Annotated in this window: 195 protein-coding genes, 1 tRNA gene, 4 pseudogenes, 2 riboswitches and 2 other annotated features (2 of these 204 cut by a window edge); of the genes and pseudogenes, 143 read left to right on the forward strand and 57 right to left on the reverse strand. The window is 51.7% G+C overall.

Annotated features, from left to right (window positions below; translation table 11 throughout):
• Together coaA and M2298_RS00565 are read left to right on the forward strand one after the other, a co-directional pair.
• Positions 1–805, forward strand: the 3' portion of a protein-coding gene (gene coaA / locus M2298_RS00560) for a type I pantothenate kinase (protein ID WP_229049841.1). The gene continues 128 nt to the left of window position 1, outside the view; 805 of the gene's 933 nt are visible here — the last part of the coding sequence; its start codon lies off the left edge, out of view; its stop codon occupies positions 803–805.
• 32 nt (positions 806–837) lie between these two features.
• Positions 838–1278, forward strand: a complete 441-nt coding sequence (locus tag M2298_RS00565; RefSeq protein ID WP_280648098.1) for a 2-thiouracil desulfurase family protein — start codon at positions 838–840, stop codon at positions 1276–1278.
• A 122-nt stretch (positions 1279–1400) separates the two neighbouring features.
• Here the strand turns inward: M2298_RS00565 and M2298_RS00570 are convergent, their stop codons facing one another.
• Both M2298_RS00570 and M2298_RS00575 read right to left on the reverse strand, forming a co-directional pair.
• The gene (locus tag M2298_RS00570; protein WP_173598456.1) at positions 1401–2924 is read right to left on the reverse strand and encodes a glycine betaine uptake BCCT transporter; all 1524 of its coding nucleotides are present in this window, start codon (positions 2922–2924) and stop codon (positions 1401–1403) included.
• A gap of 97 nt (positions 2925–3021) precedes the next feature.
• On the reverse strand, positions 3022–3891 hold the full coding sequence (locus M2298_RS00575) for a LysR family transcriptional regulator (RefSeq protein ID WP_122962832.1): 870 nt from the start codon (positions 3889–3891) through the stop codon (positions 3022–3024).
• Positions 3892–4035: 144 nt separating this feature from the next.
• Between M2298_RS00575 and M2298_RS00580 the strand changes: the two genes are divergently transcribed.
• Together M2298_RS00580 and M2298_RS00585 are read left to right on the forward strand one after the other, a co-directional pair.
• Positions 4036–5328 (forward strand): NCS2 family permease, encoded by a 1293-nt coding sequence (locus tag M2298_RS00580; protein ID WP_122962833.1) that lies wholly within the window; start codon positions 4036–4038, stop codon positions 5326–5328.
• A gap of 204 nt (positions 5329–5532) precedes the next feature.
• On the forward strand, positions 5533–6009 hold the full coding sequence (locus M2298_RS00585; protein WP_122962834.1) for a hypothetical protein: 477 nt from the start codon (positions 5533–5535) through the stop codon (positions 6007–6009).
• An 88-nt stretch (positions 6010–6097) separates the two neighbouring features.
• On the opposite strand, the gene M2298_RS00590 is transcribed toward M2298_RS00585, so the two are convergent.
• Positions 6098–7288 carry a hypothetical protein gene (locus M2298_RS00590; RefSeq protein ID WP_217364955.1) on the reverse strand — a complete coding sequence of 397 codons (1191 nt, stop codon included), beginning with the start codon at positions 7286–7288 and terminating at the stop codon, positions 6098–6100.
• Positions 7289–8115: 827 nt separating this feature from the next.
• Between M2298_RS00590 and M2298_RS00595 the strand changes: the two genes are divergently transcribed.
• Positions 8116–8556, forward strand: a complete 441-nt coding sequence (locus tag M2298_RS00595; protein WP_280648099.1) for a GNAT family N-acetyltransferase — start codon at positions 8116–8118, stop codon at positions 8554–8556.
• Between the two features lie 152 nt (positions 8557–8708).
• Here M2298_RS00595 and M2298_RS00600 read toward each other — a convergent pair whose 3' ends face one another.
• On the reverse strand, positions 8709–9767 hold the full coding sequence (locus M2298_RS00600) for a hypothetical protein (RefSeq protein ID WP_122962835.1): 1059 nt from the start codon (positions 9765–9767) through the stop codon (positions 8709–8711).
• 357 nt (positions 9768–10124) lie between these two features.
• Between M2298_RS00600 and M2298_RS00605 the strand changes: the two genes are divergently transcribed.
• The 8 genes from M2298_RS00605 (at position 10125) to M2298_RS00640 (ending at position 23280) form a co-directional block, all read left to right on the forward strand.
• Positions 10125–10805 carry a queuosine precursor transporter gene (locus tag M2298_RS00605; RefSeq protein ID WP_122962836.1) on the forward strand — a complete coding sequence of 227 codons (681 nt, stop codon included), beginning with the start codon at positions 10125–10127 and terminating at the stop codon, positions 10803–10805.
• A gap of 170 nt (positions 10806–10975) precedes the next feature.
• On the forward strand, positions 10976–16507 hold the full coding sequence (locus M2298_RS00610; protein WP_280648100.1) for a chitobiase/beta-hexosaminidase C-terminal domain-containing protein: 5532 nt from the start codon (positions 10976–10978) through the stop codon (positions 16505–16507).
• Positions 16508–16782: 275 nt separating this feature from the next.
• Positions 16783–17514, forward strand: a complete 732-nt coding sequence (locus M2298_RS00615) for an IclR family transcriptional regulator (protein ID WP_173596059.1) — start codon at positions 16783–16785, stop codon at positions 17512–17514.
• A gap of 19 nt (positions 17515–17533) precedes the next feature.
• Positions 17534–18922 (forward strand): dihydroorotase, encoded by a 1389-nt coding sequence (locus M2298_RS00620; protein WP_122962839.1) that lies wholly within the window; start codon positions 17534–17536, stop codon positions 18920–18922.
• A gap of 2 nt (positions 18923–18924) precedes the next feature.
• A complete protein-coding gene (locus M2298_RS00625; RefSeq protein ID WP_280648101.1) occupies positions 18925–20280 on the forward strand; it encodes an MmgE/PrpD family protein in 1356 nt (451 codons plus the stop codon).
• 7 nt (positions 20281–20287) lie between these two features.
• On the forward strand, positions 20288–21493 hold the full coding sequence (locus M2298_RS00630) for a Zn-dependent hydrolase (RefSeq protein WP_242772392.1): 1206 nt from the start codon (positions 20288–20290) through the stop codon (positions 21491–21493).
• Positions 21494–21607: 114 nt separating this feature from the next.
• Entirely contained in the window at positions 21608–21811 is a 204-nt protein-coding gene (locus M2298_RS00635; RefSeq protein ID WP_122962842.1) for a DUF3311 domain-containing protein, read from the forward strand.
• Positions 21808–23280 carry a sodium:solute symporter family protein gene (locus M2298_RS00640; RefSeq protein WP_173596062.1) on the forward strand — a complete coding sequence of 491 codons (1473 nt, stop codon included), beginning with the start codon at positions 21808–21810 and terminating at the stop codon, positions 23278–23280. The genes M2298_RS00635 and M2298_RS00640 overlap by 4 nt, the downstream gene beginning before the upstream one ends.
• A gap of 71 nt (positions 23281–23351) precedes the next feature.
• On the opposite strand, the gene trpS is transcribed toward M2298_RS00640, so the two are convergent.
• Entirely contained in the window at positions 23352–24335 is a 984-nt protein-coding gene (gene trpS, locus M2298_RS00645) for a tryptophan--tRNA ligase (RefSeq protein ID WP_122962844.1), read from the reverse strand.
• Between the two features lie 67 nt (positions 24336–24402).
• Positions 24403–24667: a binding site (T-box leader), on the reverse strand.
• Between the two features lie 133 nt (positions 24668–24800).
• Here trpS and M2298_RS00650 point away from each other — a divergent pair.
• The 5 genes from M2298_RS00650 (at position 24801) to M2298_RS00670 (ending at position 29914) form a co-directional block, all read left to right on the forward strand.
• Positions 24801–25391 (forward strand): TetR/AcrR family transcriptional regulator, encoded by a 591-nt coding sequence (locus tag M2298_RS00650; protein WP_173598451.1) that lies wholly within the window; start codon positions 24801–24803, stop codon positions 25389–25391.
• A 12-nt stretch (positions 25392–25403) separates the two neighbouring features.
• Entirely contained in the window at positions 25404–25940 is a 537-nt protein-coding gene (locus M2298_RS00655; RefSeq protein WP_173598450.1) for an HXXEE domain-containing protein, read from the forward strand.
• 72 nt (positions 25941–26012) lie between these two features.
• A complete protein-coding gene (locus M2298_RS00660) occupies positions 26013–27311 on the forward strand; it encodes a helix-turn-helix domain-containing protein (protein ID WP_173598449.1) in 1299 nt (432 codons plus the stop codon).
• Between the two features lie 130 nt (positions 27312–27441).
• Positions 27442–28671 (forward strand): Zn-dependent hydrolase, encoded by a 1230-nt coding sequence (locus M2298_RS00665; protein WP_173598448.1) that lies wholly within the window; start codon positions 27442–27444, stop codon positions 28669–28671.
• A 58-nt stretch (positions 28672–28729) separates the two neighbouring features.
• On the forward strand, positions 28730–29914 hold the full coding sequence (locus M2298_RS00670) for a M20 family metallopeptidase (RefSeq protein ID WP_122962850.1): 1185 nt from the start codon (positions 28730–28732) through the stop codon (positions 29912–29914).
• A 79-nt stretch (positions 29915–29993) separates the two neighbouring features.
• On the opposite strand, the gene M2298_RS00675 is transcribed toward M2298_RS00670, so the two are convergent.
• Genes M2298_RS00675 through M2298_RS00695 form a run of 5 tightly spaced genes read right to left on the reverse strand, consistent with a single transcriptional unit; the run spans position 29994 to position 33828 of the window.
• Complete coding sequence (locus M2298_RS00675; protein WP_122962851.1) at positions 29994–30464, reverse strand: DinB family protein; 471 nt, start codon at positions 30462–30464, stop codon at positions 29994–29996.
• 28 nt (positions 30465–30492) lie between these two features.
• Entirely contained in the window at positions 30493–30999 is a 507-nt protein-coding gene (locus M2298_RS00680; RefSeq protein ID WP_122962852.1) for a HugZ family pyridoxamine 5'-phosphate oxidase, read from the reverse strand.
• A 25-nt stretch (positions 31000–31024) separates the two neighbouring features.
• Positions 31025–31804 (reverse strand): ABC transporter ATP-binding protein, encoded by a 780-nt coding sequence (locus M2298_RS00685; RefSeq protein WP_122962853.1) that lies wholly within the window; start codon positions 31802–31804, stop codon positions 31025–31027.
• Between the two features lies 1 nt (position 31805).
• A complete protein-coding gene (locus M2298_RS00690) occupies positions 31806–32801 on the reverse strand; it encodes a FecCD family ABC transporter permease (RefSeq protein ID WP_122962854.1) in 996 nt (331 codons plus the stop codon).
• Between the two features lie 19 nt (positions 32802–32820).
• Positions 32821–33828, reverse strand: a complete 1008-nt coding sequence (locus M2298_RS00695; protein WP_173596069.1) for a helical backbone metal receptor — start codon at positions 33826–33828, stop codon at positions 32821–32823.
• A 246-nt stretch (positions 33829–34074) separates the two neighbouring features.
• On the opposite strand from M2298_RS00695, the gene M2298_RS00700 reads away from it, so the two are divergent.
• The 6 genes from M2298_RS00700 (at position 34075) to M2298_RS00725 (ending at position 45005) form a co-directional block, all read left to right on the forward strand.
• A complete protein-coding gene (locus M2298_RS00700; RefSeq protein WP_280648102.1) occupies positions 34075–34764 on the forward strand; it encodes an ABC transporter ATP-binding protein in 690 nt (229 codons plus the stop codon).
• A 4-nt stretch (positions 34765–34768) separates the two neighbouring features.
• The gene (locus tag M2298_RS00705) at positions 34769–35905 is read left to right on the forward strand and encodes an efflux RND transporter periplasmic adaptor subunit (protein ID WP_229049842.1); all 1137 of its coding nucleotides are present in this window, start codon (positions 34769–34771) and stop codon (positions 35903–35905) included.
• Positions 35906–35923: 18 nt separating this feature from the next.
• Complete coding sequence (locus M2298_RS00710) at positions 35924–38800, forward strand: ABC transporter permease (RefSeq protein ID WP_280648232.1); 2877 nt, start codon at positions 35924–35926, stop codon at positions 38798–38800.
• 4 nt (positions 38801–38804) lie between these two features.
• On the forward strand, positions 38805–39668 hold the full coding sequence (locus M2298_RS00715; protein WP_122962859.1) for an ABC transporter ATP-binding protein: 864 nt from the start codon (positions 38805–38807) through the stop codon (positions 39666–39668).
• A 160-nt stretch (positions 39669–39828) separates the two neighbouring features.
• Positions 39829–44622, forward strand: a complete 4794-nt coding sequence (locus M2298_RS00720; protein WP_280648103.1) for a polymorphic toxin-type HINT domain-containing protein — start codon at positions 39829–39831, stop codon at positions 44620–44622.
• 11 nt (positions 44623–44633) lie between these two features.
• Entirely contained in the window at positions 44634–45005 is a 372-nt protein-coding gene (locus tag M2298_RS00725; RefSeq protein WP_122962861.1) for a hypothetical protein, read from the forward strand.
• A gap of 319 nt (positions 45006–45324) precedes the next feature.
• On the opposite strand, the gene M2298_RS00730 is transcribed toward M2298_RS00725, so the two are convergent.
• A complete protein-coding gene (locus M2298_RS00730) occupies positions 45325–45900 on the reverse strand; it encodes a hypothetical protein (protein ID WP_122962862.1) in 576 nt (191 codons plus the stop codon).
• Positions 45901–46499: 599 nt separating this feature from the next.
• Positions 46500–47105 (reverse strand): MerR family transcriptional regulator, encoded by a 606-nt coding sequence (locus M2298_RS00735; RefSeq protein WP_274874991.1) that lies wholly within the window; start codon positions 47103–47105, stop codon positions 46500–46502.
• 290 nt (positions 47106–47395) lie between these two features.
• Here M2298_RS00735 and M2298_RS00740 point away from each other — a divergent pair, with 290 nt between their 5' ends.
• On the forward strand, positions 47396–47590 hold the full coding sequence (locus M2298_RS00740) for a hypothetical protein (RefSeq protein WP_122962864.1): 195 nt from the start codon (positions 47396–47398) through the stop codon (positions 47588–47590).
• A 167-nt stretch (positions 47591–47757) separates the two neighbouring features.
• Positions 47758–48453: a metal-dependent hydrolase gene (locus tag M2298_RS00745; RefSeq protein ID WP_122962865.1), complete on the forward strand. Its 696-nt coding sequence runs from the start codon at positions 47758–47760 to the stop codon at positions 48451–48453.
• Positions 48454–48535: 82 nt separating this feature from the next.
• Here the strand turns inward: M2298_RS00745 and M2298_RS00750 are convergent, their stop codons facing one another.
• Positions 48536–48760 (reverse strand): hypothetical protein, encoded by a 225-nt coding sequence (locus M2298_RS00750; RefSeq protein WP_122962866.1) that lies wholly within the window; start codon positions 48758–48760, stop codon positions 48536–48538.
• A gap of 158 nt (positions 48761–48918) precedes the next feature.
• Here M2298_RS00750 and M2298_RS00755 point away from each other — a divergent pair, with 158 nt between their 5' ends.
• Entirely contained in the window at positions 48919–49377 is a 459-nt protein-coding gene (locus M2298_RS00755; RefSeq protein ID WP_242772370.1) for a TspO/MBR family protein, read from the forward strand.
• A gap of 19 nt (positions 49378–49396) precedes the next feature.
• On the opposite strand, the gene M2298_RS00760 is transcribed toward M2298_RS00755, so the two are convergent.
• On the reverse strand, positions 49397–50695 hold the full coding sequence (locus M2298_RS00760) for an amidohydrolase (RefSeq protein WP_242772368.1): 1299 nt from the start codon (positions 50693–50695) through the stop codon (positions 49397–49399).
• A gap of 216 nt (positions 50696–50911) precedes the next feature.
• On the opposite strand from M2298_RS00760, the gene M2298_RS00765 reads away from it, so the two are divergent.
• The 10 genes from M2298_RS00765 (at position 50912) to M2298_RS00810 (ending at position 61106) form a co-directional block, all read left to right on the forward strand.
• A complete protein-coding gene (locus M2298_RS00765) occupies positions 50912–51769 on the forward strand; it encodes a MurR/RpiR family transcriptional regulator (RefSeq protein ID WP_122963250.1) in 858 nt (285 codons plus the stop codon).
• Between the two features lie 20 nt (positions 51770–51789).
• Positions 51790–52827, forward strand: a complete 1038-nt coding sequence (locus M2298_RS00770) for a serine hydrolase domain-containing protein (RefSeq protein WP_173596079.1) — start codon at positions 51790–51792, stop codon at positions 52825–52827.
• A 60-nt stretch (positions 52828–52887) separates the two neighbouring features.
• Entirely contained in the window at positions 52888–54186 is a 1299-nt protein-coding gene (locus M2298_RS00775; RefSeq protein ID WP_173596080.1) for an ABC transporter substrate-binding protein, read from the forward strand.
• Positions 54187–54270: 84 nt separating this feature from the next.
• The gene (locus M2298_RS00780; protein WP_122962871.1) at positions 54271–55203 is read left to right on the forward strand and encodes a carbohydrate ABC transporter permease; all 933 of its coding nucleotides are present in this window, start codon (positions 54271–54273) and stop codon (positions 55201–55203) included.
• Positions 55204–55247: 44 nt separating this feature from the next.
• Positions 55248–56072 carry a carbohydrate ABC transporter permease gene (locus M2298_RS00785; protein ID WP_122962872.1) on the forward strand — a complete coding sequence of 275 codons (825 nt, stop codon included), beginning with the start codon at positions 55248–55250 and terminating at the stop codon, positions 56070–56072.
• Positions 56059–57033 (forward strand): N-acetylglucosamine kinase, encoded by a 975-nt coding sequence (locus M2298_RS00790; protein WP_173596081.1) that lies wholly within the window; start codon positions 56059–56061, stop codon positions 57031–57033. The genes M2298_RS00785 and M2298_RS00790 overlap by 14 nt, the downstream gene beginning before the upstream one ends.
• 8 nt (positions 57034–57041) lie before the next feature.
• A complete protein-coding gene (murQ, locus tag M2298_RS00795; protein WP_242772362.1) occupies positions 57042–57944 on the forward strand; it encodes an N-acetylmuramic acid 6-phosphate etherase in 903 nt (300 codons plus the stop codon).
• A 147-nt stretch (positions 57945–58091) separates the two neighbouring features.
• A complete protein-coding gene (locus M2298_RS00800) occupies positions 58092–59504 on the forward strand; it encodes a PAS domain-containing sensor histidine kinase (protein ID WP_122962875.1) in 1413 nt (470 codons plus the stop codon).
• A gap of 33 nt (positions 59505–59537) precedes the next feature.
• Positions 59538–59864: a DUF3870 domain-containing protein gene (locus tag M2298_RS00805; RefSeq protein ID WP_063229137.1), complete on the forward strand. Its 327-nt coding sequence runs from the start codon at positions 59538–59540 to the stop codon at positions 59862–59864.
• 27 nt (positions 59865–59891) lie between these two features.
• The gene (locus M2298_RS00810) at positions 59892–61106 is read left to right on the forward strand and encodes a sensor domain-containing diguanylate cyclase (RefSeq protein ID WP_122962876.1); all 1215 of its coding nucleotides are present in this window, start codon (positions 59892–59894) and stop codon (positions 61104–61106) included.
• Here the strand turns inward: M2298_RS00810 and nhaC are convergent.
• The gene (gene nhaC, locus M2298_RS00815; RefSeq protein ID WP_122963251.1) at positions 61103–62455 is read right to left on the reverse strand and encodes a Na+/H+ antiporter NhaC; all 1353 of its coding nucleotides are present in this window, start codon (positions 62453–62455) and stop codon (positions 61103–61105) included. The two genes, M2298_RS00810 and nhaC, sit on opposite strands and share 4 nt — an antisense overlap.
• 356 nt (positions 62456–62811) lie before the next feature.
• On the opposite strand from nhaC, the gene M2298_RS00820 reads away from it, so the two are divergent.
• The 14 genes from M2298_RS00820 (at position 62812) to M2298_RS00885 (ending at position 78609) form a co-directional block, all read left to right on the forward strand.
• The gene (locus M2298_RS00820) at positions 62812–63735 is read left to right on the forward strand and encodes an NAD(P)/FAD-dependent oxidoreductase (RefSeq protein WP_122962877.1); all 924 of its coding nucleotides are present in this window, start codon (positions 62812–62814) and stop codon (positions 63733–63735) included.
• A 28-nt stretch (positions 63736–63763) separates the two neighbouring features.
• A complete protein-coding gene (locus M2298_RS00825; RefSeq protein ID WP_122962878.1) occupies positions 63764–64012 on the forward strand; it encodes a glutaredoxin family protein in 249 nt (82 codons plus the stop codon).
• Positions 64013–64084: 72 nt separating this feature from the next.
• Positions 64085–64639, forward strand: coding sequence for a peroxiredoxin (locus tag M2298_RS00830; protein WP_173596084.1), 555 nt, complete (start codon positions 64085–64087; stop codon positions 64637–64639).
• Between the two features lie 512 nt (positions 64640–65151).
• Positions 65152–67386, forward strand: coding sequence for a hypothetical protein (locus tag M2298_RS00835; RefSeq protein WP_122962880.1), 2235 nt, complete (start codon positions 65152–65154; stop codon positions 67384–67386).
• A 24-nt stretch (positions 67387–67410) separates the two neighbouring features.
• A complete protein-coding gene (locus M2298_RS00840; RefSeq protein WP_122962881.1) occupies positions 67411–68598 on the forward strand; it encodes a HEAT repeat domain-containing protein in 1188 nt (395 codons plus the stop codon).
• Between the two features lie 17 nt (positions 68599–68615).
• Positions 68616–70052 (forward strand): glycosyltransferase family 2 protein, encoded by a 1437-nt coding sequence (locus M2298_RS00845; protein WP_122962882.1) that lies wholly within the window; start codon positions 68616–68618, stop codon positions 70050–70052.
• Positions 70053–70054: 2 nt separating this feature from the next.
• Positions 70055–70846, forward strand: coding sequence for a response regulator transcription factor (locus tag M2298_RS00850; RefSeq protein WP_122962883.1), 792 nt, complete (start codon positions 70055–70057; stop codon positions 70844–70846).
• A 22-nt stretch (positions 70847–70868) separates the two neighbouring features.
• Positions 70869–72230, forward strand: coding sequence for a nucleotide sugar dehydrogenase (locus M2298_RS00855; protein ID WP_122962884.1), 1362 nt, complete (start codon positions 70869–70871; stop codon positions 72228–72230).
• 34 nt (positions 72231–72264) lie between these two features.
• Positions 72265–74097, forward strand: coding sequence for a glutamine--fructose-6-phosphate transaminase (isomerizing) (glmS, locus tag M2298_RS00860; protein ID WP_122962885.1), 1833 nt, complete (start codon positions 72265–72267; stop codon positions 74095–74097).
• 57 nt (positions 74098–74154) lie between these two features.
• Positions 74155–74361, forward strand: coding sequence for a hypothetical protein (locus M2298_RS00865; protein ID WP_122962886.1), 207 nt, complete (start codon positions 74155–74157; stop codon positions 74359–74361).
• Positions 74358–75380, forward strand: coding sequence for a bifunctional UDP-N-acetylglucosamine diphosphorylase/glucosamine-1-phosphate N-acetyltransferase GlmU (glmU, locus tag M2298_RS00870; protein WP_122962887.1), 1023 nt, complete (start codon positions 74358–74360; stop codon positions 75378–75380). Before M2298_RS00865 ends, glmU begins: the two co-directional genes overlap by 4 nt.
• Positions 75380–76300, forward strand: coding sequence for a hypothetical protein (locus M2298_RS00875; RefSeq protein WP_122963252.1), 921 nt, complete (start codon positions 75380–75382; stop codon positions 76298–76300). Before glmU ends, M2298_RS00875 begins: the two co-directional genes overlap by 1 nt.
• 5 nt (positions 76301–76305) lie before the next feature.
• On the forward strand, positions 76306–77985 hold the full coding sequence (locus M2298_RS00880; RefSeq protein WP_122962888.1) for a hypothetical protein: 1680 nt from the start codon (positions 76306–76308) through the stop codon (positions 77983–77985).
• An 81-nt stretch (positions 77986–78066) separates the two neighbouring features.
• Positions 78067–78609 carry a hypothetical protein gene (locus tag M2298_RS00885; RefSeq protein ID WP_122962889.1) on the forward strand — a complete coding sequence of 181 codons (543 nt, stop codon included), beginning with the start codon at positions 78067–78069 and terminating at the stop codon, positions 78607–78609.
• Between the two features lie 215 nt (positions 78610–78824).
• Here the strand turns inward: M2298_RS00885 and M2298_RS00890 are convergent, their stop codons facing one another.
• The 7 genes from M2298_RS00890 to M2298_RS00920 all read right to left on the reverse strand — a co-directional run bounded on the left by M2298_RS00890 (position 78825) and on the right by M2298_RS00920 (position 86609).
• Positions 78825–79493, reverse strand: a complete 669-nt coding sequence (locus M2298_RS00890) for a hypothetical protein (protein ID WP_173596091.1) — start codon at positions 79491–79493, stop codon at positions 78825–78827.
• 411 nt (positions 79494–79904) lie between these two features.
• Positions 79905–80750 carry a hypothetical protein gene (locus M2298_RS00895; protein ID WP_173596092.1) on the reverse strand — a complete coding sequence of 282 codons (846 nt, stop codon included), beginning with the start codon at positions 80748–80750 and terminating at the stop codon, positions 79905–79907.
• A 105-nt stretch (positions 80751–80855) separates the two neighbouring features.
• Complete coding sequence (locus M2298_RS00900; RefSeq protein ID WP_122962892.1) at positions 80856–81338, reverse strand: GNAT family N-acetyltransferase; 483 nt, start codon at positions 81336–81338, stop codon at positions 80856–80858.
• A gap of 5 nt (positions 81339–81343) precedes the next feature.
• A complete protein-coding gene (locus M2298_RS00905) occupies positions 81344–82657 on the reverse strand; it encodes a YheC/YheD family endospore coat-associated protein (protein WP_173596093.1) in 1314 nt (437 codons plus the stop codon).
• A gap of 42 nt (positions 82658–82699) precedes the next feature.
• On the reverse strand, positions 82700–84076 hold the full coding sequence (locus M2298_RS00910; protein WP_122962894.1) for a YheC/YheD family endospore coat-associated protein: 1377 nt from the start codon (positions 84074–84076) through the stop codon (positions 82700–82702).
• A 2-nt stretch (positions 84077–84078) separates the two neighbouring features.
• On the reverse strand, positions 84079–85170 hold the full coding sequence (locus M2298_RS00915; protein ID WP_122962895.1) for a YheC/YheD family endospore coat-associated protein: 1092 nt from the start codon (positions 85168–85170) through the stop codon (positions 84079–84081).
• A gap of 5 nt (positions 85171–85175) precedes the next feature.
• Entirely contained in the window at positions 85176–86609 is a 1434-nt protein-coding gene (locus M2298_RS00920; protein ID WP_122962896.1) for a YheC/YheD family endospore coat-associated protein, read from the reverse strand.
• A 93-nt stretch (positions 86610–86702) separates the two neighbouring features.
• Between M2298_RS00920 and M2298_RS00925 the strand changes: the two genes are divergently transcribed.
• The 3 genes from M2298_RS00925 to M2298_RS00935 all read left to right on the forward strand — a co-directional run bounded on the left by M2298_RS00925 (position 86703) and on the right by M2298_RS00935 (position 90235).
• Positions 86703–87860, forward strand: coding sequence for a DUF445 domain-containing protein (locus tag M2298_RS00925; RefSeq protein WP_122962897.1), 1158 nt, complete (start codon positions 86703–86705; stop codon positions 87858–87860).
• Between the two features lie 214 nt (positions 87861–88074).
• Positions 88075–89385 (forward strand): DRTGG domain-containing protein, encoded by a 1311-nt coding sequence (locus M2298_RS00930; protein ID WP_063229161.1) that lies wholly within the window; start codon positions 88075–88077, stop codon positions 89383–89385.
• Between the two features lie 211 nt (positions 89386–89596).
• A complete protein-coding gene (locus M2298_RS00935; RefSeq protein ID WP_122962898.1) occupies positions 89597–90235 on the forward strand; it encodes a DUF2087 domain-containing protein in 639 nt (212 codons plus the stop codon).
• 176 nt (positions 90236–90411) lie between these two features.
• Here M2298_RS00935 and M2298_RS00940 read toward each other — a convergent pair whose 3' ends face one another.
• Positions 90412–90738 (reverse strand): hypothetical protein, encoded by a 327-nt coding sequence (locus M2298_RS00940; protein ID WP_122962899.1) that lies wholly within the window; start codon positions 90736–90738, stop codon positions 90412–90414.
• 220 nt (positions 90739–90958) lie between these two features.
• Positions 90959–91270, reverse strand: a complete 312-nt coding sequence (locus M2298_RS00945; protein WP_173596094.1) for a YtpI family protein — start codon at positions 91268–91270, stop codon at positions 90959–90961.
• A 177-nt stretch (positions 91271–91447) separates the two neighbouring features.
• Here M2298_RS00945 and M2298_RS00950 point away from each other — a divergent pair, with 177 nt between their 5' ends.
• The 9 genes from M2298_RS00950 to nrdJ all read left to right on the forward strand — a co-directional run bounded on the left by M2298_RS00950 (position 91448) and on the right by nrdJ (position 104956).
• Complete coding sequence (locus M2298_RS00950) at positions 91448–94876, forward strand: DNA polymerase III subunit alpha (RefSeq protein WP_173596095.1); 3429 nt, start codon at positions 91448–91450, stop codon at positions 94874–94876.
• Positions 94877–95044: 168 nt separating this feature from the next.
• Positions 95045–96289 (forward strand): NADP-dependent malic enzyme, encoded by a 1245-nt coding sequence (gene ystJ, locus M2298_RS00955; protein ID WP_122962902.1) that lies wholly within the window; start codon positions 95045–95047, stop codon positions 96287–96289.
• Between the two features lie 98 nt (positions 96290–96387).
• Positions 96388–97059, forward strand: a complete 672-nt coding sequence (locus M2298_RS00960; RefSeq protein WP_122962903.1) for a FadR/GntR family transcriptional regulator — start codon at positions 96388–96390, stop codon at positions 97057–97059.
• Between the two features lie 82 nt (positions 97060–97141).
• Positions 97142–97324 (forward strand): glutamate decarboxylase, encoded by a 183-nt coding sequence (locus tag M2298_RS00965; RefSeq protein ID WP_122962904.1) that lies wholly within the window; start codon positions 97142–97144, stop codon positions 97322–97324.
• 21 nt (positions 97325–97345) lie between these two features.
• The gene (accD, locus tag M2298_RS00970) at positions 97346–98290 is read left to right on the forward strand and encodes an acetyl-CoA carboxylase, carboxyltransferase subunit beta (RefSeq protein WP_280648104.1); all 945 of its coding nucleotides are present in this window, start codon (positions 97346–97348) and stop codon (positions 98288–98290) included.
• The gene (gene accA, locus M2298_RS00975; protein ID WP_063229170.1) at positions 98257–99213 is read left to right on the forward strand and encodes an acetyl-CoA carboxylase carboxyl transferase subunit alpha; all 957 of its coding nucleotides are present in this window, start codon (positions 98257–98259) and stop codon (positions 99211–99213) included. The genes accD and accA overlap by 34 nt, the downstream gene beginning before the upstream one ends.
• A gap of 311 nt (positions 99214–99524) precedes the next feature.
• Positions 99525–100484 (forward strand): 6-phosphofructokinase, encoded by a 960-nt coding sequence (gene pfkA / locus M2298_RS00980; RefSeq protein ID WP_122962906.1) that lies wholly within the window; start codon positions 99525–99527, stop codon positions 100482–100484.
• A 45-nt stretch (positions 100485–100529) separates the two neighbouring features.
• The gene (pyk, locus tag M2298_RS00985) at positions 100530–102284 is read left to right on the forward strand and encodes a pyruvate kinase (RefSeq protein ID WP_122962907.1); all 1755 of its coding nucleotides are present in this window, start codon (positions 100530–100532) and stop codon (positions 102282–102284) included.
• 410 nt (positions 102285–102694) lie between these two features.
• The gene (gene nrdJ, locus M2298_RS00990) at positions 102695–104956 is read left to right on the forward strand and encodes a ribonucleoside-triphosphate reductase, adenosylcobalamin-dependent (protein ID WP_122962908.1); all 2262 of its coding nucleotides are present in this window, start codon (positions 102695–102697) and stop codon (positions 104954–104956) included.
• 30 nt (positions 104957–104986) lie between these two features.
• Here nrdJ and M2298_RS00995 read toward each other — a convergent pair whose 3' ends face one another.
• Both M2298_RS00995 and M2298_RS01000 read right to left on the reverse strand, forming a co-directional pair.
• Positions 104987–106099, reverse strand: a complete 1113-nt coding sequence (locus M2298_RS00995) for a GerAB/ArcD/ProY family transporter (protein WP_122962909.1) — start codon at positions 106097–106099, stop codon at positions 104987–104989.
• 11 nt (positions 106100–106110) lie between these two features.
• Positions 106111–106344, reverse strand: a complete 234-nt coding sequence (locus M2298_RS01000; protein WP_122962910.1) for a hypothetical protein — start codon at positions 106342–106344, stop codon at positions 106111–106113.
• Positions 106345–106482: 138 nt separating this feature from the next.
• Between M2298_RS01000 and M2298_RS01005 the strand changes: the two genes are divergently transcribed.
• The gene (locus M2298_RS01005; RefSeq protein WP_173598436.1) at positions 106483–106914 is read left to right on the forward strand and encodes an acyl-CoA thioesterase; all 432 of its coding nucleotides are present in this window, start codon (positions 106483–106485) and stop codon (positions 106912–106914) included.
• 1 nt (position 106915) lies between these two features.
• Complete coding sequence (locus tag M2298_RS01010; protein ID WP_122962912.1) at positions 106916–107311, forward strand: FxsA family protein; 396 nt, start codon at positions 106916–106918, stop codon at positions 107309–107311.
• 88 nt (positions 107312–107399) lie between these two features.
• Here the strand turns inward: M2298_RS01010 and ytvI are convergent, their stop codons facing one another.
• Complete coding sequence (ytvI, locus tag M2298_RS01015) at positions 107400–108530, reverse strand: sporulation integral membrane protein YtvI (protein WP_122962913.1); 1131 nt, start codon at positions 108528–108530, stop codon at positions 107400–107402.
• Positions 108531–108899: 369 nt separating this feature from the next.
• Here ytvI and citZ point away from each other — a divergent pair, with 369 nt between their 5' ends.
• The 12 genes from citZ to M2298_RS01075 all read left to right on the forward strand — a co-directional run bounded on the left by citZ (position 108900) and on the right by M2298_RS01075 (position 122271).
• Positions 108900–110012, forward strand: coding sequence for a citrate synthase (gene citZ / locus M2298_RS01020; RefSeq protein ID WP_063229179.1), 1113 nt, complete (start codon positions 108900–108902; stop codon positions 110010–110012).
• Positions 110013–110162: 150 nt separating this feature from the next.
• Complete coding sequence (gene icd, locus M2298_RS01025; RefSeq protein WP_122962914.1) at positions 110163–111446, forward strand: NADP-dependent isocitrate dehydrogenase; 1284 nt, start codon at positions 110163–110165, stop codon at positions 111444–111446.
• 54 nt (positions 111447–111500) lie between these two features.
• Positions 111501–112439, forward strand: a complete 939-nt coding sequence (gene mdh, locus M2298_RS01030) for a malate dehydrogenase (RefSeq protein ID WP_122962915.1) — start codon at positions 111501–111503, stop codon at positions 112437–112439.
• 263 nt (positions 112440–112702) lie between these two features.
• Positions 112703–113398 (forward strand): response regulator transcription factor, encoded by a 696-nt coding sequence (locus M2298_RS01035; protein ID WP_280648105.1) that lies wholly within the window; start codon positions 112703–112705, stop codon positions 113396–113398.
• A gap of 14 nt (positions 113399–113412) precedes the next feature.
• Complete coding sequence (gene pnpS / locus M2298_RS01040; protein ID WP_173598435.1) at positions 113413–115176, forward strand: two-component system histidine kinase PnpS; 1764 nt, start codon at positions 113413–113415, stop codon at positions 115174–115176.
• A gap of 93 nt (positions 115177–115269) precedes the next feature.
• Positions 115270–115926, forward strand: a complete 657-nt coding sequence (gene phoU / locus M2298_RS01045) for a phosphate signaling complex protein PhoU (protein ID WP_063229184.1) — start codon at positions 115270–115272, stop codon at positions 115924–115926.
• Positions 115927–116114: 188 nt separating this feature from the next.
• Positions 116115–117203 carry a PRK06851 family protein gene (locus M2298_RS01050; RefSeq protein ID WP_122962919.1) on the forward strand — a complete coding sequence of 363 codons (1089 nt, stop codon included), beginning with the start codon at positions 116115–116117 and terminating at the stop codon, positions 117201–117203.
• A gap of 65 nt (positions 117204–117268) precedes the next feature.
• Positions 117269–118207, forward strand: a complete 939-nt coding sequence (locus M2298_RS01055; RefSeq protein ID WP_122962920.1) for a VanW family protein — start codon at positions 117269–117271, stop codon at positions 118205–118207.
• A gap of 142 nt (positions 118208–118349) precedes the next feature.
• A complete protein-coding gene (locus M2298_RS01060; RefSeq protein ID WP_122962921.1) occupies positions 118350–118778 on the forward strand; it encodes a MarR family winged helix-turn-helix transcriptional regulator in 429 nt (142 codons plus the stop codon).
• 9 nt (positions 118779–118787) lie between these two features.
• A complete protein-coding gene (locus M2298_RS01065) occupies positions 118788–119447 on the forward strand; it encodes an efflux RND transporter periplasmic adaptor subunit (protein ID WP_122962922.1) in 660 nt (219 codons plus the stop codon).
• A 6-nt stretch (positions 119448–119453) separates the two neighbouring features.
• The gene (locus M2298_RS01070; protein ID WP_122962923.1) at positions 119454–120683 is read left to right on the forward strand and encodes an efflux RND transporter periplasmic adaptor subunit; all 1230 of its coding nucleotides are present in this window, start codon (positions 119454–119456) and stop codon (positions 120681–120683) included.
• Positions 120684–120696: 13 nt separating this feature from the next.
• Positions 120697–122271 carry a DHA2 family efflux MFS transporter permease subunit gene (locus M2298_RS01075; protein ID WP_122962924.1) on the forward strand — a complete coding sequence of 525 codons (1575 nt, stop codon included), beginning with the start codon at positions 120697–120699 and terminating at the stop codon, positions 122269–122271.
• A gap of 63 nt (positions 122272–122334) precedes the next feature.
• On the opposite strand, the gene M2298_RS01080 is transcribed toward M2298_RS01075, so the two are convergent.
• Both M2298_RS01080 and M2298_RS01085 read right to left on the reverse strand, forming a co-directional pair.
• The gene (locus tag M2298_RS01080) at positions 122335–122475 is read right to left on the reverse strand and encodes a hypothetical protein (RefSeq protein WP_167470232.1); all 141 of its coding nucleotides are present in this window, start codon (positions 122473–122475) and stop codon (positions 122335–122337) included.
• The gene (locus M2298_RS01085) at positions 122438–123382 is read right to left on the reverse strand and encodes a DMT family transporter (RefSeq protein ID WP_122962925.1); all 945 of its coding nucleotides are present in this window, start codon (positions 123380–123382) and stop codon (positions 122438–122440) included. The genes M2298_RS01080 and M2298_RS01085 overlap by 38 nt, the downstream gene beginning before the upstream one ends.
• A 128-nt stretch (positions 123383–123510) precedes the next feature.
• Between M2298_RS01085 and M2298_RS01090 the strand changes: the two genes are divergently transcribed.
• A complete protein-coding gene (locus M2298_RS01090) occupies positions 123511–124269 on the forward strand; it encodes an N-acetylmuramoyl-L-alanine amidase family protein (protein WP_122962926.1) in 759 nt (252 codons plus the stop codon).
• Here the strand turns inward: M2298_RS01090 and M2298_RS01095 are convergent.
• On the reverse strand, positions 124247–125032 hold the full coding sequence (locus tag M2298_RS01095; RefSeq protein ID WP_280648106.1) for a divergent polysaccharide deacetylase family protein: 786 nt from the start codon (positions 125030–125032) through the stop codon (positions 124247–124249). The two genes, M2298_RS01090 and M2298_RS01095, sit on opposite strands and share 23 nt — an antisense overlap.
• Positions 125033–125172: 140 nt before the next feature.
• Here M2298_RS01095 and polA point away from each other — a divergent pair, with 140 nt between their 5' ends.
• From polA to M2298_RS01120, 5 genes are all read left to right on the forward strand, one after another.
• On the forward strand, positions 125173–127821 hold the full coding sequence (gene polA, locus M2298_RS01100; protein WP_280648107.1) for a DNA polymerase I: 2649 nt from the start codon (positions 125173–125175) through the stop codon (positions 127819–127821).
• Positions 127822–127880: 59 nt separating this feature from the next.
• Complete coding sequence (gene mutM, locus M2298_RS01105) at positions 127881–128708, forward strand: DNA-formamidopyrimidine glycosylase (protein ID WP_173596101.1); 828 nt, start codon at positions 127881–127883, stop codon at positions 128706–128708.
• A gap of 21 nt (positions 128709–128729) precedes the next feature.
• A complete protein-coding gene (gene coaE / locus M2298_RS01110; protein WP_122962930.1) occupies positions 128730–129338 on the forward strand; it encodes a dephospho-CoA kinase in 609 nt (202 codons plus the stop codon).
• Positions 129335–129898 carry a lytic transglycosylase domain-containing protein gene (locus M2298_RS01115; RefSeq protein WP_122962931.1) on the forward strand — a complete coding sequence of 188 codons (564 nt, stop codon included), beginning with the start codon at positions 129335–129337 and terminating at the stop codon, positions 129896–129898. The genes coaE and M2298_RS01115 overlap by 4 nt, the downstream gene beginning before the upstream one ends.
• 193 nt (positions 129899–130091) lie before the next feature.
• Complete coding sequence (locus tag M2298_RS01120; RefSeq protein ID WP_242772336.1) at positions 130092–131138, forward strand: glyceraldehyde-3-phosphate dehydrogenase; 1047 nt, start codon at positions 130092–130094, stop codon at positions 131136–131138.
• 112 nt (positions 131139–131250) lie between these two features.
• Here the strand turns inward: M2298_RS01120 and M2298_RS01125 are convergent, their stop codons facing one another.
• On the reverse strand, positions 131251–132381 hold the full coding sequence (locus tag M2298_RS01125; protein ID WP_122962933.1) for an HD-GYP domain-containing protein: 1131 nt from the start codon (positions 132379–132381) through the stop codon (positions 131251–131253).
• A 137-nt stretch (positions 132382–132518) separates the two neighbouring features.
• Here M2298_RS01125 and nrdR point away from each other — a divergent pair, with 137 nt between their 5' ends.
• From nrdR to dnaI, 3 genes are all read left to right on the forward strand, one after another.
• The gene (gene nrdR / locus M2298_RS01130; RefSeq protein ID WP_122962934.1) at positions 132519–133007 is read left to right on the forward strand and encodes a transcriptional regulator NrdR; all 489 of its coding nucleotides are present in this window, start codon (positions 132519–132521) and stop codon (positions 133005–133007) included.
• Between the two features lie 151 nt (positions 133008–133158).
• Entirely contained in the window at positions 133159–134598 is a 1440-nt protein-coding gene (locus M2298_RS01135) for a replication initiation and membrane attachment family protein (RefSeq protein WP_122962935.1), read from the forward strand.
• Between the two features lie 15 nt (positions 134599–134613).
• Positions 134614–135552: a primosomal protein DnaI gene (dnaI, locus tag M2298_RS01140; RefSeq protein WP_280648108.1), complete on the forward strand. Its 939-nt coding sequence runs from the start codon at positions 134614–134616 to the stop codon at positions 135550–135552.
• Between the two features lie 72 nt (positions 135553–135624).
• Here the strand turns inward: dnaI and M2298_RS01145 are convergent.
• Positions 135625–136350, reverse strand: a pseudogene (locus M2298_RS01145) (YdcF family protein); the annotation flags it as partial.
• Between the two features lie 19 nt (positions 136351–136369).
• Between M2298_RS01145 and M2298_RS01150 the strand changes: the two are divergent.
• The 6 genes from M2298_RS01150 (at position 136370) to M2298_RS01175 (ending at position 143557) form a co-directional block, all read left to right on the forward strand.
• Positions 136370–138994 carry an Ig-like domain-containing protein gene (locus tag M2298_RS01150; protein WP_280648109.1) on the forward strand — a complete coding sequence of 875 codons (2625 nt, stop codon included), beginning with the start codon at positions 136370–136372 and terminating at the stop codon, positions 138992–138994.
• Positions 138995–139096: 102 nt separating this feature from the next.
• The gene (locus M2298_RS01155; RefSeq protein WP_280648110.1) at positions 139097–140182 is read left to right on the forward strand and encodes an ankyrin repeat domain-containing protein; all 1086 of its coding nucleotides are present in this window, start codon (positions 139097–139099) and stop codon (positions 140180–140182) included.
• Positions 140183–140531: 349 nt separating this feature from the next.
• Positions 140532–140607, forward strand: a tRNA-Ala gene (locus tag M2298_RS01160).
• Between the two features lie 368 nt (positions 140608–140975).
• Positions 140976–141548 carry a MarR family winged helix-turn-helix transcriptional regulator gene (locus tag M2298_RS01165; RefSeq protein ID WP_280648111.1) on the forward strand — a complete coding sequence of 191 codons (573 nt, stop codon included), beginning with the start codon at positions 140976–140978 and terminating at the stop codon, positions 141546–141548.
• The gene (locus M2298_RS01170) at positions 141538–142497 is read left to right on the forward strand and encodes an alpha/beta fold hydrolase (protein WP_280648112.1); all 960 of its coding nucleotides are present in this window, start codon (positions 141538–141540) and stop codon (positions 142495–142497) included. Before M2298_RS01165 ends, M2298_RS01170 begins: the two co-directional genes overlap by 11 nt.
• Positions 142498–143122: 625 nt before the next feature.
• Complete coding sequence (locus M2298_RS01175) at positions 143123–143557, forward strand: DoxX family protein (protein ID WP_122962939.1); 435 nt, start codon at positions 143123–143125, stop codon at positions 143555–143557.
• 386 nt (positions 143558–143943) lie between these two features.
• Here M2298_RS01175 and M2298_RS28220 read toward each other — a convergent pair whose 3' ends face one another.
• On the reverse strand, positions 143944–144084 hold the full coding sequence (locus M2298_RS28220) for a tyrosine-type recombinase/integrase (protein WP_412679200.1): 141 nt from the start codon (positions 144082–144084) through the stop codon (positions 143944–143946).
• Positions 144085–144396: 312 nt separating this feature from the next.
• Here M2298_RS28220 and M2298_RS01180 point away from each other — a divergent pair, with 312 nt between their 5' ends.
• From M2298_RS01180 to M2298_RS01255, 16 genes are all read left to right on the forward strand, one after another.
• Positions 144397–144729, forward strand: coding sequence for a hypothetical protein (locus tag M2298_RS01180; RefSeq protein WP_242772327.1), 333 nt, complete (start codon positions 144397–144399; stop codon positions 144727–144729).
• 414 nt (positions 144730–145143) lie between these two features.
• Complete coding sequence (locus M2298_RS01185; protein WP_280648113.1) at positions 145144–146139, forward strand: DUF6602 domain-containing protein; 996 nt, start codon at positions 145144–145146, stop codon at positions 146137–146139.
• Positions 146136–147737, forward strand: coding sequence for a hypothetical protein (locus tag M2298_RS01190; protein ID WP_280648114.1), 1602 nt, complete (start codon positions 146136–146138; stop codon positions 147735–147737). The genes M2298_RS01185 and M2298_RS01190 overlap by 4 nt, the downstream gene beginning before the upstream one ends.
• Positions 147734–149932, forward strand: a complete 2199-nt coding sequence (locus M2298_RS01195) for an RAMP superfamily CRISPR-associated protein (protein ID WP_280648115.1) — start codon at positions 147734–147736, stop codon at positions 149930–149932. The genes M2298_RS01190 and M2298_RS01195 overlap by 4 nt, the downstream gene beginning before the upstream one ends.
• On the forward strand, positions 149929–151350 hold the full coding sequence (locus M2298_RS01200; protein ID WP_280648116.1) for an RAMP superfamily CRISPR-associated protein: 1422 nt from the start codon (positions 149929–149931) through the stop codon (positions 151348–151350). Before M2298_RS01195 ends, M2298_RS01200 begins: the two co-directional genes overlap by 4 nt.
• On the forward strand, positions 151347–152000 hold the full coding sequence (gene csx19, locus M2298_RS01205; protein WP_280648117.1) for a type III-D CRISPR-associated protein Csx19: 654 nt from the start codon (positions 151347–151349) through the stop codon (positions 151998–152000). The genes M2298_RS01200 and csx19 overlap by 4 nt, the downstream gene beginning before the upstream one ends.
• Entirely contained in the window at positions 151978–153915 is a 1938-nt protein-coding gene (locus M2298_RS01210; RefSeq protein WP_280648118.1) for a TIGR03986 family type III CRISPR-associated RAMP protein, read from the forward strand. Before csx19 ends, M2298_RS01210 begins: the two co-directional genes overlap by 23 nt.
• A gap of 266 nt (positions 153916–154181) precedes the next feature.
• Complete coding sequence (locus M2298_RS01215) at positions 154182–155021, forward strand: Ig-like domain-containing protein (RefSeq protein ID WP_280648119.1); 840 nt, start codon at positions 154182–154184, stop codon at positions 155019–155021.
• 481 nt (positions 155022–155502) lie between these two features.
• On the forward strand, positions 155503–156318 hold the full coding sequence (locus M2298_RS01220) for a MerR family transcriptional regulator (RefSeq protein ID WP_242772303.1): 816 nt from the start codon (positions 155503–155505) through the stop codon (positions 156316–156318).
• Positions 156319–156348: 30 nt separating this feature from the next.
• Positions 156349–157548 (forward strand): MFS transporter, encoded by a 1200-nt coding sequence (locus tag M2298_RS01225; protein ID WP_280648120.1) that lies wholly within the window; start codon positions 156349–156351, stop codon positions 157546–157548.
• Between the two features lie 641 nt (positions 157549–158189).
• Positions 158190–160232 (forward strand): helix-turn-helix domain-containing protein, encoded by a 2043-nt coding sequence (locus tag M2298_RS01230; protein ID WP_280648121.1) that lies wholly within the window; start codon positions 158190–158192, stop codon positions 160230–160232.
• A gap of 346 nt (positions 160233–160578) precedes the next feature.
• On the forward strand, positions 160579–161310 hold the full coding sequence (locus M2298_RS01235; protein ID WP_280648122.1) for a hypothetical protein: 732 nt from the start codon (positions 160579–160581) through the stop codon (positions 161308–161310).
• Positions 161311–161370: 60 nt separating this feature from the next.
• A complete protein-coding gene (locus M2298_RS01240; RefSeq protein ID WP_280648123.1) occupies positions 161371–161841 on the forward strand; it encodes a hypothetical protein in 471 nt (156 codons plus the stop codon).
• A 360-nt stretch (positions 161842–162201) separates the two neighbouring features.
• Entirely contained in the window at positions 162202–163212 is a 1011-nt protein-coding gene (locus tag M2298_RS01245; protein WP_280648124.1) for an ATP-binding cassette domain-containing protein, read from the forward strand.
• On the forward strand, positions 163209–164024 hold the full coding sequence (locus M2298_RS01250; RefSeq protein WP_242772287.1) for an ABC transporter permease: 816 nt from the start codon (positions 163209–163211) through the stop codon (positions 164022–164024). The genes M2298_RS01245 and M2298_RS01250 overlap by 4 nt, the downstream gene beginning before the upstream one ends.
• A gap of 196 nt (positions 164025–164220) precedes the next feature.
• Positions 164221–166359: an AraC family transcriptional regulator gene (locus M2298_RS01255; RefSeq protein WP_122962950.1), complete on the forward strand. Its 2139-nt coding sequence runs from the start codon at positions 164221–164223 to the stop codon at positions 166357–166359.
• A 76-nt stretch (positions 166360–166435) separates the two neighbouring features.
• Here the strand turns inward: M2298_RS01255 and M2298_RS01260 are convergent, their stop codons facing one another.
• From M2298_RS01260 to M2298_RS01270, 3 genes are all read right to left on the reverse strand, one after another.
• Entirely contained in the window at positions 166436–166963 is a 528-nt protein-coding gene (locus M2298_RS01260; RefSeq protein ID WP_122962951.1) for a hypothetical protein, read from the reverse strand.
• 180 nt (positions 166964–167143) lie between these two features.
• Positions 167144–168049, reverse strand: coding sequence for an EamA family transporter (locus M2298_RS01265; protein WP_229049844.1), 906 nt, complete (start codon positions 168047–168049; stop codon positions 167144–167146).
• 22 nt (positions 168050–168071) lie between these two features.
• Positions 168072–168524 (reverse strand): Lrp/AsnC family transcriptional regulator, encoded by a 453-nt coding sequence (locus tag M2298_RS01270; protein WP_122962952.1) that lies wholly within the window; start codon positions 168522–168524, stop codon positions 168072–168074.
• 122 nt (positions 168525–168646) lie between these two features.
• Between M2298_RS01270 and M2298_RS01275 the strand changes: the two genes are divergently transcribed.
• Positions 168647–168922 carry a hypothetical protein gene (locus M2298_RS01275; protein ID WP_122962953.1) on the forward strand — a complete coding sequence of 92 codons (276 nt, stop codon included), beginning with the start codon at positions 168647–168649 and terminating at the stop codon, positions 168920–168922.
• A 271-nt stretch (positions 168923–169193) separates the two neighbouring features.
• Here M2298_RS01275 and M2298_RS01280 read toward each other — a convergent pair whose 3' ends face one another.
• From M2298_RS01280 to M2298_RS01295, 4 genes and pseudogenes are all read right to left on the reverse strand, one after another.
• A complete protein-coding gene (locus tag M2298_RS01280; RefSeq protein WP_063229227.1) occupies positions 169194–169610 on the reverse strand; it encodes a hypothetical protein in 417 nt (138 codons plus the stop codon).
• 125 nt (positions 169611–169735) lie between these two features.
• Entirely contained in the window at positions 169736–170716 is a 981-nt protein-coding gene (locus tag M2298_RS01285; RefSeq protein ID WP_141254099.1) for a hypothetical protein, read from the reverse strand.
• 135 nt (positions 170717–170851) lie between these two features.
• A pseudogene (locus tag M2298_RS01290) lies at positions 170852–171170 on the reverse strand (hypothetical protein); the annotation flags it as partial.
• A gap of 251 nt (positions 171171–171421) precedes the next feature.
• The gene (locus M2298_RS01295) at positions 171422–171952 is read right to left on the reverse strand and encodes an ECF transporter S component (RefSeq protein WP_063229229.1); all 531 of its coding nucleotides are present in this window, start codon (positions 171950–171952) and stop codon (positions 171422–171424) included.
• A gap of 211 nt (positions 171953–172163) precedes the next feature.
• Here M2298_RS01295 and M2298_RS01300 point away from each other — a divergent pair, with 211 nt between their 5' ends.
• The 10 genes and pseudogenes from M2298_RS01300 to M2298_RS01345 all read left to right on the forward strand — a co-directional run bounded on the left by M2298_RS01300 (position 172164) and on the right by M2298_RS01345 (position 182922).
• A complete protein-coding gene (locus tag M2298_RS01300; protein WP_280648125.1) occupies positions 172164–173006 on the forward strand; it encodes an AraC family transcriptional regulator in 843 nt (280 codons plus the stop codon).
• A 288-nt stretch (positions 173007–173294) separates the two neighbouring features.
• Positions 173295–174602: an NtaA/DmoA family FMN-dependent monooxygenase gene (locus tag M2298_RS01305; protein ID WP_122962956.1), complete on the forward strand. Its 1308-nt coding sequence runs from the start codon at positions 173295–173297 to the stop codon at positions 174600–174602.
• Between the two features lie 87 nt (positions 174603–174689).
• A pseudogene (locus tag M2298_RS01310) lies at positions 174690–174851 on the forward strand (TetR/AcrR family transcriptional regulator); the annotation flags it as partial.
• Positions 174852–174878: 27 nt separating this feature from the next.
• Positions 174879–175247, forward strand: a complete 369-nt coding sequence (locus M2298_RS01315; RefSeq protein ID WP_122962957.1) for a DUF4180 domain-containing protein — start codon at positions 174879–174881, stop codon at positions 175245–175247.
• 32 nt (positions 175248–175279) lie between these two features.
• Positions 175280–175390: pseudogene (locus M2298_RS01320) on the forward strand (formylglycine-generating enzyme family protein); the annotation flags it as partial.
• Positions 175391–175772: 382 nt separating this feature from the next.
• Positions 175773–177032 carry a tyrosine--tRNA ligase gene (tyrS, locus tag M2298_RS01325; RefSeq protein WP_122963254.1) on the forward strand — a complete coding sequence of 420 codons (1260 nt, stop codon included), beginning with the start codon at positions 175773–175775 and terminating at the stop codon, positions 177030–177032.
• 195 nt (positions 177033–177227) lie between these two features.
• Complete coding sequence (locus tag M2298_RS01330) at positions 177228–177998, forward strand: DUF4253 domain-containing protein (protein WP_122962959.1); 771 nt, start codon at positions 177228–177230, stop codon at positions 177996–177998.
• Positions 177989–180634, forward strand: coding sequence for a winged helix-turn-helix domain-containing protein (locus M2298_RS01335; RefSeq protein WP_280648233.1), 2646 nt, complete (start codon positions 177989–177991; stop codon positions 180632–180634). The genes M2298_RS01330 and M2298_RS01335 overlap by 10 nt, the downstream gene beginning before the upstream one ends.
• A gap of 111 nt (positions 180635–180745) precedes the next feature.
• The gene (locus M2298_RS01340) at positions 180746–181684 is read left to right on the forward strand and encodes an NAD(P)-dependent alcohol dehydrogenase (protein ID WP_173596106.1); all 939 of its coding nucleotides are present in this window, start codon (positions 180746–180748) and stop codon (positions 181682–181684) included.
• 260 nt (positions 181685–181944) lie between these two features.
• Positions 181945–182922 (forward strand): iron-hydroxamate ABC transporter substrate-binding protein, encoded by a 978-nt coding sequence (locus M2298_RS01345; protein WP_122962961.1) that lies wholly within the window; start codon positions 181945–181947, stop codon positions 182920–182922.
• Between the two features lie 215 nt (positions 182923–183137).
• On the opposite strand, the gene M2298_RS01350 is transcribed toward M2298_RS01345, so the two are convergent.
• The 8 genes from M2298_RS01350 to M2298_RS01385 form a co-directional block, all read right to left on the reverse strand.
• Positions 183138–183995, reverse strand: a complete 858-nt coding sequence (locus tag M2298_RS01350) for an amidohydrolase family protein (RefSeq protein ID WP_122962962.1) — start codon at positions 183993–183995, stop codon at positions 183138–183140.
• On the reverse strand, positions 183982–187107 hold the full coding sequence (locus M2298_RS01355) for a GNAT family N-acetyltransferase (RefSeq protein ID WP_122962963.1): 3126 nt from the start codon (positions 187105–187107) through the stop codon (positions 183982–183984). Before M2298_RS01355 ends, M2298_RS01350 begins: the two co-directional genes overlap by 14 nt.
• A 172-nt stretch (positions 187108–187279) precedes the next feature.
• The gene (locus M2298_RS01360; protein ID WP_122962964.1) at positions 187280–187585 is read right to left on the reverse strand and encodes an AraC family ligand binding domain-containing protein; all 306 of its coding nucleotides are present in this window, start codon (positions 187583–187585) and stop codon (positions 187280–187282) included.
• A 6-nt stretch (positions 187586–187591) separates the two neighbouring features.
• Positions 187592–188362 carry an ABC transporter permease gene (locus tag M2298_RS01365; protein WP_280648126.1) on the reverse strand — a complete coding sequence of 257 codons (771 nt, stop codon included), beginning with the start codon at positions 188360–188362 and terminating at the stop codon, positions 187592–187594.
• The gene (locus tag M2298_RS01370) at positions 188337–189404 is read right to left on the reverse strand and encodes an ABC transporter substrate-binding protein (protein ID WP_280648127.1); all 1068 of its coding nucleotides are present in this window, start codon (positions 189402–189404) and stop codon (positions 188337–188339) included. The genes M2298_RS01365 and M2298_RS01370 overlap by 26 nt, the downstream gene beginning before the upstream one ends.
• Before the next feature lie 4 nt (positions 189405–189408).
• Positions 189409–190128, reverse strand: a complete 720-nt coding sequence (locus tag M2298_RS01375) for an ABC transporter ATP-binding protein (RefSeq protein WP_173598422.1) — start codon at positions 190126–190128, stop codon at positions 189409–189411.
• 20 nt (positions 190129–190148) lie between these two features.
• Positions 190149–190928: a class I SAM-dependent methyltransferase gene (locus M2298_RS01380; RefSeq protein ID WP_280648128.1), complete on the reverse strand. Its 780-nt coding sequence runs from the start codon at positions 190926–190928 to the stop codon at positions 190149–190151.
• Positions 190929–190957: 29 nt separating this feature from the next.
• Positions 190958–191743 (reverse strand): Crp/Fnr family transcriptional regulator, encoded by a 786-nt coding sequence (locus M2298_RS01385; RefSeq protein WP_280648129.1) that lies wholly within the window; start codon positions 191741–191743, stop codon positions 190958–190960.
• 391 nt (positions 191744–192134) lie between these two features.
• Between M2298_RS01385 and M2298_RS01390 the strand changes: the two genes are divergently transcribed.
• The 4 genes from M2298_RS01390 to M2298_RS01405 all read left to right on the forward strand — a co-directional run bounded on the left by M2298_RS01390 (position 192135) and on the right by M2298_RS01405 (position 195517).
• Complete coding sequence (locus M2298_RS01390; RefSeq protein ID WP_280648130.1) at positions 192135–192980, forward strand: SDR family NAD(P)-dependent oxidoreductase; 846 nt, start codon at positions 192135–192137, stop codon at positions 192978–192980.
• A gap of 2 nt (positions 192981–192982) precedes the next feature.
• Positions 192983–194548: a class I adenylate-forming enzyme family protein gene (locus M2298_RS01395; RefSeq protein ID WP_280648131.1), complete on the forward strand. Its 1566-nt coding sequence runs from the start codon at positions 192983–192985 to the stop codon at positions 194546–194548.
• 111 nt (positions 194549–194659) lie between these two features.
• Positions 194660–195100, forward strand: a complete 441-nt coding sequence (locus M2298_RS01400) for an SRPBCC family protein (protein ID WP_217021902.1) — start codon at positions 194660–194662, stop codon at positions 195098–195100.
• Between the two features lie 174 nt (positions 195101–195274).
• Positions 195275–195517: a DUF2798 domain-containing protein gene (locus tag M2298_RS01405; RefSeq protein WP_217365623.1), complete on the forward strand. Its 243-nt coding sequence runs from the start codon at positions 195275–195277 to the stop codon at positions 195515–195517.
• Between the two features lie 115 nt (positions 195518–195632).
• On the opposite strand, the gene M2298_RS01410 is transcribed toward M2298_RS01405, so the two are convergent.
• Complete coding sequence (locus M2298_RS01410) at positions 195633–196481, reverse strand: LysR family transcriptional regulator (RefSeq protein WP_280648132.1); 849 nt, start codon at positions 196479–196481, stop codon at positions 195633–195635.
• Between the two features lie 124 nt (positions 196482–196605).
• On the opposite strand from M2298_RS01410, the gene M2298_RS01415 reads away from it, so the two are divergent.
• From M2298_RS01415 to M2298_RS01430, 4 genes are all read left to right on the forward strand, one after another.
• Entirely contained in the window at positions 196606–197715 is a 1110-nt protein-coding gene (locus M2298_RS01415) for a Gfo/Idh/MocA family protein (protein ID WP_280648133.1), read from the forward strand.
• A gap of 94 nt (positions 197716–197809) precedes the next feature.
• Positions 197810–199198, forward strand: a complete 1389-nt coding sequence (locus tag M2298_RS01420; protein WP_280648134.1) for a TraB/GumN family protein — start codon at positions 197810–197812, stop codon at positions 199196–199198.
• Positions 199199–199442: 244 nt separating this feature from the next.
• Positions 199443–199835 (forward strand): DoxX family protein, encoded by a 393-nt coding sequence (locus tag M2298_RS01425; RefSeq protein WP_217021906.1) that lies wholly within the window; start codon positions 199443–199445, stop codon positions 199833–199835.
• 88 nt (positions 199836–199923) lie between these two features.
• The gene (locus tag M2298_RS01430; RefSeq protein WP_122962976.1) at positions 199924–200358 is read left to right on the forward strand and encodes an SRPBCC family protein; all 435 of its coding nucleotides are present in this window, start codon (positions 199924–199926) and stop codon (positions 200356–200358) included.
• Between the two features lie 37 nt (positions 200359–200395).
• Here the strand turns inward: M2298_RS01430 and M2298_RS01435 are convergent, their stop codons facing one another.
• A complete protein-coding gene (locus M2298_RS01435; protein WP_122962977.1) occupies positions 200396–201388 on the reverse strand; it encodes a helix-turn-helix domain-containing protein in 993 nt (330 codons plus the stop codon).
• Between the two features lie 180 nt (positions 201389–201568).
• Here M2298_RS01435 and M2298_RS01440 point away from each other — a divergent pair, with 180 nt between their 5' ends.
• The 6 genes from M2298_RS01440 (at position 201569) to mle (ending at position 209329) form a co-directional block, all read left to right on the forward strand.
• Positions 201569–202171 (forward strand): MptD family putative ECF transporter S component, encoded by a 603-nt coding sequence (locus M2298_RS01440; protein ID WP_122962978.1) that lies wholly within the window; start codon positions 201569–201571, stop codon positions 202169–202171.
• A complete protein-coding gene (locus M2298_RS01445) occupies positions 202168–202845 on the forward strand; it encodes an energy-coupling factor transporter transmembrane component T family protein (protein ID WP_173596117.1) in 678 nt (225 codons plus the stop codon). The genes M2298_RS01440 and M2298_RS01445 overlap by 4 nt, the downstream gene beginning before the upstream one ends.
• The gene (locus M2298_RS01450) at positions 202842–204311 is read left to right on the forward strand and encodes an ABC transporter ATP-binding protein (RefSeq protein ID WP_280648135.1); all 1470 of its coding nucleotides are present in this window, start codon (positions 202842–202844) and stop codon (positions 204309–204311) included. Before M2298_RS01445 ends, M2298_RS01450 begins: the two co-directional genes overlap by 4 nt.
• Positions 204301–206112: an ABC transporter ATP-binding protein gene (locus M2298_RS01455; protein WP_173596119.1), complete on the forward strand. Its 1812-nt coding sequence runs from the start codon at positions 204301–204303 to the stop codon at positions 206110–206112. Before M2298_RS01450 ends, M2298_RS01455 begins: the two co-directional genes overlap by 11 nt.
• Positions 206112–207851: an ABC transporter ATP-binding protein gene (locus tag M2298_RS01460; protein WP_280648136.1), complete on the forward strand. Its 1740-nt coding sequence runs from the start codon at positions 206112–206114 to the stop codon at positions 207849–207851. Before M2298_RS01455 ends, M2298_RS01460 begins: the two co-directional genes overlap by 1 nt.
• A 638-nt stretch (positions 207852–208489) precedes the next feature.
• Positions 208490–209329 carry an alpha/beta fold macrolide esterase gene (mle, locus tag M2298_RS01465; RefSeq protein ID WP_280648137.1) on the forward strand — a complete coding sequence of 280 codons (840 nt, stop codon included), beginning with the start codon at positions 208490–208492 and terminating at the stop codon, positions 209327–209329.
• 24 nt (positions 209330–209353) lie between these two features.
• Here mle and M2298_RS01470 read toward each other — a convergent pair whose 3' ends face one another.
• Positions 209354–209713 (reverse strand): winged helix-turn-helix transcriptional regulator, encoded by a 360-nt coding sequence (locus tag M2298_RS01470; protein ID WP_122962985.1) that lies wholly within the window; start codon positions 209711–209713, stop codon positions 209354–209356.
• Between the two features lie 126 nt (positions 209714–209839).
• Between M2298_RS01470 and M2298_RS01475 the strand changes: the two genes are divergently transcribed.
• Both M2298_RS01475 and M2298_RS01480 read left to right on the forward strand, forming a co-directional pair.
• Positions 209840–210562, forward strand: coding sequence for an SDR family oxidoreductase (locus M2298_RS01475; protein ID WP_173598410.1), 723 nt, complete (start codon positions 209840–209842; stop codon positions 210560–210562).
• Positions 210563–210737: 175 nt separating this feature from the next.
• Positions 210738–211673, forward strand: coding sequence for a hypothetical protein (locus M2298_RS01480; protein WP_280648138.1), 936 nt, complete (start codon positions 210738–210740; stop codon positions 211671–211673).
• 76 nt (positions 211674–211749) lie between these two features.
• Here the strand turns inward: M2298_RS01480 and M2298_RS01485 are convergent, their stop codons facing one another.
• Complete coding sequence (locus M2298_RS01485) at positions 211750–212487, reverse strand: cyclase family protein (RefSeq protein ID WP_122962987.1); 738 nt, start codon at positions 212485–212487, stop codon at positions 211750–211752.
• Between the two features lie 403 nt (positions 212488–212890).
• Here M2298_RS01485 and M2298_RS01490 point away from each other — a divergent pair, with 403 nt between their 5' ends.
• The 4 genes from M2298_RS01490 (at position 212891) to htpG (ending at position 219028) form a co-directional block, all read left to right on the forward strand.
• Positions 212891–213697 (forward strand): alpha/beta hydrolase, encoded by an 807-nt coding sequence (locus tag M2298_RS01490; protein WP_173598408.1) that lies wholly within the window; start codon positions 212891–212893, stop codon positions 213695–213697.
• A 164-nt stretch (positions 213698–213861) separates the two neighbouring features.
• Positions 213862–214096 (forward strand) — a binding site (T-box leader).
• A gap of 182 nt (positions 214097–214278) precedes the next feature.
• Entirely contained in the window at positions 214279–215814 is a 1536-nt protein-coding gene (locus tag M2298_RS01495; RefSeq protein WP_122962989.1) for a 2-isopropylmalate synthase, read from the forward strand.
• Between the two features lie 363 nt (positions 215815–216177).
• Entirely contained in the window at positions 216178–216936 is a 759-nt protein-coding gene (locus tag M2298_RS01500; protein ID WP_173596126.1) for a MerR family transcriptional regulator, read from the forward strand.
• Between the two features lie 211 nt (positions 216937–217147).
• The gene (gene htpG, locus M2298_RS01505; RefSeq protein WP_173598406.1) at positions 217148–219028 is read left to right on the forward strand and encodes a molecular chaperone HtpG; all 1881 of its coding nucleotides are present in this window, start codon (positions 217148–217150) and stop codon (positions 219026–219028) included.
• A 316-nt stretch (positions 219029–219344) separates the two neighbouring features.
• Here htpG and M2298_RS01510 read toward each other — a convergent pair whose 3' ends face one another.
• On the reverse strand, positions 219345–220109 hold the full coding sequence (locus M2298_RS01510) for a DUF5701 family protein (protein ID WP_280648139.1): 765 nt from the start codon (positions 220107–220109) through the stop codon (positions 219345–219347).
• A 139-nt stretch (positions 220110–220248) separates the two neighbouring features.
• On the opposite strand from M2298_RS01510, the gene M2298_RS01515 reads away from it, so the two are divergent.
• The gene (locus M2298_RS01515) at positions 220249–220953 is read left to right on the forward strand and encodes a MerR family DNA-binding transcriptional regulator (protein WP_122962992.1); all 705 of its coding nucleotides are present in this window, start codon (positions 220249–220251) and stop codon (positions 220951–220953) included.
• 39 nt (positions 220954–220992) lie between these two features.
• On the opposite strand, the gene M2298_RS01520 is transcribed toward M2298_RS01515, so the two are convergent.
• The 3 genes from M2298_RS01520 to M2298_RS01530 all read right to left on the reverse strand — a co-directional run bounded on the left by M2298_RS01520 (position 220993) and on the right by M2298_RS01530 (position 225787).
• Positions 220993–221832, reverse strand: a complete 840-nt coding sequence (locus M2298_RS01520) for a putative bifunctional diguanylate cyclase/phosphodiesterase (RefSeq protein ID WP_122962993.1) — start codon at positions 221830–221832, stop codon at positions 220993–220995.
• Between the two features lie 149 nt (positions 221833–221981).
• On the reverse strand, positions 221982–222698 hold the full coding sequence (locus M2298_RS01525; protein WP_122962994.1) for a response regulator transcription factor: 717 nt from the start codon (positions 222696–222698) through the stop codon (positions 221982–221984).
• 146 nt (positions 222699–222844) lie between these two features.
• Positions 222845–225787, reverse strand: coding sequence for a response regulator (locus tag M2298_RS01530; RefSeq protein ID WP_122962995.1), 2943 nt, complete (start codon positions 225785–225787; stop codon positions 222845–222847).
• Positions 225788–225911: 124 nt separating this feature from the next.
• Here M2298_RS01530 and M2298_RS01535 point away from each other — a divergent pair, with 124 nt between their 5' ends.
• Positions 225912–226250, forward strand: a complete 339-nt coding sequence (locus tag M2298_RS01535) for a hypothetical protein (RefSeq protein WP_122962996.1) — start codon at positions 225912–225914, stop codon at positions 226248–226250.
• A gap of 20 nt (positions 226251–226270) precedes the next feature.
• Entirely contained in the window at positions 226271–227872 is a 1602-nt protein-coding gene (locus M2298_RS01540) for a sigma-54 interaction domain-containing protein (RefSeq protein WP_122962997.1), read from the forward strand.
• A 101-nt stretch (positions 227873–227973) separates the two neighbouring features.
• On the opposite strand, the gene M2298_RS01545 is transcribed toward M2298_RS01540, so the two are convergent.
• Entirely contained in the window at positions 227974–229347 is a 1374-nt protein-coding gene (locus tag M2298_RS01545; RefSeq protein WP_122962998.1) for an amino acid permease, read from the reverse strand.
• A gap of 338 nt (positions 229348–229685) precedes the next feature.
• A riboswitch (glycine riboswitch) is annotated at positions 229686–229744 on the reverse strand.
• A gap of 3 nt (positions 229745–229747) precedes the next feature.
• A riboswitch (glycine riboswitch) is annotated at positions 229748–229847 on the reverse strand.
• Positions 229848–230252: 405 nt separating this feature from the next.
• Between M2298_RS01545 and M2298_RS01550 the strand changes: the two genes are divergently transcribed.
• Positions 230253–230686 carry the 5' end (the start) of an iron-containing alcohol dehydrogenase gene (locus M2298_RS01550; protein ID WP_280648140.1) on the forward strand. The gene runs 712 nt beyond the window's last position, so the window shows 434 of its 1146 coding nt (coding positions 1–434); it begins with the start codon at positions 230253–230255; the stop codon falls past the right edge of the window.

The following is a 230686-nucleotide window of genomic DNA, read 5'->3' on the forward strand; positions in this document are numbered from 1 at the left end:
GGTCGCCGACATTTATTTGCCGTTGTCCCGACTGTTGAACTTGTATGTCGGCGGCATGCAGGAGCTGTATCAGGCTACGCATACGTTTTTGGGCAATCAGGACGGCAAGGTTCCGTTTATTATCGGGATTGCCGGCAGCGTCGCTGTAGGCAAAAGCACGACGGCCCGGATTTTGCAGACGCTCTTGTCGCGTTGGCCGAACCATCCCAAGGTCGATCTGGTCACGACAGACGGCTTCCTCTACCCGAACCGCGTCCTGGAAGAGCGGGGCATCATGAAGCGCAAAGGCTTCCCGGAGAGCTACGACCTGCGCCGTTTTATCAATTTTTTGGCCGATGTGAAATCCGGGTTGCCTGAAGTCAAGGCTCCTGTTTACTCCCATCTGGTCTACGACATCGTTCCGGGGGAATGGCAAACCGTCCGCCAGCCGGATATTCTGATTGTGGAAGGATTGAATGTTCTGCAACCGCCAAAAGGCGACGAGCCGCGCATATCCGAAGTCATCGTCTCCGATTTCTTCGATTATTCGATTTACGTGCATGCAGAAGAAAAAGACATTTTGGAATGGTACGTCGAGCGCTTCAAGCTGCTGCGGCAAACGGCGTTTTCCGATCCGAACTCGTATTTCAGACGGTATGCGAGCTTGTCCGACGAAGAAGCGACAGAAGTGGCGACAGGCATCTGGACGGAGATCAACGGGGCCAATCTGGTGCAAAACATTTTGCCGACGCGAGTCAGGGCGCAGCTCATTTTGAACAAAGGGCAAGATCACATGGTGCAAAGCGTCAAGCTGCGCAAACTGTAACGAAAAGCGAATCGCAACGGGAGGGATTGCTTGTGAAAGTGATCAGTGCGTGCCTGATCGGGTGTGAATGCCGTTATGACCAGAAATCGTGCCTGGACAGCGAGCTGGAACAACTGCTGAGGGAGGGCAAAGCAATCCCTGTCTGTCCTGAGCAGTTGGGTGGTCTGCCAACTCCCCGTCCGCCAGCGGAGATTGTCGGGGGAGACGGATACGATGTGCTGGATGGCCGGGCAAAAATTATCGACAGCACAGGCCGCGACGTGACGGCCGAATTTTTGGCGGGAGCACAGCAGGCGCTCAGGCTGGCGACAACTGTCGGGGCAACTTCTGCCATTTTGAAGGAAAATAGTCCGTCCTGTGGCAGCTCGTTTGTGTACGATGGCCAATTTTCGGGAAAAAAGGTGTCGGGCATCGGCTTGACCGCCGCCTTGTTCCGCAGAAACGGGATAGAAGTCCAGTCGGAGCGGGACTAAAGCGAAACAGAAGAACAAAGCGGGTGGAGAAAACTTTTGCCTGCGATGCCATGAAAAGCCCGTGTACGCAGCGATTGCTCTGTACGCGGGCTTTTTGTGCTGGCTGACTCCTCATGAGCCATTCACGATTTTTCCAGCAAGCGCTCCAACTTTCTTTGCTGCTCCTTGCGCTGCTTTTTGACAAGCTGGTCTTCTTCTTTGAGCGCTTTTAGCAAGGAGTAGCACATCAAAACCATGATGACGGCAAAAGGCAGGGCAGCGACGATCGAGGCGGTTTGCAGCCCTTCCAATCCGCCGCTGAGCAACAGCACGACGGCAATGGCCGATTGCAGGATGCCCCACGTAATTTTGACGCGATTGGACGGATTCAGCTTGCCGTCCGACGACAGCATGCCCAGGACAAAAATAGCCGAGTCCGCCGAAGTGATAAAAAAGGTGATGACCAAAAGCGTTGCGACTACGGCCAAGATGTAGCCCATGGGAAGCTGCTCCAGAGCGAGAAACAGGGCAGTGGAAATATCGTTCTGCACAGCTTGCCCGATCTGGGCCTGATCAAAAATCTCCAGATGCAGCGCGGTTCCCCCAAACACGGAAAACCAGATGAAGCTGAGCAGGCTCGGCACGAGCATGACGCAGATGACGAACTCTTTGATTGTGCGCCCTTTGGAGACGCGGGCGATGAACATGCCGACAAACGGTGCCCAGGCAATCCACCAGGCCCAGTAAAACAGCGTCCAGTTCGCCACCCATGTTCCTTGCGTGAACGGGGTGAGTCTGAGGCTCATGGAGACAAGGTTGTTCAAGTAGCTGCCAAGGGTGCTTGTGAAAGTATCGAACAGAAACGAGGTCGGCCCCAGGACAAGCGTGAGGAAAAGCAAGGCCAATGCCAAAATCAGGTTGGTGTTGCTGAGGTACTTGATCCCTTTGTCCAGTCCGGTCGTCGCGGACACGAGAAACAGCACGGTAATGACTACGATAATGGCGATTTGCACGAACAAATTGGAAGGCACGCCGAACAGGTGGGTAAAGCCTCCGTTAATTTGCAGCGTGCCCAGCCCGAGGGAAGTGGCAACGCCAAAAGCAGTCGCAATGACAGCGAGCACATCAATGCCTTTGCCGATCGGGCCGTTTACTTTGTCGCCAAGCAGGGGGAGAAAAGTCGAGGAGATCAAGCCTTTTGCCCCTTTGCGGAACTGAAAGTAGGCGAGGGCAAGCGCAATGACGGCGTATATTCCCCACGGATGCAAGCCCCAGTGGAAAAAGGCGTAACGCAAGGCCGTCTGGGCGGCTTCGGTCGTTTGTCCGGTCACGCCCGCCGGGGGAGCAAAGTAGTGCGAGATCGGCTCTGCCACTCCCCAAAAAACAAGCCCGATGCCCATTCCGGCACTAAACAGCATGGCAAACCAGGTCGGCAAGGAATATTCCGGCTCGTCGTCATCGCCGCCGAGCGGAATTTGTCCATAGCGGCTAAACGCGAGAAACAGGCAAAAGATCAGAAAGCCGAATGTGACGATCAAGTAAAACCAGCCAAAGTTCGTCGTGGTCATCTTCAGCACCTGCGCGGCTGCGCTGGCAAAAAGCTCCGGCGAGATAGCGCCGAACAAGACGATCAGCACCACGATCACGATAGAAATGAAAAAGGTCATACGGTTCCTCCCGGGACAGGCAATATGGCGATAGTTTATCGTCCCGCGAGATTTCCGGGATTATTCCAATGAGATGGCATTAGACATACGGCAGCCTCTACGAAAACGTCTCAATGAACCGCTTGGCGGCTTTGGACAAATGCCGCCCGGATTGCCAGACGACAGCCGCGGACGAGTAAATAGAAGTTCCGGCGAGCCTGATTCCGCGGATTTGTTCGCTCTGATGCGTCTCCCAGGCGGAGATCGGGACGATCGACGAACCGACGGAAGCGGCGACCATGCTGACGATCAGCGAAATATCCGGACACTCGCAGATGACGTGCGGCTCCACGCCCAGCCGGGAAAATTCTTTCACGATCAGATCGTAGATGCCCAGCCCGGGAAGGCTTGGCATGATCAGCGGCAACTGGGCGATTTCACGCATGTGAATCTCGCTGCGATCTGCATAGGGCGAGTCTGCCGGGACGATCAGGACGAAAGCTTCCTCTTCCAGCGGAATCATGGTGCAGTTGTTGAGCGAGTGGGGCAGCCGGACGATGGCGACCTCAATCGTGCGCCGCTCCAGCCATTGATTGAGCAACTGGGTGTCGCCTTTCCAGACTTTATACGTAATGAGCGGGTATTTTTGCTGGAACAGGCGAATTTGCCCCGGCAGGCGATAGGCGGACAGAGCGCTCACCCCGATGGACAGCGTCCCGCGAATCCCTTCCCCCGTTTCTTTTACTTCGGACAAAGCTTCTTCCATTTGGTGCACGATATTCAGCGCCTGTCTGTACAGAGTGAGTCCGGCTTCCGTCAACTCCATCCGTTTTCCGGAGCGCTCCACCAGTACGACTCCCAGCTCGTCCTCCATTTGCTTGAGCTGCTGGCTCAGCGGCGGTTGGGCCATGTTCAGCCGCTTTGCCGCCCCCGTAATCTGCCCTTCTTCCGCGATCGCGATAAAGTAGCGTAACTGCCGTATATCCACGTAGCTTCCTTCTTTCTGTTGTCATCTATATGATTTCGATATGAAAAGCAGATTTTCTTGATATTTTTCATATTGTTGTCGCTATGATAGCATATTTTTTACGTGAAAGTTGGAGAAGACAACGAAGAAAGAAGGGAAATATACGTGCGTACGTGGCTGGAAAAACTTTTTCACTTGCGCGCTTGCGACACGACGTTTCAAAGGGAACTTATCGCCGGATTTATCGGCTTTGTCACCATTGTCTACATTGTTGCCGTAAACGCTTCGATTTTGCAGGATGCCGGAATACCGATGGAAGCGGGCATTCTCGCAACGGTACTGACCGCTTTTATCGGCTCGCTCTTGATGGCCTTCTGGGCAAATGCGCCGATCATTCTCGTCCCTGGCATGGGGATTAACGCGCTGTTCACTTATACGCTTTGCCAGTCGATGGGGCTGTCCTGGCAAGAGGCGCTGGCAGCCGTATTCGTTTCCGGGTTGATTTTTACCGTCATCGCCTTTACCCGGGTGGCGACGATTTTGTCCAATGCGATTCCTACGTCGCTGAAAGAAGCGATCACCGTGGGCATCGGTCTGTTTTTGACCTTTATCGGGCTGCAAAAAGGCGGCCTGATCGTCACCAACCCGTCCACATTCGTGGCGCTCGGCGATTTGTCCAGCCCGCATGTGGTAGTGACGCTGGTCACGCTGTTGCTTACGCTGATCTTGTTCGTGCGCAATGTCCCGGGCAATTTTTTGATCGGGATTGCGGCGGGAACCGGATTGGGTTTCTTGCTCGGGGTTGTTTCGCCGGGTGAAGGCGGCAGCTTCTCGTTTGCGCAGTACGGGCAAGTTTTTGCTGGCATGTCGTTTTCCGCCATCTGGACTTTGCCATTCTGGATCGCCACTTTTTCGCTGGCAATGGTGATCGTGTTTGAAAATATCGGATTGCTGCACGGGCATACAGCGATGTTCGGCCAGCCGCAAAAGTTTCGCCGCTCCTTGCAAGCAAACGCCTTGTCGGCAGCCATCTCGGGGATTATGGGAACCAGCCCGACGGTCGCTACGGTTGAGACAGCCGCAGGTATCGCCGCAGGTGGGCGCACAGGCTTGACCACGCTCGTGACCGGAACGCTTCTGCTGTTCTCGCTCGGCCTGATTCCGGTCGTGAAAATGATCCCGGATGGCGCCGTTGCTCCTGTGTTGATCATCATCGGGGCGTTGATGCTGCAAAATGTGCAAAACATCAACCTGAAAGACTTTTCCGAGGGCTTCCCGGCCTTCCTGATCATCGCGATCATTCCGCTGTCCTACAGCATTGTCGACGGAATCGCGTTTGGCTTCGTGGCGTACCCGCTGATGAAGCTCGCACTGGGCAAACGCCAGGAAGTGCCTGCTCTGCTCTACGTGATCGCCGGACTGTTTTTGCTCAACCTGATGCTGCCGATTTTGGCGTGAGACAACGATACCCTGACGTAAATAGTCGGGGTATTTTTTTTGTCTCGTTTGGGCGTGATGAAAAATTGCCTTTTGATAAAGATGAAATTACATAAAAAAGAGAGCATGCCTGTGTTAAGAAGAGGTTTCTATACGATATTACTTATTTGTGATATAATTTTAAAATGTAAATTTTATACAAAAATAGAAAGCGGGTAGATTCTAATGAGAAAAATTATTTTAGTTTTTCTGATTATTATTGCTGTTGTCTTAGGATTGCTTGCTAGAGATTTGTATAACTATAATTCTGCTACTGAAGCATTAAAAAAGATAAAAGTTGAGTATGAGGAAGATGGAACTACGATTAATGAAAGGGATAAAATAAGCATAAATTTAAAAATATCAGGAGTACCTCAAACAGGAGAGACCAAAATAATTATTCATGCAGACAATAGGTACTTAGAATTAGCTCCAGAGAGTTTCAAGCAAGCCGAAGGAGTCAGTTTTGAAGGGATGAAAGGAGGATATGAAGAGTCTGTATTTTCAGTTAGTCATGATGTGGAAATTCGATTGACATACTGGAAGAAAGGAAATAACTCTGCTCCACTCACCTCAGTTTATTCTTCCTTTGTGACAGAAGTGGATAACTACATTCTGAGCGATACAATTCTTTTTAGTGATATGTATCCATTTTCTTATTAAAAAAGTTACATAACTTAAATAAAAGAAGCTAAAAGCAAAAATAGCGGTTAGGTTATATAGCCTAACCGCTATTTTTGTGCAAATAAGATTATTTAATTATTTTAATCGTGTAGTAATCACTATGCGTTATTTCTGTATAATAATTGAGTAGTAGAGAATAGGAGTTGTATTTTGATCTGTATTTAAAATAACCATTAAAATTAACTTTTTTGCTTCCAGTGCTTATTGAAGAGGGCGTATCCATAAAATATTTTACAACAAAACCTGGAGCGGATTTAGGATTAACATCAAATTTTCTTTCATCTAGGTAACCAGAAGGGGAATAGGCTGAATTCCATGTTAATTTGTAGAGTAAGTTATCTGTACCTGATCCTGTTATTGTAACATCGTGAGCTCTCACAGTAATAAATTGTGTACCCACGTATTGTCCTAAGTACATTGGGATTTGGAACTCTGTTGTTGAATTGCTAATTGGCTCTACAGTGTTAAATACAAGAGGCGCATTAGTGTATACTCTTGTTCTGAAATCAACAATATCATGGTATCCAGTGTAATCAATCCCTTCTTTTTTTAATTTTGTTTCAATGTCCTTAATTTTTGTACCCCATCTAAATGCGTAATTATTACCAGCGTCTATATGTGTTGTCTCAGGCCCTTGAATTAAGTATCTATAGCCTTCTCCAGACCCACCTTGTAAATCGCTATAATAGGAGTCTTCTTCACTAAAAGATTTTAGAGCATTATTAGATAAGCTAAGTACAATAGGTTTTCTTTCTGTTTCAATTCTATATTTTTTTATCTCAGAAGAATTTCCATCAAATATAAAAGTATTTGCATTTATTGGTTCTTCATTGTTTTCCAAGTATTCATAGATGTTAATGGTTGATTTATAGTCATTGTCTGATACTTTTTCTACTATTGCTTCAAATTGAATCAAGTCATTATTAGAATCTTTTCCAATAAAATAGTAAGCTTGATCTTCAGACAATACTTTATCTAATTCTCCTATTAAATTGTAGGAAATCCCTTGTTCTAAATTCTTAATCTTGGCTGAAAACAATTTTTCATTCACGTTAAACATTCCTTTTACATCTACACCGTGTTTTTCAGTTGTTATTTCTTCCCCTGTTGCTTCATTGTACTCCGTTTCTGAAGTGATTGACTCAAGGTGACCTACTGTCCTTATATTGAAATTTTTTTCTGCTGCCATACCACTAGGTGTAACCACTAAGGAAGATACAAGAGCAAAAGCTATAACTAAACTACTTATTTTTTTCATACTTATTACCTCCTTTATAATAAGTAAAATATTACCATTAATTATTTTTGTTGTAAAATATTGTTTAGGAGTTCATTTCCAATTATTAATATTTTGAAACTTTTACTTTGGCTTTCATACGTCTCTTAATAGCTATCTTTAAAATAAATAGGGTGCATAGTTTTCTAAAGCGTTTTTCATAGATGAGTCTTTGACAGGTTCTTGAGACCTTTGGTATCAAGGGCTAGAAAAGCATAAAAAAGACTTCACCTTCTTGGAGGTTTTCAAGCGACCAAGCACGAAAACTTCGAGAAAGGTGAAGTCACTTGTGCCAATACGTAAAAGAATTAAGAAGCATTCCCCCCAAGGTGCAACGGGGCACAGCCGCGAAGCGATTTTACGGGCTTTGTTGATGGCGCCGCGCGAAGGCACTTTTTAATTTATTGCCCTTCACCTGAGATTTATCAGTGATTTACGTTTGCGTTATCAATGTGGGTTTCCCATCGATCATCCGGTTCCATCCATTGCAACATTTAGATTTGAAATGGCGTACGCAGGCGACGACAGAAACGATCTCAAATTTCACTGCCCTCATGTGATGGGAAAAGTAAAGTTTCCACACGGTTCGAACTGGTGCTCCTCATCCAAATACGGAATGGTAGTAAAAGTGAACGGCACCGATGATCTCCACAAATTTTCATTGTCACATCGGGACACAAGAAAATTGGAGGAATCTGTATAATGAACGAGCAGGTGTAGAGCGATGCAATGCCTGTTTCAAGGAAAACCTGACAGCCAATGATTTTTATGTCGGCGGCATTCAAAAAGTGAAAAAGGGGAGGAAACAAATGCTCCAGCTAAAACAAATCCATGAACTGACGGATGATGTCGCGTCCGTCATCGCAGCGAGCATTTTCAACCCGACCGAGGAAAAGCTGAACGTGCTCATGCGGCTGTACAAGTCCGACCCGAACCGGATTTTGTACGCTTTCGCGGAAGGCGAAAAGCTCGTGGCGATCATTGGACTCAAAATCAATCGCACGGAAAATACCGCCGTCATTTTACATATCGCTGTCGAAGAAGTACAAAGAGGAAAAGGAATCGGCCGCAAACTGATTGACGAGGTACTGCAGCAGCATTCGTTTGCTGCCCTGCAAGCGGAGACAGACCAGGACGCAGTCGCGTTTTATCAGGCGTGCGGCTTTGCCGTGGAGAGCCTGGGAGAGCTGTACCCCGGGACGGAACGTTTTTTCTGTGTCAAACCAAACAGTCATGACCGTGTCGTTTGAGCGCAAGCCGTCACACCCCATTGCATAAAAAAACGCCGAGACGTTGTTCACAGAAAAAAGACACCTGCTGCACCTGATCGGGCAAAAGGTGTCCTTTTCTTTTTCATGGCTCACGAAGTCTAGAGGCTCGGCTGGCTCAGATGCTTGAAAGCTTAGCGCTTCACCAGCACGAACGCTTTTTTCACTTCATCCAGCGTCATGACCAGCGAGAGAAACTTTTTGCCTTGGTCTGTTGCCGGGTCGAATACGCTGTCCTGAGGCAAAGCAGCTGCATAGACCGTGTTGGTAGCGGGATCTTGCGCGATTTCGTAGCCGACTGGCGGCTCGTCAGGGTTGTTCAGCTTTTTCCAGTCGTTTTTGTCAAAAGCGTAGATGACGACGACAGCCGCCTGATCTTCCGTTTTGCTTGCGTTGAACTGGAAGGAAGTCACGCTTTTGGCTTCCGGCAAGTAAGGGTCTGCGTTCGGGCCTGTCCGCTCGTCAATCAGGATGTTGCCGTTCCAAGACTTTGGCGCGAGAAAAGCATACGCGGAGTCATGGCTTTTAAAAGAACCTTGGTACACTTGCTTTTCCGTTTTGGTCGGCTCGAAGTGGGCGCTCATCAATTCCCATTTGTTTTGGCTCCATTTCCATTTCGACTGGAGGTAGCCGCGAACGTCCGCATTGTAATCTCCGGTCAGGCGCTCTGTGCCTTCCAGAACGTACAGGCCGTTTTTATTGTTGTCGATCGGTTTCAGCTGGACGAATCCGCCGCCGAGCACACCTGCCTTGTTTTTATCCAGTCCAGGCAAGCTGAGCTTCTCGGCTTTGCCGTTTTTCAGCGTGTAAATATAGTTGGTGGTATAGCCGCCGCTGCCGCCTGTATCAGCCGAAACCATGATTTCGCCTTTTTTGTCGTAAGTGAAATCTTGCACGGACAGCTTTGGCTCATAGCCGCTGTCTTTGAGGTCAATCGTCACGGACTTTTTCGTTTGGCCGTCTGTCACTTTGACAGTGAGATCGCTCACGTACGGGCTGTTTTTCTCCTTTTTGCCATACAAGGCGATCGTGTCGGCTTTGTTGTCGCCGGTAACGTCTGCCGTTTTTTGCGAGAGCACCTGCAAGTTTTTCGGTGCAGAGCTTGTGCTTGCGGCATCGGCAGTCAGGGCTTGTCCGGTGAAAAGCACCGAAGTGAGCACCGTTCCGGTTACGATTTTGTTCCAGTTGTTCATGATGAAAATCCTCTCCTGTCCAGATGTTTGTTCGTGGTGTGTGTGGTGAGTGAGCTCGTGTCTTGCTATGCGTTCATTATGTACGAAGCAGATAGCGAAATGGTTACAACCGGATGACATCGTGCTGACAAAGGAGTAACAGGACATGCTTGAAGGATCGTTGTCATGAAAAATAGCACGTGGAAAACGACAGCGGGCGACATGCGGCGCGGCAAGCCGGAGGGGGAGGGGGAGGGAGTGGGAACCTCGCCAAGATATCATTGCGAAAACAAGCAAATCCAAGTACAATGTTGGAATGCCCAAAAAGGGCCGCGGTTCGCAAAACTCCCGCGTTATCAAAACTAGGAGGCATTATATATGTTTAATCTTACACTTGGAGTCTTTTTCGCTCTGGTGAATTTCGGGCTGTTTCTGCTCTGCTACCGCCTGTTCGGCCGCATGGGGCTGTATGCCTGGATCGGGATGGCTACGGTGCTCGCCAACATACAGGTGGTGAAAACCATCGAAATGTTTGGACTGGTCATGACATTGGGCAACACGATTTACGCGTCGATTTATCTCGTGTCAGACCTGCTGAACGAAAAGTATGGGGAGAAGGCAGCGAAAAAGGCAGTCTGGTTCGGATTTTTCACCTTGATCGCGACGACGATCATTATGCAGCTCGTGCTTGTATTTGAGCCGCAAGAAACAGACATTTCGCAGCAATCGCTGGAGACGCTGTTCGGCTTGATGCCGCGGCTTGCGCTGGGCAGCCTGTGCGCGTATTTGCTCAGCCAGTTTGTCGACGTGAAAATTTACTCCTGGCTGAAAAAGAAATGCCCGGGCCGCAATCAGTTGTGGATTCGCAACAACGGGAGCACCTTGTTTAGCCAATTGCTCGATTCCGTTACTTTTTGCACGATTGCTTTTCTCGGTGTATACCCGATGGAAGTATGGTGGCAAATTTTGCTGACTACCTACCTGATCAAGTTTGTCGTATCGGCCGCTTCCACGCCGGTTCTCTATATCGCCCGCAGTATGAAAGTTCCGGAGGATTAAGTGAAAAGACAGAAAAACCGCCAAAGCATCGTGCTTTTTGGCGGTTTTTGTTGTGTGCATAATGGAAGGATTATACATTGTTTACATCAAATTTACATACAGTTCAGATTGATTGTTTACGATGTTCATAGCTTTCGTTTCGTATTTTGGAGAGGAGGAATGAAGAAAGAATGTCACACAAAAACCAAGGTTTTCGCCGTTTGCCCAAGCTGGCGCTAATCGCAGCTGTGGTTGCGGGCGCGGTTTTGCCGACGGGATGGCTGCCGCAGGCAAAGGCGCAGCATGCCGATCATATCGTGATCAGCGAGGTGTACGGGGGCGGGGGAAACAGCGGGTCCCATTACAAAAATGACTTTATCGAGCTGTACAACCCGACTAGCACACCAGTATCTCTTAACGGCTGGTCGGTGCAATACGGTTCTGCCAAAGGAACAGGCGCCTGGCAAAAGTCCAGTTTGACTGGCACGATTGCCCCGTACGGCTTTTATTTGGTCAAACAGGCGGCAGGCACAGGTGGCATAGCAGAGCTTCCCGCACCGGATGATACAGGGACGCTGAACTTGTCCGGCACGGAAGGAAAGGTTGCGCTGGTCAGGAGCGGAACCGTTTTGACCGGAACCGATGTGTCATCCCCTGATATCGTCGATCTGGTCGGCTTCGGAGCAGCCAATGCGTATGAAGGCGCAGCACCTGCTCCGGCTACGACGGCCTCCACCAGTGTCTCTCGCAAAAGCAACGCCGACGGCATCGCGCCAAACGGCGGAAACGGCTGGGATACGAACGATAACAGCGCCGACTTCATCGCGGGTGAGCTGACGCCGAAAAATACGGCGAGTCCGGCAGAAACTCCGCCTGCGACAGATGTCACCGAGAAGCCGAGCGGCAGAGGGCTGCTGTTTGACAACACGAATCCGGCGGCAGCCACCATTCGCGGCTATGTCCGCCCGAATGTCACGATCAAAGTATACGCAGCCCAGCCCACGGGAAGCGAAACAGCTCTGGCTGAACAAGCAGCAGACCAAGCCGGGCAAATCGATTTGACTTTTGCCAATCACAATCCGGGGGCAACGGCTGTCTATCTCACGGCAAAAGAAGGCAGCAAACAGGAAAGTCAGGGCGCGGAACTGGTTCCAGCAGCTACAAGCCCTGCCATCGCAGTAGACAAAGTCAGTTTGCAGCAAGGGGGGCAGACAGCCGAGCTGAAGGGCCAGGCAGGAGCGGCAGCGGGCAAGGCGATTCTTCGCGCGTATGACGCTCCCGGCGGAAACAGCTTGTTGCTCGGCGGCAGTCCGACAGGAAGCGCAGCGGACAATGGGGCCTTTTCCTATTCGGTTCAAGTTCCCGATCAGCTGGAAAAAGTGTACGTGACGCAGCAGCTTGCGGACGAGCGCGGCCAGATGTTCGAAAGCGAGCCTGTAGCCGTGGCGAAGGCTGTGCTTGCGCCGAGCGCGATTGCCGAAGCGAGAGTTTTGGCCAAAGGGACAACAGCCATGATTGAAGGAACCGTCACAGCCATGTTCGAGGCAGGCGGGCAGTTCAACGTCTACATGCAGGATGACACAGCCGGGATTGTCCTGCGCGCGCCAGGACTTGCGGGCAAGATCGAGGTCGGAGACAAAATTCAGGCGACCGGAAAACTGAACGACTACTACGGGCTTGCCCAGTTGGAAGCGGCAGCCGATCAGGTCACGGTCGTAGAAAAGCAGGCAGGCGTGCCAGCACCGCAGTTGGTTACCTCGGCCGATTTTGCGGCAAGCACGGGAGAAGCAATCGAAGGCAAGCTGGTCACAGTTCACCAAGTTACGGTAAAGTCCGTACAAAGCGGAAACTACACGCTGCAAGACGCGCAGGGAAGCTTTCTGTCGCGTCCATCGCCAGCGCTTCCTTTGGAAAAGGACGTGACCTACGCCAGCATCACCGGGGTCGTCAATTACGATTATAACGAGTACAAACTTGTGCCGCGCACGGCGGCTGATCTGGTAGAGGATGCGACCACAGTGCCGACTGTGACAGCGTATCCGCAAGGGCCGCTGATCGCCGCAGGCACCAAAGTAACTTTGTCTACGTCTATGGCCGATGCGAAAATTTACTACACGACAGACGGTTCGCCGCCGACTCGCGCCAGTGCCGTCTATACAGCCCCGCTCCAGATTGATGCGGACACGACGATTCAAGCGTTTGCAGTCAAAGAAGGCTTTACGGATAGCAAAGTCGCCACGTTCCGTTACACGATCCAAAAAGACAACATTCGCATTCATGATATCCAAGGAGCTTCGCACCAATCGCCGATGGCGGACGGCACGGTAAAAGCTGTTGCGGGAATTGTCACGGCGGTCGTGAAAAGCAGCGGAACAGTCCAGGGCTTCTACATGCAAGACACAGCTCCCGACGATGATCCGCGTACATCAGAAGGAATTTATGTGTATGAGCCGAAAGCAGCCGTCAAGCCGGGCGATGAAGTGAGCGTCGACGGGACTGTGAAGGAGTATGTGCAACAGAGCAGGGCGGCCACTGACCTCACACAGACGCAGATTGATGCTGCGAAAGTCACCGTGACGAAACCGGATCAGTCCTTGCCAGACCCGATTGTGCTCGGAAAAGGAAATTACCGCTATCCAAAAAGGGTCATCGACAACGACAGTCTGGGCAAGTTCGATCCGGAGGAGGACGGCATTGATTTTTGGGAAAGCCTCGAAGGGATGCTGGTTCAGATCGACAATCCAGTCGTGGTCGGGGAGACAAAAGTTTTCTCCAACCCGGCAAGTGTTGAGTTCGTCATCATTGACGACCAGGCGCACCCCGAACAGCCGCGAACGCCAGCAGGCGGAGTTTTGCTGCAAGCAGACGATTTTCACCCTGAGCGCATTACGGTAGCGGACAAATTCGAGCCGATCTTGGATCATCCGAAGGTTGGCGACACTTTTTCCGAACCGTTGGTAGGAATTGTCGATTACAGCTTTGCGAACTACAAGCTGTATCACACCAAAACGTTTTCCGTACAGGCAGGCGAAAGCGAGCCGACTGTGACCAAACTGTCTCCGAAACCGGATAAGCTCGTGATCGCTTCCTACAACATCGAGAACTTTTCAGCGAAAACGGATTCAGACAAAATCGGGCGCATCGCGGAAACGATCGTGGAGAACATGAAAGCGCCGGATATTATCGGTGTCGTAGAGATGCAGGACAACAACGGGCCGACAGACAACGGTGAGACGGATGCTTCCAAATCGGCGCAAGCGTTGATTCAGGCCATCGGGCAAAAGAACGGGCCTGCTTACCGCTACGTCGATATCGCTCCGCAAAACAACCAGGACGGCGGCCAGCCAGGCGGCAACATTCGCGTCGGATTTTTCTACAACCCGGATCGCGTGCAACTGGCAGACGGCGCAGCGGGAACAGCAACAGAAGCGGTGCAGGTCGAGTCGCGCAACGGAGCGCCGCACCTCACACTCAATCCGGGCCGGGTCGATCCGAACAACGAGGCGTTCGCGTCCAGCCGCAAGCCGCTGGCAGCCGAGTTTGTATTCCAGGGCCAATCCGTGTTTGTCATCGCGAACCATTTTAATTCCAAGGGCGGAGATGGGGCGCTGTTTGGCAAAGATCAGCCGCCGAAGCTGGTGAGTGAAGCGCAGCGGATGAAAATCGCCGGCGTTGTGAACCGCTTTGTCAAACAGATTCACGCAGCAGACGCCAAGGCAAACGTAGTTGTTTTGGGTGACCTGAATGACTTCCCGTTCTCCAACCCGGTGAGAGCTTTGGCGGATGGAGCTTTGACCAACATGGTCGAGACGCTGCCGCCGGGCAGACAATACACGTATGTGTACCAAGGCAACTCGCAAGTGCTCGATCAAATTTTGGTCAGCCCGCATCTGGAACCGAACGCGAAGGTCGATATCGTGCATATCAATGCCGGGTTCACAGAGCGTCAAGGCCGGGTAAGCGACCATGATCCGGTGCTTGTGCAGCTCGATTTGCAAAATCAAGGCGAGCACGAAACGACAGCGCAGGAAGTAGCAGACAGTATTACACGCATCGCCCAGCCAGCAGCCGGAGCGACCAGACTTGTTCTGCCGCAAGTGCCGGCAAAATTTGCGCTTGCGATCAAGTCGTCGAGCGACACCGATGTCATAGCGCTGGATGGCACGATCACGCCGCCGAATCGCGCGACGAGTGTAGAGCTGATTTTGCAAGTAACCAGGCTGTCAGATCAATCGACTGCCCTGACCCAAACGCTTGCGGTGCAAGTGCCTGCCAAACCGACAAGCCCGTCGATTCCGCCAGTCACCCCGCCAGACACGACACCGACGCCGGAAAAGCAGAGGGAGCTGAACAAGCAAGCGGAAAACGCGATTTTGTCTGCAACCGACGAGGAAAGCATTGTGAAACAGGTGAGTCTCGTTCTCGGCAGTTTGGAAAAGCTGCTCCAATCGAAAAAGCCGGAGCCAGCGGACAAGTGGGATACAGTTTCCGATACGATTTCAACGGTGCTGGCTGCTGTAATGGAGCAGGCCGAACGTGAGGTCATCCGGGAAGCGACATTGCGTGATTTGACCGAATCATTTTTGCAAAAAGCGTTTGATCCTCTTGTCAGCGAAAAAGGGGAGGACGAAGAGCTTGCCAGACTCGGGCTTGCTGCCTTGACGAACTTTGCCAAAACGGCGCTCGCCCCACTCGATGCAGAAGATATCTCAAAAGATGCTGCGAAACGCGTTCGCGTCCTGGCTGAAACGCTGCTGAAACAGGCTGGCACAATCGAGGTCGAGCCTGGAGCCGAGATCAAGGCGTCAGACGAGCAAGTGGAGGAATTGCTGGAAACGCTCGGCGATTTCCTTGTGGCGATCAAGGATGTGAGGGAAAAAATCGGCTTCACGCCTGCGTTGTTCATCCAGATCGAAGAGGAGGCAGTAGAGGCACCCGAGGAGGATGATGCCGATACAGAAGATCGCCTCCAGAGCAAACAGGCAAGGCAGGAAGAGCAGCAGATTTCACTGGATCAGCAACTGGTCGAAGTGTTGAAGAAAAAGGAGATCGGCGCAAGACTGACCGTACCTGGCGGGGCATGGGTGGAAGTGCCGGGAGCGTATTTTGCGGCGGAACGGGCCAGAAAATTCGCCCTCTCTTTGACGGAAGCAGAAGGAAACGGGTGGCAAGGCGTTCCCAATCCGGGCGAAGCCTACCTGTTGCAAGCGTGGAGTAACGGAAAAGAACTGACCAGCCTGGGCAAAGCAGGCTTCACGCTCGGATTGCCCGCTGCAACTGACGGCGACGACAAGCGGCAAGTTTACACGTACCGGAACAAAAAGTGGAAGACGGTAACCGGAGCCAAGGGCAAGCCGATCAAGGTGACACAAGAGGATGACATGGCCGTGTTCCCGGTGCAATCCGCTGCGGCTTACGTCGTCGGAGATGCCGCTTTGGACAAACTCGAAGTCAAGGCAAAATCGCTAAAGCTCGTACCTGGAGAGGAGCTGCAGCTTGAAGTCCTCGCTACTTACGGCGACGGAAGTTCAGAAGAAGTGACGGATGCAGCAGGAATCCAGTTCGAGTCGAGCGTGCCCGAGCAGGTGGAGGTAGACGAGACAGGACGGATTCGCGTCTTGGCAGATGCCTCTGGGGGTACAAGGGCAACGATCACGATCCAGTATGAAGGCAAGACGGTGAAGGTGTATGTGTTTGTGCGAAATGTAGAAACTAGCCAATGAGCGAAAAGCTCCTCTGTCAAACAGGGGAGCTTTTTCTTTTTTGCTGCGTACCAAACAAAATCCAATCGTATCAAGCAGTTATGGCCGGGAGAAAAGCTTTATTTTCAGGCAAATGAAAAAATGAGTTGTCTTCAGCAAACGAAGTGCGCTATAGCAAAAACATAAAATTTAATAAATGATAATCAATTATCAAATATTGATAATGGAACAAGAGTCAGTCCTATGCTAATCTGTTAGGAGGGATATCACACTACGAAAGAAGGATACAAGATCAGATGAGTGCAGAGAAAACCTTGGACATTTTGGATTTGTTCGATTTTGACACAAGAGCGTTGAACGTACCGCAAATCGCCGAGAAGTTGGGACAGCCGCAAAGTTCTGTCTATCGTCATCTGCGTTTGCTCAAAGAAAAAGGCTATATCATGGAATCGGCCAACGGGTACTACAGCCTGGGCTACCGTTTTTTGAAGCTGGCGAAAATCGTCCGCCTGGACATGAACATAACAGCCATCGCGCAGCCTGTGATGAGGCAATTGACCAAGGAGACAGAAGAGACGTCGATTTTGCTGGTGTACTCCAACATGCAGGCGGTCTGTCTCGAAACGATTGCGTCTCATCAGCCCATCAAAGTTTCGTCGGAGCAAGGACAGATTGTTCCGTTGTACGGCGGGGCATCTTCCAAGGCGCTGCTTGCCTTTCTTGCAGAGGAGATCGTGGAAGAGCTGTACGGGAAAGGGTTTGTGCGCAAACATACCGAGCAGACGATCACCGATCTCGCCGTCATGAAACAAAATTTGGCTGAAATCAGAGAGAAGGGGTACGCCTTCTCGGATGGGGAGATCGATGAAGGCGTCGTTTCTTACGGTGTACCCATCCATGATTCCGATCAGCAGGTTGTCGCTTCTTTGAGCATTGCCGGACCTCGTGGACGGATGCTGGAAAAAGACGAAAAGGAACTGGTTGCCCATCTGATGGCAGCGGCAGAGTCGATTCAGCGCTATCTGTAAAGATAGGTGGGAGAATACAATGGAAAAATACGATTTGGTTGTTCGCGGGAAGATGGTACGAGAAGATCAGGTGACTTTGGGACAGATTGGGGTCAAGGACGGGAAGATTGCCGTTATCGAGTCGCCGGATGCGGTTCTTGTGGCGGATAAGGTGCTGGATTTTGCCAACGCCTACGTGTTCCCGGGAACCATCGATGTTCACGTTCACTGTTTCAGCAATCCGAACGAAGGATTTATCCCGACGAGCATGTCTGCGGCAGCAGGGGGAATCACGACATTTCTGGACATGCCCTACGACCTGCCAAATCCGATTTCGAATGTAGAAATCTTTGAAAAAAAGGTAAAACAATTGGAGCAAGAAGCAGTCGTGGACATATGTCTGTGGGGCACCATTTCCAAAACGAACGGGACGGATCAGATCGTGCCGCTCGCGGAGGCTGGCGCCGTCGCTTTCAAAATGTCCACGTTTGAGACCGATGCGTACCGTTTTCCGCGCATCCCGGACCCGGAAATTATCAAGGCGATGGAGCTGATCAAAGAAACGGGACTGCGCGCAGCTTTTCACTCCGAAAATGACGAAATCATCGTCGACATGATCGAGGAGTATAAACAGGCAAACAAAGTGTACCCAAAAGCGCATAATGAGACGCGCCCGCCTGTCACCGAGACAAGCGCCGTGCTCAAGCTGATGGAATTTGCCTATTGGACAGGCGTGAAGCTGCACATCGTCCATGTCAGTCATCCGCGTACGATCGATTTGATCAATGCTTTCAAGGCGCAAGGCGTCCAGGTGACGAGCGAAACTTGTTATCCGTACTTGCTGCTGGACGTGAACGCACTGGATCAGTTCGGACCGAAAGCGAAAAACAATCCTCCGCTGCGCGAGCCAGAGGAAGTGGCAGGGTTGTGGAAGCACCTCCAGGACGGGAATATCGAACTGATTTCCTCCGACCATGCGCCATGGGGAGCCGAGCACAAAAATCCGGGCAACGACAACATTTTCAAAGCGGCATCCGGTTTGCCAGGCGTGGAGATCATGACGCCGCTGATGTTTGCTGCGACGGTAGCAAAAGGCACGATGACCCCTGTCCAGTTCGCCAAAGTAATGGCGCAGCATCCGGCAGAAGTGTTCCAGATTCCGGGCAAAGGGAAAATCGCCGTAGGCTACGATGCCGATTTTGCCGTGATTGATCCTGACCAGACATGGGTAATTGACGAGACTCGCTTCCGCTCTCATTCGAAAATGTCGCCGTTCCACGGCCAGGAAGTGAAGGGCAAAGTCATTCAGACGATTGTGCGCGGAACGACTGTGTACGACGGCGAAGAGGTCACTGTCGAGCCGGGCTTCGGTTCGTTTGTTCCCGGTTCCGCTTACAAGGGAGCGGCTGTTGGGGGGCGCAACCATTGAGCATGGAGCGATTTACAGACATGTTGAGCGAACTGCTCGACTTGCGGCCGGAAGACATCCCTGCCGAGACGATCGAGCGGGCTACGTGGATGATTGCGGATACGCTGTTTGCTGCCTGCTACGGCTTCGCTTCGCCAGAGCTGAGCGCTTATTTGGAAAACGTGGCTTTTGCCGAGCGGGACGAGCTGCACGCCGTTCCCGTATTTGGAACCGGATTGTATACGACGAGTGCGCAGGCAGCGATGCTGTACGGCACCGCGATCGTAACGAATGAGCTGGATGAGGGCAACCAGTTTGCAAAAGGGCATCCTGCGGCGCACATGCTCGCGCCTGCCCTGATTACCGCCCTGGAGCACAAGGCGTCAGGCGCAGAACTGATCCGTGCCTTTGCCATTGGCTATGAAGTAGCAGCGCGTCTGGCTTATGCGAGCAACATGAATGACGACATGCACCCGCACGGAACGTGGGGAATTGTCGGGGGAGCGGTTGCCAGCGGCCTTTTGCAAAAAAAGTCCAGGCAGCAAATCATCGAGGCGGCGCTGCTCGCTGCCTCGCTCCCGCTGGCAACGTCTTGGGAAGCAGCCGTCACGGGGATGACGGTTCGCAATCTGTATGCCGGGATCGGCAGTTTTCTGGCGTTGCAGGCGTGGGAGTTCCAGGCGGCCGGTTTTGCAAGCAGCGAGCATGTCGTCGACCATCTGTGGGGAACGATTTTGTCCAAAGGCATCCGGTACGAGCTGTTCCAGACGGATTTGTGGGCACCGCCCTTGTTGAACAAAAATTACTTCAAGCTATACCCGTCTTGCCGTTTTTCCCATTCCGCAATCGATGCCCTGCTTGCTCTCCAGCAAGAAATGGAGCTGCAAGCAGCGCAGATCGACTTCGTGCAAGTAGAGACGTACGGTTTGGCGGCCCGCCTAGACGATCCAGATCCGGCGAACGCTTTGGCGGCGAAGTTTTCCATCCCGTTTTTGCTCTCCGTGCTCATCCACGGCCATTCGCTGTACGATTGCTTCTCTGGGGCCCTGTTCCAAGACCGTTCTGTCCGCGAGCTGGCGAAAAAAATACGCGTGACGGAAAGTGCGGAAATGACGGCGCTGCTGCCAGCCAAGCGTGCGGCGAGAGTGACGGTTGCGACGCGCGAAGGCACAACGAAAAGCGTCTACGTCGATGCGGCATCGGGGGGATTCGATCAGCCGTTTCCAACGGAATTGCTGCGCGACAAATTTACCAGCATGCTCGGACGATGGAAGGCGGATGTATCCAGCAAGATGATCGCAGAAGCCTTGCTGCTGCCAGAGCGAACGTCCGTCAGCGAATGGCTGGAGCGGATCGAAAGTTGGTCAGTGGAAGGATGAAGACAACATGACACGAATGCGCATCAACCTCGAACGGTTGAAAAACAACTTGATGGAAGTGGGCGCGGTTGCCAATGCAGGAACAGCAGGCTATACCCGGCTGGCCTACTCCGCCGAGGAAAAAAGGGCGCTTGCCTGGCTGCAAGAAAAGATGTCCGCACTGAAGCTGACGGTAAACGAAGACAGCTTGGGAAACGTGACTGGTCGGTGGGGAGCTGCGGGAGTACCCGCCATTGTGTTTGGCTCCCACCTCGATACGGTGCCAAACGGCGGATTGTACGACGGAGCGCTCGGCGTCATCGTCGGACTGGAATGTATCCAGACATTGCAGGAAGCAGGCAGCCTGCCGGAAGTGCCGCTAGAACTGGTTGGTTTTGTAGGCGAGGAAGCCAATCTTCTCGGAGGCACATTTGGCAGCAGAGCAGTCGCAGGATCAATCGAACAGTCGGAAGATTTTGACGAAAAATTGCGTCAGTTGAACTTTACATGGTGCGACGTTGCAGGCGCCAAGCGCAGTAAAGACGACTACCATTGCTATCTGGAACTGCACATTGAGCAGGGCGCCCTTTTGGAAACCAATCAAAAGCGAATCGGCATTGTGACAGCCATTGCGGGAATCCTGAGACTAGCCGTGAAAGTTAAGGGGCGGGCCAGCCACTCCGGCACGACACCGATGCATCTGCGCCATGACGCCTTGCTTGATGCGGCGCGCTTGATCCAGGAGGTCAACAGGCTCGCTGTCGCAGCGAACAGCGATATTGTGGCAACGGTTGGCGAAATAGCTATTTCGCCCAATCTGGCAAACGTCGTGCCAGGCGAAGCCGATCTCAACATTGAAATTCGCGGCAGCAACTGGGAGGAAATGAAGGGGATTGAGGAGCAGATTCGGAACTGGTCGCAAGCCAATATCGCGGCCCGGATCGAGGTGGACGTGGAAAAGCGGCCAAATGCGCTCTCGCCGCGGATTCAGGCGAACATAGAGGCAGCGTGCCAGCAACTAGGCGAGTCTTACCAGTACATGTTCAGCGGGGCCAATCACGATGCCAACTCGCTGACGGCTGTTACCGACGTCGGCATGATTTTCGTTCCCAGCAAGGACGGGGTTAGCCATCATCCGGATGAGTTTACGTCTTGGGAAGACATTGAGGCTGGAGCCAATGTCATGCTGGAAACGCTGCATTTGTTGATGAAAACATACGGACAGGCCCAATAAAAACAGTCACAGAGCAGGCGAACGGAGCGCTGGCCATTTTTACCGGAACGGCTGTAAACGACCGGACCGGGCGGCTGGTCTCCTGTTGCCTGCCACGAAAAGGGGGCTACATCGATGAAAGTGTATTATTTGCTCGGCTTGCTGCCGTTTCTGGCAATTCTTGTCGGCACAGGATTTGTCAACCGAATGGAACCATTCGTTTTCGGACTTCCTTTCCTGCTGTTCTGGTTCTTTTTCTGGACGATTATGTCCTCTGTCATCATGTGGATCATTTTCAAGCTCGATCCGATTAACAAACAAGAGGAGGAAACCGAATGAACAGCGCGATGTGGATCATCTTCGGGGCGTTACTCGTCAGTCTGTTGCTGGGCATCATGGCCCGCAGGGGAAAAGACATGAGCATGGAGCAATGGGCGATTGGCGGCAGGGGATTCGGCAGTATTTTCGTGTTCCTGTTGTTGGCGGGTGAGACGTACTCGATTTTTACCCTGCTCGGCACGAGCGGTCTGGCTTATTCCAAAGGCGCAGTCGGCTTTTATCTGATCGCTTTCACGACTTTGGGCGCGATTACGTCCTACTGGCTGTTGCCCCCGATCTGGCGGTTCGCGAAGAAACACAACCTCGTGTCCCAATCCGAATTTTTTGCCGTCAAATACAACAGTCCCGTGTTGGGCGTGTTTGTGACGATTGTCGGCGTAGTCGCCCTTGTCCCTTATATTGTTCTGTTGTTCAAGTCGATGGGTATACTGGTGTCCGCCACTTCGTACGGAGCGATTTCTCCTACCGTAGCGATCTGGATCGGGATGATCGCCTTGGTCGTTTACGTCATGATTTCCGGCATCCACGGTTCTGCCTGGACTTCCACGGTGAAAGACTTTCTGATTTTCTTTGTCATCCTGTTCCTCGGTATTTACTTGCCCGTGCATTACCATGGCAGTTTTCAACATATGTTTGAAACGGTCAGTGCGGCCAAGGAAGGGATTTTGACCTTGCCGGACAAAGGCATGAGTCTCTCCTGGTTCATCTCCACCGTAGCGATCAGCGCTTTCGGCTACTTCATGTGGCCGCATAACGCACCGACGATTTTCGCAGCCAAAAATGCGCGGACATTCCGTACCAACGCCATTTTGCTTCCGCTCTATGCGATCATGATTTTGTTCGTCTACTTTGTCGGCTTTACCGCCATCGTTCAAGTGCCTGGACTTACGGGGCCAGACGGCGATTACGCGCTTTTGCGCCTGTCGATGAAGACGTTTGATCCGTGGTTTGTGGGCATCATCGGTGCTACAGGCTTGTTGGCTACCCTCGTGCCCGGCTCCATGATGCTGATGTCTGCGGCTACGATGCTGACGAAGAATGTATACGGTTACATGTTTCCCAAGGCCGAAGGGGCCAACTCTGCCCTGATTGCCAAAAGCTTCGTGATCGTCCTGTCCCTCGTGTGCACGATGATGGCTTTGGGCGAGAACAACACGCTTGCCACTTTGTACCTCACCTCGTTCAGTTTGGTGACCCAACTGGCTCCGGCCCTGTATTGCAGCTTGATGAAGCGTAACCAGATTACGAAGCAAGGGGCGTTCCTGGGCATTTTCTTCGGGGTAGGAATCGTCTTGTACATGACGTTCACCAAAACGACCATGGCCATGCTGTTCGCGGGCTTCCCCCAGTGGATTCAGGATTTGAACAACGGGGTCTTCGCTCTCGTGGTCAACATATTCGTCATGGTTGCTGTCAGCTTCGTTACCAAAAAGGCGGCCGATGCGAAGCAAGTAACGCAGTATTCGTAGTCGCTTTTGCCAAAAGAAAACGGGTCGGGAGATATATCCCGGCCCGTTTTTTGCGTGGTTCTTGCTGTCGGTTAGCGAGCCATGCCCATCGCTGTTTCGACTTTGTGCAGCATCTCGTTGGCAGCATCATTGGCTTTTTTGGCTCCGGCAGAGAGAATGTCATCCAGCTCGGAGGAGTGGAATAGCTGCTCGTAGCGCTCCTGGATCGGACGCAATGTTTCCACCACGACTTCGGCCAGGTCGGTCTTGAAAGCGCCGTAGCCTTTGCCGTCGTACATCGCTTCGATCTCTTGCAGCGATTTGCCGGAGCAGAGCGAGTAGATGGTCATCAGGTTGGAGACAGCTGGCTTTTCTGTCTTGTCATAGCGCACAGCGCTGTCGGAATCGGTCTGCGCACGCTTGATTTTTTTCGTGATCGTAGCCGGGTCATCCAGCATGGAGATGAAGCCGCCCTGGTTCGGATCGGATTTGCTCATCTTTTTCGTGCCATCGGCGAGCGACATGATGCGTGCGCCCGTTTCCGGCAGGCGAACTTCCGGAATGGTGAAAATTTCTCCGTAACGGTTGTTGAAGCGGGTTGCCAGGTCGCGTGTCAGCTCCAGGTGTTGCTTCTGGTCTTCGCCGACCGGAACGAGGTCAGTGCCGTACAGGAGAATGTCTGCCGCCATCAGTGGAGGATACGCCAGCAGTCCGGCAGGGATCGACTCGCCGCGTCCGTCCGATTTGTCCTTGAATTGGGTCATGCGCTCCAGCTCGCCGAGGTACGCCGTGCAAAGCATGATCCAGCCGAGCTTGGCGTGGGCCGGAACTTCCGATTGGATGAACAAGGTCATTTTGTTCGGATCGAGGCCGACTGCCAGGTAGAGGGCTGCGAGACGACGAATGTTTTCGCGCAAAACAGCCGGCTCTTGCGGCACAGTGATCGCATGCTGATCGACGATGCAGTAATAGCAGTTGAACTGGTCCTGCAACGGAACAAAATGCTTCATGGCGCCCAAATAGTTGCCGAGGGTCAAGATGCCGCTGGGCTGAATACCGGAAAAAATGGTTTTCATGATAGATGCTGCTCCTTTCCAAATGGGGAAATAAATGATGGAAATACAAAAAGGTCCATCCGCCCTGGACAGGGACGAATGAACCGTGGTGCCACCCTTGTTATTTTGCACAGGAAACAATCATGCGCAAAATCGCTTTGTTCCGTACCGTTTTGATACGGTGTCCTTTGTAACGTACGGACGTAACGCCAAAGCCTACTGCCGCTGCGAACAAGCCGGGTTCGGTTTGGAGCTCGGAAGCCCATTCATCATTCCCTCAACACTGATTCGCACCAACCATCAGCTCTCTGTCGTCTCGAAAAATGACTACTCTTCTTCCTCATTGCCATTAAAAAGATACCCTTTGAGCAATCATTTTACGCAGTGCCAATCAAAAAAGCAAGAGGGGATTGACAAAATAAGCCAAAAAATGTAAAAGTAACTCATGAGTTATATAACTGTTGAGTTACTTTTGGGGGTGGGGAGATGGAGGAGAGCAAATTGCCAAAAGGCGAGCAAAGCCGTGGCCGACTGCTTGCGGCGGCAGCTTCTGAATTTGCGGCGAAAGGGTTTCATCGTGCGCGGGTGAGCGACATCGTCAAGGCGGCGGGGCTGACGCAAGCTTCTTTTTACCAGTATTTCGAGAGCAAGGAAGGGCTGTACCAGCAGCTTATGGACGAATTTTTTTCCCGGCTGTGGGAGCTTGCTGACGGAGGGAGCAAGGTAACGGCGTTGGGCAAAGCAGACGTCTTCGACCAGGTGCGCGAAAATCTCGTCGCTCTGTTTGGGTTCTTTCAGGAGCGGCCCGAATTGACGCAGATTGTCCTGTATCAGGCGGAAGCAGGAGAGGAGCTGCACCGCAAGCTGGCAGCGATGGTAAGCGCCAACTTGCGGCAAAATCAGGTTGCCGGACACGTCCGCGCCGCTTTGTCGCCTGAAGTGGCCGCAGAAGCGATGGTCGCCGTATGCTACCGGCTGACGGCCCGCTTTTTGCTGACCGGGGAAAAGCCGCCCGAGCAGCTCGCCGACGAAGCCGTATGCTTTTTGGCGCACGGAATTTTGCAGGAAAAGCGATGAGGAGGATGGCGCATGGGTGAGTTGACGCATCTCATTTGGCTGTTGCTGGTTGTGTTTGTCTTTCACGATCTGGAGGAAATCATCATGGTCGAAAGCTGGCTCCGGGTGAAGCGGGAGCAGATCATGCAAAAGGTTCCCCGCGGCCTGCAAAAATGGCTGGAGCCGTCTCTGTCCATGAGTACCGCACAGTTTGCCGTGGCAGTCGCGTGCATTTTCGCTGTCCTCTCTGCTGCGGTCGTGCTTGCGGCTGCCACACTGCCACAGGGAACTTATTTGCCGTTGTTCCTGGTCTGCCTGCACGTCATGTTTCTGCATGTCTTCACCCATCTCGGGCATACGATTGCGCTGCGCACGTACACACCTGGCGTGGCAACTGCCGTGATTTTGGTTCTGCCCTACAGCGTGTACACGTATGTCCGCTTGTTCGAAGCGGGTCTGGTCACATGGTCGCTCGTCTGGAGCACGCTGCCTTACTGTTTGCTGGTCGTGCCCATTTTGTACGCGGCGCACCGGATCGGGCAGGCAGCAGGCAGTCTGGTCGCCCGTTAACGGAAGGCGGTGGCTGTTTGCCGGCGCAAATTTTTGCTATTCTAGGAAAAAAGCGTGAAAGAGGGACGAGTATTGAGGCTGCGACTAGGCGTGATCGGCGCGGATGATTCGCTTGCGATCATCGAATCGGCTGTGCAGGAGTTTCCCGAGATTGAATGCTTGCCGATTGTGTATTGGAGAGAAGAAGACATTCCGGATTTGCTGCTGCCGCACCTGGACGAGGTGGACATGTGGCTTTTTTCCGGCCAGGTTCCGCATGCGATGGCGAGCCAGACGGGAAAAATCCAGGTGCCGACAGCCTATGTGCCGCACATTGGCGCGAGCTTGTACCGAACGTTGCTGCATTTGTCCCACCAGCTCGGGATTCGCGTAGACGAGGTGAGCTTCGACACGTTCACCGCGGAAGAGCTGGGACACTTTTTGCAGGAAGCGGGCATAGCAGAAGGCTTTCGCTGGCTCAAACATTACGAGGGCGCGATTTTGGCCAGCGAGCTGGCGGATTTTCACGAAAAGCTATGGCAGGAAGGCAAGACGAAGGCAGCGGTCACTTGCCTGCGAACGGCTGAGCTGGAGCTTTTGCGCCGCGGTGTCCCGGTACATCGCGTCGTGCCGACAAAAGCGGGCGTGCTGTCTGTCATCCACATGCTTTTGCGCACGCACGAGATGCTCCACTTCAAGGATACGCAGATCGCGGTGCAGATGATGGAAATCGATCCGTTCCGCGAGCTTGCGGGCGGCAATTTTTCCACGGATGAATGGCAAAATGCCGAGATCAAGACGATGGAAAAGCTCTTGCGCTACGCCAAGTATTTGCAAGGCTCGCTGAAGACGGCCGGGCCGGGGCGCTACGTGATTTTTACCACGCGCGGAAAAGTGCAGGAGGTCACGTCTGACTACGCCACGATTCCCGATCTGGAGGAGCTGTTCGGGATTCGCCCCGATCTGGTCACGTGCGGCATCGGCATCGGCAAGACAGCTTACGAAGCGGAAATTCACGGCGGCACGGCACTGCTTCACGCCAAGGAGCGGGGAGCTGGCAACTGGATGGTGTTTTTGGACGACAAAAGCGTCCTTGGGCCATTGGGACGGGAGGAGCAGATCGCCTATCGCTACGACTCGGAAAAGTTGCAGGAACTGAGCCAGTTGACGTCGTTAAGCGTCATGACTTTGTCCAAGCTGGAGTCGATTTTGAAAAAGCGGGGCAAGCAAGAGATCAACGCGCATGAGTTGGCTTCGCATATGCAAATTTTGCCGCGCAGTGCTCGCCGGATATTGATCGAGCTGGAGTCGAAAGGCATCGCGCAAGTCGTCGGCGAGGAGAGTCCGAATCCGCGAGGCCGTCCGCGCAAAGTGTACCGGATTTCCTTGTGAAAAGTGCGTTATTTGGGAGGCGTGGCGACACGCTTTTTTCTTTTCAAAATAGACAGACTATTATACAATTAGGGACATAGCCGTAAATCAACCGTTAATAAGCGGTTGGATAAGGGAGGAGTCACTCGTCATGATCAATGCGGATCGGTTGTGGGATCGGCTGGGGCAGTTGGGCAAGATTGGCGCCCAGGAAGCTGGAGGGATAACGCGGCTGTCGTTTACCCCCGAGGAGCGTGCGGCAAAAGATCTCGTAGCTTCCTTCATGAAGGAAGCAGGGCTTGACGTTCGCGAGGATGAAGTAGGCAATCTGATTGGACGCAAAGAAGGGAAAAATCCTTCGGCACCTGTTGTTTTGGTTGGCTCGCATATCGACTCCGTGCCGAATGGCGGAGATTTTGACGGGCCTCTTGGCGTTTTGGCAGGCGTGGAAATTTTGCAGACGATGAATGAGCAGGGAATTGAGACGGAGCACCCGATTGAGGTGCTTGCTTTGACGGACGAGGAAGGAACGCGGTTTGGCTACGGGATGATCGGAAGCCGGGCGATTGCCGGACTGATCAAAAGAAGCGAGCTGGAGCAGGCAGACAAGGACGGAATCACCATAGCCGAGGCGATGCGCCAGGTCGGGCTTGATCCTGACCAGACGGGCCTTGCCGCACGCGCGCCTGGCAGCGTCAAGGCGTATGTGGAGCTGCATATCGAACAGGGCAAAGTGCTGGAAAGCCGCGGTTTGTCCGTCGGAATCGTCACAGGTGTAGCGGGGCCGCTCTGGATGAAATTCATTTTGGAAGGCGAGGCAGGGCATGCCGGAGCTACCCCGATGAATTTGCGCCGTGATCCGCTGGCTGCGGCCGCACGCGTGATGCTCGCCATCGAAGACGAAGCTGCCCGGACGAGAACCAGCGTCGGGACAGTCGGACAAATCCAGGCGTTTCCTGGCGGGGTCAACGTGATTCCGGGCCGGGTAGAGTTCTCGCTCGACTTGCGCGATGTGGACGAGTTGATTCGCGATGACGTGGAACGGCGCATTTGCGATCGGGCCAAGGCGATTTGCGCAGAGCGCAACGTGACGCTGAAAGTGGAGTTGTTGCAGCGGATCGCGCCAGCGGTATGCTCGGACAGCATTCAGGAGGCTGCGGCGGACGGCTGTGCAGCGGAAGGCTTGGAAGTGTTCCGACTCCCTAGCGGAGCGGGGCACGACTGCATGCAGCTGGTCGATTTGTGTCCGGTCGGGATGATTTTCATCCGCTCCAAAGACGGCATCAGCCACAATCCGGCGGAATACTCGACTATGGAGGATTGCGCGGACGGAGCGAAGGTGTTGTACCGAACCGTTTTGACTTTGGCAAAGCAAATATAGAGAGCAGGCAGGCGGACAGGCGCTCCAAAGCCGTTCGCCGGGCGAGGAGGAGACAACGATGACAGCGACAGTGACAGATTTGAACCAGGCGGCCGGAGCGGTCAAAGAGCAAGTCATAGCGTGGAGACGCTACTTGCACGAGCATCCCGAGCTGTCCTTCCACGAAGAGAAGACAGCGCAATTCGTCTATGAGACGCTTTTGTCTTTTGGCAACCTGGAAGTGAGCAGACCGACGAAAAACAGTGTGATGGCGCGGCTTATCGGCTCCGAGCCGGGAAAAGTGCTGGCGATGCGCGCGGACATGGACGCGCTCCCGATCACGGAAGAAAACAGCTTTGAATTTGTCTCGAAAAATCCGGGCGTGATGCACGCTTGCGGGCACGACGGACATACCTCGATGCTGCTTGGTACTGCGAAAATTTTGTCCGGCATGAAAGAGCAGATCAAGGGCGAAGTGCGCTTTTTGTTCCAGCACGCCGAAGAAGTGTTTCCAGGCGGTGCGGAGGAGATGGTGCAGGCAGGTGTAATGGATGGCGTGGATATCGTCATCGGGACGCACCTGTGGGCGACGATGGAGTTCGGGACAGTCGGCATTTGCCCGGGACCAATGATGGCAGCGCCTGACACGTTCTGGATCACTGTAGTGGGAAAAGGCGGCCATGCCGCGCTTCCGCATGAAACAATCGACAGCATCGCCGTTGCGGCACAAGTCGTAACCAATTTGCAGCATATCGTCTCGCGCAATGCCGATCCGCTCGACAACCTGGTGCTGTCCGTCACGCAGTTTGTCGGCGGGACTACTCACAACGTCATTCCTGGCTCGGTAGAAATTTGCGGGACGGTGCGCAGCTTTGACCAAACGTTGCGGGAGTCCATTCCCGGCCTGATGGAGCGCGTGATCAAAGGGATTACCGAAGCACACGGCGCGAGCTATCAGTTCAAATACGAGTTCGGCTACCGTCCGGTAATCAACGATGCGGAAGTGACGCGTCTGATGGAAGAGGTCGTCGTGGAAGCGCTGGGCGAAGAGTGGGTCGAGCATATGCGTCCGACGATGGGCGGCGAAGACTTTTCCGCCTTCCAGCAAAAAGCTCCGGGCTGCTTCTTCTATGTCGCGGCCGGAAACAAGGAAAAGGGGATCACTTACCCGCACCATCATCCGCGCTTTACCATCGACGAGGATGCGCTGGAAATCGGCGTGAAAATGTTTTTGAACGCAGCCAGAAAAATCGTCATGTCCTGACGCAATTGCCAATGAAAAAATCGCCCTTTCGTCCGCTGGATCGTGACGAGGGGCGATCTTGTTTGTGTAGAGCGGCGCTTTAATGCGTGCGCTCTTTTTCTTTTGCATGGAACGCTCGTTGAATTTGCGAGATTTGTCCGGCGTGGATGCCTGTGTGGTACATGAGGCGTCCCAATGCTTCGAGCGGGGTCGACGTACCGAGCGGCGTCGTCACAGGCGTCGTCCACGCTTCTTCCGACATGTTCTGCATTCCGGCAAGCAGATGGTCGTTGGAGGCTGTCATGAAATCGGCAAGCTCGCGCATGTTGGTAAATTCTTTTCCCTCGACAGGCCCGTTTTTCGTCAAAAGCTGAACGTCTGCCGGGATGCTTTGCCCGAAATACCAGTCGGCAAACATGTATTCCACCTCGGCGTTATGTCTGAGCATATAGCCGATGGATGCCGCGCCCATGCGGAGCTTCAAATCTTCTTCCGGCATGCTTTTGGCTGTTTTGTGGAATCTCTCCTGGATGGTGAGCCACAGTGTCAATGCAGTTGAATATGTAGTCATGAAATTGCCCTCCTGTTGGCGTGAATGTCTATTTGGCTGATTGGGAATGGCCGTCCCGGTTGACGTGCACGAATTTGTCCGCGGCCAGGTCGATGTCGTAGGCCTGACCAAATCCGGCAACGTAGCGTCCTTCCGATGGCTCAAGCTCGAACAGGGAGAAGTCGAGGCCGCGCAGCATATCCATCATGCTTTTGCCGAAGCGCTGTTCGAACTGGGCGAATATCTCATCATGTCCGGTGTTGCCGATGTTGCGGGCTGTGCAGACGAAGCGGGCGCGCTGGCGGGCAAACAGATTCGCCGTCTTGGATTCGTCTTCAATCAGCATCGCATCGACTCCCGGCTGTTCTTCCAGGTAACGGTAGTGATTGGCGATTTTGCTGATGTAAATATAAAAATTTCCGTTGTGCTTGACGAACGGGGCATAGGAGATAAACGGCGTTCCATGCTCGTCGATTGTGCTGAGCATGAGTGTTTTCATACCGGCAGCAAACGTCTGGTACTGAACCTTCATCGCTTCTTTGTCCATTGCTTTCATACGAGCATCCCTCGCTTTTCGTAAATTATTGTGCTTTTTTCAGGACGTGGATACGCGGGCTTTTGCTGTCTGGCGTATATTGAATTTCCGTGTCGACGCCGTAGACGCTGCGAATCAGCTCCATCGTAAAGACATCCTGGGGCTTGCCGAATACGCGAATGTCCCCGTCCTTGATGACGCAAATCTTGTCGCTGTAAGTGCTGGCGTGGTTCAGATCGTGCAGCACCATCACAACCGTGAGCTGTAATTCCTTATTCAGCTTTGCTACCAGCTCGAGTACGTCCAGTTGGTGGGCGATGTCCAAATACGTTGTCGGTTCATCGAGCAAGAGAAGCTTCGGTTTCTGGGCCAAGGCCATGGCAATCCAGGCTCGTTGGGCTTCCCCGCCGGACAGGGAAGCCAGATAGCGCTTCCGGTAGCTGTCCATGCCTGTTTGTTGCAAGGCCCAGTCGACGATTTCAAAATCGTTTGCATCGAGTCGTTCATACCACTTTTTGTGCGGAACACGACCATATCCGACGAGTTCCTCGACGGTGACATCCGAGGGACAGGAGTTGGATTGGCACAGCATGCACATGACGCGGGACAGCTGCTTCATGCTCATGCTGTCCGCCAGTTGGCCCGCGATGCGCACACAGCCGCTCTCGCAAGGAATCAGGCGCGAGATCGCTTTGAGCACGGTCGATTTGCCTGAGCCGTTTGGTCCGATGATCGAAACGATTTCCCCTTCCTCGATCGTCAGGGAAAAATCGTTGACGATTCGTTTGCTCCCGTAATTTATATTCAACGACTGTACATGTAGCACTTCACTGTCCTCCTTTTCGCATCAGGTAAAGGAAGTAGGGGCCGCCGACAATCGCCATGACGATCCCTGCCGGAATTTCGAGCGGTGCAAAAAGCGTCCGTCCCAGCGTATCCGCTACGAGCAGGACGAGAGAGCCGAGGACAAGTCCGAAAGGCAGGTTCATCCGGTAATCGGAGCCCATCAGCATGCGCGCCATGTGCGGGACGATCAGCCCGACAAAACCGACCAGTCCCACGGTCGATACGGAGATGGCAGCGAGGTAGACGGCGATCAGGGACAAGGTGAAGCGGAGCCGATTCAAGTTTTGCCCGAGATTGTGCGCGACCTGCTCGCCCAGGCGCAAGATGTTGGCGGAGCGAATGCATAACAGAGCGGCGATCCACCCGGCGACCGAGTAGGGGAGGATCGTCAGCACATCGCTCATGCTTTTCCCGGACAGGCTCCCGTTCATCCATTGCAGAGCCGCTGGCAGCTTGTCGCTGTACAAAATGGACAACAGGCCGATGACGCCGCCAAATACGGCATTGACGGCGACACCAGACAGGATGATGCGCACAGGAGTGAAGCCCCCCTGCTTTTTCCAGGCCCATATGTAAACCATCAAGGCAGCGACCCCGCCTCCGAGGATGGCAAAAAGCGGGATGAGAGCGGAATAGCCGGGCACCACCAGCATAATGAACAAAACCGTGACGGCTGCACCGCTGGATACTCCGGTCAGCCCGGGATCGGCCAGCGGGTTTTGCATGACAGCCTGCAACAGCGCTCCGGATGCGGCGAGATTGGCGCCAATCAAGAGCGCAAGGAAAACGCGGGGAATCCGAATGTCCCACAGGATGGTATGGTTGGCCTCAGTCCCTTGCCCCAGTACCGTTGTCATTGTTTCCCACAGCGATAGCTGCACACTCCCGAGCCCGACAGAGAGCAGCGTAGCCAGCAGAAGCAGCAGGCAGGCGATTCCCAACACGACTGTTTTTTTGTTTGAGTGGTTCTGGCTCACGGCAAAAGCTCCTTATTGCTTACTTGTACAGGATGTCCGCAAGCTGCTGATAGGCCGCAGGGGCGTTGACGAGAGAAGCCGTGCCGAACGTACTGAAATCAAGCGACTGCATTTTGCCATTTTTGAAGGCGTTCATTTTTTCCCAGGCGCCGTTCTTTTTCACGTCTTCTTCGAATTTTTTCGCTACAGCATTCGGATCGCCGTGCGCTACAAGCAAGATGGCATCCGGATTGGCCGCGATGATGCTCTCCATGTTCAAAGGAGCGTAGGTTTGCGTTTGTTTGAGTGTATCGGCAGCTACGTTGACAGCCCCCAGGTTGCGGGCGATGCTTCCGGCGAACGTGTTTTCATTCATGACCATGAGCGCTTCAGCCGAGCCGAACAAAAACAGCACTTTGGGAGCCGGCTTGCCCTTCGTCGCCTCGATGGCGGTTTTTTCCTGTTCCGCGATTTTGCCGAGCAGTTGTTCTGCTTTCGCTTCCTGTTTGAAAAGGCGTCCGAGCACGACTGTGGACAGCTTCAGCTCATCGAGGGAATCGACGGGCAAATAAGCGGTTGGCGTGCCCGCAGGCTTCAATTTTTTGTCGACACTGTCTTTGATGGAGCTGGGGCCGAGGACGATTTCCGGCTGGAGCTTGGCGATTTGCTCCAGGTCAGGCTGGTGCGACGTCCCGATCCGGGGCACGCTGTCCAGAGCAGCAGGCAGCTTGCTGCTGGTCGTAGGCACTCCGATCGGGGCAATGCCTAGCTCGTTCATGATTTCGGTAATCGCGACGGAGATCGTTACGACTTTGGCAGGAGAGTGACCCTGGAATTGCGCCAGCAGCTCTGCTGCCTGTTTCTCGTCCACGCTAATTGCGGCAGCCGCTTTCTCTGTTGAGGACGAGGTTGTCTGTTGTTCTGTAGCTGGTTGTTGTGCGGTTGCGCTTGAATCCTTCGCCGGTTCGGCAGGTTGCGTGTTGCTGCACCCGACTGCACTTGTCAACAGCAACGCCATCATGCCCATTTTCCATCCTGCTTGCTTCACGATGTATAGCCTCCCGTTACTTGATAATGAGAATCAATATCTTTGTCTTTTGGGATGATTATATTAGAGAATGATTACTATTATCAATAAGAATTTTGAATAGGAATAGAACTGGAAACAAAAAGAAATAAAGTAACGGTTTATTTTATTTTATATTACTTTATTGCATTTTCATGGAAAAGAAGTCATTATTTTCGTTACTATAATATTCTATCTATTTAAAAATTTATTTTCGGGGGTGTCATCGTGACTTTGATTGCAGAGACAAAAAGCGTAGAGCGCATATTTAGCCGAGGGGCCGCTGCCGTTCGAGCGCTGCAAGGTGTAGAAATGCACGTGGAAAAAGGAAGATTGCTAGTTTTAAAAGGAAGATCAGGGTCAGGCAAGACGACTCTTTTAAATCTGCTGGGCGGCCTTGATCGCCCGACGTCAGGCAGCGTTTATTTCGAGGGCCGTGAAATCGGCAAGCTTCCTGATCATGCGCGCACCAAAATCAGGCAAAAGCACATGGGCTTTATTTTTCAATCGTTTGGCTTGCTTCCACTCATGTCAGCGGCGGAAAACGTCGAGTTTGGGCTGCGCCTGTCCGGAGCGTCTGCTGCGACATGGAAGGAGCGTGTCGGTGAATCTCTTGACTTCGTGGGATTGTCCAAACGGGCACAGCATCGGCCGTTCGAGATGTCCGGGGGAGAACAGCAGCGATGTGCGATTGCCAGAGCGATTGCGAGCAGGCCGACACTGCTTTTGGCAGATGAGCCGACAGCCGAGCTAGACAGCAAAACAGGGTTGCAGATCAGCCGTTTGTTTCGCCGCTTGGTGGATGAAGGCGAAATGAGCATCGTCATGACCACACACGATCCTGGGGTAATGGAGGTGGCGGATGATGTCTATGAATTGGAGGACGGTCGCATCAAGACGGTACGCGGTTCGAGGTAAGCAGATGAAGTGGCTGTATGTATCGTTGGCCGTGATGTTGACAGGCTGTTCCCTGTTGCCAAAGGAAGAGGAAGCTTTGGCGCCGCCGCTGGTAGAGCCATCTCCGATTACGTACGAGGTTGCCGAAGTGACGCAAGGATCAATCGTGAAAAGCGTCAAAGGCAACAGTACGTTTACGACCGCGAATACGGTGGAGCTATCTTTTCCCGAGACAAAAGGACTGCGCCTGAAGTCGTTTGCTGCCCAAAGCGGGGAGCGGGTGAAAAAAGGGCAAGTGCTGGCTGAGCTGGATGCCGCCGATCTGGAGCGGGAGATCGAATCCGCCCGCTACGAGGTGGAAAAAGCCAAGCTGGAGCTGCTGGATGCCCAGCGCGACAATCATTACGAAGTGGAATCGGCCAAGCTGGATGCTCTGAAGGCGGAGATGAACGCCAAGGCGAGTGAGACGAAGCTGGCCAAGATCGAATGGGACAAGGCTCTTTTGGAGCTGGCAAAATTGCAGGACCCGCAAGAACGCAAGTACGCCGTGGAGCGGGCGAAGCTGAATGTGAAGCAAAAGCAAATGGAGCTGGACAATCTGCAAAAACGCTGGACGCAGACCAAGCTGGTGGCGCCTTTTGACGGAATCGTCATCTTCGTCAGCAACGAGCAAGTAGGCGATGAGGTGGACGCGCACCAAACGCTCGTCACTGTAGGCGATCCGAGCAAGCTGTACGTCATTTACACCGCTCCGGAGCGAGAGGCTCTGAAAGATGTCAAGGAAGGCATGAACGTCATTATCTCTGTTAACGGCGGAGATAAAATAGAGGGAACAGTCGTACAGACACCGCTTCACGTCCCGGAAAATTTGCCGGAAGATTTGAGCAATTTGTATCAGCGAAGCTTGCTCATCTCCCCGAAAACGTTTGCGCAGGGACTGGAAATCGGAACGGGAGTCAGCATTGAGGTCATCGTGGACAAAGCGGAGCAGACACTGATTATCCCGCGAAAAGCGCTGCATGAAATAGCGGGCAGAAATTACGTGCGCGTCTTGGACGGCAAGAGCAAGAAGGAAGTGGACGTGGAGATCGGGATCATGAACCAGACGGAGGTCGAAATTCGCAAGGGTCTTGTGGCAGGCCAACTGATTATTTTGGAATAGGGGGACAATGTCGTGGCGATGGTGCAGATGATCCTGCGAAAAATGATAAATAACCGCTGGCTTGTCGGCAGTTTGCTGATCGGGCTGATCGTCGCTGTAGGATTGGTTTCCAGCATTCCTGCCTTCACGTCAGGGGTTCTCCAGCGTTTGCTCACAAAGGAGCTGGAGGAATACCAAAACAAGGTGAAGCACTTCCCTGGCGGCCTGCTCGTCTCCGTCAATTTGAACAAACCAGTGGAGAATAGCGCAGCCCTTTTCGACAATATGGCCGTCCATTTGCAAAACGAGGTGATTGCTCCGCTGGGTGTGCCTGTACTCGAACATGTCACCGTTTTGCGGACAGTCCCTTTTGACGCTGCGCCATCCCGGCTGCAAGGAACAAAGGCTGCCAGCCCCGATAGTACGCCGCTCTATTCCTTGAGTGAGCTGGAAAAGCATATGACTCTGGTCGATGGGCGAATGCCGGCTGCAACGCAAGTAGATGGCGTGCTGGAAGCGCTTGTGACGGAAAAAGCTTTGCGGGATAGAAAAATGGTCCTGGGAAGTTTGTATGAGCTGACGACAGATAAGGCAAAAGGACTCGCGGTACGAGTCAAGCCAGTTGGCGTATTCAAGGAAAAAGAGGGAAACGATCCGTATTGGTTTGTCACCGCGTCCGAATACGAAAAAGGCTTTATTTTGGACGAGCAACTATTGCGCAGCGTTTTTTTGCAGGAAAAGAATCTCGTTATATTTGCCCAGATGTACGTGGCCATGCAGTATCAGTCGTTTCGCATTCCCGATACGGAACAGTTGCTTTCTGTCGTAGCGGGGATGGAAGCGTATTTGAAGCAGCAAGGTTTGAAGGGGGCGGAGTACGGCATTCAGTTTCCAGCAGGCAGTATCGCGAAAAAATACGAGGAGCAGGCGAAGCAGTTCAAGCTGATTCTTTGGTCGCTCTACATCCCGATTTTTCTGATGCTCGGTCTGTATTTGGTCATGGTTTCCGGCTTGATTGTGGAGAGGCAGCGCACAGAGATTGCAGTGCTCGGGAGCCGTGGAGCGAGTCGGCTGCAAATCTTTTTTATCTATTTAATGGAGATAGGCATTCTCGGATTGTGCGCTTTTCTGCTCGGGCCTTTTGTCGGGGTTCAGCTCAGCAAAATATTGGGCATTTCCAACGGGTTTCTCGAATTTGTCGATCGCAAAGGACTGGAGATCGCCGTAAACAGCGAGGTTTTTGCTTACGCGGCGTGGACGGTGCTTGCATGTATCGGGCTTTTGCTGTTGTCGGTGTTTTTCGCTACGAGACAAAATATAGTGACGCATAAGCAAAGTCTCGCGCGAATGAGTGGCTCGGCGGTCTGGCATCGGCTTTTCCTCGATGTACTGCTGCTTGCGATATCGTGGTATGGCTGGTATTCGCACCGACTCGCCGTGGAAAACGCCGCCAAAGTGACGGAAGGGGCTTCGGACATCTCCGTAGACTTCCTGCTCTTTTTTGTGCCTGTTCTGTTTTCGCTAGGCTTTGGCTTGCTCTGCCTCCGGCTGTACCCGTGGTTGCTGCGGTTGCTGTCGTGGGCGGGGCGCTCGGTCTTTCCGCTCTCGCTGCATACTACGCTGGTCCAGGTAGGCAGGTCGCCGCGCCAGTATCATTTTCTCATGCTCTTTGTGACGATTACCGTTGCAGTCGGGATGTACAGCGCAAGCACGGCGCGGACCATTAATCAAAATGCGGAAGAGCGAATCCGCTACGGAACAGGTGCCGACATCCGGCTGAAAACCGAGTGGGAGAGCGACAAGCCACCTGTCATGGTCTTTAGGCGGGGCAACAACGCAGAGGAAGGCGAGAGCGCGGAAAAAGAGCCTGTAGCGCCTCCTGTTCAGTATATCGAGCCGGATTTTCAAGTGTTCACCAGCTTGCCGGAAGTGGAGCATGCCGCGAAGGTATACGTAAATGGACTGGCCGAGGCCGCTTTTCAGGGAGATCCGGTGTCAGATATTACCTTGATGGGGATCGATCCAAAAGAGTTCGGGCAGACGGCCTGGATCAAGCCTGGTTTGCTGCCGCATCATTTTCATGAATATTTGAACTTGCTGGCAAAAGAACCGCAGGCGCTTTTGTTGTCCCGTTCGCTCGCCGACAAGCTGCACGTTGTGGAGGGGCAAACGATCCTGATGGGATGGGGCAATTCGCGCCGGGTTGAGATGGTTGTATATGCGATCGTCGACTACTGGCCGGGATGGAGTCCGGCGCCAGTCAAAAGCACGTATACAAGCAAAATGCAGGAACAGTACCTGGCTGTGGCCAACTTGCCTTTTGTCCAGGACAAGATTCGGCTGGAGCCTTATGAGGTCTGGATCAAAATGAAGGCTGGGGCATCCTCCGAGTCGCTCTACAAAAGTTTGGCCCAAGGCGGGGTCAAGCTCGCCATGCTGGACAATGCCAGGCAGCAGCTGATCACGGTGAAAAACAACGCCTTTTACCTCGGACTGAACGGCTCGCTGACGCTCGGATTTTTGCTGTCGATGCTCGTTACTTTTATCGGGTACGTGATGTATTGGGTACTGACACTGGGAGCAAGGAAATTGCAATACGGCGTGTTCCGCGCGATGGGCATGCCGTTCAGGCAGCTTTTGTCCATCCTGGCCTGGGAGCAGCTGTTGACGTTCGGCTTTGCTTTTGCGATCGGAATGGCGGCAGGCAAGCTGTCCAACATCCTGTTTTTGCCGGCACTGCGTCTCTACTTGCATGCGGACAAGCAAGTGCCGCCCTTTACCGTCGTCTCGATGCCGCAAGATGAGCAAGTGATCTATACGTTTATTGCGGTGACGCTTGCGATCGGAATCGGCATTGTAGGGTTTTTGCTGTCGCGCATGCAGATTCACCAGGCCGTCAAGCTGGGGGAGGACTAAGCAGATGATTGTGTGCGAAAACTTGGTTAAAATCTACAAGGCTAACGATCTGGAAGTAGTGGCGCTGCAAGGATTGGATCTGCGTGTGGAGAACGGGGAATTGATGGGAATTATCGGAAATAGCGGGAGCGGAAAGTCAACGCTTCTGAACATGCTGGGGGGACTGGATCGTCCCTCGGCCGGAAAGCTGTCGGTCGCGGGAGCGGATTTGTTTCGGTTGACGCCGAGGGAATTGGTGCAATATCGTTTGCAGACGGTCGGCTTTGTCTGGCAAAACAACGCGCGCAACCTGATCCCGTATCTCTCGGCTTTGCAAAATGTAGAGATGCCGATGCTGCTTCGCGGCATGCGAAAACGCGAGCGGGCGCACGAACTGCTGGAACTGGTCGGGCTGGGCCATCGCAAAAAGAACAAGCTGAGCGAGCTGTCCGGTGGCGAGCAGCAGCGAGTGGCGATCGCCATTGCTTTGGCAAACAACCCAAAGCTGCTGTTGGCTGACGAGCCGACGGGAAGCGTAGACACCCGCACAGCGGCGATCATTCTCGACTTGTTTCAGGAGCTGAACCGTTCGTTCGGTCTTACCGTCGTGATCGTGACGCACGATCTGGAGCTTGCGCGCAAGGTGGATCGCGTCGTAGCGATCCGGGACGGAAAGACGTCCAGCGAGCTGTTGCGACGAAAAGGAACAGAAGAGGACAGCGGCGATTCAGCAGGAGAAGAGGCGGATTCCCATGAAGAATGGGCAGTGCTTGACCAGGCTGGACGGCTGCAAATCCCGATGGAGTACCTCCAGGCGATCCAGGCAGACGGCAAGCTGCGGATCGAGTTGCAGGATGATCGAATCGTTCTCTTCCCGCCGCGGCGGTAAATTATGGTTTGGGGGCAGGGATTTGTTAGAAAACAGACACGTACATGTGACGTGTCTGTTTTTGATGTGAAAAGCTAATCATCTTGCACTCAGATTCATTAAGCGTATAATCAAGTTTGCATATCAATTAATTGGAAAAAGAGGAAGGGATGTGTAAGGTTTGGTTCACTTAAAGCGACTTTTATGCTGCTTTGTTATGTTTTGCCTATTGCTAGAACCAATCGGTATTTTTAGCCAGCCACTCATTTTTAACAATACGGCCTTGGCTCAGGAAGTTGTTTCATCCGTCGATGAAAGCAAGACGAATCCGGGCACTGCCCCTCCGGAAGAACCTGTCCAGACTGATACAGAAGAAGAGATTGCTGATGGCACGTCATCAGAAAAAACACCCGAAGCAGAGCCTGCTAATCTTGAAGAAGAAGCCTCGGTAAAAGGGGAGTTTGCACTAGCAGCAGCTTACGATGGATCCATCACCTTATCAAAGGGTGAGTCTTATAAATTCACGAACATCCATACGAATGCCACGTACATAAAATCTAACGCAACGAGTACAAATACGTACGATTACGCCATCTACCTGCCAGACGGATCCGGTTACGATTATGATACGGATTCAAAGTCTACTTCCAGGTCCGTTCGTGCCGGTGGGCACATGGTTGTTACAGTTACCTCGTCAAACCCCGTTACTTTCACTTTTACTACCAGTCAAGTCATCTCTGAAGCGAGCACTACTCCGGCATTAGTAAAAAAAGAAGTGTCGTCAGGAGAGAGTTTCTCGTTTGTAAATACCGGGGAGGTTAACAATTCCATCAAGGTGGAAGGTGTAACAAAAGAGTTTAGTTATCAAACGTATAAAGAAGATGGTACTTTATCAACCGAAGCCTATGATTATGCTTCCAGTACCGTAACGATACCCGCAGGTGGGAAAATCATCGCTACAGTGACAGCCGACGATCCCGTTACGTTTGCTGGATATTATGACTTTAACGACGAAGAACCTGTAAGCGATGCATTACTTTTCGTAACTTTGGAAGCAGGGGAATCCTATCTTTTTGAAAATCTTGATGATACGGCTACCCACGTCATTAAAACAAACGCTTCAAACTCGTCCAGTGCCAAGAAGACATACGATTCAGCCATATATAAAGCAGATGGTAGCGCTCATGCCCAGGATGCCGATGCAACGGTTACTTCCAAAACGATCCCTGCTGGCGGGAAAATGGTCGTTACTGCCACGTCAGCTATTCCCGTTACCTTTAAGGCTTTCACAAGCTACTTTAGTGGGAAAAGAAACGATCATCCGGCATTAATCAAAAAAACACTCAAAAAAGAGGAAACCATTCAACTATTCAATACGGCAACGGAAAGCACGACCGTTTTGGTAAACGGCTCCAGCAGCAGACGCTACAGTTACCAGTTGTTAAAAAGTGATGGATCTACTTATCAACAGTCCTATGACTCTGGAAATACCTCTCTCTCCATCCCTGCTGGTGGCAAGCTGATCGCAACTACAATCAGTGATACGCCTGTTACCTTTACCGGCTATTATGATATTTTGCAAGACCTTACTTCGGCGGATTCGATCATTACGAAAACGTTGGACAATGGTCAATCTTATATTTTCGTAAATACGTCAGGTTCTAACCAAAGCATAGATACAGATGGCACCTTAAATTCGTCCGGTAAAAGAACTTTTAACTATGCCATCTATAGCGGCAGCGGGGACCCGTTATATCAGGATATTGATTCAGGCGTATCTTCCAAAGTTGTCCCTGCAGGTGGAACGATTGTCGTTACCGCAACATCAGAGTTGCCTGTAACCTTCCGGGCATTCAAATCTTATTTTATCGGGCAAGATACATCGAGACCTGCTCTATTTACACAGAAGCTCAGCAAAGGAAGCAGTATCTCGGTAACGAACATCGGCAAGGCGAATGCAGACTTGCTCACCATTAGCAGTGGAGGCAAGTTTAGTTACCAGTTGATGGAAAACGGAACGGTTACATCTGCTCATCATAATGCCACTGTTTCCTATCGAAACATCCCTGCGAATGCAACTATCCTTGCTACAGTCACATCAGAGGAGCCCGTTACGTTTAGCGGATACGAACAAATATTTCGGCCGGAATTGCAGAGTGCCTCCTCTATCATTCAAAAGACTTTGGAGAACACTCAATCGTATGAGTTTGTGAATCAAACCGATCAGCAACAAAGTGTAGATATCCGTACCAATGGAGCAAAGTCGTTTGATTTTGTGACCTTGAATCAGGATGGGTCTATCCGTTCACAAGATATGGATGCAACCATTTCTACCATGCAAGTTCCGCCGCGTGGCAAATTGATCATTACGAATCATTCCAATGATCCGCTCATGCTAGAAGCCTTCACCTCGGATTTTGTTGGCTTGGAAAGAACACAGCCTGCAATTATTAGAGAAACCGTTGTTCAAGGTCAGAACCTTACATTTAAAAACAAATCTTTGCTGGAGAGCCAACTGCTGAGATACGATGCGATCAATGTGGTGGAGAGATACGACTACGAAATCTACGATAGCGCGGGTTCCCTGGTTTCCAGCGAGTTAAACTCAGCGCTTACTTCGCTTCAAGTTCCAGCAGGTGGAGCGATTAAAGTAACCGTAACATCAGCAGCTCCGATCACTTTTTTTGGTTCCTACGATCATATTCAAATCGCAAATGACAGCGGCAATGAACCGCAGTTTGAGAACTTGAGTGTCGATGCATTTACGGATGTAAATAAAAATAATCGCACAGCGGCTTTCTTTAAAGTAACGCCGGACCATTCTGGTAAGCACCGGATCTTTTCGTCTCCGTATTTAAATAATGGACTTGAACAAGATACAAGACTGTATATTTATTCGGATGTAAATTTGCAGAATGAAGTGACAAGCAACGACGATCACGATGGTCCTTTTGGCACCAAATTTTCAAAAGTCGAATGGGACGCAACAGCGAATACAACATACTACGTTAAACTTGAAACAACAGCATCTGCCTTGCAGTCTCGACTTACATTTGAAGAAGACTTGGACAGCACGAGAGAAACAGCCATTCCGGCTGAATGGGATGAAATTTATACGGACAAATTGTCTTCTCCCTATGACGTTGACTACTTTGTGCTCACGGCTGAAGAAATGGCTTACATGAACCTTTATGTGACAAATAACATGCTCATCTTGGAGGACTCACAAGGAACAGAGCTTAAAACCTTCCACGCGAATGAGGAAGACACGTTGTTTGTTACGGAAGTGGCTGGGACCTATTATGCAAAAGTAGTTTGGAATAAAAGCCATATGCAAGCCCAATTAAAGTCTGGCATTTCGCTATTGTCCACCGAAATCGGTGGAAACTATCAGGCAGGCTTTCATGGCCCAAAACGAATTTCCAGTAATTTCGCAGTGGATACAACACCAGGTTTTGAAAAATCAGTAACTGTACAATGGAGATTTTCAAATCCGCATCCAAGCGTAACGATTCAGGTAATCAAGCAGGGAAGACCTGTCTATGAAGAGACGAGAACAAACCAACCAGCAGGATACCATACGTTTAGTTGGAATGGCATCTACACAAAAGGGAATCCCGGACAACGGGCTGAAAGTGGCGTCTACTTTGTTAAAGTCGTAGCTTCCGATGCACAACAATATCAAATTCTTGTGCCAATAAGCGTTGTGAATACGAACCCGAATGAAGAGCTTGATATCCAATATTTAATCTCTCGCTACAATAGCACCATTCCAAGCGCAACGATCCGTCAAGCACAAGAGAACCTACAGGCGATGCTGTTCTACGATGGCCCGATCACGGGTGCGTACAATGAAGACTTCTTGATGTCTGTCATTGCTTTTGAAGTGATTCTGAACAGAAGCGTGCATGTTTCTCTCAACGTAAACGTTGGCGGTGGAGAAGTGCTAGAAGAGAAAGGGGAGTTAACGAATCAGTTAGGTTATTACATCCATTCAGGAAGAGCGACTGGGCGGGATAAATATGGAAAGTTTGCTCAGTTTCTCTTTAATGGAGATATTGTTATATATGAGACTGGTGCAGCCGCGGTTCCTGTGCTTCGCTTGACCAAGAGTGGTGGAAAGCTAGTCAAGAAAGCGGGTAAGACCATTGATGATCTATTTGAATGCAACTGCTTTACAGCAGGCACAAAGATTTTAACAGACGCAGGGGAGAAAAATATCGAAGACATTGAAGTCGGAGATAAGGTTCTTTCCAAGAATGAAGAAACTGGTGAGCAGGCTTACAAGGTAGTTACGCATCTGTATCGAAATGATAAGGAGATCATCTATGAACTCACTGTAGGCGACCAAGTCATTGAGACAACCGATAACCATCCGTTTTGGGCAATAGGCAAAGGCTGGGTACTGGCGGCAGACTTGAAGGTGGGGGATAAGTTACAGCAGAGTAACGGGAATACCTTGACGATTGACAACATCAAGATTGTTAAGCATGATGAGCCAGTTGAGGTATATAATTTTACTGTTGCTGACTTCCATACCTACTTTGTAAGTGACTTGGGCATTTGGGTTCATAATATTGGATGGTGTGATATAGCTAAAAGTGTTTACAACATTATGACTACCTATGTAACAAAAATTAAAAAGCTATATCCCGATGCAAAAGTTGGTTATCGAGGGTCTCTTGCAACTGGCACCAAATATTCCACTGGGGGCCCTTTTGACCCGAATGATTTTGACGTAGATGCTTTCATCGTAAGTGATAAATTGGCTTCTCAGTTTGGCCCTAACGTTGTTTTCAGGGATGCGAGAAGGTTTAAGGAATTAGGTGCTATATGTGATGACTTGGAGAAGGTATTTAAAAAATCCTTTGATGGATATCGCACGGAACCTGGAAAACCATTTACATTTAGGGTTTGGACAGAGGCAGAGTTCGAACAAAAGGTTAAACCGTATGGATACAATTTATTTAAATAGGGAGGACATGAATGGATAAATTACCTTATCTCGTGGGCGATGTTACAATAAAATCGAACTTGGAAATAGAGGAAGTAGGAAACGTTATTTCTAAGGAAATATTAGGGGGATTAAAATTTGGAGGGAAGGAGAAGAGAATTTATGATGAGGTACCAGCATTATTCATCTCATCTCCATTATTAGGTCTGAGCGTGGTATTACAAGGGTATAAAGGATTTGGTGAAACAGAAGGTTATGTATTATCAATTTTGCCAAATGACAATATATGTGATGTTGAACGAGAGGAGTTTAAACTTGATTATTATTTAACCATGCTGCTTAAAAGTGTACTTAAAAATCATGACGAAATTGAAGTGTTGGATGTAGACATAAATAGATGTTAAAGAATAAGCAATGAACAAATAATTACAAGAGGGTGGTAGCTGAATAGTTGCCACCTTCTCTATCTCTCCTTCACACCCAGTGCCAAATGAATCGGGCGGCACACTCCGAAAGAACTTAACCCTCATCACCTCCGCATGATATTCCTCTAATATGCTTGTACGTACTTAAACGCTTGAATTTTTATGCTTTTGGGAAGATGATGGAAGGAAGTACAGATCCAAGTTACTATAAGCGTGCAAGTTCCGGTTCGGGTGCGGGGAGTTGTTGCAAGAAAAACAGACACGTGCATGTGACGTGTCTGTTTTTGCTGTGGCAAAACTATTCAATGGAAAGCTCTCTTGCTTCTATTACCGGAACAAGGGAAGAGCCGATGTTTTCGTATTTTTCGCCGTTCTTTTTGTATATATGGTTGGGAGTTGTCAGCTGATAAATTTCTTTTCCGTATAAATCTGAGTGGGTGCTTTTAAGAAAGAGTAAATATTCCCCTGCCTCCAATTTTATTTTTTCTTCTTCGACAAGAGGAAGAAATTTACCGCTTTTCTTTTGTTTCAATCCAACTGGAACGTAAAGCTCAATCATTTCGTCTTTTTTGAGAGCGTGACTGCTGTTGTTTTTGGCGGACTCTGCCACTTTGACTTCGTACACGCGTGAAATTTCATAAAGCCCTTTTTCGTCAGGCAGCTCTACTTCTACTTCCGTATATTGTTCGGGAACAAAGCCTGTCACAATCAGATCCGATTTCTTCATAAGCTTGTCTTTTTCTTTGTAGGCTGGGCTTAAAGCAGTGGTTTCCTGACGATCGCTTTTTTTGTATTCGTTCAGAGCGACAACAGAACCCACTCCCAGTAATACAGCTAACATACTTGAAAGTACCGTTATGGAAAGCTTTTTCATTTCTTTTCTCCACCTGTCTTTTGGTATCTGAATAGGTCGAGTTGTGGTCAAGCCCTGTTTAGTGGACATTGAAAAAAGTCCTGGGCAGCAAGCTGATGTCGGTACTCAACTGGCGTCAGCTTCTGAGTCCCTCCTGAGTGGTGCCAAACTGGCTTTAGAACATTATCAAATGTCTGCACAAGAGTGCCAAATAAATGACAAGGGATCGTCAGGTTTGACTCTTCGCAGGAGACAGATAAACAGTGGTTCATTGAAATCGTAAACGACTCGCATCAAGAAATTTCACCGGAGAGACAGCGAGGGCAAAGGGAAGGCTACCTGAATGGACGATGGAGCGGCAAGCTGTCTGCCAGAATCGAACTGGCGGAAGAGATGAAAAATACACCCAATGATCAGCAACGCGCCTGAAGAGCATGCGCAATCGCCTATCATGACCAGCCCCACAACGTAACAGTTAACGACCAAAACAAAAAACACTCTACCGCCCTCCCGCACCGAGGCGAGTCAGAGTGTTTTTGCATTTGCCTCACGAACAAATGAACGAAACCGCAGAACCGTCCCCCGCCAGCTTGCCAAGCAGCAGCTATCTACCATTACATTTAGTTCAGCCGAAACAGCTTATGCCAAATAGAAGTTTTCCGCTCGGCGTCCTGCATTTTTGCCAACTGCACCTTGGCGTCCATGATGTCGCTCATTGCTTTGGTCAGGCGGCGGTCGCGCTCCTTCAGGCTGGTGCGAATGTACGCTTCCTGCTTTTCCAGACGGGCGAGCAATGCCTGCTGGTTCTCGTCCTGTTGCTTCACGTGGAGCGCCAGTGCGTGCAGCTTTTCATCGATGGCTTCCAGTGCTTCCAGTGCTTCTAGGGCGTCTTCATTTGCGGCAGGGTGAGTGACAGGGGCGAGGGCAACCGCGACAGCCGTTTCGTTTCGGGTCGTTTCCACCTGGGTTTGGCTGACGATCATTTGCGCCGCTTCTTCCTGGGGGATGAGCTGATCTTTGGTCAGCCGATAAAAGCGTTTCATGCAGGATACATCCAGCTGGCGATACTCGCGGCGGTTTTGGCTGTCTCGCAGGAACCAGTAGCCGTGCTGTTCTAAGAGCATGCTCCATTTGCGCAAGGTGCTCGCGCCAATTCCCAGCATCTCGGCGACTTCCCTGCCGCTGTAAGTCCGTTCTCTGGCAACAAGCTCAATGACGTCTCCCATGTTTACCCCTCCTGACGCAGAGTGCGTTCGTACGTTTTCTACCCCTTTTCTGTGCGCCAAAAGGGAAATCCTTTTGGAATCGTGCGACAAATTCCAGCAGCGTTCGAAACCCGTGCACGACTGTTTGTCCGGCTCTGCCAACTGGCGGAAAAACTTGTCTATTTGACGGGAAAAGCGGCAATCGGGACAAATGACGGACGGGTACAAGTACATTTTCTGTTTGTCTGTGCATCTGCTCAGTAGGGCTATGCCAAACGTACATAGGATGCTTACAGAAGGAGGGATTGACCATGGCATTCAGAGACCAGGTGAAACGATTCGAAGGGAAAAATGTAAAGGTTGAGACTGTGAATGGCAACTTTTTCGGCAAGCTGGTTGAAGTGAAATCCAGCACGATCATCCTGCGTGAACACGATAATAATCGCCGCACTATCATCCGTGATTCGAAAATCATTGCCGTTACAGAACACGACCACGATTGCTAAGCTTCCAAGGAAGTCTTGGCAAGAAAAAAGTTGTTCCTCAGGCTGTCGAGCAATCGGCGGCCTCTTCTCTTTTTGGGCAGCAACTGTTCAGGTGGATTTTATTCCCACCCCTGGACGTGGTAACATGATAGAGTACAAAACGATAATGAAAGAGGGCAGGGGATACCATGTTGGAAATCCGGTTTCACGGACACTCTTCCGTGCAGTTGACCAGTGAAGGTCATTCGATCATGATTGACCCGTTTATTTCGGGAAATCCGCTGGCAAAAACAAAGCTTGAAGACATCCACGTCCAGTACATCCTGCTGACGCACGGACATCAGGACCACATTCTCGATGCGGTGGAACTGGCAAAAGCGAACGATGCCACGATCGTTGCGACGCATGAGCTTGCTACATACCTTGGCTGGCAAGGAGTAAAAACGATTTCCATGAATCTGGGCGGATCGGTGACGCTGCCTTTTGGCAAAGTCAAAATGACACAGGCGTTCCACAGCTCGGGCGTGGTGCTCGATGACCAACAGCAAATCGTCTACATGGGCATGCCGGGCGGATTCGTATTCGAGCTGGGCGGCAAAACGATCTATCACGCGGGAGATACAGGCTTGTTCGGGGATATGAAGCTGATCGGCGATTCCCACGACATCGATCTGGCGTTTTTGCCGATCGGAGACGTGTTCACGATGGGGCCGGAGGATGCCGTGAAGGCTGCTGAGTGGATCGAAGCCGACTACGTTGTGCCGATTCACTATGACACCTTCCCGCCGATCAAGCAGGATGGAGACGCCTTTGTTGCGACATTGGCCGAAAAGGATATCAGAGGCAAAGCGCTCAAGCCGGGAGAGATTTTGCGCCTGCCGTAGCTTGAGCACTTGTTTTGCGATTGCAAAAAACCGCTCGTCTCGAAAAAGGGACAAGCGGTTTTTCTTGTTTTGCCAGGAGTTATCAGAAACCCCATTTTTGTAGCCGCATGTAGCCATAGACGCCGATCAGGGCAGCAATAGCCACGATCACTCGAAAAAGTTGTTCCGGGAAGGGCGAGACGCCAAATCTGTCTGCAAGCCCGATTTCACTGGCATCTGCTTGCCACATTACGGCTGTGACGAGCAGCACGACTGCACCAAATATGTAAAAATAGCCGATTAAGGTTACTCCGAGAGGCCTGTTCATTTGCTTGCCTCCTTTTATCAGGCAATACGCATTCTAAACTTGACGCTGAAAAAAAAGCAAGGGACTATCTTTGAAAATACGGCATGAAAATGGTAGCGACTCTCATAGACATAGAAACATAGGAAAGGCAACTTGGCAAAAAGGAGAGGGTTGTCTGAATGAGTACGCTGCATCATGTTTTGCTATTTTTCACTGTCATTGTCCTTTATTCGCTGGCGAGCTTCGCCTTTCCAGTAGGCGGGGCTTGGTATGCTTCATTAGCCAAGCCCGACGGAACGCCACCCGACTATGTGCTGGGAACGGTTTGGTTTCTTTTGCATGCGCTCATCGCCGCTTCTGTCGTTCTTTCGGTTCGGCGCAGACAAATGAACCGGGAGCTGCTTCTATTATATGGAATCAACTGGTTTTTTCATCAGTTGTTTGCGCTTTTGTTCTATGGCTTGCAGCTCCCGTTTCTTGCCGCTGTCGACACGCTCCTGATTTTGTACTCGACATGGGTCCTGATCAGAGCGATCCGTCCTCTGGACAAAATCGCTTCCTCGCTCTTGATTCCGTATTTGCAGTGGAGCGTATTTGCCATCTACTTGGCTGTTTCGTTCTGTGTGCTGAATTTGTGAGCGCTGAGCGCTGCTTGGCTTACAGTCCTTCGACGAGTCGCTTGGCCCGCACAGCGGCTTCCCGCTGGATTTCTTCCCAGGAAATGAGCGTCAGTTCGCGGTTGCGCATCAGTATTTCCCCGTTGACGATGGTCGTATCGACATCTGCTCCGGTAGCGCTGTAAGCGATGAGCGAATGCAAGTCGTGGAGGGGAGAGAGATGCGGCTTGTTCGTATCGATCAGGATGAGATCAGCCCGCTTGCCGACCTCAAGTGTGCCCACTTCGTGATCGATGCGCAGCAGCTTGGCGCTTTCAATCGTCGCCATGCGCAAAACTTGCTCGGCAGGCAGGACAGTCGGATCGCCGTAGTGCAGCTTTTGCATCCAGGATGCCGCCTTGATTTCGGCAAACATGTCGAGCGTTGTGGCGCTTCCCGCTCCGTCCGTACCCATTCCGACGGTGACACCTTGCGAGAGCAGTTCCGTCACAGGCGCGATGCCGCAGCCGAGCTTGAGGTTGCTGACCGGATTGTGCGCGACACCGCCGCGCATGCCGCGAAGCCGTCCAATGTCTTCCGGATCGAGATGGACAGCGTGGGCGAGCAGGACGTGATTGTCGTGGAACACCCCAAGCTCGTGCAAATACTCGGTAGGAGTCTGGTTGTATTTTTCGCGGACTTTGACCACTTCTTCGCGCGTTTCCGCGAGGTGAATATGCAACGGGATTTGCCTGCTTCTGGCCAGGGCGGATACTTCTTGCAGCGGTTGCGGAGGGCACGTGTAAGGTGCGTGCGGCCCGAGCATCGTCGTGATTCGGCCGTCTGCTGCACCCGACCATTTATCAATCAAATCGAGGGCTTCTGTCATGCGGCGGCCGCCGTCATCTTGCAAAAAGACGAGCCCGCGAGTCAGGGAAGCTCTGATTCCGCTGTCCTGCACCGCTTCGGCGACAGCATCCATGTGCACGTACATGTCGGCAAAAGCAGTCGTGCCGGATGCGATCATCTCGGCAATGCCAAGCAACGTTCCCCAGTAGACGTCTTCTCGCGTCATGCGCGCCTCGGCAGGCAGCATTTTTTTGTCCAGCCAATCCATCAGCTTCAGGTCGTCGGAAAAAGCGCGCAACAGCGACATGCTGGCATGGTTGTGCGCGTTGATCAGCCCTGGCATGGCTATCCTATTTTTCGCCTCGATCACGGTGCCGGTGCTTGCACTCGCCTCAATCGCTTCCGCCATCCGGACGATCCGGCCATTCTCGATCAAAATGTCTCCGATCCACGGCTTTTCCTTTTCCACCATCGTCATGATGTGGCAGCCTTTAATCAGCAATGTTTTCATTTCCGCTTCCTCCTTGGTATCTTGTTCGGTTGTTAGCGTAAAGCTTCACGCCACGGCAGAGTCAAGGACGTTTTGCCGTGAAAAAAACAGCATCGGGCGGAAAAGCAGTGCTGATTTGCAGGTTTCTGTAATATTGTTTATTAGATAACAATTGACGCAGGAAATAATGCTACATAAAATGGAAGTAAGATTCGGAGGAAGAGAGCGGTGGCGCATATGTTAAACGGAGGACTTGTCAGCTTGCAGGCGATTTTGGATGAGTTGAAACCATCCGAACGCAAGGTGGCAGAGTATATAGTAGCTCACCCGGAAGACGTGGTGAAGCTGTCGGTGCAAAAACTGGCGGAGCTGAGCGGAGTGTCCGAGGCGACGATCATTCGTCTGGCTCGCTCGCTCAATATGAAAGGCTATCAGGAGTTGAAGCTGCGAATCGCGGGCGATCTGAACAAGCAGACGACTCCCACGAGCTATCAGGAAATCATGATGGAAGGCTCGGTAGAATCGATCATGCAGGCGGTCAGCTGGAACAACATCCAGTCGATCCAGGACACTCTCTCGGTTTTATCAAGCGAGGAAGTGAAGCGAGCGGTCGAAGCGCTGTCTACAGCGAGAAAAATAGATGTATACGGCGTGGGAGCTTCCGCCGTCATTGCCGATGACATCAAGCAAAAATTTTGCCGGATCAATCTGTGGTGCGAGGCGTACTCCGATTTTCACGCCCAATTGACATCGGCAGTCAATTTGACGCCAAACGATGTAGTGATCGGCATCTCCTATTCCGGGCAGACAGAAGACATCATTCAGTCGCTGACGGAAGCGAGACAGCAAGGGGCTACCGTCATTACGCTGACCAAGTTCGGCCCTTCTCCCGTAGCGGAGCTGGCCCACATTCGGCTCTTTACCAGCTCGGTCGAAAAAAGCATTCGCAGCGGAGCGATGGCATCACGCATCGCACAGTTGAATGTCATCGATATTTTGTTCATGACCATGGTCAGCAGAAAGCAGGAAGAGGTCATACCATTGCTGGAAAAAACCAGGCTGGCTGTCAGCCGTACGAAGCGTTCATCCAATTGACAGCGGAAGGAGGGGAAAGCATGAAGGCGATCGAAACATTGTTGCAAAGCTGGATCGACGAGAAATTGTTGCCGGGAGCCGCCCTGCGCATCGTAAGGGAAGGGCGGACCTGCTTTTCTCTCGATGTTGGCGCCACGAGTGTAGCTTGCGGCCAACCGATTACAAAAGACACGTTATTCGATTTGGCGTCCCTGACGAAGGTGACGGCGACATTGCCCGCCGTGTTGCTCTTGATGCAGGACGGAAAGCTTGCGGCTGACGACCGGATTGGCGCCTTTTTTGCGGATTGTCCAGCAGATAAGGCTGAGATTACGATTGGGCAATTGCTCACGCACACATCCGGTTTGCCCGCTGATCTGGAGGTGCGCACAAGGAACAGCGACATTGACCTGCCGGGGCTTTTGTATCGCCAGCCGTTGCTTCACAAGCCAGGCGAGCAGGTCGTTTACAGCGATCTCGGCATGATCTGGCTCGGTTTGCTCATTGAAAAACTGGCAGAGAAGCCGCTGGATGAGTTTGTCACGCAGCGCGTATTTGCTCCTTTGAAAATGGAACGCACCTGTTTCCGTCCAAGCGCCAGTTGTTTTCCGAATATTGCGCAAACAGAGTATTGTTCGCTCACAGACGCGTACATCTGCGGGGAAGTGCACGATGAAAAAGCATTCGCCATGGGAGGCGTCGCAGGTCATGCCGGATTGTTTTCGACGGCTGACGACTTGTGCCTGTACGCCAAAAGCTGGCTGTACGCCGACCCTCCCTTGCTGGCAAAGCAGTGGCGCGATCAGGCTGTCCGCAATCATACGGCGTACGCCAATGGCAGTCGCGGTTACGGCTGGGAGCTGAATCAGTCGGGAACGTTGCTCAGTTGCGGCCAAAATTTTCACTCTACCAGCTACGGACATACAGGCTTTACCGGAACAAGCATCTGGCTCGATCCGGTACGCGAGCTTGCTGTCATTTTCCTCACCAATGCCGTTCACCTCGGGCGCAATCATCAGCTTAGGCAACTGCGGCCTATTCTGCATGACGCTGTCACGACCGCTTTGCAAACGGTCTGACTGGATAAAGCGGGAGCAGCAGGAAGGATCGGTTCGAAGAAAAAGGGGGAGGGTTTGCGGATGAAGCAGTTCCGTCTTCACAAGGTGGCATCTGTCTGTTTGATTGCAGCCATGGCGCTTGTCGGTTGCAGCTCGCAAGGAGGGGAGAAAGCCGCGCCAGGCACTCAGCCAGGCGCAAGTGAAGGGAGCGGACAGCAAGTGACGCTGTCCATGCATAGCTGGCGCGTCGAGGACACGGAAGGCTACAAGGCGATTATCCAAGCATTCGAGGCCGAAAATCCGAATATCAAGATCGACTTCAAGCCGTTCAAAGCGACGGAGTACAACACGATTCTCAACACGGCGCTGCAAAGCGACAGCGGGCCGGACATTCTCCAGTTGCGGCCATACGCCCCGGGCATTTCGCTTGCGGAAGCAGGGTATTTGGAACCGCTGGACAACATAGCAGGCATCTCGGCTTTCCCCAAAGACGTCCTCGCAGCAGCGACAGGCAAAGACGGCAAAGTCTACGGCGTCCCACTCTCCCTGAACTCCACGCAATTTTTCTACAACAAGAAAATTTTCGAGCAAAACGGCCTGAAGGAACCGAAAAGCTGGGATGAACTGATTGCAACGGCCAAAACGTTGAAGGAAAAAGGAATCGTTCCGATTTCGTTTGGAGCAAAAGAAGGCTGGCTGCTCTCCTTGAGTCACGGCGTCATTGCGCCAGCGAGCTACAGCGGCAGCAGTTACATCGACAAGCTGCTAAAAGGCGAGAGCAATTTGCAAAGTCCCGAGTTTCTCCAATCCATTTCACGAATGCAGGAACTCATCCCTTATTTCCCGGAAAATTATGTTGGGCTTGAGTTGAATGATATGCGCACGCTGTTTGCGACAGAAAAAGCGGCGATGTTCATCAATGGCAGCTTTGAGCTGGAAGGACTGAAAAAGCTCAACCCTGACTTGCAGCTCGATTTCTTCCCGATGCCGACCAACGATCAAAAAGCAGTCATTACGACTTGGGTAGACGGCTCTTATGCGGTGAACGCCAAGTCGAAGCATAAGCCGGAAGCGTTGAAGTTCATGGAGTTTATGGCGACGAAAAAATTCGGGGAGCTGTTTGCCAACCAATTCAAGCGGATCAGTGCAGTGCCGGGCGTGTCGACTGATGATCCGTTGGTGAACAAAATGGCGGAGCTGTCCCAATCCAGCTCGACACCGTATTTGATGGTCGTTCATTTTGCCGAGGGCAAACCGACGACGAAGCAAGCGCTGGAAAATGCACTGCAAGGCATGTATTTGGGCAAGCTCACACCGGAACAGGTTGCAGAGGAAATTCAAAAGTCAGCCGCTACCTGGTTCCCTCCATTTAAAAAGTAGGCCGTGATGACAACAGGCGGGAGGCAAAGGCAGGGCAAAACTCCCGCCTGTTGATTTGTTAAGGGGGTGGAGAACATCGGTACGATGAACAGGCACACGATTCAACCGAAGGGGCGGGCTCGCTGGTTGATCCACCTGTTTCCTTTGCCCGCGCTGATCATTTACACGCTGTTTGTCCTGTACCCGATTGTGAGCGCCTTTTTGTATAGCTTGTACGATTGGGATGGGATCAAGCGCGGAGTATTTGTCGGGCTGAAAAATTTCGTCACGTTGTTTACAGTGGAGCCGTTTCATGAAATGTTCTGGAATGCTTTCGGGCACAACGTCTACTATTTTGTCATCGAGATGATCGTGCAAAACGGCATCGCCTTTGGCCTGGCTTTTCTCATCTACCGCAAAATTCGCGGCGCGGCTTTTCTCAAGATGGCGTACTTCATGCCGAGACTTCTGTCCGTTATTGTGATTGGGTTTTTATGGAAATTGATTTTGAATCCGAATTATGGCGCGTTGAATACGCTGCTGACAGAAATCGGGCTGCAACAATGGGCCAAACCGTGGTTGGGCGACCCGGATACGGCGCTGCTCGCGATCATTTTGATCAACTGCTGGTTCGGCATCGGCTTTGCCATGCTCATATTTTTGGCGGGGCTTCAGGCGATCCCGGAGGAGCTGATTGAGGCAGCCAGGCTGGATGGCGCTACGGGCTTCCGGCTGTTGTGGAAAATCATCCTGCCGTTGTGCATGCCTGCGATTACGATTATGACCATTTTCACCTTTATCCAGGCGTTTGAAGCTTTTGAGCTGGTGTATGCGATGCAAGGCTCGATGGGCGAGCCGTTTCGGTCGACGGATACGCTTGCCGTCTATTTTTACCGATTGGCGTTTTCCAGCGCGGGCGGGGCGGGAGACGTGGCGGTCGGACTCGGTTCTGCCCTGGCTGTCGTGCTGTTTTTCATCGTCGCATCCGTATCGGCCGTCTCGCTCTACTTGATGCGCAAGCGTGAAGTCCAGCATTGAGCGATCAGGCGTGTGGCAAATGGAACGTGAAGGGAGGGATGCGGGTGAAAACGAACGTGGGCAGCAAGGCGATCTCGTATGTCGCCGCGTATGTGTTTGCATTACTGTCGCTGTATCCGATCGTCCTGATGATTCTTTCTTCCTTGAAAACGAACTTGGAAATATTTTCAAGTCCTCTGTCTCTTCCCAACTCTTTCAGTCTGGATACGTATAAAAAGCTGTGGGAAGCCGTGCCTTTTGCCGACTTTTTGCTGAACAGTGTTTTCGTCAGTGGCATGTCGGTCCTGCTCATCACCGTTTTTTCCGCGATGGCGGCCTTTTACTTGTCCCGCTTTTCCTACAAATGGACGGGGGCGCTCTATTTCTTTTTCATTATCGGGCTGATGATTCCGATTAAACTGGGGATTGTGCCGTTGTTTTTGCTGATGAAAAATATCGGGCTGTTAAATTCGCTCTGGTCGCTGATTCTCATCTACACAGCAAGCGGGATTCCCATTTCCGTGTTTATTTTGACAGGGTTTTTCCGGACCTTGCCTGTGGAACTGGAGGAAGCGGCGCGAATCGATGGCTGCAATCATCTTCAAGTGTTTTGGCGGGTGCTTTTGCCGTTGATCCGGCCAGCGCTTGCGACCGTTGTGATCATTAATTTCATCCACGCCTGGAACGACTTCTTTTTCCCGCTGATTTTCATTCAGGAAGAAGCGCTAAAGACGATTCCGGTGGGCATGATGGTTTTGTTCGGAGAATACGAAACAGATTGGAGTCTGCTTTTTGCCGGATTGACATTGTCTGCTTTGCCGATGATCGTCGTATTTTTGCTGGCGTCGAAGCAGTTCATGGAGGGGTTGACCGCAGGTGCTGTCAAATGACGAAAAAAAATGGTTTATCGGGATAGATGGAGGGGGAACAAAGACAAAAGCGGCGATTTGCGATGAGCGAGGTCAGGTGCAGACGATCGCGACAGGCGATTCTTCCAATCCGTTGTCGCGTCCTTGGGCTGAGGTGGAAGCGACGCTCAAACAGCTCGTCACAACCGTATGCCAAGAGGCCCGGATCAGGGATGAAGAGGTTTCGGGCCTGTTCATCGGCCTGGGCGGTGCAGATCGCCCGTTTGTTCGGGAAAAAATCGATGCTGCGTTTGCTGAGGCGTGGCAGGAGCGGTTGTTCTTTGACAACGATGTGATCCCGGCGCTTTACTCCGGGACGTGGGGGCAGCCGGGGATCGTTCTTATCTCAGGTACAGGCTCGATCGCGTGTGCGCTGACGAGCGAAGGAGTGCGGCATCGCGTAGGTGGCTGGGGCTATTTGCTCGGGGATGAAGGCAGCGGCTTTGATCTGGGAAAAAAAGCGGCCGCGGCCGTTTTGCGCGCACATGACGGGCGCGGGGAGCCGACGGTTTTAACCGAGCTGTTTCTTGCCCATTACCATGTGTCCAGTCCGGAAGAGTTGATCGCATTCATTTACGGTGACGACAACCCGCGCATGCAGCTTGCCAGAGCCAGTGAGCTGGTGGAGCAGGCGGCAAGGCAGAAGGACCGTCTCGCGAACGGACTGATCCGGGAAGCGGCGGCTGCGTTGTGCGAACTGGCGCATGCTTGCTTGAAAAAGACGCAGGAAGCGCTCCCGGTTGTCCTCGCTGGCGGGGTGCTTGCACAAGACACGCTGGTCAGACAGCGCGTGCTCGCAGAAGCTTCATTTCCGGTTGTGATCCCTGAGGTTTCGCCTGTGATCGGGGCGTTGGTTGCAGCCATGACCCGCGCAGGCCACCGGGTGGACGAAAGCGTGGCAGAGCAGTTGCGAGAAAGCGGTACAGCCTTGGAGAAGAGGTGAGCCTCACCATGGATGAGAACTTGTATCAGCTTCAGACCGAAAAGCGCAATGCGGCAAGCGAGCGGCTGGATCAGATGAGTGCGCTGGAAATCGTCACTTTGATGAACGAAGAAGATCAAAAGGTCGCCTTGGCCGTGAAGCGTGTGCTGCCACAAATAGCTCAGTCCGTCGACATGATCGTGCGCTCCTTGTCCGGCGGAGGGCGGCTGCTTTACTTCGGGGCGGGTACGAGTGGCAGGCTGGGGATTCTGGATGCGGCAGAATGCCCTCCGACTTTTGGCACGGAGCCTTCTGTCGTGCAAGGAATCATCGCGGGCGGAGTCAAAGCGATGACAGAGGCGATCGAAGGAGCCGAGGATTCCCGCGAGCTGGGCTGTCAAGATGTGCAGGAAGCAGGAGTGAGCCAAAAAGATGTCGTGGTCGGAATAGCCGCCAGCGGGCGGACACCGTACGTATGGGGCGCGCTTCAGGAAGCAAAGACGCGGCAGGCGGGAACGATTTCGCTCTCCTGCAACTCTGACCCGGATATTGGCAAAAGCGCGGATATTGCGATCAATCTCGCAGTCGGCCCGGAAGTGGTGACAGGCTCGACAAGGCTCAAGGCGGGCAGCGCGACGAAGATGGTGCTGAACATGCTGACGACAGCCAGCATGGTGAAGCTGGGCAAAGTCTACCAAAATTTGATGGTCAACGTCCAGGCGACCAACCAGAAGCTGCGCGAGCGGGCCAAACATATTGTGATGCAGGCGACGGGTGTCTCGTACGCGGTTGCCGGCCGACTGCTTGCGGAAGCGGCGGGCGATGTGAAAGTGGCGATTGTGATGCAGAAAACAGGACTGGCAGCCAAGGCAGCACAAGAGCGTCTGGCGCGTGTCGGCCACAAGGTCAGAGAAGCAATCGAACTTATATAAAAGAAGATTTATGTGCATTTCGCAAACCCAAGGGTTGGAAACGACCCAGGGAATAGGGTAAAATTGGGTATGAATAGCATTTGAGAACGGTTAGGCTATTTCCGGAGTGGAGTAGCCGTTTTCTCGTCCCAGGAGGGGAGGGGCACAATGAAAGACTTGGTAGATAATGAATGCAGGAGCAGTCTTCTCTATCGCTCCTTCTTTGATCAAATGGTGCAAGCCGCTTTTTTGCTAGATCAATCAGGAAGCGTTTGCAAGGGAAATCCGGCTTGCGAAGCACTGACAGGCTTTTCAGCAGACGAGTGGGAAGGCGACCCGTTCTGGAAGCTGGCAGTTGCAGAAGAACAGGAAAGAGTGCGTCTGCAAACGCAGTGCGCGGTAAAAGGGGAGCCGAAGCCGTTTTGCACCTATTTTTCCCGCAAGAATGGCCCGCCTGTTCACGTACATATTACATATGGCGAGTTTTTTTCCGAAGGGACAACGATCGGATACTACGCGATGGTGCAAAAGATGTCGCAAGCCATGACAGAGGCCAGCGAGGTCAAACAGTGCAAAATACTGGACCTGTCTCTGGAAGCGGCTTTTGTCTATGAAAAGGGCGTGCTGCGCTATGTCAACCAGTCTGGCATCAGGCTCATCGGGGCACAGCGTTTCGAGGAACTGTTGCCGTATCCTTTCACATCCTTTTTTCATCCGCGAGACATGCCGTTGATTCGCGAGTTGCAAAAGCGGCTGGAGTGGGGAGAGACAGCGGCTCCGATCGAGGCGGAGCTGATCCGGCTGGACGGGGCGCGCATTGAAGTCGAGGTCTGCGGAACATCTGTCATGATTCAGGACAAGCTGTGCAAATACATACTCATTCGCGATATGACCGAGCGGAAAAGAGCGCATGAATTTTTGCAAAACTCGGAAAAACTGGCATTGGTTGGGCAATTGGCTGCCGGGATCGCTCATGAGATTCGCAATCCGCTGACTTCCTTGAAAGGCTTTGTGCAGCTGATGCAAGAAGATGGCATGAGAAAGCAGGAGTATTTTTCCATCATGAGCTCGGAGCTGGCCCGGATTGAGTTGATCGTCAGCGAACTGCTGGTGCTGGCCAAACCGCACGCTTCCGCCTTCGAGGTACGGGACTTGACCAACTTGATGAACCACGTCGTGACGCTTTTGGAAACGGAAGCGATCCTGCAAAAAGTGACGATTCGCATGGTCATGGAGTCGCCGCTGCCGATGGTGCATTGCGATGAGAACCAGTTGAAGCAGGCATTCATCAACTTTTTGAAAAACGGGATCGAAGCCACATCCGGCAGCGGAGAAATCGTCATCCGGCTGTGGTGCGAGAGGGACAAGGTCGTCATCCGTTTTGAGGACAATGGAGTAGGGATACCCGAGGAGCAGCTTGCTCGTCTGGGCGAGGCGTTTTTCACGACCAAAGAGTCAGGAACCGGACTGGGATTGATGGTCAGCCGCAGAATCATCGAAAACCATCGCGGGACATTACGGCTCATGAGCACCCAGGGCAGAGGTACGACGGTAGAGGTATGTTTGCCCATTATCAGTTAACAGGGCGCGAGCGGCGAAGGGGAGGACAAGCAAATGGCTGACTGGAAAAACAGAAATACGGTGCTGACAGCGGGGTTTGCCCAAATTCCCAAAGGGACGACACTGTACGAGGTGTCGACGATGGTCGGCTGTGTGCTCATCATCGACGCGGATGACGGTGTGATATGCGATGCCAGCTTTACTTTTGTGATGGACAAGACCAGTGAGTTTTTGGTCAGTTTGCTCGTGGGCAAGTCTGTGGCAGCAGGGATGCAGGAAATTACGCAGACGATTCAGGAGCGTTTCCTCGCCCCCGGCCAGGGAGCTGTTTTGCAGGCAATTCGTGCAGCTGTCGATCGATATCATGAGAAAAAATCGTAAGACTACCCAATAGTCGGAGGGTTGTTCATGCATGAAGACCACGCCGTAAAAGAAGCGTATGCAAAGCAGTTGTTGGAGCGTTACAGCGACTGGCTCAGCCGTGTGGAATCAGTAGATCCGCAGGAAATCGAGGCAGTCGCTGTCGAGATAGACGAAGTATTTTCCGCAGATGTCGGACAGCTGCACAAGGAGCTGCTGGGCAAAATCAGCGCCTTGCGCGACAAAGTGTCCGAAATGATGTGGATGTCGGAGCACATGAAGATTTTGCACGACTTGAGCCACATTTTTGCGAAGACGTTTGAAGAGGACAAGATTTTGTGGAAAGCGTTCGAGCTGGTTTCGCGCGTGATGCGCACAGATGCGTTTTTCATTGCGTTTTTTGACGAGGGCGACAGTGAGATCAGGATTCCGATCAGCATCGACGACGGTGTCAATTACGGGCCGCTTGTCATTCCGTACGGACAGGCGCTCATCTCCAGAGTGATCGAGACGAAGCAAACGATCCACATCCGAACGATGAAGGGAGAGCCGAGCGAGCCGGAAATGATCCGCTGGGGCAGCCCGGAGATCGACACCAACACTTGTATTTTCGTTCCCTTGATGCTGGGGAATCAAATCAAAGGCGTGATCTCGGCCCAGTCGTATCTCGAATTTGCCTATAAAAAAGAGCACGAGGAGCTTTTGAAAATGATCGGCTTCCAGGTGGCGAGCGCGATTGAGACGGCGCGTCTGTACGATCGCATGTACCAGATGTCTTTTCAGGATGAATTGACGGGGCTTGCCAACTACCGGGCGTTTCACCGCGATTTGGAGCAGTTGCTGGGAGAAGAGGATTCGGCGGTTGCCTTGATCATGCTCGATTCGGACAGCCTGAAATCGGTGAACGATCTGTACGGGCATCATGCCGGGGATGAGCTGATCCGCAGAATTGCCCAAGCGATGCGGACGGTGGCGGACAAAAAAGAGAACGCCTATCGTTATGCAGGAGACGAGTTTATGCTGCTGTGTCCACAGGCGAGCATGAAAGAGGCGGAAGAAAAGGTGAGGGCGATTCGCGACTTTTTGCGTTTGCATCCCTTGCTTCAGGACAATTGCTGTATTCCAATCGGGGTCAGTGTCGGCATCGCCCGGTTTCCGGACGACAGCAACACGGCGGACGGCTTGAAGCGGGCAGCCGATGAGGCACTGTACCGCTCCAAGCGCAGAGGCAAAAACTGCACGACCGTGTACGCGACAGGCTAGGCTTTCGGCTGTCGCAGGGCAAAAAGGAAAGTGAGCAGCGGCGAAATCCACAGGTAGATCACATACGGCAAGTAATCGATCGTCGCTACGTGCAACGTAGAGGTGAAAAAGGCTCCGCTGACGCCCCAGGGGATGAGCGGGTTAACCAATGTACCGCAGTCTTCCAATGTGCGGGAAAGACGTCGGCCCTCGATTCCTTGCTCGGCAAACGCATCGCGGAACATTTGTCCCGGCAGCAGGATCGACAAGTATTGCTCCCCTGTCAGCACATTGACGAGGATGGAGGACGATCCGGCCAGTCCGACCATGCCTGCCGCTTTTTTGATTCGTTTGATCATACCTGCGAACAAGGCGTGGAACACACCGCTGTATTGCAGGATGCCGCCGAGAGACAGGGCAATCAAAATCAAGGCGAGGGACCAGGTCATGGACAACAGCCCTCCCCGGTTTACGATAGAAGCAACGGCTTCGTTGGCGATCTCGCTGGCGAAGCCGTTTTGCATGACGTTCATCCATTCGACAGGGGAATGAACACCTTGCATCAGGGCAGCTGTGGCGATTCCGCTCAAAATCCCGAAGACGAGCGTCGGGAGGATCGGCTTGCGCAGGGCAGAGCAGACGAGCACGACGGCAGCAGGCAACAAAGTCGCTATGCCAAGCGAAAAGTTTTGTTCCAAAGACAACTGGATCGCTTGGATGGCATCGAGGCTCACATTCGCGGACTGCCCTTGAAGGACGAAGAAAATCGCAGTAATCGCCAGCGCCGGAATCGCGGTATGCGACATGAATTTGACGTGATTCATCAGCGAGACATTGGCGATAGCCGCAGCAAAGTTGGTCGTGTCCGACAGGGGAGACATCTTGTCCCCAAAACAGGCTCCGCAAATAATCGCTCCGGCGGTCATCAACGGATCAAGCCCAAGCGCAGTGGAGACACCCATCATCGCCACGCCGATCGTGCTGATCGTCGTAAACGAGCTGCCAGTGACAGTCGAGACAATCACAGTCAAAAAGAGGGCGCTGATCGTAAAATATTCCGGCGAAATCAAGGAAATGCCGAGGTGCAGGATCATCGGCACAGTTCCGCTCATCATCCAGACGCCGATCAAAATGCCGATCAGGCACAAAATCAGCATCGGCGCGATCGCGGTTTGAATGCCTTTGACCAAGCCTTCCTCCATCTGCTTCCAAGGCACGCCGAACAGGCGCAGCAGAGTGGCTGCCGCAATCGTGGCGGCAAAAAGCGGCATGTGTGGTTCTACTTTCCCCCAGAATAAGGCGGGAAACAGGATGCCGAATATGATCAAGAGCACCCAGAGACTTTGGGAAAAGGAAATAGTTTTGTTCATGATGGCAACTCCTTGCAAAGACTGGCAAGCAAAAGCGGACAAGCTGCACAGCTTTCCACTTTTGTGCTTTGTCGCTTTTTGGCTTTTTTGCTTTTGTGCGTTCAAGCGATAGGCTGACTTTATCCTGAATGCCCAGCTTCGTCAACGCGTTCAAATAAATTCAGAATAGCAAAATAATACGGAGTAGTAGCACATTTCTTGCGATCATAAGCTTGGCTGGCATATCGCTCCATGGGAAAAAGCTTATTTAAAATGATTACAAAAAGATATTGACTTTTACTTTATATCTAGTAAAATGAGAAATGTTCCTAGTTGATAATAATTATAATTTGGATGCGAGAAAGGGGGAGCCATACATGTATGATGTCATCATCATTGGTGGCGGTCCGGCTGGTACATCCGCTGCCATATACACAGCCCGGGGAAATTTGAAAACACTCGTAATCGACAAGGCACCCGGCACAGGTGCGCTTGCCCTGACACATAAAATCGCCAACTACCCTGGTGTAGAAGGCGAAATGACTGGAAAAGAACTGCTGGATAAAATGCGCAGACAGGCAGAGAGCTTCGGCGCTGAATTTATCCAGACGACGATTTCCGCTGTCGATGTCGAAGATGAGGTGAAAAGCATCTTCACGGCGCATGGCACTTTTGAAGCGAAGGCTGTCATCGTCGCTACCGGCTCCAAAGGTCGCAACCGGATGCTGCCAGGCGAAGAGGCGCTGCTCGGTCGCGGTGTCAGCACATGTGCGACATGCGACGGCGCTTTTTATGAAGGAAAGCATGTCGCTGTGATCGGCGATTCGGAGGAAGCGTTGGAAGAAGCGCATGCGCTGACCAAATTTGCAGATAAAATTACTTTCCTCGTACCGCGTGGCGACCTGCAAGGAGTCGAAGAAGTGCCTGAGCTGCCTAATACGGAAATCTTTTTCCGCTCCCGACCTTTGGAGATTGTCGGTGAAAAGGCAGTAGAGGGCTTGCGCGTCCGCACAGCGGAAGGCAACGAAGAGCTGCTTGCGGTAGACGGTGTGTTCGTCTTTTTGTCCGGCAGCAAGCCCGGGACGGATTTTCTGGACGGACAGGTTCCGCTCGACGACGAAGGCTTCATGATCCTCGACGAATACATGCAGTCTTCTGTTCCGGGCGTGTTCGGAGCAGGAGAGGTTCGCAAAACTCCGGTCAAGCAAGCTGTCGTGGCTGCGGCTGACGGAGCGATTGCGGCGATGGCTGTCGACAAGTACATCAACAAACGTTCCAAAGTGGTTCCCCAATACAAATAATCGACGACTATAAAGGAGAGATTTTCTCATGGCACAAGCAATCGTATACTCCAGCACAAACTGCAGCTTCTGCAAACAACTGAAAACATATTTGACCGAACAAAACATCGCTTTTGAAGAGCGCAACATTGACGAAAAAGAAGAATTTGCCCAAGAACTGAACCGTCTCGGCGTGATGTCCGTCCCTTTGACGGTCATCGGTGAAAAGCAAATCCTCGGCTTCAACCCGACCCGCATCAAAAAAGCGCTGGCAGCTCTGGAAGAGACTGCACAGTAATTCATCGCCGCTGTTTCGATCACTTACGCCCACTGACTATAAAAAGCGCAACAGGAAAAGGAGCGATTGATGATGACAACGCAACAAACTGTACAACTGCAAGTAGGAAAACCGGCACCAGACTTCAACATGCTCTCCACGAAAAACTTGGAGACATTGGAAGAGCGCGTGACGCTGGCTGATTACAAAGGCAAATGGCTGATCCTGTTCTTCTGGCCGTTCGACTTCACCTTCGTTTGCCCTACCGAAGTCACTTCCTTCAGCGACAACATGGAAGAATTTGAGGATCTCGATTGCGAAGTGCTCGGCGTGTCCACAGACAGCGTACACACTCACCGCGCATGGATCAAAACGCCGCGCGACCAAAACGGAATCGGTCCAGTCAACTTCCCGATAGCGAGCGACTTCAACAAAGACACAGCGCGTGCGTACGGCGTACTGGATGAAGAAACAGGCGCAGCTCACCGCGGACTGTTCATTATCGACCCGGAAGGAATCTTGCGCTATCAAGTCGTTACAGACATGAACGTAGGCCGCAGCGTCGACGAAACAACTCGCGTGCTGCAAGCTCTCCAGGCAGGCGGACTGTGCCCTGCAAACTGGAAGCCTGGCATGAAAACTTTGTAATTTCGTCTAGTCAAACAGCATAAGCGTGAAAAAAGAGGCAATCTCACCGTCCTGGTAAGGCGGAGATTGCCTCTTTTTTTGCAGTCTTCCTTACCACGAAAAACAGAAGAGTAGGGCTATTCGCCGATTCGAAACGGCTTTTACAACTTTTCTCCTGTAATTTTTATGTAAAGATCAGACGATATCGGCAAAAATCAGTCATTTCCAAATAGTAGCAACCTACTATTTTTCCTGCCTTTCCCAAATGGAAAACTTCAAGCACATATACCTAATTGTCAGAAAAATATGGGTCAGATGGACGGTCGGGTTGCAGGACTTCGCACCAAAAAAAGTAGGCCGATGGGGGCGAATATGCTTTTGCATTACATTTTCATGACAAATAGGCAAAAGAGACATTAGTGAATTTCGTCTATGGGAACCGTTTGCCCCCTATGTTTACAATGACAGTGATGTTGGGCGAGAGAGCCGGCAGCCGCTCGCGGCAGCGGCAGCTTATCGGAGGTTGACGGGAATTGGAACCAAAAAAGAATAGACGCAAGCGTTGGGCGAGTCTCATGGCCCTGATGGTGATAGGCGCAAGCGCGGTGTGGTGGTTCTGGGACGCAGACCGGGTCGAGAGCATGGAGACGACGTCTGGCATCCAAATCAAGTTTCGCACGGAAGGCGATCAGCTCCAGGTATTCCAAGCGGAAAAATGGCAGCCGTTCTTTGCAAAAGGCGTCAATCTGGGGGCGTCGCTGCCAGGACATTATCCGGGAGAGCTGCCCATTCAAAAAGAAGACTACTTGCGCTGGTTCGCGATGATCGACGAGATGGGCGCGAATGTCATCCGCGTATACACGATTCACCCGCCTGCTTTTTATGAGGCGCTCGTTGAGTTCAATCGCAGCAAGGCAGGATCACCGCTCTATTTGATGCAGGGCATCTGGAGCCCGGAGGAGTTGTTGATCGAGAAAAAAGACGCGTATTTGCCAGAGATTCGCGAGCAGTTTCGCCAAGAGATCAAGGACGCGGTCGGGGCTGTTTACGGCGAGGTCACTCTGCCGGAGAAGTCAGGCAAGGCGAGCGGCAAATATGCGGCGAATGCAGGCAAATACTTGATTGGCTGGCACACCGGAACGGAGTGGGACCCGGTCATGGTGCAAAACACAAACCGTTTGCACCAGAAGCTGCCGCCGTATCAGGGGAAGCATTTTAACGCCACGGCGGATGCTACCGCTTTTGAGACCTGGATCGCCGAAATGGTCGATACGGTCGCAACAGAAGAAAGCAAGTACGGCTGGCAGCACCCGATGACGTTTACCAACTGGGTGACGACCGATCCGCTGTCGCATCCGGGAGAACCGTTGCATCACGAAGATTTGGTCAGTGTGGACCCTATGCATATTCAGCCAGTGAAATGGGAGGCGGGCTACTTCGCGTCCTACCACGTCTATCCGTACTATCCGGATTTGTTCCGTTACGATCCGGCCCTGCAACAAGTGAAAAACGACGCAGGGCAAATCGACACGTACAAGGCGTATTTGCGGCAATTGAAGGCGCATCACAAAAACATGCCAGTCATGGTTACGGAGTTCGGTGTCCCGGCGTCAGTCGGAATCGCTCACCTGGGCAATCTCGGACGCAATCAGGGCGGGCACTCCGAGCGGCAGCAAGGCGAGATCGACGCGGCGCTCATGCGCGAAATTCATCAGGAAGGATACGCCGGCGGCATCCTGTTCGTCTGGCAGGATGAATGGTTCAAGAAAACGTGGAACACGATGCGCTTCGAACTGCCGGAAGATCGCCGTTCCTTTTGGCTCAACGTCCTGACCAACGAGTCGTTGTTCGGCGTCCTGGGGATGTATCCGAACAAAGAAGGCGTGCTCGTCATGGATGGCGATCGTTCCGACTGGGATCAGCTCAAACCGGAGGAGAAGCAGAAGCTCGACATCCGTGTTCCCGGTATCGACGAAATCTGGATGACGCACGACGAAGGCTATGTGTATATGCTGGCGAAGCTTGCGCACCCTTTTGACCCGGAAAAAGCAAAGCTGTATTTCGGTGTCGATACGATTCAGGGAGGCAACAAGCACACGGCACAACTGCCCGGACTTACGCTGGACGAAGGATGGGAGACGCTGATCGAGCTGGGCAAAGCCGAGGAGAGCCAGATTCAGATTGCGGCAAACTACGACTTCCACACGCGGCTTTACGGGAAACGGTACGGGATGCTTGAAGTGAAGGAAGAGGAACTGCGCGACGATTCCGGTGTATTCAAGCCGTGGAAACTCGCCGTGGGACTGGAGATGGAGCCGCCCGACAGCAAGACGTACCATCCGCTGGAAGAAGTGCTGGTCGGGAAGCTTTTGCGGGGAACGACCGATGCCCAGGACCCGCAGTACGACTCGCGGACGGCCTGGCAGGCAAAAGGCGATGTGGTAGAGCTGAGAGTGCCGTGGATGCTGCTTGGATTCACCGATCCGAGTTCGCTTGCGGTCATGAGCTACAAGGATGCTGGCAAAAGCTTTTCATCAGAGACGAGCAAAGGAATCAGGCTTTTGCCCATTCTCGTCGAGCGCTCGACGCAAAGCATTGTCGGGAAAAACGAGCTGCCTTCCCCTTATCCGGTGTCGCAGCTTCCGATCTACTCCTGGCCAGCCTGGGAGCAGGTCGGTTACCACGAGCGGAAAAAGCAAAGCTATTCGATCATCCAAAAAGCATGGAAACAGATACAGGCTCCCGTGACAGACAAAGCTCAACCTTAAATGTTGGACAGGAGAGTGGCAAATGTGCAAACACCTTTGGCGACAGCAATTGTTTTTGTGTACACGCTAAGCGGGATTACCGTGCTGGGATTGCTTGCCTTGTTCGCACTGAAGCTGCGAAATTTATCGGCAGAGAAGCAGGCACGCATGTGCGAAGAAAAATACCGCGATTACTTCGTCTACTTGCAAGCTTACGGCGAAGAGGAAGAACGCCTGAAGGTGCCCTACGGCGAGGTGACGCAAAAGGAAAAGCAGCTCATTCAAAAAAAGCTGTTTGAACTGATGGAACGCTTTACGGGCGTCCATAGGCAGAAATTGATCCAGCTCTGCGAAGATATGGGACTCGTTGCACACGATCTCGAACGGCTGCGGAGCGGCTGGAAATGGACGCGAGTCGACGCCGCCTACAATTTGGGGGTCATGCGATCCGGCCAGGCAGCGCCTGATTTGCTCGTTCTGTTGCAAAAAAGCGGGGTAAACGATCCGAGCCTGTTCATCTTTGCCAGGGCGATTGCCAAATGCGCCCGAGATGCGGAAGACCTGCGGCAGATGGCGGAGTATGTCGTGCGGATGAAAAAGAACGTTCACCAGCTCATTGTCGACATGATCAGCGACTCGCAGCTGGACACGACTTCGTTTTATACCGAATGGATCCGCGACAAAAATCCGGAATTGGTCAAAATCGGGTTGATCGGCTTCGCCGTGCACGCTCAGCTCGAACTGGAGCCGGGATTGTCCAGGCTGGCGCTCTCTGCTGACAAAGAGGTGCGGATCAAGGCCGTGAAGCTCATGTGCCGCGACATCCGCTATTTGAACGACCAGACGATCAAAGACTTTTTGAACCACAAAGATTGGGAAATACGCGCCTTGATCGTCAAAGCAATCGGGGCGATGCAGCTTGCGGACTATGTGCCCGCCCTGAAAAAAGCGGTTGGCGATGCCAACTGGTGGGTGCGGCATCACAGCGCCCGCAGCTTGACGCAGCTGCAAGCAAAAGGCTTTTCGGCTCTGTGCGACATATTGCGGGAAGAGGGCAGCAATCCGAAAAGCGAGATGGCTCAGCAAATTATCCAGGAAGAGCTGGAAAAAGCAGAGCGCAGCCTCGGTGGCGAGCCAAGCACAGAAAAGCTGTTGGATTACAATGAAAAGCTGCATTTGTACCGCAAGTCGTGCAAAAAAACCATTTCCACCGTTCAGGCGATGGAAGGATAAGCAGAAAGGAGGCCCGCATGAGAGAGTTTTTGCTGTACTACGGAATGTTTGCCATCTACTACGTCATGGCGATCAATTCCTTGTATTTTATCATCATGCTGTTTTCGTTCAAAAGCATCATGGGGATTTTGAAAAGCTCGATTTATTCGCGCTTCCAGGCATTGTCCGGCTCGGAGCACGTACCGCCGATTTCGATTCTCGTGCCTGCCTATAACGAAGAGCTGACAATCATTGAGAATGTGCGATCGCTGCTTGCGCTGAACTATCCGCGGTATGAGGTGATCGTGGTCAATGACGGCTCCAAGGATGATACTTTGCAAGTGTTGATCCAAGAGTTTTCCTTGACGATATCCAAACATTTGCCAGTTCAGCCGCTGCTGCACACTTCACAGGTCAGGGGCATTTACCACAACCCGGATTTCCCCAACTTGTACTTGATCGACAAAGAAAACGGGGGCAAAGCGGACTCGCTGAACGCCGGAATCAATTTGTCGCACTATCCGCTGATCGCTTCGATTGATGCCGACTCGTTGCTGGAAAAAGATGCGCTCATTCGCATTGCCAAGGTGTACATGGAAAACCCGGAGGAAACCGTGGCGATCGGCGGCGACATTCGGATTGCCAACGGCTGCAAAATCGAGAACGGCGTGGTCAAAGAAATTCGCCTGCCGGACAAATTTTTGCCGATGATGCAGTCGGTGGAATACTTGAAGGCGTTTCTCGGCGGACGCATCGGCTGGAGCGCGATCAACGGCCTGATCATCGTCTCGGGGGCGTTCGGCGTCTTCCGCAAAGACTACGTGGTCAAAGTCGGCGGCTATCGCGAGGGGTATCCGGGCGAGGACATGAACATCATCATCAAGCTGCACAAATACATGCTGGAAAACAAGCTGCCGTACCGGGTAGCGTTTTGCCCGGACGCCGTCTGCTGGACGCAAGCGCCCGACTCGTTGAAAATTTTGGGCAGTCAGCGCCGCCGCTGGGGGCGGGGCAACCTGAAAAACATGATCGAATACGGCAAGCATATGGTACTGCGCCCGAAATACAAGCTGTTCGGGATGCTGACGCTGCCTTTCAACATTTTGTTTGAGACATTGAATCCGTATTTCCGCATTACGGGACTGCTGGCGCTGATCGGCTATACGCTTTTGGACATGACGAACAGCCACGTTCTTCTGATTTACGGCTTGCTCAACGTGCTGTACGGCGTACTGCTCGGCATCGGGTCCCTGTTGCTAGAGGAAATCGCATTTCGACGCTATCCCCGTTTTCAGGACATCGTCAAAATGCTTTTCTATACCATACTCATGTTTTTCGGCTATCGGCAAATCGGCGTCATCTGGAGATTCCTCGGACACATTGAATATTTGCGGAACAACAATTCGTGGGGAACGATGACCCGGACGAGCTGGCAGTCGAAAAGCAATAAAAACATTTCCAGTCTGGAGGCTTGATCATGAGTAATCTCGTACCTGCTTTTTATGAGCTTCTGAGCAAAATGGAAGAGCGAAGCGTGGCGTGCGGCGTCATTTTGGCTGCTTGCAAAAACGTTTCGGCGGAGTCGCTGGAGCTGGTCAAACGGGACATGGAGGCACAGCTAAAAGACGGGCTCACGTTGCATGCCGCATACGACAAAAACAAGCAAATTCTCGGTATTTTGCTAGAACAGAAGAAACTGGCAGATACCCATTTTTACGCCCTGCAAATCAGGGATTACATGCTCTCGCGCAAGCTGCTGACTGGCGGCATGTACATCGCCAGCTTCCCGGAAAGCTCCCGTTCCACAGCGCAAATGCTGATGCGAATGATCCAGGAAATGAAGGAGCAGAGCGAGCCGGGCAGCATCAGCGTATACGAGCAGCACGGCAATCAGAGACAGCAGGAGCAGGCGAGCATCTTGCTCGTCAATCCGGATGAGACGGTCAACGAGTTTTTGCGCATCTATTTGCAGCGCAAAGGCTACCAGATCACGGTCGCCCACGATGGAGGAGACGGCGTGGAAAAGCTGCGCCAGGCCGCTTTTGATCTCGTCATTACCGATCTGAATTTGCCTGTATTAAACGGCTACCAGCTGATGGAAAAAATTCGCCACCTCGGTCAGGAAGCGATGAGCAAAATCATGGTGCTGACGGACAAAAAGCTGGAAGAAGACGTGCAAAAATCGTTTGCCCTCGGGGCGTCCGACTACATGACGAAGCCATTTTCGCCAGTAGAGCTGGAAGCCAGAGTCAAGCGCTTGATTTCATAAAGAAAAAGGGAGAGAAACCGGGATGACTAGATACGAGGAGCTACAGAAAAAAATTGCCGACAAAACAGCGAGAATCGGCGTAATTGGACTTGGCTACGTCGGGCTGCCGCTCGCAGTGGAAATTGTGAAAAGCGGGTACACCGTAGTAGGAATTGATTTGCACGAAGGAAAAATCGAGAGCTTGAAAAACGGACAGTCCTACGTCCAGGACATCGCCAATGAAACGTTGCAGGAGTGCCTGGCAACCGAGCGCTTTTTGCCAACGAGCGAATATCGCGTCATCGGGGAGCTGGACGCGATCAGCATTTGCGTTCCGACGCCGCTCAGTCCGAATCAGGACCCGGACACGTCCTACATCACGAATGTCGTGGAACAAATTAAAACGTACATGCGACAAGGGCTGCTCATCACTCTGGAGAGCACGACGTATCCGGGAACGACCGACGAGCTGATCGGACGCGAGCTGGAGAAGCTCGGCTATGTCACAGGTGTCGACTTTTTCCTTTGCTACTCGCCCGAGCGGGTCGATCCGGGCAATCGCAAGTTCAACACGTACAACACGCCGAAAATTATCGGAGGGACAACGGAGCGTTGCATCGAGCTGGGAACGCTGTTGTACGGCAATCTGGTCAAAACAGTGGTTCCTGTCTCCTCGCCAAAAGTGGCGGAAATGTCCAAGCTTTTGGAAAACACGTTTCGCAGCGTCAACATCGCGTTCATGAATGAAATGGCGATGATGTGCGACAGAATGGGCATCAACGTCTGGGAGGTAATCAAGGCCGCATCGACCAAGCCATTCGGGTTCATGCCGTTTTATCCGGGACCTGGGATCGGTGGGCATTGCATACCGCTCGATCCGATGTATCTGTCTTGGAAAGCAAAAGGCTATCGCTTCCACAGCCAGTTCATCGAAATTGCCCAATCGATCAACGACAATATGCCAGACTACGTGCTGAACAAGACGGCACAAGTGCTGAACATTTACGCCAAGGCGATCAACAGCTCGCGCATCCTCATTTTGGGCATGGCCTACAAGCCGGATATCGACGATCTGCGCGAGTCCCCGGGCCTGGAAATTTACGAGCTGTTCAAAAAGAGCGGTGCGCAGGTGGACTATTTCGATCCGTACGCGCAAAGCTTCCTCGACAAAAAGGGGCAAGTTGTTTCTTCCATTAATAATGACTACGACTTGTTCAAAACGTACGATTGCATGGTGCTCATCACCAACCACAAATGCTTTGATTATCAGGAGCTGGCTGATTTGGGCATCGCGATTATCGATACACGCAATGCCTTCGACGGAATCAAGAATCCGAATGTGTATCGCATCGGCACCTCGGTAGCGATCCAGGAGGAAAAACAGATTGTAAGCTTGCTGGCGTAAACAGCGCCGGGCAACAGAAGGAGGAGTTACGAACATGTGCGGAATCATGGGATACATCGGGTACAGACAAGCACAACCCATTTTGATCAACGGCCTGAAAAAGCTGGAATACAGAGGCTATGACTCGGCTGGCATCGCGATTTGCGATGGAGAGTCTATCGCCGTGCGCAAGGCGAAAGGAAGAATCGATGCGCTGGTGCAAAAGACCGAGCAATCCGGGCTATCCGGCTCCATCGGCATCGGGCACACGCGCTGGGCTACGCACGGGCGTCCTTCCGATGAAAATTCACATCCTCACTTGGATGCGACCAACAAGTTTTCGATTGTCCACAACGGCATTATCGAAAACTACCTGGAGATCAAGCAGGAGCTGATCGAGCAGGGTGTCGCGTTTCGCTCGGAGACAGACACGGAAGTGATCGCCCACCTGCTGGCGCGGGAATACGCTGGCGATCTGGTCGCGGCGGTACGCGCAGTGGCAGGGAAAATTCGCGGAGCGTTTGCTCTCGGAGTCATGTCGGAATACGAACCAGACAAGCTCGTCGCGGTACGCGTGGCGAGTCCGCTGATCATCGGAGTGGGGGAGAACGAGAATTTTATCGGCTCTGACATTCCCGCTATTCTGGAGCATACGCGCGATGTGTACGTTTTGGAGGACGGCGATCTGGCTGTGCTGACGAGTGATTCTGTGCGGGTCATGAGCCTTTTGACAGACGATCCTGTCAAGCGCGAACTCGTCCGCATTGACTGGGACAAGGAGCAGGCGGAAAAAGACGGGTACGCCCATTACATGGAAAAGGAAATCCATGAGCAGCCGCGCGCTCTGCGCAATACGATGACAGGGCGGATCGACGAGACAGGACAGAAGGTTATTTTTCCTAATCTTCAGTTATCGTCTCGATCTGTCAAGCAAATCGAGAAAATATACATCGTCGCATGCGGCACCGCCTATCACGCGGGCTTGATCGGCAAGCACGTCATCGAGAGTCTTGCCCAAATCCCGGTCGAGGTGGATGTCGCTTCCGAGTTCCGCTACCGCCGACCGTTGTTTGCGAAAAATACGTTGACGATTGCCGTCAGCCAGTCCGGGGAAACGGCGGATACGCTCGCTGCCATGCGAGAGGCGAAGCGCAACGGATCGGCTGTCCTCGCCATCACCAACGTGGTCGGCAGCTCGATTGCCCGTGAAGCAGACGATGTGATCACGACCAATGCCGGGCCAGAAATCGCCGTCGCTTCCACGAAAGCGTACACTTCCCAGCTGATCGCCTTTTATTTGTGGGGAATGTATTTGGCGCAACAAAAAGCGACGATGGCCCCGCAAGAGATTGCTGCGCTGCTCGGGAAGCTGAAAGAGTTGCCAGAGCAAGTCGCAGAGATTTTGACCCATGCCAAGCAGTTGCGGCATTTTGCCGAGTCGATCAAGGACGAGCGCCAGTTGTTTTTCATCGGGCGCGGAATCGACTTCGCCGTTTCCATGGAAGGCTCGCTCAAGCTCAAGGAAATCTCCTACATCCACTCCGAGGCGTACGCGGCGGGAGAGTTGAAGCACGGCACTTTGGCCTTGATCGAAGAAGGGACGCGGGTGATCGCGCTGTCCACGCAGGACGCGCTGCATGAGAAAATGATCAGCAACATTACGGAAGTAAAAGCGCGCGGCGCCAACGTGCTCGGCATTACGCACGAAGACCACCTCGACTTGCACCGGACAGTGGATGATGTGTGCCTGATTCCGAAGACAGATGCGCTGCTCTCCCCTGTGCTTAGCGTCATTCCGCTACAGCTCATCGCTTACTACACGTCAGTCGTCTTGGGCAATGATGTAGACCGTCCACGCAATTTGGCCAAAAGTGTAACAGTTGAGTAGGCTGATCCGTCCATGGTTAAGAACCACAATACGGGACTGACTGGGAGGAACGAGCGAATGAGCACCTCGAAGCCGGAGTTGAATCAGGAAGTATTGCTTGCGATCATGCTCCAAGCCTATCAGCTGGGCGTGCAGAGGAAAGATGTTGATTTGAACATGATGATCCACACATTGACGTATGAATTGAAACCGTATTTGGAACCACAAATCCAGCAAGGCCCGCTTGCATCCAGTCAAGGGGCCAAAGTGGAGGCGACAGGATGAACATACACGCAGTAGTGCTTGCAGCAGGAAAAGGCACCCGAATGAACTCATCGCTCTACAAAGTGATGCATCCGCTGTGCGGAAAGCCGATGATTGAGCATGTTGTCGATGCGCTTGTTCCATTGGCATTGCGAAATCTGGTAGTGATCGTCGGCCACGGAGCGGAAGCGGTGAAAGAGCAGTTGGGCAACCGCGTGCAGTACGCCTTGCAAAAAGAGCAGCTTGGCACAGCGCACGCCCTCTGGATGAGCAGCGGCATTCTCGGGGAGCAAGAAGGTGTAACGATTGTCCTGAACGGCGATACACCTCTCGTCCAGAGCGAAACATTGCAGGAGCTGCTCGACTGCCATCAGGCCAAACAGGCTGCGGCCACCGTGCTGACCGCCGTCGTGGACAACCCGACAGGCTACGGGAGAATTATCCGCGATGAGAATGGAGCCGTCCGCAAAATCGTCGAGGAGAAAGACGCGACGCTGGGACAAAAAAAGGTGAACGAAATCAGCACGGGAATTTTTTGCTTCGACAACCGGAAGCTGTTTGCCACTCTCCCGCACGTTTCCAACGAGAACGCCCAAGGTGAATATTACTTGCCGGACGTCCTCGCATTGTTGCAGGAGCAAGGCGAGCTGGTGGCTGCATCGGTGGCAGCGGATGCGGAAGAAGGCGCGGGAGTCAACGACCGGGTGCAGCTCGCCTACATGGAGCAGCTCATGCGCAAGCGGATCAACGAGCGCCACATGCGCAGAGGGGTAACGATGGTTGATCCCAACGCCACCTATATCGATTCTACCGTGACGATTGGCCGTGACACGGTGCTCTATCCCGGCACCGTTTTGCTGGGACAAACCCGGATCGGGGAAGGCTGCCAGATTGGGCCGCATGCCCAGGTAAAAGACATGAATATCGAGGATTACACGAGAGTTCCGCCATTTTCGGCGTTTGACGGGAACAGGCACACAGACAGGGCATTGGCATATGCAGGGGCGGCGACAAGCGGGCAGAGCTACGAGCAGAAATGATGCGCGCACTACGCAAATACGGCCCGCTCTGGGCAGGCGTTGCGCTGCTCGTGGCAGCCTCCATTCTCATGCTCACACTCGCAAATCAAACCCGTCAAGCCCTGACGACAGCTACCTGGATATGGGATGCCAAACAGATCGAGACACAGACCGACGAAATGATCGACTTCGCCAGGCAAAATGAGATCAATCTGATTTACCTGCACATTGAACCGACTGCGGTTGCTCCGCACACGTACCGCTCCTTCGTCCGCAAAGCGGGACAGGCTGGCATTTTGGTGGAGGCGCTTGGCGGCGATCCCAACTGGGCGCTGACCAAGAATCGCCAAAGTATCGATGAGCTGATCTCCTGGGTGAAGGCGTACAACAAGCAGGCGAAGGCAAACGAACGCTTCTCAGGCATCCATGTCGACATCGAGCCGTATTTGCTGCCGGACTGGAAGGAATCCCGGCAAGAAGTCGTCCGGGAGTGGCTGAAAAATGTTACATACTTGGTGGCTGAGACGAAAAAAGACACCGATTTGACGGTCAGCGCGGACTTGCCGTTCTGGATCGACTCCGTGTCGGTTCCGGGGAGCGAAGAAAAAGTGAGCAACTGGATGGTGGAACGGCTCGACAGCATCACGCTCATGGCGTACCGCAATCGTGCCGAGGGGAACAACGGCATTGTGGAGCTTGTCAAAAAGATCGTCGCCGATGCCAATTCCCGAAAAAAAGGCTCCGTCATCGTCGGGGTCAACATCATGGAATCGGCGGAAGGCGCACATGTCAGCTTTTTTGCTGACGGCCCGACGGAGATGAAAAACCAGCTGGTCATTTTGCAAGAAGTGCTGTCAGACAATCCTGCCTTCGCGGGAAGCGCCATTCACGACTACGAAAGCTGGAAGCAAAGTATAGAAGCCAACGAGAGGAGTAGCTAACATACATGAAAGCCGCGCCCATCTACCTTAGTGCACTCTGCCTGACGCTCGGCTTTCTGTTCGGCTTTTCCCCAGCGGAAAAAAAGAGTAAGGCCACGTGGATTTGGCAATCCGAGATGATTGGAGACGAGAAACGGGAAATTCTGGCCTTTTGCCAGGAAAACGAGATCAATTTGATTTACTTGCGGATCGAAATGAACAAGCCGTTTGATTACTACCAGGCTTTTATTCGCGAAGCAAGTGCGCTGGGGATCGAGGTTCACGCTGTCGCTGGTCATCCCGCCTGGGCGCTTGCCAGCAACGAAAAGCGAATGCTCAACATCGTCAAGTGGGTGAAGGCATACAATCTGGAGGCGACTGATCAGGAGCGAATCCGCGGTATTCAACTGGATATCGAGCCGTATTTGCTGCCGTTTTGGGACACCGATCGCGAACGGGTGCTCCGCGAGTGGCAAGCGAACATGCAGGCATTCACGCGGGAAGTGAAACGGCAGCCCGACCTTGTGGCGAGTGCGGCGATCGCTTTTTGGCTCGACGATATATCCATGCCGGATCAAAAAGATGTTTTTGTGTCCGAGTGGATGATCGAGCAGTTTGATACGGTGTGCATCATGGCGTACCGCGATACGCTCGCCGGGAACAACGGCATCCTTGCGCTGGTCGAGGATGAGCTGAGAGAAGCGGACAAGCTGGGCAAACGGGTGATGGTGGCAGTCAACATGAAAAAGCTCAGCGACGATCACGCTTCCTTCGCCGAAGAAGGTGCGATGGAGATGAACCGCCAGCTTGCGCTTTTGCCGGAAAAGCTGGGAGATCATCCCTCCTTTTCCGGTGTGGCGATCCACGATTATCGGCATTGGAAGGAGGCTGCGCCGTTGGAGCCGGTTCCGAAAGCGCGTTACAGAGGCACCTATATATGGCGAGCCGAATTGATCGGCACAGAAAAAGCGGAAATTCTCGCCTTTGCCAAACAGAACGGGGTCAACCTGTTGTACGTCCGGCTTGATTTGGAACAGCCGCCTTCCTATTATCGTGATTTTGTCCGCCAAGCTAAAGCTGCGGGGATCGAAGTGCACGCCATGGGCGGTCATCCGATCTGGGCGCTGGCTGAGAGCAAAGGGAAAATCATGAAGCTCGTCAACTGGGTGAAGGCGTACAACCGCTCCGTCAGCGAGGACGAACAGTTTCACGGCATCCACCTCGATATCGAGCCATATGTCATGCCTGTCTGGCGGGAAGACAAGGACGAGGTATTGCGCCAGTGGATGGGCAATATTGAAGCGTTCGTGGAGGAGACGAAGCGAGACGGCGAACTGGAAGCAAGCGTCGATCTCGCAGCGTGGCTGGATCATACGCCAGTGCCGGGACAGCCTGATCTGCCGTTTTCCCACTGGATGATTCAGCAGATGGATCATACGACCTTGATGGCTTTTCGCGATTCAGCAGACCGAATCGTCGGACTGGTAGAGCAGCAGCTGGCGTACGCGCAAAGCATCCAGAAAAATATTGTCGTCGCCGTGGAAACGAAGGAAAGTCACGAAGGGAGCGGCATCTCGTTTTACGAGGAAGGGATGACCGAGATGGAGCGGCAGCTAAAGCAGGTGACGAAATCGCTTGCGCCGTACGAATCGTACATGGGCCACGCCATCCACGCTTACGATTACTGGAAAAACGGGAAAGAGTAAAAAGCAGGCAAGACGCGCTACGAGCTGGCGAGTGTTGTACAATGAAGAGAGGAAGGTCGGTGGAAGAGAGGGGAAACGATCATGCGTGACAGTTCCAACAGACATCGGGGTCTTCCGCCTCGCACGCCTGAGCTTTTGTACAACGTCGTTCGCAAGTTTTACCGCGGTGCCGTCAGCCATTACGACCTGATCCAGGAGAAAAAGCAGGAGGCTTACGCCTGTTTTGAACAGATGCAAGCTACTGGTGACGATCAGCCGTTGCGTGCCGCTCTTGCGACTCTGTTTTTGGAATTTCATTTTTACACGACTTGCTGGCTGCAAATCGAGTTGGCGCTGTACCGCTTGGCCCGTCAGGATGAGCGGCTGGCGAAGGTGATGGATACGTTTCGGACCGCACTGGAAACGCATGTGGCTGTCCGCGAGCAACTGGAGCAGACAGAGGCATGTGTAGCCGCCCAATTCGCAGCGGGAAGCTCCGGCTTGTCCTGTGTCGGGGTGGAACGCGACGCCTATTTGTTCGACCGCTTCACGTTCACAGTCGACGAGACGAGCCTGGCACAGTTGCACGCCCTGTTTGCCGCCGTCGAGGAACAGCGCACCATGTCTACAAGTGAAAAAGCGTGACCGTCTGTAAGGGCGGTCACGCTTTTTTTGATCGACAGGCTTGCGGTCTGTTGATGCCAATGTGAGGGGACGGTCTGTATAGTTAACCTTGCTGGTTCCGTTTCAGGTGGCAGTAGTCCTTTTATTCGGTTCATTGATTGTCGTGTAATTTGCATTGTTTCGTTATAGGCAAGTTGAACCTGGTGTTTTACGTTTCTCGTAGTTAAAGGCACACTTTAGTCAGATGTAATTTCTAATTCACCATCTTCTCCACTTACAGAAGCAACAACATCAATTGTAAGGTAAGCTACACTCCCGTAAAAAACTCGATCTAAAGTATATGTCCAAGATTTTTTCTTGCTCTTTGTCCAACCACTTGTGTAAGTCTCGTCAACAGTTTTGCCAATATATGTACCGCTAGTACCAACAACACCGTATCCCACAATCCGTACATCTGTTTTATAGGAGTCAGGAGTTCCGCTGGTCACTTTGGTGGTTATATCTCCTTCAATAGTATTTTGCCAAATGCCTAGAGCTGTTTCGAGAGTACCTTTTATAGAGCCAGCGAACACGTCATTGTCGGCTGCACCTTTTACTTTGTGTGTTTTTACCGAATCAGTAACAGCTTTTGCTTGTATTTGGTTACTGGTGGTTTTTTGGGGGACTGAAATAACTCTAGTTCCGTACGTCTTGATAAATTCCAGATCCTCACCCTCAATTACTTCGTTAATATCATATTTATTAGCAATTTCTATAAGCTTTTGTTTAATCATTTCGTTACTTACGGTTGAATAATCTATGCTAGCAGAGGCTTTTGTAGAGGGTGTTTCGGCAGCAAAAGCGCTTCCTGTTAATAGTGCTAGAGACAATGTTGCTGCAGACATAACTGAAAAAATCTTTTTCAAATTAATCATCCTCCTATGCATGAAAATATTTCCATTTACAATATTAACCTTAATTTTATTTATTTGTAAATAATATAGTTAATTTTTGTTAATTATTAATTGATAAAATATAATGACAACTTTACTTTCTAGTGTTTTTGGTGAAAAATGGTATTTATAAGGGCTGTGAAAGGAGGGGTATGAATGTCGGCTATTGGGGTGCCAGGAATCATAATCCTGATCCTATTTATAGCAGCAATTGTAGCTTTGATTGTGAAACTGAACCGTCCCAAGTAATAAGTAACGGATTACTTTAACAAAAAAAGAATGCTGCACGTAGAAAGTTACGCCAGCATTCTTTTTGTTATTTTTCGTTCCTATACAATGTTTAGCTGATTGTTACGTTTCTCGATAGTGTGAAGAAGTCGCAGTCTAGTAAGATCCCGGGAAGATCGAACCTGTATGTGGCGCTGCTGCCTGACCAGGCGCGTTCAACTGACGAACTTCTTGCACGTTGGTTCCGGCGAAGCCAGGAGAGAAAATCGATTGTGCCCCAAGGCCGATCGAAGGCTGGTGTTGCTGATATTGCTGCGGCTGGTTGTAGTTTGCCTGCATGCCATACCCGCCTTGCGCGGTTGGGGAAGCATGGCCGCCTTGGTTGAGCTGACGCACTTCCTGAACGTTTGTATTCGCGAATCCAGGAGAGAAGATGCTGCCTGTCAGCGCAGGAGGATAGGAAGTTTGTGCAGCATAGTGCTGCTGACCTGTGTAGCCAGCGTATCCCGGTTGATTTTGCTGGCGCACTTCCTGCGCGTTTGTTCCGGCAAAACCGGGAGAGAAAATCGAATTGATGCCGGCGCCGTACGATTGCTGGTACGCAGGCTGAGCCGGAATGTAGCCTCCCGATTGGTGCATGATGGATTGCAATGCCTGGTTTTGTCCATAGCCTTGCTGTTGCTGACCATAAGCTTGTTGCTGGTTGTAGCCTTGTGCTTGCGGAGCCTGATAGCTGTGGTTCAGCTGTCTGACCTCCTGTGCGTTTGTACCCGCGAAGCCTGGAGAGAAAATGGACTGTCCTTGGCCGATACCGCCGCCCGCAGGCATGCCGTATGTAGGAGTCCCGATCGATTGGGCATGTCCACCGTGATTCCAGTGTTGTACCTCCTGAACGTTTGTTCCGGCGTACCCTGGTTGAAGCATAGCCCCTGCTGGAGTCATCGCTCCGAGAAATTGTTGTTGTCCAGATTGCATTTGATTTTGGTTGTTTGTGTAGGTCATGGGTAAGACCACCTCCACGAGGTATTTTTACCAAGGTGGTTTTACTCATGCACGAATCGATGAAGCAAAAGAATTCGCATTAGGAAGAAAAAACATGCCGGACCATCAGCCGGCATGTTCCTGTAAATCGGTGAGAGTCCAATGGCCATAGGCGAGCCAAAGCGTAGGTTTGCCCGCTGGCCCGATGCTCGCTTTGACAGGCTCAAAGCCCAACGTTCGGAAAAAGGAAAGACTTGCCTCATTATCCAGACCTACGCGCACATACAGTTTGGGCAGACACTGACAGATGTGTTCCGTCAGTGCCTTGCCGATTCCGCGATGGCGGTAGCGCTTATCTACAACCAGGAAGGAATGACCCAGTCCACAGCGAGAAACAGCGAACAGTCCGACTACGTGCTTCCCGTTCATGGCAAGAGCGACACTGGTTTCCTGTTTGGAAAGCATCTTGGGGGTCAGGCGCGCGAGCCATTCGATTGCGTGCTGGGTGATGCGCCGCTCCCCTTCCTGACGGGCAAATCTCACCAAGGTTGCCTGAGATTCGGCCAGTGCTTGTGGAGGCAGGAGTACGTATTTCAACGATTTTATCATGGCGATTACCCTGCGGCGGCTTCACGCCCGTTTTGCAATCGCGACACGTACTGAGCGTAGTGGATGAGGTTGGACAAAGACAATCGCCTGATGGAAGGCTCATCGAACTTCTCCGGTTTGGCATTGGCTTCAAAAAACCACAGACTGCCGTCTTCTGTCAGGCCGAGGTCCATTGACATTTCCGCCAGATCCGGGATTTCCTCATTCAAAGCGCGGGCGATGGCAAGTGCTGTCTCGTGAATCGAGTTTTCCATCTTTTCCGGATCTGCCTTGAACAAAGACTGGAGAACGGAAGACAAAGAGTGGATGGAGCCGCCGCGAGGCACGTGCGTAGTAATGCTTTGCGACCCGGAACGCCGGATGCCGACCCCGGTTACGCCCCATTCGCCTTTGCCGTCTTTTTGCACCAGCACCCGAACGTCAAACGGCTTGCCGTTGAAGCGTGCCCTGCGTATCCCCTGCTGCATGATGTACCGCTGCTGCCGCACATGGCTCTTCACATGCTTCCATAAATCGTCCAGATTGGAAAAACGGCGCGTGACGGCCTTTTGTTCCTTCAGCCGCTGAAGACGCCAGCCGTCATTTTTGTATTCAATGCGCATGATTCCTTCTCCGGCTTTGCCGCGCACGGGCTTGAGGTACACAAAGCGATGCTCGTTGCAAAAGCCTTTGAAGCGGGCGAGCGTATCGAGCTTTTTCGTCTCCGGCAAATAGGTCTGCACCTCAGGGTGTTTTTTCAGCATGGAGAAAAGCTCTTGCTTGTCAAAAAAGCAACGGTTGAACAAGGTGACGTTAGGCAGTTCGTCGATGCGGGCCAAAGCTTTTTTGACGTCGGGCCGCTGCTCGGCTTTGCGGGTTGGGATGCGGTTGTAGACGACATGCGGGAAAGGAAGGATGACTTCTTGCCACAAATTTTGCTTTTGGTTGTACAAATAGCCGCGAACCTTCTTTTTCTCCCAGTTGATGCCTTGGGGAGTGAAGACGTACACGAGTGCGCCCCATCGCTTGCCGGATTGTGAGATGTCTTTGAAGTTTTCGCGATTTCCCACAAAGGCCGTGCCTTCACCAACGGTCAAAATGCCGATGAGCGGACCTAGCTTCAGTGACTCGCTGTTGATCATTTTCCAGTTGATTCTCGTTCGAAAACGTCCTGGCTGCATCGCCGGCAAGCCGGTGTACACCCGTTTGTGATGAGAAAAGGGGCCGAGGCTTGCGAATAACTTTTTTTGCGACCGCTTGCCTAGAGCTTGCCGAGGTAGCTGTATGAACCATTTGCCGCTTGGGAGGATGGTCAGCCACCCGGAGCGCTGCTGAAGCATGGGTGTTCCTCCTTCCTGAAAAACGGTGCTAGTTGCATGCGCCTAGAAATTGGCCAAATAACAACTGTAGTCGACGAGAAGCTTGCGGGATTCCTGGTCTGCCTGCCTCAGTCTGGAATGCTTGAAGATGGAGCGTCCCGGCTTGGAGTTAGCTTCGAACATCCAGACATGGCCGTGGATGTCGATTCCCATGTCCAGACCGAGTTCGCCAAGGTCGATTCCTTTTGCCTGCTCAATCGCGGTAGCGAGGCGGATGGATGCTTCGCTGACCCGCTCGGACATCAATTCTTTTTGTTTCCCGTACAGATGGTGCAGCAATTCGTCGCCAGGGATGACGGTGCCGCCTGTGCGCACGTGTGTCGTCACGCTGCCGGAACCGGCTACTTTGGCGGCCGTGCAGGACACGACCCATTCGTTTTGCTGGTTTTTATGCAAATGGACGCGGAAATCAAACGGGCGTCCGTGGAATGTTTTGAGCGGGATGCCTTGCTGCGCCAAATAACCGCCTACGCGACGGCTGCGGAACACATGCTGGTACAGACTGGACAGCTTGGAAAACTGCCGTTTCACATTTCCGCTGCCGTTGTGGTAAGAAGCGGTATAGCCGCCGCCGGATTGTCTGACGACCTTCACGATGCCGTAACCGAGGCTGCCGTTTTTCGGCTTCAAATAGACGATCGGATACTTGCGCAGCAAATTGCGCACAGTGGTGAGGGACGGGGAGGTGTACGTTTCCGGGATATGCTCATTGACTTCCGGGTTCGGATAGAGCAATTGGTGAACTCCCCACTTGTTGAAAAAGCCCTGGTTGAACATCGGCATGTTCGGGTAGCTGGCGAGCTTGTATTTGAACTCCCTGACAGCTTCATGCTTCTCCGCTGAACGGGAAGGGATTCGGTCGTAGACCACATCCGGCATGGCTGTGACCATCTTTTTCCAGAAGTATCCGCCTGTTTTGCCCTTGCGCAAAAACCAGGCATTGACGGTATTCGTGCTCCAGTCCACGTCGTGCGGGGAGAAGATGTAGTAAAAGACGCCTTTTCCTTCCTGAGCTTGTAGCAGCTTGTAGAAAAAAGAGGTGCGCGGGCCGATTGGCTGCCGCGAGTCCCTGCGGATTCCTGTGGTGACAATCCCGATAGCCGGACCGATGCGCAGCGCCGAGTCTTCTTGCTTGAGCTGGATCAAGCCGCCGTGAGGAATGCCAAGCTCGGATTGCAACAGCGTCGTCACCTTGATGACGTTTGCTTCCGGATTCCGCTTGTCTTGCAGTACGGTTGCGACGACTTCCTTTTTGCCCAGCATGACCTTGATTTTTTGCCGATGGCGCAGCTGTAGCTTGGAGAAGAGATTAGTCGGCAGGATGATCCCGCTGACACGGGGATTGGAAAGGAAGCGGAGTCGCATTCTGAACGTTTCCATGCTTAGTAACCTCCTACGCGCTCTTTCATGAGATAGTGGGCGTATCGAACGGGCTGGGTAATCGAGTGACGTTTGGCGATCGGGTCGTCAATCAAGCGAAAGACAGTCCTGCCGGGCCTGCTGTTGACTTCGATAATCCAGACGTTTCCGGATGTATCAATCCCGACATCGATTCCCAGCTCCACCAGTCTGCCGTGGCACTCCTCCAAAAAGCGTGGCAATTTTTCTGCCACCTGATTGATGGTCGTCTCGATTTTGGAGTGGACGGCAGGCTTGAAATGACGAGATAGGAAAGCGGAGAGCGGCTGTGCTTTACCGCCTCCGTGCAGGTTGGAGGTGATACTTCGCTTGTCGCCCAAGCGGACCGCCTTGCCGGTTGTCTCCCAATCACCCTGCCCGTTTTTTTGCACGAGCACCCTCACATCAAAAGGGGTGCCGTCCGGTGTGTGCAGCTTCAGATAGGGCTGTACAAGGAACTTGCGACCAGAAGTGAACGAGGCGATAAAAGTTTTCAATCCGGCGGAGTCGCGGATCAGTCTGCGGAACGGCTGGTTCTCCCGGTTCCGCCCTGTGGCCTCGTAGCCGCTTTTGGTTTCCTTGATGCGCACGACGCCGATTCCATGCGTTCCCGCCATTGGCTTGATGACGACGGCGCCGTATTGTTGCAGCATGTCGTTCACCGTGGCGAGCGATAAAATTTCGGTCGGCGGCAACAGGGAAGCCAACTGCGGCGATTGGGTCAGCATCTGGTGCACCTGCCACTTGCCGGACAGGCCATGCCCCAAAAATGTAATGTTGCGATCGTTTTGCAACTTTTCCACAAATGGTTTATAGTGGCGATAAGATGGGCCAACGAAGCACCGATCGTAGATCAAGGCGGGGAGCGGGAAAGTGTTCGGCTGCCATGATCCGTTGCGGTACTCGAAGCCTCTTACGGTTCGCGAGGAAAAGTTGACCTGACGCGGCGAGAACACGAAGACACGCATCCCGTGCTTGCGTCCGTAAAGCGTCAGCTTTTTGTAATAGCCTTTGTCTACAAAGTGGGAGCCTTGGCAGCGCGTCATGATGCCAAGACTTCGCTCGTCTGCTCTCATGTGGGTCACCTTCGCCTGTTTTTCTTGCTCTTCGGTTTTCCTGCTGCCGTTCTGGTTTTAGTTTTGGCTGACCGGGGAAAACCACTGATGTATGATGCGTATTCCAGCATGCGTACGACGGAAGGCCGGGCGCGGCGGGGCGGTTCTTCCACGCCTTCAGGCAAAGGAACGGTATTGGCCGTTTTGGACGGCTTGCTGTTAACCTCCAATAGCCATACTTGCCCGCGGACATCGACGCCGAGATCGACACCAAATTCAGCGTAATGGCCGGGCAGCGCCTCTTCGAGCAAGACAGACAGCTTCAACGCCACAGCTTTTAGTGTGGCTGGGGATGGGCGAACCGAACTGGCCCAAGGCCCACAGGCACGCAGAGCCTGGAGGGGCGTCATCATCTGGCCGCCTCTGGATATATTGGAAACGATGCGATTCAATCCCAAACGGGCAACCATAGATGTAACGGCCCATTCGCCTGCCCGGTTTTTTTGCACCAATACACGAAAATCAGTCGGCCGTCCGTGAAGGCCGATCAATGGTAAACCTTGTTGCAGCAAATAAGGTTTGCCTTTTGTCTGTTTGCTCAAATATTGATGCAAGCCCGTTATGCTGGAAAATGTTTTGCCAAACCCGCCCGGGCGAGCGAGCTGATATCCCTCCTGCGTTCGGCGCAGCCGGATAATCCCTCGACCCATGCTGCCGTTTGCCGGCTTTGCATAAACCGTCCGGTGCTCGGACAGCATCGTCCGCAAATCTTCCAGACTTTGATAGCGAACCATGGCTGGAAGATGTTCGGAAGCACTCTCCTGATCTTGCAGAGCGGAATGCACGTGCCACTTGTTTAAAAAGTGTTCGTTGAAAAACGGAATGTTGGCGTCTTTGCACCGTTGCAACCAGTTGGCCATCTGCTCGCTGCGCTCCCGCTGGCGGGATACGAGCCGATTGTAAATACATTGGGGCAACGGCAAGACTCTTTGGCGCCACACTCCGCCCCGGCGAACAAGACCGCGCACGATCCCGGCATCCCAGTTGACGTCTTGTAGGCGGAATGCGCAGATAATCCCTCCGCGCTTGCGGCAAATATCGGCTACTTCGTTGAAAAAAGGGGACAATGGTCCAAACGGGGATTGCGGAAATTGGGCATTGTAAGAGGATACGAGAATCCCTACATACGGCCCGACAACAAGAGTTTGCTGATCTGCGTTGTAGCGCACAAGCATGGGCCCTCCTGTAGGCAGCCGGAGCGACTGGGCCAAGGCAGGCCGGATAAGCGTTTGGTTGCTGCGATCAATGCCGCTGATACGGGCGCGAACCGTTTTGCTTCCGAATTGGACAGTAGCTGTGGGCGAAGAAAGATTCCATTTGCGCATTTGCGCCTGGGGCAGGTAAAGGTCTACTTCCGTCTTTGGCTCGTATCCGACGACGATGGTTGGAACGTAAGACATGGCTATCCCCTTCCCATCAGGCATAAAGTTAGTCTATGGTATGAGTAGCCAAATCGTTTGGTGCCATGCAGAGAAGAAAGGTTGTTAGTATTTATGAACTTGTGGATAGTATTAGTGAATATCGGCGTAGGCTCTGTGATCGGCGGCGTTACGAACGAACTCGCCATCCGCATGCTGTTTCGACCGCTCAAGCCTTGGTATATCGGCAGTTGGAAGCTTCCGTTCACCCCGGGACTGATCCCGAGAAGGCGGGACGACATCGCGATACAAATGGGCAGATTAGTGGAGGAGCATTTGCTTACGACAGAAGGCGTCAGGCGGGCGCTGGCCCAGGGCGACCTGGAAAATACGCTGGCGGGCTGGATGAACAACCTGGCTGCGGACTGGATGGCGGATGAGCGTACGTTGCGCCAAACGCTGCAACGGGCAGTGCCCCAGCTTTTTACCGAGGACGGAGGATGGAGCGAAGCGGTACGCGTCCCTGTCCAGCAAAAATGGCATTCTTTTGTCCAGCAGTTGTTTACACAATATGAAGAAACAAAACTGCGCGATCTGCTTCCACAAGCAGGCATAGATCGCCTGGACGGGGCGGTGACTTCGGCGAGTCACCATATGTTGGGCCGGATTCGCGAGTATTTGTACTCCCCGCAAGGACAGCAAACGTTGCAAGGCATGGTCAAAGGCATGCTCGGCGGAGGCGGGGGCATGTTCGGTGGGCTGGTCGGCATGTTTCTTGGAGACGACAAGATCATTGGCAAAATTGTTCCGCATCTCGATGAGCTTTTGCAAAGCCCGGAGATGGCTGAGCGCTTGCAACAGTTTTTGCGCAAAGAGGCGGACAAGCTGCTGGATAAAACGGTCGGGGAACTGGTGGAGTGGCTCGGCCACGATCAGCTCGACGACTGGTCCCGCGCGCTTTTTGCGAGAATCGAAGCGCAGAGTTTGCAACTCGTGGATCAGCCTATGTCGCGCCTGACCGCGCCGATTCAGCAAACCGTCACAAACGATCTCGTTCCGCGCCTGGCGAAATGGATGGTAGAGTCTTTGCAGACAAACGTCGAGAAAATCTTTTCCCGTCTAGCGATTCGCGATATTGTTACGAGACAGGTGGAAGGCTTCCCGATCGAACGGATCGAAGAAATGGTGGTCGGCATCTCGGGAAAAGAGTTCCGGATGATTACGGTCCTCGGCTTTATTCTTGGCGGGATTATCGGACTGGTTCAGGGACTTTTGGCGAATTGGCTGGGATAGGAAAACTGAAACGAAACTGTAACGGCTCTGTAATAATCCTGTAATATTCCTTGGGTAAGATAAAAGCACGATGAAAACCCCCTTAATGATATACTTTCTGAGTTGGTAGCTTGAAAAAAGCTACCCTTTTTTTTTGTCGCGCCTTCGGGTATATTGGTCGAAGGAGCGCACGTACATTGGAACGGGTGGGAGACCAGGAAGGGGGATTAGCAATATGGCAACGAAACATGAACAAATCTTGCAACATATTGATCGCCTTCCGATCGGTTCGAAGATTTCCGTGCGGCAGATCGCCAAAGACCTGGATGTGAGTGAGGGTACGGCCTACCGCGCAATCAAGGAAGCGGAAACACAAGGATACGTCAGTACGATCGAACGTGTCGGCACAGTGAGAATCGAGAAGAAGCACAAAGAAAACATAGAGCGGCTGACTTTCGCGGAAGTGGTGAACATCGTCGACGGCCATGTGCTTGGCGGACGGGAAGGGCTGCACAAGACGCTGAACAAATTCGTCATCGGTGCGATGCAGCTGGAAGCGATGATGCGCTATATCGACGCGGGCAGTCTATTAATTGTAGGAAACCGTTATCAGGCGCACAAAATTGCCTTGCAGCAAGGAGCGGCCGTTCTGATCACGGGCGGCTTCGATACGAGCGAGGAAATCAAGCAGTTGGCGGATCGTTTGGCTTTGCCGATCATTTCGTCGAGCTACGACTCGTTTACGGTAGCATCGATGATCAACCGGGCCATCTACGACCGTTTGATCAAAAAAGAAATCGTCATGGTCGAGGATGTGCTAAAGCCGCTGGCTGAAACGCCCGTGCTGCTGCCGTCCGACACAGTCGCCAAATGGCACCAGTACACGGAGCTGTATCAAGATACGCGCTTTCCGGTTGTCGATGAGCAAATGCGGCTCATCGGGATCGTGACTTCGAAAGATATTATCGGCCACGAGGAGACGGCGACGATCGACAAGGTCATGACGAAAAATCCGATCACGACCTCGCCGCGCGTGTCTGTCGCTTCGTCGGCGCACATGATGGTGTGGGAAGGGATCGAGCTGTTGCCGGTCGTGGACAATTATCGCAAGCTGGTAGGCGTGCTGAGCCGCAACGACGTGTTGAAGGCGCTCCAGTTTACGGCGAAGCAGCCGCAGATGAGTGAAACATTTCCGAACCTGATCATGTCGCATTTCCGCGAGGAGCGTCAGGCAGACGAGCTGATTTACTTGGGCGACGTCACGCCGCAGATGACGAATCACCTGGGAACGATCGCCAGTGGCATCATGACGACAGTGATGGTCGAAGCGGCCTGTAACTTGCTGCGTCAGCATCGCCGCGGCGACATGGTGCCGGAAAATATTACGGTGTACTTTTTGAAGCCGGTGCAGATGGAGAGCCACATACAGGTGCAGCCGCGACTTTTGGACATCAGCCGCCGCTTCGGTAAGGTCGAGGTGTCGGTTTACCACGGCGAGCAGCTTGTGGGGCAGGCTATGATTACGGCGCAGATTATTGATCGGTAATAGTGGATCGTTGGTGAGGGCAGTCTCTTTGGGGGGCTGCTCTTTTTTTGTTTTTTGCTTGGGGAAGTGGCCGCAGTGCAGGGCTTCGCGAGCCGTGGCGTCTTTCCCGTCCGCCTGATTGACAAACCAAACAAAAATAATCTATCATCTAATTAGAAAAATATCTAATTAGATTTTGGAGTTCATTCCCGCGAAGAAAGGAGCATCTCTTTTGCAACTCGATAAACTCGTCACCTTTTACAAAGCGCTCGGCGACCCGACTCGCGTGCGGATTTTGGCGATGTTGGCAAATGGACCGCTGCACGGGCAGGCGCTGGCAGGGAAGCTCGGAGTGACGCCGCCGACGATTACACACCATATGGCGAAGCTGCGCGATGCAGGAATCGTCTACGAGCGGCGTGACAAAAACACGATTTACTTTTATTTGCACGAAGCGAACATGAAGCGGCAAACCCAGGCGATTTTGAATGTGTTGGAACGGGCGAAAGGTACGATGGAGGAAGACCTTTTTGCAGATGAGGAAACCAAAACGATCCAGGAGCAGAGGAGGTCCCAGATGGCAGCGGATCAGATGCACGTAATCAAAAGCTTCCTGACCCCCGACGGCAAGCTCAAGCAGATTCCGGCCCAGCGCAAGAAAAAGCTGATCGTGTTCGAATACATGGTGCGGGGGCTGGAGTTTGGCCGCAAATACAAGGAACAGGAAATCAATGACTACATCCGCCAGTTTCACGACGATTACGCGACGATTCGCCGCGAATTTGTCATGAACCACTATATGTACCGCGAAGAGGGCATCTACGAGCTGAATCCGGAAGAGATGTGGGCCAAGGCAGAAGAATTGCGCTAACAGGAAAATGATTCCTTTTGGTAAAAATATAAAAAAAGACAACCGTCGGCACTGCGCTCAGGTTGTCGGAAACAATAGAATGTCACACAAACTGATTATAGCGAGAACTAATTGCGTTTAGCCATGGCAAACGATTGGGAAAACAGGAAAAGTATTTCAGCATGCTGCTTCTTCGCTTAATTCCAATTCACTTTTGATATTTTCCATTTAAGAGCCGCAGAGATGAAATACAGGATGGAAGCAATAAAAAATAGAGTAAACATATCTCCGGTCATCAATAAGTAAAGACTTAAAGGTAAGGAAATCACAAAAGAAATAATGATCAGCGGTTGTTTAAGGAACGAGGTAAGTAAACCGAATATCGCGGGAAGTAACAAACAAAGTGCAGTAAAGACAGAAACAGTTGGTTTGTTGTAAAGCAAAAAGTACCAAAGAATCATGGTTCCAACAGAAGCAAGCAAACCACATATCAGCGACAGGCTGAACATAAAATTGAATTTCACGTTGGTCACCCTCTTTCAAAAACGCACGATTTTCCCATTTAGTGAAGGGCTCGCGTATTCGACGTGAGAAGGAACGTGTTGCTGGCAAAAAGCAGCAGCACAAGCGATGCAGAACTGGTAGCAAGCTGCTCGCCTGTTGTTCTCGGCTTCGCTTCACATAGGCCCCCATACAGAAAAAAGCATGTGGAACAATCGCTCTGTTCTCATGCTTTTTTAGCTCTCAGCTGCCTTTTTTCAATTCTGCCTGCCAGGCGCTGCGATAGTGCAAAAAGTTGCGGGTTCCCAGGTACAGGTTCAGCACACCGACGATCAGCATGATGATCGCGACCACGATGCGGATCGTATCGAGCGTATCAAACGTAAACTGGTTAAGCCCGAACAAAGATACGAGAATGCCGAGTGCGATGTTCATTTTGCCCAGCGTCATTCTGGATTCCAGCGGGTGGATGCCTCTTCTGCGTGCGTGGATGCTGAAGTAGACGCTGGCTACAAGTGAAGCGAGAACGCCGGTCAAATAAAAGGCCGACCACATAGATGGCTTCATCCTTTCCAACAAATCTGGTATTATCCTACCAAATCAAAGCAAGAAAGGTCAAATTCAAACAAGAACGTTCGTTCTTGTTTCCCCACGATCCTCTTACTTTCGGTATAATGATAGAGAGAAAGCTACTACACGATTCGAGTCGTAAACAGGAGAGGAAGGAACCAGATGACCTCCTTTGTCCATTTGCATGTTCATACGGAGTACAGCCTGCTAGACGGAGCGGCGCGGATTGATGCGCTGGTGGAGCGTGCCAAAGAGCTGGGCATGACTGCGCTGGCGATTACGGATCACGCCAATCTGTATGGCGCTGTCCCTTTTTATAAAGCATGTACAGAAAACCAGATCAAGCCGATTATCGGGATGGAATTGTACGTGATCGAAGGAAATTTGCAAGATCGCGTGCGCAATGCGCCTCCCCCGAGCCATTTGATCGTGCTTGCCGAAAATGAGGCGGGCTATCGCAATCTGTTGAAGCTCGCCACGATCGCCAATACGGATGGAAACTACATGATTCCCCGCCTGAACAAAGAAGTGCTGGTCCGGCATGCGGAAGGGTTGATCGCCCTTAGCGGCTGCCAGCAGGGCGAGGTTGCGCAGCTTTTGCTGGCTGGCGAAGCCGAGGCAGCGAAAGAAGCAGCCTTGTGGCACCTTCGCGTTTTTGGCGAGGCGAATTACTTTTTGGAGCTGGCTGACCACGGCCTGGAGAGCGAGCGCAGACTCAATGCCCGTCTGGTCAAGCTGAGCCAGGAGACGGGCATCCCGCTGGTCGTCACGAACAATGTGCACTACGTGAAGCAAAACGAGCATCGCCAGCACGATATTTTGCTCGCGATCAAAGAGGGCAAGACCATCGACGAGGAAAACCGCTTCCGCTACGAAACCGACCAATACTATTTGAAAAGCGAAGCAGAAATGGCCGCCGCCTTTTCTTACGTACCCGAAGCGCTTGCCAACACGGGAAAAATCGCGGACAGATGCAACCTCACATTGTCGTTTGGGGCGCACATTTTGCCGGAATTTCCCTTGCCGGAGGGCCGGGATTCGACGCAATATTTGCGTTCGCTATGCGAGCAAGGCTGCCGGGAGCGGTACAAGACAATCACGCCGGACATACAGGCGCGTCTCGATCACGAGCTGTCGATCATTACAGGCACGGGCTTTACCGATTACTTCCTGATCGTCTGGGACTTCATGCGCTACGCCCATCAGCACGGGATTCCGACCGGACCAGGGCGGGGTTCTGCTGCCGGAAGCCTCGTCGCCTACGCATTGAAAATAACGAACGTAGACCCGCTTCATTTCAATCTGCTGTTTGAACGGTTTCTCAATCCGGAGCGGGTGACGATGCCCGATATCGATATCGACTTTTCCGTGGAGCGGCGCGACGAAGTCATCCATTACGTGGCGAAAAAATACGGTCACGACCGCGTGGCCCAGATTATTACGTTTGGAACGATGGCGGCTCGCGCTGCGGTGCGCGACGTAGGCCGGGCACTCGGCCTGTCCGTCGGGATCGTCGACCGGGTAGCGAAAATGATTCCGCAATCTCCCGGCATGACGATTGACCGTGCCATGAAGCTCATTCCGGACATCGGCAAGCTGTGCCAGGAAAACAGACAGGCCGCCCTTTTGATCGAGACAGCAAAAGGCGTGGAAGGTTTGCCGCGCCATGCTTCGACACATGCGGCGGGCGTCGTGATCTCGCGGGAGCCGCTGACCAGCTATGTTCCGTTGCAGACGGGCAGCGAAGGCTTGGCACTGACGCAGTATCCGATGGAGGTGCTGGAGGAAGTCGGTCTGTTGAAAATGGATTTTCTCGGCTTGCGCAACTTGACGATCATTCAGGAGACACTTCGTCATCTGCATGAACAGGGGATTGCGATTGAGCTGGAGAGCATTCCGACGGATGATCCGAATACGTTCCGCATGTTGTCGCGCGGCGAGACGACAGGGGTATTCCAGCTGGAGTCCGGCGGGATGCGCAACGTGCTCCGCGACCTGAAGCCGACCAGTCTGGACGATATTATCGCTGTGCTGGCCTTGTATCGGCCGGGACCGATGGAAATTATCCCGCAGTACATCGCCGCCAAGCACGGCCAGAGCGCTGTGCATTACGCGCATCCGGTGCTTGAGCCGATCTTGCGCGAGACGCACGGCTTCATGATCTACCAGGAGCAAATTATGCAAATCTCGTCTACGCTCGCTGGCTTCAGTTTGGGTGAGGCAGACATTTTGCGCCGGGCGGTCGGAAAGAAAAAACGCGAGCTGTTGGCCGAGCAGCGGGAAAAGTTCGTGGCTGGTTGCGTCCGTCAAGGCTACGGCGAAGAGCTTGGTCATCAAGTGTACGATCTGATCGTCCGCTTTGCCGATTACGGCTTCAATAAAGCGCACTCTGTCGCCTACGCGGTCATCGCCTACCAGATGGCGTATTTGAAAGCGACCTATCCGCTTGCTTTTATGGCAGCCCTTTTGTCGCTGTCGATCGGCTCGCAGACGAGAATCGCCGAGTACACGGAGGAGGCGCGGCGCCTGGGGCTTCGCGTGCTGGGGCCGGATGTCAACAAAAGCACGGCGTCCTTTGCAGTCGAACAAGATGCGATTCGTTTCGGGCTTGCTGCCGTCAAAAACGTCGGCTATGGAGCGATCGAATCGATTGTAAAAGAACGGGCTGTGCGTCCGTATCGGGACGTTTTCGATTTTTGCGCCAGAGTAGATGCGCGTCTCGTGAACAGACGAGTGGTAGAATCGCTGACGCTCTGCGGGGCGCTGGATTCGCTGCCTGGTCACCGCAGCCAGTTGCTGCTGCTTTTGGACGAGGCGGTCGGCAAGACGAATGCGAAGCGGATCGAGCGCGACGCGAATCAGCTCGACCTGTTTGCGGGAGAAGAACAAGCGGCGCCATTGCGCGAGCCGGCTGAATACCCGGAAGTGCCGCCGATGTCACGCGCCCAGCAGCTGAAAGAAGAACGGGAACTGATCGGCGTGTACATTTCCGGCCATCCGCTCGACCAGTATGCGCACGTGGCTGCCCGCCCCGAAGTGACGGCTATTTCGGCGCTCAGCGAGCTGGCCCGCGACAAAACGGTGAAAGTGTTCGGAATGATTACGGAAGAAAAGCGCATCCAGACGAAAAAGGGCGACCCGATGGCGTTTTTGGTGCTGGAGGACAAAACCGCGCAGGTGGAGCTGGTCGTCTTTCCGCAAGTGTTTGCCAAGTACGGCGACTTGCTCGGCAAAGAGCGGATGGTCGTAGCCGAAGCGCGGGTGGATCATCAGGATGACATGGTGAAGCTGCTCGCATCGCGCTTTTGGGATGCCGAGACACTGCAAGCGCCGACCGCCGAGACGGTGTTGTTTGTCAAAATTTCCGCCCAGCAGGAGCACGATTCGACACTGCAACGTTTGCAACGGCTGTTTGTCGAAAAAAAAGGAACGATTCCTGTGATTCTGTTTTACGAGGGAAAAAGACAGACAATTCGCCTGCCGGAGGACATTCGGGTCGAGGTGGACGAGTCATTTTTGGAGCAAGCGCGAGATATTGTGGGACGTGACAGCGTAATTCAGAAAGAATTGCCCATAAATTGGGGAGGATGAGGAATGTCCTCCCTTTTTCGCCGTTTTCGGCAGGTTTACAGGATAACAGGTTTTGCTATATATTGAATTCATAACTCGTTAAGTGGTCAGACCACTTAGGGCTTTCAAGCAATAAAGAGGCTGTTCAGGCAATCATAGAAAGACTATCGTGAAATGGAGTGGTAATGGATGTCTAGTTTGAGAGAGGAAGCGCTGGAACTTCACCGAAAAAATAAAGGGAAGCTGGAGGCAGTGACCAAGGTTCCCGTTCGCAATGCTCGCGATCTGAGCCTTGCTTATTCTCCTGGTGTTGCTGAGCCTTGCAAAGACATTTTTGACGACAAATCCAAAGTTTACGAATACACCATGAAGGGCAACCTCGTTGCAGTCGTGAGCGATGGTACCGCTGTTCTCGGTCTCGGCAACATCGGACCGGAAGCCGCTATGCCGGTGATGGAAGGAAAAGCTGTACTGTTCAAATCGTTCGCAGGCGTGGACGCATTCCCGATCTGCCTGAACACGACTGATGTAGACAAAATCGTAGAAACTGTGAAGCTGCTCGAACCGACTTTTGGCGGTGTTAACCTTGAAGATATCGCAGCTCCGGCATGCTTCGAGGTAGAAGAGCGCCTGAAGCGCGAAACAAACATTCCGATTTTCCACGACGATCAGCACGGTACAGCAATCGTAACGGCTGCGGGCCTGATCAACGCCCTGCGCGTGGTTGACAAAAAGCTCGAAGATATCCGCGTGGTAGCGAACGGTGCGGGCGCTGCTGGTATCGCGATCATGAAACTTTTGATTTCCATGGGCGTAAAAGAAGTGATCATGGTTGATACAAAAGGAATCGTGTACGAAGGCCGTCAATTCGGGATGAACCCGGTAAAAGAAGAGATGGCGAAAATCACGAACCGCAGCAAGCTGCAAGGCGATCTCGCTGACGCGATGAAAGGCGCTGACGTCTTCATCGGCGTATCGGTAGCAGGCGCGGTAACTCCTGACATGGTTCGCTCCATGAACCGCGATGCGATCATCTTCGCGATGGCGAACCCGACTCCGGAAATCATGCCGAGCGAGGCGAAAGAAGCAGGGGCAGCCGTAGTCGGTACAGGCCGTTCCGACTTCCCGAACCAGGTGAACAACGTACTTGCCTTCCCGGGCATTTTCCGTGGGGCGCTCGATACGCGCGCGACTGAAATCAACGAGGACATGAAGCTGGCAGCCGTGTACGCAATCGCGGACCTGATCACGCCAGAAGAGCTTTCCGCAGAAAAAGTCATCCCTGCTCCGTTTGATCCGCGCGTCGCTCCAAATGTGGCGGCAGCCGTAGCCAAAGCAGCGATGGAGAGCGGCGTTGCCCGCATCACTGTCGATCCGGAAGCAGTAAAAGAGAAAACAGCCAGTCTGGCAGCCATTTCCTATCAGCAAGTGTAAGGAAGTGCAGTCAAACACCCTCCACGAGCATCTGTATCAGACGTGAATATGTGGGGGGTGCTTCACTTCACCAGTAGCAGCCATTAAGGGGGATCATTGTGCTCGACTCGACTCAAGATCGAAAGGTTTACGAAGGCATACTCCTGCAATTGCATGCAATCATTCAGGAGCAAAACTTACGGCCTGGCGACAAGCTTCCGTCGGAGCGAGAGTTGTCTGAGCAATTAGGGGCTGGTCGCTCCTCTGTACGCGAAGCCCTCCGTGCGCTGGAGCTGCTCGGGCTCATCGAGACGCGCCGCGGGGAAGGCACTTTCCTCAAGCATTATCGGCACAACCGACTGATCGATATTCTTGGCTTTTTTATCCTACGGGATACGAAAACCAAGAAGGACTTGATCGAAATGCGCAAGATGCTGGAGATCGATGCTGTCCGTCTCGCCTGTAGACGGGCCACGCCCAAGCATTTCGAGGAAATGGAACGGATTCTCGCGATCGCACAAGAGCGGGTAGAGAGAGGCGAGGTTCCTACAGAAGAAGACTACCAGTTCCACCGCGTGATTTGCCGATCCAGCCGCAACTCCATTTTGCACCGCATCTGGACGCCTTTGGTAGAGTACAGCAACAGTGTGCGGATTGAATCGTTGTCGCGGGAAGGCAGGGCGCGCATGGCATTGGAGGAGCATCGCGAGATCATGGAAGCGATTCGCGAAGGCGATGTCACTGTCGCGGTTGAGAGAATGAGGCACCACTTGGAGAACAGCAAGCTCTAGATTTTACTCCTATTTGCGAGGGGCGCTGGCGCTGTGATATGATGATGCAGACCTGTATTGGACGATGAAGGAGGAAGCCAGCATGTGGACGGTCATCTACATCGCTCCTAGCGCTAGAATAGCTGAACGGATACAGCAACGTTTGACAGATGAAGGATTTTTGGTCAAGGTTCGCGAGGCGAGAGTTTCGAAGCAATACGAGATTCTTGTGCCCGAAGGCGAACTGAACGAAGTCCGGGATGTACTCGGCTCGATCCTTCACTGATGAGAAAGGTGGGGTGTACCTGTGCTAAAAGATCTTTTTGGGAAAAAGCGCAAATTTGCCACTGTCCCTTCCGAGACGCTGGCACGTGTCCCTGCTTCCACCGACGCTAGCAAGGAAGCGGGTACGAAGGAGAAGGAAGTCCCTGAGGGATTGATGAATAAATGCCCACATTGTGAGACGATCCACTACTCGAAGGATTTGGAAAAAAACTTGCGCGTATGCAAAGGCTGCCAGTTTCACTATTCCATGTCCGCGCCAGAGCGGTTGCAATCCCTTTTGGATGAAGGTGTCCTGACAGAGGAGTTTGACGCGAACCTGATCGCGTCCAATCCGCTCGGGTTCCCTGACTATCTGGAAAAGCTGGAGCAGGATATGGCAAACACGAATTTGAACGAAGCGATCATCACTGGCGAGGGCTTGCTCGGCGGCAACCGCATCGTGATCGGGGTTATGGATTCCCGCTTCCGCATGGCCAGCATGGGCTCGGTTGTCGGGGAAAAAATTACGCGTGCAATTGAGCAAGCGATCGAACGGCGTCTGCCTTTCATCCTGTTCTCCGCATCCGGCGGTGCGCGCATGCAGGAAGGCGTACTGAGTCTGATGCAGATGGCGAAGACCAGTGCCGCTTTGTCCAGACTGGACCGCGAGCGCTTGCTGTTCGTTTCGGTCATGACGAATCCTACATATGGCGGTGTATCTGCAAGCTTCTCTTCCCTTGGCGACTACAATATCGCAGAACCGGGAGCCATGATCGGCTTTGCGGGACGTCGCGTCATTGAGCAAACGATTCGCCAGGAGCTGCCAAAAGACTTCCAGACTGCGGAGTTTTTGCTGAAAAACGGTCAGCTCGACATGGTCGTACATCGCAAGGACATGCGTCAAACGCTGTCCAAACTGGTAGAGATGCACACGTCACGGGAAGGAGTGGAAATATGGCAGGCGAACTCCCCTTTGAAAAGCCATTAGTAGAATTGCAAGACAAGATTAAGGAATTGCGCCGCTTTACCGAAGAAAAAGGCATTGATTTCTCCGACGAAGTAAAGCGTCTGGAGCAAAAGGCAAAAGAGCTTGCCGAACAAATTTATGGCAACTTGACGCCGTGGCAGCGCGTCCAACTGGCCCGTCACCCGGAAAGACCAACGACTTTGGACTATATTCAACTTCTTTTTACTGATTTTATAGAAGTACACGGGGACAGGTTGTACGGGGATGACCATTCGATCGTGGGCGGCATCGCCAAGCTGGACGGTCGTCCGGTGACTGTGATCGGCCATCAAAAAGGCAAAGACACCAAGGACAACATCAAGCGCAATTTCGGGATGGCGCATCCTGAAGGGTACAGAAAAGCTCTGCGCATCATGCAGCAGGCCGACAAATTCGGACGTCCGATTATTTGTTTCATCAACACATCGGGAGCGTATCCGGGTAAAGCGGCAGAAGAGCGCGGCCAGAGCGAAGCGATTGCTCGCAACTTGCGGGAAATGGCTACTTTTCGCGTGCCGATTATTTGTATCGTCATCGGCGAAGGCGGCAGCGGCGGTGCGCTGGCGATCAGCGTCGGCAATCGCATCTATATGCTGGAGAATTCCTATTACTCCGTGATTGCACCGGAGAGCGCGGCGGCCATTTTGTGGAGAGATTCCAGCCTTGGCATGCGCGCAGCGGAGTCGATGAAAATTACGGCTCCTGATTTGCTCGCGCTCGGCGTGATCGACGGCATCATTGACGAGCCGTTCGGCGGGGCGCATCGAGACTTGATTGCGCAGGCAACAGCGGTCAAGACGGTGATTGCCGAGCAATTGGAACAGTTGGGTCGTTTGAGCCCGGATGAACTGATACAGGACCGATATGAGAAGTTCAAACGAATCGGCGAATACGCCTCCCTGTAAGTCACAGGGGGCGTTTTTTGTGCGGTAAAAAGACTGAGTCTATTGATGGACGATCGTATAGTTTGAACACAGACCGCAATAAAATCATGGCACAGCCAAGTTTTCTTATCTTTTTTTGGCACGGAAAATCTGCTACAATCGATTTCGAACAAGCGAGTTATCAGAGCTTTCAAAAAGTATGGCACATTTCTGTTCTGTGTATAACAGATATACGAAATGGAGTAATACAGCATGTTTCATAGTCGTTATGGTACATACTGTTTCCGTTTCATGACATGCTAAAGACGAAATGGATTGGAGAGGTGGATTCCATGCAAAAGCTTGCGGTTCTGACCAGCGGAGGAGATTCGCCCGGCATGAACGCCGCGGTGCGTGCGGCAGTTCGTCGTGCTGCTTACCACGGAGTGCAAATGTACGGGGTGTATCACGGCTACGAAGGTCTGATGAATGGCGATATCCAGGAAATGACACTGGGCTCCGTTGGGGACATTATCCAGCGAGGAGGAACCATCCTTTACTCTGCCCGCAGCCAAGCCTTCAGAACAGAGGAAGGGCAGCAAAAAGCAGTGGAGCAGCTGCGCAAATTCGGGATTGAAGGGCTGATCGTCATCGGTGGAGACGGGTCGTTCCGCGGCGCACAGAAGCTGACGGAAAAAGGCTTCCCGACCATCGGCGTGCCGGGAACGATTGATAACGACATTCCGTGCACCGATTTTACGATTGGGTTCGATACCGCTCTGAATACGATTGTGGAAGCGATCGATAAAATTCGCGACACGGCAACTTCTCATGAGCGCACCTACATTATCGAAGTAATGGGCCGGGACGCAGGCGATTTGGCACTGTGGGCAGGACTTGCTGCTGGGGCCGAGTCGATTATCATCCCGGAAGAATCCCAAGACATGAGCGATATTATAGAACGCCTGCATGCCGGACAGCGCCGTGGCAAAAAGCATTCCATCATTATAGTGGCGGAAGGCGTAGGCAGCGCTGCTTCGTACGCGGAAGCCATCACCAAGGAAACAGGCTGGGAGACGCGTGTGACCGTGCTTGGGCACATTCAGCGCGGAGGCTCACCTACCGCGATGGACCGCATGCTGGCGAGCCGGATGGGAGCAGCCGCAGTCGACTTGCTCCTGGAAGGCAAAAAAGACCGGATGGTTGGCATCCAGAACAACACAATCGTCGACGTCGATTTCAATGAAGCATTGTCCCAGAAACACCAACTGGATTTATCCGTATATCAACTGGCGCGCACACTGTCTATTTGATCAGGCAAAGCCTGGGTAGCAGTGTATAGAGGAGGCATAATTCCTATGTTAAGGAAAGCAAAAATCGTGTGTACAATCGGACCGGCGAGTGAGTCCGTTGAAACGTTGAAAAAGCTGATTCATGCGGGGATGAACGTAGCCCGTCTGAACTTTTCCCACGGAAGCCATGAAGAGCACGCAGCGCGGATCGTGAACATTCGTCGTGCGTCCGAAGAGACAGGCAAGCCGGTGGCGATTCTTTTGGATACAAAAGGGCCGGAAATTCGCACAGGCACGCTTGCTACAGATTCGGTCGAGCTGGAAGAAGGCAAGACGCTGATTTTGACGACAGAAGAACTGGCAGGAACGGCAGAGAAAGTTTCGATCACTTATTCGGAACTGCCTCAGGATGTCAATCCGGGCGACACGATTTTGATTGATGACGGCCTGATCGGGCTGACGGTTCTGGAAGTGCAAGGCAACGAGATCGTTTGCCAAATCAAAAACGGCGGAACGCTGAAAAGCAAAAAAGGCGTCAACGTGCCAGGCGTCAAAATCAATTTGCCGGGAATTACGGAAAAGGACGCACAAGATATCGAGTTCGGGATTGCGCAGCAAGTCGATTTCATTGCGGCTTCTTTTGTCCGCAAGGCGAGCGACATTCTCGAAATCCGCCAGATTTTGGAGCGCCACAACGTGCGCATTGACATCATCGCGAAGATCGAAAACCAGGAAGGCGTCGACAATGTCGATGAAATCCTCGTCGTAACAGACGGCATCATGGTAGCGCGTGGCGACCTCGGCGTGGAAATACCTGCTGAGGAAGTGCCGCTCGTCCAGAAAAAGCTGATCAAAAAATGCAACGAGCTGGCCAAACCTGTCATCACGGCGACGCAAATGCTCGATTCCATGCAGCGCAACCCTCGTCCTACTCGCGCAGAAGCAAGCGACGTAGCCAATGCGATTTTTGACGGCACAGACGCGATCATGCTGTCCGGTGAGACGGCTGCGGGCAAATATCCGGTAGAATCGGTCGAAACGATGGACCGCATCGCGGTACGAGCAGAGCAAGAGCTTAACTACCGTGAGATTTTGTATGCGCAAGCGCAGCTCAAGCAAGTGACGATTACCGATGCGATTAGCCAGGCTGTCTCCAATGCAGCGCTCGATCTCGATGCGACAGCGATCATTACGGCGACAGAGAGCGGACATACAGCGCGCATGGTATCCAAATTCCGTCCGAAAGCTCCCATCGTAGCGGTCACACCGCACGAAGCTGTCATTCGCCGACTGGCGCTCGTAAACGGCGTATATCCGGTCAAAGGCGTGCTGGCAAACACAACCGATGAGATGCTGGAGATGTCTGTCCAGGAAGCAATCGACGCAGGCTTCGTGCGTCACGGCGACCTCGTAGTCATTACCGCGGGTGTGCCTGTGCGTGAAGTAGGGACAACCAACCTCATGAAGATTCACGTGATCGGCGATGTCGTGGCAAAAGGCCAAGGCATCGGTCGCAAAGTCGTGACGAGCAAAGTCGTCATCGCCCGTTCGGCAGAAGAAGCGCTGCAAAAAGTAGAAGACGGCGTGATCCTGGTGACGATCGGAACGGACTCGGACATGATTGAAGCGTTCAGCAAGGCAGGAGCGGTCATTTGCGAAGAGGGCGGGCTGACATCCCATGCAGCGATCGTCGGGCTCAATTTGGGCGTCCCAGTGATCGTAGGCGTGCAGTTTGCCACCGACTTGCTGAAGGAAGGCCAAATCGTTACGGTTGACTCCGAGCGTGGGCATATTTATTCAGGGCAGACGCGGGTTCTGTAGGTCATCAGACTCATTTTTATAGCAAAAGCACTTTTTGGGGGTGGCATCTTGTCACCCCTTTTTGCATTGGGCAGACTGGTGGCAACGCGATTTTCGCTGATAGCATTTTCCAGAATACGGTGTTTTTTAGGTGGTGCAAACGGGGAGGGAATCTGATAAAATCGATCAGGTGTTCGTCTGAGCAAGCGCCGGGAAAGTGTTGAGTTTTCACTGTAATGGCCTGTTTGCAAGGAGCGAAAACACCGAAAATCGCTTCCCGTTGCAGGATGAGCGATGTCAAGAACTATTTTTAAGCAAAACACAACATATAGTGTTGTCGAATTTTATTGCGTACAAGATATAGATAAAACTATTGAGTTTTTCCCATAAAGATAGTTAACTAGAGAGGAACTATTCGAAGGAGGAACGTTATGCTGGCGACCGAAACTGTATCCCGCACCGCTTTCTTGAGGGATGAATTTTTAGCACAATACAAAGACTTTCCCGATCATATGAATCCTCTGGGACAATTTGTGTACTATCGGACTTATTCTCGTTTTATCCCGGAAAAAGGCAGACGGGAAACATGGAAAGAAACATGCCGCCGTTCGGTGGATTACAATATGAAGCTTGCGTATCAACATTTGCAAAAAATCGGCCTGTACCCGGATGAGCGTGCGATGGAAGCAGAAGCGGAAGGTCTGTTTGACAACATGTTCAACCTGCGTCAGTTTTTGTCCGGCCGGACGCTGTGGGTGGGCGGAGCTGAAAACGGCGTGGCCGATTTGTACCCGCTGGCCAACTTCAACTGCTCTTTCCTGAACATCAAATCGTGGGACGACCTTGGCGATTTGTTCTACCTGCTGCTGGTAGGAACAGGTGTCGGCTTCAAATGCACGAAAGCGATGGCAGCAGGACTCGGTCCGATCCGGACCAACGTGGCCTTGCTTTCTTCCGAGTACCGCCCATTGCCCAAGCATCAGCGACTGGAGCGTTCCGAGCTGAATGTGCTGGATAACGGTTTCGCCAAAATTTACGTGGGAGACAGCAAAGAGGGCTGGGTAGAGTCGCTGCGCTTGTACCTGCAAATTTTGACCGACGGTTCCTACGAGCATATTCATACAGTGAAAATCTCCTACAACAGCGTGCGTCCAAAAGGAGAGCGACTGAAGCGTTTTGGCGGTACAGCAAGCGGACATGAGCCGCTTCGCGAGATGTTTGAAGGCATCGACAAAGTGCTGAAAAACCAGATCGACGAGCATCTGGCCCCGATTGAAAGTGACGAAAAAGGGTACGGCAAGATTCGCCCCGTACATATTCTCGACATTGGCAATCTGATCGGAGCAAACGTCGTAGTTGGGGGCGTGCGCCGCACAGCGGAAATTTTCCTGTTCGATCACGACGACTACGAGTGCATGCTGGCGAAATACGGCATCAACGGCTTCTGGACGGAAGAGCAGTTGGCGCATCACCGCCGCGTCGGCGAACTTTTGGGCGAGCACAAGCCTGTATGGTTTGACAGCATTGAAAAGGTAGGGGACGGACGATTCGGCCTGGATCACCGCCGCATGTCCAACAACTCCATCGCCTTTACGAAACAACCGTCTAGAGAGTTTTTGCATCTCGTGTTCACCTTGATGCAACTGGAAGGCGAGCCTGGCTTTATCAACTTGGAAGAAGCCAATCGCCGTCGTCCAAATGCGGAGGGCTTGAATCCTTGTGCGGAAATTTTGCTTGATTCATATGGCGTTTGCAACTTGACTACGGTCAATCTCGTTCAGTTTGTGCGTGAGAACGAAGACGGCTCCAAGTATTTGGATCTGGATGGACTTTTGGATGCGCAACGCAAATCTGCCCGTGCAGGACTGCGGATGACGCTCGTTACACTGGAGCTGCCACATTGGGATACGGTGCAACAGCGCGACCGTTTGCTAGGAACGTCGCTGACTGGCTTGAAAGATGCGCTCGCGTCTCTCGGCTATACGGAGGAGCAGGAGCTTGAACTGCTGCGTCAGCTCGGAAATGCTGCCCGCGACGAAGCGAACCGCTATGCGTACGAGCTGCGCGTCAATTCGCCGCTGCTGGTCACGACAGTGAAGCCGGAAGGAACGCTGTCACAGGTGGCTGGCGGGGTTTCCAGCGGCTTGCACTGGTCGCACTCGCCGTACTACATCCGCCGCATTCGCATCAACGCGCAAGACCCGTTGGCAAAAGCGGTACAAGCTCTCGGCTGGACAGTTCACCCGGAGGTCGGCACACAAGGGGAGACGCACGAGGAGCGCATGGCGAATGCCCGCACGCTCGTGATTGACTTCCCGGTAGCGTCGGGTGCGCAGGAAACGAAAAACGAAGTGAGCGCCAAGCGCCAATTCGATACGTACTTCCGTTTCCAAAAGGAGTACACCGAGCACAATTCTTCTAATACGATTACCGTTCGCAAGGAAGAATGGAACGAAGTGGAAGAGATCGTCTATGCAAACTGGGACAATTTTGTCGGCGTGTCTTTCTTGCAGCTCGATGGCGGAAACTACCAGTTGGCTCCGTACGAGGAATGCAGCAAAGAGCAGTACGAAGCGCTCAAGCAGTCGATGAAGCCGTTCGATCCTGCTATTTTGCAGCAATACGAGACAGGCACAGATGCAGACCTGTCGACCGCAGAATCTTGCGAAGGCGGCGCTTGCCCGATTCGCTAATCCAGTCAGTCATCAACCAGGGAGAGACCGTTACGATGGGTCTCTCCCTGGTTTTGTTTTGGCCCGGATCAGGCCGACGACGAGCAGGAGCAGCGGGTAAAACAGTCCGAAGATCAGGCTGTAGGGAAACCAGGCATCGACATCCCATTTTGCCATGTACGCTGTGTTCGGGTAGACAATCAGCGAAAAAACGGCTACGACGAAAGCGGTCGGGATGATCAACGGTTTGTAGGTGCGGAGCCGAAACACGTGGGTCATGCTGATTAATCCGGCGTAAAAGTACATGCTCAGTTTGACAAAAATGGTAAAGAACCAGAGGATGGCGACGATCGCCTCCACCCTCTGCAAAAAATTTCCAATACTGATCCGCTGGGCCAGCGTATAGCTGGGGTAGGCGTAAAGGATCGAGCCATCCGGCCCCAGTACCAAAATGCTGACCAGGATGACCATGGATAATTTCAAACCGGCAATCAGCCCTCCGGCAATAAAATATTTGCGCGCGGAGCGGGGATCAGTGAGGCAAACGGGAAAAAAGACGAGCAAGGTGGGAAGTGTCAAATACGTCATACTGGCAAACGTCAAGGTTCCTTTTACGAGGCTTTTCCCGTCCGCTTCCAGAATCGGCTGGATATTTTCGATCTCCATGCTCGGAAAAAGAAAAAAGATCAGGGAGAAAAACAACAAGAGCAAAAGCGGCACAAACAACTCGATGCTTCGCGCAAACGTCTCCAGTCCCAGGTGGGCAGCGAGCATGACGACGAGCAAAAAAAGAATGTGCAGCGCGATGATGGGCGTCTCCGGGAACATGTTTGTCTTTAAAAAATTGCCGATGTAAAAAAGCACCTGAGCGGAGGAGAGCAGCATGGTGAACAGAAAGAAGCACGAAGCAAGCCAGCCGAGCCATTTGCCCAAGATCCGTTCGTTTATTTCCAGCAGGTTGTTTTTTGGATAAAACAAGCCGACGGAGATGTACAGCCAGGCCAGGCCCAAGCCGACTGCATTTCCCAAGAGGGCGCAAATCCAGGCGTCCTGTTGTGCGTTCGCAGCCAGAGTGGAAGGGGCGACCAGAATCGTCGTGCCGATGCTGAATAGGCAAGTAATGATCGTCATTTGCCGATTCGAGATTTTGACTGTGGACAGCACCTGACGTCCTCCTATTCGAACAGTTTCTGCAAAAATTCTCCGAAGGGACTCAAGATGACTTTCACCCAGTCGCCCGGATTGGGGACAGGTACGTCCAATATCTTGAGCGTTCCTGTAATGGCGCCGAGCAGAAGCAAGAGGGAAAACACGACGAGCTCCCGATGATAGCGTCTTCGAACAAGCTTCGGGACTTCAAACCAGGCGATGATGGCCGCTGTGACCAAAACAAACGCTGCTCCCCACATTCCCTTTTTTCCTACTTTCCTGATTTAGGCAGTCTTTTCTTCGAGTATTGACCGAATGAAAAAATGCCATACCATCGTCAACCGCAAGCGCAGTTTGTCTATGGTACAATAGCCTTAGAGAGAAAGGGGCGATGGTTTGTGAGTCCAATTATTCATACTCATCAATTGCGAGTGCGCTACGGCGAAACCGATCAGATGGGTGTGGTCTACCATACGAATTACTTGAACTGGTTTGAGGTGGGGCGAACAGAGTTGATCCGCCAAGCGGGACTCACCTATCGCGAGCTGGAGGAAAGAGGCGTGCTTTTGCCGGTTACGGATGCCGCCATCTCGTACAAAAAGCCTGCTCGTTACGATGATATGGTGGAGATCAGGACGCGGGTCAAAGAACTGACTGCCGTTCGCCTGACGTTTGCTTACGAAGCTATTCGCGTGTCGGATCAGGAGCTGCTTGTGTCGGGGGAGACGATGCACGTCTTCACGAACAGCGAGCTTAGACCGATACGCCTGGCCAAAACGGAGCCGGAAGTTTACGCTTGGCTGGATGCCCAGCACAAAGGAGGGGAATAGCATGTTGCGCTTTCTCGTGATCCTGTTTGTGATCGGATTTGGTTTGGAGCTATGGGGATTGATTACAGTAGGCTCGCTGATCGGCGGATGGAACACCGTTTTGCTGGTCATTGTTACGGGGCTGTTGGGCGCTTGGCTCGCGAAGCAACAAGGGGTTCAAGTGTTTCGCACGCTTCAGTTCCAACTGTCTCGCGGGCAGATGCCGACAGAGACGATCATCGACGGTGTGCTGATCTTGGTTGGCGGCATTTTGCTCTTGCTCCCAGGGTTTGTGTCGGATGTGATCGGTTTGATTTTTCTCATCCCCTACACCCGGATGATGCTGCGGCACTTGCTGAAGCAATGGCTGTGGTATTTGATTTCTTCGGGACGGATTCGCTTTTTGTTCCGTCGCTAAGTCGCTAGGTAGAAGACAGACAGGTTATGGCAAAAAAAGAACCGCTTCGAGCTTTGCGCCAGCAGGCAGCTCGCAAGCGGTTTTTTCTTTAGATGCGTTTTCCCTTGATGTACATCCAGATGTCGACGAACACATTGGCTTTGACCAGGGCGTTGATCAACACGAGGGAGACGGGGCCGATGATCAGTCCGAGGAACCCGAACAGCTGCAACCCGACGAACAGGGCGACCAGCGTGAGCAGCGGATCGAGGCCGACGCTCTCTGCTACAACCTTTGGCTCGATGATCTGGCGGAAGATGAGCACGACAGCGTACAAAATCGACAGACCGATGACCATGGTGTAGTTGCCTTTGAAAAACATGTAGATGATCCAGGGAACGAAAACGGTTCCCGTGCCGAGATACGGCAGGAGATCAACCAATCCGGTAATCAGGCCGATCGTAATCGCGTATTCCACGCGCATGATCAACAGTCCGATGATCACGATTGCCGCAGTCAGGGAAATAAGCGTCACCTGAGCTTTGATGAACCCGAACAAAGCGGCGCGCAGATCGCGAAAAATCTGATCCAGGCGATTGTTGACCCCGCTTGGCAAAAGGCGGCGGAAGCGCGATTCCCAGAGGAAGAAATCTTTTGAAATAAAGAAAGCGCCCATGATGGAGATGACCGAGACGGTAGCCATGTTCGGCAAGGAGACGAGCAAGTTTTTCAAGCCGTCCAGGAAGCTGACAATCAGATTTTGTCCGGCGTGTGTGATCGAAGTGATGCCGCTGCCGACCGTGTTGCTGATTTTGTCCTTGTAGTTCGGATCAAGCTGGTCGTAAATCCATTGAACCTGGTTGTAGATGCCGAGCAAGAAGTCTTGGGAAATCGTCCGCTGCAAATACTCGGACAGCTCTTGGGCAAACACCGGCAGCCGTTTTGCCAGTTCGCCGATCTCTACGACCGTTTCCGTTACGACCAGGGTAGCCAGGCCGATGGCGAGAAGCATCAGTACAAGCAGGGCGATCGTAACCGACAGCCAGCGGGGAATTTTGAACTTTTTCGTGATGAAAGTGACGGGTCTGTGGATCATGAGCGCAATGACTAAAGCGATTATAAATGGGTACAGTAATGGTGTTGCAAACTGAAACAGCCAGATTCCTACATAAACAAGCAGGCATACCCAGAAAAAGCGAATGATCTGAAAGACGCGCTCCACCCAGTTTTCCTGATTCAAAAAGGTCTCCTTTCTGCCAAAAAACAGCAACAAATGCTTATGGAACTATTATGCAGCAATCGGGACAAATGGAGCAAGCGCGCGAAAAAACAAAACTGGGTTTCATCCTTTGAAACATTTTTTCGCCAATCTTATTCACAAAATCGCAATAATCTTTTATAATTGGGTCGACTTATAGTGGATTCTTTTCTCTCGCCTCTCCCCCTTGGCATGCTCAAGGATTTGCGTGGATATATTTCCTGACAAGAGTGGTGGATGAAAGAAACCGCTGCTATCAATTTCTTTAAGAAGAGGTCGTTTATCAGTCACGAGGACAAGCGAAGGACTGGATAAGCACTATTACTTGAGTGGAAAAGGAGAGGGAGTTCTATGACAACAACACGTGGACTTGAAGGCGTCGTTGCCGCTCAATCATCGATCTGTTCGATCGTCGATGGGGTTCTTTGCTATGGCGGGATCAACATCGATGAGTTAGCAGAACATGCAACTTTTGAAGAGGTTGTATACTTGCTCTGGCATGGAGCGTTACCGAAGCGTGATCAGCTGGACGCTTTGAAAAAACAATTGGGTGAAAATGCAGCAGTAGCAAAAGAAGTGCTGGAAAGCATTCGCCATTACCCAAAAGGCGTGCACCCAATGGCGGCGTTGCGCACAGCTGTCTCTTCGTTAGCGCTCTACGACACAGAAGCGCAAGATATGTCTCCTGAAGCCAACTATCGCAAATCCATCCGTCTGATGGCTCAAACTCCTACTCTGATTGCTGCTTACGAGCGCATGCGCAAAGGATTGGAGCCAATCGCTCCTCGTGCAGATTTCACCATTGCCCAAAACTTCCTTTACATGCTGACTGGCGAAGAGCCAACAGAAACAGCTGTGAAAGCGTTTGATGTTGCGCTGGTTCTGCACGCAGACCATGAGTTCAATGCTTCTACTTTTGCTGCTCGCGTAACCGTTGCGACCCTGACAGATATCTACTCCGGTATCGTGTCCGCAATCGGCACGCTCAAAGGCCCTCTGCACGGCGGCGCCAATGAAGCGGTTGCGAAAATGCTGGTGGAAATCGGCGGACTCGACAACGTGGAATCCTACATCCGCAGCAAGCTGGACAACAAAGAGAAAATCATGGGCTTCGGACACCGCGTTTACAAAGATGGCGACCCGCGTGCGAAATGGCTGAAGCAAATGTCCCAAAAGCTGACGGCGCAAATCGGCCGTCCTGAGCTGTATGAAATGTCCGTGAAAATCGACAACATGATTACATCGGAAAAAGGACTGAAGCCAAACGTTGACTTCTACTCCGCATCCGTGTACATCTCTCTCGGCCTGGAAACAGACCTGTTCACACCGATCTTTGCCATCAGCCGCATGTCCGGTTGGACGGCACACATCATGGAACAGTATGAAAACAATCGTCTGATCCGTCCTCGCGCGGATTACATCGGTCCGGTCAACCAACATTACGTACCGATTGACCGCCGCTAAAAACCCGCTATTTTCGAGCGTGGAGGGCCGTGTGCAGCCATGCTGACCAGCCCTAAGTGCAAGCTTGAGAACTACCACAAGAAGTGGTAGTTCTCCTACGTCTGGAAATATTCATAATCACCCAATATCTTCAACACTGGAGGGATTCTTGTGTTCAAAAACCTTACTCAACCAACTGCTGGTGAAAAAATCACCGTAGATAACGGCAAACTGGTCGTTCCAAACAACCCGATCATTCCTTTCATCGAGGGTGACGGTACTGGCCCTGACATCTGGAACGCTTCCGTTCGCGTTCTGGATGCAGCAGTAGAAAAAGCGTACAACGGCGAGAAAAAAATCGCTTGGTTCGAAGTGTTCGCAGGCGAAAAATCGTTCAACCAATACAACGAGTGGCTGCCAGAAGATACGCTGACTGCTGTTCGCGAATACTTGATCGCAATCAAAGGTCCTCTGACTACACCAGTAGGCGGCGGTATCCGCTCCATCAACGTAGCGCTGCGTCAAGAGCTGGATCTGTACGCTTGCGTGCGTCCTGTTCAATACTTCGATGGCGTTCCATCCCCTGTCAAACATCCTGAATTGACAGATATGGTGATCTTCCGCGAGAACACAGAAGACATCTACGCTGGTGTTGAGTGGGCAGAAGGCACTCCAGAAGTGAAAAAAGTAATCGACTTCCTGCAAAACGAAATGGGCGTGAAGAAAATCCGCTTCCCGGAAACTTCCGGTATCGGGATCAAGCCTGTTTCTAAAGACGGTACAGAGCGTCTGGTTCGCGCAGCGATCAACTACGCGATCGATAACAAACGCAAATCCGTTACCCTCGTACACAAAGGCAACATCATGAAGTTCACCGAAGGCGCGTTCAAAAGCTGGGGTTATGCAGTGGCTGAAGCAGAATACGGCGACAAAGTGTTCACTTGGGCACAATACGACCGCATCAAAGCAGAAGGCGGCGACGCTGACAAAGCGCAAAAAGAAGCAGAAGCAGCTGGCAAAATCATCGTAAAAGACGTGATTGCTGACGCGTTCCTGCAACAAATCTTGACTCGTCCGGCTGAGTACGATGTAGTAGCTACCCTCAACCTGAACGGTGACTACATCTCCGACGCTCTGGCTGCACAAGTAGGCGGTATCGGTATCGCTCCAGGAGCGAACATCAACTACCTGACTGGTCATGCGATCTTCGAAGCAACACACGGTACAGCTCCTAAATACGCTGGTCTGGACAAAGTGAACCCATCCTCCGTGATCCTGTCCGGAGAAATGATGTTGCGTCACTTGGGCTGGAACGAAGCAGCTGATCTGATCATCAACTCCATGGAAAAAACCATCTCCGCGAAAACAGTAACGTACGATTTCGCTCGTCTGATGGATGGCGCAACTGAACTGAAATGCTCCGAGTTTGCTGACGCGCTGATTCAAAACATGTAAGATAGAGATAGTTTGGCAACTATTTACACTTACAGTTTGGAGGGGAGTTAAGTCATGGCATTCAACCGTAAAAAAATCGCTGTTATCGGTAGTGGCTTCACTGGTGCAACCACAGCATTTATTTTGGGGCAAAAAGAATTAGGCGACGTAGTTTTGGTTGACATTCCGCAATTGGAGAACCCGACAAAAGGGAAAGCGCTGGATATGATGGAGTCTTCCCCTGTGCTTGGCTTCGACGCCCAGATTACAGGTACTGCAAGCTACGAGGATATTCAAGGCGCTGATCTGGTGATCATCACCGCAGGCATTGCCCGCAAGCCAGGCATGTCCCGCGATGACCTTGTAAACACCAATGCAAGCATCATGAAGTCGGTTGCGGAGCAAGTGAAGACATATGCTCCCAACTCGATCGTGCTCGTCCTTTCCAACCCCGTTGATGCAATGACTTACACTTTCTTTAAAACGTCCGGCTTCCCGAAAGAGCGTGTCATCGGGCAGTCCGGCGTGCTGGATACGGCGCGTTTCCGTACCTTCGTGGCCATGGAGCTGAACGTTTCTGTTGAGGACGTGACAGGCTTCGTGCTCGGCGGTCACGGCGACGACATGGTTCCGCTGGTTCGCTACTCGTATGCGGGTGGCATTCCACTGGAAACGTTGATCCCGAAAGACCGCCTGGACGCCATCGTCGAACGCACCCGCAAAGGCGGCGGCGAGATCGTCAATCTGCTTGGCAACGGCTCCGCTTACTATGCGCCGGCTGCTGCTCTCGTACAGATGGCGGAAGCGATCATCAAGGATAAACGACGTATCCTTCCATCCATTGCGCTTTTGCAAGGCGAGTACGGCTATCAAGATATTTACCTCGGCGTTCCGACCCTTCTGGGTGCAAACGGAATCGAGAAAGTCATCGAGCTGGAACTCACCGCAGAAGAAAAAGCCGCGCTCGACAAATCGGCCGACTCGGTGCGCAATGTCATGGCTGTATTGAAATAGTTTGTCTGATCGGAATACGAAAGACGCCTTTCTTCGTGAAGGGCGTCTTTTTTCATGCCAAAGCCGATTTCGAGGAATACTACAGTCCAAAGCAAATTTCATGCCCAGAGTAGCCTGTCGCTAAACACCTTTACAAAAAAATTACTTGTCTTCCGGTTTCAGCATTGGCAGACTGAGTAGTGTAGAGAGAAGAAACAAATCAGAGGACGAAGGTCTGCAACATTCAATCTGTAGCATCGCATTGGTAGGGGGAAACGGACAAAATGATCAAGGTTTTGGTAGTGGATGACGAAGCTTCTATCGTGAAGCTGCTGCAATTCAATCTGGAAAAATCGGGATTTCAGGTCGTTACTGCATTTGATGGCAGACAGGCATTGGATATGGTGAAAAGCGAGCAGCCTGACTTTATCATTCTCGACTTGATGCTGCCAAAAATGGACGGCATGGATGTCTGTAAAACATTGCGGCAGGAACGCATCAATACGCCGATTCTCATGCTGACCGCAAAAGATGACGAGCTGGACAAGATTCTCGGCCTGGAGCTTGGGGCTGACGACTACTTGACCAAGCCATTCAGCCCGAGAGAGGTAGTGGCACGCGTCAAAGCCATTTTGCGACGAATCCAATCGACACCGGAAACGGCTACTGCTCCTGAAGACGTCGTGCTTCAATTTGGCGACATCCGCATCTATCCGGAAAAATATGAAGTGTTTTGCAAAGACGCCAAAATCGAGCTGACTCCGAAAGAATTTGAGCTGCTCAACTACTTGGCCAGCCACCAGGGACGTGTCCTGACGCGCGATCAACTGCTGAATGCCGTCTGGAACTACGATTTCATCGGCGACTCGCGGATTGTGGACGTACATGTGAGCCACCTGAGAGAAAAACTGGAAGAAGACACGAAAAATCCGCGCTACATTAAAACAGTCCGCGGCTTGGGATACAAACTGGAAGGATAACAGGAGGCACGACCTTGACTCGCTTTCGTATCAAACTCACCTTCACTATCTTGGGATTAATCTCATTGGTTCTCCTTTTGATGGGAATGTACTTTGCGAAGGTACTGGAGAACTCTTACCTGCAATCTTTGCATGAGCTTTTATCCCGCGAGTCCAAGCTTGTTGCCCAGGCTGTTCGCTTCCCGACGGTTTTTGACAATCAGGTTACGCTGGCGGATCGCGTCAAGCAAGTGGCTCCTTCCGACGAAGTCCGCCTGACGATCATCAACCGCGAAGGTCAGGTGCTGTACGACAACTCCTCCCATGTAGAGGAGATGGAAAATCATCACGACAGGCCGGAGATGAAGGCTGCGCTGCGGGGCGAAACAGGCATTTCCCGCCGGTTCAGCGAGACGCTCGGCTATGACATGATGTACGTGGCGGTGCCAGTCGAGCAAGGCACAAACATTGTCGGGGCTGTTCGCTCCGCCATGTCGATGAAAGACATTACGGACACGATTCACAACATGTGGTACAGCTTGCTTACAGGGCTTTTGGTCACACTGGTGGTCGGCTCCATCGTGGTCTCACGCATTTCTTTTTCCATCATCCGTCCGATTGAGGAAATCACCAGGGTAGCCCGCAACATTACCCAGCGTCAGTACGAGAGCCGGGTACGGATCAAGGCCAAGGACGAGATCGGTCAGCTCGCCGGGGCGATTAACTTCATGGCTTCCAGCTTGGAGCAGCAAATGTACGAAATCTCCGAGAACCAGCAGAGGCTCGCCGGGGTTTTGACCAACATGACGAGCGGTGTGATCTTCATATCGGAGCAGCGCAGAATCATGCTCGTCAACCCTGCGGTCGAGAAGCTTCTCGGGACGGCTGGGCATGAGCTGGTAGGCAAGCTGCACATCGAGGCAGGCAAAAGCTTTGGACTGTCCCAGTACATCGACAGATGCCTGGACAAGAGCGAGAAGTTTCGGCAGGAGGTTCACATTTACTACCCGCAGGAACGCGTGCTCGACGTCAATTTTGCCCCGTACATCAATTTCAAGGGCGAGTCGCGAGGAGTAGTCGTCGTCCTGCATGACATCACGGAAATCCGCCGTCTGGAAAAGATGCGCAGCGACTTTGTCGCCAACGTGTCGCACGAGCTGCGCACGCCGATTACGTCGATCAAAGGGTTTACCGAGACGCTGTTGGAAGGCGCGATGCAGGATGAGGAGACATGCCGCAACTTCCTGCAAATCATTTCCGATGAAAGTGAACGGTTGTACCGGATGATCCGCGACATTCTCGATTTGTCCAAAATCGAGCAGAAGCGCATCCCGCTGCATCTCAGCCACGTGCACGTACAGGAGCTGATCCGTTCTGCGGCCGCGATCATGCACGATCAGGCGCAAAGAAAGCAGCTGAAAGTGACGCTGCCGGAGAGCCAGCCGGACATTTGGCTGATGACGGACAAAGATTGCCTCCAGCAAATCGTGCTGAACCTGATGACAAACGCGATCGCCTACACGCCGGAAGAGGGCGAGATCACGATCAGGACAGAAGCGGACGACAAGCAGATCACCATTCAGGTGGCAGATACAGGGATCGGCATTCCGGAAAAAGACCTGGCAAGAATTTTCGAACGGTTCTACCGGGTGGACAAGGCTCGCAGCCGCGATTCGGGCGGCACAGGGCTTGGTCTGGCCATCGTGAAGCATCTGGTCGAAAACCTGCACGGCCAGATCAAGGTAGAGAGCGTGGAAGGAAGAGGCTCCACCTTCACAGTCATCTTGCCGCTCACCTGAAATATTTACACAAACAAAATAGTAGCTTTACCCGCAGACTACAATCCCCTTGTACTATTTGTCGTGTCAGACAAATGAAGGGGGACGAGGAACATGTCGCGGCACGCTTTCGAAGAGCAGCTGGATGTACTGCATCGCAAACTCATGTCCATGGGAACATTGGTTGAGGAAGCGATTCATAAATCGATTAAAAGTTTGGTAGAACGGGATGTCCATCTGGCGGAACAAGTGATTGCGGCCGATCCGGTTATCAATGAGCTGGAGCAGGAAATACAGAGCGAATGCTTCCGCCTGATCGCCTTGCAGCAGCCTGTCGGGAGCGATCTTCGCCGCCTGGGAACCATGCTGAAGCTGGTGACTGATCTGGAGAGAATGGGCGATCATGCCGTGTCCATCTCCAAGACGACACGTCGCCTGATGGCGGAGCCATACGTCAAGCCGCTGATCGATATTCCGTTGATGGCGGATCATGTGAAAGCGATGGTGAGGGATTGCCTGAATGCCTATATCGCTCGCAACAAAGAAGCGGCAGAAGAGATCGCTGCGCGAGACGATATTGTCGATAAGCTGTTCGCCACGATCTTCCGTGATCTGATCGAGGTCATGACGAAAAATGGCAATGCGATTTCCCAAGGCACGCATCTGCTCCTGGTGGCGCAATATTTGGAACGGATTGCCGATCACGTCACGAACATTTGCGAGTGGATCATCTACATGTCCACAGGCAAAATGACGGACTTGAACAAATAGGATCGAGGACGCTCAAAGCTTTTGCCAGCGGGCGCTCTGGATACGGAATAAAAGTCGCTGTGAGCCGTTCGCGCTTGCAGCGGCTTTTTTCCTTTTTCCTGTCGTGACAGATGCCCATTTCCTCCTCGCTGCATACAATACATCGATCCGATCCATTTTCGATCAGTGAGTGACTGGAGGGAATGTGCATGGCTAAAAAAGTGCGTCACATATACGCTGCGGGCAACACGGCGCGAGGATACAAAACATTTTACGACTCGGTCCTGCAAGGCATGGAGCGCGTATACATCCTGTCAGGAGTGGTGGAGGGGGTTACATCGCCGCTCATCGAGACGATTGGCAAGGAGATGTCTCGCAAGACCGATCAGGTGGAGTGGATTCATTCACCGTTCGTGAACGGGCAGTACGATGGTGTTGTCTTTCACGAATGGCGGGTAGCGATTATGGACGGCAGCTATCCCCGCATCTGGAGACCGGCTGCGCCCGGCGTTACCGAGATTCACGTCAACTTGCAGTCGGCGCTCGATACCGATCAGCTGGCTTTGTACAAAAGGCATATCGCGGCGTGGTACGAAGAGATTTTCCAAAAGAGCGAAGAAGCTTATCAGGCATTCGGGGAGGCGCTGCGCATCCACGATGAATGGGAAGCCCCTTACATCGAGAACCTGAACCGGGAGGCAGCCAATCTCGTCACGCAAGAGGTCGTGGAGCTGTTTTTCGGAGAGGAAAAGCAGAACAAGCGGGCGCAGGTGCGCAGAATGTACCTTGGCGCCGCCACTCCGAACGGTCCGGTGGATCACATCATGAAGCTGACCGATTCGCTGCAGAAGCGCTATTTCATCAAAGGCCGGCCGGGATCAGGCAAGTCGACCATGCTGAAAAAGCTGGTGACAGAGGCGGAGAATCGCGGCTTCGATGTGGAGGTATACCACTGCGGACTTGACCCGCACAGCCTGGACATGGTGATTGTGCCGGAGAAAAGCGTGGCGATTTTTGACAGTACGGCTCCACACGAATACTTCCCCAGCAAAGAAACAGATGAAGTGATCGACATGTACGCACGGGCGATCGACCCTGACACCGACGAGCTGTATCACGATGAGCTGGCTGAGATCAAGTCGCGCTACACGCAAAAAATCAAGGAAGCGACAGCATCGCTTTTGGCTGCCAAGGAACTGCGCGATCAGCTGAACAATGTGTACGCCGAACTGGCAGATGAGTCCAGGCTCAAAGCGGTTGCCCAAGCGATCATGAGCAGGCTGGCGCGGATGGGATAAACCAATATCGACCCGAATGAAACCTGTTCGGCTGCTCATACTACAAGAAGGAGGTGAGCGGCCGGATGGGTTTTGCTTTGACGCTGGCTTTGCTGTTGCTAGCCAATCCCCTCGATCCGACCAACTTTTTGCACATCGAGTTGGGAGAGAAAACAGTAGCCATCCTGGACCGAGCGGATTATACCTTGCCTGTTGACGGTGTCCCAGTGGCAGATGACTACCGTTTGCAAAAAGTAATAGACGATGTCGCCAAACAGGCGTATGTGGAGCCGATCAATGCGACGATTAATGCGCAAGGGTCCATCGTTGCCGAGAAAAAAGGGCGCAAGCTGGATGAAGCTGCTTTTTTGCAGCAGTTTTACCAGTATTACTACGGCGAGGGCGCTTCGACTCTACAAGTTTCCTTCCAGGAAGTCCATCCAAAAGTGGACAAGGCTCTCATCAGCCAGGTCCGGAAAAAAGTGATCGGGCAGTATGCCACCTATTTCAATTCGCGGAACAAAAACCGCTCTCACAACATCAAACTCGCTTCCCAAGCGATCAACAACTACGTCGTCTTGCCGGGAGAGATTTTTTCTTTCAATAAAGTAGTCGGCCAAAGAACGAAGGAAAAAGGGTACATGCAGGCACCGATCATCGTCAGGGGAGAGCTGTCGGAGGGAATTGGCGGCGGGATTTGCCAAGTATCCTCGACTTTGTTCAACGCCGTGGACAAGGCTGGATTGCATATCATGCAGCGCTATTCCCATAGCAGAAACGTCGCCTACGTCCCGCCTGGCCGGGATGCGACCGTGAGCTGGTACGGGCCGGATTTTGTGTTTCAGAACAAATACGCCTACCCGATCATGCTCAGGGCTATCGCAGGAAACGGAGCGATGTATGTGACCGTGCATTCGTTTCCCGAGATTGAATACGAGCCTCGACATGTTCCAAGCGTGCGCCAGAACACACCGGAAGAAGGGCCAGCCAGCCCGGAAACCATCACGGAACCAACACTGCCTTGAGCTTGACGGGCATGTTGGTTTTTTTATTACCTAGTTAAAATTTAATGTAAAGAAATAGTTGCCACGGAATAAAAAAAGTCGTATAGTGTTTTCTGTGATAAAAATTTCGTGTCCGAAATATTAGTTAGGAAAGGAGTGCATCATGAACAAGCCGTTGCATATACGGGACTTGCTGAAGCGTCTGAACAAGACCTTCGCGACGATGGCTACCAAGGAACTGAGCAAATACGGTTTGACCGTTCCCCAATTGATGATCATTCGGCAAATTCATTGCGAGCCCAAAACGATCGGCCAGTTGAGCAAAGCTGTCGATTTGTCGTACAGCACCGTTTCCGGCATCATTGACCGACTGGAAAGGGAGCAGCTGGTCGAGCGAGTGCGTGATGAGAAGGACCGCCGAGTTGTCTGGATTCAGAAAACGGAGAAGATTACCGAACTGTTTGCCAAGGTTGACTTTTTCTCGGAAGAATTTTACAAGCGGATTTTCCATGGTTTTTCGGATGAAGACCTAGATGGCATTATTTATTCGATGGAAACGTTGATTACGAAACTAGAAGAGAGAGAAAGTTGAGGAGAAATCATGAAGCGAAAACTGGTTTTGTATGTCATTTTGCTCCTGTTTGTCGCAGGGGGCGGGGGCATCGGTTACTACTACTGGTATCAAGGTGAACACTACGTTACGACGCAGGATGCCAGAGTCGCAGGGGATATTTATCGGGTTATGCCTAAAATGACAGGCAAGCTGACCGGACTCGCTGTAAAAGAAGGCGACGCGGTTGTAGCAGATCAAATTGTCGGACAGCAAGATACGAGCAACCTCGCGACTACTTCGCTGGAAAACAGCGTCCTGCGTTCTCCGATTACAGGAACCGTGATCAAAACGCAGGCGAAGGAAGGCGAAATTGTTTCCACAGGGCAATCCGTTGCGCTGGTGATTGACGAGAGCAAGCTGTACATCTCCGCAAACCTGGAAGAAACCGAGATCGAGCGGCTGAAGCTGGGCCAAAAGGTAGAATTTTCGCTGGATGCCTATCCGGGCAAAAAACTGACTGGTCATCTGATGGAGATCGGAAAAGCGACCAACTCCACGTTTTCCTTGATGCCAGCCGTCAACACAAGCGGGAACTTCACCAAAGTCACCCAGCGTATTCCGATTAAAATTGCCATTGATGACACAGCAGGTCTTCATTTGGCTGCCGGTTTGAACGCCGAGATCAAAGTGCAAGTGAAGGAGATGTAATCTGGCATGAAAAAAACAGCTCAATGGAAGTCCATCGCCGCTGTCTTGATGGCGATTTCGCTCATTACAGCAGGCTGTAGCGATACATCCTCCGCGTCTTCCGGAGGCGAAAGCATTCCGGTTGTGAAGACATGGAAGGTGACACCTTCCCAGACAGGAGTCATTGCGAACGGTAAAATCGCCGCTTCGGATGAAATTCAGGTCGTGTCCAAAGTGTCCGGCAAAGCGGCGAGCGTCAACGTAAAAGAAGGCTCTGTCGTCAAGCAAGGCGATGTATTGGTTACGCTGGAGGCGGCAGACTATCAGCAACAAATTAATCAGGCGCAGGCGGCTATTGCCGGAGCAAGCGCCAAGCTGCGCGATACAAAAGCAGGCGCACGCAACGAGCAGCTCACACAGTTGTCGAGCATCGTGACGCAAGCGCAAGCCGGCTTGAAGGTGGCAGAGAGCAACTACAATCGCATGAAAGCTTTGTTCGATGCAGGGGCGCTGTCACAGGCTGAACTGGAAAGAGTCTCGCTCGATCTGGAAAAGGCGAGAACAGGACTGGAGCAGGCGCAAGCGCAGTACGATCTGGCAAAAGCAGGTCCGACCGCTGACACGGTTGCCGCGCTTCAAGCAGAGGTAAGCCGTCTCAATTCCAGCTTGGAGCTGGCAAAAAGCAGCTATGACAACACGATCATTCGCGCGCCAATCAGCGGCATCGTCGCGAAGCGTTCCATCGATCCGGGCGAAATGGCTGGAGCAGGCACGCCATTGCTCGTCCTCGTCAACATGGCTGACGTGAAAGTAGAGGCAAGCGTACCGCAAGATCAGATCAACAGCGTCAAAGTTGGCTCTGAAGTTGACGTAAAAGTCGGCAGCCTGGGCGGAAAAGTGTTGAAAGGTACAGTAGAGTTCGTCTCCCCGGTTTCTGACCCTAACAGCAGCTCGTTCCCGATCAAGGTGAAGGTGAGCAATCAAGAAGGACTGCTGCGCGCCGGGATGGTAGCTGAAGTGGCCCTGCAAGGTCAGGCGACCCAAGGAATGAAAATACCGACGACAGCTGTTCTTGCCAAAGAAAACAAGCATTACATCTACACCGTGGACAACGACGTCGTTCACCAGGTGGAAGTTTCTGTAGACAACGCCAGCGGTGACTGGACAACTGTGACCCAAGGTGTGAAAGACAACGATCAGATTGTTTTGAACCCGACAGACAAACTGTCCGAGGGCACCAAGGTGATCGCAAACTAACGGGGGTGATGACATGGCGGAAGCGGTGGCACAGCGGGAGGAAAAGAGCGGCAACGGCAGCATGTGGCTGTCATTGATCGCGATTCTCTCGGGAACCTTCGTTGCGATTTTGAATAACAGTTTGATCAACGTTGCCCTGCCCACCATGGTCAGTATTTTTGGCTCCACGACAGAGACCATGCAATGGGTTTTGACAGGATACATGCTGGCAAACGCCGTCATGATTCCGATGAGCGGTTCGCTGTCAGCCAAATTCGGGGCAAAGAAAATATTCGTCCTGTCATTGTCTGCCTTTACGATCTCATCCGTCCTCTGTGCGCTCGCCTGGAGCGATTCTTCCCTGATTGCGTTTCGCGTCGTGCAAGGGGTGAGTGGCGGGATGATCATGCCGATCGGGATGTCGATGATCTACATGATCGTTCCCCGGGAAAAGATCGGGATGGCTCTGGGGATTTTCGGGATTGCTTCGATGACGGCGCCTGCATTGGGCCCGACTCTTGGCGGTTACCTCATTGAGTTTTTGAGCTGGCAGTTTCTGTTTTTGGTCGGTGTTCCTTTCGGGATTTTTGCGGTAATCATGAGTATGGTTTTGCTCAAGGAAACACCGAAAAAACCGGAGTTGAAGTTCGACTTTCTCGGCGCTTTTCTGGCGATTGTCGGCTTTGGTGCCCTTCTGCTCGCGTTCAGTAAAGGACAGGCGGAAGGATGGACGTCCTTTTTTATTGTCAGTCTGTTCTTCGTTGCCATCACGAGCCTTGCGCTGTTCGTCTGGGTGGAACTTGGAAAAGAACAGCCGCTGCTTGACTTGCGCTTGCTGAAAATTCCTGTCTTTTCCATCAGTATTCTGACGTCCGGTTTTGTCATGATGGGGATGATGGGCGGGATCTTCCTGATGCCGATCTTCCTGCAAAACATTCAGGGGATGACGGCCATGGAGTCAGGAATATTGCTGATGCCGCAGTCGATTGCGATGGCAGTCATGATGCCGATCAGCGGCAAGCTGATGGATAAATACGGCATCGGGCCAATCGGACTGGTCGGACTGACGATCATGACCATCACGACTTATGAGCTGCACAATCTCGCGGCAGACAGCATGCATTCCTGGATGGACATGATTTTGACCATCCGCGGTGTGGGTATCGGCCTGTGCATGATGACGCTGTCGACGGTCGGGATGAACGCGGTGCCGCGGACGAGTGTCGGGGATGCTTCTCCGCTCTCGAACGTGCTGCGCCAGGTCATGAGCTCGTTCGCGATTGCGATTTTGACCGTGATCATGCAGGCGCGGCAAACGTTCCACATGTCTTCCATTGCCGACAACCTGAACTCGGATATGGCTACGCAGTTTATCGGCGGAATCTCCGGCTTGTACGTTCAGGCAGGGGTAGATACGGCGAGCGCAACAGGCGGAGCGAGCACGATCCTGTACGGGATGATGGCAAAAGAAGCGCTGGTGCAAGGGATCGGAGACACGTTCCTCGTCTCTGTCATCCCGATTGCCTTGTCGATCCCACTCTTGTACTTTTTGCATAAAAAACCGAAGAAAGCTCCACAGGCGCCCGAGCAGCAAAAGGCGGCTGCCTAAGAAGAAAGGGTCACTCCTGCAAGCCTTGTGTCAGGCTGCGGGGGTGACCCTCTTTTCATCCAGTCAGGAAGTAACCTTCCACAACCAGTACACGATCCTTCCGACGATGTAGCCCAAAAGAATCGTCCAGCCGATCTTGGCCCAGACGTTCAGTCCTTTGACAAATTCACGCAAGCTTTTTCGGTGTTGGGGGTGCTTGTTCACCTTGGGACACTCCTTTAGCTGGTTGGTTATAGCGAATGAACAAATAAATACCTGCGATGATGACAAGGCCGCCTACCCATTGCGGCACCGTAACGATCTCTCCCAAAATAAAGTAAGCCAGGATGGCCGTCCCGATCGGTTCTCCCAAAATTCCCATCGAAATCGTGGTCGTACTCAGCCACTTGATCACCCAGTTGAAGATCGAGTGCCCAAGCAAAGTCGGGAACAGGGCGAGGCAGAAAAACCAACCCCAGTCTTGCGCGGGATAGCCGACCAGCGGATAGCCCAGTGCGAGATCGTACGCCACGAGAATCACGCTCGTGGCAGAGTAGACGACGAGTGTGTAGGAGAACGAAGACATGTGCTGGCGGACGTATTGGCCGACCAGCCAGTAGCCTGTAACGGTCACCGCTCCGAGCAAGGCGAGGGCATCGCCAAAAAGAGCCATCCCCCCGACTTGAAAATCACCCCAGCCGATGACGAAGCTGCCCACGATCGCGAGCAGTCCGCCAGAGAGCGCGAGCAGCCGCACGCGTTCCCCGAAGAAGAAGTAACCGCCGATAAAGGCGAACAAGGGCTGCAACGTTACGAGAACCGTAGAACTGGCTACAGATGTGTAGTTCAACGATTCGAACCACAACAGAAAGTGGCTGGCCAAAAATGCGCCAGACAATAGACAGAGTAGCCACACTTTTTTGCTCATTTTTCCGATCTCGGCGATGGCACCGCGATTCCAGAGCAAAAAAGGAAGCGTGAGTACGACAGAAAAAATCAGCCGATACGTGGCGATGATCGGTGCAGGTGCACTGGACAGTTTGACGAAAATCGCGGACGAAGAAATCGCAATCACCCCGATCAACAGCGCGAGATACGGGGGAAAAGGCGGCTTTTCCAATGAATGATTCATGAGTACACCTTCTTATATCTGCTAAAAGTCACGATGTTCTCTATTGTAACGTCCGCCTGAAAAATTCACAATGTTATGCTTACCCAGTTGCCTGAAAGGTTTTTTTTCAATCAGGCAATCCTACAAGCATGAGATATCTACCTTTCTTTTTCCGTGTTGCTGTCCTGCTGTTCCTGTTCGTCGTCGTCAGTTTTCCGGCCCGGACAGAAGCGATCCCGCTGACTCCCATCCACATTTTGATTGACGTCGGTCACGGAGGGATTGATTCCGGCACGTCGTATGGCGACCTTTACGAAAAGGACATCAATCTGCAAATCGCCAAGCGCTTGTACGAGCAACTGACCAAAGCGGGGTACAGCGTCGCGCTCAATCGGTACGAGGATATCGCGCTGAGCGACGACAACCGCTGGCTGGGGAATCGCTCCCGGCACATTCGCGACCTGGCCCAGCGCAAAAACTTGGCGAAAGAAATGGTGCCGCAAATGATGCTGAGCCTGCACGTCAACTGGTCAAAAGATGCGCGCCGCCGCGGCCCTGTCGTGCTCTACCAGAGCAACGAGCAGAGCTACATGCTGGCGGATCTTTTGCAAAGCTCCCTCAACCGTCTGGCGAACACCAATGACAAACCAGTCAAAGGCAAAACGTACTACGTACTTCGCCACCAATACTGTCCGTCCGTCATTGTGGAAATGGGGTTTATCAGCAACGCGTCTGACCGACATATGCTTACCCATCCCCAGTCACAAGAAAAAATCGCCCAGGCGATCAGCGATGCCGTGAGCGAGTACGTGACCTTGACGGGAAATTTGAAAATGGAGGCGTCCACAGAAGAAAGCTGGTGGCAAGAGCCATTGATTGAGCAAATCAATGGCCGGATTGTTGAATAAGCTTCGAGATAGTTACAAATTCGGCCTCCTTCTGAATCCGCGGGATGTACTGGCGCAGAACGGAGGCTGTTTTCTTGCCAGGAGGGCCGACATGCCCGATCGCGATGCAAACCGGGTGGTTATCGATCAGCTTGCATATTTTCTCCATTTGTTTGGTGATGTGCGGCACGGTGTACTGGTCGTCGAGAAAAATCCGGTTTTCTGCATGGGGAACCCCCATTTCAGCCGCGACCTTGCCTGCGACGCTCTTGTCGGTTGTTTTGCTGTCCAGGTAAACCAGACCGCGCTCTTTGATGACGCTCATCACGATGCGCATGATTCGCTCGTCCGCCGTCACTTTTGAGCCCATATGGTTGTTCATCCCGATCGCGTGCGGCACGTCATCAATCGCCTTTTCCACGCGCTTGCGGATTTCTTCATCGGACAAATCCGTGGTGAGCGCCCCGGGGCCGAGCCAGGAGCGTTTGCCTTTTACCGGCTCCATCGGCATATGGACGAATACGTCGTGCCCTTTTTGGTGGGCAAGCTCCGCGTCCTGCTTCGTACTGGGCATAAACGGCATGACCGCAACCGTCAGCGGTACGGGCATGTTCAGCATTTCTTCTGTTCCCGCCATGTTGTTGCCAAAATCATCGATGACAAAAGCAATCAGGTGCTTTGGCTGTTCGGGCGAAGGCGTATCATTTGCCGTTGTCGCCGTGGAAAAGGCAAAACACGAGAGCAGAAGCGCTACAATCAACGGGATTTTTTTGAGCAGTTGCATGCAATCGCCTTCCTTGTCATTTTTTTCATAGTCTGTTCAACCATGCCCGTGTTTACCCGCGACATCTGCGGCTTGGCTTATGCAATCGCCCTATGTTACGATAAAAGATAGTAGTTTCGCCACGAGAGGGGTCGGATTCCTTGAGTCATTTTGTGTTGATTGATGGAAACAGTGTTGCTAACCGGGCGTTTTACGCGCTCCCTTTGTTGTCCACGTCAGCTGGACTGCATACGAACGCAGTGCTCGGTTTTACCACCATGCTGCTGAAAGTGCTGGAAGAAATGAAGCCAACGCATATCATGGTTGCTTTTGACGCCGGAAAAGTTGTGTTTCGCCACAGCGAATACGCAGAGTACAAGGGTGGACGCAGCAAGACACCACCTGAGCTGTCCGAGCAGTTTCCGCTGATTCGCGAGCTTCTGGACGCCTTTTCCATCAAGCGATTTGAGCTGGAGGGCTACGAGGCCGACGACATTATCGGTACGCTGACCAAGCACGCGGACGAGCAGTCTTGGAAAACGACCGTCATTACCGGGGACAAAGACATGCTCCAGCTCGTGTCCGATCACATATCGGTCGCGCTGACTCGCAAAGGCGTCAGTGAAATCGAGCTGTACACCCCGCAGGAAATTCAGGAAAAATACGGCCTTGCGCCGCTGCAAATCATTGATCTGAAAGGCTTGATGGGCGATTCGTCCGACAACATTCCGGGCGTTCCCGGAGTCGGCGAGAAAACAGCCCTGAAGCTGTTGCACGAATACGGCTCTGTCGAGAAGGTGCTGGAAAACATCGATCGCATCTCCGGCAAAAAGCTGCAAGAAAACTTGCGCGAGAACGTGGACAAGGCCAACATGAGCAAGGCGTTGGCGACGATTTTGCGCGAAGCTCCGGTCGAATTGCAAGTCGAAGAGACAGCGTACGACGGCTATGACGGAGCGCTCGTCAGCGATTTCTTTAAAAAGATGGAATTTAAGTCGCTGCTCTCCAAAATCAAAGTGGCACAGCCCGGAGAAGGCAGCGAGCAAGCAGAGGCGAAGCCGTTCCACTTCGAAGTGGTCACGGAAGAAAATGCCGACAAGCACGCAGACAAGCTGACCTCGCCAATGGCGCTGTACATCGAAATGGATGGGGAGAACTACCACCATGCGCCGATTCTTGGCTTCGGTCTGGCGTCAGAAGAGAACGTCCTGTTCGTACCGTGGGACGTGGCACGCGAATGGAAGGCATTCTGTACGTGGCTGGCTGACCCGGCGCAGGAAAAGTGGGCGTTTGACGGCAAGCGCGACACGGTCGGCCTGGCCTGGCATGAGCTGGAGGCAAAAGGGATCGGCTTTGACGTGTACCTCGCGTCTTATTTGCTCAACGCTGCGGAGAGCAACCCTACACTTGACAGCATCGCTTCGCAATATGCCCACGTACGCGTACTGTCCGAAGAAGAGGTATATGGAAAAGGAGCCAAACGGCTTGTTCCGGAAATGGATGTGCTCAGTGAGCATGTAGCGCACAAAGCCGCCGCGATTTGGCAAAGCGTGCCCGTCCTGCGCGAGCAGCTGGTGGAAAATGAAATGGTGGAGCTGCTCCGCGATCTGGAAGCGCCGCTCAGCATGGTGTTGGCGCAAATGGAGAAGCAGGGCATCAAGGTCAACAGCGAGCGCCTGGCACAGATGGGGGAAGAGCTGGACAGAAAGCTGGCTGATTTGACCACCCAGATTTACGACCTGGCTGGCGGTTCGTTCAACATCAACTCGCCGAAGCAATTGGGTGAAATTTTGTTCGACAAGCTGTCTTTGCCTGTGATCAAAAAAACGAAAACAGGTCCGTCGACCAGCGCAGACGTGTTGGAGAAGCTGGCACCGTATCACCCGATTATCGACGCGATCCTAAACTTCCGCCAGCTCGGGAAGCTTCGCTCTACGTACATTGAAGGCTTGATTAAAGAAATTCATACGAAGACGAGCAAGGTGCACACGTTGTACAATCAGGCCACTACCGCCACAGGACGTTTGTCGAGTACGGAGCCGAACCTGCAAAACATCCCGATCCGCATGGAGGAAGGCCGCAAAATCCGCGAAGCGTTCATCCCGTCCGAGGAGGACTGGTACATGCTGGCGGCGGACTACTCGCAGATCGAGCTGCGGATTCTCGCCCATATTTCCGGCGACGCCAATCTGATCGACGCGTTCCAAAAAGGGATGGACATTCATACGCGGACAGCGATGGACGTGTTCGGAGTGAGCGAAGACGAAGTGACTTCGCTGATGCGCCGTCAGGCCAAAGCGGTCAACTTCGGCATCGTTTACGGGATCAGCGACTACGGATTGTCGCAAAACTTGAACATCACCCGCAAGGAAGCGGCCGATTTTATCGAGCGTTACTTCGCCGTTTTCTCCGGCGTGAAACATTGGATGGAAGAGATCGTTCAGCAGGCCAAGCAGGATGGCTATGTGACCACTCTGCTGCACCGCCGCCGTTATTTGCCGGACATTCGCAGCAGCAACTTCAATCTGCGTTCCTTTGCAGAGCGCACAGCGATGAACACGCCGATTCAAGGGACAGCGGCGGATGTCATCAAGCTGGCGATGATTCGCATGCAAGAGAGTCTGGTGGAAAAAGGGCTGTCCAGCCGCATGCTTTTGCAGGTGCACGATGAGCTTGTGTTTGAAGTGCCAAAAGACGAGCTTGAGATCATGCGCAAGCTCGTGCCGGAAGTCATGGAAGGGGCGCTTGCGCTCGATGTTCCGCTCAAAGTGGACGTGAGTGACGGACGCAGCTGGTACGAAGCGAAGTAAGCAGGCGTGTCGCCGTAAACAATAGAGTAAGCAAAGAGACAGCGAGAGGAGGAGGCACCATGCCGGAGTTGCCAGAGGTAGAAACCGTTGTGCGCACACTGCGCAGTTTGGTGCTGGGAAAAACGATTGAGCGGGTCAGTGTCCATCTGCCCCGAATCATTCGCCAGCCGGATGATATCGAACAATTCAAGGCCCAATTGGCGGGACAAACGATTCAGGACATCTCGCGCCGGGCCAAGTTCATTCAATTTTTCATGGATCAGGATGTGCTGATCTCCCATCTGCGGATGGAAGGAAGGTACGGATTGTACCAGTCGGAAGAGCCGATGGAAAAGCACACGCATGTCGTGTTCCATTTTACAGATCAGTCGGAGCTGCGTTATCGGGACGTGCGCCAGTTCGGGACGATGGATCTTTTTCCAAAAGGAATGGAAACAGCGACCGGACCGTTGGCAAAACTGGGAGTAGAGCCGCTTGAAGAGAGCTTTACTCCCGATGTTCTCGCCAAGCTTTTGGCAGGGCGGTCAACAAAAATCAAACCGCTCCTTCTGAACCAGGAATGTATTGTCGGGCTGGGGAATATTTATGTGGACGAGTCGCTGTTTAAGGCAGGAATCCACCCGGAGAAGCCGGCAGGAGAATTGACCCGCGAAGAGGTCGAACGACTGCACGAGAGCATCGTCGCTACTTTGTCCGAGGCTGTCGAGCAAGGAGGCAGCTCCATCAAGTCCTACGTGAACGGCCAGGGCGAGATGGGCATGTTCCAGCAATCGCTTACGGTGTATGGACGGAAAAACGAGGCTTGCGTCCGCTGCGGAGCCGAGATCGTCCGCTTTGTCGTGGGTGGCAGAGGAACCCATATTTGTCCGGTGTGCCAGAAGAAGTAACATTTTTGCCGAGGGAGGAGGATGGATATGATTTTAGGATTGACAGGCGGGATCGCCACTGGCAAAAGCACAGTCACAGGGATGCTCAGAGAACGCGGGATTCCCGTGATCGATGCGGATCAGATTGCCAGAGAAGTCGTAGAGCCGGGGAAACCAGCCTATGAAGCGATTGTGCGTCATTTTGGAAGAGACATTTTGCTGGAAGACGGTCAGATTGATCGAAAAGGACTGGGAGAAATCGTGTTCTCAGACGAATCCGAGCGACAAAAGCTGAATGCCATCGTCCATCCTGAGGTACGGAGAGTCATGCGGGAGGAAGCGGAAGCAGCAGAGGCCAACGGGGCTGACATCGTGTTTATGGACATCCCGCTGTTGTTCGAGAGCAAGCTGCAACACATGGTCGAGAAAATCGTCGTGGTCTACGCGCCAGGCGATATGCAGCTCGCCCGCATGATGGAACGGGACGAGTTGGAAGAAGAACAGGCGCAAAAACGGTTGCGAGCGCAATTTCCGATTGACCAGAAGAAGCTGGAAGCCGACTTTTTGATCGACAACTCCTTTTCACGCGAAGAGACAGAGCGACAAGTGGAAGCCCTTCTCGCCGAGATTCGGGCGGAGCTGCGATCATGAAATCAGGCAAACGCGCAGCATTCATCCTGCTCGTCTTGATGAGCGTTTTTTTGCTGCAAGGCACGCCTATGGTTTGGAAGTGGATGTACCCGATCAAGTATCAGCAGGAAATTTTGACAGCAGCGATCAAATACAATGTGGACCCTTATCTCGTGTTGGCCGTCATCCGTTCGGAGAGTGGCTTCAAGACGGATCGCGTCTCGAAAAAGGGCGCAGTTGGCTTGATGCAAATCATGCCCGACACCGCTGAATGGATCGTCACTCAGGCCAAATTTCAACCGAAAGACGAGCAATACTTGTACGATCCGGTCATGAACATCGAGATCGGAACATGGTATTTGAACTTTTTGCTCAATCGGTATGAGGGCGATCTGATCAAGGTCGTCGCCGCCTACAACGCCGGCCCGGGAAAAGTAAACGGCTGGCTGACGACCGAGCAGTGGAGCGGGCACCGCGAGACGATTGAAGACATTCCGTTCGGAGAGACGCGCCAGTACGTGCAGCGAGTCCTCTATTATCATGACCGTTACAAGCGCATATATGACTTCCAATTGAGGTAAAAGCCGCTTCTCGTGTATGAGGGCGGCTTTTGTTCGTGTTTAGGGCAGGCTAAGAAACAAAACGGACAAAAAATAGGAGGGGAAAATCGTCCAAATATTTATTTTTCAGTAAAACACATTGATAATTGTGTTATACTTATTATAATGAAAGTAACAGATGAGCGTAACTTAATCGCGAAAGGGGTTTCTATTTATGACAATCAAAATTGGTATTAATGGTTTCGGCCGTATCGGGCGCATGGTATTCCGCCGCGCTATTCAGGACCCCAACATTGAAATCGTAGCGATCAACGCTAGCTACCCAGCGGAGACGCTTGCACATTTGCTCAAATACGATACCATTCACGGACGCCTGCAAAATAAAGTAGAAGTACAAGACAACAAAATCATCGTAGATGGCAAAGCGACAGTTGTCCTGTCTGACCGCGACCCGCTGAAACTGCCTTGGGGCGAACTGGGCGTGGAAATCGTCGTAGAAGCGACAGGCAAATTCAAAGACCGCGAAGGCGCTGGCAAGCACCTGCAAAGCGGAGCGAAAAAAGTAGTCATTACCGCTCCTGCCAAGGAAGAAGACGCAACGATTGTAATGGGTGTAAACGATTCCATCTACGACCATGCGAATCACCATATCGTGTCCAACGCTTCCTGCACAACCAACTGCCTCGCTCCTGTGGCAAAAGTGCTGAATGATGCATTCGGCATCGAGCAAGGCTTGATGACAACCATTCACTCGATTACGAACGATCAGGTAAACATCGACAACCCACACAAAGACCTGCGCCGTGCCCGCGCTGCTGGCGAGTCCATCATCCCGACCACTACAGGTGCTGCCCGCGCGGTAGGCAAAGTGTTGCCTGAGCTGAACGGCAAGCTGAACGGCTTCGCGCTGCGTGTCCCAACTCCTAACGTGTCGGTTGTGGACCTGGTGATCAACACGAAAAAGCCTGTAACGGTCGAAGAAGTGAACCGCGTGCTGCGCGAAGCGAGCGAAGGCCATATGAAAGGCTACCTGGAATTTTGCGACGAGCCGCTCGTATCCAGCGACTTCAACGGAAACGACAACTCCTCGATCGTAGACGGTTTGTCCACGATGGTAATGGGAACTAACCAAGTAAAAGTGATCGCTTGGTACGACAACGAGTGGGGCTATTCCTGCCGCGTTGTTGACCTGGTTCGCCACGTATCTGAGATGCACAACCAAACAACTGTGAAAGAAGCGGCTACAGCTGGTGTAAACTAAGTTGCTGCTATGGAGAACCCTCTGTCCCGATTGAACGGGCAGAGGGTTTTTTCATGACATGAGAAGGGAAAAGAAAAAGCTTCGCCGCAAGTGGACGAAGCCGGATAGCAAGTCACGAGGATTCGGATTCAGACAATCCACTGATGTTAAACAACTGGTCATCTTCGAACCCGATGATAAACAGCCTGATGTTCTCCTTGAGGTTGAGATCGTAAGGAGCGATGACATCGTTGCCGCGGCCGTCTCTCAGGATACGCACCGTTGGCCGATGCGAATAGTCCGGGTCAACACGGCTGACTACCCCTGTCTCGCCTGTATTGAGAACGACGCTGCTTCCGATCGGGAAGATGGCGATATGCTTGATAAAGGCGTTCACGAGATGGTGCTCGAACAGGTGACCGCCCGAGCCGAGCAAGTATTCGACGGCATCTTGCGGCATGTATCGTTTACGCCAAGGACGAGGCGAAGTCAATGAATCGTAAATATCGCAGATGCCCACGATTTGGGCAAATTCGTGAATCTGCTTTCCGACCAGTCCTTGAGGATATCCGCTTCCGTTCAGCCGTTCGTGGTGCTGCAAGCAGACGTGTGCGGACATCAAAGAAATGTCATGCTGCTTGCGGAGCAGATTAAATCCGAGCGTGGTATGCTGCTTGGCAATCTCTTGTTCTTCCGCGTTCCAGCGCTCTTTTTTCTGCAACAACTCTTCAGGCAAGCTGACTTTGCCGATATCATGCAGCATGGCCCCAACGCCCAGGTTCATCAGTTGTGTCCGGTTGTAGCCGATCGACATGCCGACGGCTGTCGCGAGCACGGCCACGTTGACCGAGTGATGATACAAGGACGGAGAGTGAGAAGAGATTGTCGTCAGGTGGCCGACCATTTGCTTGTTTTGCATCAGGTCGTCCAGAATGGAGCTAAAAGCCCGTTGAAAATGCAACCCCATCTCTTTCAAGGAGATTTTACGGGCGAGCTTGTTTGAGTTGGTGATCTGCTTGATCGTCTTTTCGATGACTTCGACCGCGATTTGTCTAGTCTGGGGGCGAATGACTTCCTCCACCACGATGTCTTCTGTACGCGGATCATCGATGTACACAGAGTCCACACCAGATCGCTGGAGCCCAGAAATCAAGCGCTCTGTCAATTGCATACCGACGCCAAGCAGCACTTTGCCATCTTCCGTGAAAACGGTACGGCCGAGCTTCATTCCCGGCTGGACTTGTCTTAAAGAAACTAAACGCATTGCAATCCCTCCAACAGTACCCATATTGTACTCCAAACGACTTATCATATAAATAGGTACAAGGATTGACTTGACTTCTGACTGGAATATGAGGGACACTGTAGACATGTATTGTCAATATTGGAGTTGATTCTGATATGCGTTGTCCATTTTGTGAATACAACGGGACTAAAGTCCTGGATTCGCGTCCGTTTAATCATAATAAATCGATCCGTCGCCGCCGTGAGTGCGAATCGTGCGAGCGTCGCTTTACTACATTTGAAATGGTCGAGGAGACCCCGCTGTTGATTGTGAAAAAGGATGGCACCCGCGAAGAGTTCAGCCGTGAAAAGGTGCTGCGCGGATTGGTGCGCGCCTGCGAGAAGCGGCCCGTTCCTTTGGAAGTCCTGGAAAATGTGGTAAACGACATCGAAAAAGAATTGCGCAGTTGCGGCCAGGCCGAGATCCCGAGCAACGACGTCGGGGAAAAGGTCATGGAACGTTTGTACCACGTAGATGAAGTCGCTTACGTCCGTTTCGCGTCCGTTTACCGCCAATTCAAAGATATCAATGTATTCATGAAAGAGCTGGAGGAGCTTCTGACGCAGGCGAGGGGCAGCCAGCCATCATCCCCAAAAGAATCATAGAGAAAGGCGGACGCGTCCGCTCCTATAGATTTCTCCTCACGCTCTTGCGAAAAAACGCCAGGGCTTCTTTGCTTTCCAGTTATTTTTCTACGCACATTCGTTTGCCATGCTATAATAAAAGAATCGAATTTTGTCAGGAAGGAAAGATCGGATGCGCCGTTTAGTCTGGAACGAATTGTTGCCCAAGGATCGTTATTTGGTGCGGCTGGCAAGACCTCTCAGTTTTTCGGAAATGGGGTTTGTCACGCAGTTGTACTTGCCGATCATTGGCGTCGAATCGTACGCCCTCTACCAAATGCTTGTCCATAGCATGCAGGAAGCGAGCGGGGCCTCTGCGGAGGGAACCCACCGCAGTCTCATGCTTGCGTCTTCCTTGTCCCTGGATCGTTTGCTGGATGCGCGTGAACGTCTGGAGGCCATCGGACTTGTAGAAGTGCGCCGCCGCGAAAACCAGCAGCGCGATTATTACTACGAATACTTGATCAAACCTCCGCTTGCACCCGGAGAGTTTTTTGCCGATTACGTCCTCTCGCTAATGCTGCTCAACAAGATCGAAAACGTCCGCTTCTCCCAGCTGCGCCAGCAGTATGCGGATGGGCTGGGCAGCCAGTTGGCGGAAGAATATTCGCAGGTCGAAAACATAACGAAAGATTTTCATGAAGTGTTCCAATCGTTGAAACCGTCGGAGCTGGAAGTGAAAAAAGGTTCGGAGCGCGAGCGCTTTTTGAGCGAGATGGAGACGAGCTTCCCGCAGGCTGCGATGAAATCCGGCTTCGAGGCCCAGGTGAACCACTCGCTGAGCGTGTCGTCGCTGCGGCTTTATTTGCCGGACAATGCCGATCCTGCCAAGGTTCTGGATGGCAAAAGCATGGAGCTGTTGTTTTCCCTCTGCCATTTTTATCAGTTGGACAGTTGGGGAATGGGGCAGGAACTGCGGGACTGGACGTTGTACAATACGGATCGGAGTTTGGACGGGGATGTGCTGCGCAAACGGCTCATGCAGCGCTACACGGAAGACAAGCTGTACCGCAGCGATTCGGCGCCTGCATCGCTGGATGACGACTGGGGGCCAGGCAAGTTGCCCGAGCCGGGCAGCGAAGCGTTTGTGCGTGCATGCCGCTTGCTTTCCCCGCTTGCGCTGCTCGAAAAGGTCGTGGGCGGCCGCGTGAGCAAAGTGTACTTGGAACGGGCGGAGACGCTCGTTTTTGCAGACGGCATGTCCGCTGAAGTAGTGAACGCACTGCTTTTGCACACGCTCGCCAGCATGCAAATGGAGCTGCCAAAAGCGTACATGGAGACGATTCGCGACAGCTGGAAGGCCAAGCGGATCGCCACGGTCGATGAAGCGGTGAAGCAAATCGTGGAGCGCTCCGAGCAACGGGCGCAATCGGCCGAGAAAGCCAAGACAGCGAAAAAGGAAACGACGCCAGTCAGACGCAACGGCAGGGCGATTTTGCAAGACAAGCTGCCGGCTTCGGTGGAGTGGCAAATGTCGCAGGAAAAGGCAGCGCCAGACGTTGCCAAAGGACAGTCGATTCAAGATTTTCCGGACTTGCAGAAGAGACTGGAAACACTGCGAAAACGGAAGTAAGGAGCGTGAGGGAAAATGGAATCTATCAGTGAGTTCATGCAGGAGCTTGCCAGGCGAACACCGCGTCAGCTGCTGACACCCGATCAGCAATTGGATAAAATGTTTCGTTCGTCCGCCTATCTGAAAGCATTTCAAGCGGAGCACCCGGCATTGACCCGAGACGATTACCTGCGCTCGCTCTCCAGTATATATACAGCGGTCAAAGAACAGTATTGGTGCGAGCGTTGTCCAGGGCTGAAAGAGTGCCCGAATCTGGTCAAGGGCCACAGCACGCAGCTGGAAGTGGCCCACCAGAACATCGTCAGCTCCATCACTCCCTGTTCCAAGCAGCTTGCCCATGAGGAAGAAGTGCGCCGCCGCCGCCTCATGCGCAGCTACTACGTGTCAGAAGAGACATTGAACGCGAGCTTTGAAGGAATGGTCATCGACACAGACAATTTGGCCTCGGTGGAAGCGGCCGTGCAGTTTTGTGAAAAGATCGGCACGGGCGAGCGGGTAAAAGGTCTGTATTTTCACGGCCCGTTCGGCGTAGGAAAAAGCTACATCATGGGCGCGATCGGCCGCGAGCTTTCCGAGAAGAACGTGGCTTCCCTGCTCGTTTACGTTCCCGACTTTATCCGCGAAATGAAAGACTCGATCTCGGATCAATCGTATGCCGGAAAGCTCGAGTTGCTCAAAGAAGTGCCCGTGCTCATCTTGGACGATATTGGCGCGGAAAACTTGACGCCATGGGTGCGCGACGAGATTTTGGGAGTCATCCTGAACCAGCGGGCGAACAATCACCTGCCGACTTTGTTTACATCGAATTACTCGCTGGAGGAACTACAGGAGCATCTGTCTATCTCCAACGGCAACCGGATTGAACAGACGAAAGCGGCCCGGATCATGGAGCGGATTCGCCATTTTGTGGACGTCTACGAAATCCGCCGCCAGAACCACCGAGCGGGCAACTAATGAGAACAGGCTGGAAACCTCCCAATAGGAGAGAGCCAGCACTTCTCTGCCGCGATGGTACGGTCCAAACAGGACGTGCGAATGGACGGCGACGGGAGAGGCGTTGATTCCCAGCGATTCAGCCATCGTCATCGCCCGCGCCAAATGGTAGTCGTGGCTAATGATCAACACATGTCGAATAGAGTGCTTTTCCAAAACCTGCTGGCTATTCAGCAGGTTTTCGTATGTACTGGTAGATTCGTCTTCCATGAGAATCTGCCCGGACGGAACGCCGTGGGCGATCAAATACTCGCGACTGACCTCTGCTTCTGTTCGCGTCTTGCCTTCACCAAGCCCGCCAGTGACCAGCAAAGTGGAAACGTACCCATCTTCGTACAGCCGGACGGCTTCCTCCAGTCGTTCGCGCAGTCCGGGACTGGGGCCTTCCCCCCACACAGCAGCGCCGAGGACAATTCCGATATCGGCATGGCGAGGAATCGCCTGTGCGGCTGCTTGTTCAATCCGCCACCAATGATAGCCGACCCACACTCCGCCGATCAGAAAAAGGATAGCCAACGCGACCAAAACTCTTCGCGGAAAAAATATTTGCAGTCGTTTTGCTAGATTCTTCATTTTTTTGCTGCTCCCTTGTATCTCTCTTTTTCGCACAAATGCTAGTTCTTTCTCTTTCATTAGACGTGGAAACAGCTGTCTAGTTACACCCTTCGACACATGGCCGACATAAATCACTGGTAAATTATTTCTCGCAAATGCCGATATAGTAATGGTGGAATGGTTTCGAAAAACAGCAAATGTCATACTTGCGAGGAGGCTGGCAATGTTCTGGAAAAAAACAATGCTCTTGTTTCTGGCCGCCCTGCTTTTTGTGGGAACCGGGAGCGCAGGGGTCGGATTGGCTGCGGAAGTAATCAACCGCCTGGTGCTGACCAAAAACGAGGTAACGGTAGAGTTGGGTGACACGGTATCCGTAGGAGCCACAGCCCTTTACGAGAGCGGAAAAACAGAAGATGTTACGGTAAAGACGAATTGGCAAAGCCCTGACCAGGGCAAAGTGATTAACGTCTACTCAGGACAAATTACGGCCAAGGCTGTTGGAAACGCCGTAGTTACTGCGGAATATATGGGCCAGACAGCCATCGTCAATGTAACCGTCACGAAAAAAGTCAAGGCGCTGTCGTTGAATCAGCAGTCGGTCAACACTCGCATCGGGGAAGAGAAAACGGTTGAATTGACTGCGTATTACAGCGAAGGCGAACCGGAAAAAGTAACAGAAAAAGCAGACTGGTCGATCGACAAGCCGGCCGTCGCCACCGTGATCAACGGCAAGATCAGAGGGCTTAGCTCCGGTACGGCAACGATTACTGCCAAGTTCGGCAGTCAGTCTACAAGCATGCAGGTAAGCGTCGAGATTGCGCATCGACTCGACCCGGACAAAACCCAACTGTCGCTGCTTTTGGGAGAATCGCAAAACATCGTGCTGACCGCGATTTATCCGGATGGCTCCGAAGATAAGGATGTCGCTGCAAAAGCAGAATGGTCTTCTGACAACGCTGCAGTAGCAGACGCCATCAAAGGAAAAATTACCGCCTACAGCGCGGGTACTGCCACCATTACCGCCACATACGGGACAAAAACAGCTACGATCAAGGTGGATGTGGACAATACGCAACGACTGGTCGTTTCGCCACAAAACGTCTTTTTGAAAGTTGGCGCAGAGCAGACGGTCAAGCTGGAAGCTACCTATGCCAACTCCACCACTCCTGTCGACGTGAAGGACAAGGCAGAATGGTCCTCGGACAAGGAAAACGTCGCTTACTACAGCAACGGGAAAATTCATGCTGTAGCTTCAGGCGAAGCCGTCATTACGGCGAAATACAGCAACAAAACGGTGCAAATTCTCGTTGATGTAGAAGTGCCGCGCTCGCTGGATATCATTCCGTCCTACCTGACGATGCAAAGCGGCAAAAGCGTGGAAGTAGGAACGGCACCAAATGGCAACAACGTAGTGGTAAAAGCTTATTTTGCAGATGGACAAAGTGAGTATATTACGGACAAGCTGGAATGGTCCTCGGATCAACCGGACATCGTGTTTGCCAGCGGGAAAACCATTACGGCTTACAAAGCGGGCTCCGCGACATTGACGGCGAAATACGGCGGCAAGACAGCGAACTTCGTGGTGGACGTGGATGTACCGCAAAGCTTGACGGCGAATCCTTCCAAAGTGGCAATTCAGGTAGGCGACGTCAAGCAGATCACAGTAACGGCTGCCTTCCCGAACGCAAGCAGTGAAGATGTGACACAAAAAGTCACCTGGACATCCAGCGCGCCAGCAGTTGCAACCGTGCGCCAAGGTCTGGTCACAGGTGTAGCGACGGGTGCCGCAACGATCACAGCGACGTTTGGCACACGCTCGATCACCATTCCGGTATCGGTCGGTGTCCTGCAATCTTTGACGGTAGACAAAAAGTCAGTGGTCTTAAGCAAAGGCGACAGCCAGGAAGTCAAGCTGACCGCCACTTATGCGGATGGAACAGTCAAAAACAACATCAATGAGCAAGCGACTTGGACGTCCACTTCTGCGGCAGTAGCCGAAGTGAACGCAGGCAAAATTACAGCAATCGGCTCCGGGAAAGCGACGATTACAGGTTCTTTTGAAGGCAAGAGCGTGACCGTGACGGTCGAGGTAGACCAGGCACAGACCTTGACTATCAATCCGCGAATCTTGATCATCAACGTCAATGACACGGCCTCAATCGAATTGAAAGCGACAGACGCTTCCGGCGCTACTATCGACGTATCCAAAACCGCAGATTGGGCCTCGACCAACCTGAAGGTAGCGGATGTGGAAAACGGCAAAGTGCGTGGGCTTGCCAACGGTCGCGCGACAATCACTTTCAAATACGGAAGCAAGTCTGTATCGCTTCCGGTAGAAGTAGGCATTGTGACCAAGCTGGAGGCGGACAAGCGCTTTGTCAGCCTGAAATCAAACGGTGGCGGGGTACAAATCACCCTGACCGCAACCATGTCAGACGGCCGCACGATGGACGTCACGAACATGGCAGACTGGAAGGTCAGCAACTATAAAATTGCCGACGTATCCAAAGGCTTGGTCAAAGGTCTGGCTTTCGGCAAAGCGACAATCAGCGCCAAATACAGCGACAAGAGCGTGAGCGTCCCGGTCGATGTGGACACGCTGAAATATTTGAAAACTGACGTCGTTCAAGTCGTCATGAGCAAAGGCGAGTCGAAGCAAGTCAGCGCGATCGCTACTTACATGGACGGCACCGAAGCGAACGTCACGAAGCCAGCCCTGTGGACCACCTCTCGCCTGCTCGTAGCAGACGTGAAGGACGGGATCATCAAGGCGACTGGCTCCGGCAAAGCTACCATTTACGTCAGCTACGGCGGCAAGAAAACGCCAATCGTCGTAACCGTACGCTAGATCTGATCTATAGAAGCATTAGCTCCAGGGGGTGTCTCATCAGCCGAGTATTCGGCAGGAGACCCTCTTTTTTTAGGGAAAAGAGAAAAGGGAGGGCCACACATGCCCAAGATCAAGGACTTAGGGAATTTTGAGGTGTTGCCAGAAATCGCAGCGCACATTTACGAAGGAAATGTCGACGCTTTGCAGGCAGCTTTGGCAGCCGGCTGGGATCTGGAAAAAGAAATCGTCTTGAGCCAATACACGACAGTCAGCCCGATGGAGTTGGCGTTAATGGCGGAGAAGCTGGAAGTAGTCAAGCTTCTCGTCGAACACGGCGCCAACCTCAATGCGAAAGAGAAGCCTGCTTTTTTGCTGGCTGTCCGCTATTGCAAAGAAAACATCGTTCGCTATATCGCAGAGCAAGGCGCCCGCATGGATATGCTGAACCGGGTCAAGTCCGGCGCATATGAGCAAGCCTACTACGGCCAAAAAAGCAATATCCCGCTGATCCACGAGCTCGGTCTGGACATCAGACAGCACGCGGGAGAGGTGCTGCGCAAGGCCGCAGCGGACAACGACCGCAAAACAATCGATTACTTGCTGGAGCATGGCGTAGACATCAACTACAATCAGCCAGACATGGTCTATCCGTACAAGGCAACACCGCTGACCGTCGCAACCCGCATGGGCAACGTCGGCATGGTCAAATACTTGGTCGAGCGCGGCGCAGACGTCACCTTCGCGGAAAAAGGCGGCGAGCGCCCCTATACGATTGCCGTCAGCAACAAGCAGGAGGAACTGGCCGCCTATTTAAAATCGTTGGAGCCCGCCGAGCTGCATGATCTGGAGAACAGAAAATACGAACTGCAAAAGCACAAGCTGTCCGCCGAGCTAATCGCCTTCCTCACCGGAGACAACTTGCACGTGAAGCTTGCAGACAATGATTTCGAGATAAAGCACATCGATTTTTTGTCCCTGACAGATACAGTCGAAATGAAAATCGGCCGCAAAAAGCTGCTGCGCATCTCCGCCTGCGTCGACAACTACTCCGGTCTGGTTTTGGTATGGAATCCACAGAAAAAAGGCATGATCGGCTGCTACGACGAGGAGCACCAGGAATATGCCGACCTGGCCAGCTTTGCAGAATTTATGAAGCGGCCGGAGGTTTATTTGATGAAGTTTATGGAGGGGGAGTTGGGAGAGTAGGGCGTGGGAAGAGAGAGGGAGGCAGGTAAGGGGTCTGGGGAGTAATGTTTGCGGCTTGGTGGGGTGAGTCAGAGAGAGCAACTGGAGCGGAAGGGTCACCCACCAGCTTTGCCCCCTATTCCTCTTCGCCACTCGGCTGCTCCCCAAAAAGAAAGCACGATTAGCACAGCTGACACACCATCAGGTCATCAAACTAACGACTCCCTTCTTTAAATGAAAAGGCGAAGGAATGGCCGAAGGATTTTTCAAAAGGAGTGGGAATTTTTCCTGTTTTTTCGCTTGCAGTGTAAACGGACCGTGTGCTATACTTAGAACACTGAGGCGGTAATATCGCTGAAGAATACATAATGGGGCATTAGCTCAGCTGGGAGAGCGCTACACTGGCAGTGTAGAGGTCAGCGGTTCGATCCCGCTATGCTCCACCATATGAAACACAGGAAAACGGCAGAGATGCCGTTTTTTTATTATAGTGAGGTTGCCTACTTACACAGCACAGTGTAGTGAATCAAATGTTTATTGGGGAAAGTAGAGAATTCTTGAATGATGTATCAACTTTCACCACGGAAGAATGCTACACTGGGGAGTGAAGAGATCAGAGCTTCGCCCCCCGCTATGTTCCATTATATATAAGAATGTAGAACCCTTGAGAAATCATGGGTTTTTTGCTGTTTATGGAAGACGGAGTCCCACTCAAAATTTCACTTACCCACAAATAACGACAATATATTGACTTAACTTCCCTTCCTTGATATGATCCCATTAGACTATATATTGTCTAATGGGAGAGGTGTTTATGGATATTTTCAAAGAGTTATTTTTAATGCAGCAGACCTATGCCACCCTGTTTTCGCTTGCAAATAAGATTCAGATAACAGGCGATCAATACCTAAAGAGTCTGACATCCAGACAGTACATGGCGATGTTGGCAATTGCCCATCTGCAGGAAGAAGATACAACACTCAACAACATCGCAAAAAAACTTGGCACCAGCAAACAAAATGTGAAACAAATCATCTCGATATTGGAAAAGAAACGATACGTGCACATTACACCCAGCCGAAAGGACAAGCGCGCTGTCAATGTCCAAATCACGGAATCGGGAAAACAGGTGTTATTGGAAGCGGCCGAAAGAGGAATCTATTTTTTTACGGATCTTTTTAGAGAATTTACGGCAAAGGAACTGGAACAAACATGGGGCTTGTTGAAGAAAATGTACCGATTTGACGGTGAAGATCAGGACGGTTTTGAAGAGGAAGGCTACTTGGAACACGTTGAAAATCAAAATGAAATACAAGCAAGAGTGTTGATGGAATTCGAAAAACGAAGAAAACAAACAAAGAAGGCGGATGCAAAAGATGAAGAATAAATCGGAGAGGACGATTTGTCTTGAGGAATATGTAACCATAAATGGCATCAGTCAATTTTTGTATCACATGGGAACAAACAATGAGAATCCCGTTATGCTGTTTTTGCACGGAGGACCCGGATCGGTCGAATCCTTATTCACGAAGAAATTTCAGGAAAAATGGGAGGAAATTTATACTGTTGTGCATTGGGATCAGCGCGGGGCTGGGAAAACATTGACGAAGAATCCAGATAAGTTGCCTACAATTGAATTGCTGCTACAGGATTTGTATGAAATCATTCAGTACCTGAAAAAGAAATATGACAAGCAAAAGATCGTAATTCTTGGCCATTCATGGGGCAGTGTTTTAGGATCGATATTTATCAGAAAACATCCCGAAGAGGCAGCTTATTTCATAGGCGTCGGGCAAGTTGTCAATATGCTGGAGAATGAGCAAGTTGGCTACAACAAACTTCTCGAAATGATTGAGCTATCCGGTGACCAAAAATCCAAAAAAATGCTTCAGTCAATCGGTGAATATCCAGGTAATAAGATCGTTTTTGACAAAGAGTTTTTGAAAAAGTGCGAAAAGGTCAGGAAGCTTCAAGGAAAATATAACTTGGGCATAAAATTTGATCTTTCGGTTTGGATAACGATGTTCAAGAGCCCCATTTTCAGATTTTCGGATATTGTCGCGTTTATGAAGATTTTTCGTGCAAATGCACATCTTCACAGGTTTCTGGGAGATTTCAACTTACGCAATGAAAAGGCAGAGTATAAAGTACCAATCTATTATGTTTTGGGCGGGAATGACTGGCAGGCCCCATATGTCATAGCCCAGAAATACTTTGAAGAAATAGAAGCTCCGAATAAAGGTATATATATTATTCCCAATGCCGGACATATGACGATGATGGATCAACCTGATCTGTTCTTTGATGCATTGCTAGAAATAAACAAGAAAGAATAACTGTGGCAATAACACCATTAGTCGGTGTGGGTAGTGAAACTGACCACTACGGGAGAGGGCTACACTGGCGGCGATGAGGTCAGGGGTTCGATCCCGCTACGCTCCACCATATGAAACGTAAGAAAAACGGCAGAGGTGCCGTTTTTTGTTGTGAGATTCAAACATTATATGAGCATATCTTATTGACTAAAAATAGCATAGTTTCCTAAAGACCCCCCATTTTATGGAAAGGGAAAAAGCGCAAGGATAAATATTTCCAAAAAAGAGATCGCCCATTTACAAACCGACGGTCGGTATTTTATAATTGGCATAGAGACACCAAATGCCCCGCATAAAGATACAAACTAGCCTGGTTAGCCGTACTTATTCCGTTGCAGCTCAGAATGATTCGCTACAGCTTCCACCACATCAAAAGCGGCAAAATCTCCAAGGAGTATCGTGAGACTTCCCGCTCTTGGGCAGTTTTCGGCATCGCCATTACGGCGACCGCCCATCGTGATGGTTGATGGTATACCTCTTGGCAGTGACAGGCTTCTATAAAAGGCTGGGGACAACAGCGAATAGAACAAGGGTCTGACCCTCGTCACGTTCCTTAATAAGCAGATTCCTAAAGGGAGAGATGAAAATGGTGCCTTTTTACGTGCTTGTCGGAGCTTTTCTGCTGTTCAAGATTCTCGGGTTAATCGGCTTGTCTTATTTCGAAGGGTGGCATTCCTCGCTTCAGGGAGCGGTAGCTGTTATGCTGCTGCTTACCGCTTCTGCCCACTGGGGGGCAAAACGTCCTGACCTAATCCGCATGGTTCCGCCGATTTTTCCGAAGCCAGGTTGGATCGTGACAGCTACCGGGCTGCTGGAAATTGCCGGAGCCATCGGCATTCTGTTCCCAGCCACCTCTCAGGCGGCTTCCATAGGTTTGGCAGTGCTGCTGGTGGCGATGTTCCCAGCCAATGTGCGTGCGGCCAGGGAATCCTTAACGATTGGGGGGAGACCTGTACCTAAGCTACTTCTTCGTACAGTGCTTCAGTTCGTCTTTTTAGCAGCAGTCCTGTTGGCGGGGTAAACTTGTGGCTTGCATAACTTTCTCACTATAGTAAAACGATGTTCCAGGTGCCTCGTTCATTATGTGTCGTTTAGTTTGTTTCGGATTTATGGGGAGTGAAACAAACTATTGTGGGAGAGCGCATCGCTGGCAATGTAGAGGTCAGTGGTTTAATCCGGCTATGTTCCATCATATAACAACACTTAAAACCCTTGAGGAATCAAGGGTTTTGATTATTACAAGACTTTGATTACGAATGATACAGCAGCAATCGATTATTGAGGCTGTTTACGGATTGTTGACGTAATTAGCTAATTTTCTGGTTTAGATCGCGGAATGCACATGCTGTACATCTATTCATTTCTTTGATTGAAGTGAGTAGTGCTGGACAATATGCGAGCATACTTTTAGTATACTGGGTTCAGCCGGTTCACCAAAAAAGTTACAATCTGAGTAGTTTTTATCTGGTTTATCCGTAAGGGACCAAAAGAGGGTAATATATGACTTTTCAAATAGGTGTCATGGCTATCTAAAGTAGTGAGAGACATTTTTTCTCCCCTTTTTTACAAAAGAGCTAAAAGTCATTTTCACTGTAGCAATATATTCGCCTGTGCCCACTTCAATAACAAACTTCGCTAACCTCTTATCCGCTCCACGCTTGCCATTACTTCTTCAGTTTTGGTCTTTTATTCGTTTGCAATCGCAGCACTCATAGGGCTCACCACTTATTCAGAACGTTCGCTCCTTCTGTGTTCTTACTCCTTTATTAATCATGTGTTGCGTTATTTGAAACAAAAAGCCAATAGTCTCGTATTACTAATTGTAATTTTTTATCAAATAGACTAAATGGAGGTTATTTTTTGAATCAGGAAAACATTGATAATCCAACTGTAGAAGCATTTAGGGTATTAGTTTTCTTCAAAAGCGCTCAAGAACATAGAGATGTAGAGCAAATGATTGAGCATTCCATAGATATTAGATACCAGGATGATGATGCACGGAGAAGAGATTATCCCTCTCTCTTGAGTCAAGACTCTACTTCAATGGCCAGCATTGGAAAAATGATAGAAATTGATAATAATCTCGTCATGGCTCAAGTTAAATTTCAAAAAGACGGAAATTGTCGTTACTTAACAGTGCCAATCTATAGAAAAGATGGCCAATGGAAAGTGATAATGGGCGCAAGTGTATAAAATACATATTCAATTTTTTCACGCGCACCTTGCGCGTTTCTTTATTATTACTGATCTGTTATTGCAGTTTCTTCACTGCCTCCATACCGACATTGCAATCGTGTCGCTCTTTCAATTTGTTGCATACAGATGACCATCCTTTCTAGTTAAAAGCAAAGATCGGCAATGCGCTTGATTTTTCTCTAATTGGGATAATCAGGGAGGAGTTTGTAATAATGAGTCGAAATTTTGGGATAAGGGCATGATTCTTATGAACTATGTCAAAAGTTTGATTTCACTTTAATTGAAGCTTGCATTGAATTTTGTGGTCGCCACACGAAGCCTTATTGAGAGAATGCCAGCATTCATGCCATCCAATCAGATCAGCACATCACTTTACAAACAATGATCAGAAAACTGGGAGGGACATAAAGAATGGACAAGGAGACGAAGCAGAAGGAAGAACGAATCAAAGCAGAAAAAAATACAGTTCGTGCCATCATTGACAACTATAAAGGATTGGCTGGTTCACTTGCGCAGCAGTTGACCTTGAAGACGCCGAATCATCATGTGACGACAGGAAGTCATCGTGAAGAAGTATGGAAGAGCTTGTTTGTGCAAATGGTGCCTCGCAAGTTTCATATCGAGCAAGGCGTGTTCATCATTGACTCCGAGGGGCACATTTCGGATGAGGTGGATTTGGCTATTTTTGATGAGAACTACACCCCATATATTTTCAAGTTTGGCAAAATCAAATTCATTCCGATTGAAGCGGTTGCAGTAGCTGTGCAATGCAAAAGCTCGAATATTAATGGCGCAGAGGATTGGGCGAAATCTATAAAGCGGTTGTTGCCAGCTTTTGATTCAGTCACGCGAGTCTTACCCGGCTTGAATCACAATAATTTGGAATCGGCAAAAATGCTACTAGAAAAGGAGAAAAAACAACAATCTCAAACTGCCACTCGCCCAATATTAATTTTGTGTTCTTTGGTGGAAAAAGGAAATCCGGCCGATCCACACAAGGCGGGTACCATACAGCATGGAAACGCAAAAGACTTCGACATCATCCTGAACGTTGATGAAAACAACCAGTTGAGCCAAGTCATACCCAATGAGAATTGGGATTACAGGGAGTGGTACAAGGAACTGAATCATTATGATCTGAAGCAATATAAGGAGTGCGACGATTATGAAAAGGTAGCCATGGGCGGCTCCTCTCTCGGCAAAACATTAAAAGAACTGGAGATCGATAAGGAGGGCGAAAACGTCATTTTGTCGCTCACCTTCCAATTGAACCAACTGCTGATGCTCATTAACAACCCGATGTTTTTCCCGCACCAATCTTATGTCAATATGTTCCGGGAGCATTTAATTAACACGGATCGTGTAGGTAAGGAGCAAACGGGAGCAAAATCAGGAGGCACTAAATGATACTTGCCAACTACGATGTGAGCGGCATACAGGAATACATTTTTCAGTCGAGGCGCATGAAGGAAAATATCGGCGCATCCCGGATTGTTGGAGATGTACTCAAAGTGCATCTGCCAGACATTTTGAAGCAACAGTATCCTGACGATGCGGGGCAGCGGGTGATTTGCAACTGGAGTGAGCAGCCGTTTTCTCTCCTGGCGAATCAGGCTGTCATGATCGAGGTCATTTACGTTGGCGGAGGCAATGCTTTCGTCGCTTTTCGGGATGTAGACGACTTTCACGCGGTCAACGAACAGTTGGCAAAACGCTTGCTGGAACGCAGCCGTACGCTTTATTTGGCGGTGGCGGCCATTGAATCGAATGGGCAAAGCTTTATCGAAGACAAGCAAAGGCTGGAACGGCGCATGGCCAAAGTGAAGGCACAAATGCTGCGGCCCCAACCTCCCGGAGCTTTTCCCGTATCGGAACAGGAAAACCAAAGCGGACTGCCGATTACCGATTTCAGTGAGGGTGTACAACAAAATGTTTCCAGACTGCAATGGCTGAAGCTGGCGGCAATTCCAAAGGAAAACGCACAGGAGATTGTTCCTTTCCCATCCAATGTGTTCGGCTATAAAAACTGGACGCTTGAACTAGACCATATGATCCAGGGGCGAGACACGGATAGCTTCATCGCCATCATACATATCGACGGAAACGGGATGGGAATGCAACTGAAACAAAAGGAAAACGAGATTAAGGAGAAAAAGCTCTCTTATTCTGATGAGGTACAGGCAATGCGGAGGCTGTCCGAGCAAATCTCCAGCGGCTATTCCAAAGTGTTTGAGCAGGCGACGATCAGCCTGATGGAAGCTCAGCATTCGGAATCCGGTTCCCCTAAATCACTTTACTTGCCTATGCGGCCGCTCATTATGGATGGAGACGACCTGACCATCGTGTGTCTTGGCGCCTGGGGAGTTCCGTTTGCAGCTCGCATGTTGGAGGAGTTGGAAAAGGCATCCCGTGATGTGCCAAGCGATGGTATCTCGTTGTCAGCTTGTGCCGGTGTTGCGCTTATGCATAGCCATTTTCCATTCAATTTGGGTTATGAAGTTGCGGAAGCCTGCTGCAAGAGGGCGAAGCGGAAGCGGACAGACGAGGGTGGAAGCCATGCCTATCTGGATTTTGAAATGGTAAGAGACAGCATTCCGCAAAATTCAAATCGTGAACAATTGCAGGCAGGTCCGTATCGCATTTCTTTTGGGGCGGAAAACTTGCTTGCGCAGATGGCATCGAGTTGTAAGCAACGTTTGGACGACTTTTCCATATTGGCAAAATGTATAGCCAGGATTACCGAGAGCAAGTGGCCGAACTGGAGGTTGGAAAAGCTGTATTCCGCTTTGTTGGGCAATTCAGAGCAACTGCGGTTTTACTTGCAGGAATGCAGGTCGCGCGGCTACGAGGTGGATATGCTTTTGCCTGTTGATGAAGTCGGCTGTTTGGATAACAAACAACAGGATATTCCAATCGATGTGCGCAAGCTGTTGCTCGACGCACTGGACTTGTACCAGATGTTTGACCAGAAGGTGTGGACCTGCGGCAAGGGGGGCGCCGAATGAAAAGTGGATGGCTGGATATTGAACTGAGAAGCGAATTGACAACGGGGACGGGAGATACATTGAATGGGCTTGTTGATATCGACATTGCCCATGTACACGGACTCCCTGTCATTCCGGCGAAGCGGCTGAAGGGTGCGCTGCTCGAAGTAGGCAAAGAGATGGTGGACTGGGGCCTGCTGAAAGCAAGAGATTTATATGCGGTATTTGGCAAGGCCGGGCTTGACGTCAGCTCGCCGCTGCAAATTCATGATGCCCATTTGTATCAAATCCCGGACGGCTCGTCGACACAAGTGGTTGAACATGTTCCCGAATTGCTGCGCCAGCTTCGGGAGAGCGAGTGGCAGGAGCAGGAGGTACTGGAGGCGTTTACAGATTTGCATACCCGTACTGCGATTGATGAACAGGATGGTTCAGCGAAGGAAGGGAATTTGCGTACCGTGAGAGCGGTAAACAAAGGAATTGTATTGCGCAGCTACGTCGAATTAGACGAAGAGGTCAACTCCGAGGTGCTGGAGAATACGCTGCAAATGTGCGTCAAGGGGCTGCGTCACCTTGGATTGGCAAGTACGCGTGGCAGCGGCGAGGTTCGCTGTAAATTAACAAAGTTTTCCTATCCTAAAGAAGAACTCGTTCAATCAGGTACTGCTGTCATGAAGGAGCTAGGCGATGGCAGGGTAGAGCTGCCCTTTCACCTTGAACTGGAGCAGCCGCTTGTCATTGCAGGACGCAAAGGGCTTGCGGACAGGAGCGAGGAATGGATTCCGGGCAGTACGCTGCTCGGTGTCTTCGCTGAGTTGTACATCCGCGAGTATCAATGCGGTCAGCAGGCACATGAAGATGAGCGCTTTTCACGAATATTTCTCAGAGGCGGGGTTAGCTTCGGCTATGCCCTGCCATTGGTTGGCAGTCGGGTATTTGCGCCCAGTGCCGCCATGTGGCAGCAGCAAAAGAATGCAAATGATGGCTTTGATCTGATGCGCGGCTCGGAGCCATCTGACACGGTCTTGCGAAATTTGGACGGAATGGTGCACATGGCGTTGCCAACGTCGCATACAGAACAGGCAAAACCGACCTTGTACAAGTATAAAGTTCGCAAACAAGTACGCATGCATCACGCTCGGGCGAGCAACCGAGCCATTGGACGAGCGCTTGGCGAGAAGCAGCCGGCAGATGCACAAAAGCAGGGAGTACCACTGCAACAAGATTCTGCAAACCGCGGGCAACTTTTTCAATATGAAGCGATAGAGGCTGGCCAGCGGTTCTATGGAGTGTTGCAAGGTAGACGCGAGGATGTCCAACTGCTGGTTGATTTGGCCGCAAAGTACCGGAACCGACTGAGAATGGGACGTTCACGTACAGCAGAATACGGCAATGTCCACTTCGTTCCTCGTCACGATTTTTGCCCGGTGCTGCTATCGGGCGAGCCAGCCCGAGAACCGTCTGCTTTCGTCGCGTTATCTTTTGTCACACCGATGTTGCTATTGGACGAGAGCGGCCGTCCTGACCCAGCCCCAAGGTGGCTGCAAAAGCAGATTACTGACAAGCTTGGTTGCGATGTTGAAGTGAAAGCGGCGCAGCTACGTTACACGACCTTATCCGGCTACAACGCCAAATGGAGGCTGCCGAAACCACAGAATGCAGCACTGGATGCTGGCACAACCCTAATTGTAAAACTGACGCCGCCGATCGCTGCCGAGAAACTGGAATCGATGTTTTGGGGATGGGATACAGGAGAGGGCAACGGACAGGTTCGGGCGATTCCTCTTGCTGAAGAGCAACTGCAGCAGGCACAATCGTTTACATTGTCTGCGGTGAAGCTGGAAGAATCACAACCTGTCGAAGAGGCGTCAGCCCACCCGCTACTGATCTGGCTTGCCAAACGCAGGCAGGACAAGCTGTGGATACTGGAACAACAGGCGGCGGGAGTCGAGTGCGCTGAGAGGACTGTGAGCAATTTCGCTGATGCTTTTAAAAGCGTGGGGCTTACCAAGATCCAGCAGATGAGGTTATGGGCGAAAACAACTAACGACAACCAGAGCAGCTATGAGACGCTGCAGAAACAAGTCGAGGAAATCGAGCAATCGCAGACGAACCAGGCTTGTATGAAACTGATCCAGCCTTGCGAAAACAAAAGCAGTGTGTTTATTCAATCGTATTTACGAGCGTTGGAGCTGAAAGCGAGGGGAAGAAAATGAGCAATCCAATTGTCAAACGTTATTGTCTGCTGCTGGAGGGCTGCCTGGCTTCCCCGTTGTTGGCAGGCTCAGGCAAAGATATCGTAACAGATTTCGATGTGATCGTGGATTCCGCTGGACGTCCTTATTTGCCTGGCAGCTCGCTGGCAGGGGCAAGTTTGCATTATTTAAAAACGTCTTTTCCCGATCAGACAGATGCCTTGACGAACTTGTTCGGATCAAGGGAAGGGTATCGCAGTCGACTGCATTGTTATCACACAGAGCTGTTTTCGCCAGACCGGGGGGAAAGGATTTTTTCTCGCAGGGATGGAGTGAAACTGGATGAATTTAAAACGGCCGAAGATCAGGCAAAGTATGAGCTGCAAATCGTGGAGAGCGGCAGTTCGTTCCGGATGAGGCTGGAGTGGATTTTGCGCGAAGACAGTGTGATACAGGAGGAGAAGGAGGAGGCGCTGTTGTGCATGCTGTTGGACGGCATCGCCCGGGGCGAGCTGACCTTCGGTGCCAAGAGCAGGCGAGGATTCGGGCGTCTGAAGCTGGAGCGTGTGTCAATCACTGCCTTTCAGCATTTGAAAGGCATGGAACGGGACAACCTGCGCTGGCTCGATTGGGACTGGCAGGAGAATGACTTCGACTACTCCATAGACTGGCAACCAGGCGAGAGTACGCTGCGGCAAACGGAAAACAGTTGTCTCCGTTCCTTGCGAGCGAACTCCAGATGGCATGAGCTTCGGATTCCGCTTGCTGTCAGACAGACCATGATGATTCGACAGTATAACACCTCTTCGTCCGGGAAAGTCGATTACGAGCAATTGACCGGAGGAGCGAAAAATCTTCCCGTTATTCCAGGTACGAGCTGGGCAGGAGCCATTCGGCGTCATCTGCTGCGAATCGTAGAGGAAATAAGTGCGGACCGGAATCTGGCGGCTTTCAAAATCAGTCAGTTATTCGGCTCTTGGACAGATGGGGCGCCAGAAAATCGAAATCGGCTGGAAGCGTCATTGTTGCGCATAGAAGAAACAGAAATCGTGGGGGGCACGGCGCTGCTGACCTCACGAACAGCAGTAGACCGCTTTACAGGTGGTGTCAAGAGTGGCGCATTGTTTACGACTAGACCATGGGTACATGGACATGTTGAGCTGGTCATTCGCTGGATGGACAAGAAAACAGAAGTGGACGCGCATGGGCTGGCCTTGTCACATGAGGTAATTTGTGGTTTGCTGCTGTGGATGGCGCGGGATTTGCAAGACGGTCTGTTGCCGATTGGCGGCGAAACAGCGATTGGGCGCGGTGTCATGGAAAAGGCAGGAGAAATTCAGCTGGACGGCAAGGCTATCGATCCCGGGTTCGAGTCCAGATGCAGCCGCCAAGCACTGATATGGTGCGATCCGCAACATCAGGAGGAGAATCAGGCATGAAACGGACAGTAGATGAAACTGTGTTTTTAAAACGCCAGGTACAAAGCGATGTCGATGAGCAGACCGTTATGAAGCTGGCGCGGGAAACAGTTGATTCATTCGCTGAAGCCTTCGCGTATGCGGTGATGGATCATGCAGTTGCTTTCGGTTGGTACCGCGACGGCGAGATTACGTTGATCGTCGATGGTTTCCCGGTGGTGCTGGATTCGCTCCGTTATGTGCGGGAACTGCGGCTGTTTGACAAATTGGCCGAGTTCAAGGCTGTTCGCACAGGAGAAGCTTTTTGCTGCCGGGTGCTGCAGGAAGACGAGGACACAACCAGCAAGCCATACACGGTTTACGAAGAGACGCACAAGCTCTGGGGCTCGGTCGATACAAGCGGCAGAAACGGCAGAACGACTGTGCCAGAATGGTGTCTGCTTTCCTCGGAGCGAGGGACGCGTCTCTATGTGCCGGAACCAAAAGGACGGGCAAGGAGCAAGGGACTAATTGTGCGCAGCTATATCGAATTTTGCCGACAACACCCGGGTGTCGAAGCAACGGATATTGATTACTCCGGTTTGTATCGATTTATAGATGAACGCTTTGTCAAATTTGTCGATTGGGGCGAAAGGGGAGTGGAAAATCGTGAAAGGTTGGAAGGAAACTAAAAAACGATTCGTAAATCCGTACAACTTCGTTCCGCTGGATGGGAGATGCGAACGTCATCCTGCTGAATATTATCGGGAAGGGGAGCGGTTGACGGGCTATATCGAATGCTCGCTCACTACCTTGACACCGCTGATTATTCCCAATACATCGAATGACAAGGCGCTGCATACTTCCGGGACGCAAATTGAGCAGAGTTACAATTTTTATTCCTATACAAATCTCGAAGAAGTCGAAGATGAAGCTACCCTGAAAGACTTTCACGAACCGGTAATCCCTGGCTCCGAGCTGCGCGGAGTCATACGCAGTGTATATGAAGCGGCATTCAACGGTTGCCTTTCGACGGCGGATATTGGAAGAACGTTGTATCGGAGGACGATGAAGGTAAAGCAGGCTGGGATTCTGCGGAGGGAAGAAGGTCGGTGGACGATAGAGCCTTGCAGGAGATATCCTCTTTCTGTTGCACCTGAAGGAAGTGGTGGAGCCGATGATAAGTACATTGTGTCACGTGAGATCTATAATCAATGGAAGGAGGGAGAAACAGTCTCGGTTATAGTCGGAGGAACAAAGGTTAAAAGAGTTTTAGAGATAGAAAAAGGTCATTTTAAAAAAAATGATTTCAATCCAGGATATTTACATAAAGGAGAAGCGTTTGAATCCAAAAAATACGAGTCAGTTTTTGTGACCACCCCACATAAAACTAAAATTCTTGTACATGACGACGAAATCAACCGATTGAATGAGGTATTGACTCAGTATGCAGATGACAAGTTGAACCGGCATATCGGCCCAACAGGGCATACCGGATATGCTGAGTACCGAAAGATATTTGACAGGCTTCGGAAAAATGGCGGACAGGGTCAGTTGCTTGTTTATTACAGCACATACAAGCAGGGAGCAACTGAGCAGGCTATTTATTTGACACCGGCAATGATGTCCAAAGAAGTGTATCGCAAAACAATCGCTGATTTGTTGGATAAGAATGGAAAATATCAACCGTGTACAGATCGGAGCCATGTTTGTCCTGCTTGCGGTTTATTTGGGATGATAGGGGAAAAACCAAAATCTTCACTTGGCTCGCGTATTCGTTTTTCAGATGCTGAGTATGTGCCTAATGATTCCAATCAAACACGTGGAGGTATGTATAAGTCAATAGTCTTGCCAGAATTGGGAGAACCAAAGCCGGGGGCAGTCGAATTTTATACAATGCCCCCTGTAAAGAGGGATTTTGGTTACAAGAAATGGACGTATGAGGATGTCCTGGAATCTTCGAAAGAAATTCGGCTCTTGAAATCACATGAATCTCGACTGAGAGGGCGAAAGTTTTATTGGCATCATTCGCCTAAGCTGGGAGAAGAAAATAGCGATTCGAGTCAATCGGATGGAAACTTGGCGATGCAAAAAGAAGTTCGGGCAATCAATGAAGATAATACTTTTCGGTTTCGTCTCTATTTTGACCAAGTGACAATAAAGGAACTCGCACAGCTATATTGGTCGTTGGCATTAGGGAACAGCGACCAATACGCCCACAAAATCGGTCACGGCAAGCCACTTGGTTACGGGAGTGCGAAAATAAAACCGGAAAACGTATGGATTCGACGGATCGACTCTACTAACGGATTGAGGACGTTATCTCTTTTGGATTCCAATGAACTGGAGAAGCATACACCAAAATTATCGAGAGCTATGGAACAACTCCAACATTTGCTGAATTACAAGTCTCCACTCTCTAAGTTTGTTTCTTACCCGAGGGTGCGATCTGGAGAGGAAACAAGTACAATCAACGACAGTGCCTCTCATCAGTGGTTTAAGGCAAATGTGGTCAAAAATCAGTTTTCAAAGGTGCTTCCTACAGTTGAACAGGAAGTGGGAGTTAAGCAATTTGCCCATCTGTTTGAACTTGATAAGAAAGAGTAAGGTTCATAGTTCAACAACGTTCCGAAAAAGATCGCGTGCGTAACCTATAGCGGTCTTATCGTTTCTACTTGAAACAGAATAATTACGCGAACTGCTTACATGTTGCCCCCAAAACTGATTTTTCAGTATTTACTTTTATAGCCGATGAAATCTATGATACAATCAAATTGCCCGTTGTAGGAGTTCTAAAGTCCTAGGAAAGGAGTCCTTCTTTAGCGTTGGTGGAACGCCGTGTGCGTTGAAAGGCGCCTGCACGGTGTTGGTCTGTGCGAAAGCCCGTTTTTGGGTTAGCCGGAAATAGCGGACAAGCAATTACAGGAGTAGGTACATCTGCAACAGTTTTACAGATTGGCGAGACAATTACGAGAACAGCAACAACAACAGAACCAGGAACCAAGATTTGGTCATCGAGCAATCCGTCAGTAGCGACTGTAAATGCTTTCACTGGAGTGATTACGGCAGTTTCACCTGGAACGACAACGATCCAATATACAAGTTCTAATGGAGCTGTAAACAGTGTCACTGTGACAGTCTACGCTACAGCGCAAGAAACCAACCCTTCATACTCGGGTACTGGAACGAATGGAAACCTTGCTGAAGGCGATACGGCTATATCCCCGGATCAAACGATCACGGCAGGTTCCGGACAAACCATTACTTGGACATCAAGCAATCCAGGCAAAATTTCAGTCGACACAGAGGGCAAGATTTCGAGGCAAGGTGGAGGCTCAGCAGTGATTAGCTACGTGATTACTGATGATGCTGATCATCATGTGGTACAGAAGGGTTCTGTGACCGTTACCGCTGATTTTGCCATCAACAATGATGTGACATTGACTGCGAAACCTACTGCGATGTTCACAATCGACAGTGCCGCAAAAGTGATTGATGGAAGTGCTGTCTTCTTCAGTGGTTCTACCTATGTCGGCTCTGCATTGATGGGGCATCTTGAAGGCCCAGACGGCGCAACGGTCAAGCTGTTCTCTGCTTCTCACGTCGAAAAAGGTTCCTTCGACCTTTTGGAAACAGGAGATTATGTGCTGGTTACAGCAACGGATGGAACGACAACAGCCACATACACGATCTTGTTTGTCACTACTCCATAGTTCTGTTGCATGCACCACAATTCCCCAGGAGAAATCCTGGGTTTTTTCATTTCAAACCGCAGCCCTCAAAACGTTTTAGCAGCCAGAAAACGCATGAGTGAAGGAGGCGCTAGTAGGTTAACCATACTTAAACATCCAAAGCAGCCAAAATGAAGGCTGCTTTTTTCTGTGTCGGGAGCGGCCTGTTTACTTTCAGATAAATGCAGGGGCAATCGCGATACGTTAGAGCAACGAAAGACTCGCGAACAGGATTCTCCTCTGAATGATGCAGGAATCTTGTTGCCAATCTAGTGTCTTCTACTAAAACGGTGAGACGAATGACAGGTTCAGCGGCTCCAGGTAGAAATGGCGAAGACGCAGAAATTCCGGTTTACACGAAAATTTCTCCTAGATCGCTTCCCTTGACTCTCCCCTCAACTGGAACGTTATACTCGGAAAGACCAGGGAGAGAATAGAATGACCCGTGCAAGGAGATGGATGGATGTTTAAAATCAGCGAGTTTTCAAAAATCAGCCAGGTGTCCGTAAAGACGCTTCGTTACTACGACCAGTTAAATTTGCTCAAGCCGAATCACACCGACCGATTTACAGGTTATCGGTATTATACGGCTGACCAAATGTTTCAACTCAATCGGATTTTGGCCTTTAAAGAACTGGGCTTCTCGTTAGAGCAAATTCGCCAGTTGGTAGGAGAACAAATCTCGCAAGAACAAATTCGGGGAATGTTTCGGTTGAAGGAAAGCGAGATTTTGTCCAATTTGGCTAAGGAACAGGCAAAGCTGGCGCAAATTAAGGAACGGCTGTCTTTCATCGAAAATGAAGGCGAGAATCAAAAGTCGCACGACGTTATTGTAAAGGAAGTCGGGCCTCAACTGGTGCTGTCTTACCGCCAAAAAGCTTCGCTCAAGCAAATTCCGGAGCTTTTCCAACAGGTGGATGATCAATTGGGAAATTCCGTTCAGCCATCTACGCCTCAAATTGTACTTTGGCACGGTTGTGAAGAAAGCGAGGACGAAATTGACATGGAAGTGGCACGGCCTCTGACTCTTGATATGCCGAGCCGGCCTCCTTTTACGGTGAAACAATTGCCGGAAGTTCCGATGATGGCTACGCTTATCCACCTTTGCCGGACGACTCGCCCCTGTAGTGCAAGCGCGGTATTGGCAGCGTGGATTGAACGGAACGGATATCGTATGAAAGAGAATGAACCGCGGCGCGAAATTTGTTTGCCGCATGAAAAGTCAAACGATCCGGAAGCTCACGTTGCCGAGTTGCAGGTTGCCATAGAAAGAGCATGAGGAAGTTCATCTGGAGAGGAGATTCAATGAATGGCGAAACAACATAAGCGACTGATTTTCAATTTGTTTTTATTAACTTTCGTCTTGGGAACGAGTGAATTTGTGATTGTCGGGTTGCTCAATGAAGTGTCAACTGATTTGAAAATAGCGATATCAACGGCGGGTTCGCTTGTATCGGTCTTTGCCATCACGTTTGCCATAAGTACGCCGATCTTGACGGCTGTTTTGAGCCGATTTTCCAAGTATCCGTTGATGCTTGCCCTGATCGGGGTGTTTATTGTCGCAAATGTCATTACGGCTTTATCGGGATCGTTTGCACTGCTTGTTGCCAGCAGAATCGTCACGGCGGTAGTTACCGGGGTACTGATCGCACTTGCAATGAGTGTGGCGAATGAAACGATGCCTGCCGACAAGCGGGGGCCAGCTATATCGATTATTTTTGCGGGGTTTACGATAGCAAGCGTGGTCGGGGTGCCGATCGGAACGTATATCGGGCAATGGAGCGGCTGGCAAATGGCTTTTTGGTTTACCAGCGTATTGGGTATCGTATCCTTAATCGTAAGCGCTGTGACCATTCCCAAACAGTTGAGGGGAACGAAGAGTTCCTTGCAAAAACAAATGGGTCTCATAACCAATCCGCGTATTGTCATCGGCTTTTTTATCCCCGCATTAAGTATTGGGGCTACCTATACGGTATATACGTATTTGGCTCCTTTGCTGCAAGAAGTGCTATTCGTGCCTGAGCGTTACATCGGCGTCATTTTTTTGCTGTACGGTGTTGTTTCCGTTTTTAGCACGCTCATTGGCGGGAAGCTGGCGATCCGTAACGGGATTGGCAAGTTGAGGTATGTGTTTCTGATTCAAGCTGCTATCCTTGCTTCGTTGTACTTTTCTTCCCATTCGATTGTCGCAGCCTTGATTAGTATCGCACTCATTGCTCTTGTTGTTTACATGATGAACTCCACCATGCAATTGTATTTCATTGATGTAGCACATAAGTATTATCCGGCAGCGAAGGAGTTGGCTTCGTCGTTGGCTCCTGTATCTATAAACGTCGGAATCGCATTTGGAGCGGCTCTCGGGGGAATCGTCACGGTGAACAGGGAACTTATCGACGTATCCTGGGCAGGCGGGATCGTTGCGGTGGCTGCATCATTGTTGACCTTTGTCAGTTATCAGCTGGACCGTAAAGCCAGCCGCTACCGCAGTCGCATGAAAGAAACGATTTGATAGATCTTGCAAAAACGGCAGAAGTGCCGTTTTTTTGTTGGATATGACGACTTCCGCGAATGATCTGCGAACAATGTTTTAACCAAACGATTTTCCGTGCCAGGCACTAAAGTCGGCAGCCTAGCTGACTATACTAGGTTATGCTACTATGAGGAAAACTTTTGATAGATTCTCCTGTGTAAAAGTGTGGCCGATCCTCACTTTACCTGAATCAGTCATGAGCTATTTGACGCCAAGTTACCGTTGGCGCTCTTTGATACGGCAACCGCTATGCAGAATTGCTTTGCTGAAGAAGTAGCCTTATGCAGTTGGGAGGAGAAAGATGGACCAAAAGACTCAAGCCCAATGGAAAGCGGTGTTTTTTCATCATAAACAACAGCAGCCGATGCGTGCGTGTAGCGTCGGCTGTTTTTTGTATGCGCAATGTGTACATGAGGAAAGACGGCTGAATAGGAGCTGCAGATTCGTTGAATGGAAGTGGCATGTAGCTCTGTCACAGTCCTGACACACGGGAAAGCAAGGGATAGCCAATCACTCGAAATACCCCGCATTGACACCGTCTAGTGCTTTTCGCTATCGTTGACATAAAACTATTAGTGAGAATTATAATCACCAACCCGGTCTTTTGGTTGACATACTCTGTGGGAGGAGCGAGTGACGGACAGGCTGGCTCAAGTTCGTTACGCCGCATTTTGATGAACATAAACGAGCAAATTCAACTGTGGAATCAAGTCATCGTTCGCGTGCTGGATATTCGGATCAAACGGGTCGGGCATGGCGACGAAATTCGCGATTATGTAGCGCCGACAAGCATGTTTATGTATTTGGCTAATGGGAGCGCAGAGCTGTGGGCAGACGGCGACGTGTGGCTGGCTGAGCGGTTTCATTTGCAGCATATCGGCAAAGGGAAACGGGTATCGGTTCAATCCGCCAGCTCGCTTGACGCCTATATGATCTTGTACAAAGCATCGCTGCCAGCTTCTGCATTGTGGGAGTTTCACATGATGATGCAAACCGAGAATCCGTTTATGGAAAGTTGGGGATTGGCGCCGTCCGAACCGCTCGTCTTGCTGGAGATGCTCCAAGCGATGGTTGACGGTTGGAAGCAGGCAGACGGCGGGGGCAGCGGGCAGTTCGACCAAGAGAAGAGCAGCGGGAAGGACGACGGATTACGGTGGCTGAAGGCAAAAGGGGATTTCATCCGGTTCACCCATGCGGCGTTGCGGGAGCGGGCGGAGCATCCGTGCGTCCCGTCGTTGGCTGAGCAAGTGATCCGTTATATGGCAAGGAATTATCGCGGGGTGATTTCCGTGGAACAGCTGGCCCAGCAAATGAATTACACCCCGCAGTACGTTTCGAGAAAATTCAAAGAGCAGATGGGATGCAGTCCGCTCGAATATGCCATTCGTCTGCGCATGGATATGGCGCGCAATTTGCTGCGTGATACCGCAGCGACGCAACAGGAAATAGCTGCTTACGTAGGTTATCCGGACGTGATTTATTTTAATCGCGTGTTCAAGAAGCAAACAGGCGTAACTCCCGGCCAATACCGCCAAAAATATCGGGATGCAGTTTCGAAAGATACAAGAAATCGGTCAAATTCATCCGTTGTTGCTCCTCATCCGGCAATGTATCATGTTGATAATAATGATATTCATTATCATTTATTGTCAGATGGGGGAAATGATATGGCAAGCAGCAAAAGAAAATGGTTGGCCACGGCTCTGCTGTGCCTGACTATGGCAGCATCGGGATGCGAGACAGCACCGGAAGGCACAGGGGGAAAGAATAACAGCGCAACGAACCAAACGGCGAATAACACAGGGGATCCGAGTCAAGCAGAGACAAAGGCACCTACCACTGCCGAAAAACGAACGATTACAGCGGCGACCGGAGAGGTGGAAGTGCCTGCGCAGCCAAAACGCGTAGCGGCACAGGCTTTTTTGGGAACCGTGCTGGCGCTCGGCGTCCAGCCAGTTGCCTCGGAAACTTTTTTGATGAATAGTCCGTACTTGGAAGGCAAGCTCGACGGTGTGACGGATGTGGGCGATTCGCTGGAAGCATTGCTTGAAGTGGAACCGGATTTGATCATTACCCAAATCGCCCAAGCAGAAACAGTGGACAAGTATGCGAAGATTGCGCCGACAGTGGCGATGCCTTACAACCGCTTTGCATCGATTCAGGAGGAGATGCGTTACTTCGGCGATTTGTTGGACAAAAAGGACGTTGCGGAGCAATGGATTGCCGATTTTGAGCGTAAAACCGGCAAATTGCGCGAAGCAGTACAAGGAGCGCTTCATGAGGGCGAGACAGTGTCTGTCATGCAGGAATACGACGGCACCGTGTTTTTGTTCGGGCCGAAGTCTGGACGTGGTGGCCGGATCATGTATGAAATCTTGGGCGCCAAGCCGCCTGCGGCCATTCCTGAACATATGCTGGCGGACTCCTACTATGAATTTTCACTGGAGAAGCTGCCTGAATATACCGGGGATTACTTGATTTTGACGACAAATTCGACGCTGGAGCAGTTGAAGGCTGACCCGATTTGGGGCAAATTGCCGCCGATCCGGGATGGAAAAGTGTTCCTGTGGAATGAAAATCAGTCGTGGTACCGCGATCCGATTGCTGTGGAAGGGCAAATAAACAGTTTGGCTGAGTGGATTACCAAAGCCGCCAAAAAGTAGAGGGAGAGCGTTTCATGCCGAAAGAGCAAATGTACGATGTGACGATTATCGGTGACGGCGATTTGGCATTCTCGTGCGACAGTTTAATTTAACGCGTCGTTTTACGATAGTTGGAGAAAGTACGGGTGTTGCGAATCCTCAGAAATCATCTTGTGGAGAAAAAAGAGCGAAAACTGCGGTTCTCACTCTTTTTTTCTTTTGTTAAGCTGAGTGAGATGCACAAAATGACACAGCTATAACCGGCATAAAATAGGTGAAATACGCTTTTCTTTGCGTTTTGATGCGGAAAAAATAGAAGTGGGCAAGGAGATTAGGCAGGGGAGCATGAATGGGAGGCAGTGGCACAATGACCAAAATTGTGAGCTACATAAATGATTTTGCAATCAGTGATTCTACATCCCCTATCGAATATAAACGGGCTGGCTATCATCAAAGATATTTAACGATCAACGGAGAAGAGATTGCCAATACAGGGATCGATTGTGAAACGTGCCTGTTTTATGTGGAAGTATCGGGCGCGGAGTGGAAGAATCCAAGAGGAATTTCAGTAATCTTGAATAATGGATTAACCGAGCTAAACCATAATTTTGTGTCGGAATTATCATGTATCGTGCCAAATGGTCAGTATGTTGTCGCTTTGTTCAAAGCATATCCGCGATTGAAACGACAGGCAGATGGAAGCGAATATTATCAAATCGGCTCCCGACGAGTGGGTTCTGGAAAGAAAATAGAGGAATACATCGTGCCGATTCAACCGAGTGGATCATTGGACCAATCAGTCACTGAGAAGTACATGAAGACGGGGAAAGGGAACGTCAATCCGACGGCATTATGTGTTTCTTTTCTAGACACGAAATTTCCGCTTAATGATATACACTTCGATGAGCTTTGGCTGCATACGCACTACTTGCTAGACGGACATCACAAAATGTTTGCGGCTGCTCATGCCAAAATGCCCGTCTCCATGTTGTCTTTCCTATCAATTGATGAGTCATTTGCCAGCCGGGCGCAGATCGATAAACTTATCCAAGCATTAGATGATAAAATGTTTTTTGACTGGAAAAAGCAGATTGGCTGACGGGTGATTTTGGAGAGATGAGGAACGAAATAACGTTAGGATCGGGAGGCACAACAGAAAATGCAAAGCGTTGACAAGAGCAGCAATCACTCGAAAATTACGGGGGATTTTGCCGAACATTTAATTATGTACTGGTTGTCTCGACATGGGTTTGAGTGTGTGCATGTCACTCATACGGGAATTGACATAATTGCAACGAGGAAGTCAACAGGTGAACGGTTGGGCATATCCGTTAAATCGCGAAGCAGGGCAGCGGGGCAAATTGATAACGCACTGACAATTACCAGACCGAGTGATGAATTTCGAAAAGTAGACGAGGCGTGTGGGCATTTTGCTTGCAAACCTTATTTTGCGATTGTTATTGATCAGGAGAATGTCATTAACGCTTATATAACTTCGAAGGAAAACATCATTAACATGTTTGGGCACAGCAGTGCATCAAGTCAAAATTGGAATTATAAGAAGCTTGAAACTGATCGTAATACTGTTTTGTTTTCCCTTGAATACGGCAAGCAGCGGTGGTTTCAGTAATATCACCCCATGGCTACATTGATTATACTGCCAATGGTGCTCGTTCGCTCCCGCTTACGTGCGCCAGCATATAAAAGCACGAAAAACGGCCGAGATGCCGTTTTTTTGTTGGAGTTAAAAGCGGATTGTTGTAGCTAACCAAGAACATTCCACATTGTCTCTGGACAATCATTCTCTTTTTATGTCTCGGCAAAACACTTCCCTCTCCTCCTCCAGACTGACCTCCACCCCCTTCCCATGTACGTGTAACAACCGGACAAAAAGCCCTAAAATAAAAAAACGACAACCAGTTTACATTCAGTTTAAATCCGCACGGTATTGTTGCGATATCAAATAAACAGTGGGTAAGGAGATGCCAGAATGAACAAGAAGTACAGCAATGAATGGGCAGTCGAAGCCCGTGGGCTTGTCAAAGTGTTCGGAGACAATCGCGCTGTAGATGGCGTGGATTTGAACGTGCGCGCAGGCTCGATTTACGGCGTGCTTGGTCCAAATGGGGCGGGCAAGACTACGACGATTCGCATGTTGGCGACTTTGCTCCGGGCGGATGGCGGAGAGGCGCGCATTTTCGGGCACGATGTGACGAAAGAGGCGCATGTCGTGCGGCAGTTGATCGGGGTAACGGGGCAATACGCTTCGGTCGATGAGTCGTTAAGCGCCACAGAGAACCTGATTATTTTCTCTCGTTTGCTCGGCTTGGGGCGCGCCGAGGCGAAGCGAAAAGCTGCTGAGCTGCTGGAAGAGTTTGGTCTGACGGAGGCTGCCAAACGTCCATTGAAGCACTTTTCCGGGGGGATGCGCCGTCGGCTGGATTTGGCTGCCAGTCTCATCGCGCAGCCACCGCTCATTTTCCTGGACGAACCGACGACCGGGCTGGACCCGCGAACGCGTTCGCAAATGTGGGATACGATTCGCCGCCTGGTAGAAACGGGGTCGACAGTTTTGCTCACCACGCAATACCTCGATGAAGCAGACCAGTTGGCCGACCGAATCGCGGTGATCGACCGTGGGCGGGTCGTGGCAGAAGGTACGGTGGATGAGTTGAAAGCATCTGTCGGGAACTCCGCCCTGCATCTGCGAGTCCAAAATGTACAGGACATTGCCAATGCTCGTGAAATGGTGGAGCAAGTGCTCGGAGTTCGCTCCAGCGTAACGGCAGAAGCAGGCAAGATTACGGCGCCAATGGCGAACGCCGACCAAGTCACCGATTTGCTGATCGCTCTGCGGACGAGAGGCATTCACCTGACGGAGATCAGCGTGCAAAAGCCGACGCTGGACGAAGTCTTTTTAACGATTACGGGGCACGGTGCCAGCGAAAATGCACAGCAAGCCTCAGAACAATCGAACAGAACGGAGGAAGCCACTGTATGAAAAGCGCAGCATTGACGCAAGAGCTTGATCGTTCGTTGAAAAACCGCGCCAGTTTCGCTCAGGCGCTCCGCCATTCGTTGACGATGGCCTACCGGGGGCTGCTGAAAATTCGGCGCACTCCCGAGCAGCTGTTTGATGTCACGATTCAGCCGATTCTGTTTACCCTGATGTTCACGTATATTTTTGGCGGCGCGATTTCAGGAAACGTGGAAAATTACTTGCCGATCATCATTCCTGGCATTCTCGTGCAGACCGTTATCTCGACGTCTATCGTGACGGGCGTTCAGCTCCGTGAGGATATGGACAAAGGAGTTTTCGACCGATTCAAGTCGCTGCCGATTGCCCGGATCGCGCCTTTGGCCGGGGCGTTGCTCGCCGATACGATCCGCTATACGATTGCGACCGTGCTTACTTTTGCGATGGGGTATATCATGGGCTACCAGCCAGAGGGCGGACTGGGATTCGTCGCGATTGCGGGGATTCTTGTCATTGCCTGCTCGTGGGCGGTCAGTTGGATTTTCGCCTTTTTCGGGGTTATTGCGAGGACGGCGGCAAGCGTGCAAGGGATTTCCATGCTGGTGCTGTTTCCGCTGACTTTTCTCTCCAATGCGTTCGTGCCAGTTGAAACGATGCCGACGTGGCTCCAGTGGTTCGTCCAACTCAACCCGATCTCCCATCTGGTGAGCGCGGTTCGCGAATTGGTCAATAGCGGCACGATCGGCACGGAGTTCGTTTTGTCGCTCGCGAGCGCTGCCGTTATCGTGGCTATTTTCGCTCCGCTGACGGTGCGGGCTTACATGCGGCGGACGTAGTGAATTTTGTAGGGACGGGAAGCGGGTCAACAAGGGATTGCAAGGCTTGCTCAGACTTAGACTCAGGCTCGGTGTAACTATCATTTGGCAATTGTACATTGTACGGTTCATCCAACTAACCAGAGACATAAACAACCGCTATATGCCGGAGCTGTCTGGCAGGTAGCGGTTGTTGTTGTTGGGAAGACAGTTTTTCATGACTATATGCATTTATAATGCCGTCAATCGCTGGTTCGACCACTCTTATGGGAGACGGATAAACAGCGAAAAAAGCTATGAGCACAGCAAAGCGATGGCTCCGGTTCGTTTTAGCCAGATTGCTGTTCTTGCTCTTCAACTGATAATTATTATCAATTATAATAAAGCAACCAAACAAAAAGGACTGGTCACATTGAAGCAAGAAAACACCCAAGCGCTGCTATGGAACCAGGCTGCCATTAAAATTTTGGACATCCGTCACACAGCGTTGGCACCGGGGGAAGGGTTTGGACCGTACAAGCTCCCGGCCAGCATGTTTCTTTTTTCCACGCGGGGCAACGCGCAGGTTTTGTTGGATGGGACGGCGTACATGGCAAAAGGGTTTCAGCTCATGCACAGCGGAAAAGGAGCCACGCTCCAGATTGTGCCTGCGGGTGAAGCGTTTGAATACTACTCGATTTTTTACAAAGCAACGATTCCGGCACCCGCAAGCCAGAGTTTGCTTGAATTGTTAAAGCGCAGCAACCCGTTTTTGGCGCAATACAGCCTGATCCCGAGCAGCCCGGTTTTGCTTTTTCACCACTTGCAACAAATGCACGAGCAATGGCAGGGCACAGAGTCGCTGAGGCGGTTTCAGATCAAAGCTCTTTTCTACCAATTTGTTTATCAGGTGCTGGCAGAGTTGGAGCGGGAGGGCAGCGAAGTGACCTATCCCGATTTGACGGCACAAATCATGCTGTACATGGAAAAAAATTATGCGGAGCCGATCACGCTGGAGTCTTTGGCGGAGATGTTTCGTTACAGTGCGTACCATTTATCCGCGACATTCAAGCAAAGCACAGGCTACAGTCCGATCGATTATTTGATTCGCATTCGCCTTGAAAAAGCGGCGAGCCTGCTGACGGAGACGGACGCTTCGCTGCGGACGATTTCGGCAGGTGTCGGGTACAAAGATGTGTATTATTTCAGCCGCTTGTTCAAGAAAAAGCTGGGCGTGTCGCCTGCCGAGTATCGGAGAAGGAATTGGCAACAGAGCAAAGTTGCAGATAGTCCGGCAAAATTCCCTACATATTCTATTGTGGAACGGATGCTGAATCGGTACATTGATAGTGATAATTATTATCAATATACAAAAAAAGGGGATTTTCCGATGAGCAGAGGTTCACGAGCGTCACTGGCGGCAACTGCGCTGTTGTGCATCATGCTGTTGCTGAGTGCTTGCTCTGGCGCGACCAGTACGAGTAATGGGGCAGCAGCCCCGGCACAAGGGGATGCGAATAACGTGGCAAAAGTAGAGACGATCACCTACAAGACGACAAGCGGAGAGGTGACGATTCCGAAAAATCCGAAGCGGGTTATCATTTTGGCAGACAGTTACGTAGGCTATTTCCTCGCTTTGGGCATCAAGCCTGTAGGGTTGTCGGAGTTTGCCCTGAATCATCCTTTTTACGCCGGAAAAGTGGACGGGATTGAAAATATCGGGGGCTATGGCGATGACAGCAACTCGCTGGAAAAGCTGTTGGAGCTGAAGCCTGACGTCATTATCGCCTTGGACAACGCGAAAAACCTGGAGAACATCCAAAAAATAGCGCCGACTGTCGCGATCAAATACGGGGAAAAAAATTTGCGGGAGCAGCTTCGGGCTTTTGGCAAAGCGTTTGGGAGGGAGCAGGAAGCAGAAGCGTGGATTGCGAACTGGGATAGCAAAGTGGCGAAGTATAAGCCAGCCGTGCACGAGGTCGTGGGTGACAAAAAAGTGGCGATTTTAGGGGGAGACATGAAATCGCTTGGTGCGTTCGGAGATTTTTACGGACGAGGCGGAGAGATTTTATATCGCGAGTTTGGGTTGAAAGCGCCGGAGATCATCCAGAAAGCAACGATGGACATCGGCAAAGGCTACGTTGCGCTTTCGCATGAAAAACTGCCGGAATATGCGGGAGATTTTTTGTTTATCGAGGATTCGCTGGAGAAGGAGATAAGCAAGAACGAGTTGTGGCAACAGCTTGATGCCGTCAAAAACAAGCGCGTGTATACGATTGATTCGAATACATTTTATTTCAATGATCCGCTGTCGTTGGAAAAGCAGTTTGATTATATTGCGGGGAAATTGCTTGGTGAGGAAACGATCAGTAAGTAGTAAAAGTTGAGAGATACGCGAAACCAAAAGCAGCCCTCCTTGTATTCGACTGGCAGAGGGCTGCTTTTGCTACTTTTTAAATGATGGTAGGCTGGATACCCATCTGAACTTGAATCCCTTTAAACCATACTAAGTAGTTCTGCATCTCTTCATCAGTGAAAATAGTGCCGGGGGCTGTAGCTACTCTTGGCAGTTTCCTTAGATCGATTCCTTTCCCAATGAAGTAATTTTCGTTGGGATTAATTTCAAGGTTGGTGACATTACCGTATTTTACAAGCAAGAGGGCATCTTCCACTCTGAGATCATACCACTTCCCAAACCCCTCTTGAAACCGATACCCTGCCGCTGGCGGCGACCCTGTAGCTGTCTTTTTGTCCTTGATAAAGCTATCTTCAATTCGGCCAATGACATGGAAAGAACTCTTTTTAAGCAACATCGCTATGAGACGGATGAAGCTTGGATTTATGCGGCTTAACTCGATTGTATTTCTGGAGATGCAATCTTCAAATACATTTCTGGTCAATGACTCCAGTTGTTCCTCCAGTCCCTCTTGTTCAATAAGGTCGAAAATTTTAGTTTGAAGTCCCTGGTTCTCTTTGTCCAAATGATTCGCCCCTCTGCTTTTTTCTAAGCAAACATGACTTGTTTTTGCTTTATTATAAAAATTGGATTATGAGGGTAATTTCACCTTTTTCTCAAACTAATAGTTACACGCCCTCCCCTTCCCCTCTCACCACTTCTTTCCGCTCGATGGCTTTCCTCTGCCCGCCAAAAACCGTAATCATCATGACCGCGACAACGATAATGATAGCGGCGGCCCAGGCGTGGGGAGAGAGTCGCTCGTTTGCGAGAAACCACCCAAAAATACGGCGACGATCGGATTGACGAAAGCATATGTCGATACCCAGGCGGGGTCAGCATTTTTCAACAGCCAAATGTACGCTGTGTAGCTGATGATCGAGCCGAACACGATCAGATAGCCCAAGGCGAGAGCGGAGCGGACAGATAGCTCAGACAGGTGCAGCTTCGTCCAATCGTCGAGGAAAAATGAAACAAAGATCAGCAAAGCGCCGCCTACCATCATTTGCGCCGCTGTCGATTGCAGGGGAGACGCGGGGAGTTTTGCCCTGCGAGAATACAAAGATCCGATTGACCAAGAAACCGAAGCGATCAAGAGGGCGATCATGCCGATTGTGTCCATGCTTTGGCTGTTCGCTCCGCCTGTGTTCAGGACGAGCACGGCAATGCCGGAAAAGCCGAGCAGTACGCCAGCGAGGACGCCGAGCGCAGGTCTTTTTTTGTTGCCGCCAAGCCAGTTGAAAGCAAGAATCCATAAAGGAACAGTTGCTACCAGCAGGGAGGCGATGGCTGACGGGACTTTTTGTTCCGCCCAGGCGACCAGCCCGTTCCCGCCCAAGAGCAAGAGAGCGCCCACGATTCTTGCGCCTTTCCATTCGGCAACGCTCGGATGCTGCTCACCCTTTAACCGCGCAAGCACATAGAGGACAGTTCCAGCCACAAAAAACCGAATGCCTGCCATGATAAAAGGCGGGATGGTTTCAATCGCAACCTTCATCCCGAGATACGTTCCTCCCCAAAAAATGTACACGGAGAGTAAAGCGATTACAACGAGAGTGATATTTGAATTTTCTGACTCGCCGATTTGCATTGCTTTTTTCCCTTGCATCATCCAGGGTCGCCTCTCTTCTTTCTCAATTCTCCTTCATCCCGTTTTCGTAAAGGGTAGATAAAACAAACGTCGTCGAAGTCTCCTGAACGTCAGGGAATTTGACCATTTCATCGATCAGATTCGTAATATCCTCAGGGGAGGATACCCGCACTTTGAGCATCATGCACCATTCCCCAGCCAGGCGTTGGCATTCGAGAATCGTTGCGCCCGGAACGTGCAAATCGACAATCTTGCCTGCGATTTCTTTGAAGTTTTGGCATTTCATTTTGATAAAGATCAGCACTTTCAGTTTTTGCTCCAGCTTGCTCCAATCGACAATGCAGCGGTAACCTTTGATGATGTTGCTCTTTTCCAGCTTTGCCACCCGCTGATGAACGGCAGGGCGGGATATGTGCAAAAGCTTGCTTAGTTCTTCGTGCGAGAGTCTCCCTTTTTCCTCAAGGAGTTGCAAAATTTTGATATCGATATCGTCCATGGCGTACCTCCTGCAGAATCTTTTCGAATGTTTTACGCATAATCGCGACTCTTTTCTATAATCGCATTGTAGTAATGATTATCAGCTATGATTGTTTGGTTGGATAAAAGGGGCGTGAACGCATGGACAAGCTGTATGGTGGGCAGAGAATGCTTCGAGGGGCGCTCCACAATGCGTTGTGGATGTGGGAAAATGCGACCATTATGATTGCCGATATCCCGCATCGGCTGCTGCGACCGGACGAGTCAATTCGCCACTATCAGATGCTTGCCAACATGTTTATGTTCGCGGAGCGATCACAAGTGTATTTGGATGATGCACAGTATCAAACGGAACGGTTTGGCGTTTTTCATGAAGGGAAGGGAACGCTGCTCTCCATCCCTCCTAAGTATCTTTGAAGTGGAGACGTTTAAAATCTTCACTAAATTTCGTCATAGAAAAACTGCACTTCCAACTGTTGGAGGGCCCAACAAATGTGGTGCAGTTCAAACCTGGTCTGTGGAGGAATTTAAAAGTCATCAAAAAACAACGTGTTATAGCTAATAGCAGCATGTGAAACTGACATGACCTATGCAACCAATTGCTAGCCCTTCGGACGAAGGAGGCACATGATCGAAAGTGCCCCCTCCTTCGTCCGAAGATGGTACTTAAAAGGGAGCACTTTAAAAATTATTCACTCGATTCATCTTGATCGGGGATAAATCGCTTTAAGCAGTTGATAAGCGATTCAAAGTTCTCTATATAATGATCGCAGTATTTGGACCAGACTACGGATTTCCCTTCTAGCAATGTAAAGAAATCCAAGACGGGGATCGGGCGATTGATTCCAATTTCTGCACCTAACAGACTCAATCTGGATAACAATTCAATTTCCGTCCACTCCCATTTGAGTTCACCTAACACAATAGTAGCTGCGGACAGATCGATATCTTGAGGAATGGAGCATGCGTCTTCGGGAAACACATTTTCATCCAGATAATGTTGATAGTTATGGTGAAAGAACTTGGCTGACTGTTCGTCAATGTCTTTGTAGAGCTTTTCGAGATGGATGGAATTCTGATTCGAATGAAGGTCATCCTGATTCATGAAATTATCACCTAGCTATGTTCGAAATAGGAGGTTAAAAAATGAAGCAACTGTTTTTTAGTGAAATATCGGAAACGACATATACATTTATAGCTTATATGTCGTTTCCAGTCCCAGACTAATTATTAATCAAGTGGATCGTAGGGGAAGAAATGGTGACCAGGCAATTTATTTCGACGAGCTTCATCAGTGGTCATATGATAATGAGGTAAATTGGCGAGATATCCCAATGTAATGTGACCGCCTTCATCATAATACCAATAGTTTGTTTGCTTTACTACTTTTTTTGCACTCTCTTTACTTACACTAAATGTATCCAAACCATTTCGAGCCCGACTTTGCGCTTCAGATAAACTAATCGACCGTCCAATAAAAATACCGCCCCATCCACCAGTGGATAGCCAAGCTTCGAAGTGTTTTTTTCCTTTCTTAATTTCTTTTCTGGTTGCAATGCTTAATGAAACAGCTCCGGTGACTTTACTAATAGCGTTTCTTAGGGAAACTGATTTTAAATAGTTTGTAATTTCATCTAAATTTGCAATGTAGTTGTCAAGATTCGGGTTAAGGATCACAGCCCCTGCAAGGAGAGCAACAAAATCTCCAATAGGAATAGGACCATCAAGAGATGCGATAGCACCTAAAGTTGCGAGTCTAGCAATTAGTTGATCTTTAGTCCAATTCACGCCGTAACCTTTTAATAGATTTAAGGCTACATCATAAGAGGCAGACGAAGCTAATCTATTAGTAAGGACTTTCTTTTCAGGAAAATATCCGTGTTCTTTATAAAAGTCAAAGTAAGTATCAAAGTAACTTTGCGCTTCAACGTCGATACTATGAAACTCTTCAATTAATTCCTCATTTATTTCTATCTCGTTAGATTCAAAATAAACTTCTTGTTCATTACCAATTTGCTCGAACTGAACGTTGTTTCTCTGCTTAAAAAGATCTGTTAGATTCTCCGTGTCACTTGTAATGCTAGTAGTTTGTTGACTTGAGTTTTCAGCTGCAGCTACATTTGTAACACTACCAAGCAATAATGCGACAGTTATTAGAAACTTTAAAAACACATTCATCTTCATAAAAAAGTTAATCATATATATTTTCAATATATGATTTTTAACCTCCCTTATATTGGTATTTTTGACCGGTCAATTAGGGATTATAGCAACTTGTTTGGTTTGTGTAAACATATTTTTACAATTAAGTTATTTTATATAAAATCTTTTGATTCAGACGGATTGTCAAGCCAAGTGCGACAGAGCTTCCATGAATGATTCGTGAGCCGTCTTCCAGCCCGGACATTTTCTTGGTCGGTTGTTAATGAGATACAAGGCTTGAGCAAGTTCTTCTTCAGAGACCTTGGCAAAGGCGAGTCTTACGCTCAGCGAACCTAGCGACGCATGCTTTACTTTTTCCCCGACTGGAAACAACCGTATCCAGTTCCCAGTGACCAAAACTAAGACGTTTTCTCACTTCTTTAGGGCGCTGCTGGATGGACTTCCCTACGTTGAATCGGCCACGTGTTTCAACAGGATCTCGGCGTTTGCTCTTATGACGCAAGACAGCCGTATTCCCTTTGCCGTACCATCGATGTCTCCGGCTCCAGCTCAGCCCATCCGGCTCCATCGTTACACATACGAGCACAAATTTATCGCCTTTGTCTGACCGAATCGTTCGAGAATTTCAGACACATCCTTGAAAAAAAATCGCCTAGGAATCAGAATCTCCTGGGCGATTTTTATAGTTACAGCTCTATTGGGGCATCACATGAATCGCTCTTTTGCAAGTTTTACGAGAAAGTGATTTTCTACTTACACCTGTCCCACAATCTTTTTCAACCGCCCTACGAGTGGCAGCACGATAATTCCGGCAACGATAACCTGGAGGAAGTTCCCAGGGATGGAGCCGAACGGCTGAATCCAGTTGCCATACAAAATCACTTCCACGAAGTAGTAGCCGACGATTTTAATAATCAGCGCGACGGCGATCGCCACACAGTAAGCCAGTGTGCGTTTGCCAGGCATTTTTTCCCCGATGAGGCCAGCGACATAACCCATGGCACCGACGATGATGAACGTAAAAGGCGCCCAGGCTGTCCAGCCGGAGATCAGGTCGAAGAGACCCATGCCGAAAGCTCCGGCAATCGCTCCCGTTTTTCTGCCGTACACAAAGGCAGCAATAAAAAGAGGCACGTTACCGAGGTGAATCAGGCCGCCGTTGCCCATGATCGGGAGGCGGATGTTGATGAACATGGTAGCTGCGAGGGTAAAAGCGATAAAAAGGGCATGAATCACAAGCATTTTTGTTTTCGAAGTAGATCTTGGTGAGTAAGTTGAATCCATATAACAGCCTCTTTCTTTTTTTCCTATTATCATACCCGCAAACGGTTCCTAAATAAATATGCTTCCCGCGATTTATTTGGGCAGGGAGCGCCAGATGGTACGGCAAACCCGAGGATGGAGCGCATGCGATGCTCCTACGGCAAAATCAGGCCCGATCCTATGATAAAATAAGCAGGGGTACACGATATGGACAGAAAGCAGGTTTCCTTTCATGATGGATTTGGACAAGATAGCGGAAATATTCGCCGGCGGTTCCTATGAGATAGCCAATGTGCAGCGCTTGGTCATTCAGCCGAAAAGTATTTTGCGCGGTTTCAAGACTGTCCAATACGGATTTCTGTTTATTGTGCGTGGAGAGGCGAAGATGCATGTGAACGGAACCGCTTACGATTTGTTGCCGGGAACGGTCGTTCATGCTGCTCCAGGCATGCAAATGGACTCGCGGGTCATTGGTCAGTCAGAATTGGAGTATTTCATTGTTTTTTACAGATGGAACAAACACGGAAATGACACGGCGGCTGTTGAACTGGATACTCACTTCAAACTCGAACCCGGCGCGAATCCCCGGTTGCTTGAAGCGCTCATCATGATCCAGCAAAAAGCCCGCGCTACAGGCGGGATCGGGAAGCTGCATGTCAAAGAGCTGTTTTTAGGCATCATGCATCAAGTGCTGGTGGGCTGCAAGAGTCGGGAGGAAGGACGTTCTCCAGGCCAAAAAATAATCGAAGAAGCGATTGCGTACATTAGCGGGCATTACATGGAGCCGCTGACGCTCGGCGAATTGGCTGAGTTGCACGATATGAGCCCCAAGCAATTTTCTTACTTTTTCCATAAATACACAGGATACCGCCCTATCGACTACGTGATTCATTACCGGATGGAGAGAGCGCGCGAGCTACTGAAAGCAGGCAGCTATCCGATCAGCGATATCGCCGTCAGTGTCGGGTATGCCAATCCGCTCTATTTCAGCAGGATGTTTAAAAAGAAATTCGGCGTGTCGCCTTCCGCGTACAGAGAGCAAGAAGAGAGTCATAAGGACGTCGGACAGTCATGACTGTGATTGCTGACTGCAAGAAACCGCAAGCTGCGAGCTGCAAACCGCCCACCAACTGCGCTGAAAACGCCGGGACGTTTTTCAAAGAAAAGCACTGGATTAGACAATCTTGCATATCGTTTTCGTGATTTGTGCATTTGCTTTTACTTCTGCCCTTGCTACACTATTTAACGATAATGATTATCATTGTTGGAAAAAGGCGCGTATTTGCGCTTTTGCCAACATGACGGAAGAGCGGGGCAAGTCCTAATCGCGAAACGAATCTCAATCCAGGAGAGGTGGATACGTATGGCTGAAAATAGACAATTGTGCATCGGACTGGCGATTAATACTACGTGGATGAAAGGGGCAGGCTGGCGGCGTCCTGACAGTGATATCGAGAAACTGGACACGATCGACTACTATATTGATTTGGCGAAAATGGCCGAGCAAGCCAAGCTCGATTTTTTGTTCAAAGCCGATTATTTATACGTCGGTCCGCAGATGCTGGGAGACGCCGTCAGCTTTGGCAGCGTTGATCCGACACTGATGTTCTCCGCTATTGCCCGGGAAACCGAGCGAATCGGGTTGGTGACGACGATCTCCACCACATTCAATCCGCCGTTCATCGTGGCGAGACAGCTTCAGTCGTTGCACTGGCTGAGCAACGGGCGAGCTGGCTGGAATATCGTCACATCGATTGAAGGGGCCGAGAACTTCGGCGATGCTCCGATGCCATCACCGCAAGAGCGCTATGCGAAAGCAAAAGAGTTTATCGAGGTCGTACGCAAGCTGTGGGATAGCTACCCGCGCGAAGCGATTGTCATGGATCGGGAGACAGGCATTTTTACCGATCGGGACAAGGTAACGCCGATCAACCATTCGGGCGAATTTTTCAGTGTCAAAGGGCCGCTGACGATGCCAGCCCATGCCTCCGGCTCGATTCCGTTTTTCCAGGCGGGTGCGTCGGATACGGGACGTGATTTTGCTTCTTCCGTCGCGGATGCGATTTTTGCAGCCATGCCGGATATTGAATCAGGAGTCGAACTGCGAAGCGACTTGCGCAAAAGGGCGGAGGAGCATGGACGTAATCCGGATGCAGTCAAAGTGCTGCCGGGCCTGTACTTTTTCTTGGGGGAGACGCGCGAGGAGGCAGAGGAATTGCATAAAGTGGCGCATGCCAATTTGAGCACGGAGCGCAGGCTGGCTTCGCTGAAATTCGTACTCGGAATGGAAGCAAGCCATCTGGCTCTGGATCAACGCATAACAGCTGACATGCTCCCTGATCCGAACCTGCCCGTCCGCAGCCGGACACATGCCGAGCTGTTGCGCCGATTTATCACGAAGTACGAGCCGACTTTGCAAGAAGTGCTGGCACGCCCTGAGGTAGTCGGATCGGCGCATTGGGTGTCTGTCGGAACTGTCGACGATGTACTGGCTGATATTATCGAGCGTTACGAGGCGGGAGCGATTGACGGGTTCATCGCTCTGCCGGGCGGATCGGAAAAATCGATGAACATCTTTTTCGAACAACTGATGCCCAAGCTGGTGGAAAAAGGCTTGTTCAAGCGCGAATACGCAGGCGCCACCTTGCGCGAGCATCTGGGAATCCAATAAAATCGTGCGTTGCCGGGAATGAACTGCTTTAGCCACCCTGCCCCGCCTTCTGTTCTTCTTTTTCCCTAAAAAATCAGCCGTTGCCATCTGGCGGAAGAAGATGCTCAGGGGGCCGCTTATGGGCTGATGGCGATGGTAGTCGGGCTGAGCTTTTTTCGGGTGGCGGGGATTGCGCCGCCGCAGGGCGAAGACAATCGCTATATAGGCGAGCAGTATGTCCAAAGACTTTTCCAGGCCCATGCCAAATAAGTGGCTGATCAAACAGGGAGGTAGACGATGAACATTGCCAAGCACACCGTTAACGGAGTCAATATTGCTGTCGTAACAAGCGAGGAACACGTCATCGCCGATGTCCAGGCGGCACTGGATCTGATCGCGACGGCATGGTACGAAGCCGAATGCGACCGCATCGTCATTCACAAAACGATGCTTGCGGAGAGCTTTTTCGATCTGAAGACGCGACTGGCGGGCGACATTTTGCAAAAGTTCATCAATTACAAGGCAAAGCTGGCGATCGTGGGCGATTTTTCCGTGTATGCAAGCAAAAGCTTGAAAGACTTCATCTATGAGTCGAACAACGGCAACGACATCTTTTTCCTGCCGACTGAGCAGCAGGCGATCGAAAAGCTGAGCTTGGCTAAATAAAAGTGGAAAGCGGAGGGAACCAGATGACAGGCGGGCAGGCTTGGGCGGAAGCGGCTAGAGGTGTCGGCGCGACATGCCGCAGGCGCAGTCATTCGACGTTTCGCATCGATGATCTCGGCTTTCGGCTTGCCCGGGCGGTGTGAGGGCAAACGCCAGTTGACACCGATCTTCCAATTCACTATACTGTCTGTAATCTTATATGCGACATACGTTGAAAGAGCCCAGTAGCAGATTGGTCCCTGTCCCAGAAAGCCGGGGGATGATGAAACCCGGCACACACCAAGCAAGCGAATTACAACTCTGGAGTATCTCGGGTAATGCTGAGCGGAAGCGGCGAACGATATCTCGCCGAGAGTGGCATGAATGGCGCGCAAAAGGAAGGCGTGTGCGGCATTGGTGCAATCTGGGTGGTAACACGGTTATTCAATCGTCCCTATGTCTATATGACAAGGGGCGATTTTTTGTTGTCACGCACAACGTTGATCCGGTATAGGAGAACTACGAACCTGAGGGAGTGAATTGGCTGTGAACATTATTGATGAACTCGAATGGCGCGGCGCCATCAATCAACAAACAGATGCCGAGGGACTTCGCGAATTGACCGAGCAAAAATCGATCTCGCTCTACTGTGGCGTGGACCCGACAGGCGACAGCATGCATATCGGTCACCTGATCCCATTCATCATGCTGAAACGCTTCCAGTTGGCTGGTCACCGCCCGGTTATTTTGATCGGCGGCGCGACAGGAACGATCGGCGATCCGAGCGGCCGGCAATCGGAGCGCTCGCTGCAAACATTGGAGCAAGTGCAGGCGAACGTGGATGCGCTGACTGCGCAAATGAAAAAGCTGTTCATCACAGAAGGCGACAATCAAATCCGCCTGGTGAACAACTACGACTGGACGCATAAAATCAACGTCATCGAATTTTTGCGCGACTACGGGAAAAATTTCAGCATCAACGCGATGCTCGCCAAAGACGTGGTGGCAAGCCGACTGGACAGCGGGATTTCTTTTACCGAGTTCTCCTACCAAATCCTGCAATCGCTCGATTACTTGCACCTGTACAAACACGAAGACGTGCAGCTGCAAATCGGCGGTTCGGACCAATGGGGCAACATTACGAGCGGCCTCGATTTGATCCGCAAAAAAGAAGGGCCAGAAGCGAAAGCGTTTGGCTTGACCATTCCGCTGATGCTGAAAGCAGACGGCACGAAGTTCGGGAAAACGGCTGGCGGCGCTGTCTGGCTCGATCCGAACAAAACGACGCCATTCGAGTTTTACCAGTTCTGGGCGAATACCGATGACCGTGATGTTGTGAAATACTTGAACTACTTCACGTTCTTGTCCAAAGAGCAAATTGAGGAGCTGGCTGAAAAAGTCCAGACCGAACCGCATAAACGCGAAGCGCAAAAAATGCTCGCAGAAGAAATGACCCGATTCGTGCACGGGGAAGAGCTGCTGGAGCAGGCCAAACGCATTACAGCTGCCTTGTTCACGGGAGACATCAAGTCGTTGACGGCAGATGAAATCGAGCAAGGCTTCAAAGAAATGCCGACCTATGAAGCGACGAAAGAAGCGAAAAACATCGTGGATTGGCTGGTAGAGCTGGGCATCGAGCCATCCAAGCGCCAGGCGCGCGAGGACATTACCAAAGGCGCGATTTCCATGAACGGCGAAAAGGTGAGCGATCTGGAGCTGGAAGTAACGGCTGACCTCGCCATCGGCGGACGCTTCATCATCATCCGCAAAGGCAAGAAAAACTACAGCCTGGTTAAGCTGTCGTAACACAAGCAAATCGCACGAAAAAAGGAAAGCTTCCCTCCCGACTGGCGAGGGAAGCTTTTTTTAGGTTAGCTCTACATTCTTCTGGATAGATGGTGTACGATGAACAAGTGTGGCTTATTTTTCCAAAAATGCGAACAAGCCATTTGCATAAATCGATAAAGCGAATGAATGCGTGAAGAAAAAGAGGTGTCGGTCATGGTTGAAGAATTGGTCGAGTATTTGGATGAATGCGAAACAGAAGTCGTCGCAGTAGAACAATTGGCGTTGCCGCTGCAAGCAGAAGGGAAGCACCGCATTTTGGTGTTGCCGGGCTACAACCTGCTGGAAATGATGGAAGAAGTGTGCGAGGAAGCAGAAACGTTGTCCGCTTTTGTCGCGCAGCAGCTGGAAGAAGCCCGCAGCCTGAGCGTAGAGGATACCTTCCGCAAAATCGTGGAGTCCCGGCTGGTCTACACTGATTTGCCAGCTGAGGAGAAGCAGCTGCAAGGCAAAAACTTTTCCGAATGTTATCAGGCGTACGCAGCGATGTGGGAAGGCAGCGAGCTGGTTCACGAGCAGTTGGTCGCAACAGAAGCATCGACAGAACCGTTTCAGCTCGATCGGGAATGGGCACAGGACCGGATCGAGGATGGAGATTCGCTCGTCGTGCTGAACTTGCCGCAGGAGCGCGGGCATGAGGCTCCGCTGTGGATTCCGATGGGCGGATACAACGAATGCCCTTTGCCTGTGTACCAGTCGGTCATCTTCAAGCATTTTCAGGAACAGTACGGCGCAAGCATCCTCGCTGTGACAGGCGATACATGGGTGCTGCAAGCGAAGCGGCGTCCGCAAACGGCTGAAGAAGCGCTGCAATTGGCAAAAGAGCATTTTATTTTTTGCCAGTACGTTTTGGACGATCAACAGACGCTCGGTCATTACGCCGATTACTTGCTGAAGCAGGACGTGTGGTATTTTTGGTGGGATTAGAAAAGGACATTCTTTTGACAAAGCTGTACATCCCCAAACCGCGGCCAAAAGCGGTCCGACGCCCGCGGCTCGTGGAAAAATTGAGCGAAGGGATGCATCGCAAGCTGACGCTGATTTCTGCTCCAGCAGGCTACGGCAAGACGGCGCTTGTCAGTGAATGGCTGGCAGATGCTCCCGTCTCTGTCGCCTGGCTGTCGCTCGATGGGGGAGACGACGACCTGGGGCGTTTCCTGCGCTGCGTGATCGCAGCTATGCAGACGATTGAGCCGTCTATTGGAAAAGGGCTGCTGCCCATGCTCAAGGCTGCGGAAAGTTCGCCAAGCGAGGCGATGCTGCTGTCTTTGTTGCACGATCTCCACTCTTTATCCCCGGCGATGGTTCTCGTTCTGGATGACTATCATCTTCTCCGCTCTCCGAGTATTCATGAGGCGGTTGCTTTTCTGGTGGAACGCATGCCGCCGCAGCTTCATCTCGTCATCACGACCCGCGCGCAGTCGCCGTTGCCTTTGGCGAGGATGCGCGCGAAGGATCAGCTGACGGAAGTTCATGCTGGCGATCTGCGCTTTGCCCAGCGGGAAGCCGGCGAATTTTTGTGCCAGGGGATGGGGCTGGTTCTTTCCGAGACAAGCGTCGGGATTTTGGCAGAACGCACAGAAGGCTGGATTGCCGGATTGCAGCTGGTCGCGCTTGCTTTGCGCAGGGAAGGCGAGCCGGATCGGTTGATTCGGTCTTTTCCGCCTAATCATCCTTATGTGTGGGACTATTTGGTCGAGGAAGTGTTGAATCAGGAAACGGAGAGCATCCAGTCGTTTTTGCTCCAGACGTCTGTTCTTGAACGGATGAGCGGGCCGCTGTGCGATGCTGTTCTGAGCGACGGGGAGCACACAGTCCGGGCTGGCTTTGGCGAAGCGACGCTGGCCTTGCTTGATCGCGCCAATCTGTTTCTTGTCGCCTTGGACAGCGAACGGCGCTGGTATCGCTACCACCATCTTTTTGCCGAGCTTTTGCGCAAACGGCTTGATCCAACCGTCGCTGCAAGCTTGCATATTCGCGCAAGCAGCTGGTATGAAGCGAACGGCTTTGCGCTTGAGGCGTTTCACCATGCTGTTTGCGCCCACGATACAAAAAGGGCGGCGCAGCTGGCGGAAGGTGCTGGCTTGCCCCTGATTTTTCGCGGGGCAGTGACCCCTGTTCTGCAATGGCTGGAGTCATTGGGCGAGCAGGAAAAGAACGAGCTGCCCGGTTTGTGGGTGATGCAAGCGTCTGCGCTGTTGATGATCGGAAAAACAACAAGCGTGGAACCAAAGCTGCAAGCTGCCGAAAAAGTGTTGCAGGCGGTGGAGCAAAGCGACATGACCCGTGATTTGCTCGGTCATATCGCGGCGATCCGCGCTTCGCTGGCGGTGAGCAAGCACGACGCGGAGCGGATCGTAGCGGAGTCGCACCGTGCTCTGGAACTTTTGCATCCGGAAAATGTGCCTGTACGCACAGCGACACTATGGGCACTCGGGTACGGCTGCCAGCTTCGGGGCGAATGGGCAGAGGCGAGCGTGGCTTATACGCAAGCTTTGGCGAACAGTGAAAGGGTCGGCCATGTCCTGATTACCATGCTGGCAACACTTGGCCTGGGGATGATTCAGGAGATGGAATCCCGGCTGTACCTGGCGGAGCGAAGCTATCTGCGGGTGCTGAAGCTCGCAGACGATCCGCCGCTGCCGGCAGCTTGCAAGGCGCATCTTGGTTTGGCTCGCCTGTATTACGAGTGGGATGAACGGGAAAAAGCGTTGGAGCATACTCGTCAGAGCGTGAAGTGGGCAAAACAGCTGGAACAGACGGATTGCGTGGTCGAGAGCGAGATTTTTTTAGCCAGGCTAAAGCTTGCCCAAGGCGATGCCAGCGGGGCAGCACGCATGCTGGCAGAAAGCGATCACACGGTCCAGCGGCAAAACTTCACAGTCCAGCTTCCTCAGCTTTTGGCGGTCCAGACCATGGTGCAACTGCATAAAGGCAATCTGGCTGCTGCCGAGCGCCTGGCGACGGCGAATGGACAGCTCGCAAGCACTCGCGCCCGGGTGTATTTGGCCAAGGGCAATTCCGCCCAAGCCGTGGCGATTCTCAAACCGTGGCATGCAGAGCTGGAGCAGACCCGCCAAGAGCGGGAGCGGATCGAGGCCAAGCTGCTTTTGGCTGTCGCGCTTTTTGGGCATGGGGAAAAGCGCCAGGCGGTACAACTGCTTCGCGAAGCTTTGGCACTGGCTGAGCCGGGCGGGCTGGTGCGGACGTTTGTCGATGAAGCTGCTTTGCTCCTGCCGCTGTTGCGTGAGTGGACAGCAGCCGAAGCGGCGTCTGAGTATTGTGGCAAGCTTCTCGCTGCCATGAACCAGTTGGCGCCAGTACACGGGACGGGTCAGCCAGCGCAAGCGCAGCAAGCCGAGTCTCTGATCGAGCCGTTGAGCAATCGCGAGCTGGAAGTGCTCCGCCTGATTGCCCAAGGCTTTTCCAACCAGCAGATCAGCGAAAGGCTGTTTATTGCGTTGCCGACTGTAAAAGGGCACAACCGGGTCATTTTTGAAAAGCTGCAAGTGAAGCGGCGCACGGAGGCAGTCGCGCGGGCACGCGAGCTTGGACTGTTGTAGGCGGTGCTGTTTTTCAGCCGTGATTGTTTTTGCAAAACCATACTTTAGTAGCTGTAGCGAGACAGTTCATTGCGGCTATACTCATGGCAAACAGGAAAAAGGAGGAAGCCCATGAGAGCTGTCGTCTGCACCAGCTATGGAGCACCGGATGTCCTCTCGCTCCAGGAGGTAGCCAAGCCCGTTCCGAAAGAGCATGAGATTCTCGTGAAAATATATGCGACCACGGTCACTTCCGGGGATTGCCGGGTGCGCGCTTTTCGCTGTCCGTTGCTGTATTGGCTGCCTATGCGGTTGCTGATCGGATGGAACAAGCCGCGAAACCCGATTTTGGGCGTCGAGCTGGCTGGAGAGGTGGAAGCGGTCGGCAAGCAAGTCAAGCGCTTCAAGCCAAAAGACAAGGTGTATGCGATCACCGAGATGGACTTTGGCACGTATGCCGAATACAAATGCTTGCACGAGGACGCCAACGTCACCCTCATGCCGACTAATGCCACTTATGAAGAAGCCGCAGTGATGCCGTTTGGCGGAACTACCGCCTTGCACTTTTTCCGCAAAGGACAGTTGCAGCGCGGGCAACGAGTCTTGATCTACGGCGCCTCGGGATCGGTCGGCACATCGGCGGTGCAGCTCGCCAAATACTTCGGAGCCGAGGTGACCGGAGTGTGCAGTACCGCCAATGTAGAACTGGTCAGGCAGCTTGGCGCGGATGAGGTGATCGACTATACAAAAGAAAACTTTGCCCAATCCGGCAAGCAGTACGACATCGTCTTTGACGCTGTAGGAAAATGCGCGAAATCCCGCTGCAAGCAGGTGCTGGCTCCCCATGGCAAATACCTCACCGTGGAAGGGCAAGGAGTGGCAAAAGTGCGCGTGGAAGACATGCAGCTTCTCGCCGAGCTGATGGAGTCGGGCCAGCTCCGGGCGGTCATCGACAGACGCTATCCGCTGGAACAGATTCCGCAGGCACATGAATACGTAGAGCAAGGGCACAAAAAAGGAAATGTAGTCATTACGGTAGCAGATGACTCCGCGAACGGACACAACGGCTGAAAAGGCCGTTTTTTTGTATTTGTATGGAAAAACGTCTCGATATTTATCGCGAAAACGCATGTGACCGCTTCTGGTCAGCCAAGCAGACATGACGTTATTGTTTGCCGCAACACATGGGTGGAAGCGGTTCCAACCGCATGTCAGGGGAAAGAGAGTGACCGTATTGACAGGCAGGTGAGAACTGTTTATAGTATGTAATTGTCAGAAATGATTATCATTATCATCTACAAGTTTTTATTTGCCAAAAAGGAGACTGCAACATGAAAAAGTGGCTCATTCCTTTCCTGATGTCGCTTTCGCTGATGGTCAGCGCTTGCGGCAATGCATCGACGCCGACACCAAACAATGCGGGCGGCAGTGAGACAAATCAACAGCAGGCAACAAAAACCGAAGAAAAGCCGAATGCGAATGCTGAGGCCAAACCTGAAATGATCACGTACCAGTCGGAGAACGGTCCGGTTGAGGTTCCTGCCCAGCCAAAAAGAATCGTGGGCCTGACCAACGCGCCTAACGTAGTTGCGCTTGGCGGCACACTGGTCGGGATCGACGAGTGGACGAAGAAAAATCCACTGTTCACCGACAAAGTCAAAGATGTCGAAGTCGTATCGGACGAGACGATGGAGAAGATTTTGGCTCTCCAGCCCGACCTGATTATTGCCGGATCGTGGATGAAAAACCTCGACAAGATGAAGGAAATCGCACCGACAGTCGTCTACACGTGGGGCAAGCTGGACTACCTGGCGCAGCAACGCGAGATTGGCAAGCTTTTGAACAAGGAAAAAGAGGCGCAAGCGTGGATCGACGATTTCACGAAGCGCGCGCAAGCTGCTGGCGAAGAAATCAAGGCGAAAATCGGCAAGGATACGACCGTCTCCGTGTTCGAGCATGATACGAAAGACTTTTACGTCTTCGGCAACAACTGGGCTCGCGGAACGGAAATCCTGTATCAGGCAATGGGCCTCGCCATGCCGGAAAAAGTCAAGAAAGACGCACTTGGCCCTGGCTACTACACGCTTTCTTTGGAAGTGATTCCGGAGTACGCTGGAGACTACATCGTGCTCAGCCAGCGCAAGGGCGGAGAAAATCCGTTCCTGACCTCGGAGACGTGGAAAAAGATTCCCGCTGTGAAAAATAACCATGTGATCGTGATCGACATGGAAGCATCGACGTACAGCGACCCGATTACGCTGGAATATTTGCTGAAAATCTTCAAGGAAGGCTTTCTCTCCCAGTCGTAACGAGAGGCAGCTGCATACGAAAAAATAACGAGAACGTCTGGGGAACCAGGCGTTTTTTTTGTGGGAGCATGCCGGGGCGCAAAGCTCGCACAATACTGCCAAAGAACACGGCAAACCCCTTCTGGCAAAAGAAAAATCCCATGTGTCTTCACGCGAATGAGCGCAGACATGAGGGATTTTTTTGATGGACGTGAAAGGAAATTCATTGCAGTTTACTACTCGACAAAAGCCCGCACCTTCGGAAACACCTTCAACGCCGTCTTGTAAAACACATCCGCATGATACTCAGCCGGAATCAGCTCCTGCACAAACTGGATGTACGACTTCACAGGGGCGAGCGGCCAGTCGGTGCCGAACAAAAATTTGTCATAATGATCGCAGTACGTAATCGCATGGCGCAGATGAGCGAAGAACAGCGGCGATTCGGCCAGTCTGCGGCAGTTGTCTGCGTCACCGACCATCAAGCCGGACAGGTCGGCAAACATGTTGCGGTTTTTGTACACGACTTCTGCGCCATCCAGCACCCACGGGTCACCGAAATGGGCCATCATGAAGTTCACGTCCCGATGCTTCACCGCTACCTCGTCGAGAGTGAGCGGATGCGAATACTTGAGCAGACCTCGCTCCGAGTAAGTGTCACCCGTATGGAAAACAACCGGCACCCCGTATTTGGCGGCGAGTGCATAGACCGGATCGTAGACGCTGTCGTAGGCGTAGAACGGATAGTAGCCGAGATAAATTTTCAAGCCGACCGCCTGGGGGTGTTGCAAATCTTGCTCCAGGCGAGCAACCGCCGCATCGTCCAGCGTGTACGGATTAATCCCCAGGCAGTAGACGAGCTGCGGTGGCAGTTCAGCGGTCAAGTCCAGACCCATCGGCGTGATCGCTTCGTAATCGGGAAAGCCGTCCTGCTTTGTTTCCGTCAAGCCCATGCCGATTCCGAGCACCACTCCGTTGTCCTTATATTCCTGCAAAATGCCTTGGACAGAGTAGTCGACAAACGACTTCTCCGCGGCTGTCCGCTTAAATTCTTCGATATGCGATAAATGCATGTGCGCATCAATGATCTTCATCTGAATTTCCCCCTTCGCCTTCGCTGGTAAACCGGATCGCCCGCAAAGCCGCCAAGGAATCGGCAGGCAGCTCTTTGTCGGCAAACAGGAAAAAGACAGGCGGCGTAAAGCTCGTGCTGTTGTCCGGCAAGTTCAGTTCGCGCAGGATGGTGGTCATCGCGATTTCCTTGTTGGCGTACACTTCGACATCTGCGGTGCCCAGATCGGTGAAGATCGTGAGCTGCTCGGCGCGGGAAGCTGCGCCAAACGTATAGTCGGATTGTTCCGTTACGGTCAAATCTCCCTGCGCCAGCTTGTAGGTCAGCGGCTCCCCGTGTTTCCCCGCTGTTTTCAGCCAAACCGTTTCGTCAGCCGCTTCTGTCTGCAAAAAGACTTCGGTCGCAAAGCTTTTGTGGGCAAAGTACGTTCCGGTTTTTTGCACGATTTCGACCGTATGGCAAAGGAGCGGGACGCCCGGCAGCAAAAGAAAATATTGGTGGCAGGTGAGGCCGCGATACTTCTCCTGTTTTTTGACGTGATAGCTGAGCTTGATGCCTTGCCAGACGTTCTGGCGATTGTCGGTCAGCTGGACGAAGGCGGCGCTTCTTTCTTCTTTAACCAGTGAAAAAGCGCTCAGTTCTTCGATGTGGTTGCCGATGCCGCCTGTCCACGGATTCCACCACGATTTCGGTTGCCGCTGCGGGAAAGAGCTGGCCAGCCATTCCTGTCCGCCCGAAACGAGCGAGAACAGCGACGGGTAAAAATCCGGTGCTGCTTTGATGCGGATGGAGCCGTTGTCTGCGCTGTAGACTTGCTGGCCTTGCTCTTCGGTCACTTCCATGGAGATGGAGCCTGGTTGAACCGGGAAAAGGGCGCTTTGCAAGCAAATGTCGTGGGTAGCGAACTGACCGTCCACACGAACCAGCTCGTACGCTTTGGCCGAAGCAGGCAAAGCGAAGTGCGCTTCCTGTTCCTCGGCTTCTTCCGTGAAGCGTTGCGTCTGTCCCAGAGCTTCTTCGCTCGCAAGTAAGGCCGTCAGTTCCCCGTCCAGGTACTGCTGTTTGTATTCTTTTACCTCAACTTTCACTTCGCCGTTTGCCAAAAATGGGTTGTGATCGTTGGCAATCAGCTCCAGATGAGGGGTCAGCGACAAGTCTTTGGCCAAAGCTTCTTTTCGGGCAAAAGCACGAAATTCTTTCCAGTCCGTATACGCTCCATGCGCCACGCATATCGGGCCGAACGTCGCGCTGCTCTGCGGCTCCAGCTCTCCGATGCACGATTCCAGGGCGATTTGCCAGCCTTGAATATCCATCTGGCAAGATGGCGGCCAGCACAATCCCCACGGGGCTGCATCTTCCCGGGAAAACAGCCAGTTTTCACTGAGCAGCTTGCCGTCCCAATATTCCAGGTCGCTGCCGTAAGAAGTGGGAACGTCTACATAGCGGCCTTGATAGGGCAAGATCGGGTGCTGGATCGAGTGGATGAGGCTTTGTGTCAGCCATAGCTCAGCAGCCAGTTTTTCCGTGGAAGTGTTGGTTATATCCAGCGTGTGTTCAACGGTGCCATCGCCGTGCAGCAGCGTTTTGCTGATCAGCGAAAGAGCAGGGTAGGCATCGGAACGGTAAGCGGCGCGAATACCGATGGCGCCTTTTTCGGAAAAGAAGTCGACGTGCTCCGCGCGCTTTTTGGAAAACTCGCTGGAATACGGCTTGCCAAGCTTCGGATAGGCGATGTATGTCGGCGCTCCGCCGTTTCCGCCGGAAATGGTGAGTTCGTTGTCGTCCTTGTTCAAGGTGAGCGTATGGCGGCCGTGATGCACTTGCCACGTCAATTCTGTTTCGCCTGCCAGGAGCGCTCCCAATCCGGTAAAGGCAGCGCCAAGCTTTTTCACGAAGGAGACTTGCTTGCCGTCTGCAAGCTGCCCCACGATTTGCACATCGGCGCTGTAAAATCCGTGGTCGATCAGATCGGCGCGAAGCGGAAGCGAGACGCGTTCTTTGCCGGACAACCGCAGCGAATGGCTGTGTTCGTGGAAGCGCAAGAATGGCGAGTCAGCCAGTTCAAAAGAAAACTGTGCTTCTTCGGAAAAGTTGTTTTCCATGTCCAAATAATAGTGTGCAGTTTGACCCGGATAAGTCAGACCAGGAACGTGCATGGTGAGCGAAGCAGGGAATTTGGGCAAGATGCCGACCTGGAACAGCGCCTTTTTGCCGTTGATTTGAATGTGTGTGCAAACTCTTGGATGCGTGCGCCAAATGCTTTGCTCTTCCGTGATTGCTCCGACCGTAAAGCTTGCAGACAAGCTCGTTTCGTCCGTGACGGACAGCTCCTGCTGGTAGTCAAACTGAATGTTTTCATTCGACTCTCCCGTCAAGGAAAGCTGCAACGGCTTGCCCGATTTATTGACGATCCGGTAGTGAATCTGGTAGTCGCGGCCGAAGACCAGCTCCAGCTGCTCGACCTCGGCGGACAGCAAGTAGTCTTCCGTTTCGATCAGGCGCAGCCCGCGGCCGCGCCGTTCAAACTCCACGCGCAAGCTCAGGTCGGCTTTTTTCCAGGAGTAGGTGAAGTAATCAAAGCCGTTTTCTTTTCGTCCATCCGGCTCGACCACAATTTGTCTTGTGGAATCCTGGTACCAGTCCAGCGTATCGAAATAATGCGCGATAGCTTCTGTGCGCAGGACAGTGGGCATCATGTTCATCAAGTGCGTCGAGTCATCCCGGTCTTCCCAGAAAAAACCGAATTTTTTATACAAAGGAACCGCCTTCGTGTTGCCAGCCCATGTGTACAGGTCAAGCCGCGGCCAACCAAGCTGGACAGTCTGGTCCAGGGCGAGGGCAAGCAGCATGCGGCCTACTTTTTTTCCGTGATAGTCAGGACGAACGTTGAGCAGGGGGATGTAGAGGGCGCCCGTATCTTCCCTGTATTCCGCCAGGCTGCAATAGCCGACTACCGATTCGCCGTCCATTGCGAGGTACACAGCAAGCGCGTCGGAGCGAGCTTCTTCCTGTCTGATTTGTTCCGCTGTCGTAATCGAATTGCCGCCTCCCCAGCTGTCTCGGCTGGCGTTCCACATATCAGCGACAGCCGCAGCCAGCTCCGGTCGGTAGAGAACGATAGAGATAGATTCCATGTTTGCTTGCACCTCGATCTCATGTCAGTTTTTGCCTATTAATAGAGATACGTTTGAAGATAGCATCGGTTTCTCGTTCTGGCAGTTTTTTCTTGTCAACGCGAAAAGCCAGTATCGCCCGGTCAAACTCAAACGATACCGGCTTTTTCACTGTTCACTTGTGGCTGTACACTTACGCACGCTCGATGCGGATGACGACCATTTCCACGTCTTCATCCAAAGCGCGCACACTGTGCTTCTCCGCTGGCAGCATGTACAAAAGCGACTGTGGATCAAGTTCGATCTGCTTCCCGGAAAAGTCAAAGACCGCTTTGCCTTTTTGCACGAGAATCAACACGTCGGCGTCTGTGTCGTGTTCCGGGATAAAGCTGCCAGCGCGTAATTGCAGTTGCAGCACTTTGGTGCGTTCAAAGCCCATCAACGCGCCAATATGCTTGGGCGCGGACTCCAGATAGTTTTTCAGGTCGAACGTTTGCATAAATGATCACTCCTCACGGTTCCAGCGCAGAATAAATTTCCGCAGCGGAGATATGACAAGATGGTCCAGCAGGATGATGATGAAAATACTGACGAGCGTCCAGGCGAACACTTTTGCCGTATCGATGTTGACTCTGGCAAAGGCGAGCGAATAGCCGATTCCCGCATCTGCGCCGAGCAGCTCTGCCATGATCGTGATGCGTACGGCAGAGCCAGTCGCAAGCGAGATCGCAGTGAAAATCGGCACGGCAAGTCCGGGCAAAATGATGTGTCTCAACGTGTGCCACGGAGTGCTTTTGTAGATCGCCGCCATTTCCAGCAGCTGGCGGTCGATATTGCGCCAGCCGTCCGCCGTATTCAAGTAAATGCCGGGGAAAACGAGCACAGCGACGACAAACACGGGAACCATCGAGCCTGTGCCGAACCAGACCATCGCCAGGACGACGACGATGATCGGCGGAATCCCCATGAGCATCGACTGAACCGGACGCATCGCATCGTACAGGACGGGAGAACGTCCTGCGACAAGCCCGCAGCAAATCGCGACTATCATTCCGCTAAAAAGTCCGGTAAACATGCGGGAAGCGGACTGGAGCAACTGCTCGGTGAACTCCCCGCTCTCGATCATCCGAACGAAAGCGGCTGCGGTGTCCAGTGGTGAAGCGAACAGGATAGAGGGCAAGGACATCGATAAGCCTTGCCAAATGGCGAGCAGGATCAGGATTGTCACGCCCTGTACGAGCAGGCGGCGATTACGGAGCGTAGTAGAATCCTGCATCCGGCAATTTCCCCCCAATAATCTCCGGGGACAGAGTGGAGAGCTCGGTGAAGAAAAATTCCAGTTCTTCCTTGGCGTCCTTGGCCGAGACGAACTGCAAGTTCAGGGAAGGAATGACATTTTCAATGATTGGCGGGGTCAGCCCGTCCTGGTATTTCGCGATCATCGCGGCAGCGTCTTTTGGCTGCTCGTTCAGGAACTGGACGGATTGCTCAAACTGTTTTTGCAGTTCCGCCACCAGTTCAGGATGCTTGGCGATCAGTTCGCCTGAGACGAGGATACCAGCTTGCGGGATGCGCGGCGATTTGCCTGTCGCTTTCGCCCATTCGGCTTGCAAGCTCATGACTTTGCCCAGTTTTTTGCCTGCCTTGTTGCCTTGCATCACAGACATGGTCGCCATATGCTCCGGCAAGATGGCGTACTTCGCCTTGCCTGCGACGAGCAAGCCGACCAGCTCCTGCGGCGCGCTGACGTATTCGATTTTGACATCTTTGGTCGGGTCGAGATTGTTTTTTTTCAGCAAGTAGCGGAAGACGAGATCGGGCATATCGCCTTTAAACGGAACGTGAACGGTCTGTCCGCGCAGGCTGTCCCAACTGACTGCCTCACCGTCGGGGCCGATCATATAGAGGATGCCCCAGATCAGCGTATTGATCAGCTTGACATCCATTCCCCGGTTGTACAGATTGGCGCCGACATAAGTAGGTACGGCGGATACTTCGGCCTGGCCGCCGCTGATTCGGGCGCGCAGCTCATCCGGTGTTTTCCACGGCTTGTACTCAACGTTTTCGGCGAACGGGCTGAGCGATTTGTCCTCGATCATTTTATAGATGGGAGAAGAGAGCGAGATTCCCACTGGTGCCTGAATGGTCAAATGCTCGCGTTTTTGCACTTCTTGCGCAGTCGCAGCTGGTTGCTCGGCGGCTGATTGTTGGCTTGAGGTGGTAGCCTGATTCGTTTGAGCGGAGCAGCCGATCAGGGCGCTGGTGATGGCGACAATCAGGGACATCATGATGTAGCTGGTTTTGGATGTGCGTGACAATTGTCTATCCTCCTGTCAGGTGCTGGTGCAGCACGGCTTTGATTTGTTGAATCTGATCCTCGCTCCTGCCTGCTCTTTGTCCGGGGAGGGGGTATTCCCGGATGACTGTTGCCGCTGCAAGGTTGTTGCTTTTGCTGAACAACAGGACGCGGTCAGCCAGGCGGGCCGCTTCTTCCGGATCGTGTGTCACATAGACCATTCCGATGCGGCGTTCCTCGATCAAACGGATGACATCTTGTTGCAGCTCGCGCTTGAGGGCGAGATCGAGCGCGGAAAAAGGCTCGTCCATCAGCATCATTTTCGGGTCTGTGACCAGCGCGCGTGCGATGGATACGCGTTGCTTCATCCCGCCGGAGAGCTGCTTCGGATAGTAGTCGCGGGCATGGAACAGCCCGACTTTTTGCAACACCGTCGTCACTTTTTCGTTCATCGTGTCTTGGTCCATGCGGCCGAGCACAAAACGAATGTTGTCCGTGACCGTTTTCCACGGAATCAGCCGCGGCTCCTGAAAGACATAGCCGAGCTGTTCCGTGCGGACGGTCACCGTTCCGGAAGTCTGCCTGATCAATCCGGCTGCCATGTTGAGAATCGTTGTTTTGCCGCAGCCGGAAGGGCCGAGGATGGCGACGACCTCTCCCGCCGCGAGAGAGAAGGAAAAGCCAGCGAGTACAGTCGTCCCGTTGAACGACTTCGTGACGGAGGCAAATTCCAGCAAGGCTTCCATCGGCTCGCCTCCTGACTTTGTTATTTCACGACCGTAAAGGTGATGTGTCCGTACAGGTCGTCGTTGGCATCGAATGTACGAATCAGTTCAAACAAATGGGCTTGATCCGCCGGGTTTTTGCACGCATTGGTCAAAAGTTGGATCGTTCCTTCCCAGCCTTCGTCTGTGAGCAAACCTTTCAGCGACAGAAGCGACATTTTTCCTGTCTGGCAATCGACTTGGCGGAAGGCAGCCTGTTCGAACAAACCGCGCCAGTTCGCTTCGGTCATCGGCTGGGCATTGACCGCGAGCAGTTGGCGCAAAGCAGCCAGGCGCTCCTGCACTTCCGGCGTTTCCGGGTCCTTGCGCAGCAGCAAATCGTGGGTCGCCAGTCTGCCGCCCGGCTTCAAGACGCGGAAATATTCCGCGATCGCCTGCTTTTTCTGTTCCAGCGGCAGCATGCTGAGCATCGCTTCATTGATCACCACGTCAAACGTTTCAGCGGCAAAAGGCAGCTCCAATGCATTGCCATATGCAATCTGGACGCGGTCTTCCAGTCCGTGCTGGCGAATGTTTTCCTGCGCCCGCTCGACGCTCGGCTGGTGAATATCAATTCCGGTCACCTGGCAACCGTACTCCTTGGCGATCTGAATGGCGGTCGTGCCCATGTTTGGCGCTACTTCCAGCACGTTCGTATCGGCGGTGAGGCGGCATGCTTGCAAAATGCGCTCGGTCGCTTCTTTTCCGCCCGGACGCAGCCGGGTTTTCCCAAGGGAAGCGAGAAACAGGTGAGTAGGCTTGCGGCTTGCTTTTTCGGTCATGTCAAACATCCTTTCTCATGATCGCACGTTCACACCTCATGGCAGCCTCTGACGCAACATGTCTGGGCGTGAGTGCGGATAAAATGGTCTTTTTGGGGATCGATCGGCACAACAGGCGTGTCAGGAAGCAAGCTTCTCAGCTTTTCCAGGTGAATGTGCATGCTGCCGCCCGGGGCCATCACGACCGCTTGCTGCTTTTTCAGCTTCTGGATCGTGCGGTTGACCGTCTCGCGCGTCGTGCCGAGCATCCCGGCCAGCTCGCTGTTGGTAAAAGTCGTGGAAAAGCGGAGCCATTCTGCGTCGAGCCTGGCTGCGTGTGTCTCGCTCAGGCGCAGCAACAAAGACACGAGCTGGCTTTCCACCGGATAAAACGTCTTGTCTTCCAGACGCTGCTGCAGATCGATAATTTTGTCCGCCAGCACTTGCATGATTTTGAAGCTGATGGCGGGATGAGCGAGCAGCAGCTGTTCGAAAGTGCGCACGGGAATGACGAGGCAATGGACGTCATCCAGCGCGACGGCGTGGTGCGGATAGCTGTCTGTGCGAAAAAATCCGAGGTGAGGGAACATGTCGCCCTGATCGGCAAGCAGGAAAGTTTGTTCTTTTCCATCTTCACTCGTGCTGAACAGACGGACTCGGCCGGAAATGACGAAGTACACTTGCAAGATTTCTTCCGATTGATAGAAAAGGTAGTCGCCTCTTGCAAATTCACCGGATTTGCACGTAGCCGCAACAGCTTCCAGCTCATGCTCGGACAAATTGCGAAACAAATGAAAGCAACGCAAAACGGAGGAGATCGGGCCAGTAGACAGCATAGGAATGCACTCCTTTTCTCGCATTGTTATAATTGAGTATAATAATCATTCTCAATTATAACATTGTGTGAACGGAAAAAAATGAGAAAAGGAAGCAAAGGCCAGAGCAATCGCACTGAGGCGCACTTTCACAACCTTTCACGCGTTTTAATGGGAGCAGGTAGTTGATTGATTACGAGCCCAGTATAAAACATGTGCAGAGCGATGCCTTGTGACCAATATCACAGTTGAGAATTTATCTCATTCTTGTTTCTGCGGGCTAGGTCGAGGAAAATAAAGGAGAATGGACGACTAACCAAAACGGTCATGACCGTTTTGTTGACCGCAAGCGGTCACATCCCATTTCATGAAAAACGGCGAGACGTTTTTCACAGAAAAAAGGACGATGCGGATGCCTGCCTATACGTTGTGGGAAAACATGCTGTTTTGGCCAACGGCTCTGGATGAGGGCAAGCTCGCGGCGGCTGTTGCGGGCAAGACGATTCTCATTACCGGGGCCAGCTCGGGAATCGGGGAGCAGCTGGCATATGTGCTGGGGCGCTGCCAAGTGCACTTGCTGCTGGTGGCGAGAAGAGAGGAAAAGCTGCGCCGGATCAAAGCTGAAATCGAGCGAGACGGGGCGAGAGTCAGTGTGTGCGGGGCCGATCTGCGCGATCCGGCTCAGTTGGAGGCATTTCTTGCGTTTTTGCACGAGCAGCCTGGCGGGATCGACATCGTGGTCAGCAATGCAGGCTTGTCCATCCGGCGACCGATCATGGACTCTCTGGAGCGCTATCACGATTTTACCCGGACGATGGCGATCAATTATTTTGCTCCGGTTAAAATCTTGTTGTCGCTTACTGAGCAGCTCGCCCGAAACAAAGGGCAGATCGTAAACGTCTCCACGATCAACACATCGTTGCTCCCGTTGCCTTACTGGGCGGCGTATCAAGCTTCGAAAGCCGCGTTCGACACCTGGTTTCGCTCGGCCGCGCCGGAGTGGAGCGCGAAGGGGATTGCCACGACATCGATTTACTTGCCGCTGGTGAGAACGCCGATGATTTTGCCCACGACTGCCTATCGGAGCATGCCTGCCATGAGCGCAGAGCACGCTGCGAGGCTCATCGCCAAATCGCTGTACACGAAACGGACCACGATCCGCCCGTGGTGGCTTTTGGGGGGCGAGCTGGCTTCCTTGTTTGGCAGAGGGCTATGGGAGCGATTGCTTCCTCGCTGGCTACGCAAAAGGGGGGAATGACGATGCGCCTGATGTATTTGCTCGCTGTGCTTGCCAAAATGAAGCTTTTGACGCCAGCAGGCATCGGCAGGCTGCTCGCCGCCTTGTTCCGATGCGGAACGAACCTGATGACGCTGCTGAAGCTCGCGCAAAGCACCCACGCTCAAAAGGTCGCATTGGTCGACGAGCGGGAAACGGTTTGCTTTCAGCAGCTTTGGACAGACTCTCTGCGGCTCTCTTGGGTGTTCAAGGAAAAATACGGTCTTGCGAAAAGCAAACAGGTCGGCTTTTTATGCCAAAACCACATCGCGTTGGTGCGAGCCATTTTCGCGGCGTCCGGTACGGGCTGCGATGTATATTTGCTCAATCCCGAAATGAGTGCGGGACAGCTCAGGCAGTTGTTCGACGAAGTGGAGCTGGACCTGCTTATCCACGACGAAAAGCAGACGGCGACCATCGAGCAGGCGGGATACGCGGGAGCGAGTCTGTACAGCTATCACGAGCATCTTCCCGCGATCAACCAGTTGCTGGGAGAATGCTCGGACTGGTCGGACGAAGAGCTGGCGTCAGTGCCAGTACCAGCGCGCAGTTCTGCGGGCAAGATCATGCTCCTGACAGGCGGAACGACGGGGCGTGCGAAAAAAGTGCCGCACAAGCCGTCGCTGTTTCATTATTTGCCGCCGTTTTTGGCTCTGCTCAGCCAGCTTGGGCTGCTTCGGCTGAATACAGCCTATATTGCGACGCCGATCTACCATGGATACGGTTTGGCTATCTTGCTGTTGTTTGTCGCTTTGGGCAAAAAAACAGTGATCACTCCCGGCTTCGCTGCCGCCAAAGCGTGTGAGCTGATTGCCAGACACAAAGTAGAGGTCGTATCCGTTGTCCCGTTGATGCTCAGAAAAATGCTGCATCACGATCCGACAGCGTTGCAGTCTCTTGTTTGCATCGCATCAGGCGGAGCGCCGCTTGCCACCGGACTCGTAGCCGAGGTGTCCGCCGAATTGGGCGACTGTCTGTACAATTTATACGGGACAACGGAAGCGGGGCTATGTGTGATCGCCACGCCCGGCGACCTCCGGCATCGTGCGCACACGATCGGGCAAAAAATCCCGGGTGTCCGTTTGCATGTGCGAAATGTGCGAAACTCCGATCAGCGTCCATGCAAGGCAGGCGAAATCGGCCAGCTGTGCGTGAAGGCGGGCGGCTCGCTGTTTTTCAAGCGACAGGCTTGGATCGAGACAGGCGACGTCGGTTATCGGGATGCAGCGGGCTATTACTACTTGTGCGGGCGAACAGACGACATGGTGGTGTCCGCTGGCGAAAATGTGTATCCAGTCGAGCTTGCGCGAGTGCTTGTGGAGCATCCGGCCATCGAAGACGCGACTGTGATCGGCATCCCGGATGAAGCGTTTGGGCAAAGGCTGAAGGCGTTCGTCCAGCCTGTGAGCCATGTGGAGCTTACCGAGGCACAATTGCAGCAATGGCTGCGGCAAAAAGTAGCCAGATATCAGATGCCCAAAGAAATCGTTTTTGTCGAGCAGCTGCCATACACCGAGTTGGGCAAGCCGGACCGGAAGCAGCTCATGTAAAATGGCCTGGCATGGGCAAACGCTTCGCCACATTTTCCCGATATATCCTGTCAAAACAAACCATACATATTACGAGACAGAGAAATCATACGGGGAAAGGGATGAAAAGCCATGCCTCAAGGCATCCACGATATCGAAGTGCCGCTGCCAATCCGAACGGTTTGGGAGTTTGTCCGTGTATTGGATCATTGGGTAGTGCTAGTTCCGGGCTACATCAGCCACGAAGTCATTAACGAGCGCCGCGTGACCTGGAGCTTTACCGGAGACATCGGCATCTTGAAAAAGGAGATCAGCTTGCAGGTAGATATTACGGAATGGAACGAGCCGACCGAAGTCAAATTCATGCTGGCCGGAATCAACGAGAATTTCACGGGCGAAGGCTACTTCAAGGCACAGGAATTGGGCGAGAAGTGTACGAAAATGACCGGCTTTCTCGATATTACAGCCAAAGGCTTGAAGGCGCCGATGGTAAATTCCATCCTGAAATCGCACGTTCCCCAGTTGACAACCGAACTGGCGGAAGCGGTAGCCAGCCGGATGAAAGAACAATAGCGAAGACATGTCTAAAAACCCTTGATTGCCAAGGGTTTTTTCTTTTTTTTCAGCCGACACTTACGCGATTGACGACTTCGCCATTATGCTTTAATCTACCATAGTTAACGAGGTAACTATTGCGCAAAATAGGTACCTTATAATAGGGAATAACAGGAAATTACAACGAGGGTGATGCTTGTGAAAATCAACAAAAAATACGAACACATTCTTTTTACTTTTCTGATGGCTTTGGGCATGTCCTGTCTTTTGTCGTTTTTCATGATGCTGGTTAATTTCGGCTTCGACTCCATGCTGCTCGCACGCTGGCTCAAGGCGTGGCCGATGGCGTTTTCACTGGCTTTTCCAGTCGCTTATTTTTTGCCAAAAGGCATCAGGCTGCTCATGAAGAAGATTACGTTTGTCGAGGGAAAATAAAGAGCGGATCGGGAACGCACAGCAGGGGCAAAGCTGTGTGTTTTTTTTTCAGCGCTGTCCCAGTACCTCGAACCGGGACAAGAAGCAGGAAAAAAGCGGAGAAAACCAGGTCGGACTATAAAAAGTGGCTGGCTTCTATAAATTGCTTTTCCAGCGGAGAAAGCTCATAGCCTTGCCTGGTAACCACATATTTATCGAGAAAACGCTGCTCGGCAGGCAGCTCCAAATAGTTCGTCACACCGAGCCGTTCGACAATGCGTTTGGACATGAGAGTAATGCCCATTCCCAGCGCGGCGAATTGTAGCAGAGTTTCTACTACAGCAACCTGTGTCACGGGTGCTTTTGGCAGACCGAAATCGGAAAAAAGTTGTGCCATGCGCGATGTATACAGGCATTGTTCGGACAAAATCAGTACCGTTGCTCCTGGCAAAATGCTTTTGAGCGACATGCCTGGCACGGCTCCTTTTCCAACCAGGACGACTTCCTCCAAGCCGATTTTTTTATAGTGCAGCTGTTCCGTCTTGCTGGATGCGCCAATCGCGAAAGCCAGGTCGATCGTGCCATTCATCAGCGCTTGTTCCATTTCGGCAGTTGAGCCAGTCTGTAAAGTAACGGACAGCTGCGGGTATTTTTCATACAAGCCGGCAAGCGTAGCGGTAATTTCCGAGCCAATCACGGATTGCATCGTGCCCAGCCGAAGCTTCGGTTCAAGCTGTTTCATCTCTTGTTCGGCTTCTTCCCACAAGCTCAATAGCTTCTTGTAGTGCGTGTAAAGCCGCTTGCCTTCCACCGTCAGCTCCATGCCTTTGGAACTGCGAATGAACAGTTGCTGTGCGTAATGAGCTTCGATTTTTTTGATTTTCGCCGTCATGTTGGATTGCAGATGGTTCATGCGAAAGGCAGCGGCGGACAGGCTCTTCAACTCGGCAACTGTCACGAACGCCCGGATCGTATCCATATCCATGTTTTCAACTCCTTCCATCAAAAAAAGTGATAGAGCAATCAAAAGTTAACATTATTCGAGATGTCTTTGGATTAGTATACTTTTCACAAAAAAGAATTGCACGCGTGAAGCAGGAGGGAAAGACATGGATACAAAGCAAATTCGCACCGGGATTATCGGCGGGTCGTTGAACAATCAGTGGGCAAGTAAGACGCATATTCCTGTGCTTTTGCAAAGTGAGCGACACCGCATCACCGCAATCGCCACGACAAACGAAGCGAGTGCGCGAAAGAGTGCGGAAGTGACCGGGGCTACGCTCGCTGCGACAGACCATCGCGCCGTAAGCGGCTCGTCAGCTGTGGAGCTGGTAGTTGTAAGCGTCAAGGTTCCTGATCATTACGATGCAGTCCGCAGCGCCATCCTTGCCGGGCAGCATGTGTACTGCGAGTGGCCTCTAGCTGTCACGACAAGCGAAGCAGAACAGTTGGCTGGTCTGGCAAGACAGGCAGGCGTTCATCACGCAGCAGGGCTTCAGGCGAGACAGTCACCTGTGCTGCGGCAAGTGAAGCAGCGTCTGGAGCGAGGCGAGATTGGCCGTATCTTGTCTTGTCACATGCGCGTTTCCACGCAAGGAAAAGGCGGAGTCACCGATCGGCAGGGGGCGTATTTGCTGAGCGAAAAACACGGTGCGACATTGCTTGCGATCAACGGCGGCCATTCCCTGGATGCCCTGTGCTACTTGCTTGGCGATTTTCGTGAGCTGTCCGCGATGATGAACCGGAATTTTTCTACTGCGACTGTGCTTGCGACGAATGAAATCATTGCAAAAGACACAGCAGATCAGATCATGGTGCAAGGAGTGCTGAAAAGCGGGGCTTCGGCATTCGTTCATATCCAGGCAGGCACGTATCCCGCCTTTGAGCTGGAAATTCAGGGAGAGCTGGGAGTCATTCGCATCGTGCAGCACAATTCGGTGGGGCATGTACAGTTCGGCAACCTGGAAGCGCACATGGCAGCCTACTCTTCTGCAAGCCGTGTTGCAGCAAGCAATCCGGACCACTTCGTCTCGGTTGCAAAAGATGCGGCAGAAGGCGAAGCAGTCAGGCAATATGTGGCTAGTGCCCATGAAGCTTTTGCCAAGGACATTCAGACAGGGACGTTCACCGTTCCCGATTTTTTTGAGGCACTCCACCTGCATCGGCTTCTGGATGCGATCAGACTGGCGGCTGCCACAGGGAGCAGGCAGACTTTTTGACGTTTACCTACCATTTTCAACTGTGGTATAATCTACCATTGTTTACTAGAAGCATGCAGGCAAGTTGCAGACAGCATGAGAGGAGATCTTGAAAATGCAAAGAAACAACCACTGGAAGAAGCTTGGCAGATGGGCAGGGGCGGGAGTGCTTGGCCTGACGATTTTGCTCGGCCACGTATACCCGCTGAAAGCCGCAGAGCCTGTTCAGGTTCCTGTTCTCAGTGAATGGTCCATTTCGACATTGAATGAAGGCGAGAAATACGGAATTTTTCCGTTAGCCTGGTACAAAGACGAATCGTTCCTTCAACCGATTCCTGCCGATAAGTTTGCGGATTTGCTGAAAGCGACAGAAAAGAAGCTCGATCAGCTTGGCTTGAAGAAAAAAGCAGCTTTGTCCTGGTCAGACAACCGTGTGGCGACGCGCGAAGCAGTAGCCGTTTCCTTGCACAAGCTGCTGGCAAACTATGAGTGGCCAGCCGGAAAGGGAGCCGATGTGACTGCACTCGCTCCGTTGGAGTACATGCGCAAACATGGACTTGTCAAAGGGACGAGCGCAGGTTTGGAGCTGGATCAGCCAGCAACAGTAGAGCAGGCTGCGGTCATGGCCAGCCGGGTGGTCGAGTTCGCCAATGATTTGGCGGGCGGCGGAGCCAAAGGCTTGTTGTGGAAAGTGACCAAAGGCCAAAATACGCTCTATTTGCTCGGCTCGATTCATATGGGCACAACCGACATGTACCCGATGCAAAAAACAATCCGCGACGCTTATGAAGCGTCAGACGATCTGTGGGTCGAGGCGGATATCCTTGCTGGCGACATGAATTACATGCTGGAGAAAATGATTTACAGCGACGGAACGACACTCCAGGATCACGTGTCAGCCGACACATACAGCAAGCTGCAAAAGGCGCTGGCAAGCATGAAATTGCCTGAAAATGCGTTCGATGGCTACAAGCCGTTTGCCGTTGGTCTTTCCCTGGTAACGGTAGGCTATACCGGAAGCCCGGAGGAAGGCGAACTGGCGATGCTGACAGGGATCGACCGCTATTTCCTGGCCAAAGCGATGCTTGAGCAAAAGCCGGTCCACGAGCTGGAAGGCATCAAGCTGCAAGCCGATTTGCTCTCGGGCGTATCCGCAGAGCAGCAGGAAAAGGAATTGAACGTCATTCTGGACAGCTTGCTTTCCGGAAAAGAGCCGGCAGCAAGCTATCAGGTGTTGCAAGACATGCAGGCAAAGTGGGTGCAAGGCGATCTGGAAGGCATGACTCGCGTTTTGAGCGTGGAAGGACAATTCGATGCCGGAGGATTGAACCAGCGCCTCGTTGGTGAACGGGACAAAAACATGGCGAACAAGCTGGCCCAGTTGCTGGAACAGGAAGGCGAGCACACTTCCTTTGTCGTCGTAGGCTCTGCCCACTACGCGCTGAAAGGCATGGTGCTTGACCAACTGAAGGAAAAAGGCTATCAGGTGGAGCGGCTGAAGTAAGCGGCACAGCAAAATAACAGAAGAACGCAGGCAGTTCGAGCAGCGAGGCAGCAGCCTTTTGCACGGACTGCTTTTTTCTGTGAAAAACGTCTCGATGTTTTGGCAGGAGAGTGAGCGGAGCGGGATGCGGTCCACGAGCCGTGACGCTGAACATAGCAAGCCAGAAGAAACGTTGATCAGCGGTTTATGATACGCTTCTCTTAACAAAAGGATTTTGGCAAATAAAGAAAGGCGGTTAGAAAACATGGCGAAAACAATTTCCCGAACGCGACTGTGGGTAGCGCGGATCATGAGCTGGCTGGTCATCCTCTTCATGCTGTTTGACGGTGTGTTCAAGCTGATCCAACCCGCTCCTGTCGTCGAAGGCACACTGGTACTCGGATTTGCGCAGCACCATATTGCGCTCTTGGGCATTTTGGCGATTATCTCTACTGTTTTGTACGCTTTGCCGCGAACCGCAGTGTTGGGAGCGATTTTGCTGACAGGCTACTTCGGTGGCGTCGTCGCTACACAAGTTCGCGTAGATGCGCCGCTTTTGACGCACACGCTGTTTGCTGTCTACCTGGCCATTTTGGCCTGGGGCGGGCTTTGGCTGCGGGATGAGCGGGTACGCAACTTGTTTTCCTCTGTGGATTGATTGATATTTCCAAAAAATGAAAGTATGCTAGAAAGACAAGTTTGTGAGCATCAGCACGCACATTTCGAACAGATAGGGGGAAGTACAGATGAACAAAAAGCAGTCCGCTGCCATCCCTAAGGTGGTGGGGCAAACCGCTGCTGCCGGGTTTCAGATCGGCGTGAGGAGAACGCTTCCCGTAGAGGCGGAGCCAATCTGGCTTTTTCTGACCTCCCCGGAGGGAACGAAGCTTTGGCTGGGCGACCTGCCGCCGCTGTCGCTTGCAGCAGAAGCAGCTTTTGAATCGCAGCAAGGAATATCCGGACAGTTCAAAATCGTCAAGCCTTATCAGCAGCTTCGCCTAAGGTGGAAAAAAAGCGATTGGGAAAAGTTCTCGACGCTGCAAATCCGCTTGATTTCCGCCAAAAACGGGAAAACTACCGTCAGCTTTCATCAGGAAAACTTGGCGGATGCCGACATGCGCGAGCAGATGAAGGAACATTGGGAAAGCGTGATCGAGCAACTGAAGACGCACGTTTGCTGAAAAAATAAGCTGTAGCCGTCACAGAAGCGGCCACAGCTTATTTTTTTGCTACGCCAAGCAGAGGGGTGGCGCAATGTCTTCTGTATTCGTTGGGCAAAAGACCAGTCATCTTGCGGAACAGCTCGGAAAAACGGCTCGAATTGTGATAGCCGACGATCTGGGCGATCTGGCTGATCGGCAAGTCAGTCGTGCTGAGCAGTTGTTCCGCATGGCTCATTCGCTTGTTTTGAATGTATTCGGTAATCGTGCACTTATAGACGAGCTTGAACGTGTACTTGAGCTTTGTCGTACCCATGCAGGCAATGCGGGCGAGATGCTCCAGGTGAAGCTCTCCGGCAAAATGTTCATCCATATACGCAGTCACAGCTTGAAGACTATCCAAATCCTCTCTGGACACAAACTTGCTCGGATGAGCCTTTTTTTGCTGTTTGGCCCGTTCGACGATCAGGGAAACCGCTTCGGCAACCTTGCTCTCGTAGTACAGTCGCGCGGCGATTCCCGTACCGCGAAATTGTCTGATTTGCCTGAGCAAAAAGACAAGCTCGGGGAAATGAGTCAGGCCGTCCACGCTGACAAAAGCGGAACGAAGGTCTGTGTACTCATCGGGGTATTTGGTCTGCAAATAATCTTCGTAATACTCCGGCGTAATCTCAAACCCAGTGGAACGAATCGGCACATTTTTCTCATATCGCGCCCGATACACGTTATTGCAACCAAAATGCACCCGGATGTATCCGGAGGAGAGACGCTTCGGCGGATGCAGCTCTTCTCCCGCCACGGAGTCGTAGTAGTTCAGGCTCATATATTTCGGCTGCTCAAATTCCAGGTACAAATCCTCGTAAAAAACGAAGTCGAGGATGGAGATGGAAAACAGATTCTCGCGGGAATACGTCCAGTAATGCCCGGAGCCTTTTTCCGGCGAGATGGAGAAGCACGTTCCCGCCTGACTGTAAGGAGATGGGCTGTCATCGCGGAAAAAACCGCATTTTGCCAGGCAAGGCACGTGCATGTCAGCTACAAGATCCTTCATTTCTACTCACCTCCCAATGCTTTGATCAGACGAAATGATGCCATGAAAAGACACACCTGCCGTTAGCTCATTGACCCCCCGAGTTGGAAAAAAATAAAATGGAACCAAGTTACTGCAAATGAAAATTGATCTCATTTACAGTCCTATCATCTCAGAGTATGAACAAAAGGAGGATTTATCATGGAAGCCGCCGTCTCACCCCTGCAAAACAGATGGACTTTGCGGGACTTTATCACACTCGCTATTTTTAACGTAGTCATGCTCATTATTATGACGATTTGCCCGATCTTTACCTTCGCCTCGTATCTGGTGGTTGGCGGGATTACGGCTTTGCTCAATGCGCCGCTTTACGTTGTCATGTCCAACAAAATTAACAAAAGAGGTGTCCTGTTCTTCACTTCCGTCATTACAGGCTTGTATTTTATCGCGTATGGCTACGCGTATTTTTTGCTCGTATTGGCCTGCATGGGAATCGTGGGCGAACTGGTTTTGTGGGGCAAGGACGGCTATAAAAATCCTGTTCGCAACGCCATTGCCTACGCCCTGTTTTACGTAGGCTATTCGCTCTGCGCCATCGTTCCGCTCATTTTCTTCCGCGATGCGTATATTGCCACTTTGTCCAAGAGCTATTCCAAAGCCGCCATGGATAAGATGCTCTATTACTACAGTACGCCGAGCATGGCGATTACGATGTTAGCGATTTCAGCAGCGGGCGGGCTGCTTGGGTGCCTGATCGGAAACGTGTTGTTCAAGAAGCATGTGAAAAAGGCGAAACTGGCATGAGAAAACCGGGTCCAAAAACACACTTGTTGGTGCTTTTGCTGGCAACGATCCTGACCATTTTGATCAAGGAAGAATGGCAAGTACATATGATGGTTGCTTTAAGTGTAGTGTACTTGGTCTTAAATCACCTGTCCAGAAAGGTCATGCCATTTATTCTCGTTTATGTGATGTCGCTGGTTATTGCGTATATCATGCCGCAGATGCTGGGCACGATGAAGCTCGTTTTCTATTCTTTTGCCAGAATGATGCCGCTGGTCATGATCGGGGCGACGCTGATGTACTCGCCTCCTGGCAGTCTGATGTGCGTGCTGGAGAGAATGGCTGTGCCCCGGCCGATCACGGTAATGATTTGCGTTTTGCTCCGCTTTTTCCCGGTTGTCATCATGGAAATGCAGGCGATTCGGGACGGGATTCGCGCTCGGGGCATTTTCCCGCACTGGTACAGCGCGCTGCTTCATCCGGCTATGGCTTACGAGTGCTATTTCATGCCGCTGGTCGTGCGTTGCCTGAAACTGTCAGCCGAGCTGGCTTCATCGGCTGAGCTGCGCGGGATCGAGAGCAAGTGCAGCAGGACATCTATCTATCCGTATCATTTCAAATCGGTGGACGCAGTGGCTTTGCTCATTTATATCATCGCAGGAACAGCGATTTACGGGGGAGGGATTATTCGATGATCGAATTGCGCGATGTCACCTTCCATTATGCAAGTGATGACGGAGAGCCCGGCAGCGAGTCGGGAGTCAAACAGATCAATTTGTCTGTCAAAGCCGGACAGTGCGTCGTGTTGTGCGGGCGCTCCGGCAGCGGCAAGAGCACGATGATGCGGCTGGTCAACGGGCTGGCTCCCGGCTTTTATCCAGGGACGCTCAGCGGTACGGTGAGTGTGGGCGGGAAAAGTCCGGCCGAGCTTTTGCCGCAGGAGAGAACGATGCTGATGGGTGTCGTATTTCAGGACCCGCGCAGCCAGTTTTTTATGGAAAAGGTGCGGGATGAGCTGGCATTTTCGGCGGAGAACATCGGGATGGACCCGGGAGAAATTATCGAGCGGGTTGAAAGTGTGGCGAAACAACTCGGGGTAGATCATTTGCTCGACCGCTCGCTGCACAAGCTGTCCAGCGGGCAAAAGCAGCGTGTTGCGATCGCGGCGGCATCTGTCCTGAACCCGCCGCTGCTTTTGCTAGACGAGCCTACAGCCAATCTGGATCAATCCTCTACGCGAAATCTGATCGAGATTTTGGGGAGACTCAAGGACAACGGCACGACTTTGCTCATTTGCGAGCATCGGCTGAATCCGTTTTTGCCTGTCGCGGACTCGTTTGTCTGCATGAATCAAGGCCAAATCGCCCGGACGTGGTCGCGGGACGAGTTTGCCGAACTGCCGATGGAAGCGGTTCGCCCGTACGGTTTGCGCCATCCCGATATGATTCGGATGGGGGAGCAGGAGCACAGGGAGAGTGTACGCACGGCGGAAATGGCGCTGGAAGCCCGGGAGCTGTCGTATTCCTACCGGAAAAAAGGAGATGGGATCTCGAATCTGAACGTCACGCTTCCGAAGGGCACAGTGACGGCCTTGACGGGTGAAAATGGATCGGGGAAGACGACCCTTTGCAAAGTGTTGTGCGGGCTGTTGCGCGAGCGAAGCGGAGCGGTCTTCTACGGTTCTGCCCGTTATTCCGCCAGCAAGCGGCGCTCGGCCAGCTACTTGGTCATGCAAGATGCAGACTACCAGTTGTATTCGGACAGTGTGGGCAACGAGATTGTCATGGGCAGAGCGCTGGACGAGAACTTGCGCAAGCGGGCCTATGAAGCGATGGCAGCGTTCGGCATTGAAGGACTGCGCGACCGTCATCCGGCTTCCTTGTCAGGGGGAGAAAAGCAGCGGGTGACGATGGCTGCCGCCTACTGCTCGGATGCCGAGTGGATTATTTTGGACGAACCGACGAGCGGGCTGGACGGTGACGGTGTCCTCAAAGTCGCGGCGTGGGTCAAGCAGCTGGCCCGGGCAGGAAAGACTGTTGTGATTATTACACACGACAAGATTTTGTCTGGACTGGCAAGCGACCAGGTTGTGGAGTTGAAAGCGGCTCATGATGAGGAGACGATTTTCACAGAACAAGGAGTGAGAACCGTTGAAACGTAAGCCCAAAAAAGGACTGGCCCGGCTTATGGAACTGGCAGGCGAGAAAAAGACGCTGATGGTTTGCTCGGCCGTTTTGTCTACCGTGAGCGTCTTTTTGCTGCTCGTCCCGTACTTGTCGATTTACTGCGTTTTGGCTGAGCTTTTGCGCCATGCGGATGACATTGCCGCTGTCGACGCCGCGTATGTCATCACATGGGCGGTATGGGGCGTGGTTGGACTGCTCCTCGGCTATTTGTTCATGTACGTTGGCGGGATGTGCTCGCACATTGCCGCTTTTCGTATTTTGTACGGCATCCGGGTCAAGCTGGCTGATCATATCGGCTCTTTGCCGCTCGGATACTTCAATAAAAATGCGACGGGAAAAATTAAAAAAGTGGTGGAGCTGGACGTGGAGCGAATTGAGCTGTTTATTGCCCATCAGCTTCCCGATTTGATCAATACGGCAGTCATGCTAGTCGTGATCATCGTGGCGATGTTCTCGCTCGACGTTTGGCTGGCTCTGGCCTGCATCATCCCGATGGTGCTCGGATTTGCCGCCCAGTTTTCGATGATGGCTGGCAAAAAGGCAAAGGCGGGGCTGAAGGAGTATTTTGACGCGCTGGAATCGATCAGCACCTCTTCTGTGCAGTACGTCCGCGGGATGCCGGCGATCAAAGTATTCGGCCAAACTGTGCATTCATTTCGCAAGTTTTATCAAGACATGCTGCATTATCGCGATTTCAGTCTGCGCTATACGGACAATTTTGAACGGGGCTACGTCTCCTTCAAGGTCATCTTGCTGTCTCTTGCGACTTTTTTCTTTCCGGTCGGGGTGTATTTTCTCAGCAAAGACCCGGATCATGTCGCTTTCGCCGCCACACTGATGCTGTTTCTCGTGCTGGCGCCAGGGATTTCTACGCCGATTTTCAAGCTGAACAGCTTCGCTTCGGCCATGACGACGATCGCGGAGGGAGTCAACCGTATTGACGACATGCTGAAAGAGCAGCCGATCCCGGAACCGGACAACGGACACAAGCCGACGGGCTATGACATCGCGTTTCAACATGTCTCCTTCTCCTATAACGAGCAGGGGGGCAACGAAGTGCTGAGAGACATCAGCTTCGTGGCACAGCAAGGAAAAATTACGGCGCTGGTCGGCCCGTCCGGCTCTGGAAAATCGACGATTGCCCAGTTGATTCCGCGGTTTTGGGATGTGCAAAAGGGGACGATTTCCGTTGGCGGGGTGGACATCCGTGCGATGAAAACTGGCGAGCTGATGGATGCGATGTCCTTTGTATTCCAGGATACGTTCCTGTTTTCCGATACGCTGTACAACAACATTTTGGCGGGAAGGCCGTCTGCGACGCGCGAGGACGTATACCGGGCGGCCAAGGCTGCGCAATGCCACACGTTTATCGAGCGGTTGCCAAAAGGCTACGACACGCTGATCGGCGAGGGCGGCGTGCATCTGTCGGGTGGAGAGGCGCAGCGTGTGTCGGTTGCCCGGGCGATTTTGAAAAACGCGCCGATTTTAATTCTCGATGAAGCGACGGCTTACGCTGATCCTGAGAACGAGTACGAGATGCAGCTCGCCTTGGGGGAACTGATCAAGGGCAAGACTGTACTGATTATCGCCCATCGGTTGACGACCATCTGCGAGGCGGATCAGATCATCGTGCTGCGGGACGGAACGATCGCGGACAGAGGTACGCACAGAGAGCTTTTGGCCAGAGGCGGGCTGTACAAAAACATGTGGGTGGCCTACACGAGTTCGACGGATTGGACAGTCGATCTCAGGCAAGAGAAGGAGGTGTTCGGCTGATGCGCAACATGTTGTATAACATTACGGCCGGCCACCCGGAAAAAATGGCGAAGCCGATTATCTGGGCTGTGCTTGCCAATCTGGCGAACATGCTGCCTTTTGGCTGTCTGGCTTGGGCTGTCAGTCTCGTGTACGCCTATTACGCGGGGGAGCAGGCCGTGCTTGACACGACAGGTTTGTGGCTCGCAGCGGCTGGTATGGTTGTGTTTCTCGGCGTGGTGTATTTCTGCGAGCAGAAGGCGTATCGCGCCATTTATCGCGGCGCCTATGAAGCGTCTGCCGCCGGACGGACGAACTTGGCCGAGCATTTGCGCAAGCTGCCGCTTGGCTTTCTCATGCGCAAGGATGCTGGCGAGCTGGGCCACACCATCATGAACGATTTTACTCAAATTGAAAATGCGAGCACTTCGGTGTTGCCGCAACTGGTCAGCGGGATACTGATTCCGTTCCTCGCGTTTTTTGGCTTGCTGTTTTGGGATTGGCGCATGGCGTTGGCGATGTTGGCCGGCTTTCCTGTCACGATCCTGATTTTGTGGGGAGTCTCCAGGCTGGAGCGACAGCTTGGCACGAGCCATTCCCAGGCAAAAGTCACACTCGCCAACTGTCTGCAAGAATACTTGTACGGGATGAAGGTCATCAAAGCGTACAATTTGCGCACGGACAACTTTACCCGGCTGGAGCGATCGTTTTATCAGTTCATGAAGGAAAGCATCCGCATCGAAGGGGTGCTCGGCCCGTTTTTTCTCGTGGCGATGGCGTTCATGCAGTCGGGTGTGTCGCTCGTGACGATTGTTGGCGTGTATCGCGTACTCGGCGGGGAAATGACCGTTCCTTTGTTCGCGATGTTTCTGCTCGTAGGAGCGCGTATTTTCGACCCGCTTTCCGTCGCGATCATGCGCTTGCCTTCATTCAAATACGATGCGATGGCAGGCGAGCGCATCGTCAACCTGCTTGCCCAGCCGATCATGCAAGGAGAACAGGATGCGCCGCACGGGCACGACATCTGGTTCGAGGAGGTCAGCTTCGGCTATGACGATACGCTTGTGCTCGACAAAGTTTCTGTCGAAATGAGAGAAGGCACGTTGACGGCGATTGTCGGGCCATCCGGCAGCGGGAAAAGTACCATGCTGCGGCTGGCGGCGCGGTTTTACGACCCGCTCAGCGGACGAGTGCTGTTCGGCGGCAAAGATGAGCGCGAGCTGGACCCGGAGAAGCTGTTGAAAAAAATCTCCATGGTTTTTCAGGATGTATATTTGTTTCAGGACACGATCCGCAACAATATACGTTATGGCCGAGAAGATGCGACGCAAGAGGAGATTGAGGCAGCCGCCAAGGAAGCGTGCTGTCACGATTTCATCATGAAGCTGCCGGACGGCTACGACACGATGGTCGGAGAGGGAGGTTCTACCCTGTCTGGCGGGGAGAAGCAGCGCATCTCGATTGCGCGGGCGATTTTGAAAAATGCGCCTGTGCTGTTGCTGGACGAAGCGACTTCTTCTCTCGATCCGGAAAATGAAGCGGTCATGCAGCAGGCGATCGGCCGTCTGGTCAAAGGGCGCACGGTCATCATGATCGCTCATCGGCTGAAAACAGTCGTGAATGCGGACAATATCATCGTGCTGGAAGAGGGCAAAGTCGTGGAGCAGGGGCGTCACCAGGAGCTGCTGGAAAAAGGCGGGCTTTACGCGCGGCTGTGGGAGCTGCAGCAAAGAACGAGCGGCTGGAGAATTACCGCGTAGCACGCGAAGGAATGGGCTGTTGGATGGGCAACAAAGAACGAAGCGATTGGAGAGTTACTGCGTAGCTGAAAAGGAACGAGCTAAGGAAGCCAATCGCTGGGCGAGCACCAGTTATTGACAGTCAAAAGCAGCGCATGATAAGCTGTAGGCACTTGAATGGAACGGAGGGTTACGTGTGGCAAATTAATTTTTCGATTGGATTCCTGGCACAATGATTTTGAATAGCACAAAAAGGCTATGTTGTGTGCATACGGTAATCGAAAAATGGTTTGCCATTCAGGTAACCTGTTTGCAGGGCGCAAGTGCGTAAGCGTGTGAAAACGCGTGAAAAGCAGGTGAATGCGACACTTGTTTGCCCTGGAAAACAACAAACAATGGAAAAGAGAACGGAACGGCCATTTTCTCGTGGCTGTTGTCATCGTGCGCGGAAATCAGGGTGTTTTTTGCGCGGTTCTTTTTCTTTGTATGTTTCGATTACACAAGCACAGGCAACCAGCCTGTGTTTTTTTGTTGGCAAAATGTGATGAGCGAAGCGAAACAACTGTGCAGGCTTGGCAGAGGCAGCGATCCATACTGGCTGGTTCTCGTAGCAGCCAAGCGAGCTAATGATAACACGGACTTTGAAGGGAGATGTACGAATGACTGAACAAATGGTGAAGGTGAAGAACGCGAAGATTTGCACGGAGCGCTTTGGGAACCCCGCTGATCCGGCTATTTTGCTGATTATGGGGGCTCAGGCGTCACTGGTTTGGTGGGAGGAAGAGTTTTGCCAGCGGCTGGCGGATGCAGGCTGGTTTGTCATTCGCTACGACAATCGCGATGTCGGGCGCTCCACGACTTTTGAGCTTGGCAATCCGGGGTATACGTTCGAGGACATGGCGGACGATGCGATCTGCATCCTGGACGCTTACAAAATCGAGCGGGCGCACATCGTCGGCATGTCGATGGGAGGGATTATTACCCAGATGATCGCTTTGCGAAACCCGGAGAGGGTGCAGGCGATCAGTTTGCTGGCAACGTCCAATTTCGCTCCTGATTTGCCCCCGATGGAAGACAAGGTGATGCAATTTTTCAGCAATGCGCAAGAGGTCGACTGGGCGAATGAGCAGGCGGTGATTGCGTTTTGCATTGCAAGGTGCGAAGTGCTCGTCGGCTCCAAGTATCCGCTGGATGAGAAGCGCACGCGAGAGTTGGCAGCGGCGGAATTTAAAAGAAGCCGCAAGATGGCAAACATCAACAATCATGCCCTGATCACAGGCTGCGAAGCTTATTTGGCCCGGACGGAAGAAATCGCGGTGCCTACTTTGGTCATTCATGGCACAGAGGACCCGATCATTCCGTATCCGCATGGAGTGGCGCTTGCTCAGGCGATTCCCGGAGCTGTGCTGCTGACGCTGGAAGGGACAGGGCACGAGCTGCCGTATGGCGATTGGAATGCCGTTCTTGGCGGAATTTTGCAGCATTCCAGAAAGGGCTAAAGGTAGCAGCGAGAGCGCCCTGCGTCACTTTTCTTCTGTTTCGTCGCAGAGCAGACGCTCCATTTGCCCGTGATCGACGTGCGCAATTCCCCAGTCGCAAATCATTTCCAAAAGCGGGATGAGCGAGAGTCCTTTTGCTGTCAGCGCGTATTCGACGCGCGGCGGAACTTCGGGGTAGACGGTTCGAATTACCAGGCCGTCTTCTTCCAACTCTCTTAATTGATTGGTCAATGTTTTGTGCGAAATATCCCGGATGTAGCGGTGCAGCTCTCCGAAGCGTCTGGGAGAGTTTTCATACAGCTCGTAAAGAATCATGACTTTCCACTTACCCTGGATGATTTGCAGGGTGGCGTCAAATTCGTTCAGGTACTTTTTCTTCGTCATGGCTGCGTCCTTTCTTACCTCAAGGTTACTAGCTCACTTCAAAGTGCTTACTAGCGAAGCGCGGGCATTCCTTTTATACTCACTTTACCATGAAACACGAAACGATAGGGAGAGAGGTAGACAGGAATGAAAACGGGATTTGTAGCAGTAACCGGGGCTTCTTCCGGGATCGGCAAAGCGACCGCTGCTTTGTTTATTGAAAAAGGATTCAACGTGCTTTTGATCGCGAGACGGGTGGAGCGGCTGGAGGAATTTCAGGGAGCCAATATCATCAAGGCGCAGGTTGACGTGACTGACGAGCCAGCGTTGAAGCAGGCGATTGCCGATGCAGAGGCACGATTTGGTCCGGTAGAGGCGATCGTCAACAATGCAGGACGGATGCTCCTGGGCGATATCAGTTCCCAGGACAGCAGTGAATGGAAGGACATGTACGCGGTCAATGTCATCGGCGTGTTGAACGGCATGCAGGCCGTGCTTCCATCCATGATCGAGCGCAAGACAGGAACGATCATCAACATCAGCTCGATTGCGGGCAAAAAAACGTTCGCGGACCATGCGGCTTACGTGGGCACGAAGTTCGCCGTTCATTCGATCAGCGAAAACGTGCGGGAAGAAGTGGCGAAGCACAACGTCCGTGTCATGACGATCGCCCCCGGCGTTGTCGAGACGGAACTGTTGAGCCACACGACCGATGAGACGATCAAGGAGAATTACACCGATTGGAAACAGTCGATTGAAGGCGGCCTCGACCCAAGAACAGTAGCGGAGACGATCTACTTCGCCTTCAGCCAGCCGCAAAGTGTCAACATCCGAGAAATAGCGTTGGCGCCGACGAGGCAGCAAGGTTAATAGAGTGCGGAACCCCCAGATGGTTGACTGGGGGTTCTTTTTTTGGATCAAAAGTCCTGGGAGTATGGTACAATATTTGGTAATTTGCATGATTGTTGAGTGTAGCGGAATGGAAAATGGAAAAAAGAGTATGGAGGGGAGCATGGGAGGGACGCGGTTTTGGGAGTTTTATTTGGTGCGCTACTTGCTGGGCACGATTTTTGGGATTGTGATTTTGTTTTATTTGGTGATTAATTATGATGGGCTGATAACGAAAGCTTTTTATCCCAAATCAGATTTTCTATGTGCAGAGTGCGATGTTGCTGTCTGTCAAAGTATAAAAGATGATGTGAAAAGCTTGTTGTTTAGTACGACTTATGGTCTGGGCGTTGATGATGCGAACAGTCTTTTAAAAACTATAGGGAGTAATCATTTGATTGATGCGAAAAATGAAAACATAGAGATAACAGAGACAGGCTTTCCCATCTTGGCTGCGATTATTTTGGCAGTCTCCGGATTTTTGTATATGTATTTTTCCAGTATGCTGATTTTGATTTTGCATGGAATTAGGTCATTAATATTTTTTTATCCTCCAAAATCATGGACAAAATACGTAGGAATAGTATTTTTTGTAGGTTTCTTGTCGTACATTTCTTGGATATTTACTCCTATGTTAATGGACGGGAAATACGCGGATCATTGGAGAAATAACAAGCACCTCATTGCAATAAGTATCATTGTAGGATTAATTCTCTTACTATTATTTAGTTCTCGTCTCATTCAGGAGTTTTATGAGAAATTAAGCAAATTCAGAACGAATAATGAGGATATAGCAAGAAAATCAAGCGTTCTTAAAATGAGAGTAACGACGGGCGAAACACACCTAAATAAAGAAAGCTTATCTGAGGAACAGAAGGATGATCAAATTAAAGATTATATAGAGTCGTACAAACATTTGAGAGAGCATGGCAATGCATTCGGAATCATTGTGTGCGAAATAGTATTCGCATTCTGGTTGTATATTTGGGACTTTGAATTTTGGGCTGTTCTTTATTGGTGCATTCTGGGCTTTATGGCGTGGTTTTTAGGTTCCTATTTAGAAATCAGAGGAGTATCCACTAAAAATAAGTAGGACAAAAAGTAGGCGATAAGAGAAGACAGTCCTAAGTCAAATTTGACTGCGGACTGTCCTTTTTTGTTTGGAAAAACTAAGGCAAAATCGCAAACGAACGCACCGGGAATCCGGACGCTTTTTCCGGTTTGGGGGTAATGTTGACGATGACGGCGCCTTTGGCTGGCAGCTTGTCCAGGTTTTTCAGCAGCTCGACCTGGTACGTATCTTGTGCCAGCACGTAATACTCGCCAAGCAGCGCGCCGTTTTTCTGGAAGTCCACGCTGGCGTCGGTGTCGAATGTTTCGTGGCCGACGGCTTTGATTTGCCGTTCTTCAAACAAGAACTTCAAGGCGTCCAGGCCCCAGCCGGGAGCGTGGTTGTTGCCATCTGCATCTTTGTTGTTGAACGCCGCCACATCGGGCCAGCGCTTGCTCCAGTCCGTGCGCAGGGCGACGAAGCTGCCGCTCTCGATTTTGCCGTGCTCGGCTTCGAATTGCAAAATATCTTCTATCGTCAGGCTGTAGTCGTTGTTTGCTTCGGCTTCCTTCGATTTGTCGATGACGACAAGGGGCAACACGAGTTCCTTCAAGTCCAGCTCGTCCAGGTACCGCTTGTCGCGCACAAAGTGGATCGGCGCATCCAGGTGCGTGCCGTACTGTCCGGCAAAAGTGAAGCTTTGCGAGAAAAAGCCGTCGTCATGCGTAAACAGCGTTTTGAACTCGGCTGATTCAAAGGCAGAAAAATGCGGTGATTCCGGGCCGAATGTATGAGTCAAGTCTACCCATTCTTTCTCTTTCAGCAGTTGGATTGCTTGGATCAAGTCGTTTGCCATGCGCCCACCTCATCAACGTTTTTGGAATTTTCGCCCGAATCCTTCGGCAACAAGTCCTTGTCTGTCAAGACGAATCTTGCCAGGCGCCAGGGCGTCCAGAGGTTGTCCGGTTTTTGCATGTCTGCCTGCAACTTGTTTGGAAGGATTTATTATACCATTACTTTATGCGTTATAATTCCGAGTGTCAATAAGGGAATTAACGAGATGAATAAATCGACAGGGGAGAGTGGCGACGATAGAGGTGGAGGCGTGAGCGAGGGATTTTTGGGCGCGAAGGTTGGCGGGCAAGCTCAGGCAAGCGGCTTTTGGCGTTTTGTCCATCTCCGATCTGGATTTAGTACATGGCAACTCGCTGCCCTACTCCTTATAATTTGATAGGAATGAGTGGGAGAGAGGTGCAAAAATGCAGCAACATCGAATCATCAAGGAAAAAGTAGCGGATTTTGAACTGACCATTTATTTGCCGAACAGCTATGCGGAAGGCGAGAAGCGATATCCGGCTATTTATGTGCAGGACGGGGGAAATGTCGTCCTGAATGCGTTTAATTACCTCGATCATCTGTTCATCACAAAGCAGCTGCCGGAACTGATTTTTGTCGGAATCACCCCGCACGACCGCAATTATGAATACACGCCGTGGCCGGCAGACACGCTGGTGCCTGGCGGAGTGTTGTTTGGCGGTGGAGCGAACGATTACATTCAAGTGCTTGCCGATCAGATCAAGCCATATATCGACGCGCATTATGCGACGATGCCTGAACCGGAGCACACGGCAATCGCCGGATGTTCGTTCGGTGGTCTGGTCAGTGCGCACGCCTATTATTTGCGATCCGATACATTTGGCAAAAGCGCCTGGCTGTCCGCCTCCTTCTGGTATGAGGGCTACGTCAAGCACATGCAGGAAACACCGCTTCCCGCTGCCGATCATCGGCTGTACATGTACGTGGGCGAGCTGGAAGGCATCCACAAGACGACGATTCAAGCGGAAATGGTCGCACAGACGAAAGCAGCGTACCGCATCTTGCTGGACAAAGGCTTCCCGGAGCAAAACGTGAAATTCGAGACAGATCCGCTCGGCACGCACGACAGCTTTTTCTTCGCCATGAAGTTTATTCATGCGCTGAGATGGCTGTTTGCGGAAGGGACGGAAGCGGAAAAAAGGGAATTTGCCCGCGACCGTACGCGCGAGTCGAACAGGGAAACGATTTAGCAGCGACAAAAGCGAGCGCCTTCTTTGCGGAGGCGTTTTTTCGATTTGTCCGCCAGATTGTTCTCGCTTTATTTCCTTCAATCAAAAATGTTTGATCGATCCTCCAGTATTTTGCTTGTTGACAGTGGCATTTTTCTGCCCATATAATTACAAAAAATGATAAAACAAATGTTGCGATTAGAAATAGTAGAAATAAAAAGACTTTTCAGAGAGCCGTTGGGTGGTGTGAAACGGCAATGTCGTTTATTTCGAACTCGTCTATGAACAGCTGCCTGACAATGTAGGGTAAGCCGGAGTTCCACCGTTACAGGGATAGATGGTGATGGCCATCGAAAAAGATCGTTTCCGCTATTTGGAAATGAATTAGAGTGGTACCGCGAGTTCAACCTCGTCTCTATGCGCAGAGACGAGGTTTTTTTGCGTGAAAAACGTCGCGACGTTTTTTTAGAAAAGCGGATGTTGATTGCGAGTGATCAATAAAACGGGTCATGACCGTTTTGCTGGCTGAAGACCGGGTTTAGCCGGCCCCGCTTTCCATAAATCGAGTTGCAAAAACAAACCATTTTGGGGAGGAACAGAAAATGAGCCGTAAAATTATCGTGTTTGATACAACGCTGCGTGATGGAGAACAAGTGCCGGGAGCGAAGTTGAACGTCCAGCAAAAAATCGAGATCGCCCAACAGCTCAAAAAATTGCGGGTGGACATCATCGAGGCGGGCTTTCCGGCTTCGTCCGAGGGAGATTTTCGTGCGGTGCAGGAGATTGCCCGCAGTGTCGGTGACAGCGTGTCGATCACGGCTTTGGCCCGTGCCGTGAAAAGCGACATCGATGCGGTGTACGAAAGTGTCAAGATCGCCCAGGACCCGCTCATCCACATCGTTTTGGGAACGTCCAACATCCACGTAGAGAAGAAGTTCAACCGCTCCAAGGACGCCGTCATGGAAATGGGCGTGGAGGCAGTACGCTACGCCAAAACATTGCTGCCGCACGTTCAGTATTCGACTGAGGATGCATCGCGGTCCGATTTTGAATATTTGTGGAGTACGATTGAAGCCGTCGTCAAAGCGGGAGCGACGATGATCAACGTCCCGGATACGGTGGGCTACGCGGTGCCGGATGAGTTCGGCGATTTGATCCGCCGCATCAACGATCGCTTGAAAAACCTCAATCCGGATGTCATCCTGAGCGTCCACTGTCATAACGATTTGGGCATGGCTACGGCCAACACGCTCGCCGCGATCAAAAACGGAGCGGAAAAAGTCGAGTGTACCATCAACGGACTCGGGGAACGTGCCGGAAATGCCTCGTTGGAGGAAGTCGTGATGGGGATGAAGGTGCGCGAGAATTTTTACCAGTGCCATACGAACATTAACACGAAGGAGTTGCTGCGCACCTCGATGCTGGTGAGCCATTTGACTGGTCTGGATGTGCAGGTGAACAAGGCGATTACGGGCGCGAATGCTTTTGCCCATTCGTCGGGTATTCACCAGGACGGTCTTTTGAAAGATAAGCAAGTGTACGAAATCATGTCGCCGGAAGAAGTCGGGGCAGACAGCATGGAGCTGATTTTGACAGCGCGTTCTGGGCGCCACGCTTTTAAAAATGCTGTTGAGAAGCTCGGCTTTGAAACGAACGACGCGGCTGATTTCGAGGTGTTGTTCGCCAAGTTCCTGGAGCTGGCAGACGCCAAAAAAGAAGTGTACGACCACGACGTATTTTATTTGGTGGCGAATCACCGCACGCTCGCAGACAGCAGCAAGCATCTGTATGAGCTGGAGTCGTTCCAGGTCGTCAGCAACGATTTGTACCCGACTGCGACGGTCAAGCTGAAAAAAGGCGAGGAAATGCTGAAAGGCAGCGCAGTAGGCGAAGGGCCGATCGAAGCGTTGTACGATGTGATCAAAACGTTGGTCGGGCTGGATGTCCATCTGAAGGATTACAAGATCAACAGCATTTCTCGCGGCAAAGACGCCGTCGGCCGTGTCAATATTCGCATCGAGTACATGGGGAAAACGTACTCCGGTCGGGCGATGGATACCGATATTATCAAGGCGAGCGCCCTTGCGTTTTTGAACGGGGTCAACGCTGCGGTGCTTGATCTGGTTGCGGTCGGATAGTCGGATAAAGCAAGAGCAGGCGCGAGACGACCCCTGTCTGAAACACGCCGAGAATCAAGCATGTAAAAAGACTGCTGCCAACTCAGGCTGAATGTCCAAAGGCTGCTCGAACAGGAAAGCGGGCTGCAAAGGCAATAAGGCTGATCTGTATCGGTAGAAATGGCTGCCAACTGATGGCAAAGCAGATTTGGCAGCGAGCCTGCAAGTATAGGAATGGAAAATTTGGAAAAACTGATTACCATACACTGTTAACCACCTTTTTCAACCCTCGCGGCTGTTTGCGGGGGCTTTTTTTATGAAAAAAACGCTGGACTCTCCGCTTAGGGGAGTCTTTACACTAGAGGAGAAAGGAGGGCGGACAGCGTGCTGTACACAGTTAAGGAAGTAGCGGAGCTTTCCCGCGTGACGATCAAGACGTTGCACCATTACCACCGGATTGGCCTGCTCATTCCGGGCGAGATCAGTGAAGCGGGCTATCGGCTGTACGGCGACAAAGAGCTTGCGCGTTTGCAGCAAATTTTGTTTTACCGCGAACTGGATTTTCCGCTGCAAAAAATTCGCGAGCTGCTTGATGGAGAGCCGGAGCGAGAGCTTGTGTTGCAAGAACAGGAACAGCTGCTCTTGGCCCGACAAAGCAGGTTGGAAGAGGTCATACGCACGCTGCAAAAAACGCTGGCGTGCCTGCGAGGAGGAAAAGGAATGGATAACCAAGCGATGTTTCAAGGGTTTAGCAGTGAGGAAGAGTGGAGAGCAGCCCTGCAGGAGCAAAGCGAGCATTTGCAGGAAACGTACGGATACGATCTGGCACAGGAAGCTTCCATCGACGTGGCGAAGATGAATGAACAAGCGCAGGAAGCCGAACGGTTCATGGCGCAGATGGCTGCCGCATTGCGCGATGGAGTCAAGCATACGGATGCGAAGCTGCATCAGTTGATCGGGGAACATCTGCGTTTCATGCATGAGCACGGGCATTCGCTTACTCCGTACGAGTTTGCCGGGCAGACTCGGTTTTTCCTGCAAGACGACTTCCATTTGCAGATGCTGGAGGGGCAGCAGACAGGACTTGCCTATTTTCTGGCGATCGCAGCCGAAGCGTATGCGGCTCATGCAAAAGCAGAGTAGGGAAAGAGAGAAGGGACCATTGAGAACGATGGTCCTTTTTCTTTTGGTCTTTTGGGCAAAAAGCGTGTGCGGCGTTCAGGGAATAATTTACAAAAAACAGGGGCGGTATATTGACAGAAAAATCTAGGACTGTTATAAAAAATAGTGGATAGCACTCTCGCGGTGAGAGTGCTAACAATTGTGTGTGGCAAAATAGAAGGGAGAATGGCCGATGGAAAAAAAGCAGTTTCAGGCTGAATCGACGCGACTGTTGGAAATGATGATCCACTCCATTTACACGCAAAAAGAGATTTTCCTGCGTGAGCTGATTTCCAACGCAAGCGATGCGATTGACAAAATCTATTACCGCTCGCTGACGGATGATCAGCTGGTGTTCGATAAAGACAATTACTTCATTAAAATTAGCGTGGACAAGGCTGCCCGCGAATTGACGATTACCGATACGGGAATCGGCATGACCGCTGAAGAGCTGGAAAACAACTTGGGCGTGATCGCCAAAAGCGGTTCCCTTGCCTTCAAAAAAGAAAACGATGCCAAAGACGGCTACAATATTATCGGGCAATTCGGGGTGGGCTTCTACTCTGCCTTCATGGTCGCTGACGTCGTAACGGTCACGAGCAAAGCGCTGGGGGCAGACACAGGCTACAGATGGCAATCCAGCGGAACCGATGGCTATACAATCGAGCCTTATGCAAAAGATGAGGTCGGCACCACGATCACTCTCAAAATCAAAGAGAATACGGAAGAAGAACGCTACGATGAGTTTTTGGAAGAGTATCGCTTGAAGGCGATTATCAAAAAATACTCGGACTTCATTCGCTACCCGATCAAGATGGACGTGACGAAGCATCAGCCGAAAGAAGGCAGCGACAGCGAGTTTGAGGAAGTGCAAGAAGAGCAGACGGTCAACAGCATGGTGCCGATCTGGCGCAAGAACAAAAACGAGCTGACTGACGAAGACTACGAACAGTTTTATGTAAGCAAGCATTACGGTTTCGACAAGCCGCTTGCGCACGTTCACGTCAGCGCGGATGGAGCGGTCGTCTATCAGGCGATTTTGTACATCCCGGAAAGCATTCCGTTCGACTACTACTCCAAAGAGTATGAAAAAGGTCTGGAGCTGTACGCCAATGGTGTACTGATCATGAACAAATGTGCCGACCTGCTGCCAGATTACTTCAGCTTCGTCAAAGGGATGGTCGATTCGGAAAGCCTGTCTCTCAACATTTCCAGGGAAATGCTGCAGCATGACCGCCAGTTGAAGCTGATCGCGAAAAACATCTCCAGCAAAATCAAGGGCCAACTGCAAAGCATGCAAAAAAATGAGCGGGAGAAGTACGAAAAGTTTTACGAAGCGTTCGGCAGACAGCTGAAATACGGCGTATACAGCGATTTTGGCACACACAAGGACACGCTTCAGGACTTGCTCATGTTCTACTCTTCCAAAGAGAAAAAGCTGGTGACGCTGGCCGAGTACGTCGAGAGAATGCCGGAAGACCAGAAGTACATCTACTATGCGACAGGGGAATCCAACGAGCGCATCGAAAAACTGCCGCAAACCGAGCTGGTATCCGACAAAGGCTATGAAATCCTTTACTTCACAGAGGATATCGACGAGTTCGCGATCAAGATGCTGCGCACCTACAAAGACAAGGAGTTCCGTTCCGTCTCCAGCGCCGATCTGGGAATTGAACCAGACGAGCAGGACAAGGCGGCAGACGCTGAAAATGAAGACAACCAGGAGTTGTTCGCTTACATGAAGAGCCTGCTCGAAGGCAAAGTCGCAAGCGTAAAAGCATCCAAGCGTCTCAAATCCCATCCAGTCTGCCTGTCGACAGAAGGCGATGTCACGATCGAGATGGAAAAAGTGCTGAACGCCATGCCGAACAGCCAAGGCGTGAAAGCGCAAAAGGTGCTGGAGATCAACGTGAACCATGACGTGTTCCAGTCGCTGAAGGCCGCTTTCGGTCAAGACAAGGAAAAAGTGAATTTGTACACAGCGGTGCTTTACCATCAGGCGCTGCTGATCGAAGGCTTGCCGATTGAAGATCCGGTCGCGTTCACGAACGATATTTGCAAAATGATGGTATAGCAAAAGGGGGATGCATGAGGCATCCCCTTTTTTCGCTGGAAATAATCGCTTGCGAAAAGCACATTGCGCACCGCGGTTTTCTTGCATTCGCCGAGTGTGGCCGAGAAGATGGAAGCAACAAAGGAGAATCGTTCCCAAGCGCTCTTGGCGTGTAGCGATCCAGTCCGGTTCGTGATGGAGGTCGGAAAATGCGGGCTGAGCAGCTGCAAAAGGCGCTTGCGACCGATGCAGATGAACTGCGCAGCCTTGTGGGAGTTCCGCACGAGACAGTAGCGAAAAAGCATTGCCCAGGTGGAAGCGCACGTCATCAACGGAGTTACGCTAAAGTAAAACCGTTAGCTGTTGTGGGAGCAAACCTTAAAGCTGCCTTCAAGTTTTTTTCGTTTGCGATGTTGTCCGTTCCTATGCGCTCCAGACATGAGGCTGAGCCTAGCCACGTATGCGGGTTACCTGCCCAGCACCATCCGAGCTTCGGCTTGCCTTGACTGATCCACAGGGCCGTTACGCGCCGATCGCCACAACGGGAGCCGAGCAGGGAAAAACCGTTGTTCTTTTTCAACAGCTCAGGAAAGTGGGTAACGAGGGCAATGCCTTCCTCCAGAGTAAGCGGAGAGCGCCCTTGGGCCAAAAGGCGGGGCAGGGCGTCGTTCGGCGTGACGTTGAGCGTTTGTCGTCCGGTATCAATGTCAGCCAAAAGATAGGCGACTCCGGCAGGCAACGCGATTCCATCGATCGGCTTGAAGCGGCACATATCCTGCTCATCCATGACGCTAAAGCCTGCCTTTTTCTGGCGCTCCACGAGTTGGATGGCACGGCTGCTGTCGACCCACTCGCTTTTTACGACGAGGGCAAAAGGAGCATAGCCTTCAGGCAGTTCCGTCTCATTCGTCCACGGAGGAAGCGAGGCTGCTTTGTCCTTCAACGGTTCCAGTTGCTTGCGGAATGCGCTCTCTGTCATCCGGGCAATGCCAGGATACCCTTTTGCAACGAGATTGGTAACTTGGCGTTCAAATTCCATTTCCAACAGGTCAAAGACGATGGGAAACCCCTCCTTCGATATGCGCATCACTAACGAGGACATTTTTCCTTTTCATCTTACAACATGGATGCTAATTCGAAGGTTTGGTCAGAAGTTTTGTTGAATAAATAGGGGAGAGTTGCTCAAACGTTATAAGCGGGCTTTAAACCTGGAACAAATGAAGAGAGGGGTCCACGGAAAAATGCGGCCGATTGACATTGCGCGAAAATTGAAGCTGAGCACAAGCGCCTTGCGCAACTACGAAGCGCAAGGACTTGTTCCGCCAGTGGAACGGTCTGCGGGCGGCTATCGTTTGTATACCGCCGAGCACGTTGCCTATTTTACTTGTATACAGGCTATGTCGCCCGGGTTCGGGATGGAGGTGACTGCGGAAGTTGTGCGGAACGTTCAAGCAAGGCAGCTCGATGCGGCGCTATGGCGCGTGAATGAGGTGCAAGCCCTTTTGCAACGGGACAAGCAACTGGCAGAAAGCAACATGCGGATGTTCTGCGAGCTGGATGGCAAGCAAACGCAAGCAGAATCTGGCGAAGCGTGGCTGACGATCAAGGAAGCTTCCCGAAAAACAGGGCTTCCCAGCTCGACGATTCGTCATTGGGAGAAAACAGGGCTGATTACAACCACGCGCGATCCGCAAAATGGCTATCGGTTGTTCAATCGCTCGCATATCCGAAAAATTATGCTTTTGCAAGCGTTGCGCGCGCAGGTGTATTCGCCAACGGTTGTAGAGCTGAAAAATGCCATTGCTCACATGAGGGAAGACGATGTTTTAGAGGCGAGAAAAATCGCCACGGACTCCTTGCAGTATTTGCATCGGGTCAACTGCTGGCAAATGCGCGGAATCCATGCTCTCTATGATCTGTGCCGATTGGTAAAGCTGGTTGAATGAGAGGAGGGTGCCTTCGGTTCGGTAACCGAAGCTTTTTCATCATGTATGCAGAAACTTGTTTTCCTGCTTCCATTCTACTTTGCGGAAAAACAGGGGCAACTCGCTTTCGTGCAACGGTTTGCTGATCAGAAAGCCTTGCACAAAATCACATTTCCACTTTTGCAGGCTGTGGAGCTGTTCAAACGTCTCGATGCCTTCAGCGACGACAGTGAGCCCCAGTTTGCGCGCCAGTGAAATGATCCATTCGACGAGTACCGTTCCTTCATAATGATTGGCAATATGAGCGACAAATGACCGATCGACTTTAATAGTTGAGAGGGGGAGAGTCGTGATGTATTCAAGCGAGGAGTATTCCGTCCCGAAATCATCCAATACGATTTTGATGCCGTGGTTAGCGAATTTTTTCAAAGTATCGATCCGTCTGTCCTTGAGCGAGATTCTGTCCCGTTCTGTCAATTCCAGCTCCAATGATTGAGGGGAGAGAGCTGTTTTCTGCAAAATGCCGCATACCCGATCGAAGAAGAGAGAGTCTTGCAATTGCAGGCCCGAGATGTTGACTGACATGACGGAAGTGGGCATGTACTTTTCTTGAATTTGCTTGTTTTTTTGGCAAGCGGTCTGGATGACCCAGTCACCGATGGAATAAATCAGTCCGATCTCTTCGGCGAGCGGGATAAATTCCGTAGGGGAGATCGGTCCGAAGAGCGGATGGTGCCATCTGAGCAAAGCTTCAAAACCGCGTACGTTGCCAGAGACGGTTTCGAACTGCGGTTGGTAATGCAAAGTCAGCTGTTCAAGCCGTACTGCTTCTTGCAAATCATTGGCCAGTCTCAGCTTGTGCTCCAGATCCTCGCTCGTCAGTAACGATGTAAACTCCATGTTTTATTTACCCTCCATTTTGCGTCCATTTCTTCTGGGATTGATTATGCACGGGATGTATTAGATAAGTTTCTGTCTATGTATTAGGATAGTGTGAAATAATCTCAAAAAAATAGCACCATCTCGCAGGAGACGATGCCATTTGTCTGCTAGTTTTTAGAAACGAACTTGTATCCTACACCCCAAACGGTGCGGATGTATTTCGGTTCCTTCGGATTGTCTTCGATTTTTTTGCGCAGGTTGGCGATGTGAACATCGATGGCCCGATCTGTCACAAAAGAATCGAAACCGCGCAGTTCGTAGAGCAATTCCTCCCGACTGAATACTTTTCCCTCATTTGTAATGAACAGACGCATAATCTCAAATTCGGAAAAAGTCGTTTCGACGTGAAACTGATTGACAAAGATCGCCCTGCGCTCCAAATCGAGCAGGAAAGTATTCTCGGAACTCGCGACTGCTGTGTCAGCCTGTTCCCCGCTTTCTGGGGCAGCAGGCTGTTGGTATTGGTGGGTTCGTCTGATCATGGCTCCGATTTTTGCGGAAATCTCTCGCAAGGAAAAAGGCTTGCAAATATAATCGTCCGCTCCAGCTTGCAAAGCCTCTACGCGATCGGATACGTCTGTCTTCATCGAGACAATCAGGATGGGAGCAACGGAAAAGGTGCGCAGCTCGCTGCATATCCTGGTACCGCTCATATCCGGCAGAATCATGTCCACGAGGATGACATCCGGAGCAAATGATTGCGCCATGTCCAAGCCTTTCTGTCCATGATCCGCTATTTTTACAGAATAGCCTTCTTCGGTTAAATACATGGCCAGCATTTCGCCCATAATCTGATCGTCTTCGATAATCAATAGGTTGTACATCAGATTCCTCACTCTTTCTGGGAGAAAGTTATTCGTAAAAATGGGAAAGAGCTAGCAATTTTTCGTTTTTTCCTAATACTTTTCTCATATTTTAGCAAAAAAGCGAGGAGAATGGACCTAATTTCATGAAAAATGCTAAAAAAATGTTAGGAGATTGCCAGAGTTTCTTGCCATTCGTTTGCTAACGCTAACACTTCGTTCAACTGCCATTCCAGCTCGCTCATAAATTCTTGATAATCGTTCGGATTTACAGAAGCAGAAAGCTGCGCCTCCATTTTTCTTGATAAAAGAAGCAATCTTTGTGCAGACAAATTTCCCGCAACACCACTGAGAGTGTGAATCATTCTTCTTGCTTCCTGGAAGTTTCCTGCGAGAAACGCCGTTTGGAGGTTTGATGTAAAATCCGAATATTCTTTAGTGAATGAACGGAGAATTTGCGTGTATATCGGGATTTTTCCATCCAGTCGCTCCAGTGCGAGCGAAACATCCAGACAAGGTACGGGAATTGCTCGCTTCAATGTTTCCTTCATCTCGCCCAAATGAATCGGCTTGGTAATGACGCCGTTCATCCCCGAACGGTAGCAATTGTCGTGTTCGGCTTTAATGACGCTCGCCGTCATCGCAATAATGGGCAGGCTGGCGTACTGTTTGTGCTGGCGGATGCGGATCGTCGCTTCACAACCGTCCATCTCCGGCATGTGGACATCCATGAGAATCAGATCCCATTTTCTCGTCTCCAAAAGCTCCAGCACTTCTTGCCCGTTTTTGGCAACGGTCACAGCGTAACCTTCGCGCCGGAGGAACTCGACCGCTACCAGCTGATTGATCTCGTTGTCCTCTGCCAGCAAAATTTTGCCGCGATATCCGGGGAAGAGGACGTTTTCGTAAGGAGCGGACTGCGGCTTCTGCAAAGTCTCGGTCACATGTGTTTCCTTGTGCTCCTGTGCCCCCAGTATCGCGCGCGCTACATCCATCCGGTTAATCGGCTTGATCAAAACAGCGTCAGGCTGGGCGGATTCCTCCAGGGAGGCCAGCTCGTCGCGGCCGTACTCTGTCGTCATGGCAATTGTCGCTGCGTCGCATAGCTCGGCGAGCGCGTGCAGCCGCTGCAACGATTCTACGCCGTACATGTCTTCCGCTTCCATGTCGACGAACACAAAGCGAAACGGGTTGTGCGCTTCAGCGTGTTCCAACAGCTCGAAAGCCTCTCGCCAGGTGGCGACGCAAATAGGCGAAAAGTTTAGGCCAAACAACATGTCAGCCATGCTGCTTCGCATTTTGTCGTGATTTTCCACAATCAGGACACGCTGGCCTTCGTAGCCTGGTGGCAGCATGGAGCCAGGGCTTTCGCTTTCCCGCCAGGGCGCGTGTTCAAACGGGAGGGTGAAGGAGAAGCAGCTTCCTTTGCCGATTGCGCTAGTCACTTCGAGAGTGGCGCCCATCATCTCGACGAGACTGCGCGAGATGACCAGACCAAGTCCTGTGCCGCCGTATTTTCTGCTCGTCGTGCCATCTGCCTGTGTGAACGGTTCAAACAGCTTGTCGAGCTGATCTTCCGACATGCCGATGCCTGTATCCTCTACGGCAAAATGCAAGTACAGCAGTCGTCCTTCTTCTTTTTCCAGCGTGATTCGCACAGAGACGTATCCTTGCTCGGTAAACTTGATGGCGTTGTGGCACAGATTGAGCAACACTTGCTCCAGCCGATGCTGATCCCCGATCAGTTTGGGCAACATTTTCGGCGGCAGATCGAGAATGATTTCGATTTGCTTCGTCCCGAGGTAAATGCTCAGCATGTGCGAGAGCCGCCGGACAAAATCGTCGAGGTCAAAGCTTGCCTTTTCCAGCTCCAGCTTGCCAGCCTCGATCTTGGAAAAGTCGAGAATCTCGTTAATGAGGCGGAGCAATACTTGGGAGGAAGACAGCACCTTGTCCAAGTAATCTTTTTGCATCACCGTCATCACCGTTTTCTGCATCAGTTGGGACAGTCCGATGATCCCGTTGAGCGGGGTGCGGATTTCGTGACTCATCCGCGCCAAAAAGTCGGTTTTCGCCTTGCTCGCTTCCTCGGCTTCTTCCTTGGCTGCCCGCAGTTCGGCCTGAATCCGCCGCTGTTCCTTTAACATGAAGTGCAGCAAAAGCGAGAGCAGACTGACCAGAACGAAAATGGAGACTTTGGTAATCAGGCTGGACAAGTCTTGTACAGAGTTCAATTGTCCGAGCGCTTCGCTGGCAGGCAGTACGGCTGCGACAGACCAGCCCGTGGAAGAGACAGGGGAGTAGCCGATGTAATAGTTGTTGCCGTCGATGGAGACGAGTTGCAATCCTTTTTGTCCAGCGACCATGCTTTGTCCGATTTTGGCCAGATCGCCTGGTTGTTCCGTCAGCTTGTGCCGGCTGACAAGCTCGGGATTTGGATGGTACATGATCGTTCCGTCTTTGGAAACCAGGATGGCGTAGCCCGATTCCCCGATCGGGTACGTGCCGAGCATTTGCGGAATGTCGTCGAGCAAAATATCGATGGCGACGAAGCCCAGCAGCCTTTCGTTTTCCTCAATCTTCATGGTGCCGCTGGTCACCATTTTTTTCGTGAGATAATCGGCGTACGGCTCGGAAAAAACGACGTCATTGGAACGGACGGCGTCTGGATACCAGGGGCGTTTGGTGAGCGACCAGTCTTTTCCTGAGAGCGTGTCGGTGTTGCCGATCGTGAAGTTGCCCGCATTGCTGGAAACCCATACAAGGCCCAGGTTGTGGTCCAGCCGCTGGATGCCGTCCAATGCGGTCGCTACGTCCAAGTAATGCGGGCTGGTGAAGGCATGCTCTCGCGTCTGCACGGTTTGCAGGTAGCGCAAGATTGCCTGGTTGGTGCTCATTTGCCTGATCAGCAACGCTTTTTGCGCAAAGAAAGCGTCCATCCGTTCGGCCAGAGCCTGGCTTTGCAGGGTCAGCTTGTTCTCAATCTCGACTTTCATGATCCGGTTGGTTTGGGAGCGCATGATGTAGCCGGACAGGGAGAAGGCGACCACGATGATCAGGAGGATGAGAATGGTCAGTTTTCGGGCATGGCTGACGTGAAAAGTTTTCATGAACGACCTCGCAATCTGTGATGTACGTTGTTTTCATTTTACAACACAAATCTCAAAATCTTCCGGAAAAAGCGCGGCTTGCTCCCGATTCATCTAGTAAAATAGAGAGGAAGGGGTGACAGTCATGTACACCGTATGGAAAGTGAAATACTTGAAAATATCTTCCTACCTCAAACTATGTGTGGGAGCCGGTTTTTCACTGGGTCTCTTGATCGGACTTGTTCAACTGCTTTTTCTGTTTTTGATGCGTGCCACAGAGGGACATTCAGGAGCAAGCGGCATGTGGGACAGCTTGCTTGCTGGCCTGGCGAATGCGGCAGGCACTGTCATCGTCTATACTTTTGGCGCCGCGGTTATCAGTCTTATTTCTTATTTTCCTTTTATGGCTTTTCTCAAACGCAAGCAAGGAATAAAGATCGAAGGAATATTGGAACCATTTGAAGAGAGCGAGATCAGGTCATGACATCCGGGAGAGAATCGCACATGCATCCATTGCGTCCAACGATGACGGTCGAGGAAGCCGTCGCCCATTTTACGCCAGACCGGAACGAAGTGCAGGAAGTATACAGTGAAGAAGACGAATTTATCGGCTATTTGACGGTAGAAGCGATCGCCCATGCGATTCATCGCGGGGAATTGACGCGGCCGATTGTCGAATACGTGGTGCCGGAAGTGAGCTTGCCGGATCGAAAGCGGCAGGCAAGCTCGCAGGCGCAGCTTCACGCTTTTTTCGAGAGTCCGATCTGCCAAATCGTGTTCAATGCGCTGTATGACGGCGTGTACATTACAGACGGAGCAGGCATTACTTTGTTCATCAACCAGGCGTACCAGCGCATTACCGGGATTCGCGAAGAAGAGGTCATCGGCAAGCATATGGGCGATTTGATCAAGCAAGGCATGATCTCCGTGTCCGCTTCGCTGGAGACGATCCGCACGCGAAGGCCCGTGACGTTGATCCAGACGATACGCAACAGCCGCAAAATCATCGTTTCCGCGACGCCTGTGCTGTCGTCCGCAGGCGAGATTTTATACATCATCAGCAGTGTCCGGGACATCACCGAGCTGATCCGCTTGAAGCACGAGCTGGATAGTCAAAAGCTGCTGCAAAGCGATGTGCCTCCTGCCGATCAGATGGGGCTGGAAGATGTTGTGCTCGGGCCAGCGACGCGCTCGCTTTTCCGCCTGGCTGACAAAGTCGCCAAGACAGATGCAAAAATTTTGTTGCAGGGCGAGACGGGTGTAGGGAAAAGCATGATTGCGAAATACATCCACGCCAGGAGCAGTCGAGCCAACGAAATTTTTATGGAGTTGAACTGCGCGGCAATCCCGGGCCATCTGGTGGAGGCTGAGCTGTTTGGCTACGAGCCGGGGGCGTTTACGGGAGCGCTCAAGCAAGGCAAGGTCGGCATTTTGGAAAGCGCCCATCGCGGTACGCTTTTTCTCGACGAGATTGGCGATTTGCCGCTGGAGCTGCAAGTCAAGCTGTTGAAGGTCGTGGAGGAAAGCAAATTCATGCGCGTCGGCTCCACGCAAGTGCGACATGTAGATGTGCGGATCATCACGGCGACTCATCGGGATTTGGCTACGCTGGTGCGGGAAGGGTTGTTCCGCGAGGATTTGTACTATCGGCTGAACATCGTCACTTTCGAGGTTCCACCGCTGCGGCAGCGCCGGGAAGAGATTGTCCCGCTGCTTGAGTCCTATCTGGAAAAATTCAACGAAAAGTACAACGAGCAAAAAACGATGACGCTGGAGTGCTACGAGTGGCTGACCAACTACAGTTGGCCGGGGAACATCCGGGAGCTGGCGAACCTGGTCGAGCGGCTGGTTGTCACGACTTTTCACAACACGATTGACGTGGGAGATTTGCCCGGCTTTTTGCAACAGGTGTTTCCGCAAGCGGAGCCGACGTCGTTGCGCGATGCGGTGGCACGACTGGAGCGCAGCATGATCAGCCAAGCGATCCAGACGCACCGGACGACGAGATTGGCAGCGGAAGCGCTTGGGATCAGCCAAAGTGCGCTCGTCCAGAAGATGAAAAAGTGGCAGCTGCACATCGGCAGCGAACCGGAGTTGAACGAATAGGAAAACATCCCGCGAGCGCCTGACGCCATCGCGGGATGTTTGTTTTACTCATGCAGCCACATTCGTTCATGAATGTGGTTTTTGGTTGTGTCGCTTACCGCTTACGAGTTTTCGGCAATTTTGACCTGATCGACTTTCGCTTTGCGCAGCTTGTAAATCACCACGAGCATGATGAACCAGACAGGTGTGATGAACAAGGCAACGCGCGTGTCTTCAGCAAGTGCGAGCACGACGAGAATGAACGCGAGAAAAGCGAGAATCAAGTAATTGGCAAACGGATAGAGCGGCATTTTGAATTTGTTTTGCGCTGCCAGCTCTGGTCTTGTCTTGCGGTATTTCAGGTGGCAAATGACCGTAATGCCCCAGATGAACAGGAAGCAAACCGTCGAGACACTCGTGATCAGCGTGAAGACGCCTTCTGGCATGATGTAGTTCAATACAACGGCGATGAGAATGACGACGGTAGAGAAGAACAGGGCATTGGCAGGAACTTGGCGAGTTGTGAGCTTGGTCATGGCCGCAGGCGCGTTTTGTTCTCTGCCCAAAGAGTAGACCATTCGGCTTGTACTGAAGACGGCGCTGTTACATGCCGAAGCGGCGGAGGTCAGTACGACAAAGTTGACGATTCCCGCAGCGGCAGCAATTCCGATTGCGGCAAACACTTGCACGAACGGGCTTTCTGTCGGAACGATCGCACTCCATGGGTAGATGCTCATAATCACGATCAGCGCACCGACGTAGAACAGCAAGACGCGGATCGGAATGTTGTTGATCGCTTTTGGAATGACGCGCTCAGGATTTTCTGTCTCTCCGGCAGTCAGCCCGACCAGTTCAATGCCGACGAACGCGAAGACGACCATCTGGAACGAAAGTAAGAAGCCGTTGATTCCGTTCGGGAACATCCCGCCATGGCTCCACAAGTTCGTGAAGCTGGAAGCGCCGGAGTTGGTAGAGAAGCCTTTGACGATCATGACGATACCGACGACGATCAAGGCGAGAATCGCGATGACTTTTACCAGCGCGAACCAAAACTCCATTTCTCCGAACAGCTTCACGGTTGCCAGGTTCATGAAAAGTAAAATTACGAGGGCAATCAACCCCGGCATCCATTGCGGCACTCCCGGAAACCAATACTGTGTGTACAAGCCGACAGCCGTCAAATCGGCCATGGCAATCGAAATCCAGCAAAACCAATACGTCCAGCCTGTGACGAACGCAGCCATGTTTCCGAGGTAGTCTTTTACGAAGTCGACGAAGGAATGATAGTTCAGGTTGCTCAGGAGAAGTTCGCCGAGCGAGCGCATGATCAAAAAGCAAATAATCCCAGTAATCAGGTACGCAAACAAAATGGATGGCCCGGCGAGGTGAATGGATTTTCCCGCACCCAGAAATAGTCCGGTACCAATGGCTCCACCGATTGCGATGAGTTGAACGTGTCTGTTTTTCAGACCTCTCGCCAATTTTTGTTGTTCCATGTGATCCCCCTCTTTCTCTCTGTCTGATTCTGCAAAGTTACTTGGAAAGACAACTACTTGCTCGACGACTTTTTCTTCACAAAAGTTTATGATTCTTTATAATTCTCATAGTAACATAGCTGTACAGAATAAATACATCATTAAGTTACTTCCAACGAAAAAAACGCTTACATTTTTCAGTGAGTCCTTATTTTTTGCTGTTTGCTTCCGGTTGCTCCCTCCTTGTTTGCCCGAGTGGGGATGTGGCTGTTCCCCTGAAAGCGCAGCGATTTCTAGCAGCAATCCTATTTTTCGCCAATAAAAAAAGGAACGGGAAAAATAGGCTGGTTCCTATTTTCCTCTGTCCTTTTACCTGAGAGTGTTTAACTCCTTTGGTGGCCAATGGCTCTCTCCAGAGATGCGTCCCATTGCGGTCCTTTTACCTGAGAGATTTGTCCTGGGGGTCAGGATTTGCTCCTTCGGTGCTAAACGGTAAGTTTAGTCTCTCCCGCAATATTCATCCGCGATAGATATTCGCATGCGTTCTTTTGATAGTAAATTATTCCAAATAGCTTGTCAAACGAAAATTGCCAATTAACAGACTATTTTAAGCATAAAACATTTTTGACCGATTGAAGTCCAACAAACAAGGGAGATGGCAAGAATCAACAACAATTTGATTCGAAAACAAATCAATATGATGTATTTTGATTTGAAACATGATCGGTGATCGGATGAAAACGGTTGCTTTTTGTTCCGGGCAAAGCGAGAGTGAAAAATGTGACGAACATGTGAGAAAAGGTGGTTTCGCGAGCGGAAATCTACCATTTCGCCGGAAGCAAACGAGGTTGAGTGCAGCGAATTTTAAGGCTTTGGCACGGGAGTTGCTTTTAAGTGGCAGCACAGAGAAGGGAGAGAGTGACAACATGAACATTTCTACATTTGCTGCTGCGAACAAGCTGGTCACAGGCCGCGATTCGCTGGCATTGCTTGCAGAGGAAGTCGCCCGGCTGGGGGTGCAGCGTCCGCTGATCGTCACCGACCATATTTTGATTCAGGCCGGGGTGGTAGCGCAAGTCGAGGAGCTTTTGCCGATGAAGGCAGGCATCTTCCCGGACGTCAATCCGGAGCCGGAAATCGAAATCGTCGACCTGTGTGTCAGCATGATTCGCGCAGGAAGCTACGACGGGCTGATTGCGGTCGGCGGAGGAAGCGCGATCGACATTGCGAAAGCGGCTGCGGTCATGGCGACTAATGAGGGCAGCATCGAACAGTATTTTGGCACGAATCTGGTCAAGCAGCCGGGCTTGCCGCTGATCGCGATTCCGACCACGGCGGGAACAGGCTCGGAAGTGACCAA

Origin of the sequence: Brevibacillus sp. 1238, assembly GCF_029892995.1 — a bacterium.
Classification (GTDB): domain Bacteria; phylum Bacillota; class Bacilli; order Brevibacillales; family Brevibacillaceae; genus Brevibacillus; species Brevibacillus parabrevis.

Excerpts from the sequence above, each read along its gene's own strand:
- M2298_RS01000 (WP_122962910.1), bottom strand. The coding sequence starts at position 106,344 with ATGTGGGGAGCAGCGTTTGTTTTGGTCACAGCGGCCATCATCGCCTGG.
- M2298_RS01275 (WP_122962953.1), top strand. The coding sequence starts at position 168,647 with ATGGACAAGCTGTATGGTGGGCAGAGAATGCTTCGAGGGGCGCTCCAC.
- M2298_RS01115 (WP_122962931.1), top strand. The coding sequence starts at position 129,335 with ATGAAATCAGGCAAACGCGCAGCATTCATCCTGCTCGTCTTGATGAGC.
- M2298_RS00755 (WP_242772370.1), top strand. The coding sequence starts at position 48,919 with ATGAGTACGCTGCATCATGTTTTGCTATTTTTCACTGTCATTGTCCTT.
- M2298_RS00665 (WP_173598448.1), top strand. The coding sequence starts at position 27,442 with ATGATCAATGCGGATCGGTTGTGGGATCGGCTGGGGCAGTTGGGCAAG.
- M2298_RS00725 (WP_122962861.1), top strand. The coding sequence starts at position 44,634 with ATGGATAAATTACCTTATCTCGTGGGCGATGTTACAATAAAATCGAAC.
- M2298_RS01495 (WP_122962989.1), top strand. The coding sequence starts at position 214,279 with ATGAGCCGTAAAATTATCGTGTTTGATACAACGCTGCGTGATGGAGAA.
- M2298_RS00745 (WP_122962865.1), top strand. The coding sequence starts at position 47,758 with ATGTTGGAAATCCGGTTTCACGGACACTCTTCCGTGCAGTTGACCAGT.
- M2298_RS00765 (WP_122963250.1), top strand. The coding sequence starts at position 50,912 with ATGTTAAACGGAGGACTTGTCAGCTTGCAGGCGATTTTGGATGAGTTG.
- M2298_RS00625 (WP_280648101.1), top strand. The coding sequence starts at position 18,925 with ATGGAGCGATTTACAGACATGTTGAGCGAACTGCTCGACTTGCGGCCG.
- M2298_RS01350 (WP_122962962.1), bottom strand. The coding sequence starts at position 183,995 with ATGAAGATCATTGATGCGCACATGCATTTATCGCATATCGAAGAATTT.
- M2298_RS00730 (WP_122962862.1), bottom strand. The coding sequence starts at position 45,900 with ATGAAAAAGCTTTCCATAACGGTACTTTCAAGTATGTTAGCTGTATTA.
- M2298_RS01195 (WP_280648115.1), top strand. The coding sequence starts at position 147,734 with ATGAAAAGTGGATGGCTGGATATTGAACTGAGAAGCGAATTGACAACG.
- M2298_RS00635 (WP_122962842.1), top strand. The coding sequence starts at position 21,608 with ATGAAAGTGTATTATTTGCTCGGCTTGCTGCCGTTTCTGGCAATTCTT.
- M2298_RS01400 (WP_217021902.1), top strand. The coding sequence starts at position 194,660 with ATGCCTCAAGGCATCCACGATATCGAAGTGCCGCTGCCAATCCGAACG.
- M2298_RS01420 (WP_280648134.1), top strand. The coding sequence starts at position 197,810 with ATGCAAAGAAACAACCACTGGAAGAAGCTTGGCAGATGGGCAGGGGCG.
- M2298_RS01330 (WP_122962959.1), top strand. The coding sequence starts at position 177,228 with ATGGTTGAAGAATTGGTCGAGTATTTGGATGAATGCGAAACAGAAGTC.
- mle (WP_280648137.1), top strand. The coding sequence starts at position 208,490 with ATGACTGAACAAATGGTGAAGGTGAAGAACGCGAAGATTTGCACGGAG.
- M2298_RS00930 (WP_063229161.1), top strand. The coding sequence starts at position 88,075 with ATGGCAACGAAACATGAACAAATCTTGCAACATATTGATCGCCTTCCG.
- M2298_RS00920 (WP_122962896.1), bottom strand. The coding sequence starts at position 86,609 with ATGTCTTACGTTCCAACCATCGTCGTCGGATACGAGCCAAAGACGGAA.
- M2298_RS01435 (WP_122962977.1), bottom strand. The coding sequence starts at position 201,388 with ATGAAGGATCTTGTAGCTGACATGCACGTGCCTTGCCTGGCAAAATGC.
- M2298_RS01295 (WP_063229229.1), bottom strand. The coding sequence starts at position 171,952 with ATGGATTCAACTTACTCACCAAGATCTACTTCGAAAACAAAAATGCTT.
- M2298_RS01220 (WP_242772303.1), top strand. The coding sequence starts at position 155,503 with ATGTTTAAAATCAGCGAGTTTTCAAAAATCAGCCAGGTGTCCGTAAAG.
- M2298_RS00925 (WP_122962897.1), top strand. The coding sequence starts at position 86,703 with ATGAACTTGTGGATAGTATTAGTGAATATCGGCGTAGGCTCTGTGATC.
- M2298_RS01315 (WP_122962957.1), top strand. The coding sequence starts at position 174,879 with ATGAACATTGCCAAGCACACCGTTAACGGAGTCAATATTGCTGTCGTA.
- M2298_RS01490 (WP_173598408.1), top strand. The coding sequence starts at position 212,891 with ATGCAGCAACATCGAATCATCAAGGAAAAAGTAGCGGATTTTGAACTG.
- M2298_RS00670 (WP_122962850.1), top strand. The coding sequence starts at position 28,730 with ATGACAGCGACAGTGACAGATTTGAACCAGGCGGCCGGAGCGGTCAAA.
- M2298_RS00595 (WP_280648099.1), top strand. The coding sequence starts at position 8,116 with ATGCTCCAGCTAAAACAAATCCATGAACTGACGGATGATGTCGCGTCC.
- M2298_RS01075 (WP_122962924.1), top strand. The coding sequence starts at position 120,697 with ATGGCGGAAGCGGTGGCACAGCGGGAGGAAAAGAGCGGCAACGGCAGC.
- phoU (WP_063229184.1), top strand. The coding sequence starts at position 115,270 with ATGTCGCGGCACGCTTTCGAAGAGCAGCTGGATGTACTGCATCGCAAA.
- M2298_RS00805 (WP_063229137.1), top strand. The coding sequence starts at position 59,538 with ATGGCTGACTGGAAAAACAGAAATACGGTGCTGACAGCGGGGTTTGCC.
- M2298_RS01410 (WP_280648132.1), bottom strand. The coding sequence starts at position 196,481 with ATGGATATGGATACGATCCGGGCGTTCGTGACAGTTGCCGAGTTGAAG.
- M2298_RS01255 (WP_122962950.1), top strand. The coding sequence starts at position 164,221 with ATGACTATATGCATTTATAATGCCGTCAATCGCTGGTTCGACCACTCT.
- nrdJ (WP_122962908.1), top strand. The coding sequence starts at position 102,695 with ATGCTGGCGACCGAAACTGTATCCCGCACCGCTTTCTTGAGGGATGAA.
- M2298_RS01305 (WP_122962956.1), top strand. The coding sequence starts at position 173,295 with ATGGCTGAAAATAGACAATTGTGCATCGGACTGGCGATTAATACTACG.
- M2298_RS01300 (WP_280648125.1), top strand. The coding sequence starts at position 172,164 with ATGATGGATTTGGACAAGATAGCGGAAATATTCGCCGGCGGTTCCTAT.
- M2298_RS01535 (WP_122962996.1), top strand. The coding sequence starts at position 225,912 with ATGTACACCGTATGGAAAGTGAAATACTTGAAAATATCTTCCTACCTC.
- dnaI (WP_280648108.1), top strand. The coding sequence starts at position 134,614 with ATGGAATCTATCAGTGAGTTCATGCAGGAGCTTGCCAGGCGAACACCG.
- M2298_RS01525 (WP_122962994.1), bottom strand. The coding sequence starts at position 222,698 with ATGTACAACCTATTGATTATCGAAGACGATCAGATTATGGGCGAAATG.
- trpS (WP_122962844.1), bottom strand. The coding sequence starts at position 24,335 with ATGAAAACCATTTTTTCCGGTATTCAGCCCAGCGGCATCTTGACCCTC.
- M2298_RS00780 (WP_122962871.1), top strand. The coding sequence starts at position 54,271 with ATGAACAGGCACACGATTCAACCGAAGGGGCGGGCTCGCTGGTTGATC.
- M2298_RS00855 (WP_122962884.1), top strand. The coding sequence starts at position 70,869 with ATGACTAGATACGAGGAGCTACAGAAAAAAATTGCCGACAAAACAGCG.
- M2298_RS00900 (WP_122962892.1), bottom strand. The coding sequence starts at position 81,338 with ATGATAAAATCGTTGAAATACGTACTCCTGCCTCCACAAGCACTGGCC.
- M2298_RS01445 (WP_173596117.1), top strand. The coding sequence starts at position 202,168 with ATGAGAAAACCGGGTCCAAAAACACACTTGTTGGTGCTTTTGCTGGCA.
- M2298_RS00885 (WP_122962889.1), top strand. The coding sequence starts at position 78,067 with ATGCGTGACAGTTCCAACAGACATCGGGGTCTTCCGCCTCGCACGCCT.
- M2298_RS01065 (WP_122962922.1), top strand. The coding sequence starts at position 118,788 with ATGAAGCGAAAACTGGTTTTGTATGTCATTTTGCTCCTGTTTGTCGCA.
- M2298_RS01265 (WP_229049844.1), bottom strand. The coding sequence starts at position 168,049 with ATGATGCAAGGGAAAAAAGCAATGCAAATCGGCGAGTCAGAAAATTCA.
- M2298_RS00600 (WP_122962835.1), bottom strand. The coding sequence starts at position 9,767 with ATGAACAACTGGAACAAAATCGTAACCGGAACGGTGCTCACTTCGGTG.
- M2298_RS01540 (WP_122962997.1), top strand. The coding sequence starts at position 226,271 with ATGCATCCATTGCGTCCAACGATGACGGTCGAGGAAGCCGTCGCCCAT.
- M2298_RS01530 (WP_122962995.1), bottom strand. The coding sequence starts at position 225,787 with ATGAAAACTTTTCACGTCAGCCATGCCCGAAAACTGACCATTCTCATC.
- mdh (WP_122962915.1), top strand. The coding sequence starts at position 111,501 with ATGGCATTCAACCGTAAAAAAATCGCTGTTATCGGTAGTGGCTTCACT.
- M2298_RS01430 (WP_122962976.1), top strand. The coding sequence starts at position 199,924 with ATGAACAAAAAGCAGTCCGCTGCCATCCCTAAGGTGGTGGGGCAAACC.
- M2298_RS01050 (WP_122962919.1), top strand. The coding sequence starts at position 116,115 with ATGGCTAAAAAAGTGCGTCACATATACGCTGCGGGCAACACGGCGCGA.
- M2298_RS01185 (WP_280648113.1), top strand. The coding sequence starts at position 145,144 with ATGGACAAGGAGACGAAGCAGAAGGAAGAACGAATCAAAGCAGAAAAA.
- M2298_RS01095 (WP_280648106.1), bottom strand. The coding sequence starts at position 125,032 with ATGCAACTGCTCAAAAAAATCCCGTTGATTGTAGCGCTTCTGCTCTCG.
- M2298_RS00865 (WP_122962886.1), top strand. The coding sequence starts at position 74,155 with ATGAGCACCTCGAAGCCGGAGTTGAATCAGGAAGTATTGCTTGCGATC.
- M2298_RS01395 (WP_280648131.1), top strand. The coding sequence starts at position 192,983 with ATGCGCCTGATGTATTTGCTCGCTGTGCTTGCCAAAATGAAGCTTTTG.
- glmS (WP_122962885.1), top strand. The coding sequence starts at position 72,265 with ATGTGCGGAATCATGGGATACATCGGGTACAGACAAGCACAACCCATT.
- M2298_RS00965 (WP_122962904.1), top strand. The coding sequence starts at position 97,142 with ATGTGGACGGTCATCTACATCGCTCCTAGCGCTAGAATAGCTGAACGG.
- M2298_RS01470 (WP_122962985.1), bottom strand. The coding sequence starts at position 209,713 with ATGACGAAGAAAAAGTACCTGAACGAATTTGACGCCACCCTGCAAATC.
- M2298_RS01235 (WP_280648122.1), top strand. The coding sequence starts at position 160,579 with ATGACCAAAATTGTGAGCTACATAAATGATTTTGCAATCAGTGATTCT.
- M2298_RS00610 (WP_280648100.1), top strand. The coding sequence starts at position 10,976 with ATGTCACACAAAAACCAAGGTTTTCGCCGTTTGCCCAAGCTGGCGCTA.
- M2298_RS01415 (WP_280648133.1), top strand. The coding sequence starts at position 196,606 with ATGGATACAAAGCAAATTCGCACCGGGATTATCGGCGGGTCGTTGAAC.
- M2298_RS00910 (WP_122962894.1), bottom strand. The coding sequence starts at position 84,076 with ATGGAAACGTTCAGAATGCGACTCCGCTTCCTTTCCAATCCCCGTGTC.
- M2298_RS01515 (WP_122962992.1), top strand. The coding sequence starts at position 220,249 with ATGCGGCCGATTGACATTGCGCGAAAATTGAAGCTGAGCACAAGCGCC.
- M2298_RS01375 (WP_173598422.1), bottom strand. The coding sequence starts at position 190,128 with ATGGAAGCCTTGCTGGAATTTGCCTCCGTCACGAAGTCGTTCAACGGG.
- M2298_RS01155 (WP_280648110.1), top strand. The coding sequence starts at position 139,097 with ATGCCCAAGATCAAGGACTTAGGGAATTTTGAGGTGTTGCCAGAAATC.
- M2298_RS01170 (WP_280648112.1), top strand. The coding sequence starts at position 141,538 with ATGAAGAATAAATCGGAGAGGACGATTTGTCTTGAGGAATATGTAACC.
- M2298_RS00845 (WP_122962882.1), top strand. The coding sequence starts at position 68,616 with ATGAGAGAGTTTTTGCTGTACTACGGAATGTTTGCCATCTACTACGTC.
- M2298_RS01125 (WP_122962933.1), bottom strand. The coding sequence starts at position 132,381 with ATGCGTTTAGTTTCTTTAAGACAAGTCCAGCCGGGAATGAAGCTCGGC.
- M2298_RS01440 (WP_122962978.1), top strand. The coding sequence starts at position 201,569 with ATGGAAGCCGCCGTCTCACCCCTGCAAAACAGATGGACTTTGCGGGAC.
- M2298_RS00895 (WP_173596092.1), bottom strand. The coding sequence starts at position 80,750 with ATGACCTACACAAACAACCAAAATCAAATGCAATCTGGACAACAACAA.
- M2298_RS01425 (WP_217021906.1), top strand. The coding sequence starts at position 199,443 with ATGGCGAAAACAATTTCCCGAACGCGACTGTGGGTAGCGCGGATCATG.
- M2298_RS00710 (WP_280648232.1), top strand. The coding sequence starts at position 35,924 with ATGGTGCAGATGATCCTGCGAAAAATGATAAATAACCGCTGGCTTGTC.
- M2298_RS00655 (WP_173598450.1), top strand. The coding sequence starts at position 25,404 with ATGGGTGAGTTGACGCATCTCATTTGGCTGTTGCTGGTTGTGTTTGTC.
- M2298_RS00735 (WP_274874991.1), bottom strand. The coding sequence starts at position 47,105 with ATGGGAGACGTCATTGAGCTTGTTGCCAGAGAACGGACTTACAGCGGC.
- M2298_RS01510 (WP_280648139.1), bottom strand. The coding sequence starts at position 220,109 with ATGTCCTCGTTAGTGATGCGCATATCGAAGGAGGGGTTTCCCATCGTC.
- M2298_RS00680 (WP_122962852.1), bottom strand. The coding sequence starts at position 30,999 with ATGAAAGCAATGGACAAAGAAGCGATGAAGGTTCAGTACCAGACGTTT.
- M2298_RS00945 (WP_173596094.1), bottom strand. The coding sequence starts at position 91,270 with ATGTGGTCGGCCTTTTATTTGACCGGCGTTCTCGCTTCACTTGTAGCC.
- M2298_RS01365 (WP_280648126.1), bottom strand. The coding sequence starts at position 188,362 with ATGCAGGATTCTACTACGCTCCGTAATCGCCGCCTGCTCGTACAGGGC.
- M2298_RS00905 (WP_173596093.1), bottom strand. The coding sequence starts at position 82,657 with ATGCTTCAGCAGCGCTCCGGGTGGCTGACCATCCTCCCAAGCGGCAAA.
- M2298_RS00875 (WP_122963252.1), top strand. The coding sequence starts at position 75,380 with ATGCGCGCACTACGCAAATACGGCCCGCTCTGGGCAGGCGTTGCGCTG.
- M2298_RS00740 (WP_122962864.1), top strand. The coding sequence starts at position 47,396 with ATGGCATTCAGAGACCAGGTGAAACGATTCGAAGGGAAAAATGTAAAG.
- nhaC (WP_122963251.1), bottom strand. The coding sequence starts at position 62,455 with ATGAACAAAACTATTTCCTTTTCCCAAAGTCTCTGGGTGCTCTTGATC.
- M2298_RS01225 (WP_280648120.1), top strand. The coding sequence starts at position 156,349 with ATGGCGAAACAACATAAGCGACTGATTTTCAATTTGTTTTTATTAACT.
- htpG (WP_173598406.1), top strand. The coding sequence starts at position 217,148 with ATGGAAAAAAAGCAGTTTCAGGCTGAATCGACGCGACTGTTGGAAATG.
- M2298_RS01055 (WP_122962920.1), top strand. The coding sequence starts at position 117,269 with ATGGGTTTTGCTTTGACGCTGGCTTTGCTGTTGCTAGCCAATCCCCTC.
- M2298_RS01280 (WP_063229227.1), bottom strand. The coding sequence starts at position 169,610 with ATGAATCAGGATGACCTTCATTCGAATCAGAATTCCATCCATCTCGAA.
- M2298_RS01200 (WP_280648116.1), top strand. The coding sequence starts at position 149,929 with ATGAGCAATCCAATTGTCAAACGTTATTGTCTGCTGCTGGAGGGCTGC.
- M2298_RS00675 (WP_122962851.1), bottom strand. The coding sequence starts at position 30,464 with ATGACTACATATTCAACTGCATTGACACTGTGGCTCACCATCCAGGAG.
- M2298_RS01010 (WP_122962912.1), top strand. The coding sequence starts at position 106,916 with ATGTTGCGCTTTCTCGTGATCCTGTTTGTGATCGGATTTGGTTTGGAG.
- M2298_RS01405 (WP_217365623.1), top strand. The coding sequence starts at position 195,275 with ATGCTTGTGAAAATCAACAAAAAATACGAACACATTCTTTTTACTTTT.
- citZ (WP_063229179.1), top strand. The coding sequence starts at position 108,900 with ATGACAACAACACGTGGACTTGAAGGCGTCGTTGCCGCTCAATCATCG.
- M2298_RS01340 (WP_173596106.1), top strand. The coding sequence starts at position 180,746 with ATGAGAGCTGTCGTCTGCACCAGCTATGGAGCACCGGATGTCCTCTCG.
- pyk (WP_122962907.1), top strand. The coding sequence starts at position 100,530 with ATGTTAAGGAAAGCAAAAATCGTGTGTACAATCGGACCGGCGAGTGAG.
- M2298_RS01520 (WP_122962993.1), bottom strand. The coding sequence starts at position 221,832 with ATGGAGTTTACATCGTTACTGACGAGCGAGGATCTGGAGCACAAGCTG.
- M2298_RS01360 (WP_122962964.1), bottom strand. The coding sequence starts at position 187,585 with ATGCAAACGTTCGACCTGAAAAACTATCTGGAGTCCGCGCCCAAGCAT.
- pfkA (WP_122962906.1), top strand. The coding sequence starts at position 99,525 with ATGCAAAAGCTTGCGGTTCTGACCAGCGGAGGAGATTCGCCCGGCATG.
- M2298_RS28220 (WP_412679200.1), bottom strand. The coding sequence starts at position 144,084 with ATGTCTCTCACTACTTTAGATAGCCATGACACCTATTTGAAAAGTCAT.
- M2298_RS01390 (WP_280648130.1), top strand. The coding sequence starts at position 192,135 with ATGCCTGCCTATACGTTGTGGGAAAACATGCTGTTTTGGCCAACGGCT.
- M2298_RS01150 (WP_280648109.1), top strand. The coding sequence starts at position 136,370 with ATGTTCTGGAAAAAAACAATGCTCTTGTTTCTGGCCGCCCTGCTTTTT.
- M2298_RS00630 (WP_242772392.1), top strand. The coding sequence starts at position 20,288 with ATGACACGAATGCGCATCAACCTCGAACGGTTGAAAAACAACTTGATG.
- M2298_RS01450 (WP_280648135.1), top strand. The coding sequence starts at position 202,842 with ATGATCGAATTGCGCGATGTCACCTTCCATTATGCAAGTGATGACGGA.
- M2298_RS00570 (WP_173598456.1), bottom strand. The coding sequence starts at position 2,924 with ATGACCTTTTTCATTTCTATCGTGATCGTGGTGCTGATCGTCTTGTTC.
- M2298_RS01385 (WP_280648129.1), bottom strand. The coding sequence starts at position 191,743 with ATGCTGTCTACTGGCCCGATCTCCTCCGTTTTGCGTTGCTTTCATTTG.
- M2298_RS00880 (WP_122962888.1), top strand. The coding sequence starts at position 76,306 with ATGAAAGCCGCGCCCATCTACCTTAGTGCACTCTGCCTGACGCTCGGC.
- M2298_RS00950 (WP_173596095.1), top strand. The coding sequence starts at position 91,448 with ATGACCTCCTTTGTCCATTTGCATGTTCATACGGAGTACAGCCTGCTA.
- M2298_RS00715 (WP_122962859.1), top strand. The coding sequence starts at position 38,805 with ATGATTGTGTGCGAAAACTTGGTTAAAATCTACAAGGCTAACGATCTG.
- M2298_RS01270 (WP_122962952.1), bottom strand. The coding sequence starts at position 168,524 with ATGGACGATATCGATATCAAAATTTTGCAACTCCTTGAGGAAAAAGGG.
- M2298_RS01240 (WP_280648123.1), top strand. The coding sequence starts at position 161,371 with ATGCAAAGCGTTGACAAGAGCAGCAATCACTCGAAAATTACGGGGGAT.
- M2298_RS00640 (WP_173596062.1), top strand. The coding sequence starts at position 21,808 with ATGAACAGCGCGATGTGGATCATCTTCGGGGCGTTACTCGTCAGTCTG.
- M2298_RS01135 (WP_122962935.1), top strand. The coding sequence starts at position 133,159 with ATGCGCCGTTTAGTCTGGAACGAATTGTTGCCCAAGGATCGTTATTTG.
- M2298_RS01120 (WP_242772336.1), top strand. The coding sequence starts at position 130,092 with ATGACAATCAAAATTGGTATTAATGGTTTCGGCCGTATCGGGCGCATG.
- glmU (WP_122962887.1), top strand. The coding sequence starts at position 74,358 with ATGAACATACACGCAGTAGTGCTTGCAGCAGGAAAAGGCACCCGAATG.
- M2298_RS00620 (WP_122962839.1), top strand. The coding sequence starts at position 17,534 with ATGGAAAAATACGATTTGGTTGTTCGCGGGAAGATGGTACGAGAAGAT.
- M2298_RS00770 (WP_173596079.1), top strand. The coding sequence starts at position 51,790 with ATGAAGGCGATCGAAACATTGTTGCAAAGCTGGATCGACGAGAAATTG.
- M2298_RS00800 (WP_122962875.1), top strand. The coding sequence starts at position 58,092 with ATGAAAGACTTGGTAGATAATGAATGCAGGAGCAGTCTTCTCTATCGC.
- M2298_RS01245 (WP_280648124.1), top strand. The coding sequence starts at position 162,202 with ATGAACAAGAAGTACAGCAATGAATGGGCAGTCGAAGCCCGTGGGCTT.
- M2298_RS00760 (WP_242772368.1), bottom strand. The coding sequence starts at position 50,695 with ATGAAAACATTGCTGATTAAAGGCTGCCACATCATGACGATGGTGGAA.
- M2298_RS00830 (WP_173596084.1), top strand. The coding sequence starts at position 64,085 with ATGACAACGCAACAAACTGTACAACTGCAAGTAGGAAAACCGGCACCA.
- M2298_RS01060 (WP_122962921.1), top strand. The coding sequence starts at position 118,350 with ATGAACAAGCCGTTGCATATACGGGACTTGCTGAAGCGTCTGAACAAG.
- M2298_RS00850 (WP_122962883.1), top strand. The coding sequence starts at position 70,055 with ATGAGTAATCTCGTACCTGCTTTTTATGAGCTTCTGAGCAAAATGGAA.
- M2298_RS00915 (WP_122962895.1), bottom strand. The coding sequence starts at position 85,170 with ATGAGAGCAGACGAGCGAAGTCTTGGCATCATGACGCGCTGCCAAGGC.
- M2298_RS00820 (WP_122962877.1), top strand. The coding sequence starts at position 62,812 with ATGTATGATGTCATCATCATTGGTGGCGGTCCGGCTGGTACATCCGCT.
- M2298_RS00750 (WP_122962866.1), bottom strand. The coding sequence starts at position 48,760 with ATGAACAGGCCTCTCGGAGTAACCTTAATCGGCTATTTTTACATATTT.
- accA (WP_063229170.1), top strand. The coding sequence starts at position 98,257 with ATGGCAGGCGAACTCCCCTTTGAAAAGCCATTAGTAGAATTGCAAGAC.
- M2298_RS01090 (WP_122962926.1), top strand. The coding sequence starts at position 123,511 with ATGAGATATCTACCTTTCTTTTTCCGTGTTGCTGTCCTGCTGTTCCTG.
- M2298_RS01485 (WP_122962987.1), bottom strand. The coding sequence starts at position 212,487 with ATGGCAAACGACTTGATCCAAGCAATCCAACTGCTGAAAGAGAAAGAA.
- M2298_RS01460 (WP_280648136.1), top strand. The coding sequence starts at position 206,112 with ATGCGCAACATGTTGTATAACATTACGGCCGGCCACCCGGAAAAAATG.
- M2298_RS00590 (WP_217364955.1), bottom strand. The coding sequence starts at position 7,288 with ATGAAAAAAATAAGTAGTTTAGTTATAGCTTTTGCTCTTGTATCTTCC.
- M2298_RS00705 (WP_229049842.1), top strand. The coding sequence starts at position 34,769 with ATGAAGTGGCTGTATGTATCGTTGGCCGTGATGTTGACAGGCTGTTCC.
- M2298_RS01085 (WP_122962925.1), bottom strand. The coding sequence starts at position 123,382 with ATGAATCATTCATTGGAAAAGCCGCCTTTTCCCCCGTATCTCGCGCTG.
- M2298_RS01190 (WP_280648114.1), top strand. The coding sequence starts at position 146,136 with ATGATACTTGCCAACTACGATGTGAGCGGCATACAGGAATACATTTTT.
- M2298_RS01545 (WP_122962998.1), bottom strand. The coding sequence starts at position 229,347 with ATGGAACAACAAAAATTGGCGAGAGGTCTGAAAAACAGACACGTTCAA.
- M2298_RS00650 (WP_173598451.1), top strand. The coding sequence starts at position 24,801 with ATGGAGGAGAGCAAATTGCCAAAAGGCGAGCAAAGCCGTGGCCGACTG.
- M2298_RS01035 (WP_280648105.1), top strand. The coding sequence starts at position 112,703 with ATGATCAAGGTTTTGGTAGTGGATGACGAAGCTTCTATCGTGAAGCTG.
- M2298_RS00615 (WP_173596059.1), top strand. The coding sequence starts at position 16,783 with ATGAGTGCAGAGAAAACCTTGGACATTTTGGATTTGTTCGATTTTGAC.
- ystJ (WP_122962902.1), top strand. The coding sequence starts at position 95,045 with ATGTCTAGTTTGAGAGAGGAAGCGCTGGAACTTCACCGAAAAAATAAA.
- M2298_RS01165 (WP_280648111.1), top strand. The coding sequence starts at position 140,976 with ATGGATATTTTCAAAGAGTTATTTTTAATGCAGCAGACCTATGCCACC.
- M2298_RS01355 (WP_122962963.1), bottom strand. The coding sequence starts at position 187,107 with ATGGAATCTATCTCTATCGTTCTCTACCGACCGGAGCTGGCTGCGGCT.
- M2298_RS01070 (WP_122962923.1), top strand. The coding sequence starts at position 119,454 with ATGAAAAAAACAGCTCAATGGAAGTCCATCGCCGCTGTCTTGATGGCG.
- M2298_RS00810 (WP_122962876.1), top strand. The coding sequence starts at position 59,892 with ATGCATGAAGACCACGCCGTAAAAGAAGCGTATGCAAAGCAGTTGTTG.
- M2298_RS01380 (WP_280648128.1), bottom strand. The coding sequence starts at position 190,928 with ATGACCGAAAAAGCAAGCCGCAAGCCTACTCACCTGTTTCTCGCTTCC.
- M2298_RS00775 (WP_173596080.1), top strand. The coding sequence starts at position 52,888 with ATGAAGCAGTTCCGTCTTCACAAGGTGGCATCTGTCTGTTTGATTGCA.
- csx19 (WP_280648117.1), top strand. The coding sequence starts at position 151,347 with ATGAAACGGACAGTAGATGAAACTGTGTTTTTAAAACGCCAGGTACAA.
- mutM (WP_173596101.1), top strand. The coding sequence starts at position 127,881 with ATGCCGGAGTTGCCAGAGGTAGAAACCGTTGTGCGCACACTGCGCAGT.
- M2298_RS00605 (WP_122962836.1), top strand. The coding sequence starts at position 10,125 with ATGTTTAATCTTACACTTGGAGTCTTTTTCGCTCTGGTGAATTTCGGG.
- murQ (WP_242772362.1), top strand. The coding sequence starts at position 57,042 with ATGGATGAGAACTTGTATCAGCTTCAGACCGAAAAGCGCAATGCGGCA.
- M2298_RS01175 (WP_122962939.1), top strand. The coding sequence starts at position 143,123 with ATGGTGCCTTTTTACGTGCTTGTCGGAGCTTTTCTGCTGTTCAAGATT.
- nrdR (WP_122962934.1), top strand. The coding sequence starts at position 132,519 with ATGCGTTGTCCATTTTGTGAATACAACGGGACTAAAGTCCTGGATTCG.
- M2298_RS01475 (WP_173598410.1), top strand. The coding sequence starts at position 209,840 with ATGAAAACGGGATTTGTAGCAGTAACCGGGGCTTCTTCCGGGATCGGC.
- coaE (WP_122962930.1), top strand. The coding sequence starts at position 128,730 with ATGGATATGATTTTAGGATTGACAGGCGGGATCGCCACTGGCAAAAGC.
- M2298_RS01250 (WP_242772287.1), top strand. The coding sequence starts at position 163,209 with ATGAAAAGCGCAGCATTGACGCAAGAGCTTGATCGTTCGTTGAAAAAC.
- M2298_RS00825 (WP_122962878.1), top strand. The coding sequence starts at position 63,764 with ATGGCACAAGCAATCGTATACTCCAGCACAAACTGCAGCTTCTGCAAA.
- M2298_RS00585 (WP_122962834.1), top strand. The coding sequence starts at position 5,533 with ATGAGAAAAATTATTTTAGTTTTTCTGATTATTATTGCTGTTGTCTTA.
- M2298_RS01345 (WP_122962961.1), top strand. The coding sequence starts at position 181,945 with ATGAAAAAGTGGCTCATTCCTTTCCTGATGTCGCTTTCGCTGATGGTC.